At 60.2% G+C, this 208,184-nt stretch carries 178 protein-coding genes, 1 tRNA gene and 4 pseudogenes; 97 read left to right on the forward strand and 86 right to left on the reverse strand.

What is annotated here, in order from left to right:
- The coding region (locus HPT27_RS18105; protein ID WP_172246447.1) for a PHA/PHB synthase family protein at nucleotides 1-1,687 on the reverse strand (1,687 nt) is incomplete at its 3' end.
- A gap of 200 nt (nucleotides 1,688-1,887) precedes the next feature.
- On the opposite strand from HPT27_RS18105, the gene HPT27_RS18110 reads away from it, so the two are divergent.
- Nucleotides 1,888-2,265 carry a phasin family protein gene (locus HPT27_RS18110; RefSeq protein WP_172246449.1) on the forward strand — a complete coding sequence of 126 codons (378 nt, stop codon included), beginning with the start codon at nucleotides 1,888-1,890 and terminating at the stop codon, nucleotides 2,263-2,265.
- A gap of 524 nt (nucleotides 2,266-2,789) precedes the next feature.
- On the opposite strand, the gene HPT27_RS18115 is transcribed toward HPT27_RS18110, so the two are convergent.
- Nucleotides 2,790-3,803 carry a zinc-dependent alcohol dehydrogenase family protein gene (locus tag HPT27_RS18115; RefSeq protein WP_172246451.1) on the reverse strand — a complete coding sequence of 338 codons (1,014 nt, stop codon included), beginning with the start codon at nucleotides 3,801-3,803 and terminating at the stop codon, nucleotides 2,790-2,792.
- 76 nt (nucleotides 3,804-3,879) lie between these two features.
- Between HPT27_RS18115 and HPT27_RS18120 the strand changes: the two genes are divergently transcribed.
- Nucleotides 3,880-4,767 (forward strand): LysR family transcriptional regulator, encoded by an 888-nt coding sequence (locus HPT27_RS18120; protein ID WP_235951120.1) that lies wholly within the window; start codon nucleotides 3,880-3,882, stop codon nucleotides 4,765-4,767.
- Between the two features lie 720 nt (nucleotides 4,768-5,487).
- Here HPT27_RS18120 and HPT27_RS18125 read toward each other — a convergent pair.
- From HPT27_RS18125 to HPT27_RS18140, 4 genes are all read right to left on the reverse strand, one after another.
- Complete coding sequence (locus HPT27_RS18125) at nucleotides 5,488-5,730, reverse strand: DUF2970 domain-containing protein (RefSeq protein ID WP_172246453.1); 243 nt, start codon at nucleotides 5,728-5,730, stop codon at nucleotides 5,488-5,490.
- A 186-nt stretch (nucleotides 5,731-5,916) separates the two neighbouring features.
- Entirely contained in the window at nucleotides 5,917-6,168 is a 252-nt protein-coding gene (locus HPT27_RS18130; RefSeq protein WP_172246455.1) for a hypothetical protein, read from the reverse strand.
- Between the two features lie 181 nt (nucleotides 6,169-6,349).
- Nucleotides 6,350-7,831 carry a 3-deoxy-7-phosphoheptulonate synthase class II gene (locus HPT27_RS18135; protein ID WP_172246458.1) on the reverse strand — a complete coding sequence of 494 codons (1,482 nt, stop codon included), beginning with the start codon at nucleotides 7,829-7,831 and terminating at the stop codon, nucleotides 6,350-6,352.
- Between the two features lie 168 nt (nucleotides 7,832-7,999).
- Complete coding sequence (locus HPT27_RS18140) at nucleotides 8,000-10,297, reverse strand: PilZ domain-containing protein (RefSeq protein ID WP_172246460.1); 2,298 nt, start codon at nucleotides 10,295-10,297, stop codon at nucleotides 8,000-8,002.
- A gap of 234 nt (nucleotides 10,298-10,531) precedes the next feature.
- On the opposite strand from HPT27_RS18140, the gene radA reads away from it, so the two are divergent.
- Nucleotides 10,532-11,896, forward strand: a complete 1,365-nt coding sequence (radA, locus tag HPT27_RS18145; protein ID WP_172246462.1) for a DNA repair protein RadA — start codon at nucleotides 10,532-10,534, stop codon at nucleotides 11,894-11,896.
- 147 nt (nucleotides 11,897-12,043) lie between these two features.
- On the opposite strand, the gene HPT27_RS18150 is transcribed toward radA, so the two are convergent.
- Complete coding sequence (locus tag HPT27_RS18150) at nucleotides 12,044-12,409, reverse strand: PilZ domain-containing protein (protein WP_172246464.1); 366 nt, start codon at nucleotides 12,407-12,409, stop codon at nucleotides 12,044-12,046.
- A 244-nt stretch (nucleotides 12,410-12,653) separates the two neighbouring features.
- Between HPT27_RS18150 and motA the strand changes: the two genes are divergently transcribed.
- The gene (motA, locus tag HPT27_RS18155; protein ID WP_172246466.1) at nucleotides 12,654-13,505 is read left to right on the forward strand and encodes a flagellar motor stator protein MotA; all 852 of its coding nucleotides are present in this window, start codon (nucleotides 12,654-12,656) and stop codon (nucleotides 13,503-13,505) included.
- Nucleotides 13,506-13,558: 53 nt separating this feature from the next.
- Nucleotides 13,559-14,536, forward strand: coding sequence for a flagellar motor protein MotB (gene motB, locus HPT27_RS18160; protein ID WP_172246468.1), 978 nt, complete (start codon nucleotides 13,559-13,561; stop codon nucleotides 14,534-14,536).
- A 72-nt stretch (nucleotides 14,537-14,608) separates the two neighbouring features.
- Here motB and HPT27_RS18165 read toward each other — a convergent pair whose 3' ends face one another.
- On the reverse strand, nucleotides 14,609-15,232 hold the full coding sequence (locus HPT27_RS18165; protein ID WP_172246470.1) for an OmpW/AlkL family protein: 624 nt from the start codon (nucleotides 15,230-15,232) through the stop codon (nucleotides 14,609-14,611).
- A 410-nt stretch (nucleotides 15,233-15,642) separates the two neighbouring features.
- Between HPT27_RS18165 and HPT27_RS18170 the strand changes: the two genes are divergently transcribed.
- Nucleotides 15,643-18,096 carry a tetratricopeptide repeat protein gene (locus HPT27_RS18170; RefSeq protein ID WP_172246472.1) on the forward strand — a complete coding sequence of 818 codons (2,454 nt, stop codon included), beginning with the start codon at nucleotides 15,643-15,645 and terminating at the stop codon, nucleotides 18,094-18,096.
- A gap of 8 nt (nucleotides 18,097-18,104) precedes the next feature.
- Here HPT27_RS18170 and rsgA read toward each other — a convergent pair whose 3' ends face one another.
- Both rsgA and HPT27_RS18180 read right to left on the reverse strand, forming a co-directional pair.
- Complete coding sequence (rsgA, locus tag HPT27_RS18175; protein ID WP_172246474.1) at nucleotides 18,105-19,082, reverse strand: small ribosomal subunit biogenesis GTPase RsgA; 978 nt, start codon at nucleotides 19,080-19,082, stop codon at nucleotides 18,105-18,107.
- Nucleotides 19,083-19,158: 76 nt separating this feature from the next.
- On the reverse strand, nucleotides 19,159-19,548 hold the full coding sequence (locus HPT27_RS18180; protein ID WP_211198115.1) for a 4a-hydroxytetrahydrobiopterin dehydratase: 390 nt from the start codon (nucleotides 19,546-19,548) through the stop codon (nucleotides 19,159-19,161).
- 65 nt (nucleotides 19,549-19,613) lie between these two features.
- On the opposite strand from HPT27_RS18180, the gene orn reads away from it, so the two are divergent.
- The 13 genes and pseudogenes from orn (at nucleotide 19,614) to HPT27_RS18245 (ending at nucleotide 33,302) form a co-directional block, all read left to right on the forward strand.
- Complete coding sequence (gene orn / locus HPT27_RS18185) at nucleotides 19,614-20,165, forward strand: oligoribonuclease (protein ID WP_172246476.1); 552 nt, start codon at nucleotides 19,614-19,616, stop codon at nucleotides 20,163-20,165.
- 93 nt (nucleotides 20,166-20,258) lie between these two features.
- Entirely contained in the window at nucleotides 20,259-21,767 is a 1,509-nt protein-coding gene (locus HPT27_RS18190; protein ID WP_172246478.1) for an NAD(P)H-hydrate dehydratase, read from the forward strand.
- 45 nt (nucleotides 21,768-21,812) lie between these two features.
- On the forward strand, nucleotides 21,813-22,319 hold the full coding sequence (gene tsaE, locus HPT27_RS18195) for a tRNA (adenosine(37)-N6)-threonylcarbamoyltransferase complex ATPase subunit type 1 TsaE (protein WP_172246481.1): 507 nt from the start codon (nucleotides 21,813-21,815) through the stop codon (nucleotides 22,317-22,319).
- A gap of 22 nt (nucleotides 22,320-22,341) precedes the next feature.
- Nucleotides 22,342-23,685, forward strand: a complete 1,344-nt coding sequence (locus tag HPT27_RS18200) for an N-acetylmuramoyl-L-alanine amidase (RefSeq protein WP_172246483.1) — start codon at nucleotides 22,342-22,344, stop codon at nucleotides 23,683-23,685.
- Between the two features lie 101 nt (nucleotides 23,686-23,786).
- Nucleotides 23,787-25,553, forward strand: coding sequence for a DNA mismatch repair endonuclease MutL (gene mutL / locus HPT27_RS18205; protein ID WP_172246485.1), 1,767 nt, complete (start codon nucleotides 23,787-23,789; stop codon nucleotides 25,551-25,553).
- Between the two features lie 41 nt (nucleotides 25,554-25,594).
- Nucleotides 25,595-26,551, forward strand: a complete 957-nt coding sequence (gene miaA / locus HPT27_RS18210; RefSeq protein WP_235951124.1) for a tRNA (adenosine(37)-N6)-dimethylallyltransferase MiaA — start codon at nucleotides 25,595-25,597, stop codon at nucleotides 26,549-26,551.
- A gap of 320 nt (nucleotides 26,552-26,871) precedes the next feature.
- Entirely contained in the window at nucleotides 26,872-27,153 is a 282-nt protein-coding gene (hfq, locus tag HPT27_RS18215; protein ID WP_211198116.1) for an RNA chaperone Hfq, read from the forward strand.
- Nucleotides 27,154-27,236: 83 nt separating this feature from the next.
- A pseudogene (hflX, locus tag HPT27_RS18220) lies at nucleotides 27,237-28,502 on the forward strand (ribosome rescue GTPase HflX); the annotation flags it as partial.
- A gap of 92 nt (nucleotides 28,503-28,594) precedes the next feature.
- Nucleotides 28,595-29,668, forward strand: coding sequence for an FtsH protease activity modulator HflK (gene hflK, locus HPT27_RS18225; protein WP_172246491.1), 1,074 nt, complete (start codon nucleotides 28,595-28,597; stop codon nucleotides 29,666-29,668).
- Between the two features lies 1 nt (nucleotide 29,669).
- On the forward strand, nucleotides 29,670-30,557 hold the full coding sequence (gene hflC / locus HPT27_RS18230) for a protease modulator HflC (RefSeq protein ID WP_172246494.1): 888 nt from the start codon (nucleotides 29,670-29,672) through the stop codon (nucleotides 30,555-30,557).
- 160 nt (nucleotides 30,558-30,717) lie between these two features.
- A complete protein-coding gene (locus tag HPT27_RS18235) occupies nucleotides 30,718-30,912 on the forward strand; it encodes a DUF2065 domain-containing protein (protein WP_172246496.1) in 195 nt (64 codons plus the stop codon).
- Nucleotides 30,913-31,144: 232 nt separating this feature from the next.
- A complete protein-coding gene (locus HPT27_RS18240; RefSeq protein WP_172246498.1) occupies nucleotides 31,145-32,443 on the forward strand; it encodes an adenylosuccinate synthase in 1,299 nt (432 codons plus the stop codon).
- Between the two features lie 139 nt (nucleotides 32,444-32,582).
- Nucleotides 32,583-33,302 (forward strand): DUF3667 domain-containing protein, encoded by a 720-nt coding sequence (locus tag HPT27_RS18245; protein WP_172246500.1) that lies wholly within the window; start codon nucleotides 32,583-32,585, stop codon nucleotides 33,300-33,302.
- On the opposite strand, the gene HPT27_RS18250 is transcribed toward HPT27_RS18245, so the two are convergent.
- Nucleotides 33,299-34,309, reverse strand: a complete 1,011-nt coding sequence (locus tag HPT27_RS18250) for a DMT family transporter (RefSeq protein WP_172246502.1) — start codon at nucleotides 34,307-34,309, stop codon at nucleotides 33,299-33,301. The two genes, HPT27_RS18245 and HPT27_RS18250, sit on opposite strands and share 4 nt — an antisense overlap.
- Before the next feature lie 176 nt (nucleotides 34,310-34,485).
- Between HPT27_RS18250 and HPT27_RS18255 the strand changes: the two genes are divergently transcribed.
- On the forward strand, nucleotides 34,486-35,916 hold the full coding sequence (locus tag HPT27_RS18255; protein ID WP_211198117.1) for an aminotransferase-like domain-containing protein: 1,431 nt from the start codon (nucleotides 34,486-34,488) through the stop codon (nucleotides 35,914-35,916).
- 41 nt (nucleotides 35,917-35,957) lie between these two features.
- On the opposite strand, the gene HPT27_RS18260 is transcribed toward HPT27_RS18255, so the two are convergent.
- From HPT27_RS18260 to HPT27_RS18270, 3 genes are all read right to left on the reverse strand, one after another.
- Nucleotides 35,958-37,112 (reverse strand): GGDEF domain-containing protein, encoded by a 1,155-nt coding sequence (locus HPT27_RS18260; protein ID WP_172246504.1) that lies wholly within the window; start codon nucleotides 37,110-37,112, stop codon nucleotides 35,958-35,960.
- The gene (locus HPT27_RS18265) at nucleotides 37,113-39,323 is read right to left on the reverse strand and encodes a patatin-like phospholipase family protein (protein WP_172246506.1); all 2,211 of its coding nucleotides are present in this window, start codon (nucleotides 39,321-39,323) and stop codon (nucleotides 37,113-37,115) included. It abuts the gene before it with no gap.
- A gap of 164 nt (nucleotides 39,324-39,487) precedes the next feature.
- Nucleotides 39,488-39,572, reverse strand: a tRNA-Leu gene (locus HPT27_RS18270).
- Nucleotides 39,573-39,754: 182 nt separating this feature from the next.
- Between HPT27_RS18270 and rnr the strand changes: the two genes are divergently transcribed.
- The 7 genes from rnr to HPT27_RS18305 all read left to right on the forward strand — a co-directional run bounded on the left by rnr (nucleotide 39,755) and on the right by HPT27_RS18305 (nucleotide 49,169).
- Nucleotides 39,755-42,403: a ribonuclease R gene (gene rnr / locus HPT27_RS18275; protein WP_172246508.1), complete on the forward strand. Its 2,649-nt coding sequence runs from the start codon at nucleotides 39,755-39,757 to the stop codon at nucleotides 42,401-42,403.
- Between the two features lie 55 nt (nucleotides 42,404-42,458).
- Nucleotides 42,459-43,199 carry a 23S rRNA (guanosine(2251)-2'-O)-methyltransferase RlmB gene (gene rlmB, locus HPT27_RS18280; RefSeq protein WP_172246772.1) on the forward strand — a complete coding sequence of 247 codons (741 nt, stop codon included), beginning with the start codon at nucleotides 42,459-42,461 and terminating at the stop codon, nucleotides 43,197-43,199.
- The gene (locus HPT27_RS18285) at nucleotides 43,196-44,314 is read left to right on the forward strand and encodes a cache domain-containing protein (protein ID WP_172246510.1); all 1,119 of its coding nucleotides are present in this window, start codon (nucleotides 43,196-43,198) and stop codon (nucleotides 44,312-44,314) included. The genes rlmB and HPT27_RS18285 overlap by 4 nt, the downstream gene beginning before the upstream one ends.
- Before the next feature lie 36 nt (nucleotides 44,315-44,350).
- A complete protein-coding gene (gene greB / locus HPT27_RS18290; protein WP_172246512.1) occupies nucleotides 44,351-44,872 on the forward strand; it encodes a transcription elongation factor GreB in 522 nt (173 codons plus the stop codon).
- A complete protein-coding gene (locus HPT27_RS18295; protein WP_172246514.1) occupies nucleotides 44,869-46,317 on the forward strand; it encodes a TrkH family potassium uptake protein in 1,449 nt (482 codons plus the stop codon). Before greB ends, HPT27_RS18295 begins: the two co-directional genes overlap by 4 nt.
- A gap of 131 nt (nucleotides 46,318-46,448) precedes the next feature.
- Complete coding sequence (locus HPT27_RS18300) at nucleotides 46,449-48,503, forward strand: APC family permease (protein ID WP_172246516.1); 2,055 nt, start codon at nucleotides 46,449-46,451, stop codon at nucleotides 48,501-48,503.
- Nucleotides 48,504-48,527: 24 nt separating this feature from the next.
- A complete protein-coding gene (locus tag HPT27_RS18305) occupies nucleotides 48,528-49,169 on the forward strand; it encodes a hypothetical protein (RefSeq protein ID WP_172246518.1) in 642 nt (213 codons plus the stop codon).
- A 135-nt stretch (nucleotides 49,170-49,304) separates the two neighbouring features.
- Here HPT27_RS18305 and HPT27_RS18310 read toward each other — a convergent pair whose 3' ends face one another.
- The 4 genes from HPT27_RS18310 to HPT27_RS18325 form a co-directional block, all read right to left on the reverse strand.
- Nucleotides 49,305-50,576 carry a tetratricopeptide repeat protein gene (locus HPT27_RS18310; protein WP_172246520.1) on the reverse strand — a complete coding sequence of 424 codons (1,272 nt, stop codon included), beginning with the start codon at nucleotides 50,574-50,576 and terminating at the stop codon, nucleotides 49,305-49,307.
- A 192-nt stretch (nucleotides 50,577-50,768) separates the two neighbouring features.
- A complete protein-coding gene (locus tag HPT27_RS18315) occupies nucleotides 50,769-51,182 on the reverse strand; it encodes an ExbD/TolR family protein (RefSeq protein WP_172246522.1) in 414 nt (137 codons plus the stop codon).
- A 56-nt stretch (nucleotides 51,183-51,238) separates the two neighbouring features.
- Nucleotides 51,239-51,898 carry a MotA/TolQ/ExbB proton channel family protein gene (locus HPT27_RS18320; RefSeq protein WP_172246524.1) on the reverse strand — a complete coding sequence of 220 codons (660 nt, stop codon included), beginning with the start codon at nucleotides 51,896-51,898 and terminating at the stop codon, nucleotides 51,239-51,241.
- Nucleotides 51,899-51,983: 85 nt separating this feature from the next.
- The gene (locus HPT27_RS18325; RefSeq protein WP_172246526.1) at nucleotides 51,984-52,640 is read right to left on the reverse strand and encodes an energy transducer TonB; all 657 of its coding nucleotides are present in this window, start codon (nucleotides 52,638-52,640) and stop codon (nucleotides 51,984-51,986) included.
- A 239-nt stretch (nucleotides 52,641-52,879) separates the two neighbouring features.
- Here HPT27_RS18325 and HPT27_RS18330 point away from each other — a divergent pair, with 239 nt between their 5' ends.
- The 5 genes from HPT27_RS18330 (at nucleotide 52,880) to rplI (ending at nucleotide 56,495) form a co-directional block, all read left to right on the forward strand.
- Nucleotides 52,880-54,532, forward strand: a complete 1,653-nt coding sequence (locus tag HPT27_RS18330; RefSeq protein WP_172246528.1) for an ATP-binding protein — start codon at nucleotides 52,880-52,882, stop codon at nucleotides 54,530-54,532.
- The gene (locus tag HPT27_RS18335) at nucleotides 54,529-55,146 is read left to right on the forward strand and encodes a response regulator transcription factor (protein WP_172246530.1); all 618 of its coding nucleotides are present in this window, start codon (nucleotides 54,529-54,531) and stop codon (nucleotides 55,144-55,146) included. The genes HPT27_RS18330 and HPT27_RS18335 overlap by 4 nt, the downstream gene beginning before the upstream one ends.
- A 251-nt stretch (nucleotides 55,147-55,397) precedes the next feature.
- Complete coding sequence (rpsF, locus tag HPT27_RS18340) at nucleotides 55,398-55,781, forward strand: 30S ribosomal protein S6 (protein ID WP_172246532.1); 384 nt, start codon at nucleotides 55,398-55,400, stop codon at nucleotides 55,779-55,781.
- A gap of 18 nt (nucleotides 55,782-55,799) precedes the next feature.
- Nucleotides 55,800-56,027, forward strand: a complete 228-nt coding sequence (gene rpsR, locus HPT27_RS18345; protein WP_172246534.1) for a 30S ribosomal protein S18 — start codon at nucleotides 55,800-55,802, stop codon at nucleotides 56,025-56,027.
- Nucleotides 56,028-56,045: 18 nt separating this feature from the next.
- A complete protein-coding gene (gene rplI, locus HPT27_RS18350; protein ID WP_172246536.1) occupies nucleotides 56,046-56,495 on the forward strand; it encodes a 50S ribosomal protein L9 in 450 nt (149 codons plus the stop codon).
- An 874-nt stretch (nucleotides 56,496-57,369) separates the two neighbouring features.
- Here the strand turns inward: rplI and HPT27_RS18355 are convergent.
- A complete protein-coding gene (locus tag HPT27_RS18355) occupies nucleotides 57,370-58,284 on the reverse strand; it encodes an NAD(+) kinase (RefSeq protein WP_235951121.1) in 915 nt (304 codons plus the stop codon).
- Nucleotides 58,285-58,582: 298 nt separating this feature from the next.
- Between HPT27_RS18355 and HPT27_RS18360 the strand changes: the two genes are divergently transcribed.
- From HPT27_RS18360 to dnaJ, 7 genes are all read left to right on the forward strand, one after another.
- A complete protein-coding gene (locus HPT27_RS18360) occupies nucleotides 58,583-59,659 on the forward strand; it encodes an efflux RND transporter periplasmic adaptor subunit (protein WP_172246540.1) in 1,077 nt (358 codons plus the stop codon).
- The gene (locus HPT27_RS18365; protein ID WP_328820730.1) at nucleotides 59,656-62,712 is read left to right on the forward strand and encodes an efflux RND transporter permease subunit; all 3,057 of its coding nucleotides are present in this window, start codon (nucleotides 59,656-59,658) and stop codon (nucleotides 62,710-62,712) included. Before HPT27_RS18360 ends, HPT27_RS18365 begins: the two co-directional genes overlap by 4 nt.
- 177 nt (nucleotides 62,713-62,889) lie before the next feature.
- Nucleotides 62,890-64,995, forward strand: a complete 2,106-nt coding sequence (locus tag HPT27_RS18370) for a TonB-dependent receptor plug domain-containing protein (RefSeq protein WP_172246542.1) — start codon at nucleotides 62,890-62,892, stop codon at nucleotides 64,993-64,995.
- A gap of 57 nt (nucleotides 64,996-65,052) precedes the next feature.
- Nucleotides 65,053-66,093, forward strand: a complete 1,041-nt coding sequence (hrcA, locus tag HPT27_RS18375; protein ID WP_172246544.1) for a heat-inducible transcriptional repressor HrcA — start codon at nucleotides 65,053-65,055, stop codon at nucleotides 66,091-66,093.
- A gap of 935 nt (nucleotides 66,094-67,028) precedes the next feature.
- The gene (gene grpE / locus HPT27_RS18380) at nucleotides 67,029-67,613 is read left to right on the forward strand and encodes a nucleotide exchange factor GrpE (RefSeq protein WP_172246546.1); all 585 of its coding nucleotides are present in this window, start codon (nucleotides 67,029-67,031) and stop codon (nucleotides 67,611-67,613) included.
- Nucleotides 67,614-67,726: 113 nt separating this feature from the next.
- The gene (gene dnaK / locus HPT27_RS18385; RefSeq protein ID WP_172246548.1) at nucleotides 67,727-69,652 is read left to right on the forward strand and encodes a molecular chaperone DnaK; all 1,926 of its coding nucleotides are present in this window, start codon (nucleotides 67,727-67,729) and stop codon (nucleotides 69,650-69,652) included.
- Between the two features lie 147 nt (nucleotides 69,653-69,799).
- On the forward strand, nucleotides 69,800-70,942 hold the full coding sequence (gene dnaJ, locus HPT27_RS18390; protein ID WP_172246550.1) for a molecular chaperone DnaJ: 1,143 nt from the start codon (nucleotides 69,800-69,802) through the stop codon (nucleotides 70,940-70,942).
- A gap of 57 nt (nucleotides 70,943-70,999) precedes the next feature.
- Here dnaJ and HPT27_RS18395 read toward each other — a convergent pair whose 3' ends face one another.
- Nucleotides 71,000-72,043, reverse strand: coding sequence for a hypothetical protein (locus tag HPT27_RS18395; RefSeq protein ID WP_172246552.1), 1,044 nt, complete (start codon nucleotides 72,041-72,043; stop codon nucleotides 71,000-71,002).
- Nucleotides 72,044-72,195: 152 nt separating this feature from the next.
- Between HPT27_RS18395 and dapB the strand changes: the two genes are divergently transcribed.
- Complete coding sequence (gene dapB / locus HPT27_RS18400) at nucleotides 72,196-73,005, forward strand: 4-hydroxy-tetrahydrodipicolinate reductase (RefSeq protein ID WP_172246554.1); 810 nt, start codon at nucleotides 72,196-72,198, stop codon at nucleotides 73,003-73,005.
- Between the two features lie 541 nt (nucleotides 73,006-73,546).
- Here the strand turns inward: dapB and HPT27_RS18405 are convergent.
- The 12 genes and pseudogenes from HPT27_RS18405 to HPT27_RS18455 all read right to left on the reverse strand — a co-directional run bounded on the left by HPT27_RS18405 (nucleotide 73,547) and on the right by HPT27_RS18455 (nucleotide 83,328).
- Nucleotides 73,547-74,644, reverse strand: a complete 1,098-nt coding sequence (locus HPT27_RS18405) for an extracellular solute-binding protein (protein ID WP_172246556.1) — start codon at nucleotides 74,642-74,644, stop codon at nucleotides 73,547-73,549.
- 553 nt (nucleotides 74,645-75,197) lie between these two features.
- Complete coding sequence (gene panC / locus HPT27_RS18410) at nucleotides 75,198-76,046, reverse strand: pantoate--beta-alanine ligase (protein WP_172246558.1); 849 nt, start codon at nucleotides 76,044-76,046, stop codon at nucleotides 75,198-75,200.
- 42 nt (nucleotides 76,047-76,088) lie between these two features.
- Nucleotides 76,089-76,571 (reverse strand): hypothetical protein, encoded by a 483-nt coding sequence (locus HPT27_RS18415; RefSeq protein WP_172246560.1) that lies wholly within the window; start codon nucleotides 76,569-76,571, stop codon nucleotides 76,089-76,091.
- A 5-nt stretch (nucleotides 76,572-76,576) separates the two neighbouring features.
- Nucleotides 76,577-77,371 carry a 3-methyl-2-oxobutanoate hydroxymethyltransferase gene (gene panB / locus HPT27_RS18420; RefSeq protein ID WP_172246562.1) on the reverse strand — a complete coding sequence of 265 codons (795 nt, stop codon included), beginning with the start codon at nucleotides 77,369-77,371 and terminating at the stop codon, nucleotides 76,577-76,579.
- 36 nt (nucleotides 77,372-77,407) lie between these two features.
- Nucleotides 77,408-78,043 (reverse strand): deoxynucleoside kinase, encoded by a 636-nt coding sequence (locus HPT27_RS18425; protein ID WP_172246564.1) that lies wholly within the window; start codon nucleotides 78,041-78,043, stop codon nucleotides 77,408-77,410.
- Between the two features lie 64 nt (nucleotides 78,044-78,107).
- The gene (gene folK / locus HPT27_RS18430) at nucleotides 78,108-78,623 is read right to left on the reverse strand and encodes a 2-amino-4-hydroxy-6-hydroxymethyldihydropteridine diphosphokinase (RefSeq protein WP_172246566.1); all 516 of its coding nucleotides are present in this window, start codon (nucleotides 78,621-78,623) and stop codon (nucleotides 78,108-78,110) included.
- Entirely contained in the window at nucleotides 78,620-79,978 is a 1,359-nt protein-coding gene (gene pcnB, locus HPT27_RS18435) for a polynucleotide adenylyltransferase PcnB (protein WP_172246568.1), read from the reverse strand. The genes folK and pcnB overlap by 4 nt, the downstream gene beginning before the upstream one ends.
- Before the next feature lie 82 nt (nucleotides 79,979-80,060).
- Nucleotides 80,061-80,933: a tRNA glutamyl-Q(34) synthetase GluQRS gene (gluQRS, locus tag HPT27_RS18440; protein WP_211198119.1), complete on the reverse strand. Its 873-nt coding sequence runs from the start codon at nucleotides 80,931-80,933 to the stop codon at nucleotides 80,061-80,063.
- A gap of 18 nt (nucleotides 80,934-80,951) precedes the next feature.
- Nucleotides 80,952-81,521 carry a hypothetical protein gene (locus tag HPT27_RS18445; RefSeq protein ID WP_172246570.1) on the reverse strand — a complete coding sequence of 190 codons (570 nt, stop codon included), beginning with the start codon at nucleotides 81,519-81,521 and terminating at the stop codon, nucleotides 80,952-80,954.
- Nucleotides 81,522-81,670: 149 nt separating this feature from the next.
- On the reverse strand, nucleotides 81,671-82,108 hold the full coding sequence (dksA, locus tag HPT27_RS19125) for an RNA polymerase-binding protein DksA (protein WP_407951161.1): 438 nt from the start codon (nucleotides 82,106-82,108) through the stop codon (nucleotides 81,671-81,673).
- A gap of 147 nt (nucleotides 82,109-82,255) precedes the next feature.
- Nucleotides 82,256-82,795, reverse strand: a pseudogene (locus tag HPT27_RS19730) (hypothetical protein); the annotation flags it as partial.
- A gap of 212 nt (nucleotides 82,796-83,007) precedes the next feature.
- Complete coding sequence (locus HPT27_RS18455) at nucleotides 83,008-83,328, reverse strand: Rieske (2Fe-2S) protein (RefSeq protein WP_172246574.1); 321 nt, start codon at nucleotides 83,326-83,328, stop codon at nucleotides 83,008-83,010.
- A gap of 82 nt (nucleotides 83,329-83,410) precedes the next feature.
- Here HPT27_RS18455 and ribA point away from each other — a divergent pair, with 82 nt between their 5' ends.
- The 10 genes from ribA (at nucleotide 83,411) to tldD (ending at nucleotide 97,270) form a co-directional block, all read left to right on the forward strand.
- Nucleotides 83,411-84,055: a GTP cyclohydrolase II gene (gene ribA, locus HPT27_RS18460; RefSeq protein WP_328820731.1), complete on the forward strand. Its 645-nt coding sequence runs from the start codon at nucleotides 83,411-83,413 to the stop codon at nucleotides 84,053-84,055.
- A 119-nt stretch (nucleotides 84,056-84,174) separates the two neighbouring features.
- Nucleotides 84,175-85,473: an aminopeptidase PepB gene (gene pepB / locus HPT27_RS18465; protein WP_211198120.1), complete on the forward strand. Its 1,299-nt coding sequence runs from the start codon at nucleotides 84,175-84,177 to the stop codon at nucleotides 85,471-85,473.
- A 256-nt stretch (nucleotides 85,474-85,729) separates the two neighbouring features.
- Nucleotides 85,730-86,773, forward strand: a complete 1,044-nt coding sequence (locus tag HPT27_RS18470; RefSeq protein WP_172246576.1) for a rod shape-determining protein — start codon at nucleotides 85,730-85,732, stop codon at nucleotides 86,771-86,773.
- A gap of 101 nt (nucleotides 86,774-86,874) precedes the next feature.
- Entirely contained in the window at nucleotides 86,875-87,906 is a 1,032-nt protein-coding gene (gene mreC, locus HPT27_RS18475; protein WP_268935819.1) for a rod shape-determining protein MreC, read from the forward strand.
- Nucleotides 87,903-88,388, forward strand: a complete 486-nt coding sequence (gene mreD / locus HPT27_RS18480) for a rod shape-determining protein MreD (protein ID WP_172246578.1) — start codon at nucleotides 87,903-87,905, stop codon at nucleotides 88,386-88,388. The genes mreC and mreD overlap by 4 nt, the downstream gene beginning before the upstream one ends.
- A gap of 3 nt (nucleotides 88,389-88,391) precedes the next feature.
- Nucleotides 88,392-88,961, forward strand: a complete 570-nt coding sequence (locus HPT27_RS18485; protein WP_172246579.1) for a Maf family protein — start codon at nucleotides 88,392-88,394, stop codon at nucleotides 88,959-88,961.
- Nucleotides 88,962-89,074: 113 nt separating this feature from the next.
- A complete protein-coding gene (rng, locus tag HPT27_RS18490; RefSeq protein ID WP_172246580.1) occupies nucleotides 89,075-90,580 on the forward strand; it encodes a ribonuclease G in 1,506 nt (501 codons plus the stop codon).
- On the forward strand, nucleotides 90,580-94,836 hold the full coding sequence (locus tag HPT27_RS18495; RefSeq protein WP_172246581.1) for a YhdP family protein: 4,257 nt from the start codon (nucleotides 90,580-90,582) through the stop codon (nucleotides 94,834-94,836). The genes rng and HPT27_RS18495 overlap by 1 nt, the downstream gene beginning before the upstream one ends.
- Nucleotides 94,837-94,868: 32 nt before the next feature.
- A complete protein-coding gene (locus HPT27_RS18500; protein ID WP_172246582.1) occupies nucleotides 94,869-95,819 on the forward strand; it encodes a carbon-nitrogen hydrolase family protein in 951 nt (316 codons plus the stop codon).
- The gene (tldD, locus tag HPT27_RS18505; RefSeq protein WP_172246583.1) at nucleotides 95,816-97,270 is read left to right on the forward strand and encodes a metalloprotease TldD; all 1,455 of its coding nucleotides are present in this window, start codon (nucleotides 95,816-95,818) and stop codon (nucleotides 97,268-97,270) included. Before HPT27_RS18500 ends, tldD begins: the two co-directional genes overlap by 4 nt.
- Before the next feature lie 83 nt (nucleotides 97,271-97,353).
- On the opposite strand, the gene yjgA is transcribed toward tldD, so the two are convergent.
- Both yjgA and HPT27_RS18515 read right to left on the reverse strand, forming a co-directional pair.
- Nucleotides 97,354-97,905 (reverse strand): ribosome biogenesis factor YjgA, encoded by a 552-nt coding sequence (yjgA, locus tag HPT27_RS18510; RefSeq protein WP_172246584.1) that lies wholly within the window; start codon nucleotides 97,903-97,905, stop codon nucleotides 97,354-97,356.
- 5 nt (nucleotides 97,906-97,910) lie between these two features.
- Entirely contained in the window at nucleotides 97,911-100,034 is a 2,124-nt protein-coding gene (locus HPT27_RS18515) for a TonB-dependent receptor plug domain-containing protein (RefSeq protein ID WP_172246586.1), read from the reverse strand.
- A 158-nt stretch (nucleotides 100,035-100,192) separates the two neighbouring features.
- On the opposite strand from HPT27_RS18515, the gene pmbA reads away from it, so the two are divergent.
- Together pmbA and HPT27_RS18525 are read left to right on the forward strand one after the other, a co-directional pair.
- Nucleotides 100,193-101,545 (forward strand): metalloprotease PmbA, encoded by a 1,353-nt coding sequence (gene pmbA / locus HPT27_RS18520; protein ID WP_172246782.1) that lies wholly within the window; start codon nucleotides 100,193-100,195, stop codon nucleotides 101,543-101,545.
- A gap of 257 nt (nucleotides 101,546-101,802) precedes the next feature.
- Complete coding sequence (locus HPT27_RS18525) at nucleotides 101,803-103,050, forward strand: cation:proton antiporter (protein WP_172246588.1); 1,248 nt, start codon at nucleotides 101,803-101,805, stop codon at nucleotides 103,048-103,050.
- A 39-nt stretch (nucleotides 103,051-103,089) separates the two neighbouring features.
- Here HPT27_RS18525 and HPT27_RS18530 read toward each other — a convergent pair whose 3' ends face one another.
- From HPT27_RS18530 to HPT27_RS18580, 11 genes are all read right to left on the reverse strand, one after another.
- On the reverse strand, nucleotides 103,090-103,578 hold the full coding sequence (locus HPT27_RS18530; protein ID WP_172246590.1) for a hypothetical protein: 489 nt from the start codon (nucleotides 103,576-103,578) through the stop codon (nucleotides 103,090-103,092).
- Nucleotides 103,579-103,655: 77 nt separating this feature from the next.
- Complete coding sequence (mgtE, locus tag HPT27_RS18535) at nucleotides 103,656-105,011, reverse strand: magnesium transporter (RefSeq protein WP_211198121.1); 1,356 nt, start codon at nucleotides 105,009-105,011, stop codon at nucleotides 103,656-103,658.
- Between the two features lie 184 nt (nucleotides 105,012-105,195).
- Complete coding sequence (locus tag HPT27_RS18540) at nucleotides 105,196-105,597, reverse strand: PTS sugar transporter subunit IIA (protein WP_172246592.1); 402 nt, start codon at nucleotides 105,595-105,597, stop codon at nucleotides 105,196-105,198.
- A gap of 19 nt (nucleotides 105,598-105,616) precedes the next feature.
- Nucleotides 105,617-106,462: an RNase adapter RapZ gene (gene rapZ / locus HPT27_RS18545; protein WP_172246594.1), complete on the reverse strand. Its 846-nt coding sequence runs from the start codon at nucleotides 106,460-106,462 to the stop codon at nucleotides 105,617-105,619.
- A gap of 190 nt (nucleotides 106,463-106,652) precedes the next feature.
- Nucleotides 106,653-106,940: a ribosome hibernation promoting factor gene (gene hpf, locus HPT27_RS18550; RefSeq protein ID WP_172246786.1), complete on the reverse strand. Its 288-nt coding sequence runs from the start codon at nucleotides 106,938-106,940 to the stop codon at nucleotides 106,653-106,655.
- Between the two features lie 281 nt (nucleotides 106,941-107,221).
- Complete coding sequence (locus HPT27_RS18555) at nucleotides 107,222-108,865, reverse strand: RNA polymerase factor sigma-54 (RefSeq protein WP_172246596.1); 1,644 nt, start codon at nucleotides 108,863-108,865, stop codon at nucleotides 107,222-107,224.
- Between the two features lie 87 nt (nucleotides 108,866-108,952).
- Nucleotides 108,953-109,681, reverse strand: a complete 729-nt coding sequence (lptB, locus tag HPT27_RS18560; protein ID WP_172246598.1) for an LPS export ABC transporter ATP-binding protein — start codon at nucleotides 109,679-109,681, stop codon at nucleotides 108,953-108,955.
- Nucleotides 109,678-110,466: an LptA/OstA family protein gene (locus tag HPT27_RS18565; RefSeq protein ID WP_172246600.1), complete on the reverse strand. Its 789-nt coding sequence runs from the start codon at nucleotides 110,464-110,466 to the stop codon at nucleotides 109,678-109,680. Before HPT27_RS18565 ends, lptB begins: the two co-directional genes overlap by 4 nt.
- Nucleotides 110,447-111,115 (reverse strand): LPS export ABC transporter periplasmic protein LptC, encoded by a 669-nt coding sequence (gene lptC, locus HPT27_RS18570; protein WP_172246602.1) that lies wholly within the window; start codon nucleotides 111,113-111,115, stop codon nucleotides 110,447-110,449. Before lptC ends, HPT27_RS18565 begins: the two co-directional genes overlap by 20 nt.
- The gene (kdsC, locus tag HPT27_RS18575; RefSeq protein WP_172246604.1) at nucleotides 111,112-111,642 is read right to left on the reverse strand and encodes a 3-deoxy-manno-octulosonate-8-phosphatase KdsC; all 531 of its coding nucleotides are present in this window, start codon (nucleotides 111,640-111,642) and stop codon (nucleotides 111,112-111,114) included. Before kdsC ends, lptC begins: the two co-directional genes overlap by 4 nt.
- A gap of 3 nt (nucleotides 111,643-111,645) precedes the next feature.
- Entirely contained in the window at nucleotides 111,646-112,620 is a 975-nt protein-coding gene (locus HPT27_RS18580; RefSeq protein WP_172246606.1) for a KpsF/GutQ family sugar-phosphate isomerase, read from the reverse strand.
- 249 nt (nucleotides 112,621-112,869) lie between these two features.
- On the opposite strand from HPT27_RS18580, the gene HPT27_RS18585 reads away from it, so the two are divergent.
- Genes HPT27_RS18585 through murA form a run of 7 tightly spaced genes read left to right on the forward strand, consistent with a single transcriptional unit; the run spans nucleotide 112,870 to nucleotide 117,606 of the window.
- Nucleotides 112,870-113,694 (forward strand): ATP-binding cassette domain-containing protein, encoded by an 825-nt coding sequence (locus HPT27_RS18585; protein ID WP_172246608.1) that lies wholly within the window; start codon nucleotides 112,870-112,872, stop codon nucleotides 113,692-113,694.
- A 14-nt stretch (nucleotides 113,695-113,708) separates the two neighbouring features.
- Nucleotides 113,709-114,494 (forward strand): lipid asymmetry maintenance ABC transporter permease subunit MlaE, encoded by a 786-nt coding sequence (gene mlaE, locus HPT27_RS18590; protein ID WP_172246788.1) that lies wholly within the window; start codon nucleotides 113,709-113,711, stop codon nucleotides 114,492-114,494.
- A 40-nt stretch (nucleotides 114,495-114,534) separates the two neighbouring features.
- Complete coding sequence (gene mlaD, locus HPT27_RS18595) at nucleotides 114,535-114,996, forward strand: outer membrane lipid asymmetry maintenance protein MlaD (protein WP_172246610.1); 462 nt, start codon at nucleotides 114,535-114,537, stop codon at nucleotides 114,994-114,996.
- Nucleotides 114,997-115,051: 55 nt separating this feature from the next.
- Nucleotides 115,052-115,675, forward strand: coding sequence for an MlaC/ttg2D family ABC transporter substrate-binding protein (locus HPT27_RS18600; RefSeq protein ID WP_172246612.1), 624 nt, complete (start codon nucleotides 115,052-115,054; stop codon nucleotides 115,673-115,675).
- Nucleotides 115,672-116,010, forward strand: coding sequence for an STAS domain-containing protein (locus HPT27_RS18605; protein ID WP_172246614.1), 339 nt, complete (start codon nucleotides 115,672-115,674; stop codon nucleotides 116,008-116,010). Before HPT27_RS18600 ends, HPT27_RS18605 begins: the two co-directional genes overlap by 4 nt.
- A 56-nt stretch (nucleotides 116,011-116,066) precedes the next feature.
- Entirely contained in the window at nucleotides 116,067-116,324 is a 258-nt protein-coding gene (locus HPT27_RS18610; RefSeq protein ID WP_172246616.1) for a BolA family protein, read from the forward strand.
- Nucleotides 116,325-116,346: 22 nt separating this feature from the next.
- A complete protein-coding gene (gene murA / locus HPT27_RS18615; protein WP_172246618.1) occupies nucleotides 116,347-117,606 on the forward strand; it encodes a UDP-N-acetylglucosamine 1-carboxyvinyltransferase in 1,260 nt (419 codons plus the stop codon).
- 113 nt (nucleotides 117,607-117,719) lie between these two features.
- Here murA and HPT27_RS18620 read toward each other — a convergent pair whose 3' ends face one another.
- From HPT27_RS18620 to HPT27_RS18630, 3 genes are all read right to left on the reverse strand, one after another.
- Nucleotides 117,720-118,823: a S1C family serine protease gene (locus tag HPT27_RS18620; RefSeq protein WP_172246620.1), complete on the reverse strand. Its 1,104-nt coding sequence runs from the start codon at nucleotides 118,821-118,823 to the stop codon at nucleotides 117,720-117,722.
- A 131-nt stretch (nucleotides 118,824-118,954) separates the two neighbouring features.
- Nucleotides 118,955-120,304 carry a Do family serine endopeptidase gene (locus tag HPT27_RS18625; RefSeq protein ID WP_172246622.1) on the reverse strand — a complete coding sequence of 450 codons (1,350 nt, stop codon included), beginning with the start codon at nucleotides 120,302-120,304 and terminating at the stop codon, nucleotides 118,955-118,957.
- 337 nt (nucleotides 120,305-120,641) lie between these two features.
- A complete protein-coding gene (locus HPT27_RS18630) occupies nucleotides 120,642-121,187 on the reverse strand; it encodes a hypothetical protein (RefSeq protein ID WP_172246624.1) in 546 nt (181 codons plus the stop codon).
- Nucleotides 121,188-121,353: 166 nt separating this feature from the next.
- Between HPT27_RS18630 and HPT27_RS18635 the strand changes: the two genes are divergently transcribed.
- The 5 genes and pseudogenes from HPT27_RS18635 (at nucleotide 121,354) to HPT27_RS18650 (ending at nucleotide 125,561) form a co-directional block, all read left to right on the forward strand.
- Entirely contained in the window at nucleotides 121,354-121,983 is a 630-nt protein-coding gene (locus tag HPT27_RS18635; RefSeq protein ID WP_235951122.1) for an alpha/beta hydrolase, read from the forward strand.
- Between the two features lie 176 nt (nucleotides 121,984-122,159).
- Nucleotides 122,160-123,251 (forward strand): cell division protein ZapE, encoded by a 1,092-nt coding sequence (gene zapE / locus HPT27_RS18640; RefSeq protein ID WP_172246628.1) that lies wholly within the window; start codon nucleotides 122,160-122,162, stop codon nucleotides 123,249-123,251.
- Between the two features lie 97 nt (nucleotides 123,252-123,348).
- A pseudogene (locus HPT27_RS19735) lies at nucleotides 123,349-123,729 on the forward strand (Wzy polymerase domain-containing protein); the annotation flags it as partial.
- 78 nt (nucleotides 123,730-123,807) lie between these two features.
- Nucleotides 123,808-124,350, forward strand: a complete 543-nt coding sequence (locus HPT27_RS19740; RefSeq protein WP_456238495.1) for a YybH family protein — start codon at nucleotides 123,808-123,810, stop codon at nucleotides 124,348-124,350.
- On the forward strand, nucleotides 124,350-125,561 hold the full coding sequence (locus tag HPT27_RS18650) for a L,D-transpeptidase family protein (RefSeq protein ID WP_172246632.1): 1,212 nt from the start codon (nucleotides 124,350-124,352) through the stop codon (nucleotides 125,559-125,561). Before HPT27_RS19740 ends, HPT27_RS18650 begins: the two co-directional genes overlap by 1 nt.
- A gap of 88 nt (nucleotides 125,562-125,649) precedes the next feature.
- On the opposite strand, the gene HPT27_RS18655 is transcribed toward HPT27_RS18650, so the two are convergent.
- Nucleotides 125,650-126,075, reverse strand: a complete 426-nt coding sequence (locus HPT27_RS18655; protein ID WP_172246634.1) for an HU family DNA-binding protein — start codon at nucleotides 126,073-126,075, stop codon at nucleotides 125,650-125,652.
- 294 nt (nucleotides 126,076-126,369) lie between these two features.
- On the opposite strand from HPT27_RS18655, the gene rplM reads away from it, so the two are divergent.
- The 6 genes from rplM to HPT27_RS18685 all read left to right on the forward strand — a co-directional run bounded on the left by rplM (nucleotide 126,370) and on the right by HPT27_RS18685 (nucleotide 130,754).
- Nucleotides 126,370-126,798 (forward strand): 50S ribosomal protein L13, encoded by a 429-nt coding sequence (gene rplM, locus HPT27_RS18660; protein ID WP_172246636.1) that lies wholly within the window; start codon nucleotides 126,370-126,372, stop codon nucleotides 126,796-126,798.
- Nucleotides 126,799-126,826: 28 nt separating this feature from the next.
- On the forward strand, nucleotides 126,827-127,219 hold the full coding sequence (rpsI, locus tag HPT27_RS18665; RefSeq protein WP_172246638.1) for a 30S ribosomal protein S9: 393 nt from the start codon (nucleotides 126,827-126,829) through the stop codon (nucleotides 127,217-127,219).
- 364 nt (nucleotides 127,220-127,583) lie between these two features.
- A complete protein-coding gene (petA, locus tag HPT27_RS18670; RefSeq protein WP_172246640.1) occupies nucleotides 127,584-128,177 on the forward strand; it encodes a ubiquinol-cytochrome c reductase iron-sulfur subunit in 594 nt (197 codons plus the stop codon).
- Entirely contained in the window at nucleotides 128,177-129,415 is a 1,239-nt protein-coding gene (locus HPT27_RS18675) for a cytochrome b (protein WP_172246790.1), read from the forward strand. Before petA ends, HPT27_RS18675 begins: the two co-directional genes overlap by 1 nt.
- A 10-nt stretch (nucleotides 129,416-129,425) precedes the next feature.
- Entirely contained in the window at nucleotides 129,426-130,145 is a 720-nt protein-coding gene (locus tag HPT27_RS18680; RefSeq protein WP_407951162.1) for a cytochrome c1, read from the forward strand.
- 135 nt (nucleotides 130,146-130,280) lie between these two features.
- Nucleotides 130,281-130,754 (forward strand): ClpXP protease specificity-enhancing factor, encoded by a 474-nt coding sequence (locus HPT27_RS18685; RefSeq protein WP_172246792.1) that lies wholly within the window; start codon nucleotides 130,281-130,283, stop codon nucleotides 130,752-130,754.
- A gap of 154 nt (nucleotides 130,755-130,908) precedes the next feature.
- Here the strand turns inward: HPT27_RS18685 and HPT27_RS18690 are convergent, their stop codons facing one another.
- Genes HPT27_RS18690 through HPT27_RS18705 form a run of 4 tightly spaced genes read right to left on the reverse strand, consistent with a single transcriptional unit; the run spans nucleotide 130,909 to nucleotide 134,426 of the window.
- Entirely contained in the window at nucleotides 130,909-131,505 is a 597-nt protein-coding gene (locus tag HPT27_RS18690; RefSeq protein WP_172246644.1) for a BON domain-containing protein, read from the reverse strand.
- 45 nt (nucleotides 131,506-131,550) lie between these two features.
- Nucleotides 131,551-132,147, reverse strand: a complete 597-nt coding sequence (locus HPT27_RS18695) for a phosphoheptose isomerase (protein WP_172246646.1) — start codon at nucleotides 132,145-132,147, stop codon at nucleotides 131,551-131,553.
- A 54-nt stretch (nucleotides 132,148-132,201) separates the two neighbouring features.
- Nucleotides 132,202-132,567 (reverse strand): YraN family protein, encoded by a 366-nt coding sequence (locus tag HPT27_RS18700; protein ID WP_172246648.1) that lies wholly within the window; start codon nucleotides 132,565-132,567, stop codon nucleotides 132,202-132,204.
- Nucleotides 132,567-134,426, reverse strand: a complete 1,860-nt coding sequence (locus tag HPT27_RS18705) for a penicillin-binding protein activator (protein WP_172246650.1) — start codon at nucleotides 134,424-134,426, stop codon at nucleotides 132,567-132,569. The genes HPT27_RS18700 and HPT27_RS18705 overlap by 1 nt, the downstream gene beginning before the upstream one ends.
- A gap of 36 nt (nucleotides 134,427-134,462) precedes the next feature.
- Here HPT27_RS18705 and rsmI point away from each other — a divergent pair, with 36 nt between their 5' ends.
- Nucleotides 134,463-135,320, forward strand: coding sequence for a 16S rRNA (cytidine(1402)-2'-O)-methyltransferase (rsmI, locus tag HPT27_RS18710; RefSeq protein ID WP_172246652.1), 858 nt, complete (start codon nucleotides 134,463-134,465; stop codon nucleotides 135,318-135,320).
- A 10-nt stretch (nucleotides 135,321-135,330) separates the two neighbouring features.
- Here rsmI and HPT27_RS18715 read toward each other — a convergent pair whose 3' ends face one another.
- Both HPT27_RS18715 and HPT27_RS18720 read right to left on the reverse strand, forming a co-directional pair.
- A complete protein-coding gene (locus HPT27_RS18715) occupies nucleotides 135,331-135,681 on the reverse strand; it encodes a hypothetical protein (protein WP_172246654.1) in 351 nt (116 codons plus the stop codon).
- A 169-nt stretch (nucleotides 135,682-135,850) separates the two neighbouring features.
- Nucleotides 135,851-136,522: a TetR/AcrR family transcriptional regulator gene (locus HPT27_RS18720; RefSeq protein WP_172246656.1), complete on the reverse strand. Its 672-nt coding sequence runs from the start codon at nucleotides 136,520-136,522 to the stop codon at nucleotides 135,851-135,853.
- Nucleotides 136,523-136,975: 453 nt separating this feature from the next.
- On the opposite strand from HPT27_RS18720, the pseudogene ilvC reads away from it, so the two are divergent.
- From ilvC to HPT27_RS18755, 7 genes and pseudogenes are all read left to right on the forward strand, one after another.
- Nucleotides 136,976-137,992, forward strand: a pseudogene (gene ilvC, locus HPT27_RS18725) (ketol-acid reductoisomerase); the annotation flags it as partial.
- Between the two features lie 106 nt (nucleotides 137,993-138,098).
- Nucleotides 138,099-139,757 (forward strand): acetolactate synthase 2 catalytic subunit, encoded by a 1,659-nt coding sequence (gene ilvG / locus HPT27_RS18730; RefSeq protein WP_172246660.1) that lies wholly within the window; start codon nucleotides 138,099-138,101, stop codon nucleotides 139,755-139,757.
- Complete coding sequence (locus HPT27_RS18735) at nucleotides 139,745-140,002, forward strand: ACT domain-containing protein (protein ID WP_172246662.1); 258 nt, start codon at nucleotides 139,745-139,747, stop codon at nucleotides 140,000-140,002. Before ilvG ends, HPT27_RS18735 begins: the two co-directional genes overlap by 13 nt.
- A 10-nt stretch (nucleotides 140,003-140,012) precedes the next feature.
- A complete protein-coding gene (cimA, locus tag HPT27_RS18740) occupies nucleotides 140,013-141,704 on the forward strand; it encodes a citramalate synthase (protein ID WP_172246664.1) in 1,692 nt (563 codons plus the stop codon).
- A complete protein-coding gene (locus tag HPT27_RS18745) occupies nucleotides 141,667-142,632 on the forward strand; it encodes a branched-chain amino acid transaminase (RefSeq protein ID WP_172246666.1) in 966 nt (321 codons plus the stop codon). The genes cimA and HPT27_RS18745 overlap by 38 nt, the downstream gene beginning before the upstream one ends.
- 100 nt (nucleotides 142,633-142,732) lie before the next feature.
- Nucleotides 142,733-144,589, forward strand: a complete 1,857-nt coding sequence (gene ilvD, locus HPT27_RS18750) for a dihydroxy-acid dehydratase (protein ID WP_172246668.1) — start codon at nucleotides 142,733-142,735, stop codon at nucleotides 144,587-144,589.
- A 207-nt stretch (nucleotides 144,590-144,796) separates the two neighbouring features.
- A complete protein-coding gene (locus HPT27_RS18755; RefSeq protein ID WP_172246670.1) occupies nucleotides 144,797-145,345 on the forward strand; it encodes a DUF1444 family protein in 549 nt (182 codons plus the stop codon).
- Between the two features lie 61 nt (nucleotides 145,346-145,406).
- Here the strand turns inward: HPT27_RS18755 and HPT27_RS18760 are convergent, their stop codons facing one another.
- Nucleotides 145,407-146,471 carry a M28 family peptidase gene (locus tag HPT27_RS18760; protein ID WP_172246672.1) on the reverse strand — a complete coding sequence of 355 codons (1,065 nt, stop codon included), beginning with the start codon at nucleotides 146,469-146,471 and terminating at the stop codon, nucleotides 145,407-145,409.
- A gap of 220 nt (nucleotides 146,472-146,691) precedes the next feature.
- Between HPT27_RS18760 and HPT27_RS18765 the strand changes: the two genes are divergently transcribed.
- Nucleotides 146,692-148,698 carry a tetratricopeptide repeat-containing diguanylate cyclase gene (locus HPT27_RS18765; RefSeq protein WP_172246674.1) on the forward strand — a complete coding sequence of 669 codons (2,007 nt, stop codon included), beginning with the start codon at nucleotides 146,692-146,694 and terminating at the stop codon, nucleotides 148,696-148,698.
- Nucleotides 148,699-148,716: 18 nt separating this feature from the next.
- Here the strand turns inward: HPT27_RS18765 and HPT27_RS18770 are convergent, their stop codons facing one another.
- Both HPT27_RS18770 and HPT27_RS18775 read right to left on the reverse strand, forming a co-directional pair.
- Nucleotides 148,717-149,163, reverse strand: a complete 447-nt coding sequence (locus HPT27_RS18770) for an acyl-CoA thioesterase (RefSeq protein ID WP_172246676.1) — start codon at nucleotides 149,161-149,163, stop codon at nucleotides 148,717-148,719.
- Between the two features lie 24 nt (nucleotides 149,164-149,187).
- Entirely contained in the window at nucleotides 149,188-151,011 is a 1,824-nt protein-coding gene (locus HPT27_RS18775) for a sensor domain-containing diguanylate cyclase (protein ID WP_172246678.1), read from the reverse strand.
- 228 nt (nucleotides 151,012-151,239) lie between these two features.
- Here HPT27_RS18775 and HPT27_RS18780 point away from each other — a divergent pair, with 228 nt between their 5' ends.
- Nucleotides 151,240-153,564, forward strand: coding sequence for a di-heme-cytochrome C peroxidase (locus HPT27_RS18780; RefSeq protein ID WP_211198122.1), 2,325 nt, complete (start codon nucleotides 151,240-151,242; stop codon nucleotides 153,562-153,564).
- Nucleotides 153,561-155,681 (forward strand): patatin-like phospholipase family protein, encoded by a 2,121-nt coding sequence (locus HPT27_RS18785; RefSeq protein ID WP_407951159.1) that lies wholly within the window; start codon nucleotides 153,561-153,563, stop codon nucleotides 155,679-155,681. Before HPT27_RS18780 ends, HPT27_RS18785 begins: the two co-directional genes overlap by 4 nt.
- Before the next feature lie 89 nt (nucleotides 155,682-155,770).
- Here HPT27_RS18785 and HPT27_RS18790 read toward each other — a convergent pair whose 3' ends face one another.
- The 7 genes from HPT27_RS18790 to HPT27_RS18820 form a co-directional block, all read right to left on the reverse strand.
- Nucleotides 155,771-157,138 (reverse strand): FAD-dependent oxidoreductase, encoded by a 1,368-nt coding sequence (locus HPT27_RS18790; RefSeq protein WP_328820734.1) that lies wholly within the window; start codon nucleotides 157,136-157,138, stop codon nucleotides 155,771-155,773.
- Between the two features lie 184 nt (nucleotides 157,139-157,322).
- Nucleotides 157,323-158,594, reverse strand: coding sequence for a kynureninase (gene kynU / locus HPT27_RS18795; RefSeq protein WP_172246684.1), 1,272 nt, complete (start codon nucleotides 158,592-158,594; stop codon nucleotides 157,323-157,325).
- 89 nt (nucleotides 158,595-158,683) lie between these two features.
- Nucleotides 158,684-159,511, reverse strand: a complete 828-nt coding sequence (locus tag HPT27_RS18800; protein ID WP_172246686.1) for a cyclase family protein — start codon at nucleotides 159,509-159,511, stop codon at nucleotides 158,684-158,686.
- A 43-nt stretch (nucleotides 159,512-159,554) separates the two neighbouring features.
- Nucleotides 159,555-160,583, reverse strand: coding sequence for an amidohydrolase family protein (locus HPT27_RS18805; RefSeq protein ID WP_172246688.1), 1,029 nt, complete (start codon nucleotides 160,581-160,583; stop codon nucleotides 159,555-159,557).
- 12 nt (nucleotides 160,584-160,595) lie between these two features.
- A complete protein-coding gene (locus HPT27_RS18810) occupies nucleotides 160,596-161,186 on the reverse strand; it encodes a hypothetical protein (RefSeq protein ID WP_172246690.1) in 591 nt (196 codons plus the stop codon).
- On the reverse strand, nucleotides 161,141-161,671 hold the full coding sequence (locus HPT27_RS18815) for a 3-hydroxyanthranilate 3,4-dioxygenase (RefSeq protein WP_172246692.1): 531 nt from the start codon (nucleotides 161,669-161,671) through the stop codon (nucleotides 161,141-161,143). Before HPT27_RS18815 ends, HPT27_RS18810 begins: the two co-directional genes overlap by 46 nt.
- A 22-nt stretch (nucleotides 161,672-161,693) precedes the next feature.
- Nucleotides 161,694-162,113, reverse strand: coding sequence for a RidA family protein (locus HPT27_RS18820; protein ID WP_172246694.1), 420 nt, complete (start codon nucleotides 162,111-162,113; stop codon nucleotides 161,694-161,696).
- A gap of 449 nt (nucleotides 162,114-162,562) precedes the next feature.
- On the opposite strand from HPT27_RS18820, the gene HPT27_RS18825 reads away from it, so the two are divergent.
- Nucleotides 162,563-164,440 (forward strand): M48 family metalloprotease, encoded by a 1,878-nt coding sequence (locus tag HPT27_RS18825; protein WP_172246696.1) that lies wholly within the window; start codon nucleotides 162,563-162,565, stop codon nucleotides 164,438-164,440.
- Nucleotides 164,441-164,529: 89 nt separating this feature from the next.
- On the opposite strand, the gene HPT27_RS18830 is transcribed toward HPT27_RS18825, so the two are convergent.
- The 4 genes from HPT27_RS18830 to HPT27_RS18845 form a co-directional block, all read right to left on the reverse strand.
- Nucleotides 164,530-165,951 carry a M20/M25/M40 family metallo-hydrolase gene (locus tag HPT27_RS18830; RefSeq protein WP_172246698.1) on the reverse strand — a complete coding sequence of 474 codons (1,422 nt, stop codon included), beginning with the start codon at nucleotides 165,949-165,951 and terminating at the stop codon, nucleotides 164,530-164,532.
- A gap of 917 nt (nucleotides 165,952-166,868) precedes the next feature.
- The gene (locus HPT27_RS18835; RefSeq protein WP_172246700.1) at nucleotides 166,869-167,366 is read right to left on the reverse strand and encodes a hypothetical protein; all 498 of its coding nucleotides are present in this window, start codon (nucleotides 167,364-167,366) and stop codon (nucleotides 166,869-166,871) included.
- On the reverse strand, nucleotides 167,363-168,805 hold the full coding sequence (locus HPT27_RS18840) for an aldehyde dehydrogenase (protein WP_172246702.1): 1,443 nt from the start codon (nucleotides 168,803-168,805) through the stop codon (nucleotides 167,363-167,365). The genes HPT27_RS18835 and HPT27_RS18840 overlap by 4 nt, the downstream gene beginning before the upstream one ends.
- 326 nt (nucleotides 168,806-169,131) lie before the next feature.
- Nucleotides 169,132-169,959, reverse strand: coding sequence for an SDR family oxidoreductase (locus HPT27_RS18845; RefSeq protein WP_211198124.1), 828 nt, complete (start codon nucleotides 169,957-169,959; stop codon nucleotides 169,132-169,134).
- A 136-nt stretch (nucleotides 169,960-170,095) separates the two neighbouring features.
- Here HPT27_RS18845 and HPT27_RS18850 point away from each other — a divergent pair, with 136 nt between their 5' ends.
- Nucleotides 170,096-171,370, forward strand: a complete 1,275-nt coding sequence (locus HPT27_RS18850) for an HD-GYP domain-containing protein (protein WP_172246704.1) — start codon at nucleotides 170,096-170,098, stop codon at nucleotides 171,368-171,370.
- A 74-nt stretch (nucleotides 171,371-171,444) separates the two neighbouring features.
- On the opposite strand, the gene HPT27_RS18855 is transcribed toward HPT27_RS18850, so the two are convergent.
- Together HPT27_RS18855 and HPT27_RS18860 are read right to left on the reverse strand one after the other, a co-directional pair.
- A complete protein-coding gene (locus HPT27_RS18855; protein ID WP_172246706.1) occupies nucleotides 171,445-173,682 on the reverse strand; it encodes a putative bifunctional diguanylate cyclase/phosphodiesterase in 2,238 nt (745 codons plus the stop codon).
- On the reverse strand, nucleotides 173,679-174,215 hold the full coding sequence (locus HPT27_RS18860) for a heme NO-binding domain-containing protein (RefSeq protein ID WP_235951135.1): 537 nt from the start codon (nucleotides 174,213-174,215) through the stop codon (nucleotides 173,679-173,681). Before HPT27_RS18860 ends, HPT27_RS18855 begins: the two co-directional genes overlap by 4 nt.
- A gap of 433 nt (nucleotides 174,216-174,648) precedes the next feature.
- On the opposite strand from HPT27_RS18860, the gene HPT27_RS18865 reads away from it, so the two are divergent.
- The gene (locus HPT27_RS18865) at nucleotides 174,649-176,040 is read left to right on the forward strand and encodes a pectin acetylesterase-family hydrolase (protein WP_172246710.1); all 1,392 of its coding nucleotides are present in this window, start codon (nucleotides 174,649-174,651) and stop codon (nucleotides 176,038-176,040) included.
- Between the two features lie 146 nt (nucleotides 176,041-176,186).
- Here the strand turns inward: HPT27_RS18865 and HPT27_RS18870 are convergent, their stop codons facing one another.
- Complete coding sequence (locus HPT27_RS18870; protein WP_172246712.1) at nucleotides 176,187-176,819, reverse strand: hypothetical protein; 633 nt, start codon at nucleotides 176,817-176,819, stop codon at nucleotides 176,187-176,189.
- A gap of 272 nt (nucleotides 176,820-177,091) precedes the next feature.
- Between HPT27_RS18870 and HPT27_RS18875 the strand changes: the two genes are divergently transcribed.
- Complete coding sequence (locus tag HPT27_RS18875) at nucleotides 177,092-177,925, forward strand: hypothetical protein (RefSeq protein WP_172246714.1); 834 nt, start codon at nucleotides 177,092-177,094, stop codon at nucleotides 177,923-177,925.
- A 72-nt stretch (nucleotides 177,926-177,997) separates the two neighbouring features.
- Here the strand turns inward: HPT27_RS18875 and hemL are convergent, their stop codons facing one another.
- The 4 genes from hemL to thiE all read right to left on the reverse strand — a co-directional run bounded on the left by hemL (nucleotide 177,998) and on the right by thiE (nucleotide 181,722).
- A complete protein-coding gene (gene hemL / locus HPT27_RS18880) occupies nucleotides 177,998-179,281 on the reverse strand; it encodes a glutamate-1-semialdehyde 2,1-aminomutase (RefSeq protein ID WP_172246716.1) in 1,284 nt (427 codons plus the stop codon).
- A gap of 160 nt (nucleotides 179,282-179,441) precedes the next feature.
- Entirely contained in the window at nucleotides 179,442-179,732 is a 291-nt protein-coding gene (locus HPT27_RS18885; RefSeq protein ID WP_172246718.1) for a GIY-YIG nuclease family protein, read from the reverse strand.
- A gap of 102 nt (nucleotides 179,733-179,834) precedes the next feature.
- Nucleotides 179,835-180,848: an aspartate carbamoyltransferase gene (locus tag HPT27_RS18890; RefSeq protein ID WP_172246720.1), complete on the reverse strand. Its 1,014-nt coding sequence runs from the start codon at nucleotides 180,846-180,848 to the stop codon at nucleotides 179,835-179,837.
- A gap of 250 nt (nucleotides 180,849-181,098) precedes the next feature.
- The gene (gene thiE, locus HPT27_RS18895) at nucleotides 181,099-181,722 is read right to left on the reverse strand and encodes a thiamine phosphate synthase (protein ID WP_172246722.1); all 624 of its coding nucleotides are present in this window, start codon (nucleotides 181,720-181,722) and stop codon (nucleotides 181,099-181,101) included.
- A gap of 174 nt (nucleotides 181,723-181,896) precedes the next feature.
- Between thiE and HPT27_RS18900 the strand changes: the two genes are divergently transcribed.
- Entirely contained in the window at nucleotides 181,897-182,157 is a 261-nt protein-coding gene (locus HPT27_RS18900; protein WP_172246724.1) for a hypothetical protein, read from the forward strand.
- A 113-nt stretch (nucleotides 182,158-182,270) separates the two neighbouring features.
- Here the strand turns inward: HPT27_RS18900 and HPT27_RS18905 are convergent, their stop codons facing one another.
- On the reverse strand, nucleotides 182,271-184,175 hold the full coding sequence (locus tag HPT27_RS18905) for a S8 family peptidase (RefSeq protein ID WP_211198125.1): 1,905 nt from the start codon (nucleotides 184,173-184,175) through the stop codon (nucleotides 182,271-182,273).
- Nucleotides 184,176-184,675: 500 nt separating this feature from the next.
- Nucleotides 184,676-185,512 carry a bifunctional hydroxymethylpyrimidine kinase/phosphomethylpyrimidine kinase gene (thiD, locus tag HPT27_RS18910; RefSeq protein WP_172246726.1) on the reverse strand — a complete coding sequence of 279 codons (837 nt, stop codon included), beginning with the start codon at nucleotides 185,510-185,512 and terminating at the stop codon, nucleotides 184,676-184,678.
- Between the two features lie 180 nt (nucleotides 185,513-185,692).
- On the opposite strand from thiD, the gene HPT27_RS18915 reads away from it, so the two are divergent.
- Genes HPT27_RS18915 through HPT27_RS18925 form a run of 3 tightly spaced genes read left to right on the forward strand, consistent with a single transcriptional unit; the run spans nucleotide 185,693 to nucleotide 187,814 of the window.
- Nucleotides 185,693-185,881, forward strand: a complete 189-nt coding sequence (locus tag HPT27_RS18915; RefSeq protein WP_172246728.1) for a rubredoxin — start codon at nucleotides 185,693-185,695, stop codon at nucleotides 185,879-185,881.
- Complete coding sequence (locus tag HPT27_RS19680; protein ID WP_172246730.1) at nucleotides 185,878-187,020, forward strand: sensor histidine kinase; 1,143 nt, start codon at nucleotides 185,878-185,880, stop codon at nucleotides 187,018-187,020. Before HPT27_RS18915 ends, HPT27_RS19680 begins: the two co-directional genes overlap by 4 nt.
- On the forward strand, nucleotides 187,017-187,814 hold the full coding sequence (locus HPT27_RS18925; protein ID WP_172246732.1) for a LytR/AlgR family response regulator transcription factor: 798 nt from the start codon (nucleotides 187,017-187,019) through the stop codon (nucleotides 187,812-187,814). The genes HPT27_RS19680 and HPT27_RS18925 overlap by 4 nt, the downstream gene beginning before the upstream one ends.
- A 101-nt stretch (nucleotides 187,815-187,915) precedes the next feature.
- Here HPT27_RS18925 and HPT27_RS18930 read toward each other — a convergent pair whose 3' ends face one another.
- The 3 genes from HPT27_RS18930 to HPT27_RS18940 form a co-directional block, all read right to left on the reverse strand.
- Entirely contained in the window at nucleotides 187,916-188,590 is a 675-nt protein-coding gene (locus HPT27_RS18930) for a hypothetical protein (RefSeq protein ID WP_172246734.1), read from the reverse strand.
- Nucleotides 188,591-188,808: 218 nt separating this feature from the next.
- Entirely contained in the window at nucleotides 188,809-189,567 is a 759-nt protein-coding gene (locus tag HPT27_RS18935) for a hypothetical protein (protein WP_172246736.1), read from the reverse strand.
- Between the two features lie 58 nt (nucleotides 189,568-189,625).
- Nucleotides 189,626-189,964, reverse strand: a complete 339-nt coding sequence (locus HPT27_RS18940; protein ID WP_172246738.1) for a hypothetical protein — start codon at nucleotides 189,962-189,964, stop codon at nucleotides 189,626-189,628.
- A 461-nt stretch (nucleotides 189,965-190,425) separates the two neighbouring features.
- Between HPT27_RS18940 and HPT27_RS18945 the strand changes: the two genes are divergently transcribed.
- Nucleotides 190,426-191,595: an acyltransferase family protein gene (locus HPT27_RS18945; RefSeq protein ID WP_172246740.1), complete on the forward strand. Its 1,170-nt coding sequence runs from the start codon at nucleotides 190,426-190,428 to the stop codon at nucleotides 191,593-191,595.
- Nucleotides 191,596-191,684: 89 nt separating this feature from the next.
- Complete coding sequence (locus HPT27_RS18950; RefSeq protein WP_172246742.1) at nucleotides 191,685-193,529, forward strand: ABC transporter transmembrane domain-containing protein; 1,845 nt, start codon at nucleotides 191,685-191,687, stop codon at nucleotides 193,527-193,529.
- 246 nt (nucleotides 193,530-193,775) lie between these two features.
- Here HPT27_RS18950 and rlmF read toward each other — a convergent pair whose 3' ends face one another.
- Nucleotides 193,776-194,903, reverse strand: coding sequence for a 23S rRNA (adenine(1618)-N(6))-methyltransferase RlmF (gene rlmF, locus HPT27_RS18955; protein WP_172246744.1), 1,128 nt, complete (start codon nucleotides 194,901-194,903; stop codon nucleotides 193,776-193,778).
- 291 nt (nucleotides 194,904-195,194) lie between these two features.
- Between rlmF and HPT27_RS18960 the strand changes: the two genes are divergently transcribed.
- The gene (locus tag HPT27_RS18960) at nucleotides 195,195-198,968 is read left to right on the forward strand and encodes a hybrid sensor histidine kinase/response regulator (RefSeq protein WP_172246746.1); all 3,774 of its coding nucleotides are present in this window, start codon (nucleotides 195,195-195,197) and stop codon (nucleotides 198,966-198,968) included.
- 37 nt (nucleotides 198,969-199,005) lie between these two features.
- Here the strand turns inward: HPT27_RS18960 and hemJ are convergent, their stop codons facing one another.
- Both hemJ and HPT27_RS18970 read right to left on the reverse strand, forming a co-directional pair.
- Nucleotides 199,006-199,431 (reverse strand): protoporphyrinogen oxidase HemJ, encoded by a 426-nt coding sequence (gene hemJ, locus HPT27_RS18965; protein WP_172246748.1) that lies wholly within the window; start codon nucleotides 199,429-199,431, stop codon nucleotides 199,006-199,008.
- Nucleotides 199,432-199,472: 41 nt separating this feature from the next.
- The gene (locus tag HPT27_RS18970; RefSeq protein WP_211198126.1) at nucleotides 199,473-201,149 is read right to left on the reverse strand and encodes a chloride channel protein; all 1,677 of its coding nucleotides are present in this window, start codon (nucleotides 201,147-201,149) and stop codon (nucleotides 199,473-199,475) included.
- Nucleotides 201,150-201,272: 123 nt separating this feature from the next.
- On the opposite strand from HPT27_RS18970, the gene HPT27_RS18975 reads away from it, so the two are divergent.
- The 4 genes from HPT27_RS18975 to HPT27_RS18990 all read left to right on the forward strand — a co-directional run bounded on the left by HPT27_RS18975 (nucleotide 201,273) and on the right by HPT27_RS18990 (nucleotide 203,496).
- Nucleotides 201,273-201,986 carry a DUF6776 family protein gene (locus HPT27_RS18975; RefSeq protein ID WP_172246752.1) on the forward strand — a complete coding sequence of 238 codons (714 nt, stop codon included), beginning with the start codon at nucleotides 201,273-201,275 and terminating at the stop codon, nucleotides 201,984-201,986.
- 71 nt (nucleotides 201,987-202,057) lie between these two features.
- On the forward strand, nucleotides 202,058-202,477 hold the full coding sequence (locus HPT27_RS18980) for a bactofilin family protein (protein WP_172246754.1): 420 nt from the start codon (nucleotides 202,058-202,060) through the stop codon (nucleotides 202,475-202,477).
- 153 nt (nucleotides 202,478-202,630) lie between these two features.
- Nucleotides 202,631-202,996: an iron-sulfur cluster insertion protein ErpA gene (gene erpA / locus HPT27_RS18985; RefSeq protein ID WP_172246756.1), complete on the forward strand. Its 366-nt coding sequence runs from the start codon at nucleotides 202,631-202,633 to the stop codon at nucleotides 202,994-202,996.
- A gap of 173 nt (nucleotides 202,997-203,169) precedes the next feature.
- Nucleotides 203,170-203,496 (forward strand): DMT family transporter, encoded by a 327-nt coding sequence (locus HPT27_RS18990; RefSeq protein ID WP_172246758.1) that lies wholly within the window; start codon nucleotides 203,170-203,172, stop codon nucleotides 203,494-203,496.
- 123 nt (nucleotides 203,497-203,619) lie between these two features.
- On the opposite strand, the gene HPT27_RS18995 is transcribed toward HPT27_RS18990, so the two are convergent.
- Nucleotides 203,620-204,732, reverse strand: a complete 1,113-nt coding sequence (locus tag HPT27_RS18995) for an anhydro-N-acetylmuramic acid kinase (RefSeq protein ID WP_172246760.1) — start codon at nucleotides 204,730-204,732, stop codon at nucleotides 203,620-203,622.
- A 154-nt stretch (nucleotides 204,733-204,886) separates the two neighbouring features.
- Complete coding sequence (locus HPT27_RS19000; RefSeq protein WP_172246762.1) at nucleotides 204,887-206,200, reverse strand: OapA family protein; 1,314 nt, start codon at nucleotides 206,198-206,200, stop codon at nucleotides 204,887-204,889.
- Between the two features lie 301 nt (nucleotides 206,201-206,501).
- Between HPT27_RS19000 and tyrS the strand changes: the two genes are divergently transcribed.
- Nucleotides 206,502-207,725, forward strand: a complete 1,224-nt coding sequence (gene tyrS, locus HPT27_RS19005) for a tyrosine--tRNA ligase (protein WP_172246764.1) — start codon at nucleotides 206,502-206,504, stop codon at nucleotides 207,723-207,725.
- Nucleotides 207,726-208,184 lie beyond the last annotated feature (459 nt).

Here is a 208,184-nt window from a genome sequence, read left to right on the forward strand (position 1 = left end):
CATGCCAGTCGCGCCACCATGAGCCGGAGTGCTGTTTTGCCTCGGCTTGCCAGAGCAGCGGGTCTTTCGGCAGTTCGTCGTTGGTTTGATAACCGTATTTGTCGCTGCCATCCGGATTGATCACGCCGGCGATATGGCCGGAGCCGCCGAGCACGAAGCGGACCGGGCCGCTGTGCAGCAGCGCGCCTTTGTAGGTCGCTGTCCACAGCGCGATGTGATCCTGTTCAGTCGAGAGAAAGTAGACCGGCGTCTTGATCTTGCGGATATCGATCGGGGTGTCGAGCAGGGTGATGCCGTTAGCATCCTTGAAGCGGTTGTGCAGATACATGTTGCGCAGATAAAAGCTGTGCATCTTGCTTGGCAGGTTGGTCGCGTCGCAGTTCCAGTACAGCAGGTCAAACGCCATCGGGTTCTTGCCGAGCAGGTAGTTGTTGACCCAGTAACTCCAGATCAAATCGTTTTCGCGTAAGGAATTGAACGCGGTCGCCATGTTGCGACCGTTGAACACGCCTTCTTTTGCCATTTGCGCGTCGAGCAGATCGAGCTGTTGCTCGTCGATGTAAACGCCGATTTCGCCCGGTTCAGAAAAATCGATCAGCGTTGCCATATAAGTAGCGCGGGCAATCGGATTCTTCTTTTTCGGTTGCTGTTCGGCTTGGGCCGCGAAGTAGGCGAGCGTGCTGGCCAGCAGCGTACCGCCGAGGCAATAGCCCATGGCGTTCAGCTCTTTCTCGCCGGTGATTTTCTGCACTGCGGCGATGGCGGCCAGCGTACCGTCGGTCAGGTAATCATCAAAGCCTCTGTCTTTGTGTGCGGCGCCCGGATTGACCCAGGAGATCACAAACACGGTGTGGCCCTGGGCAACGGCCCAGCGCACCAGCGAGTTCTGCGGCCGCAGATCCAGAATGTAGAACTTGTTGATCCACGGCGGAATGATCAGCAGCGGCCGCTTGTGCACTTTTTCGGTGGTCGGAGTGTATTGAATCAGCTGGATCAAATCGTTTTGATACACCACGGCGCCCGGCGTTGCCGCGACATTGACGCCCGGCGTGAAGGCATCGAGATCGGTCATTCTGATGTTCAGGCGGCCGCCGCCACGCACGGTGTCTTCCAGATAATGAGCAACGCCACGCAGCAGACTCAAGCCTTGCGTGCGCTGCGCTTCGGCCCAGACATCGGGATTGGTCAGCGGAAAATTGCTTGGTGAAAACGCATTGATCGCTTGCCGGGTGAAAAAGCGCAGCGCTTCGGTTTGTTCACGCTCGCTGATGTTGGTCGGTTGCAGGGCTTTGAACATGTGCTCGGCGTACATCAGGTAGGTTTCGCGCAGCAGCGTGTAGTAACCCTGATTCCAGTGTTCGCTCTTGAAGCGCTTGTCGGTGCTCGGGTTGGCGCCCGAAACCGCACCGCCTGCCGGCGCCATCCGCGCGGCCAGTTGCTGTTGCCAGGCGTTGGCATCGAACGCCTGCAGGCTGGGGTGCTGCGGACCGCGCGCCTGCCACAGCGCCCAGCTTTCCTGAAAGCAGCGCGCCCAGATGGCGGCCAGCCGGGCCATGTCCTGGCTGAAGTCGGCGCCGCCTTGGGCGTAAATGGCGATCAGCTGCTGCCAACTCTTGCTGATCCGGGCCATCAGCTCGGCCTGCTCAGCGGCGGGGTTCAGCTCCGGGGTTGCGGCGTTCGCGCTCATCACGTGGGTCCTTTTATGCCTGTAATGCGGTTAATCCGGGTCTTGCCGGTGGCGGGACCGGTACTGAGGAAAACGTACCAGTCGAGGCCGGGGCGGCCAGTCAATTGTCGTCTCACCGTCATGCTGGCAGATTATTGTTGCATTGCAACATCAATCGATCTATGCTGCGCCGCAACATACTGCCAATAGGAGGCAATGCCATGTGGAACAATCTGTTTAACTCGATCAACGAACAAGGCCGTTCGTTCTACCAGCCGGTGGTGGAGTTTAACCAGCTGGTATTGCGCCAGGCAGAAAAGCTCGGCCAAGCCCAGCTCGAAAGCTTCAACGCCTACGCCGCACTCGGCCTCAAGCAGCTGCAAGCCGCTGCCAAAGTTGCCGATGCCGAGCAGCTCAAGTCGCTGGCCAGCCAGCAACTGGAAGTGCTGCAGACCCTGCAAGCCCGGGTGAGCGAAGACGCCAGCAAGTTCGGCGCGCTGATTGAAGAAAACCGCAAGGAAATCACCGGCTTTGTCGCCGAGCGTTTCCCGGTTGCTGACGTCACTGCCAAACCGGCCAAGGCCAGCAAAGCAGCCTAAGCTGTTTTGAGCGGTTGTTATTGAGCGGTTTTATTGAGTGGCTGTTTTGACCGCTCAGTAAATCGGTAAACCTGTTTGAGCTGATGGCAGCTCCCCCAAGCCGCCATCAGTCAGGCATCGCAGCGATTGTGATGCCAACCTAATTTTCTGACAGTCTGCGAGAGCAAACCCTTCTCGAAGCCCCGGTCGGCGTCATGCCACCGGGGTATTTTTTTGCCCGGCAAAATGCGGGCACGTGTCCGCAGCTCGCGGAGAATTCGTGTGAGTCACGCGGCTGCGCAATCGGGCATGTGTGACGGCGTGATTGAGCGGCTGCTTCGCCAATCGATGTAGCCCGGATGCAATGAAATGGAATCCGGGGAGCGGTTTAGAGGGCTCCCCGGATTCCGCAGCGCTGCATCCGGGCTACGTTTATTGCCTGTCAGCAGTACCCGGTCATAAATGCCCGGTCGTAAATGCCCGATCACAAATGTCCGATTACAAAACTGGCACCACAAATACTGGCATCACATATACCGGCTTGCTCACTCCGTTACCGTCACCACGACCTTGCCATTGGCTGCGCCTGTTTCGAGCCAACGGTAAGCTTGTTCTGCCGTATCGAGCGTGAATCGCGTCGGATCGAGCCGTGGCTTCAGTGCTCCTTCATCGGCCAAGCGTGCCGCTTCGCGCATGATGCTGCCGTGGTGCTCGCGGTAGCGTCCGGTTTGCAACGGCATCAACGTGAACACGCCGGAGTAAGTCCCGGCACGGAAAGAAAGCGGCGCCAACGAATGGTTGCCCCAACCCAGGGCGCTGACGACATGGCCGCGATAAGGCCGAACCGCCTGAAAGGAATCGTCCAGCGTGCTGCCACCCACGGTGTCGAAGATGATGTCGAAGCCTTCGCCTTTGCTGTGACGATCCACGTATTGCGTTACCGATTGCTGCTGGTAATCGATAAACGTCGCGCCCAGCTGCTCGATGACATCCTGCTGGCTCGCTTTGCCGGTGGCGAAGACCGTGGCGCCAAACGCGCGGGCAATCTGGATCGCAACGTGGCCAATGCCACCCGCGCCGCCATGGATCAAGACCGACATCGCCGGCGCCACGTTTGCGCGGTCCACCAGACCTTCCCAGGCCGTGATGAACACCAGCGGCAGCGCCGCTGCTTCCCGCATGGACAGCGCGGCCGGTTTGGGCGCGAGCAGCGCCGGATCAACGGCCATGTACTCCGCCAGTGCGCCCTGCACGCCACCGACACCGCCGACCATGCCGAACACGTCATCGCCGACACGAAAATCTTTCACGCCTGAACCCACGGCCACGACGGTGCCGGCCATATCCATCGCCAACACCGCTGGCAACGGTTGTTTGGCGTGCGCGGCCTTGCCGGCGCGGATTTTGGTATCCAGTGGGTTAAGGCCCGCTGCACGCACCCGCACCAGCACCTGGTCATCACCGGGGATGGGGGTCGGCATCCAGTCGATGCGCAGCGGTTGGCCATAGTCGTCCTGAATGGCGGCATGCATGTGGGCGGGGAAAGCGGTGGCAGACATGGGTCAATCTCCAAAGAGGCGAGGTGACTGACAGTAGCGCCAACAAATTTGCGCGAGAAGCGCTATAAATGCATGCATGTCATACGTAAATGTATTGGTCATCGCAATGCAATGGGGTGATGTCCAAGTCTTTCTCGCGGTGGCACGGACCGGCTCACTGGGCGCGGCCGGCCGGCAGCTCGGTTTGGCCCAACCCACCATCGGCCGCCGCATTACCGCGCTGGAACAATCCGTTGCTGCGGTGCTGTTTCAGCGCAGCCATACCGGCCTGATGCTGACGGATGCCGGCGTGTCGGTGCTCGCTGCGGCCGAACGTATGGAAGAAGAGGCGCTGCATTTCCAGCGCCGGCTTGCTGGGGGCGAACAGGCCTTGTCCGGCCTTATCCGAATCACGGCATCCGACTGGTTTGGTCATTACGTGCTGACACCGGCGCTCGCCGAATTTGCCAAACGGCACAATCAAATCGAAATCGAACTGCTTACTGACAGCCGGGCTTATGACCTTGCCCGCCGAGAAGCCGATCTCGCGTTCCGGATCACACCATTTGAAGGCCCCGACATCGTTTCGCGACGTTTCCTGCGCATGCACTATGGTTTGTACGCGGCAGCGGAGGCGGCGCCGCTGCAAGCGCAGGGCGAAGGCGCGCGCGTGATCACAATGAACAGCGCATTCGGTGGCATGCCGGATGTGGAATGGCTCGCGCGGCATTTGCCACGCGCCAGCGTGGTATTCACCAGCAACAACCGGGAAGTTCAGGCGCGTGCCTGCGCCGATGGCGTCGGGCTCGCGGTGTTACCCGTTGCATTAGCGGCGCAACACCCGCAGTTGCAAGCCATCACGCTGACCGAGCCACCACCGTCCCGGCTGACCTGGATTGGCTACCACCAGGATCTGCGCCGACTGGGCAGGCTCCGGGCATTGCTCGATTTTCTGATTGAGCGGTTCCCGCCGATTGAAGAATAAAGCGTGAAGATGGAAGAAAGCGGGAAGAGATTGGCGCTACCGTGCTGCATCTCTCGTCGCCCGAATCCGCCGTCATTGTCGGTGCCGAAATCATCGCCGACGGCAACATGAGTCAGAGCTGATTTCAAATCAGTTTGTGCTTGGAAGAAATGATAGATTTCGGCTCATTGTGCCTCTGCCAAGCCTACCGAACTACCTAGCGCCCTCTTCATTCTTGAGTTGAAAACGAAATTAGGTCAGATTCCAAACCATTCAAAACTTTTAGGTGGCGCCATGAGGCAACGCGAAGTCCAGATCGTCTCCTACTTCTCACTACCAACTGATCTAGCGTCTGTCATGCGTTCCTGGCCTGAGTTCGTGGAGGGGCAGGAGTACTCCGTTACTCTTCGCTCCGACAGCGGTCCAGTAGAGGTACGACTGCGCGACGACGACGGCACCTACGTGTCCGTCATTGGGCCCGACGCGGGGCTGCTATATGAGCGGGTACTCGGTGTAGTGATTTATGAACTTTCGAAGCACAGCGACAATCTTATGGTGCATCGTGTTTCTTGATTAATCGTAGCCCGGATGAAATGAAATGGAATCCGGGATGCAGTTCGAAAAGCTCCCGGATTTCGCGTCGCTGCATCCGGGCTACGTTTGTTCACTGTTTGCGATGAGGCGTTGGCCGTCAGGCATCGTTCAATGCATTTGGTAATTCGCGCGAGCGGTTACCGTCCGTTACTTCCCGGCACTGCTCAGCACCATATTGACCACGACGATCAGGGTCACGATGAACACAATCACGAAGATCACGCCAAGGGCGATGTAGTCGCCGGGTTTGCCGTGTTGAAAATCCTGTTGCCGTTTCTTTTCGCTTTGCACGCCGAAGGCGGCGGCGGCGACGCTTTGCAGCATGTTGAGCACGCCCGGGCGCTGAGGTTCTTGTTCGGGTGTCGGGGTGTTGGCGGGCTGATCGGACATGGCGGGCTCCGGGGTGTGGATGGGGGCAATGGCGTATTGTCGCCGATTTGGCGTCCGGCTGCCTTCATGGGCTGCGCGCATCAGGCGGTTTGCGCAAACGCCGGCTAGCTGACGGAAATGCGCGAATAAAAAAGCCGGCTGCTGCCGGCTTTTTTTGAAGTCTGATGCGGTTGGCGGAGAACGGGCTCAGCGGACGAACAGTTCGAGAAAATCAACGAAGTGCAGGCTGGGCATTTGGTGTGAGCCGATGGCCCAATCAACCCAGCTGACATCGTCCTTTTTCTTTTTCGGGCACTGGTCCGGGTCTTGCGCCGGATTTTGCTCGGTCTGCGGCGCGACTTGCTGGCCGCCCGGGACCGGATTCTGACAGCGCTGCTCGGCGGCGAGTACACCAACGGCACTGAGTGCCATGAAGGCCAGTACCAGCAAGCGTTTCATTGTCATTCCTCCCATCCGGGGTCGCCGGGACCGTAGCCTGATTGGCCGCGTCCGTCCGGTTCCTGTGCTTTATGCTGTGCCGACGCAGCGCCTGCGTTTTACGGCACCGGGCATTGTAGGCCGATCGCCGGCCAATGGATCACGCCGCCGGTCGGCAAAATTACCAAAACAAGCTTACCAGTTAACCGCCGACCTGCTGATTGGCTGGGATGTCGGCACCAATGGCCGGCCGACCCTGCCGCATCCGGACAATGGCCAGGGCCATTTCCAGCGCCTGTTCGCCGTTGAGGCGGGGGTCGACCAGGCTGTGATAGGCCCGGTCGAGGCCGGCTTCGTCGAGGCCGCGGGCGCCGCCGATGCACTCGGTCACCGCTTCACCGGTCAACTCAAAATGCACGCCGCCGAGCACCGACCCCTGTTGCCGGTGCAGCGCAAATGCCTGCTCCAGCTCGCTCAGGATGTCGTCGAAGCGGCGGGTCTTGATACCGCTGGCGGTCAATTGGGTGTTGCCATGCATCGGGTCGCAGACCCAGAGCACGGGATGCGCGTCCTGCCGGACTGCGTCGATCAGTGCCGGCAGATGCTGCTGGATACGGCTGGCGCCGAAACGGTGAATCAGGGTCAGCCGACCCGGAATGCGCGCCGGATTGAGCCGCTCACAGAGCGCGCGCAAGCCATCGCCACTGAGCCCGGGGCCGACTTTGACGGCGACCGGATTGGCGATGCCGCGCAGGTATTCGATATGGGCGCCGTGCAGATCGGCGGTGCGCATGCCAACCCAGGGCAGATGGGTGGAAAAGTTGTACCAGCGGCCCTGCGCGTCCGGATTCAGGCTGGCTTTGCGGGTCAGCGCCGATTCGTAATGCAGGTGCAACGCTTCGTGGCAGGTGAACACTTCCTGCGCGGGGAAGATGGCAGCAGAAAAGACGGCGGCAGCAAAACCCGTAGCAGGAAAATCAGGCCTGGCTGCCATTTTATCGAGCCCGCGCTGGCGCGCCGCCGTGCTGATCTCCGCCGCGACGCCGTGGCCATTTTCCCGGGCAAATGCCCGGCGCACTTCATCGACGATGTGTTGATAGTCGGCGGCGCGCGGACTCTGCGCCATGAAATCCAGATTCCAGTGCTCGGCTTCGGCCAGATCGGTAAAGCCGCTTTCGGTCAGCGCCCGAATGTAGTTCAGCGTCAGTGAGGCGAGGCTGTAACCGGTCAGCAAACGCTGCGGATCGGGCGTGCGCGCGGCCAGCGAAAATTCGGCGTCGTTGATCAAATCGCCGCGATAGCTCGGCAAGGTGATGCCGTCGCGGGTTTCGCTTTCGTCGCTGCGCGGTTTGGCGTACTGGCCGGCAATGCGACCGACCCGGACGATCGGCACATTCAGGCCGTGCAGCAGCACCAGACTCATCTGCAGCAGGATTTTCAGTTTGCTGGTGATGCGTTCGCTGGTGCAGTCGGCAAAACTTTCCGCGCAGTCACCGCCTTGCAACAGAAAGCGTTTGCCGGCGGCGGCATCCGCCAACTGGCTTTGCAGGCGGTCGATTTCGCTGGTCGTGACCAGCGGCGGCAGTCGGCGCAATTCGGCCGTGGCGCGGCTGAGCGCCGCCGCATCGGGATAGGGCGGAAACTGGCTCAGCGGCAACGCTTGCCAGGAATCGGGATGCCACATGGTTGGGGTCTGCCTGCCGGACCCAGCGGCCGGTCGCGGGTGCGCTCGGTGCGGGGCGTGGGCAGGGCGTGTCTGAACTGATCAATGGCGCCATCGTACACCGGCTGTCTGGCGCCTGCATGACGACGATCAGTGAAACCGCGGCAACCTCGGCGCTAACGGCAGCGCTCAGAGCGGCAGGTTCTGCGCCAGCGCGGTCTTGGCCGCCGGCGAAATATCAAACAGCGTGGCGATGCCGACCAGCCGGCTGAGCTCGCTGCGAAACTCGTTGGCGCGGTGCCGGGAGTTGCCGAGGATGGGCAGCAGCGCGTCGTCCAGCTCGCGTCGCGGCAGGCTTGGCACTGGCGTCAGAATCAGTTGAAACAGCTGGCCACCCTGGTTCAGAAAAGCGGTCAGGTTGTCGTTGCTGGTGGCACGCGGCAACACTTGCCAGCGCGCCGGCGTGGTGGTGCTGGCAGGCATCAGCAGCAGTTTGTGAAAGGCGACTTTTTCCACCGCGCCGACCGAATTGCAGATGCCGGCCAGCAGATCGTAAAGCACCGGCAAATCCGCCAACGCGGCCAAAACGGCGGCGCCTTGGGGGCCGTTGAATGGCGCGCCCGGTTCGCTGCCGTGATGATGGCCAAGCGCCAGCAACTGCGGATGCTTGTCCTGATCGCGGGCGACAAACAGCGGACAACCAATCAGGCCGCGCACCAGCACCTGTTCCGACAATTGCGACTCGGCAGTTTCCTGCCGCTCGTTGTGACAGACCGGCAGCCGGCCGCGATTCTGCTGAATGATGTGGGCAAAAAACCGCGCCGCGCGATGCCCGACCACGCGAAAGTCGCGCTCCAGCGTCAAGCGCCGACCCAGTTGCCGAACGACCCGATACGGCTGGTCGGCAAGTTCTTCCGGCTCTTTCACTTTTTGCTGCAACACCGGAAAGCTGACTCGCAACCATTCGCGCGGGGTCAGGCCGATGTCGTTGTGCAATTCGAGGCCGAGACCGTTGATGGAAAAGTCGAGCGACTCGCCAGCGAATTCGCGGCCATCTTCGGTATGCAGCAGCATCGGTGTGCGGTAGCGAAAGCGCTCTTGCGCGCGCGCGCCGCGCAGGCCGAGTGCGGTCAGTGGCGCCAGTTCGGTCGGCTGCTTCTGACGCTCACTGGTCAGTGTGTTTGGGGTCAGTGCATTCGGAGTCAGTGCGCTCGGGATCAGCGCGTATTCGCGCAGCCACTCTGGCGCCAACATGTGGGCCGGATTTGGTAGCGGTCCGAGCGGCACGATGGCCAGTCCGTACTGCTGGCGTTGCAGGCGCTGCTGCCAGGCCAGCACGGTCGGCGCCAGTTCATCAGGCAGCAGTTCCAGCGCCTGTTCGATCTGGCCGGCATCGAGCGGTTTTTGCCGCTGCCCGGTGCTGGCGACTGCAACCGCATGTGCCGCCAGCGTTTGCCAATCGGCCCGTCGCAGCGGTGTCAGCGCGGAGGCCGGCAACAGGTAATCACCGCGCTCGGTGCGCAGCCAGTAATGCAGCGCGGTGTGGCTGGTGGCTTGCTGCTGTTGCTGCCAGTCGGCGCTGCTGGCGCCCGCTGCCAAGCGTGCGGCGATTTGTGGCAGCACTTGCAAATCCTGCTCGCGTTGCCAATCGGCAGCGGTGGTGACAAACAGCAGTTCCGGCCGCTCCTGATCGAGAGCAAAAAACGCTTCGGCAAACCAGGCGCGCTGGCTGTACAGACGCTCGTAGATGCGGGCATAGGTGGCCGGCAGCGCGTCTTTCAATTCCATTTTGTAGCGGGCGAGCTGGTGCTCGATGAAGCTCGGCACAAACGCGTCAAAGACATGCTCGGTGGCGCGCATGACCCGTTTCAGGCGCAGCAGTTTCTTGTCACCGTCGCGATCGGTACCGAGCACTGTGTAGGCAATGCTGCCGAGCGGTTCGTCGGCGCGTTGCTGCAGTTCGTGGTAGTGCACCAGCACATTGCTGTTGGTCGGAATGTCATCGCTGGCGGCAATCTGCACGCGCACGCCGAGCAGCGACAGATCAAGGGTTTTGCCGGCGACGGTTTTGTTGCCGCCCGGCTTGTCGCTGTCGAGTTCGATGTTGATGGCGGAAACGAAATTGAGCCGGGACTCGTGCCGGTGCGGACGATAGCCAAACGGAATCCGGCGGATGGCCTCTTCGCTGCCGGCGTTTGGTTCGCGGTTGCTCAATGTGGGCACGGCGGGTTGCGCGGCATTGCTGGCCAGCGTCCGTTCATACACGCCGATGGTGTAGCGGCCCTTGAAGTCGACCATGGCCTGTTCGAAGGCGGCGATGGCGGCGTCATCAAGCCAGTGGGTGCGGCCACCGTGTGGATAGGCGCGGCAGCGCTTGCCGCGCTCGGGCCGCAGATCGATGGTGCGTAAACAGGGTTGCTCCAGCCGTTTGGCTTCGAGCGGATCGACCATCGGTTTGCGTGGCGCCGGTGGTTTGATATCGGCCATTTATTGTTCTCATCTACACCCGGCGCGGCATGGAGGTGTGCCGGGGTTGCCAATGTGCTTGCCCAATCAGCATAGCTGTTGTGCTGCGGTTTTGAGGTCGACCTCCCGTCGCGGCCATGCCAAGACAGCGCCAGGACAACTCCGGGACAATTCCAAGACAGCGCCGATTGCTGGTCGGGGGCGCCGGTGCCCGCCATAATGCCGGCCACTGTGGACAAAAGGTTATCGGCCGCGATGGCGAAAAATAAAACGGTCTATGCCTGCGCGGCGTGCGGGGCGATCAGCAGCAAATGGGCCGGCCAGTGTGGCGATTGCGGTGCCTGGAATACGCTCAGCGAGCAGGTCGAAGTGGCGGCTGCTTCGCGCGGCGGCCGCTTTGGCGGTTACACCGGCAGCGCGTCGCCGGTGACCCGGCTGACGGCGGTGGCGCCCGGCCAGGTCGAACGTTGGCCGACCGGCGCCGGCGAGCTCGATCGGGTGCTCGGTGGCGGGCTGGTGCCGGGCTCGGTGGTGCTGCTCGGCGGTGACCCCGGCATCGGCAAATCAACGCTGCTGACGCAAACGCTTTGTCTGCTGGCGCAGACCCGGCCGGCGCTGTACGTCACCGGTGAAGAGTCGCTGGAGCAGGTCAGCTTGCGGGCGCAGCGGCTCGGCTTGGGCGATTCACCACTGGCCTTGCTGGCCGAGACTCAGGTCGAGCGCATCATCGCCACCGCCGAAAAAGAAAAGCCGCAAGTAATGGTGGTGGACTCGGTGCAGACGCTGTACACCGAGCAGCTGCAAAGCGCGCCGGGCGGCGTGTCGCAAGTGCGCGAGAGCGCGGCGCAATTGACCCGTTTTGCCAAGCAGACCGGTACCGCCTTGTTTCTGGTTGGTCATGTCACCAAGGACGGCGCGCTGGCTGGCCCGCGCGTGCTTGAGCACATGGTCGATGCGGTGCTCTATTTCGAAGGCGAAAGTGACGGCCGTTATCGCTTGGTGCGGGCGGTCAAGAACCGCTTTGGCGCGGTCAACGAGCTTGGCGTGTTCGCGATGACCGAGTCCGGTCTCAAGGAAGTGAAAAACCCGTCGGCAATTTTTCTGTCACGGACCAGCGATCCGGTGCCGGGCTCGCTGGTCACCGCGACCTGGGAAGGCACCCGGCCGCTGCTGGTCGAGGTGCAGGCGCTGGTCGACGAGACCAAGGCCGGCAATCCGCGCCGGGTCGCGGTTGGGCTGGATGGCAACCGCATCGCGATGCTGCTTGCCGTGCTGCACCGTCACGGCGGTGTGATCACTTACGATCAGGATGTGTTTCTGAACGTGGTCGGCGGCGTCCGGGTGCTGGAAACCGGCGCCGATTTGCCGCAGCTGCTGGCGGTGTTGTCGTCCTTGCGCAACCGACCGCTCGATACCGGCCTCATCAGCTTCGGTGAAGTCGGTCTGGCCGGCGAATTGCGGCCGGTGCCGAACGGTCAGGACCGGCTCAAGGAGGCGGCCAAGCACGGCTTCAAGCGGGCGATTGTGCCGGCCGCCAATGCCCCGCGCACGCCGATTGCCAACATGCAGGTGCAGGCGGTCAAATCGCTGGCGGAAGCCCTGGCCGTGGCGTTTGATTGAGGGCCGGCGGCCGTACCTGACGTGGAAAAAAACGACGGTAAAAACCAAGGATGTTAAAAACAAATCAGGCGGGCCATGACCCGCCTGATTTGTTTTCAAGCACCGATGGATTCGCCGACTGGCGCGGGCTGCGCCAGTGCTGTCAGCTCAGGCGTGCAGGGCCGGCAGCTCGCGTTCGAGCAGGCTGGCATCGCCCAGATTGAGCTCCACCAGGCGGCGCAGATGGGTGATGCTGTCGACATCGATGCTGTCGCATTCCAGACCACGAACGCCTTCGCGATCATGGGCGACGCGCACCTGCATCCGGATATGGGTGTCGTCATCGAGCGGGATTTCCAGCGCCAGCGGGGTGATCAGGCTGACATCACGGAATTCGCCCGCCACTTCCACCAAGGCGCCATGCAGCGACAGATCGTGCACCTCGCAGGGCACGCGGCCATTGGCGTCGCACAGGAATGCGCCGGTGAAAAAGTCGACCCGCCGGAAACGGCGGCGGTCATCTGGACTGGTCATGTCGTCGGGATCTTGCGCGGGTAGCCGGGAAAGCATGGCCACAGTATAGGTAATGCCGGCCAATTGCGTGTGCCGGTGTGACCGCGCAAGTGGCCGCCACTGGCACAAGTTGACCAAATCACTTGGCGTAATCGCCGCATGCACTATTCTTGAGGTCGTACCGGGGGCGCTGCTGCCGGTACTTGGGCTTGGCCAAGCCGTTTGGCCAGCCCTTCTCGGCAACCCCGGAATTTGTGGATAGCTCATGAACCTGATTGTTGGCGCCATCATTGTATGGGCAGCGGTTATTGCCGGTTACACCTTGTCGGGTGGCCAGTTGCTGGCCCTGTGGCAACCGTTCGAAGTGCTTACCATCTGCGGCGCCGCGTTCGGCGCCTTCTTCATCTCCAATCCGATGAGCGTGGTCAGCACCACCATCAAGAGCAGCTTCGGCCTGCTTGGCGGCACGCCCTACAACAAGACGCTGTACATGGAATTGTTGTCCTGCCTGTATGACGTGTTCCAGAAAATCCGCAAGGAAGGGTTGATCGCCATCGAAGGCGATATTGACGATCCGAAATCCAGTGCGATTTTCAGCAAGTACAAACTCATCACCAAAGACCACCATGTCATGGACTTCATCTGCGACTACCTGCGGCTGATGGTGGTGGGTGACATGGCGGCGCACGAACTCGAAGCGCTGATGGATGCCGAGCTGGAAACCCATCACAGTGAAGCGCTGCTGCCATCGACGGCACTGGCCAAAGTGGAAAATGGTTTGCCCGGTTTCGGTATCGTCGCGGCGGTCATGGGTATTGTGATCACGATGGGCAGTCTCGGCGGCCCGCCGGAAGTGCTCGGTCACCACGTCGGTGCGGCGCTGGTCGGTACCTTCCTCGGTATTTTGCTCGCGTACGGTTTTGTCGGGCCGATGTCGACCCAGATGGAGCATCGGGTCCGCGAAGAGGGCAAGTTCTACGAATGCATCAAGGTCTCGCTGCTGGCCTGCGTCAGCGGTGCGCCGCCGCAGATCGCGGTCGAATTTGGTCGCAAGGTGTTGTACAGCACGGTGCGGCCATCGTTCACCGAACTGGAAAAACGGGTGCGTGGCGGTTGAGTGTGGATTCAACCGAGGTGGTCGCGCAACGCATGATGCAGAGACACTAGAAAATGGCCGACGACGGCAAACAACCCCTCATCATCAAAAAGGTCAACAAAGGCCACGGTGGTGCCCACGGTGGTGCCTGGAAAGTCGCGTTCGCCGATTTCGTCACCGCGATGATGGCGTTCTTCCTGTTGCTCTGGTTGCTCGGCAGTACGACCAAGGAACAGAAAGGGGCGATCTCGAAATACTTTACCGATCCGGGTGGCACCATGGTTGGTGAGGGGGGCGTCAACGCCTCGCTGATTGAAATGGGCGAACCGAAGCTGCCCAGCACCCAGGAAACCCCGGAAGTGATCGCGCCCGGCGCGCTGGCCGATACCGAGCAGGAGGGCCCGGACGACGAGCAGTCGATGCAGAAAAAGCTGGAGGAAATCGAACAACAGCAACTGGAAGACTTGAAGCAGCAGATGATGGAGATGGTTGAAAGCAACATGGCTTTCACCGACTACAAGGATCAGATCCTGATCGACATCACGCCAGAAGGGCTGCGTATCCAGATTGTCGACAAGGACAAGCGGCCGATGTTCGATTCCGGCAGTCCGCAAATGCAGTATTACTCGATCGCCATTTTGCAGAATCTGGCCAAGCTGATCGCCCAGGTGCCGAACCGGATCTCGATCACCGGCCACACCGATGCCACGCTGTTTGCGGATCGACCGGAGTATTCCAACTGGGAGCTGTCAGCAGACCGCGCCAATGCCGCCAGACGGGCGCTGGTTCGGGGCGGCGTCCCGGAAAAACAGATTGCCCGGGTCGAAGGCTTTTCCGATTCGATGCTGTTTAATGAACAGGACGCCAATGATCCGATCAATCGCCGCATCGCCATCATTGTGCTGAAAAAGAAAGTCGATGATGCCTTGAAAACCCAGGTGCTGGCCGACTGGGCAAAACCTGCTGATGGCAGTCCGGAGGCGGTGCCGCCAGCGGCTGATATTGCACCGGCAACGGATGCGGTGCCAGCGCCGATACCGAATCCGGAGTAACGCCATCAGCAAGAAAACAAAGGGTGGCTTTGCCACCCTTTGTCTTTCGGCGCGATGTTCGCGCAGTGCGGTTCAGAAATACCAGCCGATACCCACGCCAATCGCCAGCGGATCGACATCCAGCGAGCTGATCTTGGTGCCATCCAGATAAACATCAGAGCCGATCAGGATTTTCTTGACGTCAACATTCAGCAGCCAGTCCTTGTTGATCACCCAGTCAAAACCAACCCGGTAAGCAGCGCCGATGCTGTCGTTTTCCAGCGTGACCTCAGCGTTGCCGACCTGCATGTCCTCATCCATGAACAGGGTGTAGTTGATACCGGCGCCGACATAAGGCCGGAAATTGCTGTCCGGGCTGAAATGGTAAGCCAAGGTCAGCGTCGGTGGCAGATGCTTGAAGCTGCCAATGTTGCCGAGACCTTCGACTTTCACATCGTGTTCCTGCGGAATGGTCAGCACCAATTCGGCCGCCCAGTTCGGCGTGAAGAAATAGCTGATATTGAAATCTGGAATCACTTTGTCGCTGACCGAAATGGCATCGGCCGGCAGCACTTCACCGCTGGATTGCGAATCCATGTCCAGGTTCAGCGCCCGGAACCGGAACAGCCACGGGCTTTCTTCGGCAAGCACGACAGAACTGTTCAGGGCAACGATCAGGCCCAGACTGACGGCAACAGCAGATAGACGACTACGCATAGAGGCACTCCCCAAAATAACAGCAGTAGGCACAAAAGAACCGGGGCTATTCTCGGGGCGGTCGGACTGGCGGGGTTTGCGCTACCGCAAACCGGACGGTGCCTTTTCTTGCGCTGCATCAAAGTAATGCGGCTCTGCCGGTCTGCAGCGGCCGGGGTCGATGACGGCGGGATATCTGATCCGGGCCCGCTCCGATCCGCGGGCAAACCGGTGCTGGCCCTGGATCCGGGCGAGGCTGCGGAAAAGGCCGGCAAATTTCGGGGTTGCTGCTAACTTTAACTAGCGCCGGCAACCCGGCCGGCGCAGGAAGTACACGCTGCCGTTGTTGCGCACTGGTTTCGGACCCGGACGGTCTTGTGCGCAGGCCGAGTGTCGGACCTCTGCGTAAGAAGGACAAAAAAAGGCCGACCATGGTGCAAAAGCTGCAAAAGTTTTTGCGCGAACTCAAACGCCGCAAAGTGGTGCAGGCGCTGCTTGCCTATTTGGCGATCGCGCTGTTGACGATGCAAACCGCCGATGCGCTTGCTGACGCGCTGGAATTGCCGGACTGGGTCATGCGGCTGGTGGTCATGCTGCTGCTGCTCGGTTTGCCGATCACCTTGGTCGTGTCCTGGCTATACGACTTCAACCTGCCCAGTTTCACTCGCGACTCCAGCCATGCCCGTGGCCAGTTGCAGGAAGGTCTCTACGCGGTGTTGACGCTGCGCTTCGCCGAACTGGCGGTCGAGTCGCGCGAACATCCCACCGAAGCCCTGCAGCATCGACAGCAATTGCAGCATGAGCTCGATCCGCTGCTGCGCAAATTCGGCGGCGTGCTGTTGCACTGGCAACCGGCGCGTCTGGTCGCAGCGTTCATCAATCCGGTTCGCGCCGCCGAAGCGATGCAGGCGATTCAGCAGAGTCCGATTTTCTATCACACCGGATTGCCCGCGGCGGCCATCGCAATTGGCAACGCCTTGTCGAATGACGGCGAGCTGGTCGGTGAAGGCGTGGCGCTGTCGGCCGATGTCGCGGCGATTGCCAGTGCCGGTGAAGTGCTGTTGTCCGAGCAGGTGCATGACAGCCTGCGTCATCATCCACGGTTGCTCAGCCGGCCGCATCGGGTGCAGGAGTTGCCCAGCCTCGGTCATCCGCTGCGCATGTATCGCCTGCACCAACCCGAGCCGGCGCTGACCGATTCGCACGCGGCGACCACCGTCGTTGCCAAACCGCGATCGCGCCAAGCCTTGTCGTGGTTGGCACTGTCGCTGCCGGTGCTGTTGGTGGTCGGCTATTTTTGGTTGCATCGTCAGCAGGGTATTGCGCCGCCGACACAAGCGCCGCACACGTTTTCGATCGCGCTGCAGGCGCGCGATGCCAGCGGTGCCGCGCTGCCGGCACTGGCGCCCATCGCCGCTGAACTCGCCAACCGGCTCGGCAATGATTTCACCCAGCAGTTGCAACTGTATCCGGCGCTCGATGGCGCGGCAGCAATGGTCGACTTCAAGCTCACCGGCGTGCTGCAGCAACAAGGCGAGCAATTGCAATTGCAGGTGGTGCTGGCGGACAAAGCCGGCGCCACACTCAGCGAAGCAACGGCGACCGGCAATGTCTCGGAGCTGGCGCGTCTCTACAACAGCGTCGAGGAAGCTCTGGCAGCCGCGCTGTTGACGGCGATCGGCAGCAATCGGCTGACGGTGACGGCCGGCATGCCCGCGGTTTCGTGGACAGCCTATCAACCGTATGCCCGCGCGCAGCAATTGCTGCGTGAGCCGGACAGCGACAGCTTGACGCATGCCATTGCGGCACTCGATGACAGCCTGAACACGGCGCCGGAGTTTGTTCTGGCGCTGGCCAGTCGCTGCGAGGCGTGGCTGCGCCACTATCGCGAACAGAGCGCAGCTGATTCGCTGCAACGGGCGGAGGCCGATTGCAACCGTGCGCTGCAACTGGAGCCGCAAAGTTACGAAGCCAATCGCGGTCAGGCGGCGTTGCTGCGCACCCGTGGCGATTATCAGGCGGCGCGCTCGGTTTATCAGCGCCTGCTGGAATTGAATCCGCTCGATGAGGCGGCCTACCGCGGACTGGCGCAAATCGATGAGGCTGAAGGCAAACTGATCGATGCCGAACACACGTTGATGCGAGCGATCAATCTGCATCCGGAGTGGTGGCGGCCGCAGCAGGCCATGGCCGGATTCTTGTACCGCCAGAGTCGTTATGAGGAAGCGGCGCAGGTCTATCGCAAAGTGTTGCAATTGGCCTCGCCGCATGCCGGCGGTTACAGCGATTTGGGCGGCGCCCTGTACATGGCCGGCAAACTGGAAGACGCCGCCGATGCCTTCGATCAGGCTTATCGCTTGCAACCGAGTTTCGAAATTCTCAACAACCGCGCCACGCTCAATTACAGCTTGGGCCGGTTTGATGCAGCGATGCGCGATTTCGCCACAGCCGTGCAGATGGCGCCGGATGACTATCGCATGTACGGCAATCTGGCCGATGCCCAGCGTCATGCCGGTGTCGACGTCGGCACCGTCAGAACCAACTACCAGCGTGCACTGAGCGGCGGACTAGCCCAGCTTGAGCAATCGGAGAACGCCGAAGCGCATGCCTCGGTGGCCTATTTCGCCAGCCAGCTCGGCGATTTCAAACTGGCCGAGAGCCATATCAAACTGGCGCTGCAGCAAGCGCCGAATGATGCCGTCAGTCAGTTTCGGTTGGCGTTGATCCGGCTGCGCCAGAATGACAGTGATCAGGCAATTGGTGCGGTGAAAGAGGCGCTGCGGTTGGGTTATCCGGCAAAACTGCTGGCCAGCGATCCGGATATCCGGCCACTGGTGGCTGACCCGCGGTTTCTGGCAATGCTGAAAGTGGCCGGCAAGAACTGAGTCGCCGCTCAGATCTTGTCGGCGAGAATGGATTGATAACTTTGCCAGCGCGTAGCAGCCAGTTCACCACTTTCAACCGCCAGACGCACCGCGCAGCCCGGTTCTTTCTCGTGGGCACAATTGCGGAATTTGCAGCGCGCGGCGATGGCATGCACATCACGAAAACCGCGATTGATCTGCTCACGGTCCAGATGCCACAAACCGAACTCGCGGGTGCCGGGTGAGTCGATCAGCTGGCCGCCTTCCGGCAGAAAATGCATGCGTGAAGCGCTGGTGGTGTGTTGACCAAGTTCGGAGCCATCCGAGATCGCCCCGACATCCTGCTTCGCCTGCGGCAGCAGCGCATTGATCAAACTGGATTTGCCGACGCCGCTTTGGCCGACAATGACGCTGCAACCGTCTTTCATGTGCTCGCGCAGCGCGGCAATGCCGGTGCCGGCATGCGTGCTGATCGGAAATACCGGGTAACCGAGCGCGCGATACAGCTGCAGCCGCTGTTCCAGATTGGCCCGCGCCGCGGCATCGAGCAGATCGATTTTGTTCAGCACGATGGTGACCGGAATGCCGGTGGTTTCGCCGGCAACCAGATAGCGGTCCAGCAGCACTTCCGACATGATCGGCGCCGGCGCCACCACCACGATCAGGTGATCGACATTGGCAGCGATGACCTTGATGCCTTCGTAAGGATTCGGCCGCTCCAGCTGCGAGTGCCGTGGCAGCACATTGACCACGACGGCGCTGCTCTCGCTGTCTTCGTACCATTCCACCCGATCACCGACCGCAGCGGTTTTCAGATGCTGGCGCAGATGGCAGCGAAAGTGGCGGCCATCGTCAGCGATGACATCGGCCTGCTGGCCGAACCGGCTGATGATGAGGCCGGGCAGCAAGGCCTGGCCGTCGGCGGCTTTGGAGAACAGTTCGCGCTTGCGGTTGTCACTGCGATTGTCGCGCCGGCCGCGATCAGTGGTGCGGATTTCCTTGGCCATGGTGATCAGCGCCGCGACTGGCGGGTGCCAGTCGGCAAGCGCGTGCGCGCGTTGGTTGCCACAGCGATAGCGGGCATCATCCGGCCAGCACCGGGCCGACGTTGCCAACCGTCAACAGCGCGTCGATTTTGGCGCAGCAGATCAGATCATTGCGGGTCAGGCCACCGGCATCGTGGGTGCTGTAACGGACTAGCACCCGGCTGTAGCTGAATTCCAGATCTGGATGGTGACCTTCCTTGTTGGCAATCCAGGCAATGGCGTTGACGAAGCTCATCACGTGGTAATAGTTCTTGAAGCGAAATTCCCGGCGCAATTCGCTGGGGCTGCCGACAACCTGCCAGTGTGGCAATGCGGTCAGCAGTGCCGCCAATTCGGCATCAGTCAGTTTTGCCGGTACGCCACTGACACAGGTTTCCTGGAGCAGGTTATGAGCAGATAAAGACGGGTTCATAGCGGTTCCGTTCATGGCCGGGCAGTTCCCGGTGCTAGAATCAGGGCCTGCATTGTAGCCCGGCGGACCGGGAGAGGCCCATGACTGCCCACGCTGACAACTTGATCTGGATCGATCTGGAAATGACCGGTCTGGAGCCGCTGGCCGATCGCATCATCGAAATCGCCACCATCGTCACCGACAAAGACCTGAATGTGCTGGCCGAAGGCCCGGTGATGGCCATTTACCAAAGCGAGCAGGTGCTGGCCGCGATGGACGAGTGGAACCAGAACACCCATGGCGCCTCTGGCCTGATCGCTCGCATCCGCGACAGCAATATCACCGAGGTCGATGCCGAAAAGGCGACCATCGAATTCCTGTCGCACTGGGTGCCGAAAGGCAAATCGCCGATTTGCGGCAACTCCATCTGCCAGGATCGACGCTTTCTGGCCAGGCACATGCCGGAGCTGGAAAGCTATTTCCATTACCGCAATCTCGATGTCAGCACCTTGAAAGAGCTGGCCCGGCGCTGGCGGCCGGATGTGCTGGCCGGGCTGAACAAGAAAAACAGCCACACCGCGCTGGAAGACATTCGCGAGTCCATTGATGAGCTCAAGCACTATCGCGCGAGCTTCCTGAAAATGACGCCCTGAGTCTGCGCTGTCGCGCCCGACCGCCAGCTTGCATGAGCCCCTCACTGTGTTGAGCCAACTGCTTCTCACCCTGCTGCCGGTGCGCGCCACGTCATGAGCCTGTTGCTGCCATTTCCGGCCGGCGCCCCGGTCTTGCGACCGGCGACCGTGCTTGAGCTCGAAGCCACCGTCGCCGAGCTCGACGGCATTCCGACCGGTACCTTGATGGAACGCGCTGGCGCTGCCGCATTTGTCGTGCTGCGCCAGCGTTGGCCGCAGGCCAAACGGCTGGTTGTGGTTTGCGGTCGCGGCAATAACGCCGGTGATGGTTATGTGCTCGCGCGGCTTGGCCACGACGCCGGTTTGCAGGTCAGCGTGCTGCAATTGCTCGGTGAGCGTAAGGATTCCGGTGATGCCGCGCGGGCGCTGGCCCGGTTGCCGGTAACGCCCCATGCCTTTGAACCGGGTTTGCTGGCCGACGCGGATGTGATCGTCGATGCCTTGTTCGGCATCGGTTTGCGCGGTCACCCGAATGCGGCCGCCAGCACGGTGATTGCCGCGATCAATGCCAGCCACAAGCCAGTGCTGGCGCTCGATATTCCGTCCGGACTCGATGCCGAAACCGGCGCCGGCGCCAGCACCGCGGTGCACGCCACCGTGACCACGACCTTCATCGCCCGCAAACCGGGTTTGCTGACCGGTCGCGCCATCGAAGCCGTTGGCGACTTGCATTGCTGTGCACTCGATTTGCCGGCCAGCAGTCTGGCGACGGCGCACGCGGTTGCCGAACACCTCGCGCTGGCCGATTTGCGCACGCGCCTGCCGCACCGACGCCGGGCCAGTCACAAAGGCGATCACGGTCATGTGCTGGTGATCGGCGGCGCCGCCGGCATGGGTGGTGCAGCGCGCTTGGCAGGCGAAGCGGCACTGCGCAGCGGCGCCGGTCTGGTCAGCGTTTACTGCCATCGCGATTACCAGTCGGGCTTGCTGGCGGCGCGTCCGGAACTGATGGTGACCGGTTTTGACGGCGCCCCGGACGGCGCGGCACTGACGCCGCTGGTCCAGCGTGCCGACGTGCTGGTGGTCGGTCCCGGCCTGTCGACGGCCGGCTGGGCCGGTCCGTTACTGGAAGCGTTGATCCACACCGGCAAACCGCTGCTGCTCGATGCCGATGGCTTGAACGCGCTTGCGCATCGTCCGGCAACCAGCACGCCGTTGCCGCAACTGATCCTGACCCCGCATCCCGGCGAAGCGGGCCGCTTGCTTGGTATCAGCACCGCCGAAGTCGAGGTCGATCGTTATGCGGCCGCCAACGCGCTGCAGGCGCGTTACGGTGGCGTGATAGTGCTGAAAGGCGCCGGCACCATCGTCACCGACGGCGAGCGCACCAGTGTGATCGCCGGCGGCAATCCCGGCATGGCCAGCGGCGGCATGGGCGATGTGCTGGCCGGTGTCATCGGTGCACTACGCGGCCAAGGTTTTTCCGCTTACGATGCCGCCCGGCTCGGCGTTGCCCTGCATGCCTGGGCCGGCGATCAAGCGGTGGCCAAACGCGGCGGCGAGCGCGGTTTGCTGGCCAGCGATTTGTTTGAATTTTTCTCCGCTGGTTTGCAACCCGGCTGAGCCGAGCCGCCAACCACCATTTCAATGCAGCTTCCGAACCGGACCATGACCAGCCAACCACCAGCCCCGACCAGCAACGGCTTTCTCCCTGACGAAGCGGCCACCGAACAGATTGGCGCCTTGATCGCTCCGCATTTGCGCGGCGGCGAAGTGCTCACGCTGTCCGGCGATCTCGGTGCCGGCAAGACCACGCTGGTGCGCGGGCTGCTGCGGGCGCTGGGTCATCAGGGCGCGGTCAAAAGCCCGACCTACACTCTGGTGGAAAGCTACCGGTTGCCGGCATTCGAGCTGCATCACTTTGATCTGTACCGGCTGGCCGAGGCCGGTGAGCTGGAGTTTCTCGGGCTGGATGAGTTTCTGCACCCGGGCGCGGTCTGCCTGTTCGAATGGCCCGAGCGCGGCGCCGGGGTCTTGCCGCCGGGGCTCTCGATTTCGCTAGCCCGTGAGGGCAGCGGCCGGCGCCTGCAAGTGAGTGCCAACGGGCCACTTGCTCAGGAATTGGTCAAAAAACTTGATTTATCAATGAAATCAATAGACTATTTAAAAGTCTGAATGTTGTTTGGCAGGATTGGCCATGTTGAGGACTTTCAAGCGACTGATCGCGGCACCGCTGCCAGCCCTGCTGGTCGGCCTCGCTGTGGCCGTAATCTGGCCCGACGCGGCGCTGGCCGGTGCGGTGGAAGTGAAAGGTCTGCGGGTCTGGCAGGCGCCGGACAATACCCGGGTGGTGCTCGATCTGAGCGGCCCGGCCGAATTTACCGTCAGCACGCTGGCCGGTCCGGACCGGCTGCTGATCGATCTGAAAACCAGCAAGCTCGGCATCAATCTCGACACCGTCACGCTTGGCAGCACCGCGGTCAGCAAAGCGCGCACGAGTGCACCGCCGGATGCCGACACGCTGCGACTGGTGCTCGATCTGGCCCAGCCGGTTGAGCCAAACGCATTCGCACTGAAGCCGTTTCAACAATACGGTGACCGGCTGGTCATCGATCTGAAAGACAAGACCCAGCGCAAACCGCAACCGGTGATCGAAGTGCCGGCCACTGGCGAAAGCCGCGACGTGATTATCGCCGTCGATGCCGGTCATGGCGGTGATGATCCGGGCGCGCTCGGCAGCAAGGGCACCCGGGAAAAAGACGTGACCTTGGCGATCGCGAAAAAGCTGGCGGAAAAAATCAACGCCGCGCCGGGCATGAAGGCCTACCTGACTCGCAACGGCGACTATTTCGTCGGCCTGCGCAAACGCACCGAGCTGGCGCGTGAGCAGCGCGCCGATTTGTTCATTTCCATCCATGCCGACAGCTTCAAGGACAAGCGCGCCAATGGCGCCTCGGTCTGGGTGCTGAGCCAGCGCGGCGCGCAAAGTGAGATGGGTCGCTGGCTGGAAGAAAAAGAAAATTCGTCCGACTTGCTCGGCGGTGAAGACACGCTGAGTCTGGCCAAGTACGACGATGATGTCGCCAAGGTGCTGCTGGATCTGTCGATGTACAACGCGGTCGGTTCCAGCATCGATGTTGGCTCGTCGGTGCTCGGTTCGATCAAGGGCGTGGTGCCGCGGCTGCACAAAGCCAAAGTGCAGCAGGCCGGTTTTCTGGTGCTGAAAAATCCGGATATTCCGGCGATTCTGGTCGAGACCGCGTTCCTGTCCAACCCGAATGAAGAATCGCTGCTGAAAGACAGCAAGCATCAGGACAATCTGGCGCAGGCCATTGCTGTCGGCGTGAAAAATTATTTTGAACAGCGGCCGCCGGAAGGCAGCCAGTTCGCCATGGCCAAGCGCAGCAAGCACGTCATCGCCCGTGGCGAAACGCTGGCCGATCTGGCCAGCCGTTACAAAGTCAGCGTTGCCGATTTGCGGGAAAAAAATGCCTTGAAGGGCGATCAATTGCTGGTCGGTCAGGTGCTGCAGATTCCGTGAGCACGGCCGCCAACGCATGATGGACCAGACGGTCCGGCTCACCCGGGCCGTTGCTTTTTCAGTACACTGGCGACCGTTCCCCAGCCTTGGCCGAGCCACCTTTGTCCGCCGCCCGCATTCAGCAATTGACGCCCCGTCTGGCCAACCAGATCGCCGCTGGTGAAGTGGTCGAGCGGCCTGCGTCGGTGGTCAAGGAATTGCTGGAAAACAGTCTCGATGCCGGCGCCAGCCGGATTGAACTCGACATCGAACGTGGCGGCATTCACTTGATTCGCATCAGCGATAACGGCGTCGGCATCCATGCCGACGATTTGCCGCTGGCGCTGGCCCGGCACGCGACCAGCAAGATTGCCAGCCTCGATGATCTGGCGGCGGTTGCCACACTCGGATTTCGCGGTGAAGCGCTGGCCAGTATTGCTTCGGTTGCCAAGCTGTTGCTGGTGTCGCGCCAGCGCGGTGCCGCCACCGCCTGGCAGGCCTTCGCCGAAGGCGCCGGCATGCAGGTGCAGGTACAGCCAGCGGCGTTGAGTGAAGGCACCCGCATCGAAGTACGCGAACTGTTTTTCAACACCCCGGCCCGGCGCCGGTTTCTGCGCAGCGAAGCGACCGAGTTTGCCCATATCGATGACATTGTCCGGCGCGTTGCGCTGGCTCGGCCCGATGTCGCCATCACGCTCAAACATAACGGTCGCAGCGTGCGGCAATTGCGCGCCGGCCGCGATGCTGGCGCCATCACCGCGCGCATTGGCGCCGTGCTCGGTCGCAGTTTTCTGGTGACCGCAATCCCACTCGATCAGCAAATCGACAACGTGCGTTTGCACGGTCTGGTCGGGCACCCGGCTCAGCATCGGGCCCAGGCCGATGGCCAATATGTTTTCGTCAACGGCCGGGCGATTCGGGACCGCGTGGTGAGCCATGCCATCCGGGCCGGTTTTGCCGATCGGATCCCGGCCGGGCGATCACCGAGCTACGCACTGTTTCTCGAATTGCCGCCGACCGAGGTCGACGTCAACGTGCACCCGACCAAGCATGAGGTGCGCTTTCGCCATGCCCGCTGGTTGCATGACTGGCTGACGCGCGCGGTTGCTGACGCTGTTGCCCGGGCGGGCGAGCAGATCGATACCGCCACCGGCGAAATTACCGCGGCGCTTGCGACAACGATTGCCGACTCGCGTAGCGATTATGGTCAGGCGACCAGCACTTATACCCAGACACGCAGCGCTTACGGTCAGTCCGCGCCGCGCAGCAGTTATGCGCCAGCATTCAGCGCGGAAATTGCATCCGATCGTGATGACGTTGCTGGCCTGCATCCATCGACACCAACTGATCGCTATCGTCCGTTCAGTTCGGTCGCGACCGCCATGCCGGAGTCGGACGCCGTCGGCGCGATTCGCCGCGTTACTGACGATGTGCTGCTCGAATGGACAACGCCGCTGCGCGTGTGGCGCGCCGAAGCGGTGCTGGCGGCGTGGTTGCAGGCGCAATGGTTAAACGCGGCGGCGCCGGTGTCGTTGCCGCTGTTGTTGCCGATTGCCGTGCCCGCGGCTGCCAACATGTCCGCCGAAAGCCGACAAGCATTTGCCCGACTGGGTTTTGCGATCGAAAACGATCAGTTGCGCGCGGCACCGGCCGTGCTGCGCGGTGCGGATTGGCCTGCGTTGTGTACGCGGCTTTTTGCTCTGATGCCGGCAACCGAACCGACATCGCACTCTGGCTTGGCGCATGCCGCCGCACAGCATTTGTTGCAGCAAGCCATCAGTCAGCAGAGCGCGTTCTGGCAACCGGTGTTGGTCTGGGCCGCGCACGCTGCGCCACAACATGGCAAACAACCGACCGCAGCCGAATGGAGTCTGTTGTGTCAGATCTGAGCGCGCGCGCTGAGCCAGCCGCCGCCACCGTGTTGTGCCTGATGGGGCCAACCGCTGCCGGCAAGACGGCGCTGGCCGAAGCCATTGCCGATCGGCTGCCGGTGGATCTGATCAGCGTTGACTCGGCGCTGATTTATCGCGGCATGGATATCGGCACCGGCAAGCCGGATGCGGCCGAACTGGCGCGCTATCCGCATGCGTTGATTGATCTCTGTGATCCGCTGGAAAGTTACTCCGCCGCCCGTTTTCGCAGCGATGCGCTGGCTGCCATCGCTCGCGCGCAGCAGCGTGGCCGGCTGCCGCTGCTGGTCGGCGGCACCATGCTGTATTTCAAGGCGCTGATCGACGGCATTGCCGAGCTGCCGGATGCCGACCTGGCCATTCGCGCGCAACTGGAGCAGGAGCGCGAGCAGTTGGGTTTGCCGGTGCTGCACGAACGGCTCCAGCAACTGGACCCGATCGCCGCGGCCCGCATCCATCCCAATGATCCGCAGCGGCTGCTGCGGGCGCTGGAGGTGATCGCGGTCACCGGCGAACCGATGTCGACGCTCTGGCAGCGTTCCGCTGAAGCGGGCAACCCTGCCGGTCAGGGCATGCCGCGGTATCTGCAGGTCGGCGTGCTGCCGGACCGGGCCTGGCTGCATCAGCGCATCGCCGCGCGCTTCGATGCAATGCTTGCCGCAGGGCTGGTAGAGGAAGTCACCCGGCTGCGAAGCCGTGGCGATTTGAACCCGGAGCTGCCGTCGATGCGCTGCGTCGGATACCGGCAGGTCTGGGATTGGCTGGATGCCCGCGACCGCGGCCAGCCGTTCAGCGCCAGTGAGCTGCGGGAACGCGGTGTGGCGGCCACCCGGCAATTGGCCAAGCGCCAGTACACCTGGCTGCGCAGCTGGCCGCTAGATTTGACCCTGAGCGATGCCGGGCCCGAGGCGCTGGAGCAAGTGCTTACCCTGCTAAAAGCCGGACGCAATACAGGGGCATTACCAGACCTGCCCTGAATGCCCTCACTGATCCGAATGCAACGACGGATTCGTATGTCGAGGCTGAAGCTCAGGAAAACCGTGACCCGTACGCAGCCGGCAAGCCGATCCCGCCAGCCGGTGCGGTCCGCGCACCGGCAAACGTGTCCGGTTTATGAATGATCTTGAAAACCGTCACGTCCGTACCCATCTCGCCGGCATGCAACCAGACCATCAGCTACAATTGCACCTGACGCCCAATTTTGCGTCGGTGGCTTTTTATTGTTTTTCCAGTCTGCAACGAGGCCCGTGCAAGGCGGTAAGCGCGGCAACAACACACCAACAAGGAGAATCACACCATGTCCAAAGGGCAGTCGTTACAAGACCCTTTCCTGAACGCCTTGCGCCGTGAGCGCGTTCCGGTTTCCATTTATCTGGTCAATGGCATCAAATTGCAGGGCCAGATCGAGTCGTTCGACCAATTTGTCGTGCTGCTCAAGAACACGGTCAGCCAGATGGTTTACAAACACGCCATTTCCACGGTGGTGCCGGCGCGCAATGTCCGCCTGCCGCATCATGGCGGTGGCCCCGGCGGTGAAGGTTCGGATGAAGAAGTCACCAGCCAACCGGGCAACGAGTAATCCGTTTTATCTCAACCGGCAGTTACGCTGCCGGTTGAGCCCCTCGCCCTTCTCAGCGAATTCCCATTCCATGATCCTGTTGTATGTTTGACCGCCATGCCGGTGGCGAGGCGGCCGTCCTCGTGCACCTGGATTTTGCCAACGGCGACTATGCCGAAGACGTCGCCGAACTGACCGAACTGGTCCGTTCGGCCGGACTGACCGTGCTGCAACTGATTACCGGCTCGCGCAAGGTGCCGGACCCGAAGTATTACCTCGGCGAAGGCAAGGCCGAAGAATTGAAAGCCGCAGTGCAAGCGCATGGCGCCCAGATCGCGATCATCAATCACCAGCTGTCGCCAGCCCAGGAACGCAACCTGGAAAAACTGCTGCAGTGCCGGGTGGTCGATCGGGTCGGTTTGATCCTCGATATTTTTGCCCAGCGCGCGCAAACCTTCGAAGGCAAGCTGCAAGTTGAGCTCGCCCAGCTCAAACACATTTCGACCCGGCTGGTGCGCGGCTGGACTCACCTGGATCGGCAACGCGGCGGTGGCGTCGGCATGCGCGGGCCGGGTGAAACCCAGCTGGAAACCGACCGCCGGCTGGTCATGAACAAAATCGACCAGATTGAAAAACGGCTGGAGCGCGTGGCCGAACAGCGCGAACAAAGTCGCCGGGCCCGTCGCCGCAACGAGGTCCAGACCGTGGCGCTGGTGGGCTACACCAATGCCGGCAAATCCACGCTGTTCAATGCGCTGACTACCGGCGATGTCTACGCCGCCGATAAACTGTTCGCGACGCTGGATCCGACCCTGCGCAAATTGCCGATTGAACGCACCGAGGCGCTGCTGGCCGACACGGTCGGGTTCATTCGCCATCTGCCGCATGATTTGGTGCACGCTTTCAAAGCCACGCTGACCGAAACCCGTGAGGCCGATTTGCTGGTGCATGTGGTCGATGTCGCCGACCCGATGCGTGACGACAAAATCCGCGCCGTGGAAACGGTGCTGGAAGAAATCGGCGCCCATGAAGTGCCGCGGCTGACCGTGTACAACAAAATCGATCAGCAGCCGGAACTGACGGCACGGGTTGATCGCGATGAACACGGCGTGCCGGTGCGGGCCTGGATCTCGGCGCAGAGCCGTGCCGGTTTGCCGGCATTGCTCGATGCCATTGCCGAGCGGATCGCCGATACCGAGCTGACGCTGGAATTGGCGCTGCAACCGGATGCGGGCAAGCTGCGTGCCCGGCTGTATGCCTTGCATGCGGTCAAGACCGAACAGATTGATGACGACGGTGTCAGTCATCTGTCCTTACAGATTAAAGCGGTCGACTGGGTGCGCTTGACCCAGGATCCGGACTTGCAGCCGTATATGCCGGCACCGCACAATTCCGCGCCAGCGGATTCCGATCTTCTTTCTGCTTCAGATGATGAAGCACTTGCCTACGTGGAGCACTAACCATGCCTTGGAATGAACCCGGTGGCGGTAACCAGGACCCCTGGGGTCAGCGGCGCAAACCGCAGGGTGGACCGCCGGATTTGGATGACCTGTTCAAGCAATTCAAAAAGAATCTTGGCGGCATCTTTGGTGGTGGCAATTCGGGCGGCGGCAACAGCGGCAGCTCGGGTGGCGGCTTGCTGGCCGTTTCGGTATTGGCGGTGATTGGCGTGCTCTATTTCGCCATCGGTTTTTATACCGTCGATGAAAAAGAAAAGGCCCTGGTGCTGCGTTTTGGTCAGTACAACCGCACCGAAGGTGCCGGTTTGCATTGGCGGGCGCCGTTGGTCGAGCAAAAAGAAATCGTCAACACCACGGCATTGAATCAGGAAGTCATTCGCGGCCGCATGCTGACCGAAGATGAGTTTCTGGTCGAAGTGGCGCTGACCGTGCAATATCGGATTTCCGATCCGCTGGCGTTCCGCTTCAACATCATCGATCCGGATTTCACCGTGACCCAGGTTGCCGAAACGGCGCTGCGCTCGGTGATCGGCCGGTCAACGCTGGACAGCATCCTGACCGTTGGTACCGGGCAGATTCAAAGCGATACCCGGGAAGAAATGCGCAAGATTCTCGATGGCTATGAAGCCGGCATCGATCTGGCCGACGTCAACCTGCAAGAGCGGACGGTACCGGAAGCGGTGCGCGAAGCGTTTGATGACGCCATCAAGGCCGGCGCCGATCAGGAGCGGGTGGTGAAAGAAGCCGAGTCGTACCAGAGCAAGGAAATTCCGCTCGCCGAAGCCAAGGCCCAGCGTGTGCTGCAAGACGCCGAAGCCTACAAGCAGCAGCAGATTGCCCAGGCCAAAGGCGAAGTGCAGCGTTTTGAAAAACTGTTGCCGCAATACCTGGCGGCGCCTGATGTGACCCGCAACCGGCTGTATATTGAAACGATGGAAGAGATCATGAGCAAGGTCAGCAAAGTCATGGTCGATGCCGACAAGGGCAACAACATGCTGTATCTGCCGCTCGACAAGATGTCGGGTAGTCGCCGTGACAGTGCCGCCGCTGCGGCCGCCGCAGAAGGAGCGCGCTAACATGGGTTCGCGTTTTCTGTCAGTGATGTTGTTGCTGGTGGTGCTGGTGCTGATTGGCAGCAGCGCTGTATTTGTGGTCGATCAACGGGAACAGGCCTTGGTGTTGGCGTTTGGTGAAGTCAAACGCGGCCCGGATGGCATGCCGACCGTGTTCGGCCCGGGCCTGCATTTCCGCACGCCGTTTGTTGATACTGTGCGGCGTATCGACTCCCGGGTCCAGAACCTGGAAGGTCAGCCGGATCGCATCGTCACGCTGGAAAAGAAAGACGTTATCGTCGACTCCTTTGTGAAATGGCGCGTGTCGGATGTGGCCCGGTTCTATTTGTCGACCAACGGCGATCTGCGCCGTGCCGATGAGTTGCTGGAACGGAAGGTTGATTCCGGCATTCGGGAAGAATTCGGCAAGCGCGCGGTGCGCGATCTGGTCTCGAAAGATCGCGAAGAGACCATGGGCTCGTTGCTGGCGGCAGTGAAAAAAGATGCCACCGATCTGGGCGTCGAGATCGTCGATATCCGGATCAAGCAAATCAATTTGCCGGACCAGGTGTCGGAAGCGGTCTATCGGCAGATGCGGGCCGAGCGTAACCAGAAAGCTACCGAATTGCGTTCGGACGGTGAAAAGCGCGCCAATATCATCCGCTCGCAAACCGATGCCAACGTGAAAATCCTGCTGGCCCAGTCCGATCAGGAATCACGTCGTATCCGGGGTGAAGGTGACGCACTGGCGGCCAAGATTTACGCCGATGTTTATCAGCGCAATCCGGAGTTCTATTCCTTCCTGCGCTCGCTGGATGCCTACCGGGCCACCTTCAAGAGTGAACAGGACGTGATGGTGCTGAATCCGGACAGCGATTTCTTCAAGTACCTGAAAAACAAGAACGGCCGTTAATCGTCCGTTTGGCAAACCGGCGGCAGGCGTCAACGCGTGCCGCCGGTTTTTTCGTTTTGGGGCCGGCAGGTTTTGGGTGAGTAGGTTGCTGACGGGCCAGGTTTGACCCTGACTGCGTTCGGATTCCGTGCAGGCACAGAACCGGGCAAAGGAGCTGAGCATGGCTGTGGCATGGGTCGATCTGGCCACCGGATTGGCATTGGCAACGGTACTGGAAGGCTTGCTGCCGTTCTGGAGTCCGCGCCGTTTTCGCGAAGGTCTGCTGGCGGTAGCGGCCATGTCCGATAGCGCGCTGCGCTGGCTGGGTCTGGCTTGCCTGCTGGCGGGATTGCTGACGTTGTACTGGGCCCGTTAGGGTCAACGAACCATCTGGTGGCGCGCGGTGCGGGCGGGGCTGTCAATGAGAGGTACGCTCGCTCCAACTAAAGCCTCGCCGGCGGTCCCCTTCGGTCGGCTTCAACACCATTTAGCCGTTCAAAATGCAGGCATCCCGGACCAAGAAGGCGTAAAATCCCGCCCTTCGCGTTCCGGCTGCCCAGCCGGCAGGCGCCAGCTTTCTTTTACAAACATGAGGTTTCAGTCCGGTCATGGCCAAATCCGTCGTCGTTCTCGGCACTCAATGGGGTGATGAGGGCAAAGGCAAGATTGTCGATCTACTCACCGACCGCGCACAGGCGGTGATCCGTTACCAAGGCGGCCACAATGCCGGCCACACCCTGGTGATCGACGGCAAGAAAACCGTACTGCACCTGATCCCGTCCGGCATTTTGCGCGATGGCGTGGCCTGCTATATCGGCAACGGCGTGGTGTTGTCACCGGCCGCGCTGCTGAAAGAAATGAACGCGCTGGAAGCGACCGGCGTGCAGGTGCGCAGCAAGCTGCGCATTTCGCCGGCAACGCCGCTGATTCTGCCGTATCACGTCGCGCTCGATAACGCCCGTGAAGCCAAGCGTGGCAAATCCGCCATCGGCACCACCGGTCGTGGTATCGGTCCGGCCTATGAAGACAAAGTCGCCCGTCGCGGCCTGCGCGTTGACGACATGTTCAACTTCGCCCGCTTCGAAGAAAAACTGACCGAAGTGCTGGATTACCACAACTTCGTGCTGACTCACTATTACCACGCGCCAGCGATCGACAAAGCCCAGCTGCTGGCCGATTGCGAAATGTGGGCGAAAGAATTGCTGCCGCTGGTCGCTGATGTGCCGGGCCTGCTCCACGATGCCCGTGTCCGTGGTGACAACCTGTTGTTCGAAGGCGCGCAAGGCACTGGCCTCGATATCGATCACGGCACCTTCCCGTTCGTAACGTCGTCGAACACCACCGCTGGCGGCACCGCCACCGGTTCCGGTTACGGCCCGCGTTACATCGACTACGTGCTCGGCATCACCAAGGCCTACACCACTCGCGTCGGCGGCGGCCCGTTCCCGACCGAACTGACCGATGCGCTTGGCGAGCAACTGCGCCAGACCGGTCACGAATTCGGCGCGACGACAGGCCGTCCGCGTCGCTGCGGCTGGCTCGATCTGGTTGCGCTGCGCCGGGCCATGCAGATCAACTCGATCTCGGGTTTGTGCCTGACCAAGCTTGATGTGCTCGACGGCATTGAAACCGTGAAAATCTGCGTCGGTTACAAATGCTCGAAGAACGGTCAGCTGACCCATCCGCCGGTATCGGCCGACGAATTCGCCAGCATCGTGCCGGAATACATCGAAATGCCGGGCTGGAAACAGTCGACTGTCGGTGTGAAAAAACTGGAAGATTTGCCGAAACAGGCGCGCGCCTACATTCAGCGCATCGAGCAGGAGCTTGGCGTGCCGGTTGACATCATTTCGACTGGCCCGGATCGCAATGAAACCATTCTGTTGCGCCATCCGTTCGACGCCTGAGTCGAATGCAGAAAACAAAAACAGCGGCCTTGGCCGCTGTTTTTGTTTTGCCGGTGCGGCTATCCGCCGAGCTGATGCTTGGCAAGCGTAGAGCCGCCGCCTATTGTGTAAGCGCCCCGCAGTCACGGCGCCTGCCATCATGGAATCGATACCCTGTCCGCATTGCCAGCAGCCCGTCACCGGCCATTACTGCGCCGCGTGTGGCGAGTTGCGGCCGGAACCGCTGCGGCCGGCGCATTTGCTCGGGCCTTCGCTGGAGCAACTCGGTCAGCTGGATGGCCCGATCGGCCGGACGGTGCTGGCCTTGCTGCGTGCACCGAGTCAGTTGATCACGTCCTACTGGCGCGGTGAGCGCCGTCATTACAGTCATCCGATGAAGCTGGTGTTCTGGGCGACCACGCTGTTTGTCGCGGCGCTGACGTTTTCCGGTCTGCTGGCGTCCGTGACGCTGGTGGACCAGGCGGCGCTCAAATGGTTGCCGCTGGTGCTGGCGCTGAACAACTATCTGGTGTTTGTCTATTTGCTGCCGGTGGCCTGGCTCGGCAAGTATCTGCTGCGCGATGAGCGCAATGTCACCGAGGCCTATGTCGCGCTGCTGTTTGCCACGGCCTTGACCTTGCTGCTGAAGTTGATCGTGTTACCGCTCGGTTTTGTTTTTGTCGATGTCACGTTCTGGCTGCACCGTTTTCTTGGCCCGGCCATTTACATGTGGATGTTGTATCCATTGCTGAAAGGCGAACGCTTCGGCCGCATTGTTCGCGGCTTTGGTTTGCATGCGCTGTACTTTGCCATGTCGCTGCTCGGCAATACCGGCGTGGTGACACTGGCGACGATGGTTGAGCGCTGGCACTTGTCCTAGCGAGCAAGTCCCGTCGCCGGTTTGATCGTGGTGCTGCTTGTGGTGACGCTTGCGGTCTTCTTCTCTGAGTCATTCGCCGAGTTGTTCGCTGGACTGTTCACTGCCTTCCCCGCCGTGCTGGTGACTGGCGCTGCGGCGAGTTTGCTGCGGCCGTGCAGAATCAGGAACTGGCCCAAGCCAATCAGCAGCACGCCAGCGACGCTCGACACATGCCACTGCATGTCCTCGAAGAACGTCGAAATAATCAACGCAACGATCGGCGTCAGCACTGCGATATAGGAGGCGCGGGCGGCGCCAATTTTGCCGACCAGGGCGATATAGCAGCTGAACGCAATGACCGAGCCGAAAATCGCCAGATACAGCAGCGACAGCAGGTAACCGGCGCTCCACTCGAAGCCGAATTGCGCACCCGACAACGGCACGGCGACAAACATGAAGCCGGCGCACCAGAGCATCCACCAGGCATTGGTGGTCAGCACCGGCAATCCTTCCTTGGCGTTGCGCATGGCGACCTGATTGGCGCAAGCGGCGCCGAACGAACCGATCAAGGCGAACGCGACACCGAGCGTGCCATCGCGGCCGGAAAACGCCGCCACTTCCGGCCAGAACACCAGCACGATACCAGCAACACCGAGACCGGCGCCGATGCTCAGCTCGCGGCTGATGGGCGAACCAAACAGCCAACGCGACAACATGATGTTGAATAACAGCATGGCCGAACCGGCGACCGCGACCAGACCGGAACTGATCTGCATCTCCGCGCGATAAATGAACGCGTAGTTGACCGCATAGAACAGCCCGAGCAGTGCCATCCAGCCGTGCTGACGGCGGCTGATGCGCAGGCTTTCGCCTTTGAAATGCGCCCACAGGAACAGCGCCGTGCCGGCCAGCAAAAAGCGATAGGCGACCGACGCTTCCGGGGCGACGTTACCGAGCTGGAAGGTAATCGCAATCCAGGTGGTACCCCAGATCAGGGTGGCGACGACAAATTGCTGGGCAGTGGACATGGTGAGGCTCGGCTAGGAATAAGGGAGTGTCAGGTAACGCCGACGTCACGGTCGGCCCCACTCCAATGCCGGCAGTCTAGGCAGCCTCGCGCGAGCAGTACAGATGCAGTAATATCAAAATTGAACCGGTACAGTTTTGGTGCGCCAAAACTGTACTGCTGGCGAGGAGCGAAACTGTGCTGTACGAGCAGATTGCGGAAACAGTCCGTGAACAAATTGCGACCGGCCTGTACGGACCCGGTGACCGGCTGGTCTCGGTACGGCGGTTGGCAAGCGAGCAGGGCATCAGCGTCAGCACGGCCGTGCAGGCATATCAGTTGCTCGAAGATCAGGGCGTGATCGAGGCGCGGCCGCAGTCCGGCTATTACGTCCGTGGCCGACTCAGCTCGGCGATGCCGACCACCCGTTTGCCGAAGCCGGCCAGCCGGCCGATGAAAGTCTCGACCGGCGAGATGATCATGGATGTGCTGGAAACGCTGAAAGACCCGTCGCTGGTGCCGCTCGGCGCTGCCCAGCCGGCGTCCGATTTGTTGCCGGTTGCCGCGCTCAACCGCTGCGTCGCCGATGTCCTGCGCCGGCAACCGAACGCGCTGTTTCGCTACGAAAGCACCACCGGCAACGCCGAGCTGCGACTTCAGATCGCCCACCTGATGCTGCAAGCGGGCGTCGACTGCGCTGCCGACGATATCGTCGTGACCAATGGCGGTCAGGAAGCCATGCTGCTGGCGATCCGCGCCGTGGCCGAACCGGGTGATGTCATCGCGGTGGAATCACCCACGTATTACGGCGTGCTGCAGGCGATTCAATCGCTCGGCATGAAAGCGCTGGAGATCCCGACTGACGCGAAAGAAGGCATGAGCCTGGATGCGCTCAAGCTGGCGTTGGAGCAATGGCCGATCAAGGCGGTGTTCGCGATGCCGACCTGCAGCAATCCGCTCGGCTCCAGCATGCCGGAAGAAAAAAAGCAGGCGCTGCTGCAATTGCTGCGCGAACATGATCTGCCGTTGATTGAAAACGATGAGCATGCCGAATTCGCCAGCGCCGGCAGCCGGCCGCGTGCCGCCAAGCATCATGATCACGATGGTCGGGTGCTGCTGTGCACGTCCTTTTCGAAAACGCTGGCACCCGGCTGCCGGGTTGGCTGGATTGTGCCGGGCCGTTATCTGGAGCAGGTGACGTATCTGAAATACGTCAGCAATCTGGCAACCCCGTCATTGACTCAGCGCGGCATTGCCCAGTTTCTCAACGGTGGCGGCTACGAGCGTCATGTCCGCAAATTGCGTCAGCTCTATGTTCGGCAACAGGAGCGTTTGTCGCAGGCGATTTTTCACTATTTTCCGCCCGGCACCAAAAGCTCGCATCCGGCCGGCGGCATGGTGACTTGGGTCGAACTGCCGAACAAGCTGTCGGGATTCGAGCTGTACAAGCGGGCGCTGGAGAAAGGCATCAGCATCGTGCCCGGACGATTGTTCTCGGTGCAGAACAAATACGAACACTTCATTCGCTTGAGTTGTGGTGGCAGCTGGACGCCGGAGATTGAACGGGCGGTGGCAACCTTGGGGCAATTGGCGCAGCAGATGTTGCAGGCGCAGGCGACGAAAACCTGAGCGATTATTCAACTCGCTGCGGCAACAACCCGGTCAGCGATCTATTCCGCAATGATGGCGCGGGAGCGGCCGCCCTGCTTGGCAGCGTAGAGCGCCTCGTCGGCGCGTTTGAAACTGTGCTCCGGCGCGCTGTCACGGCTGAAGTCGACACAGGCAATGCCGAAGCTGGCCAGCAGCGGTACCGGGCCGGCGCTGCTGCTGACCGGATGCAGCGCCAACTCGGCCAGCAATTCGTCGATTAGCAGTTTGGCATCGGTGGCCGAACTGCCCGGCAACAGCAGCACAAATTCCTCACCGCCAATGCGCATGATGTGATCGGTCATCCGGCGAAAGCGGTGCTGCAATTGCTGGGCGAACGCTTGCAGGCAGGCATCACCAATCTGGTGGCCGTAGCGATCATTGATTTGCTTGAAGTGATCGATGTCAGCCAGTACCAGCGTCAGCGGTGTGCTGGTTCGGTGCGCCAGTTGCCAGCTTTGCTGGAAGGCGTCATTGAAATGCCGACGGTTGTACAAGCCGGTCAGTTCGTCGATCAGGCTCATCCGGTGGATCTGGGCGCGGCTGCTGAGCAGGGCGTATTCGAGCTGCAGCTGGCTGTCGTAGTCGCGGGCATAGCGCCGACTGGCGGCAATGAGATACAGCAGAAAAATCGCCAGCGTCAGCGCCACCGGCAATTGCCGGCCGACCAGCAACATCGCGGCGATTTGCGGCAAAAACAGTAGCGACATGCTGATCAGGTTCAGCCGAAAATCCAGTGCATAAGCACCGGCACTGGCGGCACCAAAGGCAATGGTGCACAGATGGACAATCAGTACCGAGGTGGTCAGGCGGTCGCTTGGCAGCGTGACCGCCAGCGCGAACACCGACCAGGCGCAGCAACCGATACCGATCAGCAACCAGCGCAGGTGATACCAGTTGCGAAAGCGTGTTTCATCACTGACATCGGCCGGCGGCCGATTCAGCCAGCGAAGCAGCACCAGCAGCGCCATCAACACCGGTGCCGCCACGGACAACCAGAGTTTGCTACGCAGTTCGGCATCACTTTGGGTCACCACGATGCAACCGATGGCGTAGAACACCGGGCCGATCAGCGCGTAGCGGTAGAAGTCCTGACTCAGGCGCTGGCGGCGGTATTGGTCGGCGCTGGGCAGCGTGCTGCTTGAGTCGCGCTCAAATTGCTCGTGCGCCGTTGCCATTTAAAACGGTGAACCCAGGAACAGATAAATGGCGTCGCTGCCAATTTCGGTGCGACCGTAGCCGATATAAAGCGGGCCGAAACTGGTGTCGATGCCGAGGTAAACGCTGGCGGCGAGTTCGGCATCGGCGGCATCGACCGAATGGCGATCGGCCCAGACATTGCCCCACTCCAGCGAGCTGCCAAGATAGACCGGAGTGTCGAGCGTGGCGCTGATCTCGTTATCGAGTCGGTAACGGTAAATCAGATTCATGAAGCGAAGATTGGGGCCGATGCGCTCGTTCTTGGCGAGGCCGGACAGTCGCTGAAAACCGCCAATTTGAAACTGTTCCTGTAGCGGGGCGTTGTCGGTGATGAAGCTACCGGCGAGCAACTGCAGACCCAGTGTGTGCCGATCCCGCGAGCCGACCTGAATCCAGTCGAGCGTCCATTTGGTGTAGGGCTCGCTGGCGCCGAGTGCGCTGACGCCGCGCGCGTAGGTGATGGTCCCGGCACGGCCCTTGCGCGGGAAATAACGGTGATCGAGTTTGTCCAGACCAAACTCCAGATAGCCTTCCCCGATATCGAGATTGCGCAGACTCAGATTGGTCTGGCCGATGCGCTCTTGCAGATCGCCGGTGCCGCTGCGCAAACCCAATATGGCATGACCGTCGCTGCCGAATTGATGGCCGATATTGGCGCGCGCCTCCCAACCGGTGAACTGCAGTTCGGCGAGAATTTTTTCAAAGTTCTCGTCGAGAATCGGCACTTGCCGACGCTCCCATTCGGCGCTGGTGCCAACAAACCAGGCGCCGTCGAGCGAGATCGGCTGGAACCATTCGGTGAACAGTCGCGGGTTGTCGCCCATCTGCGCTTCGTTGCGCCATTCGCCGCCATAGCGGTTGGCCGGCATGAAGGTGTGGCGCATGCCGATGTTGTACTGGCTGTCGCCGCTGAAATTGTCTTCCAGCTCGACGCCAAAACGGAAGTAATGAGGGCCGACCGGGTTGTCCGGCATGTTCAGGTGCAGCGCGACGTCTTCTTCATCGCCATCCAGCCGGTAATTGATCACGCCGAACTGGCCACTGCCGTAGAGATCTTCCAGATCGCGATGCAGCGCGGCCTGATCGAAGCGTCCGCCCAGAGTTTGCGAAACCCGCGCCAGAATGGTGTCGGTATCGAGTCCGCTGCTGTTGTCCACTGTGATGGCGTTGACCACCGGTTCGGTGACCGGATTGGCATGGCGCAGCGGCGCATTGACACCGGTGCGCTCGGCGACGGCCGCCAGCGTCATCGGCATCGCTTCGGCAGCGGCGCTGCCACGGTTGATGGCGTCGCCGATCTTGCTGAAATCGCCAGCCAGAATGCCGTTCAGATCCGGTCGGATCAGGACGTCGGTATTGCGCAGCTGCTGAATGCTGGCATCGGTGTTGCGCCGGGTCAGAATGGTCGACAGCTGGTCCAGCACCTCGACCACCGAATCGAGTTCGGTGCGTTTGAGCAGCGGCGAGCTGACATCAACCGCGATCACGATATCGGCCGCGCACAATTCACGCACCACCTGGACCGGCAGATTGTCGGCAACGCCGCCGTCAACCAGCAAACGGCCATCGTGTTCAACCGGGTCGTAAACGCCGGGAATGGCCATGCTGGCGTGAATGGCATCGGCCAGATCGCCGCTGCCAAGCGGCACCGATTCGCCGGTTTCCAGATCGGCAGCGACTGCACGAAACGGCACCGCCAGATGATCGAAATCGTGCACGGTCGCGGCCCGGCGGGTCAGCGTTTTCAATACCAGTTTGAGATTTTGACCTTCGAGCAGACCGCGTGGCAGCCGGAATTCGCCGTTGCGAAAACCGATATCGAGATCGACCAGATAACGCCGGTCATCCTGCTTGCGCCGGAACGACAAATCGCCGCGCTGAGGTTTGTCGCGAAAGCCGCTGCTCCAGTCGAGCTGGCGATAGATGCTGTCGATTTCATCGACGCTGTAGCCGGCGGCATACAAACCGCCGACCACCGCGCCCATGCTGGTGCCGGCGATGCAATCAATCGGAATGCCGTGCGCTTCGAGCTGTTTCAGCACGCCGACGTGGGCGGCGCCGCGAGCACCGCCACCGGACAGTGCCAGCCCGACTTTCGGCCGCTCGGCTGCCGAGACTGGCGCCGTCGTGAGGGCAGCAACGCTGGCAGCAAGGACAGCAGAACAGGCGAGCAGGCGGGCAGCGATCACGTATCAAACCGGTCCGGCGAAAGAGGGCGACGATTGTATCAGTGCCGGCGCGGCTGGCGAGCCCGGCCGGACCCGCCGGCGGCGCGCGCTGGCACCGGCGCGAAAAACAAAAAACCCAGCGCGTAGGCTGGGTTTTTTGTTGTTGGCAGCGTCCTGCCGAATAGTGGTGCCCAGGAGAGGACTCGAACCTCCACGGGTTTCCCCGCCAATACCTGAAACTGGTGCGTCTACCAATTCCGCCACCTGGGCACAGAGGCGGCGCACTATACCGATGGCCCAAAACCTTGTCAAATGTCGAATCGACCCTTGAAAAGCGGGCATTGCTCGACTGGCCAGCGCATAAGCGGCGACGGCCGCGGCAACACGCTTTACACTTGTCGGTAGCCATCAGGCTGATGGCAATGTTTTCAACAACAACAAACAAGGACTCTATGGCCCGCAAGCCACCCGCCGACCCGCATTTCGACCGCGAACAGGCCAAGTACGACAATCCCATCCCGAGCCGGGAATTCATTCTGTCTTTTCTGACCGAGAAAGGCGCGCCGCTGCCTTTCCCGGCCATCCTCAACGGCCTCGGCCTGTACAGCGAAGACCACGAGGTGGCGCTGGAGCGCCGGCTCAAGGCCATGGCCCGTGACGGCCAGCTGGTCCAGAACCGGCGCGGGCTCTGGTGCCTGCCGGGCAAGATGGACGTCAAACCCGGCCGCATCGAAGGCCATCGCGACGGCTTCGGTTTTGTCATCCTCGATGAGGGCGGTGACGACTGGGTGCTGAACGAGCGCGAAATGCGCAAGGCCATGCACGGCGATCGGGTGCTGGTCGCGGCGCAGGGCCGGGATCGGCGTGGTCGGATCGAGGCGCTGATTGTCGAAGTGCTCGGCGCGACGCCACGCCATGTGGTCGGCCGTTTTCATCGCCAGCGTGGACTGGCGTTTGTTCAGGCCAGCGATACCCGGATTAGTCAGGATTTGATCGTGCCGCCCGGTGACGAGGGCGGCGCCAATGACGGCCAGATGGTGGTAGTCGAGCTGGCACCGCGGGTGTCGGCGCTGTCGCAGCCGCTGGCGAAAGTCGTGGAAGTGCTCGGTGACCATTTGGCGCCCGGCATGGAAATCGAAGTTGCGATTCGCCAGTTCGATTTGCCGCACCAGTTTCCGCCCGCTGTCGAGAAAGAAATCGCTGCGCTGGCGCCGGTGGTGCAGGACGCTGACAAGAAAGACCGGGTCGATCTGCGCACGCTGCCGCTGGTCACCATCGACGGTGAAGACGCCAAGGATTTTGACGACGCTGTTTATTGTGAACGCAAAAAAGCTGGCGGCTGGCGCCTGTGGGTGGCCATTGCCGATGTCAGCCATTACGTACGCCGTGGCAGCGCGCTCGATGTCGAAGCCCTGAATCGCGGCAACTCGGTTTACTTCCCCGGTTTTGTCATTCCGATGTTGCCGGAGTTGTTGTCGAACGGCTTGTGCTCGCTGAAACCCGATGTCGATCGACTCTGTCTGGTGTGTGAAATGACCGTTTCCGATGCCGGCAGCTTGTCCAGCTACCGGTTCTATCCGGCGGTGATGCGCTCGCAGCAGCGGTTTACCTACACCCGGGTCTGGGCGCTGCTCAATGGCGAGCCCGTGCAGTCGGAAAAAGAACGCGAACTGCTGCCGGCGCTGCAGGAGTTGCAGGCGCTGTATCAGGCACTGGCTGATTCCCGTCGCCAGCGCGGTGCTATTGAGCTTGATACCCGCGAAACCAAAGTGCTGTTCAATGCCGAGCGCAAAATCGATCGCATCGTGCCGGTGGTCCGCAACGACGCCCATCGGTTGATCGAAGAGTGCATGATTCTGGCCAACGTCGCTGCCGCGCGCTTCTTGAACAAACATGAAATGCCGGCGCTGTATCGGGTGCACCAGGGCCCGAATCTGCGCAAGCTGGAGGCACTGCGCGAGCAGCTCGGCATGCTGGGCCTTGCTTTGGGTGGCGGTGCCGAGCCAACCCCGAAAGATTACGCGATGCTGATGAGCAAAATCGCTGCGAGGCCGGATGCCGACACCATTCAGGTGCTGCTGCTGCGGTCACTGACCCAGGCGGTGTACCAACCGGAAATGGAACCGCATTTCGGTTTGGCGCTGACCGCGTATGCGCATTTCACGTCGCCCATCCGGCGCTACCCGGATCTGGTGGTGCACCGTGGCATCAAGGCCATTCTTGCCAGCGAGGCGCTCGCCACCAAAACCGCCATGGCCGGCAATGAAGGCGCGGTGCGCTACGACACGGCCGAGCTCGAAGCGGTCGGCAGCAGCAATTCCATGACCGAACGACGTGCCGATGAAGCCACCCGCGATGTCACTTCCTGGCTCAAGTGCGAATACATGCGCGACAAGCTCGGCGAGACTTTTGCCGGTCGGGTGACGGCCGTTGTTGGCTTTGGTTTGTTTGTCGAACTGGATGAAGTGTTTGTCGAAGGTCTGGTGCACATCAGCAGTTTACGCAACGACTATTACCACTTCGATGCCGCAAGACAGACGCTGACCGGCGAGCGCAGCCATGAACAGTTCAGCCTCGGCGATCGCATTCAGGTGCGCGTGGCCGAGGTCGATTTGGATCAGCGCAAAATCGACTTCCAGTTTATCGAGCGGGTGCGGGTCGGCGCCAACACGGCAGCCACTGCGCGCAGTCGAACCGATGAACCCACCGATGCCGAAATGAAAGCGCAGCGCATGGCCGCCATTCGCAAGGCGCTGGCGCGCGACGGTGCCGGCACGCTGCCCGACAAAGTGCTGCGGGAAGGTGGCGGTCGCGGCAACCGCGAGCGCAGCGATTCGCGCGGTCAACGGCAGGGCGCCGACGCCGGTGCGAGCAAGAAAGCCGGCAGTTCAGCAGGTCGGAAAGAGACGAGCGGCAAGCCGGCCCGTGCCGGCGGTAAAGCCAGCAACGGCAAAGCCAGCACTGGCAAGTCTGGAGCCAGCAAATCCGGCGCCAGCAAATCAAGCGCCGGCAAATCCGGCAGCAGCAAAACAGGCGCAGCGGGCAAAAGCGGTGCCGGGTCTTCGGCTGTGGGCAAAGCAAAAAAACGTGGCCGCCGCTGAGCGCGCCTTGTTCAGTTGAATTGTGACGGTGCCGGCTTGGCACGGTGGAGAAGTCATCTTGGATCGGATTTTTGGCGTACACGCCGTCAACTCGCTGCTCGATTCAGCGCCCGAGCGCATCGTTCGGTTGTATGTGCTGGATGGCCGCGATGATCAAAAATTGCTGGCGCTGCTGCGCAAAGCCGAGACGCTGGATATCGCGGTGGCCCGTCGCGATCGCAAGGCGCTCGACAACCTGACCGAGGGCGCGGTGCATCAAGGCGTCGTGGCGGAATGCAAGGCGGCACCGCAGCTGCGCGAAGATGATCTGGAAAGTTTGCTGGAAAGGATTCCCTCACCGCTGTTGCTGGTGCTCGACGGCATCACTGATCCGCACAATCTCGGCGCCTGTCTGCGTACCGCCGATGCCGCCGGGGTACACGCGGTGATCGCGCCGAAAGATCGGTCGGCGGCGCTCAACCCCACGGTGCGCAAAGTTGCTTGCGGTGCGGCGGAACGGATTCCGTTCATCAGCGTGACCAATCTGGCGCGCACTTTGCGCATGCTGAAAGATCGTAACGTCTGGGTGGTTGGTACGGCCGGTGAAGCGACCGCTTCGATTTATCAAAGCAAATTGACCGGGCCATTGGCATTGGTCATGGGCGCCGAAGGCGAAGGCATGCGCCGGCTGACCCGCGAGCATTGCGATCAGTTGGTCAACATCCCAATGTTCGGCAGTGTCAGCAGTCTCAACGTTTCGGTCGCCACCGGCGTCTGCCTGTTCGAGGCCGTGCGGCAGCGGAGTGTCGGTGCATGAATCATCGGCTCTGGCATCGGCTGCTCGGAGTCGGATTGCTGCTCGTGATGATCGCCTCCGGTTGGGGCGTACAGCAGTTGCATCAGTACTGGCAGCAGCAGGCCCTGCTGCAGAGCAGTCAGCAAAACGAGCAGCTGGCGCTGCACATGGAAACGCTGCTCGATGGCCTGCAGAATCATGTCAAACGGATGCAGCACAGTGCGCATCTGGCGCTGCATTCCGGCGATGACAGCCCGGCCCTGCTGAAATTCTTGCAACCCGCCTTGCCGGCCGGTGCAGGCGGTTATTCGCTTGATGTGTTACAGCAAACCACGCCAACTGCGCAGCTTGGCAATGTTTACGCAGCGGTCGCGCCAACGACACCAGCCATGCAGGCGGAACTGCGCATCATCTGGGCTCTGTTTCCGCTGGCGGCGGCGACCCATCTGACCGACAGTTCCTTGCAGTGGAGTTATTACAACTCGCTGCAATCCCCTTTGGTCGGCATGTTTCCGTATCGCAGTACCGAACGCTTGCTGCGTGACAACGACATCGCGACTTTGCCCGCCATGTTCGAGCAGTTCATGAGTCCTGAGGTGCAGCAGCGCATCGCCGCCGACATTGCCGATCAGCAGACGCCGGTCTGGCGGGCTCCGCACATCGACAAAGCCGGTGCCGGCTGGGTAGTGCCATTGGTGGCGCCGGTGCGCAATGAAGGCAAAGTGATTGGCGCCGTGTCGGCCGATGTTCGCTTGCCGTTTTTATCAGGTCACCTGGCTCGCCTGACCACGGCGCCGGAACGCACGTTGTTGATCGATGACGAACAACGGGTGCTCGCCGACAGTCGCTTGTCGCTGGAAACCAGCAATCGGTTGGCGCGACTGGGTGAGCGGTTACCGGCATCGCTGGCCGCGCTGACGCCGCAGCTGACCCGGGCCCATCCGGGCTGGACCAGTGCCGGCGATTACCATTTGATGCTGCGGCCGCTGGCGCATAGCCAATGGACATTGGTGCGCGTGATTCCGAGTGATGAATTGTTGTTTGATGTTCGGCTACGGGCGTTGGCAGTGGCGTTGCCGCTGCTGGTCATTGCACTGATCGCGGCAGTGGCCTGGTGGCGTCGCCGGTTCGAATGAAAAACGCATGAGCTACGGCTACAGGACGATGTTTGCATGAAGACGGTGGTGCCGGCGCGCGAAGCGCGCTCGCCGTACATTACGCGGGAAGGCGCCGAACGGCTGCGCGAAGAACTGCTGACACTGCTGCGCGACAAGCGCCCGGAAGTCACCGCCGCTGTTGCCGCGGCGGCAGCGCTCGGTGACCGCTCAGAAAATGCCGAATACATTTATGGCAAGAAGCAACTGCGGGAAATTGATCGCCGCATCCGGTTTCTGGAAAAGCGCCTGCAGGAAGTCAAGGTCATTGATCAGTTGCCAGCAGATCGACAACGGGTGTTCTTTGCTGCTTGGGTCACGCTGGAAGACGACCACGGTGAGCAGCATTGTTACCGGCTGGTCGGCCCGGATGAAATCGACGCCGACCGACGTTACATCAGCATCGATTCACCGCTGGCGCGTGCGTTGGTAAAGAAAGCGCTGGATGATGAGCTGAGCGTTCGCACGCCGGCCGGCGAAACGCATTATGTGATTGTCGCGATCGCCTATGGCGCATCGCCGGAGTCGAGTTCAACATGATTCAGCATCGCATTGTCCGGCGTGTCATCGGCGCCATGTTGATGGTCTTTTCGGTATCGCTGCTGCCGCCGTTGGTGGTTTCCCTGCTTTATGTCGATGGCAAATGGCCGGCGTTTCTGTTCCAGGCCCTGATTACGGCGTTTATCGGCTTTCTGTTATTCCGCAACACGCCTGCGCACAGTGAGCCGAAAACCCGCGACGGTATTGTGATTGTCGTGCTGATCTGGACGCTGTACAGCCTGGTTGGCGCCATGCCGTTTTACTGGATACTGGAAGTCAGCTACACGGATGCCGTGTTCGAGGCGGTGTCCGGATTGACCACTACCGGTTCCTCGGTGCTGTCCGGTCTGGATCAGATGGCAAAGTCGGTGCTGTGGTATCGCCAGCAATTGGGCTTCATGGGCGGTATGGGCGTGCTGATTCTGGCAGTGGCGATTCTGCCGATGTTCAATATCGGCGGCATGAAGCTGTACAAGGCTGAAGCGACCGGCCCGATGAAGGACGACAAACTGGCGCCACGCATTGCGCAAACCGCACGGTTATTGTTTTCCGTGTATTTGCTTCTCGTGCTTGCCTGTGCCGGCGGTTATTGGCTTGCCGGCATGACCGGGTTCGATGCCATCACTCACAGTTTTGCCACCATCGCCACTGGCGGCTTCGGCAATTACGATGCTGGCATGGGCTATTTCAACTCGTTCGGTGTCGAGTTGGTTGCGATGATCGGCATGTTGGCGGGGGCTGTTAACTTTGGTTTGTTGTTCGTGGTCTGGAACAACAAAGACCCGCGCCTTTTTCTGCGTGATCAGGAGTGCAAGACGTTTGTGGGTTTGCTGGTATTCAGCATCCTGTTGATCACGCTGACCTTGTGGGTGAAAGGACGTTATCCAATGCTGCCCGAGGCGCTCCGGGTCGCAGCATTCCAGGTCATCAGCAGTTTGACCACCACCGGGTTCGGCACGGCCGATACCTCGACCTGGCCCAGCTTTACCGGCCATTTCATTTTTCTGCTGGCGTTCATTGGTGGTTGTTCCGGCTCCACCAGTGGCGGCATGAAAACGCTGCGTTTTTTTCTGCTGTTCAAGCAGGTCAGCCGGGAAGCCAAGCAGTTGGTGCAGCCGAACATCGTGGCCCATGTGAAGTTCAACGGCCGCATCGTTCCGGAATCGGTTACCAACGGGATTTGGGGTTTCTTCGCGCTCTTTGTTTCGACCGCATTGCTGTTTCAGTTCTTGCTGATGGCCTGCGATCTGGATTTCACCACGGCCTTCGCCGTGGTGGCCGCCAGCCTGAATAACCAGGGCCTTGGCACCAACAACCCGGCGATGGGTTTTGCCGCAATGAACGATATGGCCAAATGGGTGACCTCGGCCTGCATGCTGGCCGGGCGTCTGGAGATCTTCACCTTCTTCGTTTTGTTCACGCCGATTTTCTGGCGCCGGTTTTAGGCGCTCGACCCGGCCGACGGCACGGCGTCGGCCATTGTTATTTATGCCATCACTTCCATGACTGCCGGCTGTTGCGGCGCAGCATCGGCAGGCGTATGATTTTTCAACGTACGTATATTTACGTATAAAACATGACTCAGCCGAGCTTTCTGGTAAAGGTGTCCCGCATTCTGCTGGGCGCTCCACGTAATCTTCAATCCGCCGATACTCGCCAGCATCTGGCGTTGACGGCGTTTCTTGCCTGGGTGGGCCTCGGCGCCGACGGTCTGTCATCGTCGGCCTACGGACCGGAAGAGGCGTTTCTGGCCCTTGGCCAACACGGCCAGCTCGGACTGTATCTGGCGATCGCCACGGCGCTGACCGTGTTCATCATCGCGGTGTCCTACAACCAGGTCATCGAGCTGTTTCCGTCCGGCGGCGGTGGCTACAAAGTGGCGACCACGTTGATTGGTCCGCGTGCCGGTCTGCTGTCGGGCTCGGCGCTGATCATCGATTACGTGCTGACCATCGCGATTTCCGTCGCCGCCTGCGTCGATGCCTTGTACAGCGTGCTGCCGATCGGTTTGCAGCCATACAAGCTGCCGCTGGAACTGGCGCTCGTGCTGTTGCTGATGACGCTGAATCTGCGCGGCATGAAAGAATCGGTCAAAGTGCTGCTGCCGCTGTTCATCGGTTTTCTGCTCAGTCATTTTCTGTTGATTGGTTATGGTATCGCCGCGCATGGCGGGCGATTGCCGCAGCTCATCCCGCAAACGCTGCAGGAAACCGGCAGTATGTCCGGGCAGTTCGGTTCGATATTTGTCATCGCGCTGTTGCTGAAAGCCTATTCGCTGGGTGGCGGTACTTACACCGGTCTGGAAGCCGTTTCGAACAACGTCAATACGTTGGCTGAACCGCGCGTGCGCACTGGCCGTTTGACCATGCTCTACATGGCACTGAGTCTGAGTTTTACCGCGGCCGGCATCATCATTTTGTATCTGCTGTGGGATGCCCAACACGTTGCCGGCATGACCCTGAATGCGGTGGTGTTTCAGTCGGTGCTGCAGGATGTTGGTCTCGGTGCCGGGTCATTGACGATGGTGTTGCTGCTCGAAGCCGGCTTGCTGTTGGTGGCCGCCAACACCGGTTTTCTCGGCGGCCCGGCCGTGTTGTCCAACATGGCGGTTGATGGCTGGATGCCACGGCAATTTCGCCGGCTGTCCAGTCGGTTGGTGACCCAGAACGGCATCGTGCTGTTTGGCTTGGCGGCACTGGTGATCTTGCTGGCATCGCACGGTCAGGTGGCGCTACTGGTCGTGCTGTACTCAATCAATGTGTTCATCACCTTTTCGTTGTCGCTGTATGGTTTGTGCGTGTATTGGTGGCGCAATCGGCAACAGAAAAAAGCGCTGCGCCGGTTGGCGCTGTCGATGGTTGGTTTCCTGGTCACGATCAGCATTTTGTTGGTGACCGTGGTCGAGAAATTCGCCGAAGGCGGCTGGGTCACGATGCTGATCACCGGGTTGGTGGTGCTGCTTGGCTACGCGATCAAGCAGCATTACCTGATGGCCGAACGCGAGTTGCGGGTCATCGACAAGCGCCTGGCGGAAACGGTGCCGCCATTGCCGGAAGCCTTGCCGTTTCGCCCGGATCAGGATGCCCGCACCGCGGTTGTCATGGTCGGCTCAAAAGGTCGCGGCACCGCCATGCATACCCTGCTGTGGATCCACCGCATTTTCCCGAACGTGTTCAGCCATTTTGTTTTCGTCAGCGTCGGTGAAGTCGATGTCGAACGGCTGGCAGCAGAAGATGGCATCGAGCGCTTGCACGCCCGCATGGAGGACAATCTCGGTCAACTGGTCGCCTACTGCCAGCATCGCGGCTGGCCGGCGCAGTATGCGTTTGCTTTCTCCGCGGACAGAGTCCGCGAGTTGACTGACATGGCCGAGCGCCTGCGCAGTGAATACCCCAATTGCGTGTTCTTTGCCTCGCAGCTGATGTTTGACACTTGGTGGGCACGCATCCTTCACCATCAAAGTGCTTTTGCCTTGCAGGATGAGTTGCTGGAGCGTGGCATGCAGATGGTGATCTTGCCGATGAAGCTCAGCACCATTCGTACCGCCAGTTCGGATCTTTGCTCCGAACGCAAACAGCAGGCCGCAGATTTGCTGGCTGGCGCCACGGTGGCGCTGGAACCCAGCAGCTAAAGCCAGCACGACCGGGAGTCCGTCATGACCGAACAAACCTTGCAAACGGTGACCACCTATACCCGCTGGATTCTGATTGCTGGCGTCATCGTCCTGCTGACCTTGATGGCGCTGTTGTTCTGGCGAAAATCGCATTCCGTTCCGGTAGGTGAAGTGACCATTGCGGCACCGCTGACGGTGGCGGAAGCGCAGCAGAAAGTCTGGTTTGCGTTGCCGGAGTTGGCGCCGCGTGCGGGGTGGCAGCAGGAAGGCGTGCATGTCATCGGTGACAACTGGGTGATGATTCGCTACACCGCCAGCAACGGCGGTTCACTGGAAGTTGGCAAGGGCACCAAGCGGCCCTTGCTGAATATTGTCAAACGCTTCCCGGTCGAAGCCCGTAAGACCACCACAGTGAATGGCAACCTCGCCATTTTCATCCAGGGCGGCTGGGACGATACCGATCACTGGAATGCCAGTATCGACGCCGGTTTGCTGGAGTGGACCAGCAATGGCTTTCACTACCGGATTCAGCAGACGGGTCTGGGGCTGAATTACCAGCAGATGATCGACTTCGGCGAGTCGCTGATTGTTAAGCCAGAGAAAACCGGACCGGTAAGTGAACCGGTGAATGCCGAGTCAATTAACACCGAGCCAGTCAAAACCAAGCCAGCCGCTTCGACCTGATGGTGCAGTTTTGTTTACGGTGTGAAGCCAGTTGATTAGCCGGCACAATGACGGCGCGTGCATCGGCGGGCGAATTGAGCAACCAAAAAAGGCAGCCAACAGGCTGCCTTTTTTGCATCCAGCGGATAGGGCGGATTACAGCTGGGCCTTGACCTGCTGCATCACGTCGTTCGCTTCTTTTTTGCTGTCGGGATAGGTCGCAGCTTTCTCCAGACTCTTCATTGCGGCTTTGAAGTCGGAGTTGCGGAATTGGGCGTAGCCCAGCACCAGCCAGGTGTGGCCTTCGTTTTTCGCCAGCCCGCCTTTTTCGATGGCGTGTTGATAGGCGACGATGGCTTTATCCCACTGTTTCAACTCGGACAGTTTCTCGCCCTGAAAGAGAAACGCTTCACCGGTGCTGGCGAGTTTGCCGGCTTCGCCATAGGCGTAAGCAACTTTTTCGCCGTTGTTGGCTTGCTTCCAGGCCTGGGCAATGCTCTTCCAGGTCGCTTCGTTGGCTTTCAAGGCGCCGCGCGCAATACCACGCTCCAGAGCACCCGCCGACTTTTCGTACTGGCCGTTGTTCCAGTACATGGTCGCCAGATTCTTTACGTCTTTCTCTTTGTTCAGCAGGCCTTTTTGCTCGATGTCGGCGAGCAGGGCAAAGGCATCGCTGTCACGCTGGGCCAGAATGTAGAGATTGGCCAGATGCAGCAATTGTTCGCTGTTGTCAGGCGCCGCAGCGGTCACCTCTTTTTGCACCAGAATCGCATCTTCAAAGCGATCGATCTCGCCGTGCAGGTCGGCCAGCATGCGCAGCCATTCCAGCTTCGGTTGCGGATGCAGCTTGATGGCAACATAGGCGGGGCAGATCGCGTCTTGCGGTCGCTCGAGCTTGCTCAGGAGTTGCGCCTTGACCAGATACATTTCCGGTTTGACGGCTTTCACTTGAGTGAAGTAGCGATCGATTGCCGCCAGTGCGGCTTCATTCTGCTCGGCCTGCAGATAGAACGTCACCAGATTCTGCCAACCGGCCAGCTGCTGTTCGTCGGGTAATGCCCCGGTGGCCAGTGCCTGCTCAATGTGACTGGCGGCGTTGGCATAGTCATCCGATTCGGAGTACGCGTAGGCCAGCAGATTCTGCACCATTGCCTTGTCGTAATCCTTGCGCGGCGGTTTCTCGTCCAGCGGCGTCAGCAAGGTGATTACAGTGGGGAAGTCTTTGGCTTGATAGGCTTCCTGGGCTTTTTTGTAGATCTTGTAGGTCTTCTCTTCGAGCTGGGCGTCTTTGTCTTTTTTCCGTCCCTCTGCTTGAGCTGTTTGCTCCGGAATGGCGCAATTTTTGGTCAACGATGTTTCCAGACCCGCCTGCACAGCAGTTGCCGTCAGACTCAAGAACAGGGCGCCGGAAATGAGAAGCTTAGCCATAGCCTGACTCCATCAAGGTTAAAAGGGGGAAAAGGACCGCTTGCGCGCGGCCGGCGGCTTCGCCAAACTGGCGGCCGATTTCAGGAAGGGCCCGCGCGCCGATACCAATCTGGGGGGATGCATCGGCGCGCGGGGTTCGACCGTCTCGCAACGATCTAACTTGTCGTACTCAAACCAAGACGAAGGTCCGGCTTATTGCCGGACCGGTTCCGTCACAAAACCCAGTTTCAGCACGCCGTTGTACTGTGCTGCCGACATGATTTCGGCCAGCCGCTGGTACTTCACTTCCTTGTCGGCGCGAATGTGCAATTCGACATTCGGGATCTTGCCGGCATCGCTCAGCCGGGCCAGCAACTCATCGTCCGTAATGGCCGCATCGTTCCAGAACACCGCACCGCTGGCATTGATGGCCAGCGTTACCGTTTCCGGTTTTTCTTCATTGCGGCTGCTCGAAGCATCCGGCAAATCGACTTTGACCGAGTGCGTCACGACCGGGGTGATCAGAATGAACACCACCAGCAAGACCAACATCACGTCGACCAGCGGCGTGGTGTTGATTTCATTGTTCAGCGCCTGAGCGCCTTTCTCGAAGCCACCAAAGGCCATAGCATCGTCTCCTGAATGGTGACGCCGTTTCATGGGCGTGCAGCCATGAACCTGACTTACTTGCTGCCAAACGCGAGCAGCGAGTGGTGCAGATCGTGAGCGAAACTGTCGAGATGGTTTTGCACCACTTTGTTGCCACGAACGAAGGTGTTGTAAGCCAACACTGCCGGAATCGCGGCGAACAGACCGGCAGCGGTTGCCACCAGTGCTTCACCCATCGGACCGGCAACGGCATCCAGCGTGGCTTGGCCTGACGAGGCGATGGCCAGCAGCGCGTGGTAGATACCCCAAACCGTGCCGAACAGACCCACGAACGGCGCGGTCGAACCAATCGAGGCCAGCACGGTCATGCCGCCTTCGAGACGCTGGGTTTCCAGGTTCAGCGCATTACGGATGCAGCGCACCAGGTAATCGTCCAGACCACAGGCTTCGGCGAAAGTCTTTTCGTTATCGTGGAATTCATCCAGCGCATGCAGACCGGCTTTGGCCATGCGACCGACCGGCTGATTCGATTTTTCCACCGCCTTGCGCGCCGAGGTCAGGTCTTTCGACTTCCAGAACAGGGCGATTTCGCGCTTGATGGCTGCACGGGTGCGCAGGAAGACAAAGCCGCGCAGCAAAATGACAAACCAGGTGATCGACGACATCAGGATCAGCAACAGGAAAGTTGAGATCAGGACCGGATCGTTTTGCTCAAACACCAACATGAAATTCATGACGACTCCTTACTGCGTTGCAAGTTTTGAAAAGATTCAGCAGTCAGTGCGGTAACGGTTGGCGCACGCTGCCTGTCAATTCGTATTAACCGAAGTCCAGCGAAGTCTCGCCGCTGAGGCGGAACACCACCACGAAATCGAGCACCGACTCCACACCGGCGCCGTTCTCGGTTGCCGGTTGGAAACGCCAGCGCTTGACCGCCGCCACGGCAGACCGACCGAGGTCGCGATTGCGCGCGTTCTTGACGATCTCGACATCCAGCACTTCGCCCGTTGCCGAAATGCGCAAGCGCAATTTCACTTCGCCTTCATCGCCGTTGCGCAGGGCTTCCGGCGGGTATTTCGGATTCTTGTTGCTGCCATCGCTGACATAGCGGGCTTTCACAAACACCGGGCCTTCCTGAACCGCGACCGGTCCCGGATCGGTGGATGGCGTCATATCCGTCTGGCCCATCACGAATGGCACGTCGTCGGATTCCGGCTGGGGCGGAACCTGAATCGGATTCTCCGGCGGCGTGACCGGCGGCTTCGGCTTCGGTTTCGGCGGCGGCGGTGTCTCCGGCCGGGGTTCCGGCGGCGGTGGAGGGGGCGGCGGCGGCGGCGGCTCCTGAATGAGGGCAACCTTTACCGGTGGCTCCTCTTGCTTGGGTGGTTGCGCTTTGTGCTCGGCCAGCGTGTACGCCACAAAGGCGTGACCCGCCAACGAAACAACCAGCGCAACAACGGCAGGGACTCTCGACATCTTTACGATCCGTGACCGGGTTGAGGGCGTGGACATATTTCGCCACGACTGAAACAAATTGTTAATAGATCGGCCTTGGCAGTTGTTGGCTTGCACCCGGAACGGAGCGGTTATACGCGCGCGTTCCTTATATATGGTCAGCAGCGCTGCCAGCGGCGCTTTTGGTAATTTTATACGTAAATATACGTACGCGTATAGGCGTGCGTGTCACCCCGCGGCGCATGCGCTAGCATGGCCGTATGAAAACCTCGTCTGCGACCCCGACTCTGACCCCGCCCCGCGCCCAGGCGCAGGCCCTGCTGCGGCTGGGCGGATTTGTCCTGGCCTACGTCCTGCTGGACTGGCTGAGTTACATCCATCCGGTTGGCGGTTTTGCCATCACGCCCTGGAACCCGCACCCCGGTCTGGCGTTGGCATTGCTGCTGGTGCAAGGGCGGCGAGCGCTGCCGGTGGTGATGCTGGCGGCGGCCCTGTCCGAGGTGCTGGTGCGCGGTCACTCGCCGCTGGCGCTGACCCTGGTGCTGGGGGTGTTGGTGTCGCCGTCCGGCTACGCCCTGCTGGCGCGCTTTCTGACCCGCGGGCTCGGTTTTGATCCGGACTTGCCCGACCGTCACGCCCTGCTGCGGCTGGTGCTGGCGGCCATTCCCGGCACCCTGCTGATCAGCCTGCTGTACGTCACCAGCCTCAGCGTGGCCGGTTTGCTGCCGTGGCTGCAGCTGCCGGATGCCACGGTGCGGTTATGGATTGGCGATCTGATTGGCGTGGTGATCACCACGCCGCTGCTGCTGGTCTGGCGGCGGCCACCCGCGCTCGACTGGCGGACCTTTCCGCTGCCCGAGGCGGCGGCCATTGCGACGGCCATGGCGGTGGTGCTGTGGCTGATCTTCGGCTGGCAGAACACCGATGCTTTCCAGTTTTTCTACCTGCTGTTCGTGCCGCTGATCTGGGCGGCGCTGCGCTTTGCCCTGCACGGCGCGACGCTGCTGTTGATGACCTGCCAGCTCGGCCTGATTCTGGCGGTGGAAGTGCGCCACTACGATGCCGACACCGTCATTGCCTTCCAGTTTCTGATGCTGGCGCTGGCGGTCGCCGGGCTGGTGCTCGGCATGGCGGTCAGCGAAGGCCGCCGCGCGCAGGAGGTTGTGCTAAAGCGCGAGGGCGAGCTGCATCAGGCGCTGCGTATGGCCGCTGCGGGCGAACTGGCGTCCAGCCTGGCCCATGAGCTGAACCAGCCGCTGGCTGCCATCAGCAATTACATCGGCGCCAGTCAGAAACTGGCCGAGCGGGAGCCGCCGGACATCCAGCGGCTGCGCGAGACGCTGCAGAAGGCCGGCCACGAGGTGCAGCGGGCCGGGGCGGTCGTGCACCGCTTGCGGCGGTTTTTCCGCAGCGGCGAATTGCAACAGGAACGGCTGGCGATCGCCGATCTGGTCAGTGCCGCCTGGGAGCCGCTGGCACGGCGTGCGGTGCGGGCGCGCATCGAGTACTTTGTCCATCTGCCGGCCGATTTGCCGGACTTGTACGCCGACCGGGTGCAAAGCGAAATTGTGCTGCACAACCTGCTCGGCAACGCGCTTGATGCCTTGGAAAGCCGTGACGGTGGCCACCGCAGTCTGACTGTCGCGGCGGTCGCGGAAACCAGCCATGTCCGCTTCACCGTCACCGATACCGGGCCGGGCATTGCGCCGGCGCTGGTCGCCCAGCTGTTTGAATCCTTCGTTACCAGCAAGGCGCACGGCATGGGGCTCGGGCTCAATATCAGCCGCTCGCTGGTCGAGGCCCACGGCGGTCATTTATGGCTGGCCGAATCCCGGCCCGGCCGAACCCGGTTTTCGTTTACCCTGCCTGCCTTTCGCGATCCGGATGCACCCCCACAAGAGATGCCGTCATGACTGACTCCGCCAGCCCGACAGTCCACATCGTCGACGATGATGCCGCCGTGCGCGATTCGCTGGCGCTGCTGCTGGAGCTGTCCGGGCTGCCGGTCCGCAGCTTCGATAGCGCCGAAAGCTTTCTCGCCGAGCTCGACCGCGAGGCCAGCGGCTGCCTGCTGCTGGACCTGCGCATGCCCGGCATGGACGGGCTCAGCCTGCAAAAGCTGCTGACCGAGCGCGGCATTGGTTTGCCCATCGTCATGATCACTGCTCATGGTGATGTCGCGGCCGCTCGCACCGCGCTCAAGGGCGGCGCGGTCGACTTTCTGGAAAAGCCGGTCGACGAAACTGTGTTGCTGGCTACCGTCCGCGAAGCCATGCAGCGTGAACAAAGCCGGGTCGCCGCCAGCGCCGAACAGCAGCAGGCCCACGACCGGCTAGCCCGGCTGACCGAGCGTGAGCGGGAAGTGCTGGAACTGGTTGCTGCCGGCCGCACCAGCAAGGAAATCGGCGAGCAGCTCGGCATCAGCCCGCGCACGGTCGAGGTCTACCGGGCCCGGCTGATGGACAAATTGCAGGTCGGCTCGTTGCCGGAGCTGGTCCGGCTCGCGCTCGCCGCCAGGCCGGGCTGAGCCGGCCGGCGATACGGAGCCCCCAGCGCTTTTCCGCGTCTAGGCCCAGCAGCGAAAGACGACCAGAGCGCCCGTCCCACGCCGCTTGCCCGGTAATCAGGGTTTGCCTGCACCGGCCCACTTACGTACAATACGCGCCCCTTCGCCCGCCCGGGCGGAGGCATCCTTGCTGCGGCGGCACTGGTTTTCCCGTTCCTAAGAACGGCCGGAGAACAGGCAACCGACCGTGGCGAAACCCACAAGGAATCACCATGCGCCATTACGAAATCGTGGTCATGGTGCACCCGGACCAAAGCGAGCAAGTGCCCGCGATGGTCGAGCGTTACCAGGGCGTCATTACTGCCGCTGGTGGCACGGTGCACCGCTTTGAAGACTGGGGCCGTCGTCAGCTGGCCTACAGCATTCAGAAACTGCACAAGGCTCACTACGTTCTGATGAACGTCGAGTGCCCGCCTGCTGTTGTTGATGAACTCGACAACGCCTTCCGTTACAACGACGCCGTCATCCGTTACATGATCATGAAGATGGACGCCGCCGTAACCGAACAGTCCCCGCTGCTGAAAGCCAAAGATGAAAAAGACGGCGCCCGCCGTTCGTTTCATGATGACGCTGCCGGCGACGTTGACGCGGCCTAACGGACAGGAGCACTAGACATGTCACGTTTTTTCCGTCGTAAAAAGTTCTGCCGCTTCACCGCTGAAGGTGTTGATCAGATCGATTACAAAGATGTCGGCACCCTGAAGGCCTACATCACCGAAACCGGCAAAATTGTCCCGAGCCGCATCACCGGCACCAAGGCCAATTATCAGCGTCAGCTCGCTGGTGCGATCAAGCGTGCGCGTTACCTCGCGCTGCTGCCGTACTGCGACAGCCACGAATAAGGCCAAGGAGCTCATCCCATGCAAGTCATTCTGCTGGAAAAAATCCGCCGCCTCGGCGAGCTCGGCGACACCGTCAAGGTGAAAGCCGGCTACGGCCGCAACTTCCTGATCCCGCAAGGCAAGGCCGTTGCTGCGACCGCAAACAACAAAACCTTCTTCGAACAGCGCCGCGCTGAACTCGAGAAGAAGCAAGCCGAAGTGCTGGCCGCTGCTCAGGCTCGCGCCGAGAAGCTGGCTGCGCTGACCGTCACCATCGCCGCCAAAGCCGGTGACGAAGGCAAGCTGTTCGGTTCCGTCGGCACCCGCGACATCTCCGATGCCGTGACCGCCGCTGGCGTTGCCATCGAGAAGTCGGAAGTCCGTTTGCCGACCGGCGCCCTGCGCATGGTTGGCGAATACGACATCGCCGTTTCGCTGCACAGCGAAGTGACTGGCACCGTCAAGGTTGCCATTGTTGCCGCTCGCTAAGTTCTGCTTTTGTAATCAGGCAGTACGCGCTTCAAACAAAAACGCCACCTTCGGGTGGCGTTTTTGTTTTTGGGTTTTTTGTTCCCTCCCCTGCCAGGGGGAGGGTTAGGGTGGGGGCGGAATTACGCGAGGGAGTTTGCTATTCGACTCATGTCTCGTAATTTAAGAGTGCCGTGTCTCGCCACGGCGAGCGACCTACTTTCTCTTGCTCGTGCAAGAGAAAGTAGGCAAAGAGAACACGCCCCAGCGCGCCAGAGTCGCTTTGGTTGCTTCGGAGACTCCGCCCGCCGTTCACGTACCAGTGTCTTCGGGCACGCACTGATGCGGCGTCCTGCCTTATCAGTGCTGCACTGGCATCCCTGCCAGCGCACCCTGCCACTGTCACGTGCCCGCCGGCTGGCGCGAATGGGGGCCCCGGGTTCTAGGCGAGTCAGTTTCTTCGGCACTGCAACTCAGTCTGTCATTCCGGCGAAGGCCGGAATCCAATTTGAATTTGAAGCAGAAACGCAATGGATTCCGGCCTTCGCCGGAATGACAGGAGTGATTTGTTCGGCTTTGCGCGCAGCGTGTCGTTGACCTTCTCGCCCGTTCGATGAGCCGAGCAGCGGAATGCAGTCTGGGTTAACAGCCCGCAGCGTAGCGAAGGGGCGAGGCAGGAAGCCGAGGCCTTTTCAGACTGTACACGGATGTGCTGTCTGAAAAGCCCCAGACGGAATGAGCAGCGCAGGGGACCGCTAAAACAGCCTCACCGTTTTAGCGGCTCGGAGCCGGGCATGTTTCTTTGGGTCCTTTCTTTCGCAAAGAAAGGACCTCGCCCGCCGGGGCGAGACCCGGCAATGGTTGTAGCCGCTAGGGAGGCAACAATAAAGCAGGACTAAAGCTTCGACCCCCAATTCAACTTCGTCCGCAACACCTGATAATAATCATGATCATCCGGATGCACGAGCCACAGTTGCTCTTTCTTCTTGCTGATCAAAATCGAATCACCCGGCGCGACTTTGATATGGACTTGGCCATCGCAAGACAATTGCGGATAGGTGCGATTATTGGCGCCGATGACAATCTCGATGCGCGAATCGCCATCCAGCACAATCGGCCGCGCGGTCAATGTGTGCGCGAACATCGGCACCAGCGCCACCGCGTTCAATGACGGATGCATGATCGGGCCGCCAGCGGATAGCGAATACGCGGTCGAGCCGGTTGGCGTTGCGACGATCAAACCGTCCGAGCGCTGGCTGTAAACGAATTGCTCGTTGACGTAGACCTCGAACTCGATCATCCGGGAAATTTCGCCGGGATAGAGCACGATGTCGTTCAGTGCTTCGCTGCTGGCGATGGGGTCATCGTGGCGCAGCACCCGGGCACTGAGCAGAAAGCGTTTTTCGACGAAGTATTTGCCGTCGAGCACTTCGGCGACTTTCTGGCGGAATTCGGTCGGCCGGACATCGGTCAGGAAACCGAGGTGACCGCGGTTGATGCCGAGCACCGGCAAATCGAAATTGGCCAGGGTGCGGGCCGCGTGCAGCATCGAGCCATCACCGCCGATCACGATCACCAGCTGGCAGATGTTGCCCAAATTATTGATGGGCACCAATTGCCGTGGCGGCAAATCCAGCGCTCGACCGCAGACTTCTTCGACCACCACCTGATGGCCACTTTCAATGAGAAATTCGCGCAGGCCGAGCATGGTATCGGCGGCGCCGGCGTGATTGGGCTTGCCGATGATGCCGATGACCGGAAAGCGTTGGGTGGCGGAAAGCTGGGGGGCGGCGTCGGGCTGGTTGTTCAAGGCGGGCCTGTCGTGCATCAAGGAGCGGGATGGGCAAACGGCCGGGAACGGTGCGGGGCGGCCGTGCAATGTCCGCAGTGTAGCGGATGGTCCCGGGCTCGCCTACCGGCGGCGGCGGCCGGTTGCTGGCGGATGCCGCGGGCCGGCTGGCAGCCGACTAGACTTGCTGGGCGCGAAAGGGGCAATCTTCACCGTGCCAGATAATTGCTGACCAGCGGTCAGTTGGATGTAGAATGGCGGCCCGCGAGTGACCCATGGTCACCGATCGGCGATTCCGACTCTGCTTTGCGAGGGATGCATGCGTACATCTACCCCCATCTGGTTGCTTCCGTTGCTGGCGCTGCTCGCTGGCCTTGCTGGCTGCAGCAAGCCCGAACCGGCGGCCGCCCCGCCGCGGCCGGTGCGTTCGATCGTGGTCAAGGCCGAGTCGCTGGCGCCGAGCGCTACCTATTCCGGCGAAGTGCGTGCCCGATACGAAACGCCGCTGGCATTCCGGGTCGCCGGCAAGCTCGCGGAGCGTCGGGTCGAAGTCGGCAGCGTGGTCAAGAAAGGTCAGGTGCTGGCGCGCCTCGACGAAGCCGATCTGCAATTGCAAGCGGCCGCTGGCGAAGCGGGCAAAGTCGCGGCGCAGGCGCAATTGACTCGCGCCAAATCCGATTACGAACGGTTCAAGGCGCTGCGGGAAAAGAACCTGGTCAGCGAATTCGATTTCAAGAACGCCCAGACCGCTTACGAAGTGGCCCGCTCGCAATTTGATCAAGCCGTTGCGCAGGCGCGAGTCGGTGACAATCAGGCCGGCTACACCCAGCTGATTGCCGATGCCAACGGCGTGGTTACCGCGCTGCAAGCGGAAATCGGTCAGGTGGTCGCGGCCGGGCAACCGGTGGTGACGCTGGCGCGCAGTGGCGAGCGCGAAGTGCAGATCGCGGTGCCGGAATCGCGGGTCGATGAGCTGCGCCGCGCCACCGATATTGCCGTGCGGCTGTGGGCGAAACCGGAAAAAGCCTATCCCGGCAAAGTACGCGAGATTGCCCCGGATACCGACCCGGTTACCCGCACCTACAACACCCGCATTACCGTGCAGGAAGTGGACACCGATTTGAAACTCGGCATGACCGCCACGGTGACCTTGACCGGTGCTGGCGCGCAAGCGGTGCGCCTGCCACTGACCGCCATTTATCAAACGGATGCGCAGCCGAAAGTCTGGCTGGTCGACGGCAATCAGCAGGTCAATTTGCAGCCGGTAACGCTCGGTGATTTCGTCGACAACGATGTGATTGTCATCGCTGGATTGAAAGACGGTGATCGCGTGGTCACGGCGGGCGTCAATCGTTTGGTGCCGGCGCAACACGTCAAACTGATCGAGGGCGAATGATGCGCGGCCCCAATCTGAGCGAGTGGGCGTTAAAACACCAGACACTGGTGTTGTTTTTCATGCTGCTGATCGCAGCCGCTGGCGTCATGAGCTATTTCGAACTCGGCCGCGCTGAAGATCCGGCGTTCACCTTTCGTGGCATGGTGATCAATGTCATCTGGCCGGGCGCCACCGCCCGCGAAATGGAACAGCAAGTCACCGACCGGATCGAGAAAAAACTGCAGGAAACGCCTGGACTTGAGCATGTGCGCAGTTTCTCCAAACCCGGTGAAGCGTTCATTTTTGTCTTCCTGCGTGACAACGTCGACCCGGCGACCGTGCCGAACTCCTGGTATCAAGTCCGGAAGAAACTGGCGGATATCAAGCACACCTTGCCGAGCGATGTCATCGGTCCGTTTTTCAACGACGAATTCGGCGATACCTTCGGCAATATCTATGCGTTGACTGCCGATGGCTTCAGTCAGGCCGATCTGCGGGTCTACGCGGAAAAAGCCCGGCAGGAATTGCTGCGGGTGCCGGATGTGGCAAAAGTCGAGTTGCTCGGCGTGCAGCCGGAAAAAGTCTACATCGAGCTGTCCGATGCCAAGCTGGCAACGCTCGGTCTGGATCCTGGCCTTATCATCAGCACACTGCAAAGTCAGAACGTCATGACCTCGGCCGGCGATGTCGTGACCGATGCCAATCGGGTCTATCTGCGCGTCACCGGTAATTTTGAATCCGTCGAAAACATTCGCGAGATCGGCATCCGGGCCAATAACCGCATTTTCCGCTTGGGTGACATCGCCCGCATTCATCGTGGCTATGCCGATCCGCCGGGCGTGCGGATGCGCTTCAAGGGCGAAGACGCGGTTGGTGTGGCGGTGTCGATGCAACCGGGCGGCGATATCCTGAAGCTGGGCGAGCGGCTTGATGCCGCCTGGCTACGTGTGCAGGCGGGTCTGCCAATCGGTGTCGATGTCCATCGGGTGTCCGATCAGCCGGCGGTGGTCAAAACCTCGGTCAACGAATTCATGCGCACGCTGGCCGAAGCCGTCGCGATTGTCCTGATCGTCAGCTTCTTCAGCCTCGGATTGCGCACCGGTCTGGTGGTGGCGCTGTCGATTCCGCTGGTGTTGCTGGCGGTGTTCCTGTTCATGCGCATTGCCGGTATCGATCTGCAAAAAATCTCGCTCGGTGCGCTGATCATTGCGCTCGGCTTGCTGGTCGATGACGCCATCATTGCCGTCGAAATGATGAAGCTGAAATTGGAGCAGGGCTGGGACCGGGTTCGCGCCGCAACGTTTGCCTACACCAGCACCGCGTTTCCGATGCTGACTGGCACGCTGATCACGGCGGCCGGCTTCTTGCCGGTTGGTCTGGCCAAATCCGCCGCCGGCGAATACACCTTTGGCATTTTCGCCGTGGTCGGTATTGCGCTGATGGTCAGCTGGGTGGTGGCGGTCGTGTTCACGCCCTATATCGGCTACAAGCTGCTGCCGGAAAATCTGGCTGACAGTCATCACGGCCACGAAGTCTACGACACGCCGTTCTATACCCGTTTTCGCGCGCTGGTCGGCTGGTGTGTGCAGCATCGCCGGATTGTGATCACCGCCACCATTGTCGCGTTTGTAATGGCTGTGCTCGGCTTCAAGTTTGTCCAGCAGCAATTCTTTCCCGATTCCACCCGGCCGGAAATCATTGTCGATCTGTGGTTGCCGGAAGGCTCTTCGCATGTCGCCACCGATGCCCAGGCGAGAAAGCTGGAAGCGATCCTGAAAACGGATCCGCGGGTTGAAAATTATGTGGCCTATCTGGGCGGCGGCAGTTCGCGCTTTGTCTTGGTGCTGGATCAGCAGATGCCCAATACCAACCTGGTCGAATTCGTCGTGCTGGCGAAAAGCCTGAAAGATCGCGAGTCGCTGATTAACGATCTGCGCGAGAAATTCGTCAGCGATTTTCCCGGTGTGCGCGCCCGCGCGGCACGCTTGCCGAACGGACCGCCGGTCGGTTATCCGGTGCAGTTCCGGGTCATGGGTTACGACCCGGACAAGGTGTGCGAATACGCCACCGAAGTCGCCGATATCATGCGGGCCAATCCCAACACGCTGGACGTCAACTACGACTGGTATGAGAAAACCAAGGTCGTCCGGCTGGAAGTGGATCAGGACAAGGCGCGGACGCTCGGTGTCTCGACCCAGCAATTGTCGCAGAACCTGCGCACCCTGCTGACCGGTCTGCCAATCACCCAGTACCGTGAAAACGATCAGCTGATCGATATCGTCGCCCGCACCACCGATGTTGAGCGCGGCAATCTGTCACGGCTGAAAGACATCAATATCCATGTCGGGCAGGGCCGCTTTGTGCCGTTGTCGCAAGTCGCGCGTATTCGCTACGAAGCGGAAGACGGTTTGATCTGGCGTCGTGATCGGTTGCCGACCATTACCGTGCGCTCCGATATTCCGGATCATGTCCAGGCGCCGGATGTCACGATGCAGATTGATCCGCTGCTGCAAGCCATTCGCGACAAGATGCCGCCCGGCTATCGCATCGAAATCGGTGGCTCGCTCGGTGAGAGTGTCAAGTCGCAGGCATCCATCAATGCCGGTATGCCGATGATGATTGCGGTGATTGTCACGCTGCTGATGCTGCAACTGCAGAGCTTCTCGCGGATGACGCTGACCTTGCTGACGGCGCCACTCGGCCTGATTGGCGTCACCGTTTTCCTGCTGCTGTTCCGGCAACCGTTCGGTTTTGTTGCCATGCTTGGCGTGATTGCGCTGGCCGGCATGATCATGCGCAACTCGGTGATTCTGGTTGACCAGATTGAACAGGACATTGCCGAAGGCATCACGCCGTGGGAGGCCATTATCGGCTCGGCTGTGCGCCGGTTCCGGCCGATCATGCTGACCGCGCTGGCGGCCATTCTGGCGATGATCCCGTTGGCGCGTTCGGTGTTCTGGGGCCCGATGGCGGTGGCGATCATGGGCGGTCTGCTGGTTGCGACCGTGTTGACGCTGCTGGTATTGCCGGCCATGTATGCGGCTTGGTTCAAGGTTCGCCGGCCGGCGCACTGAAACGGGCTGGCAAACGACCGTGGCTGACTATACTGAGGCCATGACCGGGGTGGGGATGCATGGCCAGCGATGAGCGATGACCGCCGATGTGAAGCGCTGCAAGGCCGGGCAGCGAGTGCGGCTCGGTTTGCTTCGTTGCCGCATTTGAAGGCTATGCGAACGGCTACGCGAACGACTATGCGGACGACTGCGCGAGCCGCAGCGCTGATCGTAATGCCGATGGCGCTGCTGATGACCGTGCTGGCGTCGGCGTCGGTTTTTGCCGCCGATGCCGATGATCTGTTCCAGCTGGACTTGGATGATCTGCTGCAGATCGACATCAGCACCAGCATTGCCACCCGGCTGCCGCTGTCACAGCGGCAGAATCCGGCCATTCTGAGCATCATCACCGCCGAAGACATCCGCGCCATGGGCGCCCGCGATCTGATCGATGTCATTCAGCGCATTCCCGGTTTCAATGTCGCCAAGGACATCGATGTCGCCGGCTTGGTCGTGCGCGGCCTGTTCGGTTTCGAGGGGCGTGCGCTGTTTCTGCTCGATGGCATGCCGCTGACCGAACTGGCATTTGGCGCTTATCCGCTCGGCAATGATCTGCCGGTGCATCTGATCGAGCGCATCGAAATCGTCCGTGGCCCCGGTTCGGTGCTGTATGGCGGCGCCGCGGAAACGGCGGTGATCAACATCATCACCTACAGCGCCGGCAATGAAGCGCGCATTCGCGATGGCGAATTGCCGAGTGCCAACGGCCACCGCGATCTCGGTGCCCGCTTTGCCGGCGCGCAGGGGCAATGGCGCTGGCAAGGTTTGCTGTTTGCCGGTGACGGTCGTCGTTCCGACGCGCCGTATCGCTATTTCAATGAGCGGCCGGCGTTTGATCACAACGAGGCCAGTGCCGGCATCCGCAGCCGTTTTCTCAGCAGCCAGCTGCATTGGGGCCCGGACTGGTCGGCCAAACTGTTGTGGCAGCACTATGAAAACAACATCGTCCGCGGGTTTGCCGTCGATGACAGCCTGCCACCGGTCGAGCAGGCCGCGGCCATCGAGCAAGGCATTGCCGCCAATTTTTCACCTCTGCGTTTTGACAACGCGGTGCTGGAGCTGGACGGTCGGATTTATACCAGCGAAAATTTTCGCAGCGACATCCAGACCAGCCTGCAGCGCAATATCCCGTTCGAGCGGCCGAGCCGCGATGACGTCGGTATCCGGCGCCTGAAACTGACCAGCAACAACGTCTGGTCGTTCGGCAGTCAGCAATGGTTGCTCGGCGCCGAATGGCTGCAGGACGACGCCCGCATTCTGCGCACCGCCGATCCAGCCGAGCGCGACCCTGATCTCGTGCTGCGTGCCGACCCGGATGATCCGGGTAGCAGTCACGTCAGCCTCGACAGCATGGCACTGTATTTCAACTGGCAGCAGCAATGGGACGCATTGACGGTGTTTGCCGGTGGCCGCTATGACGACAGTGATGTCTACGGCAATCAGTTCAGTCCGCGCGTCGGCTTGACTTGGGTGCGGGACCGCTGGCACTGGAAACTGCTGAGCCAGCAGGCGTTCCGGGCGCCGCTGATCGCCAACAGTGCCTTCAGCCGGTTTGGCTACGACCCGAGCAAGCCCTACCGCGAGCCGGTGACGCCAGAGACGATCCGCGTGCACGAATTTGAGCTTGGCTATCTGGCAACCCCACAATTATTTTTGAGCGGCAATCTGTTTTATCAGACGGTTGAGGACATCATCGAGTTTCGCTACAACCCGGACGCCGACGATTTGTATTCCGACAACGGCGGCAAATTCGGCAGCTATGGCGCCGAGTTTGAAGCGCGTTACCAGCAGGTGCCATGGCGGCTGCTGATGAATCTGTCCTACGCCACGCCCAAGCTCTATGACGACGACAATCCGTTTGCCTATGCCAGTGATCCGCAGGGCGGCGATACCTATCTGGCGCTGCATGAACCGGATGAATGGATTGGCATTCCCAGCCTGAAATTTTTCGCCAATCTGCAATACCAGTGGAATGACCGGGTGCATCTGTTCATCAATATGCTCTGGCTCAGCGAAAAGAATGCCGCGGCCGAACAGCCGTTTGGCGTCACCGACACCTTGCCGGCGCAAACCCTGTTCGATCTGGGCCTGCATTACGACCAGCGGGCCTGGTCGCTGTCGGTCACGCTGCACGATGCCGGCAACGAGCGGCTGAACATCGTCACCCCGTATTACGACAGCACCTTCGACACCCTGCCCTACAAGGGCCGCGAGCTCAGTCTGGATTGGCGGCTACAGTTTTAGCCGGTGCTGGCCGTATACTCGCCACCATGCCCCCGCTGATGATGTAGCCGGAACCGGATGAGCCAGCAATTCAGTGAACGTGCCCAGGTGCTGATGAAGGCTCTGGTCGAGCAATACCTGCGTGACGGCCAGCCGGTCGGCTCAAAAACCCTGGCCGAAGTCAGCAACCTCGGCGTCAGCTCCGCCACCATCCGCAATGTCATGATGGAGCTGGAAGATCTCGGCTTTGTCCAGACCCCGCATACCTCGGCCGGCCGCATTCCAACCGCGCTTGGCTATCGGTTGTTTGTCGACCGGCTGCTGACCGTGCAGTCGCTGTCGGAAACCGAAGTCGCACAAATCCGCGCCCAGCTCAAACCCGAACTCGAAACCACCGCCCTGCTCAATCAGGCCAGCAATCTGCTGTCGGAAGTGACGCACATGGCTGGTCTGGTCCGGGTGCCCAAGCGGCAGGTGCAAACCCTGAAGCATCTGGAATTTTTGCCGATTGGCGGCCGCCGGGTGTTGGCCGTGCTGGTGCTGTCGGACCGGGAAGTGCAGAACCGCATTCTGCATACCGATCGCGATTACAGCCGCGACGAGCTGCAAGTCGCCGCCAATTATGTCAACCAGCATTTCGCCGGCCGCGATTTGCGTCAGGCCCGCACCGAGTTGGTGGCGCAATTGCGTGCCGACCGCGCTGCAATGGACCTGATGATGGCCGGTTTGTTGCGCGTGGCCGAAGCCGCGCTCGACAGCAGCGAACCGCAGGACGATTTTCACGTCACCGGCGAACTCAACCTGCTGCAACTCGCCGACCCGGCCGGTATTGGTGGTCTGCGTGAACTGTTCGAAGCGTTTTCCCGCAAGCAACAAATCCTCGGCATGCTCGACAAATGCCTGGCTGCTGATGGCGTGCAGATTTTCATCGGCGAAGAAGCCGGCCAGCCCGGTATCAAAAACGCCAGCCTGATCGCCGCACCGTATGAAGTGAATGGCGAACGAGTTGGCGTGCTGGCAGTGATTGGCCCGACTCGGATGGCTTATGACCGGGTGATTCCGGTGGTGGATATCACGGCGAGACTGCTGTCGTCGGCGTTGACGAGTGATGAGAGTTGACCTCGAAAAGGTATGCCACCATGCAACAGCTAGCAATGATTCAATGGCTGATCGTGACCGTTCTCGTTGGCTGTATTGCTGCGGCGATTTCGTACTTTCCGAGCCATTCGTTGGACCAGTCGACTCTCAATGCCGGCCCGCCGCGTTGCAGTGAGTTTGTTTACGGGTCAACTCGTAAGTCGGTAATGCTAGAGTTCGCGAATTGTCTAGCAGAAAAGGTGATGGCCCAAAAACTACCGGGAAAGGATTATCGAATCGATAAGACCAGACACTACAAGTACGGTGAAGTTTGGGACTTATCAGTCTCCGTTATTTCCAGGATGTGCTACGGAGAAGATATGCACTGGTATTTTGATTTGGACAGTTTAGAGTTGGTAGATCGGAAATCAATTGAGTGGATGTGTTGAACGAGATATTAAGCTGATCACCGCTTGCATCAACCATTCCCGGTCGCAGGCTGCGACGGGGTCTGCGCTCAACCACCCCTAACCCCTCCTTGACAAGGAGGGGAATCAAAACGCTCCGCGCGACTTCGCTGCTGCAATTCCGCAGCGAGTCGGCCGGGTTTGCGAAGCCCAGCATATCTCCTTCGGATACGACAGCATTTTGCGATTCGAGCTATTCCCCCCCTCCTTTTCAAGGAGGGGCTGGGGGTGGTTAAGCTCAGTCTGCGCTGCCGTTTGCTAGCTGAACCATGTGCTGCGGCGTGTTTGTTCACAAGTCACCGTTCTGCCGTTGCTTTTCCAACTAGTCGACTCTGACGAGCGCTGCGCTCAACCGCCCCTAACCCCGCCTTGCCAAGGCGGGGGATCAGAATGGCCTGCCCGGCTGATGATTCATCCCCTTGAATCGCCGGCCAATAGCCCCATATCCGGCCCCAGAATCGCCCGGAGCCATGACTACCGGGTACTGTTGTTCCGTCTTGAGGGATTTCCATGACCACCGATGCCACGCCCAACCAACCGGGCCAGCCTGAGCCGACCGGCCAGGACAGCGCCGCGGCCAGCCAGGCCGATTTCCAGACTGATGTCGACAAGCTGCGGGCCGATCTGGCCAGCGCCGAGGAAAAGGCCAAGCAGAACTGGGAGCTGGTGCTGCGGACCAAAGCCGACGCCGACAACCTGGTCCGCCGGGCCGAGCGCAATGCCGAGCAGTCGGCCAAGTTCGCGGTCGAGAAGCTCTGTGGCGAACTGCTCGATGTGCTCGATGGCCTCGATCAAGGTCTGGCACTGAAAGTGGAGTCCGATGAAGCCAAGCGCATGCATGAAGGTCTGGAGCTGACCGCACGCAAGCTGCTGGCGTCGCTGCAGAAGTTTGGCGTGGCGCCGGTCGAGGCGCAGGGCAAACCGTTTGATGCCAACGTTCACGAAGCCATGGTCGCCCAGGAAAACCCGGACGTGCCGGCCGATACGGTATTGATGGTGCTGCAGAAAGGCTACACCCTGCATGGTCGCCTGCTGCGGCCGGCCCGGGTCATCGTCTCGCGCGGTCCGGTACAAAAAGTCGATACCAACGCTTGATCGGGTGCGCAATAGCCCCACTTTGTTTGCATGAACAGATTTTGTCATGGCCCGGTGCCGCGCTGAGGCGCCGCACCGGAACCGAATTCCGAACATCGTAGCAGGAGTAGAACATGGGCAAGATTATCGGTATTGACCTCGGCACCACCAACAGCTGCGTGGCGATTCTCGAAGGTCAAAACACCCGCGTCATCGAGAACAGCGAAGGCGCCCGTACCACCCCGTCAATCATTGCGTTCAGCAAGGATGGCGAAGTGCTGGTCGGCCAGAGCGCCAAGCGTCAGGCGGTAACCAATCCGAAGAACACGCTGTACGCGGTCAAGCGTTTGATCGGCCGTAACTTCTCTGATGACGTTGTGCAGAAAGACATCAAGATGGTGCCGTACAAGATTGTTGCGGCCAAGAACGGTGATGCCTGGGTCGAAGTCGACGGCAAGCCGATGGCACCGCCGCAAATCAGCGCCGAAGTGCTGAAGAAAATGAAAAAAACCGCCGAAGATTACCTCGGCGAAGAAGTCACCGAAGCCGTGATCACGGTGCCGGCCTATTTCAACGACTCGCAGCGTCAGGCAACCAAAGACGCCGGCCGTATTGCTGGTCTCGACGTCAAGCGCATCATCAACGAACCGACCGCGGCCGCACTGGCTTATGGTCTCGACAAGGGCGGCCGTGGCGACAAGAAAATCGCCGTGTACGACTTGGGCGGCGGTACCTTTGATATTTCGATTATCGAAATCGGCGAAGTCGACGGCGAAAAAACCTTTGAAGTGCTGTCGACCAATGGCGACACCTTCCTCGGTGGCGAAGACTTTGACATGCGTGTCATCGAGTACCTCGTTGCCGAATTCAAGAAAGAATCGGGCATGGATCTGCACGGCGATGCACTTGCCATGCAACGGCTGAAAGAGGCTGCAGAAAAGGCCAAGATTGAACTGTCGTCGTCGACCCAGACCGACGTCAACCTGCCGTACATCACGGCTGATGCCACCGGTCCGAAGCACTTGGTGATCAAGCTGACTCGCGCCAAACTGGAATCGCTGGTCGATGAACTGGTCCAGCGCACCATTGATCCGGTCAAGACCGCGATCAAGGACGCCGGTCTGAATGTCAAAGACATCGACGAAGTGATCCTCGTCGGCGGTCAAACCCGGATGCCGAAAGTGCAGGCGCTGGTGACCGAGTTCTTCGGCAAAGAGCCGCGCAAAGACGTCAACCCGGATGAAGCGGTGGCCGTTGGTGCCGCGATTCAAGGCGCGGTGCTGTCAGGCGATGTCCGCGACGTGCTGCTGCTTGACGTGACCCCGCTGAGCCTGGGTATCGAAACCATGGGTGGCGTGATGACGGTGATGATCGAAAAGAACACCACCATCCCGACCAAGAAATCGCAGGTTTATTCGACCGCGGATGACAACCAGAATGCGGTGACCGTGCATGTGCTGCAGGGTGAGCGCAAGATGGCCAGCCAGAACAAGTCGCTCGGCAAGTTCGATCTGGCCGGCATTCCGCCGGCACCGCGCGGCACGCCGCAAATCGAAGTGACCTTCGATATCGACGCCAACGGCATCATGCACGTGTCGGCCATCGACAAGGCCACCGGCAAGCAGCAGAAGATCGAGATCAAGGCCAACTCGGGTCTGACCGAAGACGAAATCGCCCGCATGGTGCGCGACGCCGAAGCGCATGCCGACGAAGACCGCAAGTTCCAGGAACTGGTCGAGTCGCGCAACCGCGCCGATGCAATGATCCACGCCAGCCGCAAGGCGTTGAGCGATGAAGCCATCAAGGTTGAAGCCGGCGAGAAAGAAAGCATCGAAGCGGCGATCAAGGATCTGGAAGCGGCGCTGAAAGGCGACGACAAGGCCGAGATCGATGCCAAGAGCGAAGCGCTGGCAAAAGCCTCGAGCAAGATCGGCGAGCGCATGTATCAAAACGCTGGCGCCGCCGGCGGTGCCGAGCAGGCGCAAGCGGCTGGCGACGCCCCGAAGAACGACGGCGAGTTTGTTGACGCCGAGTTCGAGGAAGTCAAAGACAAGAAGTAATGTACCACCTTCCCGTGTCAGGGGAGTGCTGGGGTGTGGGCCGCTTGCGTAGTGAGCGGCTCGCACAACTTCTTCGATTACAAGTGCGGCGGATCCGGTCTTCGACCTTGATCCGCCCTACGTCTATATGGGGTTTTGCTTTCGACTATGGCTAAACGCGATTACTACGACGTGCTCGGCGTGGCGAAAAATGCCGATGCGGCGGAATTGAAAACCGCCTATCGCAAACTCGCCATGAAATACCATCCGGATCGCAATCCGGATGCCAAGGACGCCGAAGAGAAATTCAAGGAAGCGAAGGAAGCCTACGAAATTCTGTCGGATGACGACAAACGCGCGGCCTACGATCGCCACGGCCATGCCGGTGTCGATCCGAACATGGCCGGTGGTCGTGGCGGCGGCGATCCGTTTGGTAACGCGTCGTTCCAGGATATTTTCGGCGATGTGTTCGGTGACATTTTTGGCACCGGTCGCGGCGGTGGTGGTGGCGGTCGCGCGGCGCGCGGCGCCGATCTGCGTTACAACCTTGAACTGAGTCTGGAAGAAGCGGTACGCGGCACCAAAGTCGAGCTGCGGGTTCCGAGCTGGCAGCGCTGCGATACCTGCACCGGTTCCGGCGCCAAAAAAGGTTCATCACCGATTACCTGCAACACCTGCGGCGGTGCCGGCCAGGTCCGGATGTCGCAAGGCTTTTTCTCGATTCAGCAAAGCTGTCCGCAATGCCATGGTCGCGGCACCGTGATCAAGGATCCTTGCGGCAGCTGCCATGGTCAGGGTCGTATCCAGAAAGAGCGAACCTTGTCGGTCAAGGTGCCAGCTGGTGTCGACAACGGCGATCGCATTCGCTTGTCCGGCGAAGGGGAAGCGGGCGTGGCCGGCGCGGCGCCCGGTGATTTGTATGTGCACATACACGTCAAGGAACACCCGATTTTCCAGCGCGAGGAAAACAATCTGTTCTGCGAAGTGCCGGTCAGTTTCGGCACGGCCGCACTGGGCGGCGAAGTCGAAGTGCCGACACTCGATGGCCGGGTCATGCTGAAAGTGCCGGCCGAAACCCAAACCGGCAAACTGTTCCGTTTGCGTGGCAAGGGCGTGGTGCCGATGCGCGGCGGCAGCCCTGGCGATCTGATGTGCCGGGTGGTGATCGAGACGCCGGTCAAACTGAACAGCAAACAAAAGGCGCTGCTGGAGGAGTTTGAAAAAGCCTTGAACGAAGAACCCAATCACAACCCGCGCGCCAGTTCCTGGTTCGATGGTGTGAAAGCGTTTTTTGACGACTTGCGCAAATGAGTCAACGCTGACTGACAAAAAGGCCGCTATTGCGGCCTTTTTCTACTTGCGATCGAATTATGCTGCCGTTGACGCGCAATCCTTGCTCATTGCATCAATTACAGCATCAATCAATCCACGTCGATTCAGCCAGAGCAACTGCTCCCGGTTTTGCACCTGGACTTTCGTTAGATCTGCTGGCGGAAGTTCGTTGTTCAATTGTGTCAGTTTGGCTAGAACTGTCGCTGGAGCAATCTCATCTCCAGCAGGCATGAAGTGTTCATCACCAGGCACGCCAAGATTGCCACGATAATCATTGTCAATCATCAGGGCGCGACCGGCAGTAGTGTTGCGGATTAGCCATTGCCCGTAAGCGACCTGTGTCGTTTGCACTTCCTGCGATTCGATCGAAGATTTGTCTTTACGCCAAGCTTTTTGGCTAGCGTAATGATAGTAAATATAGAGTCGGTTTACTGCTTCACTAATGCCACCCTTATAGGCCCATTGCAGCAGTCGCTCACCCTCATGCATCTTTGTCAGATCAATCCCAGATGCGTGCTGGCGATCCATCCAACCTTGGTACATCAGATACGAGCCGTAAACTAATGCAGCTTCCGCATCGCCTGCATTTGCCGGAGCGGCCAGCTCCGCGATAGGTTTGTTGTGAAAACGACCCTCAACACGAACCCGCATCGTCTTCAGATCCAGTTCATGGATATCTTCCGCTGCAGCAATGCCGATCTCGACGATGCTATCGAATACTAATTCAACATCGGTCTGGGTTATGCCTAGCGTAGGGTGACGGCTAAGAAATTCCTGAGCTGGAGCGCCGGCAAGCGTGGTTACCTTTTTTTCTGGTGAGCAGTAGGCGGGGAGAGATTTTTCTGTGTCGATGTTGCCGGTGTTGCCGGTGTTGCCGGTGTTGCCGGTGTTGCCGGTGTCTTTGCCGAGAGGCGATGTAGCCCGTTGAGCTCCGGCCGTTGGCTCGTTGGTTATGGTGACTTTGATAAGCTTGTTTGTACTGGCCGCGGAAGCTGCGGACAACGTATTTGACTCTGTGAGTGACCAGCAGATGGCGACAAGTAGTGCCAGCAAAAACATGGCCAACAGGAAGCGACGCATAGTGGAAGGATGTTGACATGGGCATGGCATTGTAACAGGCGAAAAGCCGGAGGGGGTTGCGGCGACTGAGGTCCTTATGGATTTCTGCTGAGCGGAGCAGGCAGTTCTGAATGTTCGATTACAATGTCGGCCTCGATGCGAGGGTGTAGCGGATGAACAAGATTACTCTTCATGGGGCCAGTGGCCGGATGGGCAAGGCGCTGGTGGCGGCGGTGCGCGAGCTGCCGCAATGGAAATTGGTTGGTGCGGTGACGGCGGGAACCGATTCGCGTCTGGGTCAGGATGCGGCGGTCATCCACGGCTTTCCCTATATTGGCGTGCCATTGGCGGCGGATGTGTCGGCGGCGGTGCAAGCGGCCGAGGTGATTGTTGATTTCAGTCAGCCGGTGGCGTCGCTGCAATTGCTCAAGCATTGCCAGCTCAAGCGCAAGCCGGTGGTGATCGGCACGACCGGTTTCTCGCCGGATGCGTTGGCGGAAATCGAGGCGGCGGCCAGGCAGATCCCGGTGCTGATCTCGCCGAACATGAGCGTCGGGGTCAATCTGCTGTTCGCGCTGGCGCGCATCGCTGGCAAGGCCATGGCCGATGCCGATGCCGAGATCATCGAAGCCCATCACCGCTACAAAGTGGATGCGCCGTCCGGCACCGCGCTGCGCCTTGGTGAGGTGGTGGCGCAGGCGCGCGGTACCACGCTGGCAGCAAGCGGCGTGCTGTCGCGCGAAGGCAATACTGGCGTGCGCGAACCGGGCAGCATCGGTTTTGCCACCATTCGTGCCGGCGAGATTGTCGGCGATCACACTCTGCTGCTGGCAACCGGTACCGAGCATCTGGAGATTCGCCATCAGGCCTTTGACCGGCGCAATTTCGCCGAGGGGGCATTGCGGGCGGCTGCCTGGCTGGTCGGCAAACCGGCCGGGCTTTATGGCATGGACGATGTGCTGGGTCTGCGCGAGGTCGGGTAAACGCTGCGATTGCCCGGCCCGATGTGCGATATGGCTTACAAGGCTGTAGGCCACAGCCGCTGTTGCTGTCCGCCGGCCGCCGGGGCAGCTACCCGAGCAGGGCGGTGTTTCTCCATTAACCGATTGAAAGGTATAGAAAATGTGGTAAGTGCCGTTGGTCGGAAATGGGCGGTAATCGCACGAAGATGACAACTCTGTCACCCGGAACCCGGTAGCAACTCCCCTATACTGCCCCCACGCCGCAAGGATGTAGCGTCAGGAACGAGGCTAAGGACAAGCCAATCAGGGATGGTGCAGGGAGCATCAACGTTTCAAGGGACGAGACAAAACGAAGTAAAAAAAGGGCCGGAAAAACTCCGGCCCTTTTTCGTTGTGGCCATCCATGGCCACAATCCCTTCGGGACGGCTCCGCCGCGCAAAACGGCTGTCCTGCCGTTTTGTCGTTTCAGTCTTTCATGGCGGAAACCCCTTCGGAGTAGCTTCGCTGTGCAAATCTGCAGTCCTGCAGATTTGTCATTTCCTCAATTACTCGATTGATCTGTTAACCACCAGCGGGGGATTTTCCTTTCTGTGTCGTTTTCCAGATCCGCTCTGAGATGCCGGCGACCGCATCGGTCAGCACCGGCAGCGTGTAGAGCTTGGCTTGCGCTTCCGGGCTCGGGAACAACACCGGGTCGGTGCGCACTGCTTCATCGATCAAGGGCAGTGAGGCGGTGACTGCATTCGGGTAGCTGACGGCGTTGGAGATGCGCGCCATGACGGCGGGCTGCAGCAGGAAATTGATGAAGGCATGCGCCGATTGCGGATGCGGCGCGTCAATCGGGATGGCGAGCAGATCGACCCAGAGATCGGCGCCTTCTTTCGGCAGTACCAGGGTCAGGTCGGTGATGCCGTTGGCAGCGGCCTGATCGCGGGCCTGGGCCAAATCGCCGGAATAAGTGTAGGCCGCGCACAGCTTGCCGCTGGCCAAATCGTCGATGATATTCTCGCCGCCGAAATAGCGGACATGCGGCACCAGCTGTTTCAGGTGCTTTTCGACCCGCATGTAGTCGGAAGGATTCAGGCTGTTCGGAATGCTGCCGATGTGGCGCAGCAGCTCCGGCATGACCTCGATACCGGAATCCAGAAAGGCCACGCCGCAGTCCGACAGCTTGGCCAGATTGCCGGGGTTCAGCAGCAGTTGCCAGCTGTCGGTCGCCGCGTTGGCACCGAGCCGCTTGGCGATGGCCTCGGCCCGGTAGGCGAAAATGGTGGTGCCCCATAAATAGGGCACACCGTATTCGTTGCTCGGATCAGAGCGCTCCAGTTTGCGCATCAGCGCCGCATCAAGCCCGGCCAGATTGCTCAGTTGGGTTTTATCCAGCGGCTGAAACAGCTTGTGCCGGCGGCCGTAGGCAAGAAAGTTGGCGCTCGGCACAACCACGTCGTACCCGCTTTTGCCCTGGCCAATTTTTCCTTCCAGATCTTCGGCGCTTTCAAAGGTTTCGTACTCGACCCGAATGCCGGTGGCATCGGTAAAGTCCTTCAACACGGACTCATCGATATAGTCGGTCCAGTTGTAGACGCGGACCGTTGCCGGCTCCTTGGCAAATACCGGCAGCGCGGCCGCCAGCAACAACCACCAACACGAGGGGCGCATGGGATGACTCCACAAAAATCAGGCTTCAAATGTTTAATATGATCTTCGACTGTTTAATTTATTAGTCGCTGGCATGACCTTAACCCGCGCTTCGACCAACAGCAATGGCGGCCACATCAGCCAAACCCCCGTCAGCGTGTGAGATATCTCTTACAAAGCTGTAAGCGATACCGTTGTCTTGCTTGTGGTTCAAGGCATCATTAGCTCGCTAACTCATTGATTTTATTGCGCCAGAACCGTGCCGTGGCGGTCGCCTTTGAGTTGTAAGCCATGGGAGGCATCCACCAGCCGGGCCGGGAGACCATAGAATGGCGCCCGTGCAGGACGCACACGAAGGACACCGTCAGGACGACGGCAGGGGTCTTGGTCAACCAAGACAGCGCCAAGATGGCGACAAGGAAGAGCACCAGGATGGTGGCAGGACCGGCGCAGGATGCGCCTGCTTTAGATAGCAAAGTCTCATAGGGAAAGGGTGAAGCAAAAAAGAGCGCTTAGGCGCTCTTTTTTGCTTTTGGCTGTTTGTCAGCCCGACAAGCTATTGCGGACTGCGCGGCTAGTCGAGCACCTGAATGTTGTCGATCAGGCGGGCTTTGCCGAGATAGGCTGCTGCCAGCACCACGAAGCGTTTTTCTTCGCTGGCCGGCTCCAGCAAATCGCTATGCCGGCGGATCGAGAAATAATCCGGCCGTAAACCGCCGCTGCTGATTCGGCTGCGCGCTTGCTGCTCCAGCGCCGGATAATCGCGTGCACCACGGCGCAGCTCATCGGCACACCAGCGCAGTGTTTGATAAATCACCGGCGCCTGGGCGCGCTCCTCGGCAGTCAGATAACCGTTGCGTGATGACAGCGCCAGACCGTCGGCCGCGCGCACCGTTTCGGCACCAACGATTTCAATCGGCACAAACAGATCGTTGACCATCTGCCGGATCACCATCAGCTGCTGGTAATCCTTTTCGCCAAAAACCGCGACATCCGGCTGAACCAGATTGAACAGCTTGTTGACGATGGTGGCGACACCACGGAAATGCCCGGGCCGCGAGGCGCCACAGAGAATATTCGAAAGCCGTGGCACTTCGACAAAGGTCTGCACATCGATGCCATGCGGGTACATGATTTTGTCATCGGGCAGAAACAGCGCATCCACCTGTTTGGCTTGCAGCACTTGCCGATCCGCGTCCAATGTTCGTGGGTACTTCGACCAGTCTTCGTTCAAGCCAAACTGCATCGGGTTGACGTAAATGCTGGCCACCACCTTGTTGCCATACGTGCGGGCCTGCTCGAACAGCGACGCGTGGCCTTCGTGCAGATTGCCCATGGTTGGAACAAAGGCAATCTTGTGGCCGTCGCGACGCCAGCCCGCGATCTGGCTACGCATGGTCGCGAGTGAATCAAAAATTTGCATGGTGACTCCGTTTAACCTGATTTCGCATGTGATGCAGGAGGGCTATTCGATCACTCCGTCGAAAGTGACAACATACGCTCTGTGGTCACAATCAACTGCGGTAAACAAATTTTTTACTCTAATCGTTGCTTCGCCGCGCTTTTGGAGCAGTGATTTTCCACGAATTTCCTGAGTCAATTCTGGGGATAGCAGTTTGGGCAGTGCGATGTCTGCATCAAATACCACCAACTCCGTCGGTGGCGCCGTTCCTACCATGTATGGCAGCTTCTTCTGTGACTGCTCGTTCGGATAGAATTTAAGCTCTAGGTAAAGTGGTTCGCTATCGCGGATGTCCCACGCAAATTCGAACGACCCGCTCAGCTCCGTTGTTCCGTAGAAGCGAGTGATATCAGGGTTTTCACTGACAGTCTGCGAAAATGGCGAGCCAGATGGAACAATAAAGACTTCATCTTGCGAAAGTGCTGACGTGCTCAATACAACAATAGAAGGCAGCACCCACTGGAAATGCAGTTTTCGGATGTTCATGGTGCTCAGCTAAAGCTGTGGTCCTTAGTTGGAAATTTTCTCTCGCGCACGGCTTTACCGTATGCAGCAATCGCGGCGCCGATGCCGCCGGCTTCGCCGGTGAGGAAATCCTTGACGAACTTGGGGCGCTTCTCACCCAAGCCGAGCATGTCATGCAGCACCAGTACCTGGCCGTCGGTATCCACGCCGGCGCCGATACCGATGACCGGAATGCTCAGCGCGTCGCTGAGCTGTTTGCCGAGCGTGCTGGGCACGCATTCCACGACCAAGAGCCGGGCACCGGCTGCTTCCAGCGATTTGGCATCGGCGATGATTTTGGCGGCGCTCTCGGCATCGCGACCCTGCACCTTGTAGCCACCGAGCGCATCGACAGATTGCGGGGTCAAGCCCAGATGCGCGCAAACCGGAATGCCGCGCTCAGTCAGTGCGCGGACGTAATCGGCCAGCCAGGCGCCGCCTTCCAGCTTGACCATGTGGGCGCCGGCTTGCATCAGCGCCGCAGAATTGCTCAGGGTCTGTTCCAGCGTGCCATAACTCATGTAGGGCAGATCGCCAATGACCAGCGCGTCACGATTGCCGCGCGCCACGGCGCGGGTGTGGTGCAGCATGTCGGTCATCGTGACCGGCACCGTGCTGTCATAACCCAGGATCACATTGCCGAGCGAGTCGCCGACCAGAATCACGTCGACGCCATTGCTGTTGCAGAGGGCGCTGAAGGTGGCGTCGTACGCAGTGAGTACAACAATTTTCTCGCCGGCGCGCTTCATCTCGGTGAGGCGGTGGGCAGTGATTCGGCTCATGGTGAAATTCCGTTGCGGTGATCGAGCGTGGCGCGCTCAGATCCGGGAGTTGAAATAGTGGCGACCGCTGCGGCATTGGTGCACGCGCTCGACCAGTTGCTGGAAGTCGGCATCATCGCCAGCCAGATCCAGGGCGGCGGTATTGACGATCAGCAGCGGGGATTCGTCGTAGTAATAAAAGAAACGGGTGTAGGCGTCCAATATCTTTTGCAGATAGTCACGGCTCAAGGCCCGCTCGGCGGCGCGGTCGCGCTTGCGGATGCGCTCCATCAGTGCATCGACCGGGGCTTGCAGGTAAATCACCAGATCCGGTCGCGGTGCCTCGATGGTCAGCTGGCCATAGACCTGTTCGTACAGTCGCAGCTCGTCGTCATCGAGATTAAGGCGGGCAAACAGCGCGTCTTTTGCCATCAGGTAATCGCTGACGGTAACCGGTGCGAAAATATCCTGCTGCCGAATGGAATCAAGCTGGCGGGTGCGCTGGAACAGAAAGAACAGCTGCGCCGGCAGCGCCGCCTGTTTCGGATTTTGATAGAAGCGTTCCAGAAACGGATTTTCATCCGGCTGCTCGAGCAGCGTCTGGCCGCCGAGTGCTTCGGCGAGGCGCCGGGCGAGCGTGGTCTTGCCAACCCCAATCGGTCCTTCGACGGTGACGAAACGCAGCGGATTCATAAGGGCGCGCTTTCCTGGTCCGTAGTGTTGGCGGCGCGGTGGCCGAGTGTGGCGGTGAGGAAGTTCAGCCGCTCAGCCGCTGCACGCCACTACCCGTGTAAGTCGCCGCGAGTTCGCTCACGCGGCGACCATCTGGTAGTTGCAAATCGGCGGCGATTTCGTGCAACGGTAGCACAACAAAGGCGCGTTCGGTCAGGGCGTAATGCGGCACCGTCAGCGCCGGGGTTTGCAGTTGCAGATTGCCGTACAGCAGCAGATCCAGATCCAGTGTGCGGGCGGTCCAGCGTTCTGCGCCGCGGGTCCGGCCCTGACGCTGTTCAATCTGCAGCAGTGCGGCCAACAGCGCCTGCGGCGCCAGGCTGGTTTCGATGGCTGCCACCGCATTGATGTAGTCGGGTTGGGCGGTCTCGCAGTCCGGGCGAGTCAGCGCCGCGCTACGGTAAAGCGAGGAGCGCGCCACCAGTCGGCTCAGCGGCAAAATGGCCAGCGCATCGATCGCTTGTTGCACTTGCCGAATCGGTTCCGCCAAATTGCTGCCGAGACCGATGTAAGCGCGAACGCTGTTGGCACCACCGGTCATTCGGTTTTGGCGGCCGGTTTGCGCGGGGTGCGCCGACGCGGTTTGCGCTTGCGCTCGCTCGGTGCCCGGGTTTCCGGTTTGTCGACCCGGCGCAGCAAGGCGGCGCGCTCATCGGCATCGCCATCCTGATAGTGCTGCCACCAGTCGACCAGCTCTTGCAGCGGCTCGCCCGCTTGTGCGCGCAAACTGAGCAGATCAAAGGCGGCACGGAAGCGTGGCAATTCCAACAATTTTTCTGCCCGGCTTGGCGTGCGCTGCTGGAAGCGGTGTTGCAGTAACCACATTTCCCGCATGACCTGACTGAAGCGTTTGGCGATCGCGGTGATTTCGTGCTGACGATCCAGCACTTCAGTCGCGGCGTCCTGCAGCGCCGGTGCCGGCGGCACATTACGCTTCAGGCGTTTGTCGTATTCGGCAGCCACCCCGGGCCACAGCATCACGGCAAACAAAAAGGCCGGATTGACGCCTTTTTCTTCAGCGATACGGCGATCGGTGTTGGCCAGCGCAATGCGGAACAGTTCGCGCACGGACGGATGTTTGTGCATGGCCGCCGCCGGGCCGGGGAACAGAATCTTGAACAGGCCGAGCTCGTCGAGTTGTTCAAAACTGGCGAGGCCATGGCCGGTCAGGAACATCTTGGCGCATTCATCCCAGAGCCGGGCGTTGGAAACGTTTTCCAGCAATTTGCCGAGCGCGAGGATCGGTTCGCGGGTCTTCGGTTCGATCTTGAATTCGAGTTTGGCAGCCAATCGGGCAGCGCGCAGCATCCGAACCGGATCTTCGCGGTAACGGGTTTCCGGATCGCCAATCAGGCGCAGGGTTTTCTTTTGCAGATCTTTCAAGCCGCCGAGAAAATCGACGACCGAAAAATCGGCGATGTTGTAGTAGAGCGCGTTGACGGTGAAATCGCGGCGGATGGCATCGTCTTCAATCGTGCCGTAAACGTTGTCGCGCAGCACCATGCCGTGCTCGGTTTGCGGCGCGTCGTCGTTGACCGCGCGGAACGTCGCCACCTCGACCACATCCTGACCGAACAGCACATGCGCCAGGCGGAAGCGGCGACCAATCAGCCGGCAGTTGCGGAAAACTTTTTGCACTTCTTCCGGTTTGGCATTGGTGGCAACGTCGAAATCTTTTGGATGCTGGCCGAGCAGAATGTCGCGGACGCCGCCGCCGACCAGATAGGCCTCGTACCCGGCCTTGTTGAGCCGGTACAACACCTTCAAGGCGTTGTCGCTGATTTGCGAACGTGAGACGTGGTGCTGATCACGCGCGATGATCTGCTTGCGCAGCCGCGTTTTCGAAGGTCGGCCGACCGTCCGCTGGATGAACTGGTTGATGCGGGAAAAAATCACGTACGGTCAGTGGCTTAGGGGAAAGTCCAATGATAGCCGCTCGGCACGGTGGATGCATCTGTCGGCTGTGCCGCTGCCCGGATTACGCCAGCATGACCGGGCCACGCGGCACCCGGTCGATACGCCAGTGTGCGCAGGCCTCGGCCAGCAGCGCTGGAATGTCATCGCCGGGCGGAACCGGCTGCCCGAGCACCGCCAGCGCCTGCTTGAGTAAACCCAAGGCATCGGCGCCCGTGATGGCCGGCGCGTAATTCTGCTTCGACAGCTTGCGGCCATCGGCCTGGACGATCAGCGGCAGATGCGCCCAGCGCGGCGGCGTCCCGCCGAGCAGCTGCCAGAGATACAGCTGCCGTGGCGTGGCATCGAGCAGATCGGCACCGCGGACGACCTCGGTGATGCCCTGATCCACATCATCCACCACCACCGCCAGCTGGTAGGCATACAGGCCGTCGCGCCGTTTCAGCACCACGTCGTCCAGCTCGGTGTCGGGAAAGCGGCAGGCGCCCCAGATGGCATCCTCGAACGGCAACGGTTCGCGTCCTGCCTGCAAGCGCCAGGCGACGCCATCGGCCAGCGGCAAACCGCGCTGCCGACAGTGCTTGCTGCAACGGCCCTGATTGTCCTGCAGTTCACGCCGGCTGCAATCGCAGCCATACAGCAGGCCGCGCTGACGTAGCTGCTCCAGCACTTCGTCGTAGCGATCGCTGCGACGGCTCTGGTACAGCACCGTGCCGTCCCAGTGCAAACCGAACGCCGTCAGCTGGCGCAAGATGGTGTCGGCAGCACCGGCCTGCTCACGTGGCGGATCGATATCCTCCATCCGCACCAGCCATTGTCCCCCCTGCGATTTCGCCGACAGATATGACCCGAGCGCCGCCACCAGCGAGCCGAAATGCAGCGGGCCAGACGGCGAGGGGGCGAAGCGACCGATGACAAGACTATTTGTCTGCAGCATGAGTCAATCTCGCGATATTTAAGGCGGCAGAACAATCCCATAGTTTGAAAACAAATAGATCGAAACTTCGTCAGTATTCAAAAGTCTTCGAACTTGCGCCTCATTCTGCGGGGCATCATCCCAAAAACCATTTACCAATTTTCCGGCCACCAGTCCACTCACATTATGTTCGGCGTAATTGATTAGCTTTTCATTGTTAACAGGGTCAAAAAGCGGCTTCATAAACGGCGCAATATCTGGAACACAGAGCCCAATGGCACAAAGCCACTTGTCCAGCTCAAAGGAGTCTGTATTTTGGTCTTCAAGAAGGGATGAAATTTTCTGTGTAAGGCAATTGTTGATTGCACAAATTTCATCCACTGGCCAGTTCTGCCAAGAAGCCAATTTTAACTTTTCGAAAACAACCTCCGGATCTGGCCAGTCAAAGCCACCTGACACCGATAGCTCGATAATCCTCGGCAGAAAATACTTAAAATCGGCTATTGAACCAACGGTGAGCAGAACGCCTGATGCGTAAGAGGATAATTCGTCGGCAGTGAGCTCGCCCAATTTTTTTGACAACAGTGTGCTGACTTCTTTACTTGTCATGCAACACGGGCACACTGGGATGGTTGTCGGTTTTGGATAATGAGCGAAGGCTTCGTAGAGAGTCGTGCAGTCCATTTGCAGGCCTGGAGCTTTGATGTGTCGAGACAAAAACGCCCGCAATCGCGGGCGTTTTGGTAAAACCGGAACGATCAGTTCCCGTATTGCTTCTCTTTGATTTCCGCCAACGTTTTGCAGTCGATGCACAGCGAGGCGGTTGGCCGGGCTTCCAGCCGGCGGATGCCGATTTCGACGCCGCACTGTTCACAATAGCCGTATTCATCGGCATCGATTTGCTTCAGCGCTTCGTCGATCTTTTTCAGCAGCTTGCGTTCGCGATCGCGGGTGCGCAGTTCCAGGCTGAATTCTTCTTCCTGGGCAGCGCGGTCGAGCTGGTCCGGGAAGTTGGCGGCTTCATCCTGCATGTGATGCACGGTGCGGTCGACTTCTTCGCGCAGCTGTTGTTTCCAGGCACCAAGAATTTTGCGGAAGTGATTGGCTTGCGGCTCGCACATATACGCTTCGTCTTTCTTCAGCGGATACGGGGCAATGCCGAGGCTGGCCAGCGTTTGCGAGGTCGAGGCTTTCAACTGCGCTTCGGTGAATTCGGCGCGCAGTTTTTTCTTGCCGTCCAGATCAAGTGGCTTGGCGGCCGGTTTGGCTTTGGCGACTTTTTCCGGTGCCACGCTTTTGGCGACGGCCGGTTTCATTTCGGTAACTTTGGCAGTTTTTTCTGAGGCGACAGCTTTCACAGGACTTGCGACTTCCTTGACGGCTTTCGGTGCCACTTTGGGCTCCGCTTTGGCCGGGGTTACGGGTTTGCTGGCGGCTGCGGGTTTGGCAACCGGCGCAGCTTTAGCGACGGTTTTCGATTCGGGTTTGGCGGCCGCTTTCGGTTCTGGCTTCGCGCTGGCCTTGGCCGGTTTGGCTTCCACTTTGGTGGCGGCTTTGACCGGTTTTTCGGCGGGCTTGGCCGCGGCTTTTGCCGCTACCGGCTTGGCGGCCGCTTTGCTGGCCGGTGCCGGTTTCGCGGCCGGTTTGGCTGCAGGCTTGGCGGCCGGTTTCGCCGCCGGTTTGGCAGCGGCCTTGGCTGGCGCCGGCTTGGCAGCAACCGGTTTTTTCGCCGGGGCGGCTTTGCTGGCCGGTTTCGCGGCGGCTTTGGCAGCGGGCTTTGCGGCCGGTTTGGCGGCTGCTTTTGCCGCCGGTTTTGCTGCCGGCTTTACCGGTTTCGCGGTGCTTGTGCTGCTCGCCGCTTTTTTGCTGGCAGGCTTCTGGGCCATTGTTATCTCCCTTAAATCACTCGCAGATGGTCATCGCATCGGGACAGGATGGCCACCAGGTGGTAGAACCGGACGGTGCACTATAGCCGTCGCGACGGCGCTGGCAACTGTCATGACCGTTTTCACTCCCTGATCGGAGCTTTCGCTGATTGTCGCGTGCCGCGCTTGGCAGGTCGCGGCAGCGCCGCAGGTTCGGCCATGGCGGCCGCCTATTCCATCAGATAGATCACGCCGTTTTCAATCACGATCGGTAAAGATTGCAAAGAACGGCCCTGACAGGGGCCCCAGGTACAGTAACCATTGTCGACATTGAACAGCGCACCGTGCGTGGAACACTGCAATTGGCTGCCATCCAGACTCATGAAGCGGTTTTCCTGCCACTCCAGCGGGACACCGGCATGCGGGCAGCGATTGACGTAAGCCCAGGCGCGCAGGCCGCGCCGGGTCACGACCAGAGTCTGCTTGTCGGTATAGGGAAAGGCCAGTGCTTCGCAGTTGGGAATATCGGTTAGGGCACAGAGTTCGCGCATTATTCGACCGTATCGAGCGGGGGCCGGACTGGCTGGTGTACAATTCCAAGCCTGATTTCCCGCCAAAAAGTGGTGGTTTTCGGTGTCAGTTCTTGCTCAAGAGCCAGGTGCAGAACCTGCTCAATTTATCACCGCCCGTCTGCCGACGCGTTATGGCGATTTTCGCATCAGTGTGCTGCCGCCGGTCGCCGGCGACAAGCCGCAGACTGATCGGCCACTCAACGACAAGGAACATGTCGTCCTTGCGATGGGTGACCTGACGGCGCCCGGCCCGGCGCCGCTGCTGCGGCTGCATTCCGAATGCCTGACCGGCGATGCCCTGCACAGCCTGCGCTGTGACTGCGGTTTTCAGCTGGAAGCGGCGTTGTCGATGATCGCGGCCGAAGGTCGTGGCGCGATTTTGTACCTGCGCCAGGAAGGCCGCGGCATTGGTCTGGTCAACAAATTGCGGGCCTATGCGCTTCAGGATCAGGGTCAGGATACGGTCGAGGCCAATGTCAGCCTCGGCTTTGGCCCGGACCAGCGGGATTACGCCGACGCGGTCGCGCTGCTGCGTGCCCTGAATCTCAGCAGCGTACGTTTGATGACCAATAACCCGCGCAAGGTCAAGGCGCTGGAGGAGGCCGGCATCACCGTGACCGAGCGGGTGCCGATGAAGTTTGGCAGCAATCCGCACAACTTCCGCTATCTCGAAGCCAAGTCGAACAAGCTCGGCCATTTGCTCTGACCGTGGGCCTGTGGTTTGCCTTCATTTTGTTGTGATCAAATTTTTGTCGTTATCAACCCTGATTAGTTATCAACCCTTTGCCGATAGCCATTATCGCCATCAACCAGGATCGCCTTGTCATGACCGAACTGCTGCAAGCCCGCTTGACCACCGATGCTGCCGCCAGCCACTGGGGCAAACAGCCGCTGCTGTCGTTTACCGGCGCCGAGGTGCTGATACACACCGGCAGCGGCGACGATCTGCTGCGCAAGATTCAGCAGGCCGGTCGCCGGCTCGGTGGCATGAGCCTGCCCGGCGTGCAGCTGGCCGGTGACGGCTGGACACTGGCCGCGCAATGGGCGTTCGCACTCGGCTTTGATAACGCCAAGCACAGCAGCGAACTGCGCACTGCCGAGCTGCCGGCGGCTGAGCAGGCCGAACTGGCGGCACGGTTGAAAGTGAGCCGCTTTGTCCGCGATCTGGTCAACGAGACGCCGGAAAACCTGCCGCCGACCACGCTGTGCGAGCGGGTCATCGCGTTTCTGGAACAGCTGGCGCCGGGCGCCATCAAGGCCCGCGTCATCAGTGGCGAGGCGCTGCGTGAAGCCGGCTGGGTCGGCATTTATGAAGTCGGTCGCGGCTCCAACCGTCCACCGGCAATGCTGCAGCTGGAATACTGTCCGGCTGGCATGGAGCAGCAACCGGTCGCCGCTGCGCTGGTCGGCAAAGGCATCACGTTTGATTCCGGCGGCTACAGCCTGAAGGCTTCGGAAGCGATGCTGACCATGAAAATCGACATGGGCGGTGCCGCCACCGTGGCCGGCGCGCTCGCCTTGGCCATTCTGCGTGGCCTGAACAAGCGGGTGGCGCTGATCCTGTGCTGCGCCGAGAACCTCGTTTCCGGTCACGCCTACAAGCTCGGCGACATCCTGAAATACAAAAACGGCGTCAGTGTCGAGATCGTCAACACCGATGCCGAAGGCCGCTTGGTACTGGCCGATGGCCTGATTTACGCCTGCGAACTCGGGGCGCCGTTAATCATCGACGCCGCCACCTTGACTGGCGCCGCCGTGACCGCGCTCGGGACCGATTACAACGCGGTGTTTGCGCTCGATGGCGCACTGCGCAGCCGTTATCTCGGTTACGCCGAGCAGGAAAACGAGCTGCACTGGCCGCTGCCGCTGGCCAAATGGCACCAGAACCATTGCCCGTCGCCGTATGCCGATACCGCCAACAGCAAGCCGGTGAAAGGTGGCGGCCCCGGCGGCGCCAGCAATGCGGCCGGTTTCCTGTCCCGGTTCGTGCCGCGCAATGGCGCGGGTTGGGTCCATGTCGATCTGGCGGCGGCGGCACACAGCAATGACAACGGTATGTGGGCGGCCGGCGGTACCGGTGTCGGCGTGCTGACCCTGGCCCGCGCCCTGATCGCCGAGGGCTGATTTTCTCTCGCGGTTTTGGCCACCCGACGGGGCCGGTTTGCCGCCCCGGACGGGCTTGGACCCGAGCCGGAGCCAAAGGCGGAAACTCCGCGCAAAACAAGCATTTGCCCTTGCCGGGGTCCACCTCGGTTGCTACAGTACCGGCACTTTTTCGATGACCGGCGGCTCGCAAGCCGCCGTGTCTTTTCCGGTCACCCTCTGATGCGGCTTGCCGCTTCCGTGGGGGCCGCCAGCACCCAATCGGATCCGTCTGGCCATGTTCAAAAAATTGCGTGGAATGTTTTCCACCGACATCTCAATCGATCTCGGCACTGCCAACACCCTTATCTATGTTCCCGGCAAAGGGATCGTCCTGAACGAACCGTCGGTCGTGGCGATTCGGCAAGAACGGGTCGGCGGCCAGAAAACCATAGCTGCGGTCGGCAATGAAGCCAAACGGATGCTGGGCCGGACACCGGGCAATATTCTGGCGGTGCGACCGATGAAAGACGGCGTCATCGCCGACTTTCAACTGACCGAAAAAATGCTCCAGCATTTCATTCGCAAAGTGCACGACAACAGTTTCATGCGGCCAAGCCCGCGCGTGCTCATCTGCGTGCCGTGCGGCTCGACCCAGGTCGAGCGCCGCGCCATTCGCGAGTCGGCCTACGGTGCCGGTGCCCGCGATGTGTACCTGATTGAAGAGCCGATGGCCGCTGCCGTTGGCGCCGGCATGCCGGTGTCGGAAGCGCGCGGTTCGATGGTGGTCGATATCGGCGGCGGTACCACCGAAATTGCCATTCTGTCGTTGAACGGCGTGGTTTATTCGGATTCGGTACGCATCGGTGGCGATCGCTTTGACGAAGCCATTATCGATTACGTCCGGCGCAACTACGGCACCGTTATTGGTGACGCCACGGCCGAGCGCATCAAGATGGAAATCGGTTCGGCATTTCCGGGCAAGGAAGTGCGCGAGCTCGACGTTCGCGGTCGCAATCTCGCCGAAGGTATTCCGCGCGCGTTCACCATCAACAGCAACGAAGTGCTGGAAGCGCTGCAAGAACCGCTGTCGGCGATCGTGCGCGAAATCAAGGGCGTGCTCGAACAGTGCCCGCCGGAACTGGCTTCCGATATTTCCGAGCGCGGCATGGTGCTGACCGGTGGTGGCGCGCTGCTACGTGACATCGATCGGTTGATCGCCGAAGAAACCGGTTTGCCGGTCATTGTCGCCGAAGATCCGCTGACCTGCGTGGCGCGCGGCGGTGGCAAAGCCCTGGAAATGCTGGAAGTGCACGGCGGCGATTTGTTCTCGGTCGACTGATGCAAAAAGACGCCGCTCAGCCAGACTGATCGGCGTCTCTGTTCTGGTTGGAGTTTTGCTCGCTCGAGTAAGCCAGCAACGGAGATGGCGCCATAAAATCCCTGTTTACTCGCGGCCCCGCTCAGGGCATCCGTTTGCTGGTGGCAGCGGCACTCGCTTTGCTGTTGATGGTGCTCGATCACCGCGGCGATCATGTCGCAGGCATTCGCTCGGCGCTCGCTACCTCGATTACGCCGGTGTTTTACGTCGCCAGCGTGCCGACCTCGCTGTACAACTGGTTTACCCAGACCGTCGCCTCGCGGGCCGAGATGCAGCGCGAGAACGAGCAGCTCAAGCAAGAACAATTTTCTTATCGCACTCAATTGCAACGCCTGACCGCGCTGGAAGCGGAAAATGCCCGGCTGCGCGGGCTGCTGTCATCGGCGCGCAAAACCCGAGGCAAGCGCATGATCGCGGAAGTGATCAACGTGGATCTGGAACCGACCGAACAGCAAGTGCTGGTCAACAAAGGCAGTCAGGACGGCATCTACGAAGGGCAGGCGGTGCTCGATGCCTTCGGCGTGCTCGGCCAGGTGATTGAAGTTGCGGCGACCACGTCGCGGGTGTTGCTGCTGACCGATTCGCGGCACGCGATTCCGGTGCGGATTGAACGCACCGGATTCAACGCCATTGCCGAAGGTACCGGCGCGATGAATCGCTTGCGGCTCAATTTTGTCCCGAACACCACCGATATCCGGGAAGGCGATTTGCTGGTCAGCTCGGGTCTGGGTGAACGCTTCCCCGACGGTTATCCGGTTGGCCAAATCGAAGCGATTCGGCGCGATACCGGGGAAGCCTATGCCGAGATCGATGTGGTGACCGCGGCGCGGATGGAGCGCAGCGGCGAAGTGATGTTGCTGTGGCCGCCGCAAACCTGGCAGCCGGCCAGCAGCGAAGCGGGCGTCGCGCCGAGCAGCGCGAGCGACAAGCCGGCAATTACTCCCGCGACCGGGCCTGCAAACAGTCCGGCCGGCAATCCGGCCATTAATCCCGCCAATACGCCGGCAACACCGGCCTCCACGGCACCCGCGAGTGCGCCGGCAAAACCCAAGCCGAGCAGTCCGGCCGGCAGCATCGGGGAGGCCGCACGATGATGCATGCCCGTCATGGCACCCACTGGGTGATTCTCAGTTTTCTGTTTGCGCTGGTCTTGACGGTGCTGCCGCTGCCGACGTTTCTCAATCAGGCGCGGCCGGCCTTTGTCGTGCTGACGCTGATTTACTGGGTGCTGGCGTTGCCGCATCGGTACGGCATTTTTGCCGCGTTTGCGGTCGGGCTGGCGCTTGATGTCATCACCGGCAAGATGCTGGGCCTGCACGCGCTGCTGCTGTCGGTGCTGGCGTATGTCTGCGTCAAGCAATACAGCCGGGTCCGGATGTTCACCCGGCCGATGCAAGCGGCATTTGTCCTGCTGCTGGTCGGCTTGAGTCTGTTGCTGCAGTTGTGGATTGAGAATGCCGTGCAACCGGTCAGCATCCGTGCCAGCTATTGGCTGCCGGCGCTGAGTTCAGGCCTGCTCTGGTTTCTCTGGTTCCCGCTGCTGCGCGGCCTGCGCCGCCGCCTGCAGATCAGCTGAGCCATGATGATTTATCTGGCTTCTGCGTCGCCGCGTCGGGCGGAACTGTTGCAACAAATCGGCGTCAGGTTCAGCGTGGTTTCAGCACCGGTTGATGAAACTCGCTGGCCTGATGAAGCGCCGACCGACTATGTGACCCGGTTGGCCGTGGCAAAAGCGCGGGCTGGCTGGGACCATGCTGATCGCGGCAACGACTGGCCGCTGCTGGCCGCCGACACCAGTGTCGTGCTTGGCGACGTGATTCTGGGCAAGCCCGAGACCGAAGCGGAAGGGCTGGCGATGCTGCAGCAGCTGTCGGGGCGCCGGCATCAGGTGATGACCGCGGTGTGCTGCAAACGTGGCCACCATGAAGTCTGCGAGCTGCAGATTTCCACGGTGGGCTTCCGCGCGCTGACGGCGGCCGAGCAACTGGCCTACTGGCGCAGTGGCGAAGGCCGCGACAAAGCCGGCGGTTATGCCGTGCAGGGCTTGGCGGCGCGCTACATTGAGTATCTGGAAGGCAGTTACAGCGGCGTTGTGGGTCTGCCGCTGCACGTGGTCGATGCTCTGTTGCAACGACCGGAATTCAGCTGAGCCAGCTGGCCGTGATGACGAGGTCATCCGCGCGGCAGGCTCGAACACGCGGGTGATCGGGTTCGCCAGAATCCAGCCGAGACCGGCAACACCTGCGACAGGATCGAAGTTCAATGAGCGTATTCATTGCCCCGGTCAGCCAGGAGTTGCTGATCAACGTCACGCCGCAGGAAACCCGGGTCGCCGTGGTCGAAAACGGCGTGCTGCAGGAATTGCACGTTGAGCGCGCCCATGCCCGTGGTCTGGTCGGCAATATCTATCGTGGCCGGGTCCGGCGGGTGCTGCCCGGCATGCAGGCCGCGTTCGTCGACATCGGTCTGGAGCGGGCCGCATTTCTGCACGCCTCCGACATGCAGGGCGCCGCACTGGCCGAGGACGATGGCACAGCGACGGTGGCAGCGCCGGTCACGATACCGGATGACATCTCCAACCGTCTGGTCGAAGGCCAATCCATTGTTGTCCAGGTACTGAAAGATCCGCTCGGCAGCAAGGGCGCGCGGCTCAGCACCGAATTGGCGCTGCCATCACGCTATCTGGTGTTGCTGCCGCACACCGCCCATATCGGTGTCTCGCAGCGCATCGAAGACGAAGCCGAGCGCAACCGGCTGCGCAGCACGCTGACGGAAATGTCGACCCGCAACAACGCCGGCTTTATTGTCCGCACTGCAGCCGAGGGCGCGTCGGAAGCGGCGCTGCTGCATGATGCCGAATATTTGCTGCGGTTGTGGCAACGCATTCGAGGTGACATGGACCGCAGCGCGCCGGAAAGCATCGTTTATCAGGATCTCAGTTTGCCGGTACGAACTCTGCGCGATTTGTGGGCGCAGAATGTCGAGCGGGTCCGCATCGATTCGCGCGAGGCGTTTCAGCAGATGCGGCAGTTTGCCGATGAATTCATGCCGGGGCTGGCGGAGCGCATCGAGCATTACAGCGGTGAGCGGCCGCTGTTCGACATGTACGGCGTCGAAGATGAGATCCAGCGCGCGCTAGAACGCAAGGTGCCGCTGAAATCCGGTGGCTATCTGGTGCTCGATCAAACCGAGGCAATGACCACCATCGACGTCAACACCGGCGCTTTTGTCGGCCACAAGACGCTCGAAGAAACCATTTTCCGGACTAATCTTGAGGCCGCGTCAGCGCTGGCGCGGCAACTGCGGCTGCGCAATCTCGGTGGCATCATCATTGTCGATTTCATCGACATGCAGGACGAAGAGCACAAGCGTCAGGTGCTGCGGGCATTGGACAAGGCACTCGAGCGCGATCACGCCAAGACCACGATTTCGGAAGTGTCGGCGCTCGGCTTGGTCCAGATGACCCGCAAGCGCACGCGCGAAAGCCTCGAGCACGTGCTGTGCGAAACCTGCCCGCACTGCCAGGGCCGCGGCACCATGAAAACCGCCGTCACCGTTTGCTACGAAATTTTCCGCGAGATCATCCGGGCCGCGCGCGCCTACGAGGCGCAGGGCATTCTGGTGCTGGCTGGCGCCGCCGTGATCGATTGCCTGCGCGACAGCGAAGCCAACAGCGTGGCCGAGCTGGAGCTGTTCATTGGCCGACCGATCAAGCTGCAAGTCGAGCCGCAATATTCCCAAGAGCAATTTGATGTGGTGCTCGTTTGATGATCAAACGCTCGCTGAAATGGCTCTGGTACGTGATCGCCGCGCTGATCATCAGTGTCGCGGTGCTGGTCAGCATTGGTCGTTTGTTGCTGCCGCAAGCCTATCGGCTAAAACCGGAATTCGAAAATTATCTGGCGGTGCGGACCGGTGCGAAAGTTCGCATCGGTGAAGTGTATGGTGTCTGGCGCGGATACGGCCCCGAGATTCGGGTTCGTGATATACAGCTGCTGGCACCGGAGACGGATGAGCCGCTGCTGACCATTGGCCGGTTTGAAGCCGCGCTGGATATTCCTCGTTCGATATTCAGTTTGCACACCGTCATGCGCCGGTTTGAGGTCGAAGGCCTGAACGCGCTGGTCGAGTTCGACAGCAAAGGCTCGCTGGTATTGCCGGGGCTGGTCATCGAAAGCGGCGAGGACAGCGATATTTCGGCGCAGTACGTCATCGATGCGTTGCTGCGACAAAGCAAGGTGGCCATTACCCAGACCGAAATCCGTTATCGGCGCCGGCAGGGCGACATCATTTCACTATCGCTGCCCGACATCAGTTTGCGCAATGCCCGTGGCCAGCATCAAGCCATTGGCGAACTGCAGGTGCACGAAGGCGGCACTGCCAAATTTGTTCTTGAATTTACCGATTACCCGCTGGCGCCATCCGATCAGATGGCGCTTTATGTCGAGAGCAAGGCGCTGGATCTGGCGCGCTTGCCACTGCCGACTGCCGCGCTCGGTACGCATCTCGATGACGGCGATTTGCAGCTGCAGATTTGGGCCAACTGGCGCGAAGGCGGCTGGCGCGATGGCCAAGCCAATCTGCTGCTCAAGCAGCTGCAGTTGACCAACGACGAACAGCAGCATAAGCAGGTCGAAAAACTCAGCGGCCGTTTGCATTTTGCTCGCGCTGATGGTGATACCTGGTATCTGCATGGCGATGAGGTTCGCTGGCAGAACGGTGGCGAGAAGCATGCGGCCTTGACTATCGAAGGCAAGGTCCAGCGAGACGGCGACGGCCAGCGCTGGGGTTTTGATATCGGGGCGCTGGCGCTGGCCGATATCGTCGAACTGGTCCGGTTCAGTTCGGCGGTGCCGACCGATGTTCGGCAAAAGCTGGCCGAGTTGAATGCCTCGGCTGAATTGCCGCGTCTGCAAATTGATTTTCGCTTGCAGGACGAAACGCTGGCGGATTGGGCCGTTGCCAGCCAGTTTGCCCAGCTACGTTATGCCAGTCAGCAGTTGCCGGAAATTCAGGACTTGGCTGGCCGCATTCTGGTGGCGGAAATCGCCGGTGTGCAGACCGGTGCGGCGCGCATAAAAGCAAAAGATCAACCGTTCGACTTTCATCAATTGTTCCGTGCGCCGTTGCCGGTTTCCCATCTCGACTTGGCCGCCCGCTGGCAGCAACAGGCACAGCAATGGCTGGTCACGATGCCGCAGCTGCTGCTTGGCAACGCAGACGCCGAGATCGCGGCGCGGGCAAGCCTGTCGCTGCCAGACGCGGCCGTTACAACGGAAAAGCCGCAGCTGGCATTGGCGGCGGTTCTGCGCAATGGCGTTGGCGCCAACAAGTCGGCCTATCTGCCGGTGAGCGTTATGACGCCCGAGCTGGTGCGCTATCTCGATGGCGCGATCGAGACAGCTACTGTGACCGAAGCACAGGCACTGCTGCGCGGCCCGTTGGGGGCGTTTCCGTTTGCCCAACATGAAGGCGTGTTCGATTTGCAGGCGCAAGTCAACAATGCGCGCTATCAGTTCCAGCCGGACTGGCCCGCCGTTACCGATTTGAGTGCCGAGTTGCAATTCACTGCGGACAGCATGCACATCGGCATTCAGCGCGGGCTGTTGGCGGGCTTGCGAATCAATCAGGGGCAAGTCGTGCTGGATCCGCTGGGTGGATCGGATACGGTGTTGCAAGTCGAAGCCAATGGCAGTGGCAACGGCCAATCCGCACTGGCTTTGCTGCACAACAGTCCGCTGCGCGATGCGTTGTTGCCGCTGACTGACACGCTCGACATCAACGGCATGCTGAATACCGATCTGGCCTTGTCGATCCCGCTGCATCACGAACGCCCGGCGCAGGTGCGTGGCAAAGTCAGCTTCGCCAACGCGACGCTGCACTTGAAACCGATTGATTTGCCGCTGACCGGCGCGCGTGGCGAGGTGCAATTCGCCGAGTATGGTGTCACTGCGGGCGACGTGCAGTTGAACGCTTTGGGCGGTACCGTCCGAGCCAGTGTCAGCGGTGATCAGGGCGGCGGCAAAATCGCGTTTACCGGCACGGCTGACAGCGCGGCGATTGCAGCTTGGTATCCACACCCGATGCAGCAGCGGGTGCTCGGTCAGTTTGATTATCGCGGTCAGGTTTTGCTGCCGGGCACTGAACAACAAGGTGTTCAGGTGGAACTACGCAGCGATCTGAGCGGTGTTGCTGTCATGGCGCCAGCGCCGTTTGGCAAAGCAGCAAACGAAACTGCTGCGCTTGCCTTCAATGCCGGCATCCAGAGCGGGCGCTTGTCTTTGCAGGCGGATTATCGTCAGCAACTGGCGTTTCAGGCTGAGCGCAACGGTGACGAACCGCTGCACTCAGAATTTCTGCTGGGTGGCACCGCGTATGCTGGTCATCAGCCAGGCCTCAGCATTCGCGGTCGCCTGGACAAAATTTCCGCTGCTGACTGGATCCCTTTTGTTGCCGATTTGGTCAGCGTTGCCACCAGCAATACCAAAGCGGCGGCCAATACCGTTTCGGCCGGATCGACTGGCGGCGCAAAGAGCGTAACGCCGGCACCGACGACGCCGATTGCAACCACGGCAAGCAGTAGTGCGCCGGCGCTCGCGCTGTCGATTGCGATGGTCGATTTCTATGGTTTGCCGATTGCTGATGTTGATCTGGGCGGTCGCGAATCGGCGGATGCCTACCAACTCGATGTGCGTGCCGCCACGGTTGTCGGCGAGCTCGACTTTGCCGGCAACAAGCCGATCAAAATCAGTCTGGAAAAATTTTTACATGATGCACCGGCTGAACCGGCGGCGAGTGAGTCGGCACCGACCGAGGTCGTGGCAACCGCGACCGTACCAGAGCCGGTACCGCAGCGGGAGCCGGCCGATTGGCCGGAACTGGAAATCGATTGCAAACAATGCCGGTTTTACAGTCGCGAGCTGGGACATGTTCAGGTCAGTCTGCGCAATCAGGCTGCGGACAAGACGGTGCGAGTACAGGCGGACCGCAACAGTATGCTCACTGCCAAACTCGAAGGTCTGTGGTCGGCCAGCAGTCATCGCACTCAGCTCAGCGGTCGGGTGGCCAGCCGTGATTGGGGCAAGCTGACTCGCGATTGGGGCGTTGATCTGAGCGTGCGCGACAGCCCCGGTCATGTTGATCTGGAATTGGCATGGCCGCAGAGTCCGGTAGATTTTCGCTTGCGTGACAGCGTTGGCAAACTGGAACTGGATTTGGGCAAGGGCTCGATTGCTCGCGGTTCCGACAACGCCGAAAAAGTGTTGCGGGTGTTCAGTCTGCTGAGCCTGCAATCGATCACGCGCCGGCTCAGTCTGGATTTTTCCGATCTGTTTCGCGATGGCTTTTTCTATGATGGCATTCGCGGCAGCTTCCGTATCGCCGATGGCAAAGCGCGTACTGACGATACTCTCATCGATGGGGTATCTGCAGCGATTGTGATTCGCGGTGAAACCGATTTTGTTGCCCGGACCCTGAATCAGCAGATTGAGGTCACGCCGAAACTGTCATCAAGCTTGCCGATTCTGGCGGGCTGGGCGATCAATCCGCCGGCCGGTCTGGTGGTCTGGTTGATGAACAAGTTGTTTATCGAACCGGCGGTCAAGGTGGTCACCGGCCTGCAGTATACGGTGCGAGGTCCGTGGGACAATCCTGAAGTGATCGAGCGCGGCCGGACCGAAAAAGAAGTGCCGATTCCGGAAGAGGGTTTGCCAGAGCCGGGTGGCGCGGTGCCGCCAGCGGCAGAGCCCAATCCGGCGACATCCAATTTGACAACGCCCACTCCAACAACATCCATACCGGCGACATCAACCGCAGCGACCGCCAGTCCGGGGCGGGTTGACCGTACTGGTGCGAAGCGTGCTGCCAAAGCAGAGGCCAAGCCGGGCTCCAAATCCGATTCCAAGTCCGGTTCCGCAGCGAAAGCCAAATCCGGATCAAAATCGGCGGCAACGCCCGTGGTGAAGTCGGATGCCAATACAGTCGGTGTGTCGTCGCCGGCATCGACGGCGATTCGCCCTCACTAACTCTCACCGGCCCGCACCGCGGAGTGACTGCAATGAAAGTGGCTGCAATTCAAATGGTGTCCGGCATTGATCGGGATCGCAATCTGGCCGCTGCAGAGCGCTTGATTGCCGAGGCCGCGGCGACTGGCGCGCGATTGGTCCTGTTGCCGGAAAATTTTCCGTTGATGGGCCAGCGTGAGGAAGACAAGCTGACGATTGCCGAAGCCGACGGCAGTGGCCCGATTCAGACGATGCTGAGCCGCGCCGCCCGGCAACATCAGATTTGGCTGGCGGCAGGAACGTATCCGGCGCGTGGCGACAGCGCGACCCGGGTGCGGGCACGGCTTTCGATTTACTCACCTCAAGGCATGCTGACGGCACATTACGACAAGCTGCATTTGTTCGATGTGCAATTGCCGGATGGCCGGGAAAGCTATTTGGAGTCGCGTGGCATTGAACCTGGCCTGGCCGTGGTGACAGCGCGCGCCGACGAGGCCGAGCTTGGCTGCAGCATCTGCTATGACCTGCGGTTTCCGGAGCTGTATCGGCAACTGGTCACTGCCGGTGCTACCGTGCTGTTGGTGCCGGCGGCATTTACCGCCACCACCGGCGCAGCTCATTGGCATACCTTGCTGCGCGCCCGCGCCATCGAAAATCAATGCTTTGTGATCGCGGCCAATCAGGGCGGCAGCCATGAAAATGGTCGCGCCACCTACGGTCACAGCGTAATCTACGATCCGTGGGGCGAATGTCTGGCGGAAGCAGGCACCGGCGAAGCGGTGATCACGGCCGAGCTGGACTTTGCCAGCCAGCGCGAACTGCGCCAGCGCTTTCCCGTGCTCGCGCATCAGCGCATCGCCGTGCAGGCCGCGCCGAGTGCGGTAATTCCAGACGCATCTGTATCAGCAAAAACAGCATCAACAAAAACAGCAGCAGCTTCACCAAACACTGGGGCGATGCCAGCATCCCCCACTCATTCTGCTCCATCAGGAGACCGATCATGACCACAGCCAGCAGTGCGGCATTTGCCCAGGCCGAACAGCAATTGCTGACCGCCGCGGGACTTGCCGCCAGTGATTTGGGTCAGGTGCTTGGCAGCATGCTCGGTCATCGCATCGATGCCGCGGAATTGTATTTTCAGGCCAGCAGTCACGAGGTGTGGGCGCTGGAAGATGGCATGGTCAAAGACGCCAGCTACAGCAGCGATCGCGGTGTCGGTGTTCGGGCCTTGGCCGGCGACAAAACCGGTTTTGCTTATTCCGAAGATCTGGTGATGCCGGCCTTGCTGCAAGCGGCTGGCGCCGCCCGCTCGATTGCCCGGGCCGGACAGGAGCATTCGCTCGCCGCTTTTCGCCGAACCCACGCGGTCCAGTTGTATCCGGCCATTGATCCACTGCCCGGTTTGACTGAGGCAGAGAAGATCGACTGGTTGCGTCAGGTCGATGCCTTCACCCGCGCCCTCGATCCGGCGGTGCAGGAAGTGCAAGCATCGCTGACGGCGGTATCCGAGCAAATTCTGGTGGCGCATACCGATGGCACGCTGGCTGCTGATGTGCGGCCACTGGTGCGCTTCAATGTTTCAGTCATCGTGGAAAAAAATGGCCGGCGTGAAACCGGCTATGCCGGCGGTGGTGGTCGCTACGATCTGACCACGCTGATGCAGAATGATTTTCCATTCAACTGCGCCCGCGAAGCGGTGCGACAAGCACTGGTCAATCTGGAAGCGGTCGCCGCACCGGCCGGCGTGATGCCGGTGGTGCTGGGCGCCGGTTGGCCGGGCGTGTTGTTGCACGAAGCGATTGGCCATGGTCTCGAAGGCGATTTCAATCGCAAAGGCTCCAGCGCATTCTCCGGTCGGGTTGGCGAGCGGGTGGCTTCGCCGCTGTGCACCGTGGTCGATGATGGCACCATGCCGGGCCGACGCGGCTCGCTGACCATCGATGACGAAGGTACACCGAGTCAGCGTACCGTGCTGATCGAAAATGGCATTCTGCGCGGCTATCTGCAAGACAAGAAAAATGCCGCGTTGATGGGCACGCAGAGCACCGGCAATGGCCGTCGGGAAAGTTATGCCCACCTGCCGATGCCGCGCATGACCAATACCTACATGCTCGCCGGTCCGCATGATCCGGAAGAAATAATCCGTTCGGTCAAGAAAGGCTTGTACGCGCCGCAATTTGGTGGCGGTCAGGTGGATATCACCTCGGGTAAATTCGTCTTCTCCGCCAGCGAGGCCTACCTGATTGAAGATGGCAAGATCACCCGTCCGGTCAAAGGTGCTACGCTGATTGGCAATGGCCCCGATGTGCTGACCAAGGTCAGCATGGTCGGCAACGATTTGAAGCTGGATGACGGCATCGGCGTCTGCGGCAAAGCCGGGCAAAGTGTGCCGGTCGGGGTTGGTCAGCCGACTTTACGAGTCGATGAGTTGACAGTTGGCGGCACCGCCGCCTGAGCGTTTGCACAAGCAATGGCAACGTAAAAAAAGGGCAGCGAAGCTGCCCTTTTTTTACGTTGCCATTTCAAGTTTTCGCTTGCTTACTGACTGTCCGCCATCGCCCGCAATGCCCGGAACAACTCCCTTGCGGCGGCTGGCGGTTTGCCTTGTTCCGCTTCTTTCTGGGCGGTGCGGATCAGTTGCCGTAGCTGCTGCCGGTCTGCGTGCGGGTAGTCGTGTAGCAGGTCCGTCAGCGCGGCGTCGCCTTCGCCGATCAAGCGGTCGCGCCAGCGCTCCAGTTGGTGATGGCGCTGAGTCGCCAGTTTCGCGTGCTGTCGCAGTTGCTCGAGCGCCTGCAGCAGGGGCTCCGGGTCGACGTCGCGCAATAGCTTGCCGATGAATTGCAATTGCCGGCGCTTGCCTTCATGGGCGTGAATTTGTTGGCATTGATCGATGGCGTAACGCAGGTTCTCCGGCAGCGGCAGCTTGTCGAGCTGATTGGCTGCGAGCTCGACCAACTCGGCGCCGACGTCCTGCAAGGCCAGCATTTCGCGTTTGCGCTGCGATTTGCTGGGCAGCTCTGCGGCTTCTTCCTCGGGCAGGTTGTAATCGGCTTCGATGGGTTGCCGGGGATCGTTCGGGTGGCGGGGCATGTCGATTAGAAACTCAGGCTGGCGTTAATCCAGCCGTAATTGTAATCGCTTTCGTTGTTGTCTTCGTCGAAGAAATAGCCCCGGTCGCGGCGCGACTGCAGCACCAGCGCCACGCCGAGCCGCGTCCGCTTGCCGACATTGAACTCATGGCCGATGCGGGCGCCGAGCAGCCGGTAGTCACGGTCCCAGAAATCATCGAGTTCGTACCAGGTCAGCGACAGCTCGGTATCGGTGGGCAGCCGGTAGCCGATCAGTGCCTGTGAACTGTGTTTGGCGCTGGCGCGCTCATAGCGACCGATGCTGGTATGGCTGAGTTCGAGCAGGCTGCTGGCCGCCATGACGCGCCAGGCGCTGCTGGGGCGATAGTTGATTTGCAGTTCGGCACCGCGCTGGTCGGCATGACCGCCATTGTCCAGACTGAAACCATAGAGCTGGGTCTGGCCTTCGACCAGATTGCTGAGCGAATCGTTGAACAGTTTCAGATCCAGCTCCAGCCGGTTATCCAGATAGCGGGCATACAGACCGAGTTCGCGCGACAGGATGCGCTCCGGTGCCAACCCGCCAGCGGATTCGCTGTGCTGAAAAAACAGCGCGTCGGATTCGCTGCCATTGACCGGGCTTTGCAACTCGCGCAGGCGATAGCTGAAGCGGCCGTATTCTTCGAACAAATCCGGCGTGCGCACGGCCCGGGCGATGATGGCGCGTACGCTATGCTGGTCGTTGATGGCCCAGTTGACCGCCAGCCGCGGCGACAATTCGGTGCCGACGATGTCGTCGTGTTCCAGCATGGCGCCCGCGTGCAGCAGGACATCGTCACGCCAGCGCCATTCAGCATTGGCAAAGGCGCGCAGCAAATCGCTGCTGCGCTTGCCGCCGAAATAGGTTTCCGATTTGACCCGATCGGCGCGCGCCGACAGGCCGGCCACCACGCGCAGCCGATCGGACAAGGTCAGCGTGTCCTGCAGTTCGATGTCGGCGCGGGTTTCCAGCAGATTCTGATTGGCAAGGCCGCACACCGGCGCCAGCCCGCCGCCGGCGATACGAGCAAAAATCGGCGGCAACAGTGCAGCAATTTCGGCGCTTGGTGGTGGTGGCAGTGGATCGCCGTTGCTGTAGGCTTCGAGCAAAGCCAGCGTGTAGGCTTCGTCGGCGTTGAACAGCGCGCCAAGTTCATTACTGAGAAAAACGCCGGGCGGGCATGAATCCCATTCTTCCTCGGTGTCGTTGTAATTGATGTACGCCTGCAGCCGACGTTCGTGGCTCGGGCTCAGATCGCTGGTCCAGCTCGCTTGCAGGTAAGCGTTGTCATCATCAACGTTGTGGTAGGGCGCCGACTCATACGGATCGAGTTCGGTAATTTCCTTGTCGCCGCGCTTGAATCCGAACTGGGCACTGAGGCGATCGCCGTCGGCGGTCTGTTGCTGCCAGGCCGCATTGATGAAGGCGCTGTCGTAGCCGTCGTATTGCTTGTCGCCCTCTTCGTTGATGTCAAAGCCGTCGTCGGCGCGGGTACCGACGGTCAGCCGGTAATCGCTGCCGGCTTCGGTGTGACCACCGTGACGCAGCAGGGTATCGCGGATCTGTTTGTCACCTTGGCTGACCGTCAGCGTGGTGCCAGCGGCATCGACCGGATGCCGGGTGATGATGTTGACGATGGCGAAAAACGAATTGGCGCCATACAGCGCGCTGTTGGGACCGCGCGTCACTTCGATGCGCTGAACATCGTCGAGCGCCAGCGGAATGTCGTTCCACAGGATGCGCGCCAGCGCGGGTTCGAACACCGAGCGGCCATCGATCAACACTTGCATGCGATGGGCGTTTTCTTCAACCAGACCGTGATAGCCGACCGTCGCGGTATGGCCATAGCGGTAACCGACCAGCATGCCGGGTACCAGTCGCAGTACTTCCGGCAGCGTGCGGGCGCCGGACAATCGAATCAGTTCACGGTCGATGAGGGTGACAGCGGCCGGGACTTCGGCTTGCGGCTGTTTCAACCGCGACGCCGTCAGCACCATCGGCATCTCGGCGAACAGTGCGTCATCGGCGCTGCCACCGGCCAGCACATCGTCTTGCGCGTTTACCGACAACGCCATCAGCAGCGCTGCACCGCCTGCCAACCACATGCGCATGATCGCGCCTTTGCCACCAAGCCTGACGCCCACTGTAGTGCAGTTGGGCCGGGCCTGCCAATTGGCTTGGGCGCGCGGGGGCCCATGCTATGCTATCGGCCCCGCCTGGAGAGACGCGTGTGAACAGTCCGGTTTTGAACGAACAGGCCGCTGATGCAATGGATGTCACGGCGGAATTGCAACGCTTGTCGACGCTGGTCGGCGACATGCTGGCGGACGCCAATCGGCTCGGCGCCAGCGCGGCCGAAGTGGCGGTCAGCCGCGACGTCGGCCTGCAGGTCCAGGTGCGCAATGGCGACGTCGAAACGGTTGAGTTCAATCGCGATGGCGGCTTCGGCATCACGGTGTATTTTGGCCAGCGCAAAGCCAGCGTCAGCAGCACCGATACCCGTGCCGAAGCACTGCAACTTGCGGTCCGCAAGGCCTGCGAGATTGCCCGGCATACCGCCGATGATCCCTATGCCGGCCTGCCCGATGCTGACCGTCTGGCCACCGTTTTTCCCGAGCTGTCGCTGGACCATCCGTATGGCATGACGGCAGACCAGGCGGTCGAGCTGGCGCTGCGCTGTGAAGCCGCTGGTTTGGCCCGCCATCCGCAGGTCAAGAAAACCGATTCGGTCAGCTTCAGCAGCCATCGTGGTGTGCGTTTCTACGGCAATAGTCTCGGCTTCATGGCCGGCGTGCCGAGCACGCGCCATTCGCTGTCCGCGACCTTGATTGCCGAAGATGCCGGCGGCATGCAGCGTGACTGGTGGTACACCGTCGCCCGCGATCCGGCTGAGTTGTTGAGCGCGGAAGAGGTCGGCCGCAAAGCGGCAGACCGCGCCGCCCGCCGGCTTGGCGCTCGCCGGATGCGGACCGGCAGCGTACCGGTGATCTTGGTGCCGGAAGTGGCGCGCGGATTTCTCGGCCATTTGCTGTCGGCCATTCGCGGCGGCAATCTGTATCGCAAGGCGTCATTTTTGTGCGATGCGCTCGGCAAGCCGGTGCTGCCGGACTGGCTCAGTCTGCGCGAGCTGCCACACGTGCCGAAAGCGCTTGGCAGCGGGGCGTTCGATGATGAAGGCGTTGCCACTTATGAGCACGACATTGTCCGTGCCGGCGTGCTGGACAGTTATGTGCTGAGCAGCTATTCGGCGCGGCGGCTCGGTTTGCGGAGCACCGGCAATGCCGGTGGTGTGCACAATATTGCGGTGCAAAGCCAGCAGCAGAAACGCAGTTTTGACCAGTTGCTGCGTGAGCTGAATGAAGGGGTGGTCATTACCTCGGTAATGGGCCAGGGCGTCAACATCGTGACCGGTGATTACTCGCGCGGCGCCAGCGGTTTTTATGTCGCCAACGGCGAGATTCAATACCCGGTCGAAGAGATCACCATTGCCGGCCAGCTGCCGCAATTGCTGCACGGCATTCGTGCCATGGCGGACGATGTTGAAATGCAATCCTTGATCTGGACCGGTTCGCTGCTGGTCGAAGGATTTACCGTGGCCAGCCAAGGCAACAGCGACGAGTAAAGCGTCGCGGGCGGCGAATGCGAACGGGCGGTGCGGCCGTGAGTTGGCAATGCTTCGCGCACTCGGTCGGAGACGTGGCCGGCGTTCCTGTTGGCACGAGCATCGCCGCATTGGCATCGTCGCTCGACGGATTATTGTGCCAACCGAATGATGCTGTGGTTGCCGCTGCCGATCACGCTCCTGCCGCTGGCTGTGCGACAGCCGTGCCAACGGGCTGCTAAACTGCCAGCCTCACTCGATTTTTCCTGTCATTGCCAATGCCCGCACTCAGCAGCGAACTGATCTATCTCAGCCTGATTCTCGGCCTGTTGATTTTGCCGCGCGCCTTGCAGCGCTTTCGTATTCCGGCGCCATTGACCTGCCTGCTGTTTGGCATCGGTGCCACTTTTGCAACAGTCGAGTTCAGTCAGGACAAAACCATTGCCCTGCTGGCGGTGCTTGGTATCTCCTCGCTGTTCCTGTTTGCCGGTCTGGAAATTGAACTGACTGAATTGCGCAAGGGCTGGCGGCCATTGCTCGGTAATGTCGTGACCTATGCCGTGATTCTGGCAGTGGTGGTGGACTTGCTGGTGCGTTTTGCCGGTTTTTCCTGGCCACTGGCCAGTTTGATTGCGCTGGCGCTGTTTACGCCATCGACCGGCTTCATTCTGGATTCGTTGGCTCGATTGGGCTTGTCCGAACAGGAATGCTTCTGGGTCTCCAGTAAAGCCATCGCCATTGAGCTGTTGGCGTTGTTGCTGCTTTTTGTGGTGTTGCAATCGGAGTCGGTCAGCACCTTGCTGTGGTCGTCGTCAGCGCTGGTGGCCATCATTCTGGGCTTGCCCTTGCTGTTCATGCTGCTCGGGCGTCTGGTCGTGCCGCATGCGCCGGGTTCGGAGTTTTCCTTGCTGGTGATGGTCGGCTTGCTGGCGGCCTATATCACCAAGGCGCTCGGTGTTTATTATCTGGTCGGGGCATTTCTGGCCGGTTTTGTTGCGCGCTTGCTGCGCAAACGAATGCCAGCGTTGGCGTCGAATGAAAACCTGCACGCAGTGCGCTTGTTTGCCTCGTTTTTCGTGCCGTTCTATTTTTTTCACGCCGGCCTGACCATTCCGACCGAGGCGCTGAGTGTCAAGGCCTTGCTGTTCGGGATTTTGCTTGCCGTGGTCGTGATCCCACTGCGAATCGGTGTGTTGTGGCTGCAGCGTCGGTTGACGTTTCGCGATGAAGATCGGCGCATCAGTTTGCGGATTGCCGTGACGCTGACGCCAACCCTGGTTTTTACTCTGGTGCTGGCCAATATTGCCGCCAGCCGTTTTGGTTTGGCGGCTGACTATTTTGGCGCGCTGGTTGTTTACGCCGGCATCACCACTGCCTTGCCATCTTTTGTATTTCCACGGGCCGTCAATTTCGACTTGATGGAAATGGAAACATCAATGCCGCCGACACCTTTGCCTGGCGTCAGCATCGATCCTATTACAGGCGAACCATTACAGATGAAAGAGGTATCTGGTGAAAAATCTTGAGGCGGAAGTGGCTGCCAAGTGGCTTTGTACGTGCCTGCTTTAAGGTACTCGACCCCTTTCCTCGTGAACTGACAGGCCCACAACGATGCTTTGGTCAGTGTCCATGCGGTGGAGGCTATGTCCGACAATGAGATAGTTATTACTGTCCTGGCTTGTAGGGCAAACGATCAAATTTTCTTCGGTGATAAGTTGTGCGCGGTGAATATTATAATGAAGCAAGGAGCATCCGATATCAGCGACCGGAACAATGGCGGTGTTGGCTAGCAAGTATGAGGTGATTGGACCGTAACGAGAATTAAGGCCCTGTAATAATCGCAGCCATTCTCCATTTTTTGGGTCGATGTAACGGGCATCATATTTTTGAAACGTCCGATCAACGTCACCCTTTTGTAGGTCGTTGAAGAAGGCATCGGCCAACGCTGTCGCAGGTCTGCTATCTACGTAATGAAATTTTCGTGAAAGAATAAATAGCACCACTGACACTACTATAATCGCAACTGCGGCAACACTGGCTCTAGTCTTGTTCACTCAGATCCCTCAGATTGAATATCACTCAGTACTTTTTGCTCATTGAAAGTTATGCCAACGTTGTTGGCTGCAAAGCATCAAAGCAAAATCAGCGTGGTCAAGCCGAGAAACGTCAGCAGGCCCATGACATCGGTGACGCTGGTCAGCAGCAGGTTGCCGGACAGCGCCGGATCAAATCCGAGTTTGCGCAGTAACAGCGGAATACCGACGCCAGCGAGGCTCGCGATCAACAAGGTGATGAACAGCGCGCTGCCAATCACCAGACCCATCGTGGTGGTTTTCCACAGTGACACAATCAAGCCGAGCGCGACCGACAAGGTCAGTCCGATCAGCGCGCCGATGGCGAGTTCCTTGCCGATCAGCCAGCGATAGTTCGAACGCTCGATATGGCCGAGTGCGATACCGCGAATCGTCAGCGTTACCGCCTGATTGCCGGCGGCGCCACCCATGCTCGGTACCACGGTCAACAGTACCGCGACTGTCGCCAGATGTTCGAGTGTGCCTTCGAAAGCATTGTTGACGGTGGCCGCGAGCAGTGCGGTCAGCAAATTGATGCCGAGCCAGACCACCCGCCGGCGGGCCGATTTGACCACCGGACCAAAAGTGTCCTCGTGCTCGCCGAGACCGGCCATGTTTTTCAGCGAGCTGTCGGCTTCTTCCCGGATAACGTCAACGACGTCGTCGATGGTGATACGGCCGAGCAGCTTGCCGTCGTCATCGATCACCGCGGCTGACAGCAGGTCGCGCCGTTCGAACAGTTGCGCGACATCGGTGTCGTGCATGTCGACCGGAATGCGCAGCGCTTCTTCGTCGATCAGATCTTCGATCAATTCTTCCGGCTGGCTGGTGACCAGATCCGACAGCGACACCGTGCCGATGAATTGATCATCGGTATCGACCACGAACAGGGCATCGGTGGCATCCGGCAGATCGGCGCGCAGGCGCAGGTAGCGCAGCACCACTTCGACGCTGACATCCGGCCGCACCGTCACCGTGTCGGTGTTCATCAGGCCGCCGGCGGTATCTTCCGGATACGACAGCGCTTTCAACACCCGGGCACGGTTCTGCTCGTCCATTGACCGCAGCACTTCGCGGTACACGTCGTCCGGCAGATCGCCAAGGATGTCGGCGAGGTCATCGGTATCGAGCGAGCGGGTGGCTTCGGCCAGTTCCTGCGGCGCCATCCGGCCGAGGAAGATCGCCCGGATATCTTCGTCGAGGTGCTGCAGCACGTCGCCTTCGCGCGCGCTGTCGACCAGCTTCCAGATCAGATCACGGGTGCGTGGCGGCGTTGACGCCATCAGGTGGGCGACATCGGCCGCCGGAATTTCGTTGAGCAGGCGGCGGACGTGCACGTACATGCCACGCTGCAGCGCCGCGTTCAAACGGGCCAGCGTGCTCTGCATGCTTTCTTGTGCGATCGCTTCGGCCACGGCGGCTCCGGAGGGGCGCGTCAGTGGACGCGCGCAGCATTGTCAAAGGGTGTTGGCTCAGGCGGGCATAGAGTAGCCGAAATGGTGCAGAGCGGGAATGCAAATGCGGCGCGGGCGCGGCCAAGCGTGCTGACTGTGAGTGGCGGTGGCGCCGAGATGCGACAACTGTCGCGGCGCTGCGCGATCAATCCGGCAGCGGTGTCGTCAGCATTTGAATGCCCTGGCGACCGCCCTGCAGGGCAAAGCCGGCCAAGGTATCGAGATCGGCATCCGGATGATTGAGCACTTGCTGCAGCATCGGATGATTGAGCCCGGTCAGCACTTTCAGCAGGAAGCGCGTCGCCAGCGTCGTGATGGCACCGGTCAGTGCCGGGCTGGCGTGATCGCACAGCAGCAACACGCCGGCGCCGGTGTCGAGTTGTTCCAGCCGCTGCTCCAGATGCGGTACCAAGACCTCTGCCGTCATTTCCACATTGATCATCAGTGCCATGGCATTGACTGCCAGTTCATCCGGGCCGCTGTCCAACTGCCGCAGCAATTGGGCCGCGCAGCCGTCGTGACTCATGATCAGAATGCCGATGCTCATGCCTGGGGTCTCGGTTCAGTTATTTGATGTCGCGGTGACGGACCTGGGTATGCGGCCGCTTTTGCCGGAAATGGGCGGCCAGTTGTTCGGCCACATAAACCGAGCGGTGCTGACCGCCGGTGCAGCCGATCGCCACGGTCAGGTAAGAGCGATTTTCCTGCTCGAACCGTGGCAGCCAGGTTTCGAGAAAAATCCGCACCTGCCAGATAAACTCGCCGACTCGGGGCTGCTGCTCGAAAAAGGCAATGACCGGCTCATCGCGGCCGGAGTGCGGGCGCAGCAGCGGGTCCCAGTGCGGATTGGCCAGACAGCGGGCGTCGAAGACATAGTCAGCGTCGATCGGCACGCCGTTCTTGTAGCCAAACGACTCGAACAGAATGTCCAGCCGCGCGCCTTCCCGGCCGAGCACCCGATCGAGCACCAGCTCACGCAGCTTGTTGCTGGACAGTGTGGTGGTGTCGATCAGCAAATCGGCGCGCGACGCGATGGGGCTCAGCAGCTCGCGTTCGCGGGCAATGGCTTCATTGAGCGACAGACCGGCGTGGGTCAGCGGATGCCGACGGCGGGTTTCGCTGAAGCGTTTCAGCAGGGTGCTTTCTTCGGCGTCGGTGAAAATGACCAGCGGTCGGCTGGCTTGGTCGAGCAGTTGCTCGTAGACCTGATCAAACTGGGCCAGCTCTTCCAGCTGGTTGCGGGCATCGATGGAAAAGGCGAGCTCGGCGTGTTCGTGCCGGACTTTCTGCACCAGGGTCGGGATCAGGCTGACCGGAATATTGTCGACGCAGTAATAGCCCTGATCTTCCAGCGCGCGCAGCGCCACCGATTTGCCGGAACCAGAGCGACCACTGAGCAGAACCAGAGCCATGAGCCATGCAATTTCAGAGCGGGGGAGTGGCAAAAGCTTAGCACGGACGTCCGGTCAAACTGGTGAAATTTGCCGCAAAAGGCGGTGTGACCGGCTCACGTGAAAGGGAATAAAAAAAGGAGCCGGGTCGGCTCCTTTTTTCTACTGAAATCACCTTTCATCATGAAAACAAGGACTTGAGGCGTGGGGCTCAATGGCCGCGCAGCATTTCCTTGTGCTTTTTGACCTGACGGTCGAGTTTGTCCATCAGCAAATCAATGGCGGCATACATGTCGCCGTCTTCACAGTCAGCGAAGATTTCGCCGCCGTTGACGTGCAGTTTGGCTTCGGCTTTCTGACGCAGTTTTTCCACACTCAGAATGACATGGACGTTATTGATGTGATCAAAATGGCGGTTTAGCCGCTCGAATTTGTCATTGACGAAGCTGCGCAGAGCGTCAGTGATCTCGACATGGTGGCCGGTCAGGTTGATTTGCATAGTGGCTTCCTCTTTCGGCGCCAGATCAAAGGTCGTCGCTGGCAGCGGCGGTTCCCTCATCATGGCTGCACTTACAACATGGTGCATGGTGGCCGGCTTTTCAAGCTGGTCCCGTTGACACCGGTCAAACCCGGTTCTGCTTTCCCACCCCAACGCCAGCCAACCTTGCCGCGCCTGGTGTGGAACCTATTTCTGGAGTGTCGCTCCAGACCCTCTTTTCTGAGTCGCTACTCAGACTCGCTTGCTAAACACTTGTTGCCTGACCAATACGTCGGTCGGGCTCAGCCCAGCGTCTTGCGTTCGCTGGATGGCGGTATGGACATGGCTTCGCGGTACTTCGCGACCGTGCGCCGTGCCACGACAATGCCGTCCTTCGCCAGAATCTGGGCAATTTGACTGTCACTCAGGGGTTTGTTGGCCTCCTCAGAATCGATCAGTTTGCGGATACGGGCGCGGATGGCGGTGCTCGAAGCTTCGCCGCCGGCGGTGGTTGCCAGATGGCTGGAGAAAAAATATTTCAGTTCAAAAATGCCGCGTGGGGTGTGCATGTATTTCTGGGTGGTCACCCGCGAAATGGTCGACTCGTGCATGCCAAGCAGCTCGGCGATATCGGCCAGCACCATCGGTTTCATCGCTTCTTCGCCATGCTCGAAGAAACCAATCTGCTGCTCGACGATCGAGGTCGCGACTTTCAGCAGCGTCTCGTTGCGGCTTTGCAGGCTCTTGATGAACCATTTGGCTTCCTGCAGATGGTTGCGCAAGAAGCTGTTGTCGGCGGCGGTGCGGGTGCGCTGGATGAGGCTGGCGTAACTGGAGTTGATTCGCAGCCGTGGCGCAATTTCCGGATTCAGCTCCACCGTCCAGCGATTGCGTTTCTTGCTGACAATGACATCCGGGGTGACGTATTCGGCAGCGTTCTGGGTCATCGCGCTACCGGGCCGCGGATTCAACCGCTGTATCGCGGCAATGGCGTCACGCAGCTGATCTTCGCTGAGCCGGGTTTTCCGCATCAGGGTTTTGAAATCGCGCGCGGCCAGCAACGGCAAATAGTCGCGGACGATCAGCTCAGCTTGGCTTATCCGATCATTGCCGTTGCGGGCCTGCCGCAGCTGCAACAGCAGACACTCGCGCAAATCGCGGGCAGCGACCCCAGGCGGATCAAATTGCTGCAGGCGCCGCAGCACGGCTTCGACTTCGTCCAGATCGAGATTGCCTTCTTCATTCAGGCTTTCGTAGAGATCCGGGCAGCTGGTGCGCAAATAGCCGTCGTCATCAATGGCGTCGATAATGGCTTCGGCGATCGCGCGATCGGTGTCGCTGAACGGGGTCAGATTCAGTTGCCAGCGCAAATGGTCATGCAGACTTTCCCGGGTCTCGCCCTGGAATTCGTAATCGTCATCGCCTTCCCGATTGCCGCTGCCACCGGCAGGCGAACTGAAGTCCCAATCTTCCCACTGGGCATCGACCGGCAATTCCGCATTCAGATCTTGCTGTTGCAAAGCTTCGCTGGTGTCAGGTGTGTGCTCGTCAGCCCCCAATTCACGATCAGCTTCGCTACCGCTGGCGCTGCTGGAAAATTCCGGCTCGCCAAAGTCGCTCTCGCCGGCGCGGCTGTCGGCATAGTCCGAATCGGCATAATTGCTGTCGGAAAAGTCGGTACCGCTGAATTCGGCCTCGCTGTCAGCGCGATCGGCGGCGCTTTCATTCTGATCGCGTTCGCTGGCTTGTTCTTGCTCGACCGCCTCGAAGCCGTCGTCGGCTTCGTCACCCGGCTCACTGACTTCGAGCATGGGATTGGAGTCCAGCGCCTGCTGGATTTCGGTCTGCAACTCCAGACTGGACAGCTGCAACAGCTTGATCGCCTGCTGCAATTGCGGCGTCATCGTAAGCTGTTGGCTGATGCGTAGTTGGAGTGAGGGTTTCATTCTTCTGGTTTGACTACCATGTCAGTGCCGTCTGTGGTCGCGGCGCCCTTAACTTCACTATAAACCAATCTGCAGAATCTGATCGGCTTACAGCGTGAAATGTTCTCCCAGATACACTTGCCGGACCTGCTGGTTGGCCAGAATCGCTTCCGGTGCGCCATCGGCAATCAGTCGGCCTTCGCTGACAATGTACGCGCGTTCACAAACCGTCAAGGTTTCACGGACATTGTGATCGGTAATCAGAATGCCGAGGCCCCGATCGCGCAGGTGCTGGATGATGCGCTTGATTTCCAGCACCGAGATCGGGTCGACACCGGCGAACGGTTCGTCAAGCAAAATGAAGCGCGGCTCGGCGGCCAGCGCCCGGGCAATTTCGACGCGGCGGCGTTCACCGCCCGATAATGCCATGCCCAGACTTTTGCGCAAATGTCCGATGTGAAACTCGTCCAGCAAGGCCTCCAGCTTCTGCTGCCTATCCGCATCGGTCAATGCCGGATTCAGTTCCAGAATGCCGAGAATATTGTCGGCTACGCTGAGCTTGCGAAACACCGAGGCTTCCTGCGGCAAATAGCCAATGCCCTTGCGCGCGCGCACATGCATCGGCTCGCCGGACAAGTCCTCGTCGTCAATCTGGATGCTGCCGGCATCGGCATTGACCAGACCGATGATCATGTAGAACGAGGTGGTTTTACCGGCCCCGTTTGGCCCCAGCAAACCGACGATTTCGCCTTGACGAACCGTCAGTGAAACATCTTTGACAACTTGTCGGCCTTTGTAAGCTTTGGCCAAATGCTGCACCAGTAGCGTACTGCTCACGGGTTATCCTTTTTCGGTTGATCCTTTGTCGCAGTGTCGGTTTTTGGCGCGACATTTTCCTGCACCCGGGTGATCTTGACCTGCTCGCCATCACGTTTGGGCGCGGTGGTCAGTTTGCGCTGGCCATCGTATTCAATGACGCTGTGCTCGAAGGTGGTCTTGCCCTGAATCAGCTTGGCACTGCCTTCAAGGTAGAGATATTCCTTGCTGCCCAGATAGCGCAGCTGATTGGCTTGGCCCTCAATCGGCTGGGCATCGCCTTCGCGCCGGCTGAAAATCGCCGGATTGCCGGTTGCGGCCAGATCATTCAATTGATCGCCGGTTTCGGTCAGCTGAATTTGCGCCGCTTGCAGGCGCATTTCGCGGTTGGTTTTGGCATCGCGCTGTATCAGTGAGGCGTCGCCGCTCAGTTCAATGCGGCCGCTGTCGGTGTCGTAAAAAATTTCCCGCGCCCTGGCTTCCGATGTGGCGCCGGTGATCGGGTCGGTGTGTTCGAGAATGGCCGGCTCACCGCGAAACCGGCCGCTTTTCAAATTGCCGTTTTCGTGTTGGGTCGCCTGCATTTCATCGGCCCGGATCTGGACATTGTCCTGACTCAGCAGGGCGTTGCCGCGATAGAGGTATTCGCCGGTCTTGCCATCGAGTGAGGCGCTGTCGGCACGCAGATCGGTGCTGCTGGCAGCGACGCTCACGGCGGCGGCCAACAGGCTGTTGCCGATCAGGGCAAGGCCGCCAGTCAACACGGCGGCGCAGACTCGCTGCAGGTTAAGGCGTGGTTTTTTCATAATGTCCTTTGACATCCGCCAGCAGTTGCAGTTGCTCGGTGGCCAGATTGGCGTGCAGCCCGGTGGCACTCACACGGCCGTTGGGGCTGACAAAATTGATCCGCGCGGCGGTGTCGGCCGTGCGGGCATTCATGTCGACGGTCAGGGTATCGGTTTCCATCCGCAGCGCAGGTACACCATCGCTGCCGGCCCGGCTCAGGCTGACCTGCTTGTTCAGCGTCAACTGGTCGCTGCCAAGTTCAGCATCGGCGAACTCGGCAGCAACTTCCCAGGGCTTGCCATCGGCGCGCACCAGTTCGATCCGGGGCTGCTGAATTTGCGAACGTTTCTGATCCTGAAAATGGTCGATGCGCGGTGCGGTCAGCACGTGTGAAAGCTGCCCGGCACTATCGAAATGGCGGCTGACGATGCCTTCCATGTAGTAATCGCTGCGCGCTTCCTGCAGCGCTTCGGTCATCGCCGCCGTCGGCTGGTTTTTGCCGGCCTGTTCGCGATTGAGCACGGTCAGCACCACCAACGCGACCAGCAAGGTGCCGGCGCCAATGATGACGCCACGCCAGTTGAGCGCGATCACCTTGCGGGTGACCACCTCGACACTGGCGCGCGCCGGCGATTCGGTGGGCTTATCCCGATCTGCGGATTGGCTCATGCTTGATACTCGGCCAGCAGCGCGGGCCAGTGGCCCTGCGCCTGCAGCAACAGATCACAGACTTCGCGTACCGCGCCGGTGCCACCATCGGCACCGGTAACGAAATGGGCGTGGGCTTTCATGACCGGGTGGGCATCAGCCGGGGCGGCGGCCAGCCCGACTTGCGCAAACAGCGGCAGATCCGGCAAGTCGTCACCGATATGGGCGACTTGCTGTGGGCTCAACTGCAATTGATTCAGCAAATCCGCAAACGCGCCCCGCTTGTTGGCGTTGCCCTGATACACCCGCTTGATGTCGAGTTCGGCGGCGCGGCGCTCGACCAGCCGGGATTGGCGACCGGTAATCAGCGCGACTTCAATGCCAAATTTCTGTATCGCGCGCAATCCGAAACCGTCCTTGATGTTGAAGGCTTTCAGCTCTTCGCCGGCATTGCCGAGAATGACGCTGCCATCGGTCAGCACGCCGTCGACATCGCAGATCAGCAATTTGATGGCGCGGGCGCGGGCGAGTAACGGAGCGTCGATCATCGCTTACACCACCCCGGCTTTGAGCAAATCATGCATGTTCAGGGCGCCGACGACCCGGCCGTGATCATCGAGCACAACCAGTTGATTGATGGAGTGCTGTTCCATCAGCCGCATCGCTTCAGCGGCCAGCACGGTGGCTTTGGTGCTGCGGCCGCCCGGCGTCATCACGGCCTTGATCGGGGTTGCGTTGAAGTCGAGCGACTTGGCCAGCGTGCGGCGCAAATCGCCGTCAGTGAAAATGCCGAGCAGCTTGTCGTCGGCATCGACGATGGTGGTCATGCCGAGCCGTTTGCGTGACATCTCGAGCAGGGCGGCGCTGACCGTGGCGTCGGGGCCGACCTTGGGAATGTCGTTGCCGGTGTGCATCATTTGTTCAACGTGCAACAGCAGCCGCCGGCCCAGTGCGCCGGCCGGATGCGACAGCGCAAAATCTTCTGCGGTAAAGCCGCGGGCTTCCAGCAGCGCGACCGCCAGCGCATCGCCCATGGCCAGCGCGGCGGTGGTCGAGGCGGTCGGCGCCAGTCCAAGCGGGCAGGCTTCCTTGTCGACACTGACATTCAGGTGGACGTCGGCGGCTTTGGCCAGAGTCGAACCGGGCCGGCCGGTCAGCGCGACCAATGGCACGCCGCGCCGCTTGATGACCGGCAGCAGCATCAGGATTTCGTCGGTTTCGCCGGAGTTGGACAGGGCCAGAACCACGTCCTGGCCGGTGATCATGCCGAGATCGCCATGGCTGGCTTCGCCCGGGTGGACGAAAAATGCCGGGGTACCCGTCGAGGCGAGGGTGGCGGCGATTTTGCCGCCGACATGGCCCGATTTGCCCATTCCGAGCACCACGGTGCGGCCCTTGCAGGCCAGTAACAGGCTGCAGGCCTCGGCAAAACTGTCATCCAGCCGCTCGCGCAGGCGCTGGACGGCCTCCGCTTCAATCTCGAGAACAGCACGGCCGAGGGCCAGAAAGTCAGTGCGATTGGGCATGTCAGTCTTGTCTTGCCGGGAGCAGGGCATCCGGGCCTGGGCGCAGGCCTTATGCAAAAGCAGGGCCGTCAGTATATCAGCGCTCTCGCGACCGGTACCGGTTCAGGTGTGATTCAGCGCTGGCCGGCAGACTGGCCGCCGTTACCGCCAGCAAGGATTCCTTTTACAGTGGCCAAGAGCTCTGACCATAAAACGGGTAAAATACGCCGCTTTGCCGCCCCGGGCGGCGCTGAGACGACCATCACGGACATGACTTTGACGGCAGAAAACGCAACGGACAATCTGGTCGAGGTGCGCGGATTGCATTTCGCCCGCGGCGAGCGGGTCATTTACGACGGCATTGATCTCAACATTCAGCGCGGCAAAGTCACTGCCATCATGGGCCCGTCCGGTACCGGCAAAACCACTTTGCTGCGGCTGATCGGCGGGCAACTGAAGCCGAACGCCGGCAGCATTCGTTTCGACGGCACCGAGGTGCCGAGCCTGGGCAGACGCGAGTTGTTCCAGCTGCGCCGGCGCATGGGCATGCTGTTTCAAAGTGGCGCCTTGTTCACCGACATGACGGTGTTCGAGAACGTTGCGTTTCCGGTGCGTGAACATTTGCATTTGCCGGAAACGGTGCTGCGCGCGCTGGTGCTGATGAAGCTGGAAGCGGTTGGTTTGCGCGGCGCCCGCGATCTGATGCCATCGGAGTTGTCCGGCGGCATGGCACGCCGTGTCGCTCTGGCCCGCGCCATCGTGATGGACCCGGCCATGATCATGTACGACGAACCGTTCACCGGTCAGGATCCGATCTCGATGGGGGTGCTGCTGCAACTGATTCGTCTGCTCAATGACGCGCTGGGTTTGACTTCCGTGATCGTGTCGCACGATGTCGATGAAGTGTGCTCCATCGCCGATTACGCCTACATCATTTCCAATGGCCACATCGTCAGCCACGGCACGCCGCAAGAACTCGGCCGTAGCAACAATCCGCGGGTCAGCCAGTTCATGCAGGGTTTGCCGGACGGTCCGGTGCCTTTCCATTTTCCTGCTCGCGCCTATGGCGACGATTTGCTGGAGGTCGCGGCGTGATCCCGAGTTACGGAATAAGCACCAAATTGAGACAACTCGGCGCTGGCACCATCGAAATGGTGGCAACGAGCGGCCGCGCCAGCATTGTGCTCGGGCGGGCGTTTGTCGGTTCATTCAACATTCGCCGCGGTGCGTCGCTGCTGACCAAGCAGCTGTATCAGGTCGGCGTGCTGAGTCTGGCCATCATTGTGGTGTCGGGTCTGTTCATCGGCATGGTGCTTGGTCTGCAGGGCTACACCATTCTGGTCAAGTACGGTGCCGATGCCAGTCTCGGCCCGATGGTGGCACTGAGTCTGGTGCGCGAGCTCGGGCCGGTGGTGGCCGCGCTGTTGTTCGCCGGCCGTGCCGGTTCGGCGCTGACTGCCGAAATTGGTTTGATGAAAGCAACCGAGCAGTTGTCCGGCATGGAGATGATGGCGGTGGACCCGCTGCATCGCGTCGTGGCGCCGCGGCTTTGGGCCGGCTTGATTGCGCTACCGCTGCTGACCGCGATTTTCAACGTGGTTGGTGTCTACGGCGGCTATCTGGTCGGCGTCGAATGGCTTGGCGCAGATTCCGGCGGGTTCTGGTCAGCGATGCAATCTGCGGTGGATTTCAACGACGACATCATCAACGGCGGTATCAAGAGCGTGGTGTTTGCGTTTGTCGTGACCTGGATCGCGGTGTTCCGCGGCTATGATTGCGTACCGACCTCGGAAGGGATTGCGCGCGCTACCACGCAGACCGTGGTGCATTCGTCACTGGCCGTGCTGGGGCTGGATTTTGTGTTGACGGCTTTGATGTTTGGCGAGATTGGTTAATGCTCGGCGAGAGCGATTCAAGATTCGGAGAGATGGGTTAATGGATATGCGTCGGATAGAAATTCTGGTGGGTGTGTTTGTGGTGGCGGGATTGGCTGCCATGCTGGCGCTGGCGTTGAAAATCAGCAGCATCAACCGGATGACCGGTGACACCACTTATCGGGTTTATGCCAAGTTTGAAAACATTGGCGGCTTGAAAGTTCGCTCGCCGGTCAAGGTCGGCGGCGTTGTGGTGGGTCGCATTGCGACCATCCGGCTGGATCAACAAAGTCTGACCCCGGTGGTGGAAATGGCCATCAGCACGGAGTACAGCCAATTCCCGATCGATACCTCGGCCAAAATCAATACGGCAGGTTTGCTCGGTGAGCAATACATTGCGTTATCACCGGGCGGTGAGGACAACATTCTGCACGATGGCGACAGCGTCACCGAAACCCAATCGGCACTGGTGCTTGAAGAGTTGATCAGCAAATACCTGTTTGCTGACAAGAAGCCGGAATGAGCGAACGGTCTCCGTCATTGAATGCACATTGAGCGGTAAATAAGGGATACCCACCATGTTGAAGAAACTATTTGCTGTCATGATCTTGCTGTCGGCGCCGTTGCTGGCGACATCGGCCAACGCCGGGCAAACACCGGATGCCGTCATCCGCTCGGCAACCGATGCCATGACCACACGGCTGACCGCTGACAAGGCCAAGATCGCCGCCAACTCTGCCCATGTCGAAGCGATTGTCCGCGAGCTGGTGTTGCCACACGTCGATTCCGATGCCGTCGCCCGCCGGGTGCTGGCCAAGCACTGGAAAGGCGCAACCGAAGATCAGCAGAAGCGTTTCACCAATGAGTTTCAGGCCTATCTGGTCCGCTTCTATGCCAAGGCGTTCGCCAACTATGATGGCGAGAAAATCAATATCGTCGGCACGCCGGAACTGGATGAGCGCGGCAACGCCACCGTCAAAACCGAAATCCTGCGCAAGAATGGTCAGCCGATTCCGGTGGCTTACCGGATGGCGCCTGCCGACGACAGCTGGAAAATGTACGACGTGGTCATTGAAGGCATCAGCCTGGTGCAGAGCAAGCGTGATGAGTTTGGCCCGCTGATCACCAGCAAAGGTCTCGACAAGGTCATCGCCGATCTGGCCGGCGTCAATGCGACCGCCAATACTGGAGCTGCGCAGTGACCCTGACGGAAGTGAAGCCTGGCCATTGGTCGGCAGTCGGTGAGCTGACCTTCACCACGTCGGGCGATGCCTGGCAGCCGTTGCAGGATTGTTTGTCGGCGAACGCTGCCGGCCTGCAGCTGGATGTCGCCGGTTTGACTCGGGTCGACAGTGCCGGATTGGCTACCTTGGTGGCGTGGCTCGCCATCGCGAAGAATCGTCAGATTGGCGTGCAGATTGCCGGCGCGACCGAGCAGTTGTTGCAGCTCGCCCGGGTCAGCGGTGTTGATACCGTGCTACCGTTGCAGTGGCAAACCGCGACAGCCGCGACAGCCGCGACGGCCGCGACGGCCTGATCGCGCAGGCGGCCGGCAACGAAATGGCACTACCCACGAACAGTTGAGGATGCATCATGGCGGTTACCGTTGAAGCGCTCAGTGCGCGCTTGCAACAGGCATTTGTCGGCGACAAGGTTGACGTCACCGGCGATGGTTACCACTTCCAGGTCACCATTGTCAGCAGCCGCTTTACCGGCTTGCGGGCGGTGCAAAAACAGCAACACGTTTACGCGGCCGTTCAGGATTGGATTGCCAGCGGTGAGTTGCATGCATTGAGCATGCGCACCTTCACGCCAGAGGAATGGTCCACTAACGGCAACAACGCCGGCTGATCACAGTTCGACTGGAACCCTCATGCAAAAATTGTTGATTGATGGCGGCATCCCCTTGCATGGGGATGTTCGCATTTCTGGCGCCAAGAATGCGGCGTTGCCGATTCTGTTCGCGACCATTCTGGCCGATGCTGAAGTGACGCTGGCCAATGTCCCGCATTTGAACGACATCACCACGACCATTGCCCTGCTCAGCCGACTGGGCTTGAAGATCACGGTCGATGAAAAAATGACGGTCACCGTCGATGGGCGCCATATCGATCATTTCGAAGCGCCGTATGAATTGGTCAAAACCATGCGCGCCTCCGTGCTGTGCCTGGGCCCACTGCTGGCCCGGTTTGGTCAGGCCGATGTCTCGCTGCCGGGCGGCTGCGCCATTGGTGCCCGGCCGGTCAATTTGCATATTCATGGCTTGCAGCAAATGGGCGCTGACATTGTGGTCGAAGCGGGCTTCATTCGCGCCCGCAGCAATGGCCGCTTGAAAGGCGCGCACGTGTTTTTTGATCTGGTCAGCGTTGGCGCCACCGAAAACATTCTGATGGCGGCAACCCTGGCCGATGGCACGACGATTATTGAAAACGCGGCGCGCGAACCGGAAGTGGTCGATCTGGCCAATTGCCTGATCGCCATGGGCGCCAAAATTGAAGGCGCCGGCACGCCGACGATTACCGTACATGGCGTCGAGCGCTTGCATGGCTGCGAGCATTCGATTCAGCCTGATCGCATCGAAACCGGCACTTATCTGGTGGCCGCGGCCATGACCGGCGGCAAGGTCCGTTGTACCCATACCGATGCCCACATTCTCGATGCCGTGCTGCAAAAGCTGAAAGAGACTGGCGCCAAAATTGAAACCGGTGCGGACTGGATCGAGCTCGACATGCAGGGTAAGCGGCCGAAAGCCGTCAACCTGTCGACGCAACCCTATCCGGGCTTTCCGACGGACATGCAGGCGCAGTTCTGTGCACTCAATGCGATTGCCGACGGCGCGGCCACCATCACCGAAACGATCTTCGAAAATCGCTTCATGCATGTGATGGAAATGCAGCGGATGGGCGGGCATTTTGATGTCCAGGGCCATACGGTTGTGGTGCACGGTTCGGAGTCGTTGACCGGCGCTGAAGTCATGGCTACCGATCTGCGCGCGTCGGCCTCACTGGTACTGGCCGCGCTGGTCGCCAACGGCGAAACCACGATCGACCGGATTTACCATATCGATCGCGGCTATGAGTGCATCGAGGAAAAATTGCAGGGCTTGGGCGCGCGCATTCGCCGGGTCAGTTGATTGGCCGGTATTGCCGCAATCAAATCGCTGCAGACGAGTCACCGGTAAATAGGTTGCAGTAAAAAAAGGCCCGCATTGCGGGCCTTTTTGTTTGCCATCACACGGCAAGCCGATCAGGGCCGAGCGGGCTTTTCATCCGGCTTTGCTAGCTCCGGACTGCGCTCGCTGACCGCTACCGCAAATTCTTTCATTTCGCTGCCGCGCCAGACCCGCAACTGCACGGTATTGCCCGGCGTGGTGTCGGCAATGCGCCGCAGCAGATCGGTCACGCCGCCGATCAGCTCACCATTGAAATGCGTGATCCAGTCGCCGGGCTGCAAGCCGGCGGCAGCGGCGCTGCCATTGGGATCCACGCTGTCGATGCGCACGGCATTGAGGAATTTGTTGTCACTGTCGTCGCTGCGGATTTCATTGGCCGAGCCACTGCCAACAAAGCCGATCGAGCCGCGCACCACCCGGCCATGTGTCAGGATTTGATCAACGATTTTGATGACATAGTCGCTCGGAATGGCAAAGCCGATGCCCTGCACGCCAAGCTGCGCCGGTAACACTTCCGAGTTGATGCCCACCCATTCGCCACGGGCATTGACCAGTGCGCCGCCGCTGTTGCCGCGATTGATCGCGGCATCGGTTTGAATCAAGCGGATAAAGCCGCGCTCCAGTCGCTCGGTCGCGCTGACAATACCAATGGTCACGGTTTGGCCAAGCAGGAACGGATAACCAATGGCGAGCACGACATCGCCAACGCGCGCCGGCGCTTTCGGATTGGCAATCGCTTGCAGCTTGTCGGCGTTGACGCGCAGCAGTGCCAGGTCGGTCGCGGGATCAGTGCCGACCACATCGGCGCGCAAGGTGCGGCCATCGCGCAGTTCCACTGCGATGGCTTCCGCCTGTCGAACAACGTGATAGTTGGTGATGATGAGACCGTCTTCGCGCCAGATAACGCCGGAGCCAAGTCCGACGGAAACACGGCTGTTGCCTTCCTGCGGTTTGCTGGCGATGGCGGTGCGAATACTGACCACGGATGGCGCTGCCGCGGCGACCGCGTCGGCATAACTGAACGGTGTGCGTGCGGGTATCGCCACCGGTTTGACCGGCGCCGCTGCGACAGCGGGTTGTTGCCATTGTCGCCACTGCTGCTGCAACAGCAGCGTCAAGGCGGCGGCCAGTAACCCGGCCAGCATTGCCGCCAGCAGCATACGCAACCACGCCGCCATCTTTGATCCCCGTTATTTTTGGGCCAGGTCATTTTTTCTGGCCAGATGATGCTCCGTGGCCGTGCCAACACTGTAGCACGGCCGCCGGGGCCGGCAGCAGTCCCTCGCTGCCACGGCAGGCGCTCGCAGGCTTACTTGACGATCACCATATAACTGGCGTCATCACGGACGATGTTCAGTGGTAACACCCGCTGGCCATCGGCGAGTTTTTTCAGATCATCGAGGTTGTCGACCGCGTAGCGGCCAATGCCGACGATGACATCGCCGGCGCTGATGCCAAAACTGGCCAGCCGCGCGCGTTTCTGCAGCTCGACAATTTCGACGCCGGCTGGCTCGCCGCGCTGTTGCCGATTACGCAGCACCACGCCTTCCAGCAGCGGATGGATTTTGCTGCCGTCAGTGCGCGCCGACAATTGACTGGACAGTTTCGCTTGCACCGTCAGCTTGCGGTTGTCGCGCAGCACATCGAGACTGACTGTGCTGTCGGCAGGCAACAGACCCAGTTGGTTGAACAAGTCGGCGCGGTTACGCACCGGTTTGCCATTGAGCGCGGTGATGATGTCGTAGGTCTTGATGCCGGCCCGGTCCGCTGGCGTCCGTTCACTGACTTCGGTAACGATGACTCCGGTGGTCTGGGTAATGCCCAGCGCTTCAGCAAGCTCCTTGCTCATGTCGTTGCCGCTGAAGCCAAGCGCGCCACGGCGAACTTCACCATGCTGCACCAACTGCTGCTCGATGCCGACCGCAAGGTTGATTGGAATCGCAAAGCCGATGCCGATATTGCCGCTGCCACCGGGCGAGACAATGGCGGTATTGATGCCGACCAGTTCGCCGCGCAAATTGACCAGCGCGCCACCCGAGTTGCCCGGATTAATCGCGGCGTCGGTCTGGATGAAGTTTTCGTATTGCTCGATGCCAAGGCCCTGCCGGCCAAGCGCGCTGACGATGCCGCTGGTGACGCTGTGACCGAGGCTGAACGGGTTGCCAATCGCCACAACAAAATCGCCGACGCGCAATTTGTCGGAATCGGCCAGCGGCACTGCCGTCAGATTTTTCGGTTCGACTTTCAATACCGCGACATCGGTGTCGTCATCGCTACCGATCAGGCTCGCTTTCAGTTCGCGTCCGTCAAACAGGGTGACGGTGATTTCATCGGCATTGGCAATCACGTGATGGTTGGTCAGCACCAGACCTTTCTGGGCATCGACAATGACGCCGGAGCCGAGGCTGCTGATTTTCCGTGGCGGTCGCTTGTACAGGCGGCCAAAAAACGGATCGCGCAGCACCGGGCTTTCGATGGTGGCGCTGGTGGCGATATTGACCACGGCCGGACTGACTTTCTCCAGCATTGGCGCCAGGCTGGGCAGCGGCTGGCTGTCGACGGCCACCGGCAGTCCGGCGGCGCCGACCGGGGAAATGGCAACGCCAGACATGGCTCCCAGGCTGAGCAGACTGAGCAGGAAAGGGCTGAGCCAACGCATGACAACTCCTGTATGGGCGGCAATCAAGGAAACGAATGGTTCGGCAGAAGAAACCGGGCATGGCACCGGAGACGGCAGGCGCATCGCCGGTTCAAATGCCGTGCGAAAGTGGGGCTGGTCGCCGGCAGTTCAAGACCGACAAAGCCGGCAAGGGTTCCGAAAGACAACGGGACGGGCAACAAAAGCGGCGGTGAATCGGAGAAACGGAACGACAGGCCGGCGAAAACAAAGACTGGGGAAATGCTGGCTGGGGAAAATACCGGCCCAGAAACGACTCAGCCTGAAATCCGGTCGGGATTTCAGGCTGAGTCTGACAGTTCAACGTTGGCGCCAGTGCTCAGGCGTATGAGTGCTCGTCAAAGCCGGTGCTGCGCCGTGGTGCCGGGTAATCTTTTGGCGCTTCCAAGATGCTTTGATCCGGTAGCGGACAGGCCGCTGCCGACGCCAGCGACGGGCCACCGCTTCCCGCCCAGCTGCCGGCCAATCGGGCCGACCATTCCGGACTGCTGGCCGAACTGTTGGCGGATTCCGCGGTGGCGCTGCGAATTGCGAGCACCGGCGTCGAGGCTTTGCTCGGCAAGGGCTTGCTTGCTTGCGCGATGGCCGGATTGGGGCCGGTCAGGTTGGCGGCAAATTGCTCGGCGCCGCTGCGCAAGGTGGCCTGCAGATCGCGATAGGCACCCGAGACGCGATCCAGCTCGCCCTGCATGTCGCCGACAAACCGCGACATTTGCTCCTGATGACGGCTCAACTCCAGTTGCTTGTTTTCCAGCGCACGTTGCAAACGGGCGAGGGCTCGACCGCCGGGCGAGGTTCGCCGACCGAGCAGAAAACCAACAATCCCCATGACAACCGCAATCACTAACAACCAGCGCAGGTCCATGATCCACCTCTTTTTCGAACGTCAGCGCACTCCGTGCACTTCTGTGATGGAGTATAGAAGGCCTTGCTGAATTTTTCGTGACTGCAAGATGGCAATTTGCCGTGCTGGGCGAGCGCTTTCTGCTGTGCGAAAATCGCCATCCACCTTGCCAGCCAGTGACCCTGCTTTGACCGCTCCCAGTGAAACACTGCACCTGATCGACGGTCCTTCCGGACCAATCGAGCTGCGCCTGCTGCTGCCGGAAGGCGCGCCGCGGCGACTTGCCGTGGTGTGCCATCCGCATCCCTTGCACGGCGGTACGATGGACAACAAAGTGGTCTATACGCTGAGCCGGTTCATGGCGGCACGTGGCGCGCTGACGGTGCGGTTCAATTTTCGTGGCATCGGCAAAAGTGCCGGCACGTTTGATCACGGCATTGGCGAGCAAGCGGATCTGGATGCCGTCACCGCCTGGTTACGTCAGCAGCACGAAGGGACCCTGCCGTTATGGCTGGCCGGTTTTTCCTTTGGCTCCTTTGTCGCGGCCATCAGCGCCAACCGACTGCAGGCCGAGCAACTGGTCAGCATTGCGCCGCCGGTGCAGCGGTTCGATTTTTCCCGGCATGCGCTGCCGACCTGTCCGTGGCTCATCGTCATGGGCGATGCCGATGAAGTGGTCGAGCCGCAAGCGGTATTTGACTGGGCGGCCGGTTTGCCCGGCTCTGCCCGACTGGTGAAGATGGCCGGCGCCGGCCATTATTTCCACGGTCGCCTGATCGAGCTGCGTGAGCAATTGGAGCAGGCGTTGCCAACGTGAGTGCGGGGCTGTCGCCGGCCGAGTAGGGCAGGCCGTAGCAATACCGAGGCGGCATCCTTAACTTGGTTGCCCACCATGCCGCTGTTACAACAACCCGATCACGGCTACATGATCACAGCGACGCGCTCACAACACCACAATCACAATATTCTTATCACAACGGCAAGCAGATCCTGATGGCTCAAAGTCCCCTGTTGCAGCGCTACCGAGATGATGTCGCCAGCGGCCGTCGTCAGCAGGATGGCGCGCAAGAAAAAGCACTGCAAACCTTGGCCAGTGTGCAAAAGGATCTGCTGCGTCAGCAAAACAGCAGTCCCGGTTTGTGGCAGCGTCTGTTGGCGCGCAAGCCGGCGCCGGTTCGCGGCCTTTATATGTGGGGTGGCGTTGGCCGCGGCAAAACCTATTTGATGGATCTGTTTTTCGAAACGCTGCCGTTCGAACACAAGCAGCGGCTGCATTTCCACCGCTTCATGCACTGGCTGCATGGCGAGCTCAAACGCCGCAAAGGCGAGGCCAATCCGTTGGCGGCAATTGGTGCCGAGTTGGCGGGTAAAACCCGGGTGCTCTGTTTTGACGAGTTTTTTGTCACCGACATCGGCGATGCGATGCTGTTGGCCGGCCTGCTGGAAAGCGTGTTCAGTCAGGGCCTGACGCTGGTGGCAACGTCGAACATTCCGCCGCAGGATCTGTACCGCAACGGCCTGGCCCGCGACAATTTTCTGCCAGCCATCGCGCTCATTGAGCAACATTGCCAAGTCATGAATGTTGATGGCGGCACCGATTACCGCCTGCGCGATCTGCAGCAGCACGGGGTGTACCTGTGCCCGGACGACAGCGCCGCCGAAGCAGTATTGCAGCAGCGCTTCCAAAGCCTGTGCGGGCACGAATATCGGACCGAGCCGCTGGTCATCAATGACCGCGCGATTCACGCCCGGCGCTGGGGTGAGGGCGTGGCTTGGTTTGATTTTGCGGCGCTGTGCGAAAGCGCCCGGGCGCAAGCGGATTACATCGAACTGGCCCGCTTGTTCCATACCGTGCTGGTCTCGCAGGTGCCGGCGCTGGCGGCCGGCAAGGATGATGCGGCCCGCCGATTCATTTCGCTGGTCGACGAGTTCTATGAGCGCCGGGTCAAGCTGACCTTGGCGGCGGCGGTACCGCTGGAGCGCATTTACGGCGGCGACCTGCTGGCCTTCCCGTTTGAGCGGACCCGGTCGCGGCTGCAGGAAATGCAGACGGCGGCCTACCTGTCGGCGGCCCATTTGCCCTGAACCAGCAAATTTCACCTCGAAATCGGCTGTCCGATTCGCTGGACCGGAACGCCCTTGCTAGAATCTTGGTGCCACTCACCACCACCGGCCTCGACCGGAGAGCTCGTCTGTCATGAAAAGCCTTGTACGCCTGATGTTCGCGATAGCCTGGTTACTGACCGGGACTGTGGCGATTGCCGCGGAAGAGGACTACCAGCGCGCGCTGAAACTGGTTCAGCAAGGCCAGATCCGGGCCGCCCAGCAGCCGCTCGAGGCCTATGTAAAAGAGGCGCCGCAGGATGTCCGGGGCCGCTTTCTGCAGGGCGTGCTGCTGATCCAGCTCGGCAAACTGACCGAGGCGACCCGGCTGTATCAGGATTTGATCGAAGAATTCCCGCAATACCCGGAGCCGTTCAACAACCTGGCCGTGCTGTACGGCATGCAGGGCCAATACGACAAGGCCCGGGCCGTGCTGGAAATGGCCCTGCACACCCACCCGAGCTATGCGGTGGCCTATGAAAACCTCGGCGATGTCTATTCCCGGATGGCGTCGCAGGCCTATGAAAAAGCCCTGCAGATGGACAACAAGAAGCCGGCCGGGCAGCCAAACCTGAAACTGCTGAACGAGCTGCGTGGCGCGCCGGAACCGGTACGAGTGGCCGTCAGCAAGCCGGCAGACGTCAGCAAACCGGCTGACAAAGCGACGGAAAGCCAGAAACCAGCCGATGCCGGCAAGTCAGCCGAACCGGTCGCCGACAGCAGCAAGCCGTTGCAACCAGACGTTGAGGCCGCGCTGAAAGCGGTCAGCGACTGGGCTGCCGCCTGGTCGCGCAACGATGTCGAAGCCTATCTGGCCGCCTATGCACCGGATTTCCAGCCAGCAGACGGTTCCAGCCGTGAGCAATGGGCCGAGCAGCGCAGTCAGCGCATCGCCAAGCCACGCCGAATCGCGGTGTCGGTGCTGCAACCGAGTGTCCGGCCGCTCGACGACGGCCGCATGCAAGTGAGCTTCCGGCAGCAATATCGCTCCGGCAAGCTGGAAGAAGTGGGCAACAAGACCCTGATACTGGTAAAAAGCGCAGACCGTTGGCTGATACAACAAGAACGAACAGGTAACTGATGCGTTGTAAATCTGGTTCTGGGCTACCCGTGCTGCTAGCCGGCGTGCTGCTGTCTGCGCCGTTTTTCCCGTCGTTGACGCAAGCGCTCGAGCGTATTGATCAACCCACCCCGCCAACCCCGTCGGTTGAGACCCTGTTGCTGGAGCCGCTGCGCAAATTGCAGGCTGGTGGCGATCTCAGCACGGCCATTGCCGATGTTGATCGGGTCATTGCCCGCTACCCCAATTTCCGTCTGGCACATCTCATCAAGGGCGATTTGTTGCTGGCACATCGGCAGCCGCTGGATGCCATCGGTAGCGGCGCCCCAGCTGCGGCGCCGCTGCAGGATCTGCGTGAAGAGGCCATGGCCCGGCTGATTCGGCAAGCCACCGAGCGGCCGCAGGATCAGGTGCCGAAATATCTGCTGCAACTGACACCGGAACAGCGTCACGCGCTGGTTATCGATATCGATCACGCCACTCTGTATGTGTTTGAAAATCGCGACGGCGTGCCGGTGTATGTCAATGACTACTATGTCAGTCACGGCAAGAACGGTGCTGACAAAGTGAAGGAAGGTGACAAGCGTACGCCGCTTGGCGTCTATCAAATCACCCGGGAATTATCGAAACAAAAATTGCCGGATTTTTACGGCGCCGGCGCGTTTCCGCTGAGTTATCCCAACGAATGGGACAAGCGGGAAAAACGCCAGGGGCACGGCATCTGGCTGCATGGCACGCCGAGCAATACCTACAGCCGGCCGCCGCGCGCCAGTGATGGCTGCGTGGTGCTGGCCAATCCGGATTTCGAGGCGCTGGCAAAATATGTCGATATCGGCAGCACGCCGGTCATCATTGCCCCGCATATCGAATGGACCGACAGCACCGGCCGCGAGCAACTGCGCAGCGAATTGCTGAGTAGCGTCGAAGACTGGCGCGCTGACTGGCAGAGCCGCGATATCGATCGCTACCTGAGTCATTACGGCAGCGAGTTCTCTGACGGCAAGCAAAACCTGGCCAACTGGGCCGGGCGCAAACGTCAGGTCAACGACAGCAAGACCTGGGTCGAGGTGGGTTTGCGCGATGTCAGCGTCTTTCTGCAGCCGGGTCGGGACGATTTGGCCGTGGTCAATTTCGAGCAGGATTACCGCAGCAACAATCTCAGCAACACGATGCGCAAACAGCAGTACTGGCAGCGCGAGAACGGTGCCTGGCGGATCGTGTTCGAGGGCTGATGCCCGGCCGCGCTCAAGCCCGGGGCGATATCGGCAGCAAAACAAACGGCGCCCGCAGGCGCCGTTTGTTTCAGGAACGGGTTGCCGATTAGGCGACCATTTCCTTCATCTTCTTCAACGGACGAATTTTCAGCACGGTCTTGGCCGGCTTGGCCTTGAACATGACTTCTTCGCCGGTGAACGGGTTGATGCCTTTGCGGGCCTTGGTGGCCGGCTTTTGCACGCAGGTGACTTTGAACAGGCCCGGCATGACGAACTCGCCAGCGCCTTTCTTGTCGATGTGGCGGTCGATCAGGTCAGCCAGGCCGTCCAGCACGGCGCTGACTTGCTTGCGGTTCAGCTCGGTCGACTCGGCCAGCGAGGTGACGATCTGACTCTTGCCGTACTTGTCGGCGATAGGGCCTTTGCTGGCCAGAGCCGGCTTGGCAGCGGCTTTCTTGGCGGGGGCTTTCTTGGGGGCGGCCTTCTTGGCCGGGGACTTCTTCACTGCTTTGGTAGCTTTCTTGGCAGCCATGGGTAAGCCTCGTTTGTTATGTCCTGACAGCACCAATTGCGGTTTTTCCCGGGATTTTCCGGTGATCACGCAATCTTGAACGCCGTTGTAGCGAAAAAAACGCGGCAAATAAAGGCTTTTTTGCTTTTTAACACGAAAAAAGTCCGATAATTCCGTACCTTGGCTACCGGGTAGCCAGGAAAAGCACCGCCGCCCTTGATCTTGGCTTCGGCAGCCGCGTAGAATGCGCGCCCCTGTTTTATCGATTCAGCTTGTTACGTCAACAAGCCCAAGCAGCCCTTGTGGAGCCTGTAAATGAAGACCGTTAGTGCCAAGCCGGAAACCGTCAAGCGCGACTGGTACGTCGTAGACGCCAGCGGCAAGACGCTGGGCCGTCTGGCCACCGAGCTTGCACGCCGTCTGCGTGGCAAGCACAAGGCCGAGTACACCCCGCACGTCGATACCGGCGATTACATCGTCGTCATCAATGCCGAGAAAGTGGCCGTCACTGGTCGCAAGTGGACCGACAAGAAATACTATGACCACTCGGAATACCCGGGCGGCATGCGCGAAACCGCGTATAAAGACATGGTGGTTCGCCACCCGGAAGAGATCATCGAGCGCGCCGTCAAAGGCATGCTGCCGAAGAATCCGCTGGGTCGCGCCATGTACCGTAAACTGAAAGTCTATGCCGGTGCTGCCCACAAGCACGAGGCACAACAGCCGAAAGTGCTGGATATCTGAGCCCGGATTACAGAGTTAGGAACCGACCATGGCACTGCAACAAAACTATGGCACTGGCCGCCGCAAGAGCGCAGCCGCACGTGTCTTCCTGCGTCCGGGCAAAGGCAACATCACGGTCAATGACCGTAGCCTCGACGTTTTCTTCGGCCGCGAAACCTCGCGGATGATCGTGCGCCAACCGCTGGTGCTGACTGACATGCTCGAAAAGTTCGACGTGCTGGTCAATGTCGAAGGCGGTGGTGGTACCGGCCAGGCCGGTGCCATTCGTCTGGGCATCACCCGTGCCCTGATGGAATACGATCCGACCCTGCGTCCGGCGCTGCGCGCTGCCGGTTACGTGACTCGCGATGCCCGCGAAGTCGAGCGTAAGAAAGTCGGTCTGCGTAAAGCCCGTAAGCGTCCGCAGTACTCCAAGCGTTAATTCTTGCCGTCCCGTACGGCAGGTTCGCTACAAAAAGCCCGGCTCGCCGGGCTTTTTGCTTTTTCCAGTCCGTGCCCCGCGAGTCTGGCCACGGACTGCCGCCGAGCAATGCGAAAGCTTCGCAAGCAGCTGTTTTTCCGAGAACTTCTGGCCCCGTATTCCTTGTCGCTGACGGGGCCTTTCCTCTATCATTGCGCATCTTTTTGCAGGGCTCACCCGTGCGCCTCTGCCAAGCCTCGGTTAGCGCCCAAAATCGCGCCAGGTGATTTTTTCGGCCTCTTGCTCCGGCATTTCCGCGCTCGCGGGATTTGTTGGCGAAACCGGCCATACTTGCTTTCGTTTTCGATTGGGGAGACCAGCTGCAATGGCTGACCACAAAGACGGTGTTGATCTGGGCCGTCGCCGGGTACTGACCTGGGCCGCTGCCGCCGTTGGCGCAGTCGGTGCCGGGTTTGTCGCGGTGCCGTTTATCAAGTCCTGGATGCCGAGCGCCAAAGCGCAAGCGGCCGGTGCGCCGGTTGAAGTGCCGAACATCAGCAAGCTGCAGGAAGGCGAAGGCATGATCGTCGTCTGGCGCGGCAAGCCGGTGATGATTGTGCGCCGTTCGCAAGCGGCAATTGACGCACTCGCCGGTCTCGCGACCGAACTGCGGGATCCGGATTCGAAAGAAATCGAGCAGCAGCCGTCGTATGCCCAGAACGGCACTCGCTCGATCAAACCGGAATACCTGGTAGTGGTGAATATCTGCACCCACCTCGGTTGCTCGCCGACGTTCAAACCGCAAGTGGAAGCCGACTGGGCTGGCGGTTTCTACTGCCCTTGCCACGGTTCCAAATTCGATATGGCTGGCCGCGTCTTCCAAGGCGTTCCGGCCCCGCTGAATCTGGTGATTCCGCCGCACATGTATACCGGCGAAAGCTCGCTGATCATCGGCGTTGATGAGCAAGGAGCCGCATGATGGCTGTCGAACAGAAACCCGAAAAAAATCTGCAGGACTGGGTCGATAACCGGTTCCCGCTGACCGAAACGGTCGAGTACCACGCGACCAAGTACTACGCCCCGAAGAATTTCAACTTCTGGTACTTCTTTGGCGCGCTGGCCATGCTGGTGTTGGTCAACCAAATCCTGACCGGTATCTGGCTGACCATGTTCTACAACAACTCGGCAGAAGGCGCCTTTGCCTCGGTCGAGTACATCATGCGTGACATCGAGTGGGGCTGGCTGATTCGCTACATGCACTCGACCGGCGCGTCATTCTTCTTCATCGTCGTCTATCTGCACATGTTCCGCGGCCTGCTGTACGGTTCGTTCAAGAAACCGCGCGAGCTGCTGTGGCTCATCGGCATGGTGATCTTCCTGCTGTTGATGGCCGAAGCGTTCATGGGCTATCTGCTGCCGTGGGGCCAGATGTCGTACTGGGGCGCACAGGTCATCATCAACCTGTTCGGCGCCATTCCGTTCGGTATCGGTGACGCGCTCACGCTGTGGATCCGCGGCGACTACGTTGTTTCCGGCGCCACCTTGAACCGTTTCTTTGCGCTGCACGTGATTGCACTGCCGCTGGCGCTGGTTGGTCTGGTGTTCATGCACCTGGTCGCGCTGCACCATGTCGGTTCGAACAATCCGGATGGCATCGAAATCAAGGCCAAGAAGGGTCCGAACGGCATTCCGCTCGACGGCATTGCCTTCCATCCGTACTACACCGTGAAAGATCTGTGGGGTGCTGGCGGATTCTTGATCGTGTTCTGCACCATCATTTTCTTCTTCCCGGAAGGTGGTGGTTACTTCCTCGAAGCGCCTAACTTCATTCCGGCCGATCCGTCCAAGACGCCGCCGCATATCGCGCCGGTCTGGTACTTCACGCCGTTCTACGCGATTTTGCGCGCGGTGCCGAACAAGCTGGCGGGTGTCGCTGCGATGGGCGGCGCCATTGCGGTGCTGTTCGCGCTGCCGTGGCTGGACCGCAATCCGGTCAAATCGATTCGCTATCGTGGCTGGCCGTACAAACTGGCGCTGGCGCTGTTTGTTGTGTCGTTCGTGATTCTGGGCGTGCTCGGTGCGGCTCAGCCGACCGATGCCAAAACCATTCTGGCGCGAGTCTGCACAGCGGTTTACTTCCTGTTCTTCTTGCTGATGCCGTTCTACACAACGTGGGAACAGCGCTATAACAAACCGGTGCCGGAACGGGTGAGCTGAGATGAAAAAAATCACTAGCCTTTTTGTTTCGTTGGTGGCGAGTGCGGGCTTGCTGGCCGGCGCGGCGTTTGCGTCGGGTGGCGAAGAGCATCTGGAACACGCCAATATCCAGCCGGACAACCTGAAGTCGCTGCAAAACGGTGCCGCGCTGTACGTTAACTACTGCCTCGGCTGTCACTCGCTCGAACACCAGCGTTATCAGCGGATGGCGACCGATCTGCATTTCGACACCGATGTCGTGATCCAGAATCTGATGTTCACCGGTGACAAGATCGGCGAGCAAATGAAGATCGCGATGCGCAAGGACGATGCCGCCAAATGGTTTGGCACGCCGCCGCCGGATTTGACCCTGGTGGCGCGTTCGCGTGGTGCCGACTGGATTTACACGTACCTGAAAGGCTTCTACAAGGACGACAAGCGTCCGTACGGCGTCAACAACACGGTGTTCCCGAACGTTGGCATGCCGCACGTGCTGCAAAGCCTGCAAGGTCTGCAGACCCGGACCGATGAAGGTCATCTGGAGCTGGCGACCCCGGGCAAGTTGAACGCAGAAGAGTACGACAACACCGTACGCGATCTGGTCAACTTCCTGAACTATGTTGGCGAACCGATCAAGGCCGAGCGCCGTTTTGTCGGCGTGTTTGTCGTGCTGTTCCTGTTGTTCTTCTTTGGTGTGGCGTACTTGCTGAAGAAAGAATACTGGAAAGATGTGCACGGTGACGACCACTAAGCCGGGTCGTTATCGCTACCGATAAGGCAAATGGCGACCCTCGGTCGCCATTTGTTTTTTGTGCATTCGCCGCAGCGATCGTGTGATCGGTTGCGGCGCGATGATCAGGATGGAGGCCGCATGGCCGATTTCAAAATGAGCTCCAACCGGCCCTACCTGCTGCGTGCCGTGTACGAGTGGATTCTCGATAACCAGTGCACGCCGCATTTGCTGGTCGATGCCCGTGACGAGCGGGTCAAAGTGCCGCGTGAACACGTGCGCGACGGCCAGATTGTGCTGAACATCAATCCATCAGCGGTGGGTCAATTTCACTGGGACAATGAGCATCTGGAATTTTCCGCCCGGTTTGGCGGCGTTGCCCGCAGCATGTGGATTCCGTTGACGGCCATTCTGGCAATTTACGCTCGGGAAAATGGTGAAGGCATGGCCTTCACGTCGGAAACCGAAGACGCCGAAGCGGAGCCGACACTTGCGGCAGATGAAGCGACTGACAATGTTGCGCGGTTGAAGCCGGAGCGGACGCCGTCTGCCGAGTCCGAACCGCCGGAACCGCCAACGCCACCGAAGCCGGCCGGTGGTAACCGCAGCCATTTGAAGGTCATCAAGTAGCGGCTATTGTGTCGGCTGTTCGCGCTGGCGAGTGCAATCACGGTAACGGACATACAAGCAACAGACACACCCGCAACCGCTGTGTCGCAGTCGTTCAATCGCAAAACAAAAAACGGCGCCTCGGCGCCGTTTTTTGTGTATTACCCATTGCGACTCAATCACCATACTCAAATAGCTGAACCACTTTCTGGACGCCGCCGGTGCCGCGGGCGATATCGGTGGCGCGCACTGCTTGCTCGCGACTGACCAGACCCATCAGGAACACTTCGCCATTTTCGGTGACAACCTTGATTTTGCCGGACGGAAAATCCGACTCGGTCAGCAGTGATGTCTTGATTTTGGTGGTGATGGTGGAGTCTGACATGGCGGTCAGTGCCGAGCGCGGACCGGCCACCTGCATCTCGTTGTAGACCTTGCGGACATTCGGGACGTTGGCGACCAGCTCGGCCAGGGTCTGCTTGTAGCTGACCGTGGGGGTTTGGCCGACCAGCAATACGATGCGGTTGTAACTGACCACTTCAACGTGGCTTTGATCGGCGATGTCAGTGCGCTCGCGGATGGCATTGATCGCGCGATTCTCAATCGCCTCGTCATCGAGCTGGGTACCAAACGAGCGTGAATCCTTGGCCGACATTGTGCCAGCGCCGGCGCCGGCCACAACGGCGCCAAAGCAGCCGGCCAGCAGCGTCAGCAACGCGCCGGCAAGGCTGGCGCGCAGCAGTGTGGACTTTGCAATGGACTTCATTTTCATGCCGATTTCTCTGGGTCGGAAAACAGGGTTGGGCGTCAGCTGGGCTCATTCGCCCGGTGTGCCGAACAAGCGGCGATCGATGTAATCGCACAGGCAGTGAATGACCAGCAAATGGCATTCCTGAATGCGCGCGGTCGAGTTGGATGGCACCCGCACTTCGACATCATTCGGACCGAGCAGGCCGGCCATGTTGCCGCCATCGCGGCCGGTCAGCGCGACGATGATCATGTCGCGATTCAGCGCCGCTTCCATGGCGGCGATCACATTGCGGGAATTGCCGCTGGTGGAGATCGCCAGCAAGACATCGCCCGGTTGCCCGAGCGCGCGGATTTGTTTTGCGAACACTTCGTTGTAGCTGTAATCGTTGGCGATTGAGGTCAGGGTCGGGCTGTCGGTGGTCAGCGCAATGGCGGGCAGGCTCGGCCGCTCGCGTTCAAACCGGTTCAGCATTTCTGACGAAAAATGGGCGGCATCACCAGCCGAGCCGCCATTGCCGCAGGCCAGAATCTTGTGGCCATTGAGCAGCGATTGCACCATGGCTTCGCCGGCGCGGGCGACCGGTTCGGTCAGCAGATCCACGGCCGCGATCTTGGTTTGTATGCTTTCGTTGAACAGATCGCGGATGCGTTGTACCGAATCCATGTGTTACTCCTCAGGCAGAATTCTGGGTGAGCGCGCAATCAGGGGATTGCGCGCTCAGGTGCTGAAGGCATTCTTCAGCCATTGCAATTCATTGCCGCTGATGCTGACCACATCGAACCGGCAGGCGCGGCGCTGATGTTCCGGATGCTGTTGCAAATACAATTGCGCGGCCAGCACCAGTCGCTGCTGTTTGCGCCAGGTGACCGACTCCGCACCGCTGCCGTAGCGGCTGTTGTTGCGGACCCGGACTTCGACAAACACCAGCGACTGCTGTTCCTGCATCACCAGATCCAGCTCGCCGCCGCGAAAGCGGACATTGCGCGCCAGCAAGGTGAGGCCGGCCTGCTGCAGATGCGCCGCAGCACGGTCTTCGCCCTCACGGCCACGCAGCAACCGCTGTAGCGCGTCGGTCAGGCCCATCAATCGGCGCTCGGTGGCACCGGCAGCGGTTCGGTGGCGGCTTGGGTTGCCACCGGTCGGCCATCGCGGAACCGGGCCCAGGGCAGCGCCCGGTGGACCCGGCCAAACTCGTCGATGCGCAGCAAGCCGGACAGGCCGGAAACCCGGTAATCCGGGAACGCCGACAGCCGGGTCAATTCGGGCAGCAGCCGCCAGGCATCATAACCGAGCGCGAACAGCCGACCTTGGCTGCCGGTCGCCGCTGGCCACAGCCCGGCGATGCGTTGACGTTCCGCCGTGGTCGCGTCGCCACTGTCGAGCAGCCAGGGCACATCGCAAAATTCGATACCGTTCAGCTCCTCGTCGAGCTGCGGTTGCGGCTGGCCGCCAAACAGTTGCGACGTGGCCAGAATCGGGATGTCCTCGCCACGGTACAAATTCAAAAATGGTTTCAGCTGGCGAGCGCTGGTCGGTTTGACCGTCAGCAGGATCACCTCGATGTCCTGTCGCCGGCGCACCTGAAAGCCCAGTTCCTTGCCCAGGGTCTGCTGCAGCGCTTTCATGCGCTGACGCGAGCTGTCGACGCCCAGCATGGCGGCTACGCTGGCCTCGATTTCCTTGTCATTGCCAAGCTTGATATTGGCCAGCACGGTGCCGCCGCCGGCCTCGAAGGCCTGCTGCATCGTCTGCGCCGCGCGGTCGCCAACGGCATCCTGATTGCTGACAATCATCGCTTGTCGGAAGCTGGTCAGCGCGCGAGTGGCCACTTGCTCCGCTTCGTCTTCCACCGGCAGCCCGAACTGGAACAATAGGTCGGCGCGCTGGTTCGGATCGTCGGTCATGTTCATGGCCAATGTCGGCACCGGCAAGGCGCCGAGCGCGCTCAGCTGCAGCAGCTGTTCCTTGACCAGCGGGCCGATGACCGCGCCGGCGCCATCGGCCACGGCTTGCCGATACAGCGTGACAAAATCGCCGCCTGCACTGTCATAGACGCGGATTCGCAGCGACGGGTCGGCATCGCCGCCGCCGTAGTAACCCGCCAGAAAACCATCGCGGACTATCCGGCCGGTGGCTGCCAGCCGGCCGCTCAGCGGCAGCAGCAGAGCCACCTGGCCAACTTCGATGCGATTGGCCTGGGCGGCCCGGCTCAGTTCTTCCGGCAGGTTGCTGGCGGCAGGGTGGGTCGGGTAACGCGCCTGCCATTGCGACAGCGCTTGCGGCAGGCCGTCCGGGGTGCGGCTGTAGCGCTGATAAAGCAGCGCCAGATCCAGCCAGCCAGCCAGCAGCCCACTCTGGATCTGCGAGCGATACTGGAACAGGGTGTCGTAGTTCAGCGGTTTCAGCAGCTGCCAGATGGCCTGTTCATTGGCCGGCCGCTCACTGCGGTCAAGCTGGTTGCCCAGCACCAGCCGGGTTGCCGCGGCCTCGACCGGGCGGCGGTCGCCAACCAGCGCGTCGACTTTCAATTGCAGGAAATGCCGGTAATCGTCGCGATCCATCCGATCTGGCCGCGGTACCAGCTCCAGCGCGGCGACCGCCTCGCTGAACCGGCCGACATTCAGCAAGGCCTGACCCCGGGCCCGATGCAGCCGTTGCCGGTCGTCCTCGCTGAGCGGCTGATCTTTCAGGCTTTCCAGCACCTCGACCGCCTGATCATTGCGCTGCTCGTTCAGCAGCAGTTCGCCCGCCGACAGCCGCATCAACGCGGCCCGGGTACCGGTCGCCGATTTGGCGGCCTGCAGGAAGTAATCGGCATTGCGCAGCGGCGGGTGGTCGTCCGGACTTTGCACCCGCAGGTCATCGACACAGCCGGTCAATGGCATCGCCACGAGGCTGACAAGCAGCAACCAGCGGCAGATTTGGCGGGGATAAGGCATCATGCGCACTCTTCGGACCACAGCAATCGGGCCGCTATTATGCCGTCAGGGGCAGGAGTTTTGTACGTCGTTGCGACACCCATCGGCAATCTTGCCGACTGGTCGGCACGTGCTGTCAGCGTGCTGCGCGCCGCGCACACCGTTTATGCCGAAGACACCCGGCACAGTCAGACGCTGCTGAACCATCACGACATCCGGACGCCGCTGCGTTCCCTGCATGAACACAACGAACAGCAGCGTGTGAGCGAATTGGTCGAGCTGTTGCAACAAGGCCACGATCTGGCGCTGATCTCCGATGCCGGTACGCCGCTGATCAGCGATCCCGGTTTCAAGCTGGTGCGGGCATTGCGGGCACAGGGCTGCCGAGTGTCGCCGTTGCCGGGCCCCTGCGCATTGATCGCCGCACTAAGCTGCGCCGGCTTGCCGACGGATCGCTTCAGCTTTGAAGGTTTCCTGCCGGCAAAAGCCGGGGCGCGGCGCGAGCGCTTGCAAGCGCTGGTCGCGGATCCGCGCACCTTGGTGTTTTACGAAGCGCCGCACCGCATTTTGGAAACACTGCAAGATTGTGCCGACATCCTTGGCGCCGAGCGCGATGCCGTGCTGGCCCGCGAACTGACCAAAACCTTCGAAACGTTTCTGGATGGCACGCTGACTGAACTGGCCGCGCGTGTTGCAGCGGATGACAACCAGCAACGCGGCGAAATTGTCTTGATGATCAGCGGTGCAACAGTCAGCGACGAATCGGCGGATGCCGGTGAAGCGGAGCGGGTACTGCAACTATTGTTGCCGGAATTGGCATTGTCGCGCGCGGTGGCCATTGCCGAACAATTGACCGGCCTGCCGCACAAACTGCTGTACAAAAAAGCGCTGGCCATGAAGAACGCGTTGCCCGATTGACAAGCAACGCTCAGTCAACTTTCACCACTTGCATGCTGGTTTCGGCGCCGTTCGTGGAGTAATGCAGCGGTACGGTTTCTGTGGGCAGATGCCGATTGCACTCTTTGCAGGTATACAGTGACACCAATGCCAGCGGTGCCAGCAACGCCATTTTCGGTTTCGGATTTGCCCGCACGACGCCGGCCGGCAGCAGTTGGCGAGCAGGAATGCGCTGATACTGCTGCCCCGCAGCGGCGTAGCGCTCATAGTGATAATCATAAAGCGGGACTGCTGTTTCCTCGGCGCGACCCATTGAGCTGAATGTCAGGCTCATCATACTGAAGCCGGCCAACAGAAAACGAACGGTTGGTCGAGTGATCATGGCGTCATCCTTGCTCTGGGGTGGGCAGACAGTCTGGGCGGAGTTTGCTGAATGTCGGCTTAATCCGGATGTTGCGACCATCCGCTTGAAGCAAAAAGCGCAGCGTGTTTTCGGCTTTCATTGCGCAAGAAAAAAGGCCGCATTGGCGGCCTTTTTCTACGTGACAAACTCAGCTTCTCAGCAAACCGTTCAGCAACCGCCGCAAGCTGCGTTCGGCCAGCTGCCAGTTTTCCTTGCTGTCGCCATTGAGCAGCAGATGAAACTCCCAGTGCGCCATCGAACCCAGCACCAGATGCGCATCTGCCACCGCATCGGCTGAGCCGAGCGCCTGGAAAAACCGCTCCAGCGTGTTCAGGTGGGCGCGGTCCGGGACCTGCACATCGGACGCCAGCTTGTCGTTGCGCAGCGCTTCCTGCCGGAAGGCCTGTTCGACTTGGCGGCCATCGCGGTCGGCGAGCTGGCTGCGCAGGAAGTGCATGACGAAATCCGTTAACGAGTGCGCCATTTTCTCCCGGCCTTGCGGCGTCGACAGCGCACTCTTGCTGCTGTCGAGGGCAGCGAAGGTATCCTTTTCCAAGGTCCGGGCACCGGCCAGCGTGCGCTCGGCAAACAGGGTAAAGGCATCGCTGATCAGCTCGTTCAGATCGCGGAAGTAATAGGTCGTGGCGGCCAGTGGCACTTGCGCTTCCTGCGCGACGGCACGGTGGCGAACGGCGCGCAGGCCGTCACGGACGATGATGCGGAGGGCGGCTTCCAGAATGGCCTGACGACGGGCGTGACCGTCAGCGCGTCGGGTCTTCCGGCCACGGTACTCCATGGTGGCAGGTACAGCGTCAGACATGGGATTCCATCCATTGTGCTCGGGAATTTCACGAAGCATAGTTCGCGCGGCGCGAGCGTCCAGCGAGCGGGACCCGCGTGTCAGAATTTAGCGGTCAAACAGCTGTTCTCATAACCAAACGTTATCAAATCCCGCCTTGCTGGTTCCCGGAACACCATGTTAGTTTCGCTGCAACCCCAGATTTCGGGCCTTGTGGAAATTCCGATGTCCTTGCGCAGCAGCAGCATTCTCGTACTCGTACTTATTACTGTAATCCTCGGATTACGGTGCGGGACGGTATGCGCGCGAGGTAAGCAGTAAGCAGTAAAAAAACCTCCAGATGACAAACCCCCCGCACCGAAAGGTCCGGGGGGTTTGTCGTTTCTGGGGCTTGTAAAAACCGATTCCGGCAATGCATTGGCAGTTTGAACACGACGACACGACCTAAACGACAAACTCAAGGAGCTAAGCAAAATGACCAAGATGTACTTCGAAGACGACGCCCATCCGGCGGCATTGCAAGGCAAGCGCATCACCATCATCGGCTATGGCAGCCAAGGCAAGGCGCAAGCCCAGAACCTGCGGGATTCGGGCTTCGAAGTCACCATTGGTCTGCGCCCGCAGGGCAAGACCTGGATCGCCGCCCAGGCCGACGGTTTCAAGACCAAGCCATTCGCCGAGGCGACCAAAGATGCCGACGTGGTCATGATCCTGACCCCGGATCTGGTTCAGAAAGCGATCTGGGAGCAGGACATTGCGCCGAACATCAAAGCGGGCGCGATGCTGATGTTCAGCCACGGCTTCAACATCCACTACAACCTGATCAAGCCGCCGACCAACATCGACGTCACCATGGTTGCGCCGAAAAGCCCGGGTCGGCTGGTTCGCACCGAATACCAGAAAGGCGCCGGTGTGCCCGGTCTGGTCGCGATTCATCAGGACGCCAGCGGTACCGCCTTTGATCGCGCGCTGGCCTACGCCCATGGCATCGGTTGCACCCGTGCCGGCGTGCTGCAAACCACGTTTGCTGAAGAAACCGAAACCGATTTGTTCGGCGAACAAGCCGTGCTGTGTGGTGGCGCCACCGAACTGGTCGCGGCCGGCTTCGATACACTGGTCAAGGCGGGCTATCAGCCGGAAGTCGCCTACTACGAATGCCTGCACGAGCTGAAGCTGATCGTCGATCTGCTGTACGAAGGTGGCTTCGCCCGCATGCACGATTTCGTTTCCGATACCGCCAAATACGGCGACCTGAGCCGTGGCCCGCGCATCGTTGATGCCGGCACCCGCGAGCGCATGGCGAAAATTCTCGACGAGATCCGCACTGGCGAATTCGCCCGCGAGTGGATTGCCGAGCACGAGTCGGGCGGCAAGCGCTACCGCGCGCTGATGGAAGCCGATTTGGCGCATCCGATTGAAAAAGTTGGTGCGGAATTGCGCGCCCACATGCGCTGGTTGCCGGGCAATCAGAACGCGGAGTCAGCGGCCAACGGTGCCTTTGCAACAACCGGTGGTGGCGCGCTGAATCCGAAAGCGGTCGCCTTTCGCGAAACCGAAAAATACTAACCGTCGGCTAACGCGAACAGGAAACCATAACGTGAACGGCGCGCAAGCATTGTGCAAAGCCCTGGAAGCCGAAGGTGTCGAGATCATCTTCGGCTACCCGGGTGGCGCCATCATGCCGGTGTACGACGCGCTGCTGGACAGCACGTTGCAGCACATTTTGTGTCGGCACGAGCAAGGCGCGGCGCTGGCGGCTGACGGTTATGCCCGGGCCAGTGGTCGTCTGGGTGTGTGTATGGCGACCAGTGGCCCGGGCGCCACCAATCTGATCACCGGCATCGCCAATGCCTACATGGATTCGGTGCCGATGCTGGCCATCACCGGGCAAGTGGCGAATCCCTTGATCGGCACCGATGCCTTTCAGGAAGTCGATGTGTTCGGCATGACGCTGCCGATCGTCAAGCATTCGTTTCTGGTGCGTGATGTCAACGATCTGCCGCGCATCGTTCACGAAGCCTGCCAGATCGCGATGAGCGGTCGGCCGGGCCCGGTGCTGATCGACATTCCGAAAGACGTCCAGAACGCGATCTGCAGCGCCGAGCTTGCCATGCCGAAAGCAGAAAAAGCGGCCGAACTGGATCGGGCCGGCATTCATCAGGCACGTGCCCTGATCTCATCAGCGCAGCGGCCTTTGCTGTATGTCGGTGGCGGTGTCGTGCTCGGCAATGCCAGCCAAGCCTTGCGCGATTTTGTCGAAACCACACAGATCCCGCTGGTCAGCACCTTGAAGGGTTTGGGGGCCGTGTCATTCGAGCATCCGCTCAATTTGGGCATGCTGGGCATGCACGGAACCAAGGCGGCCAATTTTGCCGTGCAGCGCTGTGACTTGCTGATTGTTGTCGGCGCCCGCTTTGATGATCGTGCTACCGGCAAACTGGCGGCCTTCGCACCAAATGCGCGGGTGATTCATCTGGATATCGACGATGCCGAGTTCGACAAGCTGCGCCACGCTCAGATCAGCCTGCGCGGTGACCTGAAATGCTTGCTGCCTGCGCTCGCTGTGCCGGCCCATTGCGACAACTGGCGCGAACAATGTCTGGCGGATCGCCAAGCGTTTGCGTTTCGCTATGACGCGCCGGGCACCGGCATCTACGCGCCCGGTTTGCTGGCCGCGTTGTCACAGCAAGCCGATGACAATACCTATGTCAGCTGTGATGTTGGTCAACACCAGATGTGGGTGGCCCAGCACTACGGTTTCCGGGCGCCGCGCCAGCATCTGTCGAGCGGCGGTCTGGGTACGATGGGTTATGGCTTGCCGGCGGCAATTGGTGCGCAACTGGCTTGCCCGGAAGCGCGGGTGATCTGCGTCAGTGGCGATGGCTCGTTCCAGATGAATCTGCAGGAACTGGCGACCATCAACCGTTACAAGCTGCCGGTCAAAATCGTGCTGCTGGACAATCAGGCGCTAGGCATGGTGCGGCAGTGGCAGCAGCTGTTTTTCGCCGGCCGCTACAGCGAAATCGATCTGTCGGACAACCCGGACTTTGTTGCGCTGGCGAAAGCCTTCGGCATTCCGGCCGTGCGCATCGACAGCCGCTCGCAGCAGGATGAGGCGATTCGCCTGCTGCTGGAAACCGAAGGGCCGCTGCTGCTGCACGTGGCGATCAATCCGCAAGAAAACGTCTGGCCGCTGGTAGCGCCAGGCAAAGCCAACGATGACATGATGGAAGGAGAAGGCGCATGGACAACGTGATGTTTCTGACCGTCCGCAACAGTGAAGGCGCGCTGGAGCGTTTGTTGCGGGTCACCCGCCATCGCGGTTTTGCCGTGGACTCGCTGCTGGTGCAGAACGGTCGTGATCCGTCGCTGTACGAAGTCACGCTGCGGCTGTCGGGTGAGCGCGAAAGTGACAATCTGCAGAAGCAGTTGGCCAAACTGGTCGATGTGGTTGCGGTGCAATCCATGGCAGCGCAGCCGATGTTGCGGAACGCGGTGTAAGTAGACTGAGATGAAGCCTGCGGTCCTGCTCTATGACACCACGCTACGCGATGGCGCCCAGCGTCAGGGCATCAGCTTTTCGCTGAACGACAAGCTGCGCATCAGCCAATTGCTGGCCGATTTCGGCATCGATGTCATCGAAGGCGGCTGGCCGGGTTCAAATCCGAAGGATGCCGAGTACTTCCGGCAGGTGCGCGAGTTGAGTTTGCCACATACCCGCGTTGCCGCCTTCGGTAGCACCCGGCGCGTGGATCGGGCAGCAAGTACCGATCCGCAGCTGTTGGCCTTGCTGGACGCGCAAACGCCGGTGGTGACACTGGTCGGCAAAAGTTCGCCGCTGCATGTCGAGTACATTTTGCGGACCACACGCGAGGACAATCTCAAAGTCATTAACGACAGCGTCAAGCTGATGAAAGACGAAGGCCGGGAAGTGGTGCTCGATGCCGAGCACTTCTTCGACGGCTTCGTGGAAGACAGTGACTATGCGCTGGCCTGTTTGCAGGCGGCGAGCGAAGCCGGCGCCGATTGGCTGGTGCTGTGCGACACCAATGGCGGCAGCCTGCCGGCGCAGATTGGCGCGGTGGTGACGGCGGTGCGGGCAAAACTGACCACGCCGATTGGCGTGCACTGCCACAACGACAGCGAGCTGGCGGTCGCCAATTCGCTGGCCGCCGTGCAGGCTGGTGCGCGGCAAGTGCAGGGAACGATTAACGGCATTGGCGAGCGCTGCGGCAATGCCAATCTGGTATCGATTCTGGCCAATCTGGCCTTGAAGACGGATTACCGCTGTCAGGCCGCCAGTCAGCTCGCAAAGCTGACCGGGCTGTCGCGCGCGGTTGCCGACATCGCCAATCTGGCGCCGGATGCGTTTGCGCCGTTTGTTGGTGTCAACGCCTTTGCCCACAAAGGCGGGTTGCATGTCGCCGCCATTGAAAAATTGCAGGCGAGTTACGAGCACATTGACCCGCTGCTGGTCGGCAATGGCCGGCAAGTGATCGTGTCGGAGCTGGCGGGGCGCGGCAATGTCCGGCTGCGTGCGCGCGAACTCGGCCTTGATGTTCAAGGCGAAGAGCTGGGCATTGCCGAACAGATCAAACTGGCGGAAGCGCGCGGCCTGCAACTGGAAACCGCCGATGGCAGTTTCGAACTGATTGTCCGCCGTCATCAGGCCGGCTATCAGCCGCCGTTTGCGGTGCGTGATCTGCATGTGCACACCGCGCAGCGTGAGGGCATCAGTGAACCGAGTCTGGCCACGGCCAAAGTCGCGGTGGCAGCCAAAGAGGAACTCACCGCCGCCGAAGCGACCGGCCCGGTTGCGGCCATCGATGCTGCGCTCAGAAAAGCGCTGAAACCGTTCTATCCTGAACTGGAAGGCGTGCGCCTGACCGATTACAAGGTGCGCATTCTGGACCCGGAAGCCGCGACCGGCGCGACGACACGGGTCTGGATCGAGGCCGCTTATGGCGAGCAGCGCTGGTGTACCGTCGGCTGTTCCGACAACATCATTGCTGCCAGCGCCGAAGCGCTGTGTGACAGCCTGGAATTATTTGTGCTGCGGCTACAAAGCCCGTGCTTTGCAGCGCAGCCATTGACTGATATACCTACTGATATTGCTACTGAAACCGCTACTGAAACCGACTACGACGTAAACAAAGGAAACCACCATGGCCGCTCTGAACGCACCTGCGAAAATCTGGCATAACGGCCAGATCAAACCCTGGGCTGATGCCTCCGTGCATGTAATGACCCATGCGCTGCACTACGGTTCGTCGGTGTTCGAAGGCATTCGCGCCTATGACACACCGTCGGGCACCGCCATTTTCCGGCTTGGCGATCACATTCAGCGCTTGTATGACTCAGCCAAGATTTACCGCATGGACATTCCTTACACCCGGCATGAAGTGGAAACGGCCTGCAAGGAAATCGTTCGCACGAATGGTCTGAAGTTGGCGTATCTGCGACCGCTGGCCTATGTCGGCTATGGCGGCATCGGCATTGTCCCGGATGCGGAGACGCCAATTGATTTGGTCGTTGCCGCGTTCGAGTGGGGCGCCTACCTCGGTGCCGGCACGCAGGAAACCGGTGTCGATGTCGGCGTGTCGAGCTGGCATCGGTTGGCGCCGAACACCATGCCGACCGGCGCCAAGGCCGGCGGTAATTATCTATCCGGCGCGCTGATTGCTCGTGAAGCTCGTCGCCACGGTTATCACGAAGGCTTGGCGCTGGATCACAACAACATGGTCTCGGAAGGGGCCGGTCAGAACGTGTTTCTGGTCAAGAACAAAACCATTTACACGCCGCCACTGACCGCGTCGATTTTGCCGGGCATCACCCGCGATACCGTGATGGTGCTGGCGAAGGAGTTGGGTTACACGGTCAAGGAAGAAAACATCGCCCGCGAATCGCTCTATGTCGCCGATGAGATTTTCCTGTGCGGCACCGCGTCGGAAATTGTGCCGGTGCGGGCGGTCGATGGCCTGAAAGTTGGTGCGGGCAAACGCGGTCCGGTGACTGAAGCGATCCAGAAGAAATTCTTCGGTCTGTTCAATGGCCAGACGCCGGATATCTGGGGCTGGCTGGATCCGGTCGAGAACCCGGCCTCGGCGTTTGTCCACGCGGCTTACGCCTGATTTTCTGGTAGGAGCGAGCTTGCTCGCGATGCCTTTGCTGGCTGAATGAATCGCGAGCAAGCTCGCTCCTACACCATTCTTCTTTTGAAAAGATCTGTCCATGCCGACCTATCGCTCCAAAACCACCTTCACTGGCCGCAACATGGCGGGCGCCCGCGCGCTCTGGCGCGCTACCGGCCTCGGTGACAACGATTTTCACAAACCGCTGATCGCGGTGGTCAACTCGTATTCGCAGTTTGTGCCGGGCCATGTCCATCTGAAACAGATAGGCGAGCTGGTGTCGGAAGCCGTGCGTGGTGCCGGCGGCGTGCCGCGCGAATTCAACACCATTGCTATCGATGACGGCATTGCCATGGGTCACGGCGGCATGCTGTACAGCTTGCCGTCGCGCGAATTGATCGCTGATTCGGTCGAGTATGTCGCCAACGGTCATTGCGTCGACGCGATGATCTGCATTTCCAACTGCGACAAGATCACGCCCGGCATGTTGCTGGCGGCGCTGCGGCTGAACATTCCGGCGTTGTTTGTTTCCGGCGGTCCGATGGAAGCCGGCAAGGTCGTCCGTGGCGGCGAAACCATCAAGCTGGATCTGGTCGATGCCATGGTGATGGCCGCTGATCCAAACGTTTCCGATGAGCAAGTGGCCGAGACCGAGCATAACGCCTGCCCAACCTGCGGCAGTTGTTCCGGCATGTTCACCGCCAACTCGATGAACTGCCTGCTGGAAGTGCTGGGCTTGGCGCTGCCAGGTAACGGCACGATGCTGGCCAGTCACACTGACCGGCGTGAATTGTTTGTCCAGGCCGGCAAGACCATCGTCGAGATCACCAAACGCTATTACGACGGCAATGAAGCGCAGTTGTTGCCGCGCGCCATTGCCAATTTCGCCGCCTTTGAAAACGCCATGACGCTGGACATCGCGATGGGTGGCTCGACCAATACCGTGTTGCATTTGCTCGCGGCTGCGCATGAAGCCGGTGTGCCGTTCACCATGACGGATATTGATCGGCTATCAAAGAAAGTGCCGCATCTGTGCAAGGTCGCGCCGTCGACGCAGAAATACCATATCGAAGATGTCCATCGCGCCGGCGGGGTCTACGGCATTCTGGCCGAACTGAGTCGCGCCGGTTTGTTGCATACCGAAACCGCGACCGTGCACAGCGCGACGCTCGGCGCTGCCATCGCCCAGCACGACATCACCCAGAACGTGACCGAGGCAACGCGGCAATTTTATCGCGCCGCACCGGGCGGCTTGCGCAGCAGTCAGGCGTTCAGCCAAAGCGCGCGCTGGCCAACATTGGACACCGATCGCCACGACGGCTGCATTCGGGATCGCGCCCATGCGTTTTCCCAAGACGGTGGTTTGGCGGTGCTGTCCGGCAATCTTGCGGTCGACGGCTGCATTGTCAAAACGGCCGGCGTCGATGCCAGTTGCCTGACCTTTACCGGTCGCGCGCGCGTGTTCGAATCGCAAGACGATGCGGTGCAAGCCATTCTGGCTGATCAGATTGTTGCCGGTGACATCGTGGTCATCCGTTACGAAGGTCCGCGCGGCGGCCCCGGCATGCAGGAAATGCTGTACCCGACCAGCTATCTGAAAGCAAAAGGACTCGGCAAAGCTTGCGCGCTGATCACCGATGGCCGCTTTTCCGGTGGCACTTCCGGTTTGTCCATTGGCCATGTTTCGCCGGAGGCGGCCAGTGGTGGCGTGATTGCATTGGTGCAGGAAGGCGATCGGATCGACATCGATATTCCGCAACGCCGGCTGGAGCTGGTTGTGCCGGCGGCCGAAATTGCCCGACGCGAGGTGGCTGAGCGTGCCCGCGGCAACGCGGCGTGGTCGCCACGGCAACGCGTGCGAGAGGTGTCGCAGGCGCTGCGCGCCTATGCGCTGTTTGCCAGCAGTGCGGACAGAGGTGCAGTCCGGCTGCTACCCGGTGAACCCGTTTCCCGGTGAGCCTGTCACCCGGCGAACCTGTTATTCGGTAAGCCAGTTTCCTACTGAATCTGTGATTCGGTGAATCCGGCGCCCGTCAATCTGACTGTGGCGTAATCGCCGATTCGGGCGGCAACGCACAGATGTGCTGCCCGGGTCGGCGACTCCTGCGTTATCATGCCAGCCTCACAGCAAATCCGGGCCGCCGCTGGCGCGCCCGCGTGGTGGATGATGCGCAAACTTCCGCAAAACAAACTGTATCCAATCATCTTCGCGCTGGAGCGGGTGCCGTCCTTTGTGCCGGACAACGCCTTGTGCGATACCTTCGCGCCCGGCCTGACGATCGTCTTTGCTGTCGAAGATGAGCTGAGCCGGGTTTTCATTACCGAAGACAATTTGCCCGCGCTGGGTTTGCAGCGTTTTGAGTTGTTGCTGACTGCGCTCAACAATTTGCGTGAGCGGCTGTCGAAAGTCGAACGCATGGGCCGTGGTCCAACGTATCTGTTGAAAGCCAATGGCCGCGACGAAGCTTGTTTGCTGCTGCTCGATCATTTCTGGGATGGCATGGCCAAGGACGTGGAAGGCGAGCTGTTGGTGGCGGTACCGGCCCAGGCCTGTCTGGTGTTCACCGGCTCTCGCGCCAAAGCCGGACTGACCTTGCTGAAAGCGGCAATCAAGGCGCTGGCCGGCAGTGGTGATGCCCGGCTCAGCGATCGGATTTATGTTCGTCGCAACGGCGGCTGGGAAGAATACGGCACCGAAACTTTGGTGCTTTAGCTTGCTGTGAGCGCAAAAAAAGCCGGCTATTGCCGGCTTTTTTATTGCTGGAAAATCCTGCTCAAGGCGAACCGGTCATTGGTGCGGATTCGTTTTCCGGCAGTCGGCTGAACGGATTGTCCTTCGCCACCTTCCATTCGATTTTGCTTTGCGGTCTGGCGAGCACGGTCACCACATCAGTCATCACGTTGGACAGCTCAGTCAGGTTGTCCAGATCGATCAGGTCAATCTGATCATTGAGCGCGTGATAATGCTCCTGACCGCGCCAGACCGACAGCGAATGGGCCGGAATGCCGAGCCAGTGTGGCGCCTGTTCGCTGCCGATATTTTTCACCGACGCAAAGGCGGCATTGTCCGAGCGCAGGAACAGATGCCAGTCCGGATACGGATCGGCTTCCAGCGACCAACCTTTTTGCGCCAGCAGCGGTTTCAGCGTGTCGAACAATTCTGAATGTTGCCAGCCGGTCATCCACAGGTTGCGTTGGTGTTTGCCTTCGGTGACGCCGACCATTTCAAAATTCAGATTGGTCACGATGCGCGCCAGCGGTAGCAACGGCTGCTGGACAAAATGCGCCGAGCCCTTCAAACCAAACTCTTCGCCATCCCAGGCCGCGAACACGATGCTGCGCGTTGGTCTGGCGCCGCCGCGTGCCAGCTGCTGCTGCAATTGCCGGGCAATGCCGAGCATGGTGGTGACGCCGGAGGCGTTGTCATCGGCACCGTTGAAAACGTGATCGTCACCGACGGCTTTGCTATCGGTACCAATATGGTCGTAATGCGCGGACAGCAAAATGTACTCGGCGCTAGCCGCCGGCTGGGTGCCCGGCAACACCGCCAACACGTTGCGACCGGCGAACGTGCTGCCATCCTTGCCGGTAATGGTGAACGGCTGGAAATAGCTGCCATTGGCGGCCAGTGGTTTCAGGCCAAGCGCGCGAAACTCCTCCGCCAACCAATCGCCGATGCGCTGCTGCTCGGGGCTGCCGGTACGCCGACCGGCCGCGGCATCGGCGGCCAGGGTGCTGAGCCAGCGCTGGCTGGCCGCCAAATCGGAGGCCGGTGCTTGCGCGCGCACTGCGGTGGTACTGGCAGCGAACAGCGCCAGTGTGATCAAAAATCGCTTCATGCCGGATAGGCCTCTTTTTGTCTGCGGGATGGCGTCACCGCTTTGGCGGGACATCAAGGCAAATCGCTGCTCGCGTCATACGCCAGTTCTCTCGGCCAGACAGCGACCGCCGGACCCGCCGGCGCCTGCTATGCTTGCAGCAACCCTCATCGCGGATTGTATCGCGCTCATGCCCTTGCGTCGGCTTCTGGTCGCTCTTTGCTTGTTACTGAATGCATCCGTGCCGTCATGGGCGGCTGCCGAGCAGGATGAGTCCCGATGGCTGGCGGAAATCGCCAGCATCCGCGCGCTGACCGATGAGGCCGCTACCCAGCAAGCCGTGGCTGCACTGGCCAAGCAGATTCCCGCCGAACGAACGCCCGAACTTGAGTACCAGTGGTTGTCTTTGCAACTGGCCATGGCCTATTTGCGTGAGGACAGTGCGCAGGCGCAGCAGCTAACCGACGCACTGGCTGCGCTGGCGCAGCGCAGCGGTCTGGTGGCTCCACGCATCGAGAGCATGGTGGCGCAGGCGCAGAACCTGAAGGATGCCGGCAAACCGGCCGAAGGTCTGGCGCTGATGCGGGAAGCGTTGGCGCTGCTGCAAAAAGTCAGCGATTTGCGGCTGCGCTATCTCGTGCACAACCGCGCCGGCATTCTGTATTCCGATGTCAGCGATTTTGAAAATGCCCTGGCTGAACATTTGCAGGCGCTGCCGCTGGCGGAACAGTCGGGTCCGCAGCGGGCACCGCGCGAACTGCAAACCTTGAATAATCTCGGCGCGCTCTACCTCAATTTGCGGCAACCGGACCAGGCGCTGAGTTATCTGCAACGCGCGCTGCCGCTGGCCGAGGCCGGTGGCAACAAGCGCATGCTGGCCACGCTCAATCTCAATCTGGGTTATGCGCTGTCATCGTTGGGCCGGCATGACGAATCCAAAACGGCATCACTGAAAGCTCTGCAACTGGCGCGCGAAATCGGTGAACGCAGCAGCGAAACCACGGCGTTGACCAACCTTTCAGACGATGCCCTGCAGCGCAAGGATTTTGACGAGGCCATCAATTACGCCCAGCAGTCGCTGGTGCTGGCGCAGCAAATCAAAGCGGTCAGCACCGAGGCGATCGCCCGCGCCAATATTGGCATTGCGCTGGTCGGCAAAGGTTTGCATCGACAAGGCTTGCAGGAGCTGCGCTTATCTCGGCAAACGTTTCAATCGATAGGCGATTTGGCTACCGAAGATCTGGTGCTGACCGAGTTGGGCACGGCGGCCGAGACTGCCGGTGAACAGGCCGAAGCCATCGCCAGCCTGCGTCGGCAGATCAGCGTTCGCGAGCAACTGTTTTCGGCCTCGCGGCAACGCGCGGTGACGGAGTTGCAGGAACGCTTTGATGCCACTGCCCGGCAAAAACAAATCGAATTGCTGGAGCGCGAGAATCAGCTGCAGTCCGCCGAAATCGACAACCGACGGTTGTTTCAATGGGTGGTTGGTCTGGTCGCGCTGACCGTTGTTTTAGCTGGCGCGGTGGTCACGTTGTCATATTGGCGGGTGCGCGATGCCAATCGCCGCTTGCAGGCGGCCAACGCCCAGCTGGCCGATCAATCGATTCGCGATCCACTTACCGGCCTGTTCAATCGGCGCTCCTTTCAACTGGCAATGGATCGGCGCTGGAACGAACAGGAACGACGCACTGACAGCGATACCACGGTCGATGCCTTTGTCCTGCTCGATATCGATCACTTCAAGCGCATCAACGACAGTTTTGGTCACGCCGCCGGTGACGCCGTGTTGATTGAAGTGGCGAAGCGACTGAGTTCAGGCATGCGCGATCGCGACATGGTGTTGCGTTGGGGCGGTGAGGAATTTCTGTTGTATATCCGCGGCACCACCAGCGAGGCGCTGCAGGATGTGGTGGCGCGGGTTCTGGCACGGCTCGGCACCACGCCGGTTGAGCACGATGGCAAAGCGATTGCGGTGACCGCATCGGCCGGTTTTGTGCCGTTGCCGTTTGGTGATTTGCCGGAAGCGGAGTTTGGTTGGGAGCGCGCGGTACTGCTGGCCGATCTGGCGCTGTATCTCGGCAAAGGCCGTGGCCGCAATCGCGCCTACGGCGTGCTGAAGGTCAACGGCAACTATCAGGAAATCGCTCCGGCGCTGGAACAGAATCTGGCGCACGCGATTCGCCATCATTTGGTCACGGCAGTGGAGGTGCTCGGCCCAGGTGCCGCACCAGCGGAAGAGGATGATTGATTCAGGCCGTTAGCGGCGTCATTTTTTTGCGATGACGCTGAAGCTTTCGCTGCGTGGCAGTTGTTGCAGGGCGCTGGCGAGTCCGGCTGGCGGCACGGTCAATTTGCGCGCGGTCAGATCCAGCCAGGCACCGGTTGAAATCACCCGCGCGGCCAATTCGCCGCTGTCCTTGAAAAATTCATTGCGCAGCTTGAACCGGCTGCCGTCGTCGCTGAGTGCTTCCAGTTGCAGGGTCACCGTGATCGGCTCCAGCAAGCGAAACTCCCGGTAGTAATCCACCTCGTCGCGAAACACCACCGGACCAATCTGCAACCTTGTGAACTCGCTGGCCGGAAAACCGCAGTCTTGAAAAAAGGTGAAGCGCAGATCGGCGGCAAAATTGAAATAGGCGGTGTTGGCCATGTGGCCGTTGAAATCCATATCGGCCCAGCGGGCGATGAACTGGCGGGAAAATGCCGCAGTCATGATCGGGATGCTCCTTGCCAGCGTTCAGGTATTGCTGGTCGCCGCATTCATGGTCGGCGGACTCATGGTCGGGGCTGCGCCAGCCGCATTGCTTTCGTCACGGCGCGACTGGCAGTCGCGGAAACTCACGCAGCAATTGCGGCCCTGCTCCTTGGCGGTGTAGAGCGCGAAGTCGGTTGCCTCGAATAATTTGTCGGCGCTTTTCTCCTCGCAGTCTTCGAGACTGCCGACGCCAATACTGATGGTAATCGGGTAGCCATCGGCGCCATCACCTTGCACCGTGCTGCGCAGCCGCTCCGCCAGCACCCGGGCATCGTCATGGCTGGCGCCCGGTAGAATCACGGCAAATTCCTCGCCGCCGTAACGGCAGGCCAGATAGGGCTTGCGCACGTGCTTGCGCAGGGCATGGGCCACCCGCTTGATGGCTTCATCGCCTTGGGCGTGACCATGGCGATCATTGAACTGCTTGAAATGATCGATATCGAGTACCAGCAGCGCCAACGGTTTGCGCTGCTGTATCGCCACGGCGGTGGCGGCCGGCAATTTGTCATCGAACAAGCGGCGATTGCCGAGCTGGGTCAGGGCATCGGTGCGGCTTTGGTGTTGCAGCTCGTTCATCCGGCTGCTCAGGGTCAGTGACAGCAAAATCATTTCCAGCAGCGAGCCGATCTGCCAGCTGTTCTGGGTCATGAAGGTGTGCGGCAGTACGCCGAATATTTTCCACAGATAGATGATCGAGCCAGCCAGAAATGCGCCCCAGGCGAGCAGGAAATAGCGCGCCGGAATCGACCCGGCCATGGCACTGACACAGCCCATGATCAGCATGAACACCACCGACAGCAAAATCAGCAGCGTCACCGGCACGATCAAGGTGGCATACGGCAGAATCGGCGCCGCCAGTAGCGCCAGCAAGGCGACGCCCTGCAGCGCTTTGGCCAGTTTGTCCAATCGCGGCGCGTAGTCACGGGCATGCAAAATCATTCGGGCGAACTGCAGCGCTGACAATAGCGACGCGCACAGCAACACAATCAATCCGGTGTTACCCCAGGTCGGGCTGTTCGGCCAGAGAAACTGGAAGGCGAGGCCGTTGTGCGTGGCCATGTACAAACCAAAGCAGGCAACGTAGGCGAAGTAAGCCAGGAACGCTTTGTCACGCACCGCGACAAAAACCAGCATGCTCCAGACCAGCAGCATGATCACGGCGCCATAATAAATTCCGTAGGCCAGTTGCTCGCGACTGATCCCGGCCACCAGCTTGGCCGGACTGGTCAGCGACAGGCTGATGTCGATGGGCCCTTGCGATTGATAGCGCAGGTAATAGGTCCGGTCCTGCCCGGCCGGCACCGCCAGCGGAAAAATGAAATCGCGATGGGCGATGTCACGCTCGGCAAATTTGCGTCGGTCACCGGTGCTGTGCCGTTGCCAGTTGCCGTCCTCGGCGCGCTCATACAGATCGACGTAATCAATCAGCGGATAGGTTTGTCGCAGCATTGCCACCAGCCGCTGGTCGCTGGCGTTGCGCAGTGTCAGTCGCGCCCACCAGACCGACGGCGTAAAACCGATATTGGTGCTCTTCAGACTGGCCAGCTGAAACGCGGCACTTGGCACGGCGACGTCGGCGATGTCGAGCTGGCCGGTTTTGTCTTCCAGCAGTTCGAGATGGCCGATCAGTTGTTCCTGAGCCATGGTCTCGCTCAGTGCAAATGCCGCTGCCTGATCGGCTGCCGCGCGCGGCGCCAGCAGTATCGCGCTGCCGGTTGCCAGTATCGACAAGCTGAAGGCGAGTGGCGCCAGCCGGCGCAGCGGGGCGGAAAGGCGGGCGAGAAACGTGACGGCGCGCGACAACATAAGTCTGATCTTCCTGCGTTGTTTTTCTTGTGCAAGGGGTGGGGTGCACGGCAAAGCCGGTTCATCGCAAATCGGGTGATCGGCACCCCCGACCACTTGGAACAGCCGTGACAAATAGCTGACCGGGCGCTAGTGTGCGCGCAGAGCGCGAGTGCTGCAATCGCAGCGCTGCCGCACCGCCGGGCGGTCCGCGCCACGATAACGAAAAACAATTCAAGGAGCACGGCTATGGTGGGGAAAATTGTGAAGTGGCTCGGTCGCCGCTGGCAGGGCCTGATGGCACTGTCGCTGGGGCGCGTGCTGAAATGGCTGCTGGCGGTCGTTGCTGCGCTGGTGCTGCTGGGGGCTGCCGGCTTTGCGTGGTTTGTGCTGTGGCCGGTACACAATATTCCGGCGCTGGAACCTGTCGATGAATACGTCTACCTCGATCAGAACTGGGGTGAGGGTCAGCAAGCGGCCGGCCGCGAGCGTTATTACTACACCGGCCAGGGCGCGTCGATGCCGCAGGGGGCTTCGCTTGGCGCGGTCCGTTATGACTGGTTCGTCAAACTGGAGCTGCCGTTTTCCGAGCAACGCTTTGCCGACCCGGAACATCTGCGCAAATACCGCTTCATTGTCGATCCGCAGCCGACACCGGCCAACCCAGATCACTTGCCGGTTGGTTTCAGCAAGCATTTTGATCCCGGTGTTGGCGAATACGTGCTCGACATCAGCTGTGCGGCCTGCCATACCGGTGAAATTCATCAGCAAAAGGCCGGCAAGCGTTACGCCATTCGCATTGACGGTGGCCAGGCCATGCATGCGTTCACCGACATGTCGCGCGGCAGTTTTGCCCCGGTGCTGCTGGCCTCGCTGATCGACACCGTAATCAAGCCGTGGAAATTTGATCGCTTTGCCAAAAATGTTTTGGCCGAAGGCTATCCGACCGGCAAGCCGCAACTGAAAGCCGCGCTGTGGGCTTCGATCAAGGCGATGTTGGCCAGTGGTCAGAACAATCCATTGCGTAATCTGTATCCGGTGCACGAAGGTTTTGGCCGCACCGATGCGCTAGGCCGGATCGGCAATACCGCGTTTGGTGATCATCTGGTGCCGGCCAATTATCAGCAAGGCGATGCGCCAGTCAGCTATCCGTATCTGTGGAATATCTGGAAGTTCGACTGGGTTCAGTACAACGGCTCGGTGGCGCAGCCGCTGGCGCGCAATATCGGTGAAGCGCTCGGCGTCGGCGCCATCAATCCGCTGCGTAGCGACATGAACGAACCGCTGCCGGCTGCCGAACGCTTCCGTAGCAGCGTCGATATCGCGGCGCTGCAACGCATCGAACACAACCTGCAAAAGCTGACGCCACCGCGCTGGCCGGAAGCGCTGTTGGGCGCGATCGATCCGGTCAAGGCCGCGCAGGGTGAGATGCTGTTCAAGCAGCATTGTCAGGGTTGCCATGGCCCGCATCCGGCCGATGCCGCCCGCCAGCAGGCGAGCGCGCCGCTGAAGCCGTCGCCGGATCTGGAATGGCGCATTGAAGTGATTCCGCTGGAACATATCGGCACTGACCCGACCGCCGCAAAAGGTTTTATTGAACGCCATTACGATCTGAGTGCCACCGGCCTCAGCAATGCCGACCTCAGTGCCGCACTGCGGCCGCTGTTCCAGCGTCAGCTGGCGCGCGATATTCGGTTCCGGCTGCGTGAGGTGATTGATCTGCGAACGCAGCAGCAGCGACCGCTCGGTGACTTGCCGACGCTGCTGGCAAACTACCCGGACCCCGATGCCAATGCCGTGTTGCAACTGCCGGTTGACGCGTTCCGGCAAATCGATGGCGCGCTGTCGGCCTTGCTACCGGCACCGGTGACTCTGACAGACGCACCGGCCGATCCGCTGAACTGCGATCTGGATTGCCACACCGCCAACCTGTTATGGAATGTCCGGCAAGCTGCGGCCGCCATCGAGCAGCGACTGGCCGCACTGGATGTCAAACATATCGATGAAGGCTTGGCGCTCAACATCACTGGCATTCTGATCAAGAACCGGTTCTATGCCGATTACGGCATCGATTACCCGACCCAGCAATGTCTGGAAGGTTTTGGCGCCCTCGATTTGCCGCAGGTGATCGCCGGTTACAAACCCAGGCCGCTGGAAGGCGTGTGGGCGACGCCACCGTTCCTGCATAACGGCTCGGTACCGACGCTGTATCAAATGCTGCTGCCACCAGAACAGCGGGAGAAAAAATTCTTTGTCGGCCGCCGTGATTACGATCCGGTTCATGTCGGTTACCTGACCACGCCAGATGAAGACGGCGACGCCGACGGTTTCTGGCTTGATACCAGCATTCCCGGCAATCACAACAGCGGTCACGCATTTGCTGCCGATGCCACGCTCTGGCAACAGCATCTGCAGGATCCACAAGCCCATCCGTTGCCATCCGGAGTGATCGGGCCGGAGTTCAGTGACGAACAGCGCTACGCCATCATCGAATACCTGAAAGTGCACCGCGACCCGCCAACGCCCGCCGGCTATGAGCCGCCACAATGTCAGCTGTGGGGGCAATCACTGTGATTCGCGCAACTGAAAACCAGAGCAACACGCCGATTGGCACATCGGTCAACACACCAATCGACGCACCTTCGTACAGCGCCGATTTTGCTGCGGTTGCCAGCGCCGAGCAGCAATGGTTGCAACAGCGCCGCGCGGCTGCCGGCGGTATTGCTGCCGAAGCGCCAACGGTCGGGCTGGCCTTGTCCGGCGGCGGTATCCGTTCGGCTTCATTCAATCTCGGCGTTTTGCAGGCGCTGCAGCGCAAAGGATTGCTGAGCCGCATCGATTATCTGTCGTCGGTGTCTGGCGGCGGTTATGTCGCGTCCTGTCTGAGTTGGCTGCGCAGCCAGTTTCCGTTTTCTGCCCGGCAGGAAATCGGCTCTTTGCCGCTCGCCAGTGGTCATGGCTCGGTGCTCGACTGGTTGCGCGCGCACGGCAGTTATCTGATTAGCGGTCGCGGCTTTTCCGGCTGGGCGCTGGCTGGCAGCATTTTGGCGGGCACTCTGCTGAATCTCATCGTGTTGCTGCCGCTGTTCTTGCTGCTTATCGGTGGCGCGAGCCGCGACTGGATTGCCTTGTCGTGGCCAGCCTCGCTTCATTTGCCCGGCGCTCATGCCCTGACCGGACACGACGGCTTCATGCTGCTGGTGCTGGCGGGAGTCGCAGCCTGGTTGTTGTATCTGCTGGCCATGCTGGTCTTTGCGCTCAGCACCGTATTGCCACCGTTGCGCCGGCTGACGGCCGATTTTTTCTTTCGCCGGTTGTTCGGCCGCTTGCTGGCCATCGGCGTGATTGGGCTTGCGGCCGGATTGCTGCCGGTGTTCACCGGCATTGAAGAAACCGTCATGCGCTATGTGCGGGTGGATGGTGCCGGTGAAATCGCTCGCCATCTGTCTTATTTGCTGCCGATGCTCGGTGGTGCCACCGCCATGTGGCGAGCCAACAAAAGTGGCGCCGGCACGGTCGCTGTGATCGGTCTTGGCTTGTTGCTGTACAGTTTTTTCACTCTGCTGTATCACCTCGCCAATCATACCGAGCTGATGTCGTCGTCGTTGTTCGTCGGCTGGTGCGCGCTGTCGCTGGTGCTGGCAATGGTGGTGGATATCAACGGCATTTCCATGCACAGCTATTATCGCGGCCGGTTGGCAGAAGCGTATCTGCCGGTGGTGAAAACGGCCGATGCGGACACCAGCACGCGCTTGCCATTGCAGTTCCGCTTGGCGGAGCTAAGCCCGCAGTCCGGCTCGCCGCTGCATTTGATCAACACCACCCTGAACACCACCAGTTCCAATCAAGAAAAACTGCGCAGCCGCAACGGCGAGAACATGGTGCTGTCAGCGCTGTACTGCGGTTCGACCAGCACCGGTTTTCGCCGCACGCAGGATTACCTGAACGGTGGCCTGACCCTGTCGACAGCGTTTTCGGTTTCCGGCGCCGCGGTTGATCCGGACATGTATGCCACCAAGGCGCGGCCGATCAGTTTCCTGATGTCCCTGCTGAACATCCGGCTCGGCATCTGGACGCTGAACCCACGGACGCCGCCGCGCAAGCTGCGGTTGCCGGCCTGGTACCAATTGATTTTGCGCGAGATGCTGGGCGTGGGATTGGCCGAAACCCAAAAGCACATTCATCTGGCTGATGGCGGCCATTTCGAGAATCTCGGCGTTTACGAATTACTGCGGCGGAATTGCCGTTACATCATCGTCAGCGATGCCGGCGCCGATCCGGATTGCACGCTGGCTGATCTCGGCAAGGCGGTGCAGCGGGCGCGGGCCGATTTCAACGTCGAAGTGGATATCGACGCCGATCGGTTCTACCGCGAACGTGGCGAGGCGCTGCGGCAACAGGTGCATGTGCTGGGCAACATCCGCTATGCCGATGGCAGCACCGGCCGCTTGCTGTATCTGAAGGCGATGCTGTCGGACAAACTGAGCGCCGATATCTACGGCTATTGGCGCAGCAATCCGGCGTTTCCGAATCAATCCACGGCCGATCAGTTCTATGACGAGCAGCAGTTCGATGCCTATCGTGAGCTGGGTCTGCAGCTGATGTGGGAGATACTCGGCACGGCGGACAAGCCAACGATTGAAGCGCTGTTTGACCGAGCCAGTGAATTGAACGCGATGAACGCCGCATAGTTCGCGTAAGTGTTGGCGTAAAGCGTGTTGTTACCGGAAAAAATGGGAGCGGCGTTCGCCGCTCCCAACTGTGTTGTTGTTCTTGGTGATTAGCCCAGCTTTTGCCGAATCAGTTGTTCGGCCAAGATGTAGTCCACTTGCTCCGCTTGCTCGATCGGGTCGCAGAGCGCGGCCAGAATATCGTCATTGATCCGGCCGCGGCGCAGCGCTTCGGCATACGGAATATGCTGGAACATCACCATCGAATAGCGCGGGCTGAATAGCTGCGGCCAGCGTTTCTCCAATTCGAAGCCAACGGTTTTCTTCAATTGGAATTTCGGATCGCGTACCGTCGCCCGCATCTCGACATAGTTTTCCTGGGCCATCAGGGCAATCGCTTCGCCATTGGGTTTGCGTGCCGCCGCGTAAGCGGCGAAAACCGGCTGCCAGTTGTCGTGGTGCTCGTCGAGCAGACGGTTCAGATCAAAACAGTCTTCAAAACCACAATTCATGCCCTGACCGTGGAACGGAACAATGGCGTGCGCGGCATCGCCGATCAATAGCGCCTTGTTCTGCACATACCAGTTCGGGCAATGCACGGTGCCGAGGAAGCCGGTCGGGTTACGGAAGTAAGTCTCGGCCGCATCCGGCATCAGTTTCAGTGCGTCGGCAAAATTCTGTTCGAAGAAGCGGGTGAAGCTGGCGTGGTCATGGAGCGCGGCAAAACTGACCGCACCCTGATCCGGGGCAAACAGCGTCATCGTGAAGCTGCCATCGTTGTTTGGCAGGCCGATCATCATGAAATCGCCTCGCGGCCAGATGTGCAGCGCTTCCTTTTCGATGCGGAAGCTGCCGTTGGCGCCGGCAGCAATATTTAGCTCTTTATAAGAGTGGAACAGCTTCTCTTCGATGCTGGCCTTGCCGTGCAGCGCATCGATGGCCTTTCGCACCACCGAGCCGCCGCCATCGGCACCGATCAGCAGCTCGAAGTGATGCGGCTGCTGGGCGCCGGTTTGTTCGTGCTTGAGCAGAATGCGTTGCTGGTTGAAGTCAATCTGCTCGATGCCAGTCTCGAACACAATTTTGACTTTGCCGGTTGCTTCCGCGGCCGTCATCAGCAGCTTGTTCAGCTCGCCGCGGGAGACCGAGTAGATCACTTCGTGCGGCTGCTGGCCGTATGGAACCAACTGGGTCTGGCCCTGTTCGTCGTGCAGCATCCGGCCTTTCATCGGAATGATGATGTCGCGAACCTGCTGCATCAGCCCGAGCTCTTCCAGCGGCCGAATGCCCCGGTTGGCCAGCGCCAGATTGATCGAGCGGCCGGCGCTGATGGCCGCGGTGCGCATGTCGGGACGCTTTTCGATTATCGTCACGTCGTAGCCGCGACGGGCCAGATAAACCGCCAGCAGCGAGCCGACCAGACCGGCGCCGATCAGAGTGATGTGTTGTGGTTTCATTCCATTTCTCTCCGCGTTTATGCGGTCAGCAAAAAAATTTTGATGATCGGCTGGCGGCTTCGGTCACCAACCACCCCCATCCCCTCCTTGACAAGGAGGGGAGCAAGACACGCCAGCCAATCCAATCCCCCTCCTTTTCAAGGAGGGGTTAGGGGTGGTTGAGCGCCATCGATGCGGTAGTGGCAAAACGCGCCAGCGCTATCATTCAACCCTGCGCCGTCTTCTTCAGGATCTGTACAAAGCGCCAGACATCTTCAAAGCTGTTGTACAGCGGCGCCGGTGCTGCGCGCATCACGTTGGGTTCGCGAAAATCGCAGGTGACGCCCTGATCTTCCAGCTTTTGTTGCACCTGCTTGGCGCTCTGGCCGTGCAGCTTCACCGTCAGCGACAATTGGGCTCCGTGCCGACGCGGTTCATACGGCGTCAGCACATGAATGGCGTCACCGAGTTCCTGCTCCAACAGCCAGCGCAGGTAGCCGGTCAGCTCCAGTGACTTTTTCCGCAGCGGATGCATGCCGCCCGCCGCCATGAAGGTGTCGAGCGAGGCACGCACGGCCGCCAGCGACAGAATGGGTGGATTCGATAACTGCCAGGCTTCCGCAGTTGGAATCGGATCGAATTCCGGACCCATCTGGAAGCGAATCGATTTGTTCTGGCCCCACCAGCCGTGGAAGCGCGGCAGCGTCTGGCCAAGATGTTTTTCGTGAACAAAAGCGCCAGCCACCGAGCCGGGACCGCTGTTCAAATACTTGTACGAACACCAGGCGGCAAAGTCGACATTCCAGTCGTGCAGGTTGAGCACGATATTGCCGACCGCATGCGCCAAATCAAAGCCGACGGTGGCACCGACGGCGTGACCGGCTTCGCTGATCGCGGCCATGTCGAGCACTTCACCGGTGTAGTACTGCACACCCGGCAGCAGCACCAGTGCCAGCTGTTTACCTTCGCGTTTGATGAGCTCAACCAGATCTTCCTGACGCAGGCAGTCTTCGCCGGCGCGCGGCTTGGCCAGCACCAGTGCTTCTTTGGGATCAAGACCATGGAAGCGCAGCTGCGATTCGACCGCATAGTGATCCGACGGGAAAGCGTGGTCCTCAATCAGGATCTTGTATCGCTCTTTGCTCGGCCGGTAAAAGCTGACCATCAGCAAGTGCAGATTGACGGTAAGCGAGTTCATGCAAATCACTTCCTGCGGCAAGGCGCCGACCAGCTGGGCCGAAGCCTCGGTCAGGAATTCGTGATAGGGCAGCCAGGAATGTTTGGCCGCGAAATGGCCTTTGACGCCCATTTGCTGCCAGTCTTTCAGCAATTCATCGACATAGTCAGCGGTGCGCTTCGGTTGCAGACCGAGCGAGTTGCCGCACAGATAGATTTCATCGTGGCCTTGATGGCGCGGAATGTGAAACTGGTTGCGCATCCCATGCAGCGGGTCGGCACCGTCGAGTTTCTGGGCAAAAGCGAGATTGTTCTCAAGCATGGCAGTTCTCCATCGACAGCGATCGGTGTGGTGAGTCGGAGCAATACAGATTCAAGGCAAACGCCGCTGGCGCTTGCGTGCAGACAGGTTCAGGCATGGTCTGGCTCCAGTGGCAGCAGAAAAGGCCTGCTCGGTGCCGCATCCAGCTCGAATGCCGGCAATTGCAAATTGAGCAGATAAAGACCGTCGCGCAGGCTGTCCGGGACAAACACCATTTCGGTGACGGTGCGCTGTAGCGCCGCTGTGGGTGCCGGACCATGACTGTCTTCGGCAACCTCCCAGAACAGGTGATGCGCGGTCAGATGACCGTTGTCGTGCATTTTGTCCAGCGACGGAAAATCGACCAGCAAATGCTGAACACCGCGCAGGCGCAAGTACTGCATTGCTTCGCGGGTGAAAAATGGCGGTTGATGGCTGTCGCCGTAGCGCGCCGTCTGTTTGTCGCGACCGTTTGGCAAGGTGCGCACGACCAGTGCCGCCAGCCAGTCATTGCCGATGCCATCCAGCGCCCGCTGCAGCGTCACCTGCGTGATGACCTGATCAGCCGGCGCCAGCACCGGCGTGTAGTGATCGCTGCACTGATTGGCGGCGACCGGGTTGACCGAAATCAGAGTTGCCGGCACCAGCAAATCGCGGGCGCTGCGATTGATCGAATGCAGCTCATTGACGATGTGGCTGACCGATTCGGTATGGGTGCCGTTGCAATGCGGATTCAAGCTCAGCTCCGGCACATTGCAGCTGCCGCCACGCCGGGTATCGCCGACCCAATCACCGGCCTGCATCGGTTTGGCCTGGGCGGTCGCCGCGCCAAAATGGTTTGGCTGCGGGCCGTTGAAGTGCAAGGGAATGGCCAGCGATACCGCTTCACTCAAGCGGACGGCAAACCGTTGCCCTGCCAACTGCATCGTGAGTTTCATGTGCTCGTTCTTTCCTAAAAGTCAGCCGGTCTTTCCCAAATCATCAGCCGAGGAAATGGCCTTTCGGCAAGTTCAGCCATTCCAGCGCCGTGCCGTGCAACAAGCGGGCGCGAATGGCGTCGTCATCGAAGGTTTCACGGATCAGTTTGCCCGGCAGCAATTCACCGAGCGGGAACGGGTAATCGGTGCCGAGCGCGAGGCGATCGGCGCCGAGCAGATCGACGACATATTTCAACGCCAGCGGATCGTGCACCAGCGTATCGAGGTAAATGCGCTTCAGGTAATCACGCGGGTTGACGTTGTTGTCAACGGCGCACAGATCCGGCCGCGCTTCGAAACCATGGCTGATGCGACCAATGGTGTGCGGGAAACTGCCGCCACCATGGGCAAATGCAACTCGCAGCCGCGGCAGCTTTTCCAGCACGCCGCCGAACATCATCGAGGTGATTGCCAGACAGGTTTCAGCCGGCATGCCGACCAGCCATTGCGCCCAGTACTGACCCAGTCGATTTACGCCATTGCTGTTCTGGCTGAACATGTCCCAGGGATGGACAAACACACAGGCGTTCAGATCTTGTGCTGCAGCAAAAATATCGAACAGCGCCGGATCGTTGAGGTTCATGCCATTGACGTTGGAACCGATCTGGATGCCGGGAAACTTCAGCTCCCTGACGCAGCGCTCCAGCTCTTGAATGGCGAGCTTGCTGTCCTGCATCGGCACGGTACCGAGCCCGACAAAGCGGCGCGGGTGATCAGCGACAACGCAGGCAATGTGATCATTCAGCAGCCGTGACAAATCAAGCGCGTGCTCCGGCTTGGCCCAGTAGCTGAACATGACCGGCACGGTCGACAGCACCTGGATGTGCACGCCGTGTTGATCGCACTCCTGCAGGCGCACCGGACCGTCCCAGCAGTTGCTGTCGATTTTGCGGAAGAACTTGCCATCCTGAACCATGTTGGCGCAGCCGGGGCCGCAATGCTCCAGCTGGATGAAGCCGCCATAGCCGTAACGCTCTTTCAGGTTCGGCCAATCGCGCGGCAGGATATGGGTGTGGATGTCGATAGTTAGCATTTTGGTTTTGCTCTACTTGGAGACATCAACAAGAAATGAGTAGTCAATGAACTCTTGGCTTGGCCAGACTGCTGTTACCACAAGCAAATACTGTCCTTCATCCAAATCCAAATTAATTGTTGGTGATTCTTTCTTGGAAATTTCCTGCTGCAACCAATGACGAGTCGGTGAAATCTGCCATCGAGACTGATTGCGGACAGTCGATGGTAGTTTGGTGGCAGCCGCGAGACCCCAAACTCTGTAGTGAAGCCGTTCTGGAAGTGTTTTATGAAAAAAAGAAAGCGTTAGTGGCTGACCTGGTTTCAATTTCATCGCATTTTCAGGGCTTGGCCATCCTCTACCATCCACTGTGCCTTTGTGCCGACCCCAGCAAAAGTTGAGCGGCAATCCGGCCTGCGATACTTCCGCAACAGAAAGTTTCGCACTGGGTGGTTCAATATTGTCTGTCTTTGCGGGAATGGTGCATTGATTAGATGGCGTCAGCTCAACGCACGCACTTGAACCACCTGCAGATAGAGCGGCGATCAGCAGTACGTATGCTGCTCGAGGCGACAGCATCACTTCACCGCCAACTTGTTCACCGCCGGCGCCACCGTGCCGCATTTTTTGCAGGTGCGTTTTTCTTCGCTGGCGAGGTAACGCTCGAACACCGGCAGAAAATCTTTCTCGACACTGTGCAAGGTGAAAAACTCTTCATACAGCTTGGCGTCGCAGTGATCGCAGAACCACATCAGGCCATCTTTCTCCTGCGGCAGACGCTTGCGCTCGACTACCAGACCAATGGAGTTGGCGTAGCGCACCGGTGAGTGCGGCACCTTGGCCGGCAACAGAAAAATCTCGCCGGCCTTGATCGGGTAATTGACCCGTTTGCCGTCCTGCATGGTCATCAGCAGCATTTCGCCTTCGAGCTGGTAAAAAAACTCCGGGCCTTCGTCGTAGTGGTAATCCTTGCGACCATTCGGGCCGCCGACCACCATAACGATGAACTCGTCATTTTCGAACACCTGTTTGTTACAAACTGGAGGTTGCAGCAAATGCCGGTGTTCGGCGATCCATTGCTGGAAATTGAACGGTGGAATGATGGTCATCGGTGTTCTCCGGGGCCGCGTGTCAATCAATGGTGGCGATGCACTTCAGCTCGATGGCAATCGGCGTCGGCAAACTCAGAATCTCGACCGTGGTCCGGCAGGGCGGGTTGGTGTGGAAATACTCGGCCCAGAGTTTGTTGTAGATCGCGAAGTCGCGCTTCATGTGAGTCAGGTACACGGTGACATCGACCAGATTTTCCCAGCGCGAGCCGGACGCTTCGAGCACGGTGCGGACGTTGTCGAACACCGAGCGGCACTGCGCCTCGATATCGGCACTGACAATCTTGCCGTCGGCATCCAGCGTGACGCCGGGAATCACTTTCGTGCCTTTCTGGCGTGGACCAATGCCGGACAAAAACAGCAGATTGCCGACCCGGCGCGCGTGCGGGTAGGCGCCAACCGGCTCAGGCGCCTTGTCGGAATGGATGGCGGTATGGCTCATCAATGAACCTCGTTATGGGTCAGCACCGGTCTTGAGCCGGTAGTGGTGGAACGGGACGCGAAATTGGCCGGGGCCGTGACATCACAAAAGCGAAAGCAGAGATACAGCATAGCGCCGGATCCGGCGCCGGGAGGTCAGGCAGGAAAGCACTTGCAGCCGGAACGGCTGGCGAAGATGGCGCCGGAAGACTTGGCGTGGTGGGCGTAAGGGCTCATGGCACTGACGTCTGCGGTTGGAGCCTGCGTTATACCGGCCCGGCTGCGGCCGGGTCAAGTCGTGTGCCGCCGGCTCGGGTCATCGACGCGGCAGTCACGGTGGTCGCCAGTACCGACAACGCCCGGCATAATGCCGGGCCGTTTCCGCGCAACTGAAACACTGGTCAGTTGCGGTGGTCATGCGCCCGGTTTTGTCAGAAATCCACACCCGCAAAGGATTGTTTGAGGTCAGCCATGTTGTCGTCCGCAGAAATCGCCGCCCGTCGTCACCGTCATGCCCGCTGGAGTGAACAGGCCCAGCAATTGTTCGAACAGAATCCTGCCCGGTACTGGACCGGATTGGCGCTGCTCATCGCAGCCGGTTATCTGCTGCTGACCTTGACTGTCATGACGCCATTGTTGGTGCTGGTCGCGGTGGTTGCGGCGCTGATATTCAAACCGATCCTGTTTCTGCTTTTGAAGAAAGCGATCATTTTTCTGTTTGCCCTGATCTATTGGCTGTTCAAGTCGCTGTGGGTCAAAGCAGAAATCCCGCAGGGCTATCTGCTGAACGAGCAGCAATGCCCGGCGCTCTTTGCCGAACTGCAGGCATTGCGCAAGAGTTTGCGCGTGCCGACCATTCATCAGGTCTTGCTCGATGGTTCGTACAACGCTGGCGTGATTCAGACGCCCCGGCTGGGCCTGCTGGGTTGGTATCACAACACGCTGGTGTTGGGGTTGCCGTTGTTACTGACCGTGGATACCGCGCAGGCCCGCGCCGTGCTGGCCCATGAGCTCGGGCATTTGTCGCGCAATCACGGCGCGTTCGGCAATTGGGTGTATCGGCTGCGGCTGCGCTGGTGGCGCGTGCTGATGGTTCTCGACAATGCTTCCGAAAGCGGTGCTCGCGGCCTGGCCCAGACCATCGAGCGGTTCGTGTCCTATTTCAGTGCCTATACCCTGGTCTATGCGCGGCGCTGCGAATTCGAAGCCGACGCGGTTGCGGCCGAGCTGACCTCGAAACCGGTCGCGGCATCCGCGCTGGTCGCGACGCATGTCAGTGCCAGCTGGTTGGACGATGCCTTTTGGCAACCCACCTATCGCCGCGCCGATCATGAAGCAGAGCCGGTCGCTGATATCTATCAGCAACTGCGCGCATTCACTCAGCAGCAGTCGGTACCAGCGGCTGATGTCGAACGCTATCTGGCGGCATTGCAACGCCGACAAGTCGAAGCGTTTGACAGCCATCCGCCGACTCGCGAGCGGGTCGCTGCGCTGGAGCAGATACCGCAATGGCAGCCACCGACACAGCAAGCTGCAGAGCGCTGGCTGGGCCCGGCGCTTGACACCGTGCTGAACGATTTCAGTCGGCAATGGCGCCAGTACCACGCGGAAGGCTGGCAAAGCCATCACCAAAGCCTGCAGGCAGATCGTGAGCGTTATCAGGCCATCCGCACCATGGACGACCATGCGCTGAGCAAGGACGAGCAGTGGGATCTGGCGCGACTGACCGAGCGTTTTCAGCCGGACGCTGATGCGCTGGTGCTGTATCAGCGCTTTCATGACCAGTATCCCGATGATCTGACTGGCCAGTTTGTGCTGGGCCAGCGTTTGTTGGCGAAAAACGATGGTCGCGGCGTCGAGTACCTGACCAAGGCCTACGAAGAATTTGCCTTGCGCGAAGCGGTCTGCGCCTGTTTGGTTGATTATTTCATTGGCCAGGCCGACAGCGAGCAAACTGAACGCTGGGAGCGTCGCGCTCGCGAGCATCACGATGCCTTGCGAAGTGCTCAGGCCGAACGCGCCACACTGCTGAAAACCGACAGTTTTGAGTCAGCCAATCTGGACGCGGAAGCGTTGCAGCAGTTGCACTACAGCCTGCTGCAGACTGCCGCTATCAAACGGGCCTGGGTTGCCCGCAAGATCGTCCGCCATCCGGGGCCACCGGTTCATGTGATTGCCATCGAAGTCGGCGGATTTTTTACCAGCAATGGCAAAGTCCAGGCTGCCATGCAGGCGGCTGCGCATGGCATGCGTAACAGCATGCCGGTGCTGGTGGTGGCAACACAGGGCGGCACGGCGGAACTGGGGCGCAAAATCAAACTGGTGGGGCAGGCGATCTATCCGGCGTGAGAGGGTTGTCGCGCGCGGGCGCTGTTAGTCGTCAGAAAAAAACAGGGCGCATCGAGCGCCCTGTTTCGTTTTTTTGCAAATTCCTCCGATCAGGGAATCGCACTGGTCGTGTTGGCTAGAGTTTTGACCAGCTCATGCAGGAAGTCCCGGCCGTCATACAGCGATTGCACCCGGATGCGCTCGTTCAAGCCGTGGATGCCGCCGAGATCCGGGTCAATAAAGTACGCGCCAACGCCGTAGGTCGGAATGCCGGCGGCGCCGGTGAACTGCCCATCAGTGGCGCCACTCTGGAAAATCGGTAGCAGCGGCACGCCGGGATAAATTTTGCTGGCGATTTTTTCCACCGGCTGGGTGATGGCTTTGGTCAGCGGTGGCGCCTTGGTCGCCGGGCCGCGGATTTCCTTGGTGGTGACTTTGATTTCCGGATCGGCGACCAGATCTTCCAGCGTTTTTCTGACGCCTTCGATCGACTCTTCCGGGTGGATGCGGCAATTGACGTTGGCCGTCGCGCGCTGTGGCAGTGCGTTGGTCGCGTGCCCGGCTGACACCATGGTCGCGACGCAGGTTGTGCGAATCATGGCGTTCCAGAGCGGATCGTCGGTGATGAGGTTGCTGGCCGTCGCCGGCGCTTTCACCAACTCCCGCATCGCCTCACCAATGGCGCCGCTCTTGATGTCGGCCATCCTGCTGAAGTACTCGCGGGTGGCATCGTTCAAATGAATCGGAAACGCGTAGGCGCCGACTCGGCTGAGCCCGGCAGCGAGATGGTAGATCGCGTTGTTCTTGACCGGCTTCGAGCTGTGGCCGCCGATATTGGTGACTTCGAGCTGGTAGTTCTGCGAGGTCTTTTCACCGGCCTGCAGGCTGACCATCAGCCGTTTGCCCTGTTCATCCAGTTGCGCCATGGCGCCTTCGTTCAAGGCAAAGCCGGCGTCGATCAGCTCGCGCTTTTCGCTCGACAAATATTGGGCGCCGTTGAATGCGCCGCTGGTTTCCTCGCCGCAGGTCAGCGCCATTTTGATGGTGCGCTTCGGTTTGAATCCGTCCTGCAGAAAGCGCACCAGCGAATCGACCCAGACCGAGGCCATCGCTTTGTCATCGAAAGTGCCGCGGGCGTAGAAATAGCCGTCCTCTTCAATCAGCGTGAACGGATCGCGGGTCCAGTCCTCGCGCTTGGCTTCCACCACATCAATGTGGGCCAGCAACAGCATTGGTTTCAGTTTCGGATTGCTGCCCTGCAACACGGCGACCAGATTGCCTTCACGCGGATGCTCCGGCACGGTGATCAGGTGAATGCCCGACTCCGGCATGCCGGCCTTGCGCAGGCGCGCCGCCATTTTTTCGGCGGCCTCGGTGCAGCTGCCGGACGACAGGGTGGTGTTGGTTTCGACCAGTTCTTTGTACAGCTCGCGGTAGGCGGCTTGATCCGGTCGTAGCGTGTCGGTGGCGTTGGCGGTTTGCGTCAGGGTAAGCAGCAGGGCTGCGCTGAGGCAGGTGATGAACTTGTTCATGTGAGGCCATGGCTCGGTGTGGGCGAGGTGGTTGGCATCGTATAGCAATTGGCCTGAGTGATGTTGCGCTCAGTAAACGTACTTGCTGCTAGTCGAATGCTTAGTGCCCCCTCCCCTGCGAGGGGGAGGGCTGGGGTGGGGGCTGAATTACGAGATGCTATTCGAAAACCGTCTCGTATTTTGAGAGTGCCGGCTCTCGCGCCGGCGGGCGAGATACTTTCTCTTGCTCGTGCAAGAGAAAGTATCCAAAGAGAACACGCCCCACGCGCCAGAATCGGTTTGGTTGCTTCGGCCGACTCCGCCCGTCGCTTCGGCGTTAGCGGCTTCGGGCACGTGCTGATGCGGCGTCCTGCCTTATCAGCACTGCGCAAGCCATCCGGGCTTGCGCACCCGGCCGCTAACGCCGAATCGCCGGCTGGCGCGAATGGGGGCCCCGTTTTCTAGCTGAGCCGGATGCTTCGGCAATACCACCCAGCCTGTCATTTCGGCGAAAGCCGGAATCCATTGTCTTCTCTACATCAAAATCAAATTGGATTCCGGCCTTCGCCGGAATGACAGGCGTGATTTGCTTTTTTTGGCGCGCAGCGTGCTTTTGACTTCCCCGCCCGTTCGACGAGCCGAGCAGCGGAATGGAGTCTGGGTTAACAGCCCGCAGCGTAGCGAAGGGGCGAGGCAGGACGCCGAAGCCTTTTGTGACTGCACAAGGATGTGCTGTCACAAAAGCCCCAGACGGAATGAGCAGCACAGGGAACCGTGCGAAGCACGGCTCGGAGCCTGGCAATGTTCTTTGGTGACTTTCTTGCGCCAAGAAAGTCACTCGGCCGCCGGGCCGAGACCCGGCAGCGGCCTTCAATTACGAGATGGCTTTTGGAGGGAAGTGAAAAATGTATCCGATTGAATCTGAAAATCGAATGCGTCTAAATTACTTTAGGCGCTTCAATTCCACCTCTATAGCAAAACTTGCCACTCGAATTTGACGATTCTGCGGGAGTGTATGGAGGGGTGAATAGCCATGGAGAGGAAATCAAAGATGATTCTGAACATTGCGCTTCATTCAATAATGCAAAGTCGACAATCTCATATTCCGCGCCAATAAGGGCTGCATCCTCTTGCGAAAGCTTTTCGACGCTTATGAGCCAGGGATTCACTGAGTCACCAAATTTCGGGCTATGGCTAAGCATCGTCGTGGTGAGCAGCGCTGGGGGGCTATTTTTCGACAGTGCTTGGAAAGTGTAAAGATAGTATCCCCCAAAGCGAAGGCAGATGGTGCATTCTGTCTCCTTGCAGTCTGAGGCTGGCTCATAGTTGGAGATCGACCCGTTAACGTAGCGGCCAATAAATACAGTCGTATTTTCAGCATGAGCAGTGAAAGCGGTAAGTGATAGCCAGAGTGAGGCGATGATTGGCGCATTCATAATTTAATACACACATTCTTCGCCTCAGTAAAAAACCTCAGCGCCTCCACTCCACCTTCCCGGCCAACTCCCGACTGCTTGACCCCACCAAACGGCGTCCGCAAATCCCTGAGCAACCAGCAATTCACCCAGACAATCCCGGACTCCAAAGCAGCCGCCACCCGATGCGCTCGTTTCAAATCGGTGGTCCAGACACTGGCCGCCAAGCCATAGGCCGTGCCATTGGCGTATCCCACAACCTCGTCTTCCGAATCAAACGGCGTAATTGTCGCGACCGGGCCGAAAATCTCTTCCTGATTGGTGCGGCAATCCGGCGCCAGATTTTCGAACAGGGTGGGCGCGATAAACCAGCCGTTCTGACAACGGCCTTCCGGTTTGACGGTGTGGCCGCCGGTCAGCAGCCTGCCGCCTTCCTGTTTCGCCAGTTCGATATAGGACAGCACTTTGTCAAAATGGAGTTTGGAGACGATGGCGCCTTGTTGATTGCCGGCATCCATCGGGTCGCCGACTTTCAGGGCTTTGACTTTGGCGGTCAGGGCATCGCGGAATTTGTCGTAGATACTGCGTTCGACATAAATGCGTGAGCCGCACAGACAGATCTGGCCTTGATTGCTGAATGCCGTACGCATCACTTCATTGACGGTCTGGTCGAGATCGCAGTCGGCGAACACCACGGTCGGGTTTTTGCCGCCGAGTTCCAGCGACAATTTTTTGAATACCGGTGCGGCGATGCGGGCGATATGTTCGCCGGTCTTGGTGCCGCCGGTGAACGAAATGGCTTTGATCTGCGGGTGACTGACGATGGCATTACCGCACTTGCTGCCAAGACCGTGGACGATATTCAGTACGCCCGCTGGCAGGCCGACTTCGCGGCAGATGTTGGCGAGCAGGAACGCGGTCATCGGCGTGACTTCGCTCGGTTTGGCGACGACACAGTTGCCGGCGGCCAGTGCCGGGGCGATTTTCCAGCTGAACAGGTACAGCGGCAGATTCCACGGGCTGATGCAGCCGACTACGCCGATCGGATCGCGCAGCGTGTAATTGATAGCCACGTCCGGCATGGCGTGGCTCTCGCTCGGCCACTGGGTAATGGCGTGAGCGAAGAAACGAAAATTGTGCGCGGCACGCGGAATGTCGACCGTGCGGGCGAGCCAGACCGGTTTGCCGTTGTCCATGCTCTCGGCTTCGGCCAGCGCTTCGTTCCAGTGCTCGAGCTTGTCGGCAATGGCACTGAGCAGGCGTGCCCGCTCATCGACGCTGGTGCGCTTCCAGGCCGGGAAGGCGGCGCGTGCAGCCTGCACGGCCAGTTCCACATCGGCAGCATCGGAGTCGGCGATGCGCGAATAGACTTCACCGGTCGCTGGTTCGTAATTGTCGAGCCAGTCATTGCTTTGCGCGGGCAACAATTCGCCGTTGATGTAATTCAGGATATCGGTCATGTCAGTTCTCGTGTCGCCTTTCAGTGGGCGCGAAAATCGTTGCTGCAGGTTGCGCTGAGCTTAACCACCCCCAGCCCCGCCCAGCCAAGCCCTGAGGGCTTGGCGCTTCGTGGGCACACAGTGCATTGGCACTGTGCTTTTCCCCCTCCGCCCTTGCCAAGGAGGGGAAAAAAGTTGGGTCACGCTGTGACAGCACATCGACCAATTGAACCGGTGTCAATCGATCCCCCTCCTTGTCAAGGAGGGGTTAGGGGTGGTTGAACTCCGTTCTTGCACTCGTCAGCTACGACGGCAAAAATCCGTACAAATCCGCACAACTTATCCGCCTACAAACACAGCGTGCGGCCGCCGTCTACCGGTACATTGATGCCCGAGACATAACTGGCCGCGGGCGACGCCAGAAAGGCAATCACGTTGGCGAGCTCTTCCGGTTCGGCAAAGCGGCGCAGCGGGATGCCGAGCTTTTCTTCTTCTTCGATGGCCTGCACGGACAGTCCACTTTTTTGTGCCTTGTTGGCGAAGATGGCTTCGAGGCGCGTGGTTTTGGTGGCACCCGGCAAGACATTGTTGACGGTGATGCCAAACGGGCCGAGTTCGCCGGCCAGGGTCTTGGACCAGTTGGCTACAGCGCCGCGGATGGTGTTGCTGACGCCGAGATTCGGGATCGGTTGTTTCACCGACGTGGAGATCACGTTGATGACGCGGCCATAGCCGGCGGCTTTCATGCCGGGCAGCAAGGCCTGCAGCAAAATCTGATTACAGATCAGATGCTGGTTGAACGCGGCAAGAAATTGTTCGGCGGTGGCGGCATGGGCCGGACCGGGCGCCGGGCCACCGGTGTTGTTGATCAGAATCTGGCAGCTGTCGCCGCGTGCCAAATAATCAGAAATAGCGTGGCTGACGGCGGCAGGATCGGAAAAGTCGGCCGATACTTGTTGGTGCCGCTGGCCACTGCCGGTCGGCAAGCTGGCCAGTGCAGTCGCCAGCTTGGCCGGGTCGCGCGCCAGCAGCGTCACTGACGCGCCCTGCGCTGCCAGACATTGTGCGGTGGCAAGGCCAATGCCTTGGCTGCTGCCGCAGACAAGCGCGCGGCGGCCATCGAGACGGACGTTCAGGGACAGGTTTTGTGGCGAAGCGCCGGGCGTGTTGGACATGTTCTGGTACCTCTGTGGGATGTGGATATTTAACCACAGGGCATTCGTGTGCGGCTAAATGCCGTGAATTAGTCGCCTGCAGCGCAGTCGGGTGCTGCGGTATAGTACGCGCCCTTTGGGGCCTGAGTCGGAGCCGATGAGTACGCATCACGAACTTTTCAAGAAGCGGATTGCTGTCACTGCCTTGAAACCTGGCATGTTCGTCTGCGAGCTGGATCGGCCGTGGTCGCAAACTCCCTTTCTGTTTCAAGGTTTTCCGCTGCTGTCAGCCGACGATGTGCTGGCGGTGCAACTGCATTGCGAATTTGTCTTCATTGATGAATCGCGCGCTATTGATATCGGGACGCCAGCACGGCGTCTGATGCTGGTGCCGCTGGCCGGTGAAGCCGACGCCGAAGCCGGTCATACGCCGGAGGTGACGCTGGCCGAAGAGGCCGAGCATGCCGGCTTTGTCCACGCCCACGGCAAAGCGGTGGTCGAAAAGGTCTTCAGCGATGTGTTGGCCGGTCACGCCATCCGGGTGCAGGATTGCCGGATGCTGGTGCGGCAATGTGTCAGCAGCCTGGTCCGCAATGAAAACGCCTTGATCTGGTTCTCGCGGCTGAAATCGCGCGATGAATACACCGCGCTGCATTGCCTGAGCGTATCGGTGCTGGCGGCCGGTTTTGCCCGCTTTCTTGGCCACAGCCAAACCGAGATGGAAGAGATCGCGCTGGCCGGCCTGCTGCACGATGTCGGCAAAATCCAGCTCGACCAAGCCATTCTGAACAAGCCGGAAAAACTGACTCCGGAAGAATACGAGCACGTCAAACAGCATTCGGAATTCGGCTATCAGTTGCTGACCGAACAAAGTGCTGGCGACTGGCCGTTGATCGCGGCGCGCAGCCATCATGAAAGGCTCGATGGTCGCGGCTATCCGCAGGGCTTGAAAGCCGAAGAGATTCCCTATGTCGCCCGCCTGATCGCGGTGGTCGATTGTTACGACGCCATCACTTCACACCGGGTCTATGATGCCGCGCGGTCGACCAGCAAGGCCTTCCGAGTGCTGATGGAAGAGAAAGGCCGGCACTTTGATGAAATGCTGGTGGAAAAATTCATCGAGTGGATTGGCGTTTATCCGGTCGGCGGCATTGTCGAATTGCAGACGGGGGAAATCGGCATTGTGGTCGCGGTCAATCCGCACCACCGGCTGAAGCCGGCGCTGGTCGTTGTGCGCGACGAGCTGCAGTTTGTCTGTCAGCCGCGCTATCTCGATTTGGCCACCGGCGAATTAGACCGCAACGGTCAGCCGTATCGCATCCGCGAAAGCCACCCGAACTACGCGTTCGGCATCGATATTCAACAGTACGAACGTCAGGGCCTGTTCACCGCGAAATACCTGACCGCGTCACCATTGGCCGCCAACGGCTGAGTCTTGTTGTTCACGCCTGATCATCCGCGTTTTGTCGTCCGAACATCACTGCTTGCTCGTCATGCTCAACATGCTCAAGGCGTCGTGGCCGGTTTGACCGTTTGCTGCAGCAGTCGGTTGAAATCCGGAATGGCCATCGGCCGATAGAAGTAATAACCCTGCACTTCATCAATGCCTTCGGCCTGGACCAGATCGAGCTGCGCTTCAGTCTCCACGCCCTCGGCGGTGATCTCCAGCTGCAGGGCCCGGCACAGTGTCACGATCGATGACAGCAAGGCCCGGCCGCGCGGTGACATGTCCAGATCGGAAATGAAGCTGCGATCAATCTTGACCCGGTCGAGTGGCAGTTCTTTCAGATAGCTGAGTGACGAATAGCCGGTACCGAAATCATCGAGCGCGATGCTGAAGCCGGTGTCGCGCAGCCGCTGCAGACGATCGCGGGCGAAGGTGATGTCTTCCAGCAAAATCGATTCGGTGACTTCCAGCTCCAGCATCTTGACCGGCGCATCGGACAGCCGGATAGCTTCGTTCAGCACCGCAAACAGCAGTTCGTCGCGCAGCTGCCGGCCGGACAGGTTGATCGCCAGATTGATCGCTTGTGAATTGCGTTGCCACTGCGCCAGCAGCCCGGCTGCTTCGCGGATTAACCAGTGGCCGATCGGCACAATCAAACCGAGTTCTTCCGCCAAGGGAATGAAGGTAGCCGGCGGCACCCGACCGAGTTCTTCCGGTTCCCAGCGCAGCAGCGCTTCGGCGCCGGTGATGCTGCGCGTGGCCAGTCGCACTTTCGGTTGGAGGGCCAGGGTAAATTCGCCGTTGTCGACGGCCCGCCGCAACAGATTGCTGAGCTTGACCCGGTGCAGCAGGTTCTCGTTCATTTCCGGTCGGTACAAGGCAAACCGGTTGCGGCCTTCGCGCTTTGCTGCGTACATGGCGGCATCGGCTTGCCGCAGCAACTGGCTGGCATCGGTGCCATGCACCGGCGCGACGGTAATGCCGATGCTGGTGGTGACGGTAATGTCCTGACCAGCAAGCTGGAACGGATCATTCATCGCGTTGACGATTTTCTCGGCGACCAGCAGATACTCGTTCTTTTCCGACTCGATCAGAATCGCGAATTCATCGCCGCCCCAGCGTGCCACCAAGTCGCGTTTGCGCAGCGTCTGCTGCAAGCGTTCGGCTACCTGCAGCAACAGTGCGTCGCCGGCGTGATGACCCAGGGCATCGTTGATTTCCTTGAACCCGTCCAGATCGAGGAACAGCACCGAGATTTGCTCACTGTCGCGCAGCGTGGGCAGCTGATGATGCAGACGCTCCTGAAACTGCTGGCGATTGGGCAGTTGGGTGACGGCATCGTAACGGGTCAGCCGTTCGACACTTTCGGCGGCGCGCCGCCGCTCGCTTATGTCGTGCAGGGACAGCACAATCTGGGTCAACTCGCCAGCGCTGTCGCGGACCTGGCTGCTGGCAACCTCGACTGGCGTGCGATTGCCCTTGCGGTGCAGACAGCTCAATTCGCCGTGCCAACTCTTTTGACTTTGCCAGATGGTCCAGGGGAACTGGCCGTCGCTATCGAGCAGCAATTGATCCAGCTTGGTGCCCGACAACTGATGCATGTCGATGCCGAACAAATCCGCGCAGGCCTGGTTGGCCTGCAACACCCGGTGGTCCGGCGCCAGCACCACAATGGCATCGCGGGTGTTGGCAAACGCTGCCGCCAGCAGGCGCAAATTGTCTTCCGATTCGCGCTGTCCGGTGATGTCTTTGCGGGTGCCGCTGATGCGCAGCGCCATGCCGTTGCGATCGCGTTCGGTGGCGCGACCGCGCACCCGCACCCAGCGCCAACCCTCCGGTGCTTTCGCCCGGTATTCGGCCGCATAGTGTTCGGCATGACCAAACAGATGGGCATTCCAGGACAGCATCGCCGACGGGAAATCATCGGGATGGATGCGCGCCGTCAGCTCCAGCCAATTGACGGTTTCCAGCGTTTCCTGACCATCCGGATCATTGAAGTAATGCAGTTGCATCGAGTCGGTGCCGGCATCCCACTCCCAGATCATTTCGCCGCTGCCCCACAGCGCCAGACGCAAGCGGTGCTGTGCGTCCGACATGCTGGCCAGTGCGCGCTGCAAGGTCTCATTGCTCTGATACAGCTCGCGCGATTTTTCCGACAGCAATTGCTCGGCACTTTTGCGCGCTTCGCGTTCGCGCTCCAACCGGCGCAGCAGCAGCGCCGGATCGCTGGCGTCGGGCAGGGCGCTGGTGCTGGGCTGCGCGCTGCTGTTGGTTAGGGAGTCGTGTTCGTGGCTCATTGGCGAATCAACTCAAAACGGGCGCCGGCCTGACCATCCTGGCTGGGCAAGTTCTCGCGCAGCAGTTGCAGCGGTTCCGCGTAATGGCGGATGCAGCCGCGAATGAGGCCCTCGGCCAGATCGGCCATGTCGCGTGCCGAGCGATACAGCAGCACTAGCCGGTCCGGTTCGTGACGTTCAACGGTGAAGCTGGGCAACTCGGCATGGCGATAGAGCTTGTGCACTTCGCGGTGGATGTGGGCATCGACACTGGCCAGCAGGCTGAAGCAGTCCGGCTGGTCGGCAAACATGGCGGGATAGAGCGTCAGGAAGCGGCTGAACAGGTGTTCACCAAAAGCCTGCACCAGCAGTGGCACCGGCTGCTGCGTTTGCCGCGCCAGCGCGTCGACCAGTGCCAGCATTTCCTGATGCGGATAGTTGCCGACGGCGGTGTAACTGCCGCCGCTGGCAGGCTGCACGGCGGTCAGTAGTTGGTCGGCCAGGGCCGGCGACCAGCGCTGTTCGACCATTTCCAGAAATTCGGTAAAGACCATGCCGAGCACTGTCGGACGCTCCGTGCCGGCAATCACCGACAAAGGGAAAACACATCTGGAAAGTTATAGCTGGCGGGCGGTCAGTCAGCCAGTAAGGCCCGGTTTACCGGCCCGACTCGGTCAAACACCGAGGTAGCGCTTTGGCTCTGTTGCGCCGCAACGTGCACCAAGGTGCGAGATGTTCTACGCTGGACCGAGGTCACATGAGTGGAGACTCATGCTGGCCGCGACCGTCGTGCTTTGGCCGGGTGCATCCCGTCACCTGTCTCTGCTGAAGCTGATCGCCTCTGGGGTCGTTCCGACCCTGGCAAACCCGAGTACCGGTACTGACGCAGCCGTTTGTGCGCGGCCCGGTTTTTTCGTTTGGGCGAGGAGGCCAGTCATGAAATCCATCAGCAAGCATGCTGCATCAGGGCGCCGGAGGGGCGCATTGATGTCGGCGCTAGTACCGTATTTCTTGTCGTTTGTTGTGTCTTGCTTTGCCGCGCTGCCGGCGGCGGCCGAGCAGGGCGATTACAGTGCCTGGCAGACCTTTCTGAATTTGTTTTCGGCGCCGAAAGCCGACAACAAAGTCACCGCCGATCAGCGCACCGGGCCGTATCCGCTATTGGCCAATCCGGCCGGCTTCAGCAGTTTTGCCCCAACCAATTACTACGCCTGGCAAACAGTCAAACTGGCGCCGGAAACGGGAGCGGTTTGCGGCAACGGCTCGACCTACAAGTTCTTCGTCAACCGGGTGCCGAATACCAGCAACACGATCATCTATCTCGAAGGCGGTGGCGCCTGTTGGGATTACGCCTCCTGCACCGGCGCCAGCGGTATCCGCGGTGCGCGCAATCCGAATGGCATTCCCGATGATTACATGAGCCTGATGAATCCGGGTGCCAGTCTGGTGTCGCCGTTCGTGTTCCGCTTGCATCCGTGGACCGCGACCAAGAGCCAGAATTGGAACATGATCTATGTGCCGTATTGCACCGGTGATATCTATTCCGGTGACCGGGTCGCGTTGTACACCGATCCGGCTGGCCAGAACTCACCGCTGGTTTGGCATCACAACGGCCTGCGCAACATGCGCGCGGTGCTCAGCTGGCTGAAAGACAATCTGCAACGGCCGGCACAACTGCTGACCACCGGCTGCAGCGCCGGTGGTGCCGGCTCGCTGACCAACTATGCCCATATCCGCCGCGACATGGCGCCGAGCAAAGGCTTTTTGATCGATGATTCCGGTCCGGTGTACAGCGCGCCGGCAGGTGGCGATCCGGCTCAGTATCCGAGCATTCCGCTGCAGACCCATATTCGCAATGTCTGGGGTTTGAACAGCGGTCCGTTGCCCTACATGCAAAGCGAGCTCGGCAGTTACGGCTTGAACCTGAATGATCTCGGTACGGTTTATCCGGCGCTGTCAGCACGCTGGAGTGGCGACCGGATGGGCCAGACCCATTTCTGGCAGGATCTGAATTATTCCTCGTACTCGTATGAGCGTTGGTACGAAGACATCTACAACGATCCGGATCAGGCCAGTCGCGAAGCCAAAATTCATGCGCGCTGGGGCATCGATACCAATCGGCTGAAAACCAAACTCGAAGGCTTGAGCAATTTCGGCGGCTATTTCCCGCAATACCGGGCGGTCAACGAAAGCCATTGCACCTCGATCATCGAGTTTGCCAACAGCGACATTCAGGAACGCAATCTGCAGCTGGATGATTTCGTCAACAACATCCTGAATGGCAGCGGCGCGGTGCTGGATGCGTCGGAGTCAACTCCGGCCGCCGACTATGCCAAACCATTCAATCTGTTGTACTGGACGCTGGATCAGCTGCTGTAAGCAGTGAACTTTACTCCCTCTCCCTGGATGGGAGAGGGCTGGGGTGAGGGTGATCTCGCCGCGTGAATGAAGACCATCCTACGCTGCCGAATAGTTCACCCTCATCCAAACCTTCTCCCGTCAAGGGAGAAGGCTTATTCGCGCAATCAAGGACCTGTGGCGCCCGCGCCCATCGTGGCAATGCGCGCCTGCTCCAAGCGTTGGCGCAGATATTCGTCACGCGACAGGCCATCGGGAATGACCGTCATCGCCAGAACTTCATTGACGATGTCGTTCTCCTGCCGTTTGTAATCGATGAATTTCGGATCCGGATTAGCCAACCAGGCTTGTTCCCGCGCATCCGAAATGGCTTTGTACTGATCGATCAGTGTTTTGGCTTTGGTTTTGTAATCGTCATCGCCGCTGCTGGAGTAACGCAGCATCGCCAGCTTCAGCACTAGCGCTTCCATCGGCACCAGCTTGCCTTCCTGCTCGTACTTGTTGGTGCCATCCATCAACTGACGCAGCTGGGCCTGCTTTTCCTGCTCGCTCAGTTGATCGGCGTGATCAAAAAAACCACGACTGTGCTGCTGGAAATCCGTATAGGCCTCATAGGCGCGAACCAGTGGGTGCTCGCGCAACGACCCAGGTCCAGGCTCGCTTCCAGCGTTGCGGCTCTCTGTAACCGTCGCAACGGTGGCTGCTGGCGGGACCGATGCGGACTCCCGCGCCAGCCAGACCGTCGCCAGCCCGATCAAACCAGCAGCCGCCAACGTGATGATGACCAGACGCTTGTTCATATCAGCTCCGGATTTTTTGATACTAACGTCCACATTCCACTGCATCTGACGTCAGACTGCAATGCCCACCGCTGCGATGAGCCAGCAGGGCACGCAGTGTCGGTTTTTCTTACAAACAGTGGGCGCTGGTTGGCGCAAGTTGGTTCTAAATGATTAATTCCATTAGAACTTTCCTCTCGTAGCTGACCAAGGTTCAGATCTTGCTTTGTCCCGCAGACGCCCAGAGCGGGATAACCATTCGCCATCAATCGGATGGCACCAAGGAGAACAATGTGAAGCAGTTTGGTGGACTGGCGCTGATCGCCACGCTATTTGCCGGTTCGGCGTCAGCCGACTTGGTCGATCTTGAATTCACGCCATATGGCGCGCTCATTAATCAGCACTACGACGGCAGCAATTTCACTTCGACCGTGGTTGCAAGTGTTGATGGTGCCCAACAAACGCAGCTGTCCATTCCAACTGGCGCATTGACGACGCAGTATCTGGGCAGTTACCACGATGACTGGAATCAGGCCACCATTACTGATGGCTATAGCTCGTTTGAGAGCTACGCGCTGGACCCGGTAGCGCAGCCGTTCATCGAGTTGCTGAGCGGCTATTTGCCGGCCAGCTTCAACAATCCGCAAGGCTATTCGGTGCTAAGCGCCGGTAACTGGTTTTGGGATTACGATGTCGAAGCCGAACTCAGCGGTTCAGTCGATTACGGCAGCAACTATGTTGCGTTCCAGTTTCAGCGTTTTGAAACCATCGACAGCAGCACGGACGAGCTCGGTACGTCGACCACGAGTATCTATCGGCAATTCAATTTTATGATTTCACTGGCCGATCTGCCGACTTCAGGTGCCGATGTCGTATCGCGCAGTGCTGACGATGTTCGTGCCTTGTTTAACGGACTCAACGGTGAAAGCGGCTATTTCTATACCTCGGTTGGCGTACAGCACGACCGTTGCGAGCAAAACAGCTGCTGGCAAAGCAGTTTCGACAGCTGGCAGATTGCCGGCCGAGTCAGTGCGCATGGCGAGCGGACCATTGATGTGCCGGTACCTGCCACGGTGCTGCTGTTGGCGCTGGGCCTGCCATTGCTGCGGCGCAATCGTCGCGGTTAATGCGTGATTCGCTGAAACAAAAAGCCCCGGCATTGCCGGGGCTTTTTGTTTGCGGGTCAGAGGAACCCGATATTAATGCTTGAGCGCCTTGAAGCAACGTTCGGCCGCATCGACTGTCGCCGCGATATCGGCGTCGCTGTGTGCGGACGAAACAAAGCCGGCTTCAAATGCTGATGGCGCCAGATAAATGCCTTCATTGAGCATCAAGTGGAAGAAACGCTTGAACGCCGGAATGTCGCAGGCAGTCGCTTCGCTGTAGCGCCAGACGGTTTTGTCGGTGAAGAAGAAACCGAACATGCCGCCGACACTGCGGGTGGTCAGCGCGATTCCAGCGGCATCGGCCGCTTGCTGAAAACCGGCCATCAGCTTTTCCGTGTTGGCCGTGAGTTTGTCATGAAAGCCCGGTTTGGCGACGTGTTCCAATGTGACTAAACCCGCGGCCATTGCCACCGGGTTGCCGGACAGCGTGCCAGCCTGATAAACCGGGCCAAGCGGCGACAGTTTTTCCATGATTGCGCGTTTGCCGCCAAACGCCCCGACCGGCATGCCGCCGCCGATCACTTTGCCGAGTGTGGTCAAATCCGGCGTGATGCCGTACTTGGCCTGCACGCCACCGAGCGCGACCCGGAAGCCGGTCATCACTTCATCAAAAATCAGCACGCTGCCGTAGTCGTCGCAGAGCTTGCGCAGGCCTTCGAGAAACCCCGGCACCGGTGGCAACAGGTTCATGTTGCCGGCCACCGGCTCGACGATCACGCAGGCGAGATCGCTGCCATGTTCTTTGAACAGTGCTTCGACATTGGCCAGATTATTGAATTCGCCGACCAGCGTGTGCTTGGTGAAATCGGCCGGCACGCCGGGCGACGACGGCTCACCAAAGGTCAGCAAACCGGATCCGGCCTTTACCAACAGCGAATCGGAGTGACCGTGGTAACAGCCTTCGAATTTCAGCAGTTTGTTGCGACCGGTATAACCGCGAGCCAAGCGAATGGCACTCATCGTCGCTTCGGTGCCGGAGCTGACCATGCGGACCAGTTCGATGCTCGGCATCAGTGCCTTTACGCGTTCAGCCAGAATGATCTCGGCTTCGGTCGGCGCACCGAACGACAAACCGTTTTGGGCGACTTCGCACACGGCCTTAATCACGTCCGGATGGGCATGACCCAAAATCGCCGGACCCCAGGAACCGACGTAATCGATATAACGCTTGCCGTCTTCATCCCACAAATAAGCGCCGGCGCCTTTCTTGAAAAAGACCGGCGTGCCGCCGACTTGGCGGAAGGCCCGCACCGGCGAGTTAACGCCGCCGGGGATGGATGCTTGCGCGCGAGTGAAGAGTTGTTCGGAGCGGGACATGATGAGCCTCGTTGGGGTAACAATTGACAGGGGATCTTCCCGGTCTGCAAATCAAATAAAAAAAAATGGATTCCGGCCTGCGCCGGAATGACAGGAGTTGCAGCGACAACCACTGTCTGTCATTCCGGCGCAGGCCGGAATCCATGTTGATGTTCTACTGTCAGGTCTTGCCAACCAGAGAATCATAAAGATCCCGCCAGTCGGGGTTGTTGGCTTCGATCAATTTCAGCTTCCATGCCCGGTGCCAGCCTTTGATTTGCTTTTCCCGTGCAATCGCGGCGGTGATGTCCTGCGACTCTTCAAAATGCACCAGTTGCTTGATCTGGTAACGCCGGGTGAAGCCATCCGCTTCTCCCTGCTTGTGCTGCCATACGCGCTTAATCAATTCACTGGTTACGCCAACATAAAGCGTTCCACGCGGGTTGCTGGCCATGATGTAAACCCAGTACATCGGCCTTCCTCATCCATGAGATAAAAATGGATTCCGGCCTTCGCTGGAGTGAAAGGCTGGAATCGCGCCGACAACTTGGAACTCGCTCTCCAGATGTTCTGTTCAACCCTTGCGCACATTCTTCCAACTGATCGGCCGAGCGTAACGGTCCACTTCCTTGCCGACGCCAAGGATGCTGGCGAAAATCGCCATCCGCACCAGTACGCCGTTGTCGGTTTGCCGGAAGATGGCGAGGTTTGGGTTGTCGTTCAGATCGTTGTCGAGCTCGTTGGCGTCGGCACGCGAGTCGCGTGGCAACGGATGCATGATCACGGTGCTGGGTTGGCAGAATTGTGAATAGGCATATTGGTTGATGCGAAAGCGCCCGCGGTATTGGTTGGCTTCTTCCTTGCTCGCGAAGCGCTCTTCCTGAATCCGGGTCTGGTAAATGATGTCGACGTTGGCGATACCAACGGCGAGGTCCTCAGTCTCGACCACGGTGTGGCCGGCGGCCATCAATCGGTCGACGATCTCTTCTGGCATCGCCAGCGCTTTGGGCGAGACAAAAACAAAACTGATGTTGCGATACAGGCACAGCAACTGCGACAGCGAATGCACGGTGCGGCCGTGTTTCAGATCACCGACCATGGCAATGCGCAAGTTGTCGATGCCACGGCTTTTTCCGGCCATTTCCTGTTGCATGGTGAACAGATCGAGCAGTGCCTGCGACGGGTGTTCGTTGGCGCCATCACCGCCATTGACTACTGGGACTCGCGAGGCGCTGGCAAATTCGGCGACCGAACCCGGCTGCGGGTGGCGCATGACAATCAGATCGGAATAGCCGGACAGCACCCGGGCGGTGTCGTACAGCGATTCGCCTTTGGTCAGTGACGAGCTTTCGATGCCAACGGTCTCGCGCACTTCACCACCAAGCAGGTTGAACGCGCAGCCAAACGATACCCGGGTGCGGGTCGACGGTTCGAAGAACAGCGAGCCGAGAATGGCGCCTTGCAGCACCGTGGTCATTTTTTCCCGACGGGCGTAGGGCCGCATCGTGTCGGCGACTTGGAACAGTGATTCGATATTGGCGCGGTCGAATTGTTGGACCGAGAGAATGTGACTACCAAGAATATTCATGTCTGGTTTCCGCGTTTTGGGTTCCGAATTACGACGTGACGGGCACGGCGGAAAATCTGTTGTCAATTCAGTGCGAACGATGGGCAAGTCGGCTGGCAATTGATCGGAGCCGAGCGAGCGTTGAGGTCGCGTTCGCGGCGCTGGCACCGTGCGAGCAGAACGCTTTCGTTCGCTGCGCGAACCCGGATTACGCCGCTGCGCGGCTAATCCAGGCTACGCGATAACACCTGTCGTTTGCGCCCGACCTCGGCTACTCGAACAACGCCGCGTAGCGCCGCGCAGCGGCCTCGATATCGTCGGCGCCGAACACGCCGTGAATCGCGGCGAGCAAGTCAGCACCGGCCTTGCGCAATTGGCCGCCATTGTCCGGGGTCACGCCGCCAATCGCAAGCAAGGGCAGGGCAAAGCGGTGGCGGGCTGCGGTCAATGTGGCGACGTCGCAGGGCGGTGCCGACGGCTTGGTTTGCGAGGGAAAAAAACGACCGAAGGCCAGGTAATCGGCGCCGGCCGCCGCCGCCGCCGCGGCCAGTTCCAGCGAGCTGTGGCAGGTGACGCCGAGCAGCTTGCCGGGCAGCGCAGCCCGGGCAGCGGCCAGCTGGCCGTCGCTCTGGCCGAGGTGGACGCCGTCGGCATCGACCGCCAGAGCCAGGGCGACATCGTCATTGATCAGCAATTTGCCGCCGTGGCGGTGGCAGCAGGCTCGCAGCGCCAGCGCCCGCTCGCGCTGCTCGGCCGGGCTGGCGGCTTTGTCGCGGTACTGAATCACGCGGGCGCCGCCGCGCAAGGCGGCCTCGACTCCGGCCAGCAGCCGGTCGCCGTGCAACAGGTTCGGGTCGGTGATGGCGTACAGGCCGGACAACGGGGCGGGTGCCATGGCAGGGTTTCGTGTGTGAACGCAGGCCGGCATTGTCGGCGAGCTGGGGCGGCGGCGCAAAGTGTAGGGATTTGTCAGGAAGCGTTGACCGGTCTCGCCAGCTGGCTGACAGTGGCGGCGCCGAGGCCGACACGGCCCCGGCGTGGCCAATTGCCCCGCAGCGCAGGAGTGGACATGCCTTTCGGTTTCAGCGCCTACCCGGTCGGGCTCAACCCGGCTGCCGTCCGTTACCAGAACAGCCTTAACGACGACGGTCAGCCGCGACCAATCGCCGAACTGGTCGACCAAGCCAGCCTCGATCCCGGTGAGCGCCGGCTGCCGATTTCGCGTTTTCCGCACCCCGGCATTCTGTTGTTCAGCCTGCTGTTTTACCTGCTGCCGCTGCTGATCCTGACCGGCTTTATTGGCTGGTCGTTGTTGACCCCGACGGCGTGAGCGGAATGCCGCGATGGCGGTTGCGCGCAAAAAAAACGGGCCTGCAAGCAGGCCCGTTGTCATTTCATCAGCCGCAAACGCGGTGATGGAGTTGACCACTCAGGGGTACGACGTTACGGCAGGGTGATCTTCCAGCTGTTGATGTAGCCGGTGTCCGCGGCGGCCGCATCTTTCACCCGCAGGTTCCAGGTGCCGGCACGCGGTTTGGCGCCAACCGCGACCGAATAGGTCTGGTTGATGTTGTCGGCGCTGCCGCCCGAGCGGTTGTGCAGGTTGTAGACCGTGCCATCCGGATGGATCAGATCGACGATCAAATCCCCCTTGTAGGTGTGCACGATATTGACCGCAACCGACACCGTGCCGGCATTGCCGGTACCGGTGACCGTGATCGGGCTGCTGACGCCGGTCGTGTTGTTGTCCGGGATGTTGTAGTCAGTGGTGTTTTCAAAGCTGGTGCCACCACCGCTGACACTGTAATCACCGACCAGCGACACGCCAGAGAAGGTCGAATACGCGCGCAGCATCACGTAGTAGGTGCCGACCTGCGGTGTGGCAAACGAGCAGGTTTCGGCGTTGCCATTCAGGTACGGCCGGCAGTCGTAGCTGCTGGTCGTCGGAGCGCTACCGAACTTCACATACATGTCGGCGTCACCGGTGCCACCGCTGGTGACAAAGCTCAGCGCCGTGGCGCCAGTCGGGACCGCCATGGTCCAGGTCTTGGTGGCGCCGGTGGCGAGGCCGATGCCGGTGACCGGCACGCCATCGCTCAGCGTGTCACCGCCCGGCGGCGGCGGAGGCGGCGGCGGCGGCGGAGGTGGTGTCCCGCCATTCAGGAACACGGTGCTCAGCAACTTGTTCGGGCCAGACGGAATGCCAGAGATTTTATTGCTGCTGGCATTGTTGACCAGTGCGCTGGTCACCTGCGCCGGCGTCGCACTCGGGTTGGCGTACAGATACAGCGCGGCAGCACCGGCGACATGCGGCGATGCCATCGAGGTACCGGACAGCACGGCGCTGGCGGTATCGCTGCTGATGCCAACCGAGGTGATGCTGGAACCCGGCGCGAAAATATCCACGCAGGAACCGTAGTTCGAGAAGCTCGACATGCCGTCGCTGCTGGTGGTCGAGCCGACGGTGATCGCGCTGGTGGCACGTGCCGGCGAATAGTTGCAGGCGTTTGCGCTGTCGTTACCGGCGGCGACCACGGTGGTCACGCCAGAATTGGTCAGGTTGGCAACGGCGTTATCCACCGCGGTGGAGGCGCCACCGCCCAGACTCATGTTGGCGACTGCCGGGTTGCTGTGATTCGCCGCGACCCAATCCATACCGGCGATGACGCCGGAATTGGTGCCGCTGCCATCGCAGCCGAGCACCCGCACCGGGTGCAGCGTTACCGCTTTGGTCACGCCCCAGGTGGTGCCGCCGATGGTGCCGGCGACGTGCGAGCCGTGGCCTTGGCAATCGTTGGTGCCGTTGCCGTCGCCGACCGCGTCATAACCGTTGCCGACCCGGCCGGTGAACTGGCTGTGGGTCGCGCGAATGCCGGTGTCGATGATGTAGGCGTGCACGCCGGCGCTTTCCGGATAGACGTAGGTCTGGTTCAGCGGCAGATCGGTTTGATCGATACGGTCGATGCCCCAGGTGGCATTGCTTTGGGTGCCGATGGCGCGCACCACGGCGTCGGCCTCGACAAACGCCACCGCCGGATCATCGGCCAGTCGCTGTGCGCTGCCGTGATCCATGACCACGACGGCACCTTTCAGCACCCGTTCAAACGAGCGCTCAACCGACGCGCCATAGCGCCGGTTCATGTCCATCGCGACGGACATTGCGGTGCGGGTTTGAATGCCCTGCGCCGACATGGTGGCGTTTTCCTTGAACACGACGATGTAGCGGTTCGGGATCACGGATGGCGCATTGAGCCCGCGGATTTCGCCGGCCTGGACGGCGCAGGCAAACATCACGGCGCCGGCGACCAGTGTGGGCTGGAGCACGGATTTTATGGTGTGGTTTTTCATGTACAGATTTTCTCCTGGCGTTGCGATAGTTCCGTGCGCGCGAGGCGCACGTTCCCTGTCTTCGGCTCTTGGACGACTGGCCGAATGCTTCAATTCGAATAGGAGTAGGCGGGGGCGCGAAAACGCGCTAACGCGTGCGCACGCGATCGATAATCGCGGCCGCGATGGTGTGATGAGCTTTGACGAAATGAACCTGATCTACGACAGCCGACAGCATAAGGCCCCTCCGACCTTGGCGACGACCATACGTACCCACGCGAGGCGTGGTAAGACACGATGGGTGTGGTGATTCTGCTTGTTTTTTTGTTGCGACAGCGCGGCTAAAACTAGACCTGACGTGAACGGAAAGCAACCTGCAGGCGGCGCCTTTTTTGTAGTTTTTTGTAGCGCGGGGGTGAGGCGGTAATGGCGGTGTGGGCCCGTGCTTGTGAAGGTGATGCAGAGCTGTAAATGAAGCTGACAGTGCGGACCGTGGCAAGCGGTCCGCACCGGTGAGGCGCTTACTTCTCTTCTTCTTCGGCGTTTTCGGTTTCGCCTTCGGCTTCTTTGCTTTGCGCCCAGAACAGGCGATTGGGCATCAGCTGGCCGGCGCCGAGCGCATGGCCTTCCTTCAAGGCATTGAAGGTGTATTCCTGCGCTTCATTGATGGCATCAAACAAATTCAAACCTTGCGCCATCAACCCGGCACAGGCCGCGGCCAGGGTGCAACCGGAACCGTGATACATCGCCGGCAGCCGTTCCCAATGAAAGGTTTCGGTTTCAAACTCGGCGCTGTACAGCGTGTTATGCACGACAACGGTCGGTTCATCGGCGCCGGTGATCAGCACGTTCTCGCAACCGAGATCGAGCAGCTCTTCGGCGCATTGCTCCAGCGAGTCGGCATCCGGAAACAATTGCCGCGCTTCGCGCGCGTTCGGCGTTGCCAGCGTCGCCAGCGGCAGCAATTCCCGCTTCAGGGTTTTGATGAAAATCTCATCGGCAGTAACCGTGCCGCCACCGGCCGCAAGAATCGGATCCAGCACCACCGGAATGTTCGGGTAGTTCTTGATGATCTCGGCAATGGTGCTGACCACCGCCGGGTTCGCCAGTAAACCAATTTTGATCACGGCGACGTTCAAATCGCGCAGCACGGCCAGCGCCTGGCCTTTGATCAGATCCGGCTCAACCGGTTCAAACTCATGAATGTTGCTGCTGTCCTGCACGGTCAGCACGGTAATGACGGGGGCGCAATGGCAGCCGAGGCTGACCAGGGTTTCGATATCGGCCGAAATGCCTGCGCCACCGGACGGGTCGTTACCGGAAAAGCAAAGAACGACAGGAGGTAGGGGGCCGGGCATGACTAGGTTCCAGAAACGAAAGGACGATGATGATACCAGAGCCCGGCGCCCGGATTAGTGCCGCCGACGCCGTTCCATCGCCGGTCGGCCGGTCGCTGTCCCGCTCACTGTCCCGCTCACCACAAAGCCCGCGCAGTCCGGCCGGCGGGCCACTACAATGCCGACCAAACCGTTGATCCCATGGGAGTCTCTGCTGTGCCCTATCGCAAGTTCATGTGCCTGGTCTGTGGCTGGATGTACGAAGAAGAAAAAGGCTGGCCGGATGACGGCATAGCCCCCGGGACACGTTGGGACGACATCCCGATGAACTGGGTCTGCCCGGACTGTGGCGCCCGCAAGGAAGACTTTGAAATGGTGGAAGTCGAGTGACAGTGACCGGCCCGGCCCTCACCGTTGGTCAACCGCCGTGGACGGCCTGGCCGCGGAACCTGTGGCGGGCGCTGCTGATTCTGTGGCTGCTGTTCTGGCTGCTGATGATTTTTGTCGCCGTGCAGGACAACTGGGATGACGACAGCATTCTCTGGTGGCAACCGCTGCTCTGGGAAGGTTCGTCTGCGGTGGTCGGCACCGCGATGACGGCGCTGATGCTGCGTTATGGCAGCCGACTGCAGCATCTGCTGGCGACGCCCTGGCACTGGTTCTGGCAGCATCTGAAATGGCTGCCGCTGGCTTCGCTGGTGTTCATCGTCTGCGCGTTTGGTCTGCGTCATGCCGTGTATGCGGCGGCTGGTTTGAGCTATCACCACCCGCCGTGGCCAACCGTCTATGTCTACGAAACCCTGAAGCTGGCGCTGTTTCTCGGGCTCTGGTTGGGCGTGGTGTTCGGCGTCCATTCTTTTCTCGCCTGGCGCGAGCAGCAGACCCGCTTGCACGCCATGCAGCAAGCCCTGACCGAAGCCAAATTGCAGCAACTGAAAGCCCAGCTGCAGCCGCATTTTCTGTTCAACACGCTGAACACCATTTCCTCGTTCATGCACAGCGATGTCGAGCGTGCCGACCGCCTGCTCATTCGCCTTGCCGATCTGCTGCGCGCCAGCTTGACCCTCGGTGAACAGAACACCATCCTGCTGCGCGACGAGCTGCAACTCGCCAAGCTATACGCCGAGATCATGACCGAGCGTTTTGGTCCGCGGGTCGCGCTGGAGTGGGATATCAGCGATGACTGCCTCGCGCTGTCGGTACCGGCCCTGTTGTTGCAACCGCTGCTGGAAAACGCCTTCAAGCACGCCGTCGAGCAAAGCCGCGAGCCGATTGCGCTTCACGTCAGCGCCAATCGCGACGGCGAGATGCTGCAACTGCAGGTCAGCAATTCGCTGCCGTCCACGCAGGGTGGCTCCAGCGGTCAAAGCCATAACCAACACCATCACCAAAACAAGAACGGCACCGGCATCGGCCTGCGCAATTGTCGCGAACGTCTGCAAGCGCTGTATGGCGAGCGCGCCAGCTTGCAGATTGAGCACACCGCAAACGCCCACCGCGTGCACATCCGCTTGCCGGTGTCGCCATGATCCGCGTACTGATTGTCGACGACGAAGCGCCGGCCCGCGCCAAACTGCAACGCTGGCTCGCCGAGCAAAACGCCTTCACCGTCATTGGCGAAGCCGACAACGGTCTCAGCGCCGCTGAAGCCATCGTCAAGCAGCACCCGGATCTGGTGCTGCTCGATATCCAGATGCCCGGCTTGAGCGGCCTCGAAGTCGCCGCGCAAATCGATGTCACGCCCGCACCGCTCATCGTCTTCGTCACCGCGTTCGATGATCACGCCATCAAAGCCTTCGAGCTCAACGCCGTCGACTACCTGCTCAAACCCTACGACAAAGACCGCCTGCTGCGCACGCTGAGCCGGGTGCAACAGCGCCTGCAAACGCGCCGCATGCCGGCAACTGCCGATACCGCCGATGCGACCGACACCGCGAATGCCGCTGACAGCGCCCGCCACACCGCCCGCGCCCTGCAACAGCAACAAGGCCCACTGAATCGCCTGCTGGTGCCGGTCGGTGAAGGCCTGCAACTGCTCGACGTCGACCGCATCCACTGGTGCCAAGCCGATGACAACTACCTGCACCTGCACACCGAGAACACCCGCTACACCCTGCGCCGCACGCTGCAAGATCTGCTCAGCCAACTCGACCCACGCCAATTCGTCCGCGTGCACAAATCCGCCGCCGTCAACCTGCGCGAAATCCTCCGGCTGGAACCGCTGTTCAAAGGGGATTACGAGATCGTGCTGCGCAGCGGCATGACGGTCCGGATGAGTCGACGATATAACGAGGAGCTGCTGCGGTTGCTGGGGAGTCGCTGAATACGGCGTTCTGCGTAGGTCGAGGTTGGGACATTCTTGGTGGAAAAGAAGTCTCAAGTGAGGCGAAAATGCTACTGCCTCACTTCAAGTGACGGTAAGCCTCAGCCAGGAGGCGGTGAATTGGCATAGATCGCAGCGGTAGCCTCGCCGCGGTCAAATGCCAAAATCCATCGAGTTACATTCTCGTTCTCGTAGTTAGTGCCAACGCCATTCTCTACCAATTGATGGTAAAACGGTTCACCTTCCTTGCCGATCAGCGCGTAAATATGCAGGTCCGCGCGTCGATCGCCGCCACGCCGAAGCCGGTCGGCTTGCGCATAGCTATCGTGCGGCAAGTCGACATAACAGAGACCCGTGCGGCATTCTACATGTAGAGCCTGAATCTTCTTATCAGCAGTACTGTTTATCACACTGTAGAACTGCTCCGTTACTTGACATAGCGATTCTTCGGTCGCGCTGGCCCATTCTTCGACACGGTCTTGTAATAACAGCTTGTGCATGTACTCCTTCATTCCGGCGGTTTCGGGACTAACCAGCCGACCGAATTCGAGGATGTCAGCGTTGCGGGTTGACAACAAATTATCGGGCATCCGACCGCGAAAATAGGTCTCCGTTGGCACCAATATGTGTTGTGCAGGATCGATCTGACTTGCCGGCGCGGGTGTCGCCGTCAAGTTAGATGCCACGGATTCGGCAGTTGTTTCCTGCAGGGTTACCGCTGCAGTCGGTGTTGGTTTCGGAAGGACGCCCCGTTCCGGCTCGGCGAGAGTAGCCAATTGTCGCCATTCCTGTGTCAAGACTCACCCGGTTGCCAGCAAAGCGGTCAGTAGTAGAGGCTTCCATAGCTGAGATGCCATCATCTGAGTTCCTTATGGCCCCTTGGACAACGACCTGCGCGAGAGTGATTGATACGACTGCAGGCAGATATGTTTGAAACGAGGAAAATCGCAAGTGAGGCAATAACGCGATTGCCTCACTTGCAGGAGTGTTGGCATCAGCCCGGAGGTGGGGAATTGGCATAGAGCACAGCGGTAGCCTCGCCCCGATCAAATGCCAAAATCCATCGGGCAACACTTTTATCCTCGTAGTTGGTACCAACGCCGTTCTTTACCAATTGATGAGCAAACGGCTCGCCTTCCTTGCCAACCAGCGAGTAAATGTGCATATCCGCTTTTCGGTCACCACCCCGCCGTAATTTGTCGCTCTCCCAGTACGTGTCATAAGGTAAGTCCACGTAGCACAGATCGGTACGACATTCCACATGCAAAGCAGCAATCTTGGTATTGGACGCGCTGTTTATTGCAGCATAGAACTGCTCCGTTACTTGCCGCAGAATTTCTTCGGTCGCGGAGGCCCATTCCTCGTCACGGGGCTGCGACAGCAGCTTGTGCATATACACCGCTCCACCGGCAGTATGCGGACTGATCTTGCGGTCGAACTCAAGGATATCGGCGTTGCGGATCGACTGCAGATTGTCCGGCATCCGGTCTCGAACATAGGTCTCCGTCGGCTCCGGCATGTCCTGTGTCGGATCGAGTGACGACGCCGACGTCGACGCAGCCGAGAATGTAGGTTCCACCGCTTCGGATGCGGTTTTCGGTCGGTATATCGTTGTAGTATCTGCTGGTTGCGGGAGGACAGCGCGTTCCGTTTCGGAGTGCGTTGCAGACTGTTGCCATTTCTGTGTCACGACCCACCCGGTTGTCAGCAACGCGAGCAGTAGTAGAAGCTTCCATCGCCACGATGTCATCATTTAAGTTCCTTCTGATCTCTTGGATAAGCGAACAAGCGTGATTCGATCATGTCATGCACTAGCGCGGGGAGAAATTTGGGTCGCCATCACTGCAACTGATGCCACAGCGGAGAAAGCCCCACCTACGCATCCAGCTTGAGAACGACTCTCCACTATCGTATGAATTTCCCCGTTGAGTGCGAGAGTCAAAGGTTCCTTCCTGGATAACCACACCGTTGTCGTCCACTGCCGCTATCACCACGTCGGTTGTTCCCTCATCTGGCCGATCGGCCCAGTTGGTATAGGTGCTATAGCCATTGTCTTCAGCCCAATCCAGAAACTCATCAACGGTTTCGTCGGCGAAGACGACAAGACTGCAGCACAAAGCCAACAGCAATCCCCCAAGTACATTTTTCATCGTTGCGCGTCCTTTTGCTTGTGACTTGCCTGATGGCAAGCGGTTATGGGTAGGTATTTATTTACTTGTGAAGACAGCAGTGACAATGGCCCAGGCCTAACTGCAACAGGTCGGCTGTTTTCCTGCACACTCGTTCCTGAGCAAGACGATTCTTAACCCCCTCCGTTCTAGGAGCGCAACATCGATTTGTATCTGGCTGTATCGTTTTGTAATGAGAAATTTGCTTTCTGCAAAATGGCTGAAAGGCGTGATTGCAACTTTCGCAATTGGATCAGGTAGGGAGTTGGGGGCATGGTGGGCGTCATGACGCATCATTTCTTGGCGATTTAAAAAAGCGGCGAGTCATGCCCGCCCTTCGTGGTTCCGCTCACCCTATCCCGGTCCCGCTCACCCCAAACCCGCTGCAGCAATCCACGCTTACCCTGAAACTTCCTCCACGCCCTTTTGGCCACGGAGGCATCATGACCACCATTGCTGCACCTACACCCGCGGAGCGGGCCGAGTTTCTGGACTGCTTGCGGATTATCGCCATCGGTTTCCTGCTGTTGTTCCATACCGGCATGTTGTTTGTCGGGTGGGGCTGGCATATCGAGAATGCCGAAACCGCCACGTCGCTGGTGATGCCGATGGATATCGCGCATCGGTTGCGGATGCCGTTGCTGTTCGTGATTGCCGGCGCCAGCATTTTCTTTGCCCTGGGTCGGCGTAGCACCGGCGCGGTGTTGAAGGAGCGGACGCTGCGGCTGTTCTTGCCGCTGGTCGCGGGCATGTTCCTGATCGTGCCGCCGCAGATTTACTTCGAGCGCCTGTTTCGTGGCCAGTGGCAGGGCGATTATTTCCATTACTACGTGGAAAAGGTGCTGCAGTTTCAGGCCTATCCGCAAGGCGATTTCAGCTGGCATCACCTGTGGTTCATCGTCTACCTGTTTGTTTACTGTCTGGTGCTGATGCCGCTGTTTGCCCGCTGGCGCAAGGGGCTCAGTATTCAGCCGGGCCGCTGGTTGTATGCGCTGGCCTTGCCGATTGGCATCAACGAAGCCGTGTTGAAACCACTGTTCCCGGAAACGCACAACCTGACCCGCGATTGGTACACGTTCAATCACTACGCGCTGCTGTTTATTTATGGTTTTGTTTTGGCGGCAGTGCCGGGTAGCTGGGATTGGCTGATGCGCACGCGACGGCAATCGCTGTTGGTGGGCGTGGCCTTGGTGGTCGCGATTCTGACTCTCAAGAAGACCGGTTTGCTGGTGGAAGACACACCGTTCGATGCGGTCACGGCCAATCTATTTACCTGGACGTGGTTGCTGGTGTTCTTCGGCTACGGCAAGCGCTGGTTGTCGTTCAGCAATGGCCTGCTGCGCTATCTGCGGGAAGCGACCTACCCGGTCTACATCCTGCACCAGACCGTGATTATCGCGATTGGCTACTACGTGATTCAGCAGCCGTGGTCTTGGGGCAGCAAGTATCTGGTGGTGCTGGGGCTGACCACGGTGATTTGCCTGATGCTGTATGAGCTGCTGATCAAGCGCGTTGCGCTGCTGCGCTTGCTGTTTGGCCTGAAGCCGCGGCGCCCGAGTCTGGCAGCGCCCGTTTCCGTGCTGCCGGTTGCACAAGCGGTTGGCGGTGACTGAGCGTGCAGAGTCGATGAAATCTGTCGGTGGCCGGTTGATTCCGGCCACCCAGGCCTCATGATCAGCGCCTGCCTTTGCTGGAGCTGGCCATGTCCGCCGCCGATTCGAACTCCACCGTCAGTCACAACGCCGCCGGTCACAACGCTGCCAGCGCCAATACCGAGCAGCCGAAAGCCAAGCTCGGTCAACTGCGCAAGTTGTCGGAGCTGCTGCGGCCGTATCGCAAACAGATCGCCATTGCCTTGGTGGCACTGGTGATCGCCGCCAGCAGTTTTCTGGTGCTCGGTCAGGGCCTGAAAGCCGTGATCGACAAAGGCCTCGCGACCAGCGCGCCGGATGCATTGAATCAGGCGATGGCGTTTTTTCTGGTGGTCGTGCTGGTGCTGGCCATGGCGACTTACGTCCGGTTCTATTTTGTCTCGTGGCTGGGTGAGCGGGTGATTGCCGATCTGCGCCGGCAGGTATTCGAGCATCTGTTGACGCTGTCACCGCAGTTCTATGAAAACACCCGCACCGGCGAAGCGCTGTCACGGCTGACCAATGACACCACGATGCTGGAAACCGTGATCGGTTCCAGCCTGTCGATGGCGCTGCGCAATGCCCTGATGTTGGTCGGTGGTTTGATCATGCTGTTTTTTACCAGCGTCAAGCTGACCGCGTTTGTGCTGTTGGCGGTGCCGCTGGTGGTGGTGCCGATCATCGTATTCGGTCGCCGGGTGCGTGGCCTGGCGCGCGATTCGCAAGCGCGGCTGGGCGATGCCAGTGCCTTTCTTGATGAAGCACTGCATGAAGTGCGCACCGTGCAGGCCTCGGTGGCCGAGCCGGTGATGAAATCGCGTTTCGCCGCCCATCTTGATGCCGTCCTCGGCACCGCCAAGGCAAGGATACGGGCACGGGCGGCGCTGATTGCCATCGTGATTGTGCTGGCCTTCGGCGCCATCGGTTTTATCTTGTGGACCGGCGGACACGATGTGATCGCCGGCCGCATCACGGCCGGGCAATTGTCGGCGTTTGTGTTCTATGCGGTGATCGTGGCAAGCGCCGTCGGCACCATAAGTGAAGTGTTTGGTGATTTGCAGCGCGCTGCCGGCGCGACTGAGCGGCTGATGGAATTGCTCAGCACCCGGCCGCTGATTACCGCTCCAGCCGAACCGCAAGCCTTGCCGACGCCGGTGCGCGGCGAACTGTGTTTTGAGCAGGTACATTTCCATTATCCGACCCGGCCCGACAGCGCCGCGCTGAATGATTTTTCCTTGACCGTGAAAGCCGGCGAGCGTGTTGCGCTGGTCGGCCCGAGCGGTGCCGGCAAAAGCACGGCGTTTCAATTGCTGCTGCGCTTTTATGATCCGGAAAATGGCGTGATCCGGCTCGATGGCCAGGACATTCGGCAACTTGATCCGCAGGCGCTGCGCTCGCATCTTGCTTTGGTGCCGCAGGACCCGGTCATCTTTGCCGACAGCGTGCGTGAGAATGTTCGCTTTGCGCGGCCCGAGGCCAGTGATGCCGAGGTGCGCTCCGCGCTTGAAGCGGCCTACGCGCTCGACTTTGTCGAGCAAATGCCAGGCGGGCTCGATGCGCAACTGGGCGAGCGCGGCGTGCGTTTGTCCGGTGGTCAGCGTCAGCGGCTGGCCATTGCCCGCGCCTTGCTCGCCGACCGGCCGGTGCTGCTGCTTGATGAAGCGACCAGCGCGCTCGACGCCGAAAGCGAGCGCATGGTGCAGCTGGCGCTGGATCGGTTGATGCAGAATCGCACCACGCTGATCATCGCGCACCGATTGGCGACCGTGCGCCATGCCGATCGCATTGCCGTGCTGGACAAAGGCAAGCTGGTCGCACTCGGCAGCCATGATGAACTGGTGCGTGACAATCCGTTGTACGCCAAGTTGGCGCGGCTGCAGTTTTTGCACGAGTCGGCCGAGTTGGAAGCAGGCTGAGCGCGTTTGCGACCAACGTTCTGACTCGCTTTTTTGATTGGCATTCTGACTGGCTTTCTGACAGGTCTTCTGATTGGCTTCGCGTTCGCTTTGCGCAGTGAATATGTCCGGCCGGATCTGCTCTCGTATCCTTCTCCCGCCGGGAGAAGGTGGCGCGCCGCGCCGGATGAGGGGCTCCGCTACACGCGACAATACCTCTCAGCAACTCTCAACAACTCACCGCAAACCGAAACTCTCAGCAGATTTTTACCAGCGCGTCCTCTGCCAGGCCAGCCGCTGGGCCACCGGTAAAAACGTCCAGGCGACAAACCGGCTTTGTTTTTGACCTTGCGCCATGGTCACGGTCTGGTATTCGGCAACCGGAAGTTGCTGCAAGGCGCGATGTATGCCCGGCAGATTTTCCGCTTTGGATACCAGCGTGCTGAACCACAGCACCTGTTTCGAGACGTCGGCACTTTCACGGATCATGCGCTTGATAAACGCTGCTTCGCCGCCGGGGCAATACAGCTCGGCCGCCTGACCGCCGAAATTCAAGGCGGGGGCTTCTTTGTCGCCATCCCGATTACCAGCACCGGACGCGCCGATTCGTTTGCGGTTGCCGCGATGGCTGCCGGCGTTTTTTCCGGCACTTGCGGCCAGCCCGCGCAATTTCCGTTCGGTGCCGGCCTGTGCCTCGGCCAATGACCGGTGAAACGGCGGATTGCACAGGGTCAAATCAAAGCGCTCATCGCGCTCAACAACGCCGGCAAAAATCCGTTCCGGTTGCGTTTGCCAGCGCAGGGCAATGTGCTCGCTCAAACCGGGATTGGCGCGGAGAATGGTGGCGGCATTGGCGAGTGCTGGCTGGTCGATATCTGCCGCGACAAATTGCCAACCGTATTCATGTTGGCCGAGCAGCGGATACACCAGATTGGCACCGGTGCCGATATCCAGCAGCCGAACGCGCGGGCCGCGCGGAATGACGCCGTCATTGCCGCGCGCCAGCAGATCGGCCAGGTAATGCAGATAATCGGCGCGGCCGGGGATTGGCGGGCACAGATACTGCGCCGGAATATCCCAATCGCGCACCTGATAGAACTGACGCAGCAAGGCCCGGTTCAGCGTCTTGACGGCCAGTGGATTGGCAAAGTCGAGCGTCAGATTGCCGTAAAGATTGGTGGCGACGAATGCCGCCAGCGCCGGCTCGGTGCTGATCAGGGCAGGAAAATCGTACGGGCCACGGTGGCGATTGCGCGGATGCAGCTCGGGCTTGGCGGTGGCCGTGGTTTTGGATCTGGCGCTGGCGTTGTCGCTGGCTTTGTCACTGGCCAGGTCGGGCGACCGGTTGGCGGACGTGCCGGGCGATGCGCCAGCGGTGTGGTGTCGACGGTTCATGCGCGACCGGAGCAGGGCAGAGATGAGCGCGGTGATGGTGCGTTACCGCATCAGAGGCCGGTCATCTTAGCGCATCGGCGGCTGGGCCGGTTTGCGCCGATTTGTTGCACGCGGCATGGCGGGCTGCGCCAGCACGGTCTTCAGTCGTCACCACGTCGCCGGTATTCACGGCAATAACATGCTTCGATAATGCCGGTTTTCGGCAAGACCTACATTCGGCAATACCAGCATTCGGCAGCAGCCGGCGGTCGCGCTATAGTGGCGGCCTGCCCGGCATCAGGATAGCTCGCCGTGTCTGCCCGCCCGCTCTGGATTGCCTTGATTGCATCGTTGGCCTCGCTGCTGCTGGGGCCACTGCCGGTGCGCGCCGACGATTTGCGCTTCCAGCGTTTCTATATCGAGCAGGGGCTGTCCGATGGTCACGTCAAAGCCATGCTGCAGGATCAGCGCGGTTTTCTGTGGCTCGGTACCCGCAACGGCCTGAACCGTTACGACGGCCACCGCTTCCAGTCGTATTACGCCCGTCCGGGCGATGCCAATACGCTGCCGTCCAGCGATATCAATGCGCTGGTGCAAACGCAATCCGGCGATCTGTGGGTCGGCACCGCCGACAACGGTCTGGCCCGGTTTGATGATCGCAGCCAGCAGTTCGAGCGGATCAATCTGGCCGGTGCTGCGGGTAGTCGCCGTATCCACGATCTGCTGCTCGATGGTGGCGTGTTGGCCAGCACTGACGATGGTCTCTGGCAGCAACAGGCCGACGGCAGTTTTCTGCAAGTGGCCGGCACCGCCGGCTTGGCGATGCTGGCCAGCGTGCGCGCCGGCGACACCCGCTGGAGCATCACTGCCGAAGGGTTGTGGTGGCAAGGACGTGACGGCCATGTCCGGCCGGCCGTTGATCGTTTTCCGGCGCTGGAAGAGCTGCGCGCGCGGCGCTTGCAAACGCTGTTTGTCGACGGCGATCAACAACTGCTGATTGGCACCGATAACGGTCTGTTCAGCTTGCGCACGGACAGTGGCGTGCTGGAAGAAAAGCTGGCGATCTGGTTGCCGGATTTGACCGGCTCCGGTCGGCAGGTGCTGAGCCTGCTGCGCGATCGCAACGGCCAATTGTGGATCGGTACCCGCAATGGCGTGATCGTCCGCAGCAACGATGGCCAGCGCATTCGGCATTACACGCCGGACCCGGCGGATCCGCATTCACTCGCCGACGAGCGGCCTTTTGCGCTGCTGGAAGATCGTGATGGCCTGATCTGGCTCGGCGGTTTGAACGGCATGTCACTGCACAATCCGGCGACCCGGCAATTTGAATTGCTGCGTCAGCACAGCGGCGACAACGCGCTGCAAAACAATTCGGTGATGAGCGTGCTGGAAGACAGCGCCGGTCAGCTGTGGGTCGGCACGTTTGGCGCCATGCTGCACCGGTTCAGCGTCGATCGCTCGGCGCTGACCATTGTTCCGGTGCAGGCAGAGCAAGGCAGTCAGCGTGATGATCTGGTGCTGAGTTTGCTGGAGCATCCGCGCGGCACCATTTGGGCCGGACAGCGGACGCGCGGTTTGACCCGTATCGATCAGAAAACCGCAGCTGCCCGGCCGGCACCGCAAGCCGCTGCGGCGGCCGTCGATCTGCACGCCGGCACCGTCTACGACATGACTCCGGCCGGTGATGACGCGCTGTGGCTGGCGACGCGCGCCGGTCTGGTTCGGTACCAGATTAGTTCCGGACAAACTGAATTGTTTGCGCCACCGAGCGAAAGTGGCGGCAGCGCTGACACCTGCTTGTACACCGTCACGCCGGGCCTGAAAGGCGAGCTCTGGCTCGGCGGCTGCATTCGCGCCGGCCTGCTCCGCTTTGATCCGGAAACCCGGCAATTTCAGCGCTGGCAATTTCATCCGGACGATCCGTACAGCCTGAGTTCGGACAGCGTGACCGCAATTCTGGTCGAGCAAAGTGGCCGTTTGTTGCTGACCACCGAAGGCGGTGGTCTGAACATTTTCGATCCGGCCTCGCAGCGGTTCAAAAGTTTCCGGATGCAGGATGGTTTGCCGGTCGATACGCTCTGGGGGATTCAGCGCCAGCGTGACGGCATTTATTGGCTCAGCAGCAACCGCGGGTTGATCCGGTTTGATGAGGTCAGCAACCAGTTTCTGACCTACACGCCAGCCGACGGCATTCAGGGCGATGAATTCAATCTGGGCGCCTGGACCACCGGTGCGGATGGCCGCTTCTATTTTGGTGGTGTCAGCGGCTTGACCGTATTTAATCCGAATCAATTGACGCCGCTCGGGCCGCTGCCGTCGCCAGTTTTTACCTTGCTGCGGCTGCGCAATGAGCCGGTCCCGTTTGCGGCCCGCGCCGAACGCGCGCCAGTCACCGGGCCGGAATTGAAACTTGGGTATGACGACACTTTGTTCAGCGTCGAGTTTTCCGCACTCAGTTTTGCTCATCCGCGCACGCTTGAGTACAGCTATCGACTGAAAGGGCTTGATGATCGCTGGATCACCACCAATGCCGACGCCCGGCAAGCGAGCTTTTCCAGTTTGCACGAAGGCAAATACATCCTCGAAGTGCGCGCCCGTGATGGCCGCTTTGGTGACTGGAGCGCACCGGCTCAGCTACACATTGAAGTGGCGCCGCCCTGGTGGCGCAGTGCCTATGCCTATGTCGGCTACTTGCTGCTGGCTGGTGTCTTTCTGCTGATGCTGCTTCGCTGGCGCCGGCAGCGCTGGGAAATGCAACACGCCCGGCTTGCCGCCGAACAGGCGCGTCAGGCCAAGAGTGATTTTCTGGCGACGATGACCCATGAACTGCGCACGCCATTGAACGGTGTGCTCGGTTCACTGCAATTGCTGCAGCGAACCAGTCTCTCCGGTGAGCAGCAGGAACATGCCTTCACCGTGCAGGCCTCGGCAAGCGAGCTGCTGCAGCACATTGATGACTTGCTCGATTACGCCCGACTGGAAGCGCGCCGGGTGGAACTGAAAATCGAAGTGGTGGATTTGCCGGAGCTGGTGCAGGAAGTGGTCGCCGCGCAGCGGCCGCGCGCCAGCGAGAAAGGCTTGGCGTTGGAACTGACACTCGCCAGCGATTTGCCGCGCTATTGGCGCGCCGACGGTCAGCGCCTGCGCCAGATTCTGACCCAGCTGCTTGGCAACGCGATCAAGTTCACTGTGCGCGGTGGTGTGCTGGTCGCAGTGGAAGGCAAAGACGGCGCGCTGCAATTGATTGTCCGCGATACCGGCATCGGCATGGACAAGGCAACGCAAGCGCATCTGTTCCAGCATTTCAGTCAAGGCGAAAGCGGCTGGAATCGTCGCTTTGCCGGCAAGGGCCTGGGTCTGGCGCTGTGCCGGGAATTGATCGAATTGATGAACGGCAGCATCACTGCCAACAGCATTCTCGGCACCGGTTCGGAGTTTGTTGCCCAGTTGCCGCTGGCCGTGGTCACCAGCGTGGAAAATGATCGGGACAAATCCACCACCTCTGCTACTAGCAATGCAGCAGGGAGTGGCGCTGCCGGTGCCATCGCGGGCACACCGCTTACGGCAACCGCGGCCTCGATCGTTACCTCAACCGCTACTGCCACATCCGCAGTTCCGGCGTCATCGGCGGCTACACACAGTGTCGCTGTCGCTCGCGCCGCGACCGTGAGTGCGGCCAGCGTCAATATGCACGGCGCCAAAGTGTTGCTGGTCGAGGACAATGCCATCAATCGGCAGGTTGCCCAACGCATGTTGGAGAAATTGGGTTGTCAGGTCGATACCGTTGACGATGGTCTGGCGGCGCTCGCTGCCGTCAGCGCCGATGGTCAGTATCTTTGCATTTTCATGGATTGTCAGATGCCGGTGATGGATGGCTTTGAAGCCACCCGGCAGCTGCGCGCCCGCGGCATCCATACGCCAGTTGTCGCGGTCACCGCCAACATCATGGCCGGCGATCGTGAGCGCTGCCTCGCTGCCGGCATGACCGACTATCTGGCCAAACCGATTTCGCTGGATGCCTTCGCTACCGTGCTGTCGGCCTTTGTTGCGGCGACAAATGTAATGGCGACAACGCGCGACTGATTCCAGCGGTGGTGATCTATCACCCATCAATCTGGCGCTAGAACGGCCGCAGTACTGCCAGCAAAATGATAGCGATCAGCGGCAGAACCGGAATCTCGTTGATGGCGCGATAAAAGCGCTCGCTGCGGCGGTTACGGTCGGCAGCAAAATCTGCAAGCAGCTTGCCGCACCAGATGTGGTAGCCAATCAGCAGCAGTACAAATGCCAGTTTGATGTGCAGCCAGCCTTGCTGCCGGAACCAGTCCAATCCGTAGCCGTGAATCAGCAACAGGCCAAACAGTATGGTCAGCACGCCGCCCGGTGTGGTGATGGCCCAGAACAGTTTCCGCTCCATTACCTTGAAGCGTTCGTTATTTTCCGCATCCTTGACTTGGCAGTGGTAGACGAACAGCCGCGGCAAATAAAACAAACCGGCAAACCAGGTCACCATGAAAATCAGGTGCAGTGCTTTCAGCCACAACATCAAATGCTCTCCGCGCCGCTTTTGAGTGCAGCGTTATAGGGTCAGTGTTTGTAGGTATAGAAACTTTCAATCTTGCCGCGGGTGACGACACCGGCGATCCGTTCCTGATTGCCGCGCTGGAACACGTAGGCCGCATCGACCTGTTTTTCGTCCATGTTGTCGAGCGCTTCGGCCAGTGTGGCTTGCAAATGCACCGAGGCGAGATTTTCCCGCTTGCCCGGAATATCGAGCAGATCGACGGTCTCGGCGTTGTCTTCTATCAAGGCGCGGGCCAGTTCGGTGGCATGCATCAGGGCAATTGGCCAGTTGCCATCGCGGACCAGCAGCCAGCGTGGTTCGCCGCGCAGCAGGATTTCGGCATCGTGCCGGCTCAGCTGTTTGTTGACCAAAACAAAACTGCTGTCCATCACGGTGCCGACGGCGGCCCGGCGGAGCAGCTCCTTGAGCGGACTGACCCGGACTTCGACGCCGCGGATCGCCAGCAAGGTGTGAATGATCGAGCGCTGCTTGAAACCCTGACTGACCACCAGATTGGCAATCACGACAGTCAGCATGCCGGGCAAAATGATATTGGGATTGCCGGTCAACTCCAGCAGCGCCATCAACGCGGCCATCGGTGCTTGCAGCGTTGCCGACATCAGCGCCGCAAGGCCGAGCATGGCGTAGAAGCCGCTGCCAGAATGTGGTTCCGGCAATAGTGCACTGACGCCGGTTCCAATCAAACCGCCGAGCGTGGCGCCGATGAACAGTGACGGGCCGATGGCGCCGCCCGGCACACTGAGACCGCTGCAAAGTGTGGTTGCGAGCGTTTTGCCGAGCAGCGCAAACAACAAAATGGTCCACGGCAAACTGCCGTGAAAACTGGCGCTGACAGTGTCGTAACCGGTGCCCATGATTTCCGGAACTACTAGCGCCAATACGCCGATGACAATGCCGGCGATGGCCGGACGCGTCCACAGTGGCCAGGGCCGGGTCAGGCTGGCGACTTTGGTGGTCGCAGCGATAAAACCGCTTGACCACAGTCCGGCCAACAGGCCGAGCAAAACCACGGCCGGAATTTCCCAGAGCGACAACAAATCAAGGGCAGGCACTTCATAGGCGATGTGATTGCCGAACGCCAGTCGTGCCATGACGGTGCTGACCACGGCGGCAAGAATGACCGGAATGAAGCTGGCGATGGTGTATTCCATCATCACCACTTCGAGCGCAAAAATAACGCCGGCAAGCGGCGTGTTGAAGCAGGCGGCAATGGCGGCAGCAGCGCCACAACCGACCAGCACCCGCAAGCTGTTGTTGGGCAGGCGCAGCGATTGACCGGTGAGACTGGAAACTGCACTACCCAGATGAATGGCCGGGCCTTCGCGACCGACCGGCATGCCGCAGGCGAGCACCAGACCGCCGGCGAAGAATTGCACCAGCGCATTTTTCAGCGGCAGATGGCCTTGATGCTCGGACAGGCGCTCCAGCACATGACCAACGCCCATCGCACGCACGTGGCGTGGCAGCACATGAAGTACGACGCCGATCACAAAACCGCCAATGACCGGCAACGCCAAGCGCAGCTGCCAGGGCAGTGATTCGAAATCCTGGGCACGGACTTGCTGGCCGAACCAGAGCAAAATGGCAGCGTCCGTATAGATGCGGAACAGCAAAATCACGCCGCCGGCCAGCAGGCCGACCAGCAAGCCGAGCAGCGCCAGCAAAAGCAGGGCATCCATCCCTGCCAGCCGTAGCCGGGCTCGCTCCATCAGTGACATAATCCCGCCGGTTTGCCTTGAGACTTCTTTTGCTGATTGTAGAGGAGTCTGCCGCGGCGTTCACGGCACTTCCCGGGAAATTGCATGAACAAGAACACGACTTCGCAGTATGTGGTGGTGGAACGCAAGCCGCGCAGCTGGCATCTGCGCCGCTGGCTCTTGATTCTGTTGGTGCTGGCAGCGGTCTTTGTCGCTGGCCGGGTAGAGGATTATTACGTGCGGCGCCAGCTGGCCGATGCCCGCACCGAGCTCAGCGAGCAAGTCAGTCAGCTGCAACGTGAACTGGCAATGGAGAAGCAGACCCGGACCGCGCTCAGCCAATCGCGGCAAGTGGACCAGATGGCGTCCAGTGAGCTGCAGACCACGCTGAAGACCTTGCAGGACACGGTCAAGGAGCTGGAGAAGGAAAACGCCTTCTATCGCAGCATCATGAATCCGAGCGGCGAGAAGAGCGGCTTGCAGATCGAGTCGTTCACGGTGCTGCCGCTCGGTGCCGATCGGGTCCGCTACCGTCTGGTGCTGGCACAGCTGCGCAGTCACGAAAAGAATCTGCGCGGCCGGCTGCAGGTGCAATTGGTCGGCACCGACAACAAGGCGCTTGATTTGTTTGTCTTGGCGGGAGTCAAAGCTGAATCACAGAAATTTGATTTCCGTTACTTCCAGAATGTCGAGGGTGAAGTGGCGCTCCCGGCCGGTTTTGTCCCGCGCGAAGTGCGGGTCAGTGCGAGCCAGGACGGTTTGCCGGCGGTCGAGCGACTCTTTGCCTGGCCTCAACCGGAGCAACAAAATGTTCAGTAGTCAGTCGAAGCACGGGTTTGGCGGTGGCAATGACCGCAAGGCCGGTCCGGCCCTTCAGCGGGAGCAGCACTATGTTTGGTAATGACAAGAAAAAGGGCGTGAAACTGGTCCGTGGCGGCAGCGTTGATACGCTGGTATCGCCGCATACCACCATCACCGGCAATATCCGTTTTACCGGCGTGCTGTATCTGGATGGCACGCTTGAGGGCAATGTCGAATCGGATGATCCGAAAGCCCTGCTGACCATCGGCAACAGCGGTGTCGCCAAGGGCGAAGTGCGGGTGCCGAATGTGGTGATTCATGGCCGGGTCGAGGGCGATGTCTATGCCAATGCCCATGTCTCGCTGAGCGCGGACGCCCGTATTCACGGCAACGTCTATTACCACCTGATCGAAATGAGCATGGGTGCCGAAATCAACGGCCAACTGGTACACAAACCGGCAGAGCCACCGAAAGGGCTGGAACACAAGCCGGATTCGCCCAGCGTCTGACGCCGGCTCACACCGGGCATCCGGTCGATTTGCGTCGGCCGGGTGCTTTATCTGATAATTCCACTCAGGTTTTCCCCGTTGCATGGGTTTCCGGCGCTTGGCTTTGCCGGGTGGTGTCCCCACCTTGATAGCCCCGGACCCGCAGGAGTGGTCATGAACGCAGTAACCGAGCTGTTGCCCGATGCTATCCCGTCGCCGATGACCTTTTCGGCGTCCGCGGCGGCCAAGGTCCGCAGCCTGATTGACGAAGAGCAGAACGAAAACCTGAAGCTGCGGGTTTTTGTCACCGGTGGCGGCTGCTCCGGCTTTCAATACGGTTTCACCTTTGACGAGAACCAGGCCGAGGACGATACCGAGATCCTGCGCGACGGCGTCAAGCTGCTGGTCGACCCGATGAGCTTCCAGTATCTGGTCGGCGCCGAGATTGATTACACCGAAGGTCTGCAAGGCGCCCAGTTTGTTATCCGTAACCCGAATGCCAAGAGCACCTGCGGCTGCGGATCGTCATTTTCGGTTTGAAATCAGTTTGTTAACTTCAAGACAAAACGCCAGCGGAAGCTGGCGTTTTGCTTTCTGGCGCCACCGCCGGGCTGGTAATCCCGGCGGATCCCTTGCTAGATTCCGGCTCGTTCGTGTGGCGCCATCGGGGCAGGCCCGAACGGCGAAGGCCCTAACGGCGAAGGAGGGGCGCGATGGCGTGGTTCTGGTTGGTCGTGGCCGGTGTGCTGGAAATTGCCTGGGCGTCGGCGCTGCCGGCAACTCAGGGCTTCAGCAAGTTCTGGCCCAGCGTGTTTGTGCTGGTGGTCGGTACGCTCAGCGTCATCGTGCTTGGCTGGGCGGTCAAGTCGTTGCCGGTAGGCACCGCCTATGCTGTCTGGACCGGCATCGGCACGCTCGGCACGGTGATCATCGGCATGCTGTGGTTAAACGAGCCGCGCGATGCGGCGCGCCTGTTCTTTATCGCGATGATTGTTGCCGGCTGCGTTGGCTTGAAGCTGGTCACCAAAGACGTGGCCTGATCTTGTGAAGTGCTGGGAAAGTTCGACAAGCTGGCGATAACGGACGAGCCACATCGAAACTCGAAAAAAAAGCGGCGCTCTCGGCGCCGCTTTTTTTTCAAACCACTGATGCCGTAACGGGCATCAGCCCGGCAGATAGATGCTGCCCAGCACTGCCGGCCGACTGGCGCCGGTGACAATCGGCAGATTGCCCGGTTGCTCCTGGATGCGTTGCCGGGCGAGCCAGGCGAAGGCCATCGCTTCGACCCAGTCGGCGGCTATGCCGAGTTCATCGGTTTTGCCGACCTTGCTGGTCGGCAGCTGCACTTGCAGTGCCCGCATGATCGCGATGTTGTGGGCGCCGCCGCCGCAAACATAAATTTCCGGGTTCTTCATCATCGGCAGCGCTTTTACAGCATCGGCAATGGTGTGCACGGTCAGCGCCAGCAAGGTGGCCTGCACGTCGGCCACGCCCGGCCGACCGAAGTCGGCGAGCTGGCGCATCAGCCATTCCATCGAAAAATATTCCGGGCCGGTGCTTTTCGGTGGCCGCTGGGCAAAGAACGGATCTTCGAGCATGGTTTGCAGCAGCGCCGGCTGGATGCGACCGCGGGCGGCCAGCATGCCGTCCTTGTCCATCGGCTCGCCGAGCATGCGCTGACACCAGCCATCGAGCAGGGTATTACCGGGGCCGGTGTCAAATCCGAGAATCGGCGAGAACTGGCCACGCGGCAACACGGTGACATTGGAAATGCCTCCGATATTGCAAATCACCCGGTCCGCTTGCCGGCTGCGGAATACGCTGTCGTGAAAGGCCGGCACCAGCGGTGCGCCCTGGCCGCCAAGCGCGACATCCTTGCGGCGAAAATCGGCGACCACGCGGATGCCGGTTTCGACAGCGATGACGTTCGGGTCACCGATTTGCAGGGTGAAGCGCGGATCGCTGTTCGGCCGATGCCGGATGGTTTGGCCGTGGCTTCCAATGGCGCGCACCTCGACCGATTCGACATTGGCTTTGGCCAGCAAATCGCGCACGGCTTTGGCAAACAGCTGACCGAGCTGGACATCCATGGCACCCATGCGATCAATCTCGTTGTCGCCGGGCTCGGTCAGGGCAAACAGTTGCTTGCGCAGCTCGGTGGGAAACGCCTGAAAGTGGGTTTCGACCATTTCCGGCTGTGGGGAAAAGCGCACCAATGCGACATCAATGCCATCCATGCTGGTGCCGGATAGCGCGCCTACATAATACTCAGCCATGTTTTCTCACGCGGTTTTGACGGTACTGAATGTGCAGCTCATACGGCAATTATTGTTGCTTCCACGGGAATGGGGCGTCTGCCGCGATTATTTCTTTTGCTGGATTATGCGCTAACGGGCCGTCGACCCGTTAGCTGACATCTGTGCGGATTTGTCACCTGGCCTGGGCCAGCAGCACGCGGGTGCGGGCATCGAGCCGGACCAGCGGGCCCTGAATGGCCGCGACAAAGCGCTCGCGCTCGCTGTTCGGGATGGGATCGGCTTGCGGCAGGACAACGGTACGCGGATTGCGCGCGCTGCCGTTGACCAGAAACTCGTAATGCAGGTGCGGCGCCGTGGCCAGCCCCGAGGCGCCGACATAGCCGATGATCTCGCCCTGGCGGACCCGGCTGCCGGCATGCAGGGCTTTGGCATAGCGCGACAAGTGGGCGTAATGGGTGGTGTATTGGTTGCCATGCTGGATGGCGATCAGCCGGCCATAGCCGCCTTTGACGCCCATGAAGCTGACCCGGCCGTCACCGGCGGCATAGACCGGAGTCCCGGCCGGCGCGGCGTAATCCACACCCTTGTGGGCGCGGATGGTGTTCAGAATCGGATGCTTGCGGGCCAGATTGAAGTTGGAGCTGACCCGCGAGAACGGCACTGGCGCCCGCAAAAAGGCTTTTCGCAGCGATTTGCCATCGGGGCTGTAATAGCTGGCGCGGCCGTCGGTATCGACATAGCGCACAGCGCGGAAACGCTGGCCCTGGTTGACGAACTCGGCCGCCAGAATCGGCCCGGGACTGATCGGTGTGCCATCGACCAGCCGCTCTTCATAGACCAGGGCAAATTGATCGCCTTCCCGCAGGTCCAGCACAAAGTCGATGTCGTAACCGAAGATATTGGCCAGTTCCATGATCACGCTGTCAGGCAGGCCGGCGCTCTGGCCGGCCGCAAACAGCGAGCTATTGATGGTGGCCGAGCCGAACTGCTCGCGGCTAATCACCGGCTTGCTTTCCTGCTTGGCGACAAACGTCAGACCCTGCCGCTGAATGACCAGACTGTTCAGCGCATCCTGTTCATAACGGATGGCCTGCAATTGGCCGTGTTCATCCAGGCTGAAACTGAGCTGACGACCGGGCAACACCTTGCGCAGCACATCGGAGGCGATCGGCAGCTGCATGATGTCGTGCAGATCGCGCGGGTTCAGATTGTTGCGTTTGAACAAGCTCGACAGGCTGTCGCCAGAACGAATGGTGGCGTTTTGCCATGGCAATTCCGGCACCACTTGCAGCGCCAGATCCGCCACCGACAGCGGCAACTCGGCGCGCGGGGCCTGAGCAAGGCTGGCGTCGGCGGCAGGTGACAGCGGCGGTGCGACCAGCGGCTCGGAGTGCGGCAGCGGCAGCCATAGCGCCGCTGCCAGCAAGGCCACGCTCGCCATGACGAGATAATGCCGGGAGCCAAATCGGGCCAAGATGCCGGGCACCGGACCTTGGTCCTTGTGGTGCGAGGGGTGGAAATCCTGCTGCTGCATGGTCCGCCAATGCCCTTATAAAGTTGCCGGATAAGGTAGCGGCCGGCCAATCCTCCGGTCAATAGACTTGTGAATAAAATCAATATGATGCGAAACAAAGCTTGGCACCGGCTCACGCGGGGTCTGGCGCGGCGAAAAGCCAGTGCTGTCATTGTTGGACGGTACGGGCTGGATCGGGCCTGCTAGAATCGCCGGCCCGGCGCCTGGCCGGGATTCTTCCTCAGTAATGAAACACCGTGGTGGCGGGAAAATAATGGCCGATTGGCAAGAGCCCAGTAGCTGGCAAGAACAGTACGAAGAGCTGATGCGTGGCGTCGGTGAGTGCATCGTTGCAGACGATTTGAAAGAGCGATTGAAGGCCGGCAAACGCCTGCGGGTGAAAGCGGGCTTTGATCCGACTGCACCGGATCTGCATTTCGGCCATACCGTGCTGCTGAACAAGATGCGCCAGTTCCAGCAATTCGGCCATGAAGTGGTGTTTCTGATTGGCGATTTCACCGGCATGATCGGCGACCCCACCGGCAAGAGCGCCACCCGGCCGCCGCTAACCAAAGAGGACGTGCTGGAAAACGCCAAGACCTATCAGGCCCAGGTCTTCAAGATTCTCGACCCGGAAAAAACCGTGGTCATGTTCAACTCGGAATGGATGGGCAAGATGTCCAGTTCCGACATGATCAAGCTGGCCGCCCAGTACACGGTGGCGCGCATGCTGGAGCGCGATGATTTCTCCAAACGCTATCAAGGCAACCAGCCGATCGCCATTCACGAATTTCTCTATCCGTTGGTGCAGGGCTATGACTCGGTCGCGATGAAATGCGACGTCGAGCTCGGTGGCACCGATCAGAAATTCAACCTGCTGGTGGGTCGTGAACTGCAGAAAAGCTACGGACAAAAGCCACAGATCGTCATCACCATGCCGCTGCTCGAAGGTCTCGACGGGGTCAAGAAAATGTCGAAATCGCTCGGCAATTACGTCGGTATTGCTGAGTCGGCCAATGACATGTTCGGCAAGATCATGTCGGTATCGGATGAGCTGATGTGGCGCTGGTTCGAGCTGCTGAGCTTCCGGCCATTGAAAGAAATCGCTGGGCTAAAGCAGCAAATTGCCGAAGGTCGCAACCCGCGTGACGTCAAGTTTGAACTGGCCAAGGAGCTGATTGCCCGGTTCCATGATCAGGCTGCCGCTGACGCCGCCCAAGCCGAATTTATTGCTCGCTTCTCGCAAGGCGCGCTACCGGAAGATCTGGAAGAGATTGCGCTGGCCTGCACCGATGATGGCACCGGCATGCCGATTGCCAGACTGCTGAAAGAGGCGGGTTTGGTCGCGTCAACGTCGGAGGCAATCCGGATGATCAAGCAGGGCGCGGTCAAAGTGGACGGTTACAAACTGGATGACGACAAGCGTGTGATTGCGCGCGGTACTGTTGCGGTATTCCAGGTTGGCAAGCGCCGCGTTGCCCGGGTGACGCTGCAGTAAAAATGCACAGAAAGCAGTAAAACGCAGTCAGAACGACGGCAGCCGCAGGCTGCCGTTGTCATTTGGTCAGTTGGGAAAACCAAGGAAAACTGCCTGTTTTTCGGCCTTTTTGCGCAGCGGCCGGTCAAATTGCGCAAGCCTTGTACGACTTGTCAAAAAGATTTCAAAAAGATGTTGCGCTGCGGTTTTGCCCGCCTATAATGCGCGCCCTGTCGACGCACAACGCGCTGACGGCAGCGCAAGCAGCCGGCCAGTAGCGGCGAAGACGGGGTCAGCAAGTCAGTCGCCAGTCTCTTATATAGAAGCTAGCGACACGGTAAAAAAGCCGGAAACGACGTGTTGACAAGCAGATGGGGTGCTGTAGAATGTGCGCCCCGCCGGACGGTAAGTCTGGCGATGTGCTGGATGGTGAATCCGGTGCTGCCGAAAGGCAAACGCTCTTTAACAACATGAACGAAG

Source organism: Permianibacter fluminis, assembly GCF_013179735.1.
Classification (GTDB): Bacteria; Pseudomonadota; Gammaproteobacteria; order Enterobacterales; family Permianibacteraceae; genus Permianibacter; species Permianibacter fluminis.

Bases quoted from the DNA above. Each gene is read 5' to 3' on its own strand.
- HPT27_RS18585 (WP_172246608.1), top strand. From the start codon at position 112,870: ATGACTTTGACGGCAGAAAACGCAACGGACAATCTGGTCGAGGTGCGC.
- grpE (WP_172246546.1), top strand. From the start codon at position 67,029: ATGACCACCGATGCCACGCCCAACCAACCGGGCCAGCCTGAGCCGACC.
- HPT27_RS18315 (WP_172246522.1), bottom strand. From the start codon at position 51,182: ATGGCCTTTGGTGGCTTCGAGAAAGGCGCTCAGGCGCTGAACAATGAA.
- HPT27_RS18760 (WP_172246672.1), bottom strand. From the start codon at position 146,471: ATGAAGCGATTTTTGATCACACTGGCGCTGTTCGCTGCCAGTACCACC.
- zapE (WP_172246628.1), top strand. From the start codon at position 122,160: ATGGCTCAAAGTCCCCTGTTGCAGCGCTACCGAGATGATGTCGCCAGC.
- dnaK (WP_172246548.1), top strand. From the start codon at position 67,727: ATGGGCAAGATTATCGGTATTGACCTCGGCACCACCAACAGCTGCGTG.
- rplI (WP_172246536.1), top strand. From the start codon at position 56,046: ATGCAAGTCATTCTGCTGGAAAAAATCCGCCGCCTCGGCGAGCTCGGC.
- HPT27_RS18180 (WP_211198115.1), bottom strand. From the start codon at position 19,548: ATGAACGGAACCGCTATGAACCCGTCTTTATCTGCTCATAACCTGCTC.
- HPT27_RS18905 (WP_211198125.1), bottom strand. From the start codon at position 184,175: ATGAAAAACCACACCATAAAATCCGTGCTCCAGCCCACACTGGTCGCC.
- tsaE (WP_172246481.1), top strand. From the start codon at position 21,813: ATGACCAGCCAACCACCAGCCCCGACCAGCAACGGCTTTCTCCCTGAC.
- motB (WP_172246468.1), top strand. From the start codon at position 13,559: ATGGCCGACGACGGCAAACAACCCCTCATCATCAAAAAGGTCAACAAA.
- mlaD (WP_172246610.1), top strand. From the start codon at position 114,535: ATGGATATGCGTCGGATAGAAATTCTGGTGGGTGTGTTTGTGGTGGCG.
- HPT27_RS18525 (WP_172246588.1), top strand. From the start codon at position 101,803: ATGCCCGCACTCAGCAGCGAACTGATCTATCTCAGCCTGATTCTCGGC.
- HPT27_RS18190 (WP_172246478.1), top strand. From the start codon at position 20,259: ATGAGCCTGTTGCTGCCATTTCCGGCCGGCGCCCCGGTCTTGCGACCG.
- HPT27_RS18745 (WP_172246666.1), top strand. From the start codon at position 141,667: ATGGCCGCTCTGAACGCACCTGCGAAAATCTGGCATAACGGCCAGATC.
- HPT27_RS18950 (WP_172246742.1), top strand. From the start codon at position 191,685: ATGTCCGCCGCCGATTCGAACTCCACCGTCAGTCACAACGCCGCCGGT.
- HPT27_RS18300 (WP_172246516.1), top strand. From the start codon at position 46,449: ATGACTCAGCCGAGCTTTCTGGTAAAGGTGTCCCGCATTCTGCTGGGC.
- HPT27_RS18650 (WP_172246632.1), top strand. From the start codon at position 124,350: ATGCGTTGTAAATCTGGTTCTGGGCTACCCGTGCTGCTAGCCGGCGTG.
- hemJ (WP_172246748.1), bottom strand. From the start codon at position 199,431: ATGTTGTGGCTGAAAGCACTGCACCTGATTTTCATGGTGACCTGGTTT.
- HPT27_RS18695 (WP_172246646.1), bottom strand. From the start codon at position 132,147: ATGGATTCGGTACAACGCATCCGCGATCTGTTCAACGAAAGCATACAA.
- HPT27_RS18495 (WP_172246581.1), top strand. From the start codon at position 90,580: ATGATCAAACGCTCGCTGAAATGGCTCTGGTACGTGATCGCCGCGCTG.
- HPT27_RS18115 (WP_172246451.1), bottom strand. From the start codon at position 3,803: ATGTCTGCCACCGCTTTCCCCGCCCACATGCATGCCGCCATTCAGGAC.
- HPT27_RS18425 (WP_172246564.1), bottom strand. From the start codon at position 78,043: ATGAATCCGCTGCGTTTCGTCACCGTCGAAGGACCGATTGGGGTTGGC.
- rsmI (WP_172246652.1), top strand. From the start codon at position 134,463: ATGCCGTCAGGGGCAGGAGTTTTGTACGTCGTTGCGACACCCATCGGC.
- HPT27_RS18260 (WP_172246504.1), bottom strand. From the start codon at position 37,112: ATGGCAACGGCGCACGAGCAATTTGAGCGCGACTCAAGCAGCACGCTG.
- HPT27_RS18285 (WP_172246510.1), top strand. From the start codon at position 43,196: ATGAATCATCGGCTCTGGCATCGGCTGCTCGGAGTCGGATTGCTGCTC.
- HPT27_RS18780 (WP_211198122.1), top strand. From the start codon at position 151,240: ATGGTGGGGAAAATTGTGAAGTGGCTCGGTCGCCGCTGGCAGGGCCTG.
- HPT27_RS18845 (WP_211198124.1), bottom strand. From the start codon at position 169,959: ATGTCCAACACGCCCGGCGCTTCGCCACAAAACCTGTCCCTGAACGTC.
- HPT27_RS18915 (WP_172246728.1), top strand. From the start codon at position 185,693: ATGGGAGTCTCTGCTGTGCCCTATCGCAAGTTCATGTGCCTGGTCTGT.
- HPT27_RS18165 (WP_172246470.1), bottom strand. From the start codon at position 15,232: ATGCGTAGTCGTCTATCTGCTGTTGCCGTCAGTCTGGGCCTGATCGTT.
- dapB (WP_172246554.1), top strand. From the start codon at position 72,196: ATGAACAAGATTACTCTTCATGGGGCCAGTGGCCGGATGGGCAAGGCG.
- HPT27_RS18445 (WP_172246570.1), bottom strand. From the start codon at position 81,521: ATGACAAGTAAAGAAGTCAGCACACTGTTGTCAAAAAAATTGGGCGAG.
- HPT27_RS18925 (WP_172246732.1), top strand. From the start codon at position 187,017: ATGATCCGCGTACTGATTGTCGACGACGAAGCGCCGGCCCGCGCCAAA.
- miaA (WP_235951124.1), top strand. From the start codon at position 25,595: ATGGGGCCAACCGCTGCCGGCAAGACGGCGCTGGCCGAAGCCATTGCC.
- HPT27_RS18655 (WP_172246634.1), bottom strand. From the start codon at position 126,075: ATGGCTGCCAAGAAAGCTACCAAAGCAGTGAAGAAGTCCCCGGCCAAG.
- HPT27_RS18805 (WP_172246688.1), bottom strand. From the start codon at position 160,583: ATGCTAACTATCGACATCCACACCCATATCCTGCCGCGCGATTGGCCG.
- HPT27_RS18675 (WP_172246790.1), top strand. From the start codon at position 128,177: ATGGCTGTCGAACAGAAACCCGAAAAAAATCTGCAGGACTGGGTCGAT.
- HPT27_RS18140 (WP_172246460.1), bottom strand. From the start codon at position 10,297: ATGGCCGATATCAAACCACCGGCGCCACGCAAACCGATGGTCGATCCG.
- kdsC (WP_172246604.1), bottom strand. From the start codon at position 111,642: ATGATCGACGCTCCGTTACTCGCCCGCGCCCGCGCCATCAAATTGCTG.
- HPT27_RS18125 (WP_172246453.1), bottom strand. From the start codon at position 5,730: ATGTCCGATCAGCCCGCCAACACCCCGACACCCGAACAAGAACCTCAG.
- orn (WP_172246476.1), top strand. From the start codon at position 19,614: ATGACTGCCCACGCTGACAACTTGATCTGGATCGATCTGGAAATGACC.
- hfq (WP_211198116.1), top strand. From the start codon at position 26,872: ATGTCCAAAGGGCAGTCGTTACAAGACCCTTTCCTGAACGCCTTGCGC.
- HPT27_RS18240 (WP_172246498.1), top strand. From the start codon at position 31,145: ATGGCCAAATCCGTCGTCGTTCTCGGCACTCAATGGGGTGATGAGGGC.
- panB (WP_172246562.1), bottom strand. From the start codon at position 77,371: ATGAGCCGAATCACTGCCCACCGCCTCACCGAGATGAAGCGCGCCGGC.
- HPT27_RS18980 (WP_172246754.1), top strand. From the start codon at position 202,058: ATGTTTGGTAATGACAAGAAAAAGGGCGTGAAACTGGTCCGTGGCGGC.
- HPT27_RS18835 (WP_172246700.1), bottom strand. From the start codon at position 167,366: ATGAATGCGCCAATCATCGCCTCACTCTGGCTATCACTTACCGCTTTC.
- HPT27_RS18470 (WP_172246576.1), top strand. From the start codon at position 85,730: ATGTTCAAAAAATTGCGTGGAATGTTTTCCACCGACATCTCAATCGAT.
- HPT27_RS18415 (WP_172246560.1), bottom strand. From the start codon at position 76,571: ATGAACATCCGAAAACTGCATTTCCAGTGGGTGCTGCCTTCTATTGTT.
- rpsF (WP_172246532.1), top strand. From the start codon at position 55,398: ATGCGCCATTACGAAATCGTGGTCATGGTGCACCCGGACCAAAGCGAG.
- HPT27_RS18305 (WP_172246518.1), top strand. From the start codon at position 48,528: ATGACCGAACAAACCTTGCAAACGGTGACCACCTATACCCGCTGGATT.
- HPT27_RS18565 (WP_172246600.1), bottom strand. From the start codon at position 110,466: ATGAAAAAACCACGCCTTAACCTGCAGCGAGTCTGCGCCGCCGTGTTG.
- HPT27_RS18825 (WP_172246696.1), top strand. From the start codon at position 162,563: ATGTTGTCGTCCGCAGAAATCGCCGCCCGTCGTCACCGTCATGCCCGC.
- yjgA (WP_172246584.1), bottom strand. From the start codon at position 97,905: ATGCCCCGCCACCCGAACGATCCCCGGCAACCCATCGAAGCCGATTAC.
- HPT27_RS18330 (WP_172246528.1), top strand. From the start codon at position 52,880: ATGAAAACCTCGTCTGCGACCCCGACTCTGACCCCGCCCCGCGCCCAG.
- HPT27_RS18990 (WP_172246758.1), top strand. From the start codon at position 203,170: ATGGCGTGGTTCTGGTTGGTCGTGGCCGGTGTGCTGGAAATTGCCTGG.
- HPT27_RS18840 (WP_172246702.1), bottom strand. From the start codon at position 168,805: ATGACCGATATCCTGAATTACATCAACGGCGAATTGTTGCCCGCGCAA.
- HPT27_RS18870 (WP_172246712.1), bottom strand. From the start codon at position 176,819: ATGAACAAGCGTCTGGTCATCATCACGTTGGCGGCTGCTGGTTTGATC.
- HPT27_RS18755 (WP_172246670.1), top strand. From the start codon at position 144,797: ATGATGCGCAAACTTCCGCAAAACAAACTGTATCCAATCATCTTCGCG.
- HPT27_RS18860 (WP_235951135.1), bottom strand. From the start codon at position 174,215: ATGGTCTTTACCGAATTTCTGGAAATGGTCGAACAGCGCTGGTCGCCG.
- HPT27_RS18295 (WP_172246514.1), top strand. From the start codon at position 44,869: ATGATTCAGCATCGCATTGTCCGGCGTGTCATCGGCGCCATGTTGATG.
- HPT27_RS18700 (WP_172246648.1), bottom strand. From the start codon at position 132,567: ATGGGCCTGACCGACGCGCTACAGCGGTTGCTGCGTGGCCGTGAGGGC.
- HPT27_RS18245 (WP_172246500.1), top strand. From the start codon at position 32,583: ATGGAATCGATACCCTGTCCGCATTGCCAGCAGCCCGTCACCGGCCAT.
- lptC (WP_172246602.1), bottom strand. From the start codon at position 111,115: ATGAGCCAATCCGCAGATCGGGATAAGCCCACCGAATCGCCGGCGCGC.
- kynU (WP_172246684.1), bottom strand. From the start codon at position 158,594: ATGCTTGAGAACAATCTCGCTTTTGCCCAGAAACTCGACGGTGCCGAC.
- gluQRS (WP_211198119.1), bottom strand. From the start codon at position 80,933: ATGCTGCAGACAAATAGTCTTGTCATCGGTCGCTTCGCCCCCTCGCCG.
- HPT27_RS18855 (WP_172246706.1), bottom strand. From the start codon at position 173,682: ATGAGCCACGAACACGACTCCCTAACCAACAGCAGCGCGCAGCCCAGC.
- rpsR (WP_172246534.1), top strand. From the start codon at position 55,800: ATGTCACGTTTTTTCCGTCGTAAAAAGTTCTGCCGCTTCACCGCTGAA.
- HPT27_RS18405 (WP_172246556.1), bottom strand. From the start codon at position 74,644: ATGCGCCCCTCGTGTTGGTGGTTGTTGCTGGCGGCCGCGCTGCCGGTA.
- HPT27_RS18720 (WP_172246656.1), bottom strand. From the start codon at position 136,522: ATGTCTGACGCTGTACCTGCCACCATGGAGTACCGTGGCCGGAAGACC.
- rapZ (WP_172246594.1), bottom strand. From the start codon at position 106,462: ATGGCTCTGGTTCTGCTCAGTGGTCGCTCTGGTTCCGGCAAATCGGTG.
- folK (WP_172246566.1), bottom strand. From the start codon at position 78,623: ATGACCGGTGGTGCCAACAGCGTTCGCGCTTACATCGGTCTCGGCAGC.
- greB (WP_172246512.1), top strand. From the start codon at position 44,351: ATGAAGACGGTGGTGCCGGCGCGCGAAGCGCGCTCGCCGTACATTACG.
- HPT27_RS18325 (WP_172246526.1), bottom strand. From the start codon at position 52,640: ATGTCGAGAGTCCCTGCCGTTGTTGCGCTGGTTGTTTCGTTGGCGGGT.
- HPT27_RS18310 (WP_172246520.1), bottom strand. From the start codon at position 50,576: ATGGCTAAGCTTCTCATTTCCGGCGCCCTGTTCTTGAGTCTGACGGCA.
- HPT27_RS18200 (WP_172246483.1), top strand. From the start codon at position 22,342: ATGTTGAGGACTTTCAAGCGACTGATCGCGGCACCGCTGCCAGCCCTG.
- cimA (WP_172246664.1), top strand. From the start codon at position 140,013: ATGAAGCCTGCGGTCCTGCTCTATGACACCACGCTACGCGATGGCGCC.
- HPT27_RS18885 (WP_172246718.1), bottom strand. From the start codon at position 179,732: ATGTACTGGGTTTACATCATGGCCAGCAACCCGCGTGGAACGCTTTAT.
- HPT27_RS18130 (WP_172246455.1), bottom strand. From the start codon at position 6,168: ATGAAACGCTTGCTGGTACTGGCCTTCATGGCACTCAGTGCCGTTGGT.
- HPT27_RS18975 (WP_172246752.1), top strand. From the start codon at position 201,273: ATGAACAAGAACACGACTTCGCAGTATGTGGTGGTGGAACGCAAGCCG.
- tldD (WP_172246583.1), top strand. From the start codon at position 95,816: ATGACCACAGCCAGCAGTGCGGCATTTGCCCAGGCCGAACAGCAATTG.
- HPT27_RS18630 (WP_172246624.1), bottom strand. From the start codon at position 121,187: ATGGACCTGCGCTGGTTGTTAGTGATTGCGGTTGTCATGGGGATTGTT.
- HPT27_RS18365 (WP_328820730.1), top strand. From the start codon at position 59,656: ATGATGCGCGGCCCCAATCTGAGCGAGTGGGCGTTAAAACACCAGACA.
- murA (WP_172246618.1), top strand. From the start codon at position 116,347: ATGCAAAAATTGTTGATTGATGGCGGCATCCCCTTGCATGGGGATGTT.
- pepB (WP_211198120.1), top strand. From the start codon at position 84,175: ATGACCGAACTGCTGCAAGCCCGCTTGACCACCGATGCTGCCGCCAGC.
- thiD (WP_172246726.1), bottom strand. From the start codon at position 185,512: ATGCCCGGCCCCCTACCTCCTGTCGTTCTTTGCTTTTCCGGTAACGAC.
- HPT27_RS18685 (WP_172246792.1), top strand. From the start codon at position 130,281: ATGAGCTCCAACCGGCCCTACCTGCTGCGTGCCGTGTACGAGTGGATT.
- HPT27_RS18600 (WP_172246612.1), top strand. From the start codon at position 115,052: ATGTTGAAGAAACTATTTGCTGTCATGATCTTGCTGTCGGCGCCGTTG.
- motA (WP_172246466.1), top strand. From the start codon at position 12,654: ATGAACCTGATTGTTGGCGCCATCATTGTATGGGCAGCGGTTATTGCC.
- ilvD (WP_172246668.1), top strand. From the start codon at position 142,733: ATGCCGACCTATCGCTCCAAAACCACCTTCACTGGCCGCAACATGGCG.
- HPT27_RS18715 (WP_172246654.1), bottom strand. From the start codon at position 135,681: ATGATCACTCGACCAACCGTTCGTTTTCTGTTGGCCGGCTTCAGTATG.
- HPT27_RS18120 (WP_235951120.1), top strand. From the start codon at position 3,880: ATGTCATACGTAAATGTATTGGTCATCGCAATGCAATGGGGTGATGTC.
- HPT27_RS18810 (WP_172246690.1), bottom strand. From the start codon at position 161,186: ATGCGGCACGGTGGCGCCGGCGGTGAACAAGTTGGCGGTGAAGTGATG.
- HPT27_RS18935 (WP_172246736.1), bottom strand. From the start codon at position 189,567: ATGATGACATCGTGGCGATGGAAGCTTCTACTACTGCTCGCGTTGCTG.
- tyrS (WP_172246764.1), top strand. From the start codon at position 206,502: ATGGCCGATTGGCAAGAGCCCAGTAGCTGGCAAGAACAGTACGAAGAG.
- HPT27_RS18850 (WP_172246704.1), top strand. From the start codon at position 170,096: ATGAGTACGCATCACGAACTTTTCAAGAAGCGGATTGCTGTCACTGCC.
- rnr (WP_172246508.1), top strand. From the start codon at position 39,755: ATGGCCCGCAAGCCACCCGCCGACCCGCATTTCGACCGCGAACAGGCC.
- HPT27_RS18830 (WP_172246698.1), bottom strand. From the start codon at position 165,951: ATGAACAAGTTCATCACCTGCCTCAGCGCAGCCCTGCTGCTTACCCTG.
- HPT27_RS18620 (WP_172246620.1), bottom strand. From the start codon at position 118,823: ATGGCGGCGTGGTTGCGTATGCTGCTGGCGGCAATGCTGGCCGGGTTA.
- HPT27_RS18940 (WP_172246738.1), bottom strand. From the start codon at position 189,964: ATGAAAAATGTACTTGGGGGATTGCTGTTGGCTTTGTGCTGCAGTCTT.
- HPT27_RS18235 (WP_172246496.1), top strand. From the start codon at position 30,718: ATGGCTGTGGCATGGGTCGATCTGGCCACCGGATTGGCATTGGCAACG.
- HPT27_RS18865 (WP_172246710.1), top strand. From the start codon at position 174,649: ATGTCGGCGCTAGTACCGTATTTCTTGTCGTTTGTTGTGTCTTGCTTT.
- dnaJ (WP_172246550.1), top strand. From the start codon at position 69,800: ATGGCTAAACGCGATTACTACGACGTGCTCGGCGTGGCGAAAAATGCC.
- HPT27_RS18110 (WP_172246449.1), top strand. From the start codon at position 1,888: ATGTGGAACAATCTGTTTAACTCGATCAACGAACAAGGCCGTTCGTTC.
- HPT27_RS18735 (WP_172246662.1), top strand. From the start codon at position 139,745: ATGGACAACGTGATGTTTCTGACCGTCCGCAACAGTGAAGGCGCGCTG.
- HPT27_RS18705 (WP_172246650.1), bottom strand. From the start codon at position 134,426: ATGATGCCTTATCCCCGCCAAATCTGCCGCTGGTTGCTGCTTGTCAGC.
- HPT27_RS18370 (WP_172246542.1), top strand. From the start codon at position 62,890: ATGCGGACGACTGCGCGAGCCGCAGCGCTGATCGTAATGCCGATGGCG.
- mreD (WP_172246578.1), top strand. From the start codon at position 87,903: ATGATGCATGCCCGTCATGGCACCCACTGGGTGATTCTCAGTTTTCTG.
- rng (WP_172246580.1), top strand. From the start codon at position 89,075: ATGAGCGTATTCATTGCCCCGGTCAGCCAGGAGTTGCTGATCAACGTC.
- hflC (WP_172246494.1), top strand. From the start codon at position 29,670: ATGGGTTCGCGTTTTCTGTCAGTGATGTTGTTGCTGGTGGTGCTGGTG.
- HPT27_RS18455 (WP_172246574.1), bottom strand. From the start codon at position 83,328: ATGCGCGAACTCTGTGCCCTAACCGATATTCCCAACTGCGAAGCACTG.
- HPT27_RS18945 (WP_172246740.1), top strand. From the start codon at position 190,426: ATGACCACCATTGCTGCACCTACACCCGCGGAGCGGGCCGAGTTTCTG.
- HPT27_RS18900 (WP_172246724.1), top strand. From the start codon at position 181,897: ATGCCTTTCGGTTTCAGCGCCTACCCGGTCGGGCTCAACCCGGCTGCC.
- HPT27_RS18770 (WP_172246676.1), bottom strand. From the start codon at position 149,163: ATGACTGCGGCATTTTCCCGCCAGTTCATCGCCCGCTGGGCCGATATG.
- HPT27_RS18170 (WP_172246472.1), top strand. From the start codon at position 15,643: ATGGTGCAAAAGCTGCAAAAGTTTTTGCGCGAACTCAAACGCCGCAAA.
- HPT27_RS18820 (WP_172246694.1), bottom strand. From the start codon at position 162,113: ATGAGCCATACCGCCATCCATTCCGACAAGGCGCCTGAGCCGGTTGGC.
- petA (WP_172246640.1), top strand. From the start codon at position 127,584: ATGGCTGACCACAAAGACGGTGTTGATCTGGGCCGTCGCCGGGTACTG.
- panC (WP_172246558.1), bottom strand. From the start codon at position 76,046: ATGCAAATTTTTGATTCACTCGCGACCATGCGTAGCCAGATCGCGGGC.
- HPT27_RS18555 (WP_172246596.1), bottom strand. From the start codon at position 108,865: ATGAAACCCTCACTCCAACTACGCATCAGCCAACAGCTTACGATGACG.
- HPT27_RS18995 (WP_172246760.1), bottom strand. From the start codon at position 204,732: ATGGCTGAGTATTATGTAGGCGCGCTATCCGGCACCAGCATGGATGGC.
- hflK (WP_172246491.1), top strand. From the start codon at position 28,595: ATGCCTTGGAATGAACCCGGTGGCGGTAACCAGGACCCCTGGGGTCAG.
- rpsI (WP_172246638.1), top strand. From the start codon at position 126,827: ATGGCACTGCAACAAAACTATGGCACTGGCCGCCGCAAGAGCGCAGCC.
- rplM (WP_172246636.1), top strand. From the start codon at position 126,370: ATGAAGACCGTTAGTGCCAAGCCGGAAACCGTCAAGCGCGACTGGTAC.
- HPT27_RS18815 (WP_172246692.1), bottom strand. From the start codon at position 161,671: ATGACCATCATTCCACCGTTCAATTTCCAGCAATGGATCGCCGAACAC.
- HPT27_RS18800 (WP_172246686.1), bottom strand. From the start codon at position 159,511: ATGAAACTCACGATGCAGTTGGCAGGGCAACGGTTTGCCGTCCGCTTG.
- HPT27_RS18515 (WP_172246586.1), bottom strand. From the start codon at position 100,034: ATGCGCATGTGGTTGGCAGGCGGTGCAGCGCTGCTGATGGCGTTGTCG.
- HPT27_RS18395 (WP_172246552.1), bottom strand. From the start codon at position 72,043: ATGCGTCGCTTCCTGTTGGCCATGTTTTTGCTGGCACTACTTGTCGCC.
- HPT27_RS18690 (WP_172246644.1), bottom strand. From the start codon at position 131,505: ATGAAAATGAAGTCCATTGCAAAGTCCACACTGCTGCGCGCCAGCCTT.
- HPT27_RS18540 (WP_172246592.1), bottom strand. From the start codon at position 105,597: ATGAGCATCGGCATTCTGATCATGAGTCACGACGGCTGCGCGGCCCAA.
- HPT27_RS18150 (WP_172246464.1), bottom strand. From the start codon at position 12,409: ATGACCAGTCCAGATGACCGCCGCCGTTTCCGGCGGGTCGACTTTTTC.
- HPT27_RS18970 (WP_211198126.1), bottom strand. From the start codon at position 201,149: ATGGATGCCCTGCTTTTGCTGGCGCTGCTCGGCTTGCTGGTCGGCCTG.
- thiE (WP_172246722.1), bottom strand. From the start codon at position 181,722: ATGGCACCCGCCCCGTTGTCCGGCCTGTACGCCATCACCGACCCGAAC.
- HPT27_RS18485 (WP_172246579.1), top strand. From the start codon at position 88,392: ATGATGATTTATCTGGCTTCTGCGTCGCCGCGTCGGGCGGAACTGTTG.
- HPT27_RS18890 (WP_172246720.1), bottom strand. From the start codon at position 180,848: ATGAATATTCTTGGTAGTCACATTCTCTCGGTCCAACAATTCGACCGC.
- radA (WP_172246462.1), top strand. From the start codon at position 10,532: ATGGCGAAAAATAAAACGGTCTATGCCTGCGCGGCGTGCGGGGCGATC.
- HPT27_RS18250 (WP_172246502.1), bottom strand. From the start codon at position 34,309: ATGTCCACTGCCCAGCAATTTGTCGTCGCCACCCTGATCTGGGGTACC.
- HPT27_RS18135 (WP_172246458.1), bottom strand. From the start codon at position 7,831: ATGTGGCATCCCGATTCCTGGCAAGCGTTGCCGCTGAGCCAGTTTCCG.
- HPT27_RS18360 (WP_172246540.1), top strand. From the start codon at position 58,583: ATGCGTACATCTACCCCCATCTGGTTGCTTCCGTTGCTGGCGCTGCTC.
- erpA (WP_172246756.1), top strand. From the start codon at position 202,631: ATGAACGCAGTAACCGAGCTGTTGCCCGATGCTATCCCGTCGCCGATG.
- HPT27_RS18610 (WP_172246616.1), top strand. From the start codon at position 116,067: ATGGCGGTTACCGTTGAAGCGCTCAGTGCGCGCTTGCAACAGGCATTT.
- hemL (WP_172246716.1), bottom strand. From the start codon at position 179,281: ATGTCCCGCTCCGAACAACTCTTCACTCGCGCGCAAGCATCCATCCCC.
- HPT27_RS18775 (WP_172246678.1), bottom strand. From the start codon at position 151,011: ATGTTGTCGCGCGCCGTCACGTTTCTCGCCCGCCTTTCCGCCCCGCTG.
- pmbA (WP_172246782.1), top strand. From the start codon at position 100,193: ATGGATGTCACGGCGGAATTGCAACGCTTGTCGACGCTGGTCGGCGAC.
- hpf (WP_172246786.1), bottom strand. From the start codon at position 106,940: ATGCAAATCAACCTGACCGGCCACCATGTCGAGATCACTGACGCTCTG.
- rlmF (WP_172246744.1), bottom strand. From the start codon at position 194,903: ATGAACCGTCGACACCACACCGCTGGCGCATCGCCCGGCACGTCCGCC.
- rsgA (WP_172246474.1), bottom strand. From the start codon at position 19,082: ATGGCCAAGGAAATCCGCACCACTGATCGCGGCCGGCGCGACAATCGC.
- hrcA (WP_172246544.1), top strand. From the start codon at position 65,053: ATGAGCCAGCAATTCAGTGAACGTGCCCAGGTGCTGATGAAGGCTCTG.
- HPT27_RS18580 (WP_172246606.1), bottom strand. From the start codon at position 112,620: ATGCCCAATCGCACTGACTTTCTGGCCCTCGGCCGTGCTGTTCTCGAG.
- HPT27_RS18500 (WP_172246582.1), top strand. From the start codon at position 94,869: ATGAAAGTGGCTGCAATTCAAATGGTGTCCGGCATTGATCGGGATCGC.
- HPT27_RS19740 (WP_456238495.1), top strand. From the start codon at position 123,808: ATGGACAACAAGAAGCCGGCCGGGCAGCCAAACCTGAAACTGCTGAAC.
- HPT27_RS18320 (WP_172246524.1), bottom strand. From the start codon at position 51,898: ATGAATTTCATGTTGGTGTTTGAGCAAAACGATCCGGTCCTGATCTCA.
- HPT27_RS18335 (WP_172246530.1), top strand. From the start codon at position 54,529: ATGACTGACTCCGCCAGCCCGACAGTCCACATCGTCGACGATGATGCC.
- HPT27_RS18625 (WP_172246622.1), bottom strand. From the start codon at position 120,304: ATGCGTTGGCTCAGCCCTTTCCTGCTCAGTCTGCTCAGCCTGGGAGCC.